At 46.1% G+C, this 230,686-nt stretch carries 197 protein-coding genes, 2 tRNA genes, 1 pseudogene and 1 riboswitch (2 of these 201 only partly in view); of the genes and pseudogenes, 158 read left to right on the top strand and 42 right to left on the bottom strand.

Features of this window, described 5'->3' with window-relative positions; genetic code table 11:
• From rpmI to MKZ13_RS09000, 7 genes are all read left to right on the top strand, one after another.
• Positions 1-13 carry the 3' portion of a 50S ribosomal protein L35 gene (rpmI, locus tag MKZ13_RS08970; protein WP_017689665.1) on the top strand. Its footprint begins 191 nt before the window's first position, so the window shows 13 of its 204 coding nt (coding positions 192-204); the start codon falls outside the window, past its left edge; the stop codon is at positions 11-13.
• Between the two features lie 88 nt (positions 14-101).
• Positions 102-461, top strand: a complete 360-nt coding sequence (rplT, locus tag MKZ13_RS08975; protein WP_017689664.1) for a 50S ribosomal protein L20 — start codon at positions 102-104, stop codon at positions 459-461.
• Between the two features lie 580 nt (positions 462-1,041).
• Positions 1,042-2,082: a BMP family ABC transporter substrate-binding protein gene (locus MKZ13_RS08980; RefSeq protein WP_221822889.1), complete on the top strand. Its 1,041-nt coding sequence runs from the start codon at positions 1,042-1,044 to the stop codon at positions 2,080-2,082.
• Positions 2,083-2,380: 298 nt separating this feature from the next.
• Positions 2,381-3,919 carry an ABC transporter ATP-binding protein gene (locus tag MKZ13_RS08985; RefSeq protein ID WP_036610171.1) on the top strand — a complete coding sequence of 513 codons (1,539 nt, stop codon included), beginning with the start codon at positions 2,381-2,383 and terminating at the stop codon, positions 3,917-3,919.
• A complete protein-coding gene (locus tag MKZ13_RS08990; protein ID WP_036610168.1) occupies positions 3,912-4,991 on the top strand; it encodes an ABC transporter permease in 1,080 nt (359 codons plus the stop codon). The genes MKZ13_RS08985 and MKZ13_RS08990 overlap by 8 nt, the downstream gene beginning before the upstream one ends.
• On the top strand, positions 4,992-5,954 hold the full coding sequence (locus MKZ13_RS08995) for an ABC transporter permease (RefSeq protein ID WP_091014847.1): 963 nt from the start codon (positions 4,992-4,994) through the stop codon (positions 5,952-5,954). It abuts the gene before it with no gap.
• A gap of 215 nt (positions 5,955-6,169) precedes the next feature.
• Positions 6,170-6,559 (top strand): hypothetical protein, encoded by a 390-nt coding sequence (locus MKZ13_RS09000; RefSeq protein WP_047842246.1) that lies wholly within the window; start codon positions 6,170-6,172, stop codon positions 6,557-6,559.
• A gap of 6 nt (positions 6,560-6,565) precedes the next feature.
• Here the strand turns inward: MKZ13_RS09000 and MKZ13_RS09005 are convergent, their stop codons facing one another.
• Positions 6,566-7,012, bottom strand: coding sequence for a GNAT family N-acetyltransferase (locus MKZ13_RS09005; protein ID WP_091014845.1), 447 nt, complete (start codon positions 7,010-7,012; stop codon positions 6,566-6,568).
• 601 nt (positions 7,013-7,613) lie between these two features.
• Between MKZ13_RS09005 and ilvB the strand changes: the two genes are divergently transcribed.
• From ilvB to MKZ13_RS09025, 4 genes are all read left to right on the top strand, one after another.
• Entirely contained in the window at positions 7,614-9,365 is a 1,752-nt protein-coding gene (gene ilvB / locus MKZ13_RS09010) for a biosynthetic-type acetolactate synthase large subunit (protein WP_339183467.1), read from the top strand.
• Positions 9,362-9,844: an acetolactate synthase small subunit gene (ilvN, locus tag MKZ13_RS09015; protein WP_024628317.1), complete on the top strand. Its 483-nt coding sequence runs from the start codon at positions 9,362-9,364 to the stop codon at positions 9,842-9,844. The genes ilvB and ilvN overlap by 4 nt, the downstream gene beginning before the upstream one ends.
• Before the next feature lie 261 nt (positions 9,845-10,105).
• Entirely contained in the window at positions 10,106-11,098 is a 993-nt protein-coding gene (gene ilvC, locus MKZ13_RS09020) for a ketol-acid reductoisomerase (protein WP_036669754.1), read from the top strand.
• 140 nt (positions 11,099-11,238) lie between these two features.
• The gene (locus MKZ13_RS09025; protein ID WP_076209215.1) at positions 11,239-12,780 is read left to right on the top strand and encodes a 2-isopropylmalate synthase; all 1,542 of its coding nucleotides are present in this window, start codon (positions 11,239-11,241) and stop codon (positions 12,778-12,780) included.
• Positions 12,781-13,041: 261 nt separating this feature from the next.
• Here MKZ13_RS09025 and MKZ13_RS09030 read toward each other — a convergent pair whose 3' ends face one another.
• Positions 13,042-14,022, bottom strand: a complete 981-nt coding sequence (locus tag MKZ13_RS09030) for an aldo/keto reductase (protein WP_221822893.1) — start codon at positions 14,020-14,022, stop codon at positions 13,042-13,044.
• 232 nt (positions 14,023-14,254) lie between these two features.
• Between MKZ13_RS09030 and leuB the strand changes: the two genes are divergently transcribed.
• The 14 genes from leuB (at position 14,255) to MKZ13_RS09100 (ending at position 35,210) form a co-directional block, all read left to right on the top strand.
• Positions 14,255-15,340, top strand: coding sequence for a 3-isopropylmalate dehydrogenase (gene leuB / locus MKZ13_RS09035; protein ID WP_036610148.1), 1,086 nt, complete (start codon positions 14,255-14,257; stop codon positions 15,338-15,340).
• Between the two features lie 278 nt (positions 15,341-15,618).
• Positions 15,619-16,158 carry a peroxiredoxin gene (locus MKZ13_RS09040; protein ID WP_036610146.1) on the top strand — a complete coding sequence of 180 codons (540 nt, stop codon included), beginning with the start codon at positions 15,619-15,621 and terminating at the stop codon, positions 16,156-16,158.
• A gap of 356 nt (positions 16,159-16,514) precedes the next feature.
• Positions 16,515-16,931 carry a hypothetical protein gene (locus tag MKZ13_RS09045; RefSeq protein ID WP_017689649.1) on the top strand — a complete coding sequence of 139 codons (417 nt, stop codon included), beginning with the start codon at positions 16,515-16,517 and terminating at the stop codon, positions 16,929-16,931.
• Between the two features lie 447 nt (positions 16,932-17,378).
• Entirely contained in the window at positions 17,379-18,485 is a 1,107-nt protein-coding gene (locus MKZ13_RS09050; protein WP_076209212.1) for a PAS domain-containing sensor histidine kinase, read from the top strand.
• Between the two features lie 121 nt (positions 18,486-18,606).
• Positions 18,607-19,572: a MoxR family ATPase gene (locus MKZ13_RS09055; protein WP_339183471.1), complete on the top strand. Its 966-nt coding sequence runs from the start codon at positions 18,607-18,609 to the stop codon at positions 19,570-19,572.
• A gap of 4 nt (positions 19,573-19,576) precedes the next feature.
• Positions 19,577-20,692, top strand: a complete 1,116-nt coding sequence (locus MKZ13_RS09060; RefSeq protein WP_339183473.1) for a DUF58 domain-containing protein — start codon at positions 19,577-19,579, stop codon at positions 20,690-20,692.
• Entirely contained in the window at positions 20,689-22,002 is a 1,314-nt protein-coding gene (locus MKZ13_RS09065; protein ID WP_339183475.1) for a hypothetical protein, read from the top strand. The genes MKZ13_RS09060 and MKZ13_RS09065 overlap by 4 nt, the downstream gene beginning before the upstream one ends.
• Before the next feature lie 83 nt (positions 22,003-22,085).
• Entirely contained in the window at positions 22,086-23,042 is a 957-nt protein-coding gene (locus tag MKZ13_RS09070) for an aldolase catalytic domain-containing protein (RefSeq protein ID WP_047842252.1), read from the top strand.
• A gap of 289 nt (positions 23,043-23,331) precedes the next feature.
• Entirely contained in the window at positions 23,332-25,458 is a 2,127-nt protein-coding gene (locus MKZ13_RS09075; protein ID WP_339183477.1) for an EAL domain-containing protein, read from the top strand.
• Positions 25,459-25,618: 160 nt separating this feature from the next.
• A tRNA-Gly gene (locus tag MKZ13_RS09080) sits at positions 25,619-25,689 on the top strand.
• 579 nt (positions 25,690-26,268) lie between these two features.
• Positions 26,269-28,161: an ABC-F type ribosomal protection protein gene (gene abc-f, locus MKZ13_RS09085; RefSeq protein WP_339183478.1), complete on the top strand. Its 1,893-nt coding sequence runs from the start codon at positions 26,269-26,271 to the stop codon at positions 28,159-28,161.
• Between the two features lie 631 nt (positions 28,162-28,792).
• Positions 28,793-29,827 (top strand): phenylalanine--tRNA ligase subunit alpha, encoded by a 1,035-nt coding sequence (gene pheS / locus MKZ13_RS09090; protein ID WP_017689641.1) that lies wholly within the window; start codon positions 28,793-28,795, stop codon positions 29,825-29,827.
• Between the two features lie 82 nt (positions 29,828-29,909).
• Positions 29,910-32,363 carry a phenylalanine--tRNA ligase subunit beta gene (pheT, locus tag MKZ13_RS09095; protein ID WP_339183480.1) on the top strand — a complete coding sequence of 818 codons (2,454 nt, stop codon included), beginning with the start codon at positions 29,910-29,912 and terminating at the stop codon, positions 32,361-32,363.
• A 138-nt stretch (positions 32,364-32,501) separates the two neighbouring features.
• The gene (locus tag MKZ13_RS09100) at positions 32,502-35,210 is read left to right on the top strand and encodes a hypothetical protein (protein WP_221822921.1); all 2,709 of its coding nucleotides are present in this window, start codon (positions 32,502-32,504) and stop codon (positions 35,208-35,210) included.
• A 104-nt stretch (positions 35,211-35,314) separates the two neighbouring features.
• On the opposite strand, the gene MKZ13_RS09105 is transcribed toward MKZ13_RS09100, so the two are convergent.
• Both MKZ13_RS09105 and MKZ13_RS09110 read right to left on the bottom strand, forming a co-directional pair.
• On the bottom strand, positions 35,315-35,701 hold the full coding sequence (locus tag MKZ13_RS09105; protein ID WP_221822923.1) for a cytochrome C oxidase subunit II: 387 nt from the start codon (positions 35,699-35,701) through the stop codon (positions 35,315-35,317).
• Between the two features lie 220 nt (positions 35,702-35,921).
• Complete coding sequence (locus MKZ13_RS09110) at positions 35,922-36,281, bottom strand: phage holin family protein (RefSeq protein ID WP_017689637.1); 360 nt, start codon at positions 36,279-36,281, stop codon at positions 35,922-35,924.
• Positions 36,282-36,468: 187 nt separating this feature from the next.
• Here MKZ13_RS09110 and MKZ13_RS09115 point away from each other — a divergent pair, with 187 nt between their 5' ends.
• The 4 genes from MKZ13_RS09115 (at position 36,469) to MKZ13_RS09130 (ending at position 41,356) form a co-directional block, all read left to right on the top strand.
• Positions 36,469-38,835: an endonuclease MutS2 gene (locus tag MKZ13_RS09115; RefSeq protein ID WP_339183483.1), complete on the top strand. Its 2,367-nt coding sequence runs from the start codon at positions 36,469-36,471 to the stop codon at positions 38,833-38,835.
• A 50-nt stretch (positions 38,836-38,885) separates the two neighbouring features.
• Positions 38,886-39,326 carry a DUF350 domain-containing protein gene (locus tag MKZ13_RS09120; RefSeq protein WP_221822936.1) on the top strand — a complete coding sequence of 147 codons (441 nt, stop codon included), beginning with the start codon at positions 38,886-38,888 and terminating at the stop codon, positions 39,324-39,326.
• 119 nt (positions 39,327-39,445) lie between these two features.
• On the top strand, positions 39,446-40,012 hold the full coding sequence (locus MKZ13_RS09125; RefSeq protein ID WP_221822938.1) for a hypothetical protein: 567 nt from the start codon (positions 39,446-39,448) through the stop codon (positions 40,010-40,012).
• Positions 40,013-40,141: 129 nt separating this feature from the next.
• Positions 40,142-41,356, top strand: a complete 1,215-nt coding sequence (locus tag MKZ13_RS09130) for an MFS transporter (protein WP_339183486.1) — start codon at positions 40,142-40,144, stop codon at positions 41,354-41,356.
• A 95-nt stretch (positions 41,357-41,451) separates the two neighbouring features.
• Here the strand turns inward: MKZ13_RS09130 and MKZ13_RS09135 are convergent, their stop codons facing one another.
• Positions 41,452-42,672, bottom strand: a complete 1,221-nt coding sequence (locus tag MKZ13_RS09135; RefSeq protein ID WP_339183488.1) for an FAD-dependent oxidoreductase — start codon at positions 42,670-42,672, stop codon at positions 41,452-41,454.
• A gap of 97 nt (positions 42,673-42,769) precedes the next feature.
• On the opposite strand from MKZ13_RS09135, the gene MKZ13_RS09140 reads away from it, so the two are divergent.
• The 7 genes from MKZ13_RS09140 (at position 42,770) to MKZ13_RS09170 (ending at position 47,037) form a co-directional block, all read left to right on the top strand.
• Complete coding sequence (locus MKZ13_RS09140) at positions 42,770-43,003, top strand: hypothetical protein (protein WP_047842262.1); 234 nt, start codon at positions 42,770-42,772, stop codon at positions 43,001-43,003.
• Between the two features lie 45 nt (positions 43,004-43,048).
• Positions 43,049-43,444: a spore coat protein gene (locus tag MKZ13_RS09145; RefSeq protein ID WP_339183490.1), complete on the top strand. Its 396-nt coding sequence runs from the start codon at positions 43,049-43,051 to the stop codon at positions 43,442-43,444.
• Positions 43,445-43,603: 159 nt separating this feature from the next.
• A complete protein-coding gene (locus tag MKZ13_RS09150; RefSeq protein WP_024628343.1) occupies positions 43,604-44,104 on the top strand; it encodes an Lrp/AsnC family transcriptional regulator in 501 nt (166 codons plus the stop codon).
• A 13-nt stretch (positions 44,105-44,117) separates the two neighbouring features.
• Positions 44,118-45,326 carry an aminotransferase class I/II-fold pyridoxal phosphate-dependent enzyme gene (locus tag MKZ13_RS09155; protein ID WP_036610094.1) on the top strand — a complete coding sequence of 403 codons (1,209 nt, stop codon included), beginning with the start codon at positions 44,118-44,120 and terminating at the stop codon, positions 45,324-45,326.
• Between the two features lie 142 nt (positions 45,327-45,468).
• Positions 45,469-45,735: an aspartyl-phosphate phosphatase Spo0E family protein gene (locus MKZ13_RS09160; RefSeq protein ID WP_062833452.1), complete on the top strand. Its 267-nt coding sequence runs from the start codon at positions 45,469-45,471 to the stop codon at positions 45,733-45,735.
• 170 nt (positions 45,736-45,905) lie between these two features.
• The gene (locus tag MKZ13_RS09165) at positions 45,906-46,457 is read left to right on the top strand and encodes a hypothetical protein (protein ID WP_221822945.1); all 552 of its coding nucleotides are present in this window, start codon (positions 45,906-45,908) and stop codon (positions 46,455-46,457) included.
• Positions 46,458-46,494: 37 nt separating this feature from the next.
• Positions 46,495-47,037, top strand: a complete 543-nt coding sequence (locus MKZ13_RS09170; RefSeq protein ID WP_076209196.1) for a bifunctional adenosylcobinamide kinase/adenosylcobinamide-phosphate guanylyltransferase — start codon at positions 46,495-46,497, stop codon at positions 47,035-47,037.
• Between the two features lie 85 nt (positions 47,038-47,122).
• Here the strand turns inward: MKZ13_RS09170 and MKZ13_RS09175 are convergent, their stop codons facing one another.
• On the bottom strand, positions 47,123-47,734 hold the full coding sequence (locus tag MKZ13_RS09175) for a DedA family protein (protein WP_074094303.1): 612 nt from the start codon (positions 47,732-47,734) through the stop codon (positions 47,123-47,125).
• A 148-nt stretch (positions 47,735-47,882) separates the two neighbouring features.
• On the opposite strand from MKZ13_RS09175, the gene MKZ13_RS09180 reads away from it, so the two are divergent.
• The 8 genes from MKZ13_RS09180 to MKZ13_RS09215 all read left to right on the top strand — a co-directional run bounded on the left by MKZ13_RS09180 (position 47,883) and on the right by MKZ13_RS09215 (position 55,197).
• On the top strand, positions 47,883-48,458 hold the full coding sequence (locus MKZ13_RS09180; RefSeq protein WP_036610088.1) for a cob(I)yrinic acid a,c-diamide adenosyltransferase: 576 nt from the start codon (positions 47,883-47,885) through the stop codon (positions 48,456-48,458).
• Complete coding sequence (locus MKZ13_RS09185) at positions 48,455-49,438, top strand: RluA family pseudouridine synthase (RefSeq protein WP_221822949.1); 984 nt, start codon at positions 48,455-48,457, stop codon at positions 49,436-49,438. The genes MKZ13_RS09180 and MKZ13_RS09185 overlap by 4 nt, the downstream gene beginning before the upstream one ends.
• A gap of 401 nt (positions 49,439-49,839) precedes the next feature.
• Entirely contained in the window at positions 49,840-50,205 is a 366-nt protein-coding gene (locus MKZ13_RS09190) for an arsenate reductase family protein (RefSeq protein ID WP_221822951.1), read from the top strand.
• 138 nt (positions 50,206-50,343) lie between these two features.
• The gene (locus tag MKZ13_RS09195) at positions 50,344-51,237 is read left to right on the top strand and encodes a 5'-3' exonuclease H3TH domain-containing protein (protein WP_017689620.1); all 894 of its coding nucleotides are present in this window, start codon (positions 50,344-50,346) and stop codon (positions 51,235-51,237) included.
• 5 nt (positions 51,238-51,242) lie between these two features.
• A complete protein-coding gene (locus tag MKZ13_RS09200; RefSeq protein WP_339183496.1) occupies positions 51,243-52,349 on the top strand; it encodes a phosphodiester glycosidase family protein in 1,107 nt (368 codons plus the stop codon).
• A gap of 31 nt (positions 52,350-52,380) precedes the next feature.
• Complete coding sequence (locus MKZ13_RS09205; RefSeq protein ID WP_221822963.1) at positions 52,381-53,067, top strand: MOSC domain-containing protein; 687 nt, start codon at positions 52,381-52,383, stop codon at positions 53,065-53,067.
• A gap of 72 nt (positions 53,068-53,139) precedes the next feature.
• On the top strand, positions 53,140-54,018 hold the full coding sequence (locus MKZ13_RS09210; protein WP_047842269.1) for an ROK family protein: 879 nt from the start codon (positions 53,140-53,142) through the stop codon (positions 54,016-54,018).
• 177 nt (positions 54,019-54,195) lie between these two features.
• Positions 54,196-55,197 carry an HRDC domain-containing protein gene (locus MKZ13_RS09215; RefSeq protein WP_339183500.1) on the top strand — a complete coding sequence of 334 codons (1,002 nt, stop codon included), beginning with the start codon at positions 54,196-54,198 and terminating at the stop codon, positions 55,195-55,197.
• 70 nt (positions 55,198-55,267) lie between these two features.
• Here the strand turns inward: MKZ13_RS09215 and corA are convergent, their stop codons facing one another.
• Complete coding sequence (gene corA / locus MKZ13_RS09220) at positions 55,268-56,203, bottom strand: magnesium/cobalt transporter CorA (RefSeq protein ID WP_062833460.1); 936 nt, start codon at positions 56,201-56,203, stop codon at positions 55,268-55,270.
• Between the two features lie 451 nt (positions 56,204-56,654).
• Positions 56,655-56,778, top strand: a riboswitch (SAM riboswitch).
• Between the two features lie 235 nt (positions 56,779-57,013).
• Between corA and metA the strand changes: the two genes are divergently transcribed.
• The 6 genes from metA (at position 57,014) to MKZ13_RS09250 (ending at position 63,909) form a co-directional block, all read left to right on the top strand.
• Positions 57,014-57,931, top strand: a complete 918-nt coding sequence (gene metA / locus MKZ13_RS09225; RefSeq protein ID WP_339183502.1) for a homoserine O-succinyltransferase — start codon at positions 57,014-57,016, stop codon at positions 57,929-57,931.
• A gap of 24 nt (positions 57,932-57,955) precedes the next feature.
• Entirely contained in the window at positions 57,956-59,143 is a 1,188-nt protein-coding gene (locus MKZ13_RS09230; RefSeq protein WP_339183506.1) for a PLP-dependent transferase, read from the top strand.
• A complete protein-coding gene (locus MKZ13_RS09235; protein ID WP_339183508.1) occupies positions 59,140-60,312 on the top strand; it encodes an aminotransferase class I/II-fold pyridoxal phosphate-dependent enzyme in 1,173 nt (390 codons plus the stop codon). Before MKZ13_RS09230 ends, MKZ13_RS09235 begins: the two co-directional genes overlap by 4 nt.
• Before the next feature lie 241 nt (positions 60,313-60,553).
• Positions 60,554-61,690, top strand: coding sequence for a cyclic dehypoxanthinyl futalosine synthase (gene mqnC / locus MKZ13_RS09240; RefSeq protein ID WP_124113707.1), 1,137 nt, complete (start codon positions 60,554-60,556; stop codon positions 61,688-61,690).
• A gap of 231 nt (positions 61,691-61,921) precedes the next feature.
• Positions 61,922-62,899, top strand: coding sequence for an aldo/keto reductase (locus tag MKZ13_RS09245; RefSeq protein ID WP_339183510.1), 978 nt, complete (start codon positions 61,922-61,924; stop codon positions 62,897-62,899).
• The gene (locus MKZ13_RS09250; RefSeq protein WP_339183512.1) at positions 62,896-63,909 is read left to right on the top strand and encodes a zinc-binding alcohol dehydrogenase family protein; all 1,014 of its coding nucleotides are present in this window, start codon (positions 62,896-62,898) and stop codon (positions 63,907-63,909) included. The genes MKZ13_RS09245 and MKZ13_RS09250 overlap by 4 nt, the downstream gene beginning before the upstream one ends.
• A gap of 101 nt (positions 63,910-64,010) precedes the next feature.
• Here MKZ13_RS09250 and MKZ13_RS09255 read toward each other — a convergent pair whose 3' ends face one another.
• The 4 genes from MKZ13_RS09255 to MKZ13_RS09270 form a co-directional block, all read right to left on the bottom strand.
• Positions 64,011-64,916, bottom strand: a complete 906-nt coding sequence (locus MKZ13_RS09255; RefSeq protein WP_237176209.1) for a YitT family protein — start codon at positions 64,914-64,916, stop codon at positions 64,011-64,013.
• A 113-nt stretch (positions 64,917-65,029) separates the two neighbouring features.
• The gene (locus MKZ13_RS09260) at positions 65,030-66,268 is read right to left on the bottom strand and encodes a cation:proton antiporter (protein ID WP_091014701.1); all 1,239 of its coding nucleotides are present in this window, start codon (positions 66,266-66,268) and stop codon (positions 65,030-65,032) included.
• 4 nt (positions 66,269-66,272) lie between these two features.
• On the bottom strand, positions 66,273-66,767 hold the full coding sequence (locus MKZ13_RS09265; protein WP_076209182.1) for a cation:proton antiporter regulatory subunit: 495 nt from the start codon (positions 66,765-66,767) through the stop codon (positions 66,273-66,275).
• Between the two features lie 292 nt (positions 66,768-67,059).
• Positions 67,060-67,464, bottom strand: coding sequence for a hypothetical protein (locus MKZ13_RS09270; protein ID WP_221822988.1), 405 nt, complete (start codon positions 67,462-67,464; stop codon positions 67,060-67,062).
• 180 nt (positions 67,465-67,644) lie between these two features.
• Here MKZ13_RS09270 and MKZ13_RS09275 point away from each other — a divergent pair, with 180 nt between their 5' ends.
• The 17 genes from MKZ13_RS09275 (at position 67,645) to MKZ13_RS09355 (ending at position 86,024) form a co-directional block, all read left to right on the top strand.
• A complete protein-coding gene (locus MKZ13_RS09275; protein ID WP_339183517.1) occupies positions 67,645-68,589 on the top strand; it encodes a putative sporulation protein YtxC in 945 nt (314 codons plus the stop codon).
• A 115-nt stretch (positions 68,590-68,704) separates the two neighbouring features.
• Positions 68,705-68,845, top strand: a complete 141-nt coding sequence (locus MKZ13_RS09280) for a hypothetical protein (RefSeq protein WP_339183519.1) — start codon at positions 68,705-68,707, stop codon at positions 68,843-68,845.
• A gap of 159 nt (positions 68,846-69,004) precedes the next feature.
• Positions 69,005-70,942: a threonine--tRNA ligase gene (thrS, locus tag MKZ13_RS09285; protein WP_339183521.1), complete on the top strand. Its 1,938-nt coding sequence runs from the start codon at positions 69,005-69,007 to the stop codon at positions 70,940-70,942.
• A gap of 176 nt (positions 70,943-71,118) precedes the next feature.
• Positions 71,119-71,910, top strand: a complete 792-nt coding sequence (locus tag MKZ13_RS09290; protein WP_260632888.1) for a 3D domain-containing protein — start codon at positions 71,119-71,121, stop codon at positions 71,908-71,910.
• 111 nt (positions 71,911-72,021) lie between these two features.
• On the top strand, positions 72,022-72,237 hold the full coding sequence (locus MKZ13_RS09295) for a hypothetical protein (protein WP_221822994.1): 216 nt from the start codon (positions 72,022-72,024) through the stop codon (positions 72,235-72,237).
• A 184-nt stretch (positions 72,238-72,421) separates the two neighbouring features.
• Positions 72,422-73,450 carry a cell wall-active antibiotics response protein LiaF gene (gene liaF / locus MKZ13_RS09300; protein WP_339183524.1) on the top strand — a complete coding sequence of 343 codons (1,029 nt, stop codon included), beginning with the start codon at positions 72,422-72,424 and terminating at the stop codon, positions 73,448-73,450.
• 3 nt (positions 73,451-73,453) lie between these two features.
• Complete coding sequence (locus tag MKZ13_RS09305; RefSeq protein WP_091032721.1) at positions 73,454-74,479, top strand: sensor histidine kinase; 1,026 nt, start codon at positions 73,454-73,456, stop codon at positions 74,477-74,479.
• A gap of 18 nt (positions 74,480-74,497) precedes the next feature.
• Positions 74,498-75,160 carry a response regulator transcription factor gene (locus MKZ13_RS09310; RefSeq protein WP_339183527.1) on the top strand — a complete coding sequence of 221 codons (663 nt, stop codon included), beginning with the start codon at positions 74,498-74,500 and terminating at the stop codon, positions 75,158-75,160.
• A gap of 147 nt (positions 75,161-75,307) precedes the next feature.
• Positions 75,308-76,969, top strand: coding sequence for a trypsin-like peptidase domain-containing protein (locus MKZ13_RS09315; RefSeq protein ID WP_339183530.1), 1,662 nt, complete (start codon positions 75,308-75,310; stop codon positions 76,967-76,969).
• Between the two features lie 174 nt (positions 76,970-77,143).
• Positions 77,144-77,833: a response regulator transcription factor gene (locus MKZ13_RS09320; RefSeq protein WP_076209172.1), complete on the top strand. Its 690-nt coding sequence runs from the start codon at positions 77,144-77,146 to the stop codon at positions 77,831-77,833.
• A 1-nt stretch (position 77,834) separates the two neighbouring features.
• Positions 77,835-79,295: a HAMP domain-containing sensor histidine kinase gene (locus tag MKZ13_RS09325; protein WP_237176203.1), complete on the top strand. Its 1,461-nt coding sequence runs from the start codon at positions 77,835-77,837 to the stop codon at positions 79,293-79,295.
• Positions 79,296-79,362: 67 nt separating this feature from the next.
• Positions 79,363-80,316, top strand: a complete 954-nt coding sequence (locus MKZ13_RS09330; RefSeq protein ID WP_076209170.1) for a 4-hydroxy-3-methylbut-2-enyl diphosphate reductase — start codon at positions 79,363-79,365, stop codon at positions 80,314-80,316.
• 289 nt (positions 80,317-80,605) lie between these two features.
• Entirely contained in the window at positions 80,606-81,670 is a 1,065-nt protein-coding gene (aroF, locus tag MKZ13_RS09335; RefSeq protein ID WP_221823004.1) for a 3-deoxy-7-phosphoheptulonate synthase, read from the top strand.
• Positions 81,671-82,083: 413 nt separating this feature from the next.
• On the top strand, positions 82,084-83,508 hold the full coding sequence (gene glnA, locus MKZ13_RS09340) for a type I glutamate--ammonia ligase (protein WP_074094318.1): 1,425 nt from the start codon (positions 82,084-82,086) through the stop codon (positions 83,506-83,508).
• A gap of 397 nt (positions 83,509-83,905) precedes the next feature.
• Positions 83,906-84,994, top strand: coding sequence for a 3-phosphoserine/phosphohydroxythreonine transaminase (gene serC / locus MKZ13_RS09345; RefSeq protein ID WP_076209168.1), 1,089 nt, complete (start codon positions 83,906-83,908; stop codon positions 84,992-84,994).
• Positions 84,995-85,134: 140 nt separating this feature from the next.
• A complete protein-coding gene (trmL, locus tag MKZ13_RS09350; RefSeq protein ID WP_076209167.1) occupies positions 85,135-85,602 on the top strand; it encodes a tRNA (uridine(34)/cytosine(34)/5-carboxymethylaminomethyluridine(34)-2'-O)-methyltransferase TrmL in 468 nt (155 codons plus the stop codon).
• 167 nt (positions 85,603-85,769) lie between these two features.
• Positions 85,770-86,024, top strand: coding sequence for an AbrB/MazE/SpoVT family DNA-binding domain-containing protein (locus MKZ13_RS09355; RefSeq protein WP_036610032.1), 255 nt, complete (start codon positions 85,770-85,772; stop codon positions 86,022-86,024).
• Between the two features lie 99 nt (positions 86,025-86,123).
• On the opposite strand, the gene MKZ13_RS09360 is transcribed toward MKZ13_RS09355, so the two are convergent.
• The gene (locus MKZ13_RS09360) at positions 86,124-87,041 is read right to left on the bottom strand and encodes a serine hydrolase (RefSeq protein WP_221823011.1); all 918 of its coding nucleotides are present in this window, start codon (positions 87,039-87,041) and stop codon (positions 86,124-86,126) included.
• A gap of 473 nt (positions 87,042-87,514) precedes the next feature.
• On the opposite strand from MKZ13_RS09360, the gene MKZ13_RS09365 reads away from it, so the two are divergent.
• The 6 genes from MKZ13_RS09365 (at position 87,515) to MKZ13_RS09390 (ending at position 95,177) form a co-directional block, all read left to right on the top strand.
• Positions 87,515-88,279, top strand: coding sequence for an alpha/beta hydrolase family protein (locus tag MKZ13_RS09365; protein ID WP_221823013.1), 765 nt, complete (start codon positions 87,515-87,517; stop codon positions 88,277-88,279).
• A gap of 11 nt (positions 88,280-88,290) precedes the next feature.
• Complete coding sequence (locus MKZ13_RS09370) at positions 88,291-89,250, top strand: ABC transporter permease subunit (RefSeq protein ID WP_017689585.1); 960 nt, start codon at positions 88,291-88,293, stop codon at positions 89,248-89,250.
• A gap of 18 nt (positions 89,251-89,268) precedes the next feature.
• Entirely contained in the window at positions 89,269-90,171 is a 903-nt protein-coding gene (locus MKZ13_RS09375) for a carbohydrate ABC transporter permease (RefSeq protein ID WP_076209164.1), read from the top strand.
• Between the two features lie 52 nt (positions 90,172-90,223).
• A complete protein-coding gene (locus MKZ13_RS09380; RefSeq protein ID WP_307538221.1) occupies positions 90,224-91,819 on the top strand; it encodes an ABC transporter substrate-binding protein in 1,596 nt (531 codons plus the stop codon).
• Positions 91,820-91,917: 98 nt separating this feature from the next.
• A complete protein-coding gene (bglX, locus tag MKZ13_RS09385; RefSeq protein WP_339183537.1) occupies positions 91,918-94,083 on the top strand; it encodes a beta-glucosidase BglX in 2,166 nt (721 codons plus the stop codon).
• A 77-nt stretch (positions 94,084-94,160) separates the two neighbouring features.
• Positions 94,161-95,177 carry a LacI family DNA-binding transcriptional regulator gene (locus MKZ13_RS09390; protein WP_339183540.1) on the top strand — a complete coding sequence of 339 codons (1,017 nt, stop codon included), beginning with the start codon at positions 94,161-94,163 and terminating at the stop codon, positions 95,175-95,177.
• A gap of 298 nt (positions 95,178-95,475) precedes the next feature.
• On the opposite strand, the gene MKZ13_RS09395 is transcribed toward MKZ13_RS09390, so the two are convergent.
• Both MKZ13_RS09395 and MKZ13_RS09400 read right to left on the bottom strand, forming a co-directional pair.
• The gene (locus MKZ13_RS09395) at positions 95,476-96,540 is read right to left on the bottom strand and encodes a phosphodiester glycosidase family protein (RefSeq protein ID WP_237176197.1); all 1,065 of its coding nucleotides are present in this window, start codon (positions 96,538-96,540) and stop codon (positions 95,476-95,478) included.
• Positions 96,537-96,947: a hypothetical protein gene (locus MKZ13_RS09400; RefSeq protein ID WP_237176196.1), complete on the bottom strand. Its 411-nt coding sequence runs from the start codon at positions 96,945-96,947 to the stop codon at positions 96,537-96,539. The genes MKZ13_RS09395 and MKZ13_RS09400 overlap by 4 nt, the downstream gene beginning before the upstream one ends.
• Before the next feature lie 439 nt (positions 96,948-97,386).
• Between MKZ13_RS09400 and MKZ13_RS09405 the strand changes: the two genes are divergently transcribed.
• From MKZ13_RS09405 to MKZ13_RS09415, 3 genes are all read left to right on the top strand, one after another.
• On the top strand, positions 97,387-98,043 hold the full coding sequence (locus MKZ13_RS09405) for a response regulator transcription factor (protein WP_017689577.1): 657 nt from the start codon (positions 97,387-97,389) through the stop codon (positions 98,041-98,043).
• Positions 98,044-98,179: 136 nt separating this feature from the next.
• Positions 98,180-99,403: a PLP-dependent aminotransferase family protein gene (locus MKZ13_RS09410; protein WP_339183546.1), complete on the top strand. Its 1,224-nt coding sequence runs from the start codon at positions 98,180-98,182 to the stop codon at positions 99,401-99,403.
• Positions 99,404-99,594: 191 nt separating this feature from the next.
• Positions 99,595-100,221, top strand: coding sequence for an FMN-dependent NADH-azoreductase (locus tag MKZ13_RS09415; protein WP_221823024.1), 627 nt, complete (start codon positions 99,595-99,597; stop codon positions 100,219-100,221).
• A gap of 113 nt (positions 100,222-100,334) precedes the next feature.
• On the opposite strand, the gene MKZ13_RS09420 is transcribed toward MKZ13_RS09415, so the two are convergent.
• A complete protein-coding gene (locus MKZ13_RS09420; protein ID WP_339183549.1) occupies positions 100,335-101,180 on the bottom strand; it encodes a DUF2161 family putative PD-(D/E)XK-type phosphodiesterase in 846 nt (281 codons plus the stop codon).
• 361 nt (positions 101,181-101,541) lie between these two features.
• Between MKZ13_RS09420 and MKZ13_RS09425 the strand changes: the two genes are divergently transcribed.
• The 8 genes from MKZ13_RS09425 (at position 101,542) to MKZ13_RS09460 (ending at position 114,001) form a co-directional block, all read left to right on the top strand.
• Entirely contained in the window at positions 101,542-103,437 is a 1,896-nt protein-coding gene (locus tag MKZ13_RS09425) for a PrkA family serine protein kinase (RefSeq protein WP_036610009.1), read from the top strand.
• Between the two features lie 243 nt (positions 103,438-103,680).
• A complete protein-coding gene (locus MKZ13_RS09430) occupies positions 103,681-104,688 on the top strand; it encodes a globin-coupled sensor protein (protein WP_339183551.1) in 1,008 nt (335 codons plus the stop codon).
• Between the two features lie 129 nt (positions 104,689-104,817).
• Entirely contained in the window at positions 104,818-105,822 is a 1,005-nt protein-coding gene (locus tag MKZ13_RS09435) for a LacI family DNA-binding transcriptional regulator (RefSeq protein ID WP_237176193.1), read from the top strand.
• A 252-nt stretch (positions 105,823-106,074) separates the two neighbouring features.
• On the top strand, positions 106,075-108,897 hold the full coding sequence (locus tag MKZ13_RS09440) for an endo-1,4-beta-xylanase (RefSeq protein ID WP_339183555.1): 2,823 nt from the start codon (positions 106,075-106,077) through the stop codon (positions 108,895-108,897).
• 265 nt (positions 108,898-109,162) lie between these two features.
• Positions 109,163-111,637: an EAL domain-containing protein gene (locus MKZ13_RS09445; protein ID WP_339183557.1), complete on the top strand. Its 2,475-nt coding sequence runs from the start codon at positions 109,163-109,165 to the stop codon at positions 111,635-111,637.
• A gap of 281 nt (positions 111,638-111,918) precedes the next feature.
• Entirely contained in the window at positions 111,919-112,110 is a 192-nt protein-coding gene (locus MKZ13_RS09450) for a hypothetical protein (RefSeq protein WP_339183559.1), read from the top strand.
• Positions 112,111-112,319: 209 nt separating this feature from the next.
• On the top strand, positions 112,320-113,279 hold the full coding sequence (locus MKZ13_RS09455; protein ID WP_339183561.1) for a HipA domain-containing protein: 960 nt from the start codon (positions 112,320-112,322) through the stop codon (positions 113,277-113,279).
• Positions 113,276-114,001 (top strand): HIRAN domain-containing protein, encoded by a 726-nt coding sequence (locus MKZ13_RS09460; protein WP_339183563.1) that lies wholly within the window; start codon positions 113,276-113,278, stop codon positions 113,999-114,001. The genes MKZ13_RS09455 and MKZ13_RS09460 overlap by 4 nt, the downstream gene beginning before the upstream one ends.
• A gap of 142 nt (positions 114,002-114,143) precedes the next feature.
• Here MKZ13_RS09460 and MKZ13_RS09465 read toward each other — a convergent pair whose 3' ends face one another.
• Both MKZ13_RS09465 and yhbH read right to left on the bottom strand, forming a co-directional pair.
• Positions 114,144-115,580: a SpoVR family protein gene (locus MKZ13_RS09465; RefSeq protein WP_221823042.1), complete on the bottom strand. Its 1,437-nt coding sequence runs from the start codon at positions 115,578-115,580 to the stop codon at positions 114,144-114,146.
• Positions 115,577-116,746 carry a sporulation protein YhbH gene (gene yhbH / locus MKZ13_RS09470; RefSeq protein ID WP_339183565.1) on the bottom strand — a complete coding sequence of 390 codons (1,170 nt, stop codon included), beginning with the start codon at positions 116,744-116,746 and terminating at the stop codon, positions 115,577-115,579. The genes MKZ13_RS09465 and yhbH overlap by 4 nt, the downstream gene beginning before the upstream one ends.
• Before the next feature lie 253 nt (positions 116,747-116,999).
• Between yhbH and MKZ13_RS09475 the strand changes: the two genes are divergently transcribed.
• From MKZ13_RS09475 to MKZ13_RS09515, 9 genes are all read left to right on the top strand, one after another.
• Entirely contained in the window at positions 117,000-118,334 is a 1,335-nt protein-coding gene (locus tag MKZ13_RS09475; protein ID WP_339183567.1) for an MFS transporter, read from the top strand.
• A gap of 423 nt (positions 118,335-118,757) precedes the next feature.
• Positions 118,758-120,026, top strand: a complete 1,269-nt coding sequence (locus MKZ13_RS09480) for a sulfotransferase (protein ID WP_339183569.1) — start codon at positions 118,758-118,760, stop codon at positions 120,024-120,026.
• Positions 120,023-121,954: an asparagine synthase-related protein gene (locus MKZ13_RS09485; protein WP_339183571.1), complete on the top strand. Its 1,932-nt coding sequence runs from the start codon at positions 120,023-120,025 to the stop codon at positions 121,952-121,954. Before MKZ13_RS09480 ends, MKZ13_RS09485 begins: the two co-directional genes overlap by 4 nt.
• Before the next feature lie 29 nt (positions 121,955-121,983).
• Positions 121,984-122,121, top strand: coding sequence for a paeninodin family lasso peptide (locus MKZ13_RS09490; protein WP_174806426.1), 138 nt, complete (start codon positions 121,984-121,986; stop codon positions 122,119-122,121).
• Between the two features lie 139 nt (positions 122,122-122,260).
• Positions 122,261-123,205 (top strand): aldolase, encoded by a 945-nt coding sequence (locus MKZ13_RS09495; protein ID WP_339183573.1) that lies wholly within the window; start codon positions 122,261-122,263, stop codon positions 123,203-123,205.
• The gene (locus MKZ13_RS09500) at positions 123,202-123,501 is read left to right on the top strand and encodes a lasso peptide biosynthesis PqqD family chaperone (protein WP_017689560.1); all 300 of its coding nucleotides are present in this window, start codon (positions 123,202-123,204) and stop codon (positions 123,499-123,501) included. The genes MKZ13_RS09495 and MKZ13_RS09500 overlap by 4 nt, the downstream gene beginning before the upstream one ends.
• A 4-nt stretch (positions 123,502-123,505) precedes the next feature.
• Positions 123,506-123,988: a lasso peptide biosynthesis B2 protein gene (locus tag MKZ13_RS09505; RefSeq protein ID WP_339183575.1), complete on the top strand. Its 483-nt coding sequence runs from the start codon at positions 123,506-123,508 to the stop codon at positions 123,986-123,988.
• A complete protein-coding gene (locus MKZ13_RS09510; RefSeq protein WP_339183577.1) occupies positions 123,978-125,174 on the top strand; it encodes a nucleotidyltransferase family protein in 1,197 nt (398 codons plus the stop codon). Before MKZ13_RS09505 ends, MKZ13_RS09510 begins: the two co-directional genes overlap by 11 nt.
• Complete coding sequence (locus tag MKZ13_RS09515) at positions 125,174-126,991, top strand: ABC transporter ATP-binding protein (RefSeq protein WP_221823524.1); 1,818 nt, start codon at positions 125,174-125,176, stop codon at positions 126,989-126,991. The genes MKZ13_RS09510 and MKZ13_RS09515 overlap by 1 nt, the downstream gene beginning before the upstream one ends.
• A 167-nt stretch (positions 126,992-127,158) precedes the next feature.
• Here MKZ13_RS09515 and cysC read toward each other — a convergent pair whose 3' ends face one another.
• The gene (gene cysC, locus MKZ13_RS09520) at positions 127,159-127,797 is read right to left on the bottom strand and encodes an adenylyl-sulfate kinase (RefSeq protein WP_339183579.1); all 639 of its coding nucleotides are present in this window, start codon (positions 127,795-127,797) and stop codon (positions 127,159-127,161) included.
• Between the two features lie 207 nt (positions 127,798-128,004).
• Here cysC and MKZ13_RS09525 point away from each other — a divergent pair, with 207 nt between their 5' ends.
• Both MKZ13_RS09525 and pdaA read left to right on the top strand, forming a co-directional pair.
• On the top strand, positions 128,005-128,415 hold the full coding sequence (locus MKZ13_RS09525) for a hypothetical protein (protein WP_339183581.1): 411 nt from the start codon (positions 128,005-128,007) through the stop codon (positions 128,413-128,415).
• Positions 128,416-128,512: 97 nt separating this feature from the next.
• Entirely contained in the window at positions 128,513-129,292 is a 780-nt protein-coding gene (gene pdaA / locus MKZ13_RS09530) for a delta-lactam-biosynthetic de-N-acetylase (RefSeq protein WP_339183583.1), read from the top strand.
• Between the two features lie 199 nt (positions 129,293-129,491).
• Here pdaA and MKZ13_RS09535 read toward each other — a convergent pair whose 3' ends face one another.
• Together MKZ13_RS09535 and MKZ13_RS09540 are read right to left on the bottom strand one after the other, a co-directional pair.
• Positions 129,492-130,340 carry a DegV family protein gene (locus tag MKZ13_RS09535; RefSeq protein WP_339183585.1) on the bottom strand — a complete coding sequence of 283 codons (849 nt, stop codon included), beginning with the start codon at positions 130,338-130,340 and terminating at the stop codon, positions 129,492-129,494.
• A gap of 106 nt (positions 130,341-130,446) precedes the next feature.
• Positions 130,447-130,917 carry a hypothetical protein gene (locus tag MKZ13_RS09540; RefSeq protein WP_339183587.1) on the bottom strand — a complete coding sequence of 157 codons (471 nt, stop codon included), beginning with the start codon at positions 130,915-130,917 and terminating at the stop codon, positions 130,447-130,449.
• A 332-nt stretch (positions 130,918-131,249) separates the two neighbouring features.
• On the opposite strand from MKZ13_RS09540, the gene MKZ13_RS09545 reads away from it, so the two are divergent.
• Positions 131,250-131,636 carry a DUF423 domain-containing protein gene (locus MKZ13_RS09545; protein WP_017689551.1) on the top strand — a complete coding sequence of 129 codons (387 nt, stop codon included), beginning with the start codon at positions 131,250-131,252 and terminating at the stop codon, positions 131,634-131,636.
• A 123-nt stretch (positions 131,637-131,759) separates the two neighbouring features.
• Here MKZ13_RS09545 and MKZ13_RS09550 read toward each other — a convergent pair whose 3' ends face one another.
• The gene (locus MKZ13_RS09550; protein WP_339183589.1) at positions 131,760-132,332 is read right to left on the bottom strand and encodes a hypothetical protein; all 573 of its coding nucleotides are present in this window, start codon (positions 132,330-132,332) and stop codon (positions 131,760-131,762) included.
• A gap of 588 nt (positions 132,333-132,920) precedes the next feature.
• Here MKZ13_RS09550 and MKZ13_RS09555 point away from each other — a divergent pair.
• The 4 genes from MKZ13_RS09555 to MKZ13_RS09570 all read left to right on the top strand — a co-directional run bounded on the left by MKZ13_RS09555 (position 132,921) and on the right by MKZ13_RS09570 (position 135,328).
• Positions 132,921-133,181 carry a hypothetical protein gene (locus MKZ13_RS09555; RefSeq protein WP_339183591.1) on the top strand — a complete coding sequence of 87 codons (261 nt, stop codon included), beginning with the start codon at positions 132,921-132,923 and terminating at the stop codon, positions 133,179-133,181.
• A 139-nt stretch (positions 133,182-133,320) separates the two neighbouring features.
• Entirely contained in the window at positions 133,321-133,521 is a 201-nt protein-coding gene (locus tag MKZ13_RS09560; protein ID WP_339185372.1) for a hypothetical protein, read from the top strand.
• 322 nt (positions 133,522-133,843) lie between these two features.
• Positions 133,844-134,605: a hypothetical protein gene (locus MKZ13_RS09565; RefSeq protein WP_339183594.1), complete on the top strand. Its 762-nt coding sequence runs from the start codon at positions 133,844-133,846 to the stop codon at positions 134,603-134,605.
• A 420-nt stretch (positions 134,606-135,025) separates the two neighbouring features.
• Positions 135,026-135,328, top strand: coding sequence for a DUF1805 domain-containing protein (locus MKZ13_RS09570; protein WP_339183597.1), 303 nt, complete (start codon positions 135,026-135,028; stop codon positions 135,326-135,328).
• 108 nt (positions 135,329-135,436) lie between these two features.
• Here MKZ13_RS09570 and mtnA read toward each other — a convergent pair whose 3' ends face one another.
• On the bottom strand, positions 135,437-136,510 hold the full coding sequence (mtnA, locus tag MKZ13_RS09575; RefSeq protein ID WP_036609936.1) for an S-methyl-5-thioribose-1-phosphate isomerase: 1,074 nt from the start codon (positions 136,508-136,510) through the stop codon (positions 135,437-135,439).
• A gap of 24 nt (positions 136,511-136,534) precedes the next feature.
• Positions 136,535-137,752 (bottom strand): S-methyl-5-thioribose kinase, encoded by a 1,218-nt coding sequence (mtnK, locus tag MKZ13_RS09580; RefSeq protein WP_339185373.1) that lies wholly within the window; start codon positions 137,750-137,752, stop codon positions 136,535-136,537.
• Between the two features lie 297 nt (positions 137,753-138,049).
• Between mtnK and MKZ13_RS09585 the strand changes: the two genes are divergently transcribed.
• The 9 genes from MKZ13_RS09585 to MKZ13_RS09625 all read left to right on the top strand — a co-directional run bounded on the left by MKZ13_RS09585 (position 138,050) and on the right by MKZ13_RS09625 (position 146,110).
• On the top strand, positions 138,050-138,511 hold the full coding sequence (locus MKZ13_RS09585; RefSeq protein ID WP_017689542.1) for a Dps family protein: 462 nt from the start codon (positions 138,050-138,052) through the stop codon (positions 138,509-138,511).
• A 126-nt stretch (positions 138,512-138,637) separates the two neighbouring features.
• Positions 138,638-139,213, top strand: a complete 576-nt coding sequence (locus MKZ13_RS09590) for a DUF1802 family protein (RefSeq protein ID WP_017689541.1) — start codon at positions 138,638-138,640, stop codon at positions 139,211-139,213.
• Positions 139,214-139,592: 379 nt separating this feature from the next.
• Positions 139,593-140,375: a Fe-S cluster assembly ATPase SufC gene (gene sufC, locus MKZ13_RS09595; protein ID WP_017689540.1), complete on the top strand. Its 783-nt coding sequence runs from the start codon at positions 139,593-139,595 to the stop codon at positions 140,373-140,375.
• Between the two features lie 25 nt (positions 140,376-140,400).
• On the top strand, positions 140,401-141,705 hold the full coding sequence (gene sufD, locus MKZ13_RS09600; protein WP_036609929.1) for a Fe-S cluster assembly protein SufD: 1,305 nt from the start codon (positions 140,401-140,403) through the stop codon (positions 141,703-141,705).
• Positions 141,702-142,922: a cysteine desulfurase gene (locus tag MKZ13_RS09605; protein WP_339183602.1), complete on the top strand. Its 1,221-nt coding sequence runs from the start codon at positions 141,702-141,704 to the stop codon at positions 142,920-142,922. The genes sufD and MKZ13_RS09605 overlap by 4 nt, the downstream gene beginning before the upstream one ends.
• The gene (sufU, locus tag MKZ13_RS09610) at positions 142,912-143,343 is read left to right on the top strand and encodes a Fe-S cluster assembly sulfur transfer protein SufU (protein ID WP_017689537.1); all 432 of its coding nucleotides are present in this window, start codon (positions 142,912-142,914) and stop codon (positions 143,341-143,343) included. Before MKZ13_RS09605 ends, sufU begins: the two co-directional genes overlap by 11 nt.
• A gap of 20 nt (positions 143,344-143,363) precedes the next feature.
• Positions 143,364-144,761 carry a Fe-S cluster assembly protein SufB gene (sufB, locus tag MKZ13_RS09615; protein ID WP_076209130.1) on the top strand — a complete coding sequence of 466 codons (1,398 nt, stop codon included), beginning with the start codon at positions 143,364-143,366 and terminating at the stop codon, positions 144,759-144,761.
• 337 nt (positions 144,762-145,098) lie between these two features.
• Complete coding sequence (locus MKZ13_RS09620) at positions 145,099-145,818, top strand: M23 family metallopeptidase (protein WP_339183605.1); 720 nt, start codon at positions 145,099-145,101, stop codon at positions 145,816-145,818.
• A 151-nt stretch (positions 145,819-145,969) separates the two neighbouring features.
• Positions 145,970-146,110: a hypothetical protein gene (locus MKZ13_RS09625; protein WP_017689533.1), complete on the top strand. Its 141-nt coding sequence runs from the start codon at positions 145,970-145,972 to the stop codon at positions 146,108-146,110.
• A 160-nt stretch (positions 146,111-146,270) separates the two neighbouring features.
• Here the strand turns inward: MKZ13_RS09625 and MKZ13_RS09630 are convergent, their stop codons facing one another.
• Together MKZ13_RS09630 and MKZ13_RS09635 are read right to left on the bottom strand one after the other, a co-directional pair.
• The gene (locus MKZ13_RS09630; protein WP_221823089.1) at positions 146,271-147,320 is read right to left on the bottom strand and encodes an HD-GYP domain-containing protein; all 1,050 of its coding nucleotides are present in this window, start codon (positions 147,318-147,320) and stop codon (positions 146,271-146,273) included.
• A 123-nt stretch (positions 147,321-147,443) separates the two neighbouring features.
• Positions 147,444-148,190, bottom strand: coding sequence for a molybdenum cofactor biosynthesis protein MoaE (locus MKZ13_RS09635; protein ID WP_339183608.1), 747 nt, complete (start codon positions 148,188-148,190; stop codon positions 147,444-147,446).
• A 121-nt stretch (positions 148,191-148,311) separates the two neighbouring features.
• Here MKZ13_RS09635 and MKZ13_RS09640 point away from each other — a divergent pair, with 121 nt between their 5' ends.
• The 7 genes from MKZ13_RS09640 to MKZ13_RS09670 all read left to right on the top strand — a co-directional run bounded on the left by MKZ13_RS09640 (position 148,312) and on the right by MKZ13_RS09670 (position 155,057).
• The gene (locus MKZ13_RS09640) at positions 148,312-149,742 is read left to right on the top strand and encodes a 5'-nucleotidase C-terminal domain-containing protein (RefSeq protein WP_339183610.1); all 1,431 of its coding nucleotides are present in this window, start codon (positions 148,312-148,314) and stop codon (positions 149,740-149,742) included.
• Positions 149,743-149,815: 73 nt separating this feature from the next.
• Positions 149,816-150,937: an HD-GYP domain-containing protein gene (locus tag MKZ13_RS09645; RefSeq protein ID WP_339183612.1), complete on the top strand. Its 1,122-nt coding sequence runs from the start codon at positions 149,816-149,818 to the stop codon at positions 150,935-150,937.
• Between the two features lie 221 nt (positions 150,938-151,158).
• Positions 151,159-152,295 carry a radical SAM/CxCxxxxC motif protein YfkAB gene (gene yfkAB / locus MKZ13_RS09650; RefSeq protein ID WP_339183614.1) on the top strand — a complete coding sequence of 379 codons (1,137 nt, stop codon included), beginning with the start codon at positions 151,159-151,161 and terminating at the stop codon, positions 152,293-152,295.
• A 46-nt stretch (positions 152,296-152,341) separates the two neighbouring features.
• On the top strand, positions 152,342-153,694 hold the full coding sequence (locus MKZ13_RS09655; protein ID WP_339183617.1) for a hemolysin family protein: 1,353 nt from the start codon (positions 152,342-152,344) through the stop codon (positions 153,692-153,694).
• Positions 153,695-153,960: 266 nt separating this feature from the next.
• Positions 153,961-154,200 carry a spore coat associated protein CotJA gene (locus MKZ13_RS09660; RefSeq protein WP_179088483.1) on the top strand — a complete coding sequence of 80 codons (240 nt, stop codon included), beginning with the start codon at positions 153,961-153,963 and terminating at the stop codon, positions 154,198-154,200.
• On the top strand, positions 154,190-154,465 hold the full coding sequence (locus MKZ13_RS09665; protein WP_076209123.1) for a spore coat protein CotJB: 276 nt from the start codon (positions 154,190-154,192) through the stop codon (positions 154,463-154,465). Before MKZ13_RS09660 ends, MKZ13_RS09665 begins: the two co-directional genes overlap by 11 nt.
• 22 nt (positions 154,466-154,487) lie before the next feature.
• Positions 154,488-155,057, top strand: coding sequence for a manganese catalase family protein (locus MKZ13_RS09670; protein ID WP_339183622.1), 570 nt, complete (start codon positions 154,488-154,490; stop codon positions 155,055-155,057).
• A gap of 215 nt (positions 155,058-155,272) precedes the next feature.
• Here the strand turns inward: MKZ13_RS09670 and MKZ13_RS09675 are convergent, their stop codons facing one another.
• The 4 genes from MKZ13_RS09675 to MKZ13_RS09690 form a co-directional block, all read right to left on the bottom strand.
• The gene (locus MKZ13_RS09675) at positions 155,273-156,265 is read right to left on the bottom strand and encodes a 3-oxoacyl-[acyl-carrier-protein] synthase III C-terminal domain-containing protein (protein WP_339183624.1); all 993 of its coding nucleotides are present in this window, start codon (positions 156,263-156,265) and stop codon (positions 155,273-155,275) included.
• 54 nt (positions 156,266-156,319) lie between these two features.
• On the bottom strand, positions 156,320-156,670 hold the full coding sequence (locus MKZ13_RS09680) for a hypothetical protein (protein ID WP_339183626.1): 351 nt from the start codon (positions 156,668-156,670) through the stop codon (positions 156,320-156,322).
• Positions 156,671-156,856: 186 nt separating this feature from the next.
• Positions 156,857-157,225, bottom strand: a complete 369-nt coding sequence (locus MKZ13_RS09685) for a carboxymuconolactone decarboxylase family protein (protein WP_017689521.1) — start codon at positions 157,223-157,225, stop codon at positions 156,857-156,859.
• Between the two features lie 12 nt (positions 157,226-157,237).
• A complete protein-coding gene (locus MKZ13_RS09690; RefSeq protein ID WP_339183628.1) occupies positions 157,238-158,869 on the bottom strand; it encodes a thiamine pyrophosphate-binding protein in 1,632 nt (543 codons plus the stop codon).
• Positions 158,870-159,279: 410 nt separating this feature from the next.
• Here MKZ13_RS09690 and MKZ13_RS09695 point away from each other — a divergent pair, with 410 nt between their 5' ends.
• Complete coding sequence (locus MKZ13_RS09695) at positions 159,280-160,251, top strand: Gfo/Idh/MocA family oxidoreductase (protein WP_339183630.1); 972 nt, start codon at positions 159,280-159,282, stop codon at positions 160,249-160,251.
• Positions 160,252-160,437: 186 nt separating this feature from the next.
• Here MKZ13_RS09695 and MKZ13_RS09700 read toward each other — a convergent pair whose 3' ends face one another.
• The gene (locus tag MKZ13_RS09700) at positions 160,438-162,156 is read right to left on the bottom strand and encodes a methyl-accepting chemotaxis protein (protein WP_339183632.1); all 1,719 of its coding nucleotides are present in this window, start codon (positions 162,154-162,156) and stop codon (positions 160,438-160,440) included.
• Between the two features lie 295 nt (positions 162,157-162,451).
• On the opposite strand from MKZ13_RS09700, the gene MKZ13_RS09705 reads away from it, so the two are divergent.
• The 8 genes from MKZ13_RS09705 (at position 162,452) to MKZ13_RS09740 (ending at position 172,482) form a co-directional block, all read left to right on the top strand.
• Complete coding sequence (locus MKZ13_RS09705) at positions 162,452-163,138, top strand: HAD hydrolase-like protein (RefSeq protein WP_047844222.1); 687 nt, start codon at positions 162,452-162,454, stop codon at positions 163,136-163,138.
• A 205-nt stretch (positions 163,139-163,343) separates the two neighbouring features.
• On the top strand, positions 163,344-164,234 hold the full coding sequence (locus MKZ13_RS09710; protein WP_339183635.1) for a sugar ABC transporter permease: 891 nt from the start codon (positions 163,344-163,346) through the stop codon (positions 164,232-164,234).
• Between the two features lie 52 nt (positions 164,235-164,286).
• Positions 164,287-165,156 (top strand): carbohydrate ABC transporter permease, encoded by an 870-nt coding sequence (locus tag MKZ13_RS09715; protein WP_076327005.1) that lies wholly within the window; start codon positions 164,287-164,289, stop codon positions 165,154-165,156.
• A gap of 14 nt (positions 165,157-165,170) precedes the next feature.
• Complete coding sequence (locus tag MKZ13_RS09720; protein WP_339183637.1) at positions 165,171-167,012, top strand: sensor histidine kinase; 1,842 nt, start codon at positions 165,171-165,173, stop codon at positions 167,010-167,012.
• 11 nt (positions 167,013-167,023) lie between these two features.
• Complete coding sequence (locus MKZ13_RS09725; RefSeq protein WP_339183639.1) at positions 167,024-168,628, top strand: helix-turn-helix domain-containing protein; 1,605 nt, start codon at positions 167,024-167,026, stop codon at positions 168,626-168,628.
• A gap of 133 nt (positions 168,629-168,761) precedes the next feature.
• Complete coding sequence (locus MKZ13_RS09730) at positions 168,762-170,159, top strand: sugar ABC transporter substrate-binding protein (protein ID WP_339183641.1); 1,398 nt, start codon at positions 168,762-168,764, stop codon at positions 170,157-170,159.
• A gap of 68 nt (positions 170,160-170,227) precedes the next feature.
• A complete protein-coding gene (locus MKZ13_RS09735) occupies positions 170,228-170,563 on the top strand; it encodes a cupin domain-containing protein (RefSeq protein ID WP_339183643.1) in 336 nt (111 codons plus the stop codon).
• Positions 170,560-172,482 (top strand): alginate lyase family protein, encoded by a 1,923-nt coding sequence (locus MKZ13_RS09740; RefSeq protein ID WP_339183645.1) that lies wholly within the window; start codon positions 170,560-170,562, stop codon positions 172,480-172,482. Before MKZ13_RS09735 ends, MKZ13_RS09740 begins: the two co-directional genes overlap by 4 nt.
• 66 nt (positions 172,483-172,548) lie before the next feature.
• Here MKZ13_RS09740 and MKZ13_RS09745 read toward each other — a convergent pair whose 3' ends face one another.
• The 5 genes from MKZ13_RS09745 to MKZ13_RS09765 are packed head-to-tail and all read right to left on the bottom strand — an operon-like array spanning position 172,549 to position 178,911.
• Positions 172,549-173,727, bottom strand: coding sequence for a YheC/YheD family protein (locus tag MKZ13_RS09745; protein ID WP_339183647.1), 1,179 nt, complete (start codon positions 173,725-173,727; stop codon positions 172,549-172,551).
• A 35-nt stretch (positions 173,728-173,762) separates the two neighbouring features.
• A complete protein-coding gene (locus MKZ13_RS09750) occupies positions 173,763-174,869 on the bottom strand; it encodes a YheC/YheD family protein (RefSeq protein WP_221823121.1) in 1,107 nt (368 codons plus the stop codon).
• Positions 174,869-176,242, bottom strand: a complete 1,374-nt coding sequence (locus MKZ13_RS09755; RefSeq protein ID WP_339183650.1) for a YheC/YheD family protein — start codon at positions 176,240-176,242, stop codon at positions 174,869-174,871. The genes MKZ13_RS09750 and MKZ13_RS09755 overlap by 1 nt, the downstream gene beginning before the upstream one ends.
• A 60-nt stretch (positions 176,243-176,302) precedes the next feature.
• Positions 176,303-177,493 carry a YheC/YheD family protein gene (locus MKZ13_RS09760; protein ID WP_339183652.1) on the bottom strand — a complete coding sequence of 397 codons (1,191 nt, stop codon included), beginning with the start codon at positions 177,491-177,493 and terminating at the stop codon, positions 176,303-176,305.
• Positions 177,494-177,543: 50 nt separating this feature from the next.
• Entirely contained in the window at positions 177,544-178,911 is a 1,368-nt protein-coding gene (locus MKZ13_RS09765) for a YheC/YheD family protein (protein ID WP_339183654.1), read from the bottom strand.
• Positions 178,912-179,148: 237 nt separating this feature from the next.
• On the opposite strand from MKZ13_RS09765, the gene MKZ13_RS09770 reads away from it, so the two are divergent.
• The 3 genes from MKZ13_RS09770 (at position 179,149) to MKZ13_RS09780 (ending at position 181,475) form a co-directional block, all read left to right on the top strand.
• A complete protein-coding gene (locus MKZ13_RS09770) occupies positions 179,149-179,496 on the top strand; it encodes a YlbF family regulator (protein ID WP_036609862.1) in 348 nt (115 codons plus the stop codon).
• Between the two features lie 114 nt (positions 179,497-179,610).
• A complete protein-coding gene (locus tag MKZ13_RS09775) occupies positions 179,611-179,895 on the top strand; it encodes a hypothetical protein (RefSeq protein WP_085981456.1) in 285 nt (94 codons plus the stop codon).
• Positions 179,896-180,140: 245 nt separating this feature from the next.
• Positions 180,141-181,475: a DRTGG domain-containing protein gene (locus tag MKZ13_RS09780; RefSeq protein WP_076209105.1), complete on the top strand. Its 1,335-nt coding sequence runs from the start codon at positions 180,141-180,143 to the stop codon at positions 181,473-181,475.
• A gap of 145 nt (positions 181,476-181,620) precedes the next feature.
• Here MKZ13_RS09780 and MKZ13_RS09785 read toward each other — a convergent pair whose 3' ends face one another.
• The 3 genes from MKZ13_RS09785 to MKZ13_RS09795 all read right to left on the bottom strand — a co-directional run bounded on the left by MKZ13_RS09785 (position 181,621) and on the right by MKZ13_RS09795 (position 182,884).
• Entirely contained in the window at positions 181,621-181,962 is a 342-nt protein-coding gene (locus tag MKZ13_RS09785; RefSeq protein ID WP_339183657.1) for a YtpI family protein, read from the bottom strand.
• Between the two features lie 82 nt (positions 181,963-182,044).
• Complete coding sequence (locus MKZ13_RS09790; protein WP_017689500.1) at positions 182,045-182,533, bottom strand: hypothetical protein; 489 nt, start codon at positions 182,531-182,533, stop codon at positions 182,045-182,047.
• A 21-nt stretch (positions 182,534-182,554) separates the two neighbouring features.
• Entirely contained in the window at positions 182,555-182,884 is a 330-nt protein-coding gene (locus tag MKZ13_RS09795; protein WP_026081169.1) for a YtrH family sporulation protein, read from the bottom strand.
• A 270-nt stretch (positions 182,885-183,154) separates the two neighbouring features.
• On the opposite strand from MKZ13_RS09795, the gene MKZ13_RS09800 reads away from it, so the two are divergent.
• From MKZ13_RS09800 to MKZ13_RS09840, 9 genes are all read left to right on the top strand, one after another.
• Entirely contained in the window at positions 183,155-187,294 is a 4,140-nt protein-coding gene (locus MKZ13_RS09800) for a DNA polymerase III subunit alpha (RefSeq protein WP_339183659.1), read from the top strand.
• Between the two features lie 304 nt (positions 187,295-187,598).
• Positions 187,599-188,090 (top strand): phosphatidylglycerophosphatase A, encoded by a 492-nt coding sequence (locus tag MKZ13_RS09805; protein ID WP_339183661.1) that lies wholly within the window; start codon positions 187,599-187,601, stop codon positions 188,088-188,090.
• A 284-nt stretch (positions 188,091-188,374) separates the two neighbouring features.
• Positions 188,375-188,563, top strand: coding sequence for a hypothetical protein (locus tag MKZ13_RS09810; protein WP_017689496.1), 189 nt, complete (start codon positions 188,375-188,377; stop codon positions 188,561-188,563).
• 87 nt (positions 188,564-188,650) lie between these two features.
• Positions 188,651-188,905, top strand: a complete 255-nt coding sequence (locus MKZ13_RS09815) for a hypothetical protein (protein ID WP_339183663.1) — start codon at positions 188,651-188,653, stop codon at positions 188,903-188,905.
• Positions 188,906-188,968: 63 nt separating this feature from the next.
• Positions 188,969-189,862, top strand: a complete 894-nt coding sequence (accD, locus tag MKZ13_RS09820) for an acetyl-CoA carboxylase, carboxyltransferase subunit beta (protein WP_237176132.1) — start codon at positions 188,969-188,971, stop codon at positions 189,860-189,862.
• Positions 189,863-190,894, top strand: a complete 1,032-nt coding sequence (locus tag MKZ13_RS09825) for an acetyl-CoA carboxylase carboxyltransferase subunit alpha (RefSeq protein ID WP_237176131.1) — start codon at positions 189,863-189,865, stop codon at positions 190,892-190,894.
• 105 nt (positions 190,895-190,999) lie between these two features.
• Complete coding sequence (gene pyk, locus MKZ13_RS09830; RefSeq protein ID WP_017689492.1) at positions 191,000-192,427, top strand: pyruvate kinase; 1,428 nt, start codon at positions 191,000-191,002, stop codon at positions 192,425-192,427.
• A gap of 101 nt (positions 192,428-192,528) precedes the next feature.
• Positions 192,529-193,065: a thioesterase family protein gene (locus MKZ13_RS09835; protein WP_237176130.1), complete on the top strand. Its 537-nt coding sequence runs from the start codon at positions 192,529-192,531 to the stop codon at positions 193,063-193,065.
• A gap of 7 nt (positions 193,066-193,072) precedes the next feature.
• The gene (locus MKZ13_RS09840; RefSeq protein ID WP_076209101.1) at positions 193,073-193,471 is read left to right on the top strand and encodes an FxsA family protein; all 399 of its coding nucleotides are present in this window, start codon (positions 193,073-193,075) and stop codon (positions 193,469-193,471) included.
• Positions 193,472-193,569: 98 nt separating this feature from the next.
• Here MKZ13_RS09840 and ytvI read toward each other — a convergent pair whose 3' ends face one another.
• Positions 193,570-194,688 carry a sporulation integral membrane protein YtvI gene (gene ytvI, locus MKZ13_RS09845; RefSeq protein WP_221823142.1) on the bottom strand — a complete coding sequence of 373 codons (1,119 nt, stop codon included), beginning with the start codon at positions 194,686-194,688 and terminating at the stop codon, positions 193,570-193,572.
• 531 nt (positions 194,689-195,219) lie between these two features.
• Here ytvI and citZ point away from each other — a divergent pair.
• The 4 genes from citZ to MKZ13_RS09865 all read left to right on the top strand — a co-directional run bounded on the left by citZ (position 195,220) and on the right by MKZ13_RS09865 (position 199,290).
• Positions 195,220-196,332, top strand: a complete 1,113-nt coding sequence (gene citZ / locus MKZ13_RS09850) for a citrate synthase (protein ID WP_017689488.1) — start codon at positions 195,220-195,222, stop codon at positions 196,330-196,332.
• A 147-nt stretch (positions 196,333-196,479) separates the two neighbouring features.
• A complete protein-coding gene (icd, locus tag MKZ13_RS09855) occupies positions 196,480-197,772 on the top strand; it encodes an NADP-dependent isocitrate dehydrogenase (RefSeq protein ID WP_036609828.1) in 1,293 nt (430 codons plus the stop codon).
• Between the two features lie 15 nt (positions 197,773-197,787).
• Positions 197,788-198,729: a malate dehydrogenase gene (gene mdh / locus MKZ13_RS09860; protein WP_076318370.1), complete on the top strand. Its 942-nt coding sequence runs from the start codon at positions 197,788-197,790 to the stop codon at positions 198,727-198,729.
• A gap of 141 nt (positions 198,730-198,870) precedes the next feature.
• On the top strand, positions 198,871-199,290 hold the full coding sequence (locus MKZ13_RS09865; RefSeq protein ID WP_036610969.1) for a hypothetical protein: 420 nt from the start codon (positions 198,871-198,873) through the stop codon (positions 199,288-199,290).
• A gap of 262 nt (positions 199,291-199,552) precedes the next feature.
• On the opposite strand, the gene MKZ13_RS09870 is transcribed toward MKZ13_RS09865, so the two are convergent.
• Complete coding sequence (locus tag MKZ13_RS09870; RefSeq protein ID WP_339183669.1) at positions 199,553-201,112, bottom strand: histidine kinase N-terminal 7TM domain-containing protein; 1,560 nt, start codon at positions 201,110-201,112, stop codon at positions 199,553-199,555.
• A gap of 418 nt (positions 201,113-201,530) precedes the next feature.
• Between MKZ13_RS09870 and MKZ13_RS09875 the strand changes: the two genes are divergently transcribed.
• From MKZ13_RS09875 to MKZ13_RS09930, 12 genes are all read left to right on the top strand, one after another.
• Positions 201,531-202,370, top strand: a complete 840-nt coding sequence (locus MKZ13_RS09875; protein WP_339183672.1) for an SDR family oxidoreductase — start codon at positions 201,531-201,533, stop codon at positions 202,368-202,370.
• Positions 202,371-202,664: 294 nt separating this feature from the next.
• A complete protein-coding gene (locus tag MKZ13_RS09880; RefSeq protein WP_339183674.1) occupies positions 202,665-203,012 on the top strand; it encodes a cupin domain-containing protein in 348 nt (115 codons plus the stop codon).
• A gap of 43 nt (positions 203,013-203,055) precedes the next feature.
• Positions 203,056-204,876, top strand: a complete 1,821-nt coding sequence (locus tag MKZ13_RS09885) for an ATP-binding protein (RefSeq protein WP_339183676.1) — start codon at positions 203,056-203,058, stop codon at positions 204,874-204,876.
• A gap of 116 nt (positions 204,877-204,992) precedes the next feature.
• Positions 204,993-205,721 carry a response regulator transcription factor gene (locus MKZ13_RS09890; RefSeq protein ID WP_036609823.1) on the top strand — a complete coding sequence of 243 codons (729 nt, stop codon included), beginning with the start codon at positions 204,993-204,995 and terminating at the stop codon, positions 205,719-205,721.
• A 152-nt stretch (positions 205,722-205,873) separates the two neighbouring features.
• Positions 205,874-207,055: a methyl-accepting chemotaxis protein gene (locus MKZ13_RS09895; RefSeq protein ID WP_339183678.1), complete on the top strand. Its 1,182-nt coding sequence runs from the start codon at positions 205,874-205,876 to the stop codon at positions 207,053-207,055.
• 229 nt (positions 207,056-207,284) lie between these two features.
• Entirely contained in the window at positions 207,285-208,040 is a 756-nt protein-coding gene (gene pstB / locus MKZ13_RS09900; protein ID WP_036609821.1) for a phosphate ABC transporter ATP-binding protein PstB, read from the top strand.
• Positions 208,041-208,103: 63 nt separating this feature from the next.
• A complete protein-coding gene (gene phoU / locus MKZ13_RS09905; RefSeq protein WP_101313351.1) occupies positions 208,104-208,763 on the top strand; it encodes a phosphate signaling complex protein PhoU in 660 nt (219 codons plus the stop codon).
• A 235-nt stretch (positions 208,764-208,998) separates the two neighbouring features.
• A complete protein-coding gene (gene polA, locus MKZ13_RS09910; protein WP_339183681.1) occupies positions 208,999-211,653 on the top strand; it encodes a DNA polymerase I in 2,655 nt (884 codons plus the stop codon).
• Positions 211,654-211,771: 118 nt separating this feature from the next.
• Positions 211,772-212,599 (top strand): DNA-formamidopyrimidine glycosylase, encoded by an 828-nt coding sequence (gene mutM / locus MKZ13_RS09915; RefSeq protein ID WP_036669994.1) that lies wholly within the window; start codon positions 211,772-211,774, stop codon positions 212,597-212,599.
• Positions 212,600-212,699: 100 nt separating this feature from the next.
• Positions 212,700-213,515 carry an MntP/YtaF family protein gene (locus tag MKZ13_RS09920; protein ID WP_339185374.1) on the top strand — a complete coding sequence of 272 codons (816 nt, stop codon included), beginning with the start codon at positions 212,700-212,702 and terminating at the stop codon, positions 213,513-213,515.
• A gap of 9 nt (positions 213,516-213,524) precedes the next feature.
• Entirely contained in the window at positions 213,525-214,121 is a 597-nt protein-coding gene (gene coaE, locus MKZ13_RS09925) for a dephospho-CoA kinase (RefSeq protein WP_339183683.1), read from the top strand.
• Entirely contained in the window at positions 214,118-214,681 is a 564-nt protein-coding gene (locus MKZ13_RS09930) for a lytic transglycosylase domain-containing protein (protein WP_062833563.1), read from the top strand. Before coaE ends, MKZ13_RS09930 begins: the two co-directional genes overlap by 4 nt.
• Positions 214,682-214,763: 82 nt before the next feature.
• Here the strand turns inward: MKZ13_RS09930 and MKZ13_RS09935 are convergent, their stop codons facing one another.
• Entirely contained in the window at positions 214,764-214,985 is a 222-nt protein-coding gene (locus MKZ13_RS09935) for an alpha/beta-type small acid-soluble spore protein (protein WP_017689472.1), read from the bottom strand.
• A 115-nt stretch (positions 214,986-215,100) separates the two neighbouring features.
• On the opposite strand from MKZ13_RS09935, the gene nrdR reads away from it, so the two are divergent.
• The 4 genes and pseudogenes from nrdR to MKZ13_RS09955 all read left to right on the top strand — a co-directional run bounded on the left by nrdR (position 215,101) and on the right by MKZ13_RS09955 (position 218,113).
• Entirely contained in the window at positions 215,101-215,568 is a 468-nt protein-coding gene (gene nrdR / locus MKZ13_RS09940; protein WP_036609807.1) for a transcriptional regulator NrdR, read from the top strand.
• Positions 215,569-215,753: 185 nt separating this feature from the next.
• A tRNA-Ala gene (locus MKZ13_RS09945) sits at positions 215,754-215,826 on the top strand.
• Positions 215,827-216,015: 189 nt separating this feature from the next.
• Entirely contained in the window at positions 216,016-216,828 is an 813-nt protein-coding gene (locus MKZ13_RS09950) for a bacterial surface protein (protein WP_339183686.1), read from the top strand.
• A gap of 329 nt (positions 216,829-217,157) precedes the next feature.
• Positions 217,158-218,113 (top strand): annotated as a pseudogene (locus tag MKZ13_RS09955) (IS30 family transposase).
• Positions 218,114-218,430: 317 nt separating this feature from the next.
• Here MKZ13_RS09955 and MKZ13_RS09960 read toward each other — a convergent pair.
• Positions 218,431-222,051, bottom strand: coding sequence for an S-layer homology domain-containing protein (locus tag MKZ13_RS09960; RefSeq protein ID WP_339183688.1), 3,621 nt, complete (start codon positions 222,049-222,051; stop codon positions 218,431-218,433).
• Positions 222,052-222,468: 417 nt separating this feature from the next.
• Here MKZ13_RS09960 and MKZ13_RS09965 point away from each other — a divergent pair, with 417 nt between their 5' ends.
• Positions 222,469-230,686, top strand: the 5' portion of a protein-coding gene (locus MKZ13_RS09965; protein WP_339183690.1) for an immunoglobulin-like domain-containing protein. It continues 68 nt past the right edge of the window; only the first 8,218 of its 8,286 coding nucleotides appear in the window; the start codon lies at positions 222,469-222,471; its stop codon lies off the right edge, out of view.

Here is a 230,686-nt window from a genome sequence, read left to right on the forward strand (position 1 = left end):
CTTGAAAGGCTAATTCTAATTAGTAGATTCCGTATGGGGGATCGGCTACGGCCGTACACATACCACGGATACATTTATATTTATTTGGGAGGTTCTTTAATATGGCAAGAGTAAAAGGCGGTTTTGTAGTACGTCGTCGTCATAAAAAGGTTTTGAAACTGGCAAGAGGTTATTTCGGTTCCAAACACCGTATTTTTAAAACAGCTAACGAGCAAGTAATGAAATCCCTGGTATACGCATACCGTGACCGTCGCAACACGAAACGTAACTTCCGCAGACTGTGGATCGTTCGTATCAATGCTGCAGCACGTATGAATGGTTTGTCTTACAACAAACTGATCCATGGTTTGAAACTTGCTGGAGTAGACATGAACCGCAAAATGTTGGCTGATCTGGCCGTTAACGACATCAATGCGTTCAACTCTTTGGCTACTGTAGCTAAAGGCAAAATCAACGCTTAAATTGTATGATACAAGCCGCCGTACCTATATGGCGGCTTTTTTTACGGCTTGGAAGAAATTCGGAGATGAATCTCTGAATGAGTAGAGCGAATAGGCTGTAGTCTGGAAGGGAACAATGAAACCAGATAACTGATGAATAATGGTCCATGAGAATACATAAAATACGAACGGTGAAATAATACAAATAAAAACAGGTAAATTCCACTCATCACTAAAGTTCGCGATATGTTTTTGTTATATAACATCACATCGTTGTAACGTTAGTGTGTTAAAACGCTAAATTATTAAGCGTTTTCAATAAAAAAAGAACAAAAATATGTGATATTTGGTGATGAAACATCTGGATTTTAACACTGGTTGATTGTATAATCACCTCTAGTAGGCTAGTCCTAGATTTTTCTCTCCATGTCATAATGTTCGGTTTTTCGACAGATGATAGGATGCTTCAAGGGTGAGAATGCGCTTTTAATGTCGAAGAAACCATACATTCTGCATAAAAGTCATTCCTGCTATCTGTTAACCGTTCAAATTGTAGGCTGGATTGGAATGAGGGATATATCATTAAGGGGGAAAAAGAGAAATGAAAAAGATGCTCAGCTTGTCTTTGGTAATGTTGCTGGCGGTATCGGTTATGCTCGCAGGTTGCGGTAGCAAACCGAAAGAAGAAACAAATGCCGGAGGAGATACAGGTGGCACATCCACTGAAGCGAAATCCGACCTCAAAATCGGTATGGTTACTGACGTAGGTGGAGTTAATGACAAATCCTTTAACCAATCCGCTTGGGAAGCTCTGCAAGCGACTGAAACAGAAACAGGTACTGCTGTTAAATATCTGCAAAGTAAATCCGATGAAGAGTACATTCCTAACCTGAACGAATTCGTTAAAGGCGGATATGATCTGACTTGGGGTATCGGTTTCCAATTGGCTGATGCAATCAAAACTGTAGCTGAGCAAAACCCTGATGCTAAACTCGCGATCATCGACAGTGTTGTTGATTCTCCTAACGTTAAATCCGTAACATTTGCTGAAGAAGAAGGATCTTATCTGGTTGGTGTTGTGGCTGGTCTGACAACAAAATCCAACAAAATTGGTTTTGTAGGCGGTATGGAAAGCCCACTGATCAAAAAGTTTGAAGTAGGATTCAGAGAAGGGGTTAAAGCAGTTAACCCTGATGCTCAATTCATTTCTAACTACACAGGTGCATTTGATAAACCTGACTTGGGTAAAGCAGCAGCAGCAACACTTTACAATGAAGGCGTAGATATTATCTTCCACGCTTCTGGCGCAACAGGTAACGGTGTGTTTAACGAAGCAAGTGCTCGTAAGAAACAAGGTCAAGATGTATGGGTTATCGGTGTTGACAAAGACCAATCTCTTGAGTTTGGCGATGAGATCACTTTGACTTCCATGATCAAAAAAGTTGACGAAGCAGTTAAGCGCGTTAACAAAGAAGTAGTTGATGGTACATTCGCTGGTGGTTCCGAGAACCTGACTTTGAAAGAAAACGGCGTAGGTATTGCTGATACCTCTACTGCCAATGTATCTGCTGATACACTTGCAAAAGTGGAAGAGTACAAAGAAAAAATCATCAGCGGCGAAATCAAAGTTCCTACGGAGTAATTTTGATCTTAGTCGCAAATGAATAATCATTGGGGCCGGTCTTGACCGGCCTTATGATTGCAAGAACAGGAACATTTGATCAAGTCATCATAACAATTGTACAAGGTCACTGTGCACCAACGCTCCGGTAGGAGCTTTTCTTAAGATAATGGAATTGATATGTTATTAATCAGCTGAACCATTCGATTATCGCAAGAAAAACTTCAGCTAAGCGCGGTCTGTCTTCTTTGAAAGTACGTCGATAGACGTTTTTTTTACGTTTGCGGAACCACACTATATCAGTTATAAGGGTGATTACATGGGTGCAGCAACCCCCGTCGTTGAGTTAAAACAAATTACGAAGCGTTTCCCAGGCATTGTTGCCAACGACGCCATCAGCCTTCAGCTTCGTAAAGGCGAGATCCATGCGCTACTGGGCGAAAACGGCGCTGGTAAGTCAACGTTGATGAATATTGTATTTGGTCTATATCAGCCAGATGAAGGTTCCATTGAAGTGAATGGCAAGCCTGTCATCATCGACAGCCCTAACCGAGCGATCGATCTTGGCATAGGCATGGTGCATCAGCACTTTAAACTTGTACAGCCGTTCACGGTAACAGAGAACATTATTTTGGGATCTGAACCAACGAAGGGTCTCAATATTAACTATAAAAAAGCAGCGGCTGAAGTTCAGCGTCTTTCCGAACAGTATGGACTTAAGGTGAATCCTCATGCCAAAATTCATGATATTTCTGTCGGAATGCAACAACGTGTAGAGATTGTTAAAACGTTGTATCGCGGTGCAGACATTCTGATTTTTGACGAGCCTACAGCCGTATTGACTCCTCAAGAGATCAAAGAACTGATGATCATCATGAAGAAGCTTGTAGCTGAAGGAAAGTCCATTATTTTGATCACGCACAAACTGAAAGAAATCATGGAAATCTCCGATACGGTAACGATTATCCGTCGGGGTAAAGTGATTGATTCGGTCAAAACTTCGGAAACGAATCCAAATGAACTGGCAGAGAAAATGGTGGGGCGGAATGTCACATTCAAAGTGGACAAAAAACCGGCTACACCTGGAGCCAATGTGCTCGAAGTCAGTAAATTAACGGCCAAGAATAAAGAAGGTATTTCGGTTCTGAACCAACTTAACCTGAACGTACGTGCAGGAGAGATTGTCGGAATCGCAGGCGTGGATGGCAACGGTCAAAGTGAGCTGATTGAAGCCCTTACCGGACTTCGTAAAGTAGAGAGCGGTTCGATTCTTTTGGAGGGCAAGGAGCTGTCCAATCATTCTCCACGCCATATCTCGGAGTCGGGTGTAGCCCACATTCCGGAAGATCGCCATAAACACGGACTTGTACTTGATTTTTCAGTGAGTGAAAATATCGTTCTGGAATCGTATTATAAAGCACCATATACCCGTAAAGGGTTCCTTAACTTTGATGCCATCAAACAGCAGGCAAAACGACTTGTTGAGGCATTTGACGTGCGTACACCAAGCATCGAGACCAAGGCTCGGTCCTTGTCCGGAGGAAACCAGCAAAAAGCCATTATCGCCCGTGAGGTTGATAAAAACCCTGAACTGCTTATCGCTGCGCAACCAACACGTGGTTTGGATGTAGGGGCTATTGAGTTCGTGCAAAAGCAACTGATTGCACAGCGCGATCAAGGGAAGGCTGTTCTGCTGATTTCATTTGAGCTTGATGAGATTATCAATGTATCTGACCGAATTGCTGTTATTTATGAAGGACAGATCGTTGGCGAGGTGCTGCCGGAAGAAACCAATGATAGGGAGCTCGGCTTGATGATGGCGGGCAGCACCCAAAAGAGAGGTACTGCGCATGAATAACGTATTGAAATGGTTTACCCGAGATTCATTTATTTTGCCTGTAGTAGCTATTATTATGGGTCTTATTCTCGGTGGAGTTGTCATGCTGATTGGTGGCTACAATCCAATTGAAGCCTATGGTGCATTGTTCACCAAGGTATTTGGCGACATGTACAACTTTGGTGAAGCAGTACGGGAAATGACACCACTAATTATGACTGGACTTGCATTTGCATTTGCATCACGTGCAGGGTTGTTTAACATCGGGGGAGAAGGTCAATTTCTCGTTGGTATGACCGCTGCAACATTTGTTGGTGTTAAATTTGCAGGTTTGCCGATCTACCTTCATGCGCCACTGGCTTTGATTGCCGGTGCATTGTTTGGTGGTCTGTGGGCCGCTATTGCTGGTTATTTAAAAGCGGCACGTGGGGTCAATGAAGTTATCAGTAGTATCATGTTGAACTGGATTGGTCTGTATCTGGCCAACCTTATCGTTCGCCAATTCTTGCTGTTGAAGGGCGAGAATCGTTCCGTGGATATCAGCGAATCGGCTTCGATTAGTTTGACATGGCTCTCTGAACTGATGGGCAATTCCCGTGTACACATGGGGACGTTGATTGCTCTTGTGATGGCTGTGCTCTTTTATATCTATATGTGGAAAACAAAACAAGGTTATGAAATCCGCGCGGTAGGTTACAACCCTAATGCGGCTGAATATGCAGGTATGCATGTTAACCGGAATATCGTAAAAGCGATGTTTATCAGTGGTATGCTTGCCGGTCTTGGTGGTGCATTCCAGGTTCTTGGTGTGTTCCAATACCAAACCGTAATGTCGGGTTCACCGGGAACAGGCTTTGACGGAATTGCGGTTGCCCTGATTGGTTTGAATCATCCGTTTGGGGTGTTATTGGGGGCAGTGTTGTTTGGTACCCTCACGTACGGATCTGCAGGTATGAGTTTTGCTGCGGATGTTCCGCCTGAGATTATTCGGATTGTGATCGGTTCGATTATCTTCTTCATTGCGGCACAAGGCATCGTGCGCTGGATACTCAAACCGTTCTATTCGAAGCGTAAGAAAGAGAAGGTGTTGTAGATGGACTTGTTGACAATTGGGCAAATTATCAATACGACGCTTGTCTTTGCTACGGCATTGATTTTTGCATCACTCGGCGGAATTTTTTCGGAAAAATCAGGTGTAACCAACCTTGGACTTGAAGGTTTTATGGTTTTTGGTGCTTTTGCAGCTGGAATCGGGGCACATTATGCTCAAGAAGCGGGCATGGGTGGAACGACATCGGCATGGATGGGGGTTTTGCTCGCGATTGTATTGGGCGTACTGGTATCGCTGATTCATGCCGTTGCGTCTATTACATTTAAGGCAGACCAGATTATCAGTGGTATCGTCATTAACTTTTTGGCAGCAGGAAGTACGTTGTATTTGGTTAAACTGTTGTTTGAAGGTTCTGGCGATTCACCGTTGGTTCAAGGCTTCAGCAAGTTTGATGTGCCATTGTTGAAAGACATTCCTTTGCTGGGAGAAGCCTTCTTCAAGAACGTATATCCAACGACATATCTGGCCATTCTATTCGTATTCCTGACGTATTACATCATGTTCAAAACACCATTTGGTCTGCGCCTTCGTTCTGTAGGTGAACATCCAAGTGCGGCGGATACGGTTGGTGTTAAAGTGCTTCGTTATCGCTATATTGGCGTTATGATCAGTGGTGCACTAGCCGCTATTGGTGGAGCTGCGATTACGTTGACGACTACGGGTACATTCTCACACAATACGGTTTCCGGCCAAGGTTATATTGCCATTGCAGCTATGATCTTTGGTAAGTGGAATCCGATTGGTGCCTTTGGTGCGGCTGTCTTCTTTGGATTCTCACAAGCGATACGAAACTATGTACAGTTGTTTGAATGGTCACAAAGTATTCCCCAGGAAATTATTTTCATGTTGCCTTACCTGCTTACCATCATCGTTCTCGTTGCAGCGGTTGGACGTTCTTCGGCTCCGTCTGCACTCGGTGAAGCGTATGACCCGGGTAAAAGGTAAACTTGCAATATGTCAATTTACTATCCAAAAGCTTGATAAAAGGGTCCGCCTTGTGCGGGCCTTTTTTTGTTTTCTTGATCGTTACCCAGCCACTTTTTCATGTTTACATTGGTTCTCGTGCAAGTACCCATATTTTCAGGTAGGGACAAAGAAACAGGCGAATTCTGTGATGGACGAATACACTGTTTTGAACGATCCGAGGAGGAGGAGAAAGTATGAAACAACAAGTTACGCGTGATGAAGCGATGAAATTAATAGGCAAAAATATTGTTGCAATCAAAAAAGACGGCACTCGGGTTACGGGAAAGCTGTTGAAAGTATCGGGCAACAAACTGGTGCTGAAGCGTCTGAATGGCAAAAAAGTACGTACAAAAGCGATACTGCCACTGGTATTGTTTGATCTGCTTGCTATTGCCACACTGCCTTATGCTTACGGAGGTGGTCCCGGCTTCGGTCCCGGATATGGACCTGGACCAAAACCAGGCCCTGGATATGGTCCAGGCTACGGACCGGGATATGGACCTGGAGGACCTGGTGGCGGATATGGACCTGGTCCTGGATTCGGCCCTTATGGTCCAGGTCCACGTCCACCAGGATTTTTCTAGGACATTCTATAATGTTTTTTCCAATTCGTAGCAGCGGCTTATCATGATGTATCGAATCGCGCTGTATCCATTTTTTTGATAAAATTGAAGCCCTTTGGTATTGCCTTCATCTACCATAACTTTAGACCTTCGACAACCCCGGGATGCCGCAAAGCTCTCTGCTTTGAGCAACAAAGTTTGCCCATAACGTTTGCGTTGTTCTTTCGGACTAACGGCCATCATATCGACATAGAGCAATTCCCCATGCATGAGAAAATGGATGAATGCCACAGCAGCTTTGTCTGGCTCCGGCGAGACAACAAAGGTCATGCCCCTGTTCATTCGCAGGGGTATTTCTTTGCGGATTTTATTAATTTCCTTTTCGCTCATATGGGATAAAGGAACAAGTTGAGTGTCAATCAGCTTCATGATGGCGCCATCATCCAGCTTGGATGTGCGTTGCCGAATCACCATGCGGAGCCTCCTTTCAGGACCAGTCGTGCTGCTCGTATATCCTATGCCCGAAGCAAGATAAAAGGTGACTGAATGAAGCGCTGGGATTAGGGCAACCTTATAGGCTGAAGAGGGGGGAAGGAAGGTTCTCTGAATTTTTATGCAAAACAGGTATTGACTTATCGGTTGGAGGAATCATATAATGTTCCTAACATTTAACGAGAATATTTCATCGGCTATGAAGAGGACGAAGTTTTAAGGGCTCTTTTGCTCAGAGAGTGGCTGGAATTGCTGAAACCACCACCATTATCCCTTATATACGAGCTCACCTCGGAGCTGTTTTCCTGAAAAGCACTGGATGTCACTCCTTTCGCGTATTAGGGAAAATCGTATGTCTGCGTTACAGACAACAGGTATGGGAAACGACTATGTTCGTTTGAGCTATTCGTTTTGTTGTACCTGGTAAGGTCCGTTATTGCGAAATTTCGGACAAAGTTGGGTGGTACCACGGAAGCGATAACCTTTCGTCCCTCGCAAGCATGAACTTGTTTGCAGGGGATGGAAGGTTTTTTTTGTAACTTTAAATGTCAGAATGGTGTAAATTCCGAGAGGAGGATGACTAATGGGAGCTCAAATTCCAGAAGTACGATCAACAGATGAATTACGTGAAAAATGGATGAAGCCGGAGGTCATTAGCGGTTCCGAGATTCTGCTGAGAAGCTTGTTGCTTGAAGGTGTGGATTGCGTATTTGGTTACCCGGGTGGCGCAGTGTTGTACATTTACGATGCAATGTATGGTTTCGAGGATTTCAAACACGTCTTAACCCGTCACGAACAAGGTGCAATTCATGCAGCTGACGGATATGCACGTGCAAGCGGCAAAGTTGGTGTTTGTATCGCTACCTCCGGGCCGGGAGCAACCAATCTGGTTACTGGAATAGCCACGGCATATATGGATTCTGTGCCGCTGGTTGTCATTACGGGAAATGTTAATTCCAGCCTGATCGGCTCGGATGCTTTCCAGGAAGCGGATATTACCGGGATTACAATGCCGATCACCAAACACAGCTATCTGGTAAAAGATGTTAAGGATTTGTCGAGTATCATTCATGAGGCATTCCATATTGCCAACACCGGCCGTAAAGGTCCTGTACTGATCGACATTCCAAAAGATGTCTCAGCCAACAAAACCTTATTTGAACCGAGTACTGAACCTGTTACATTAAGAGGGTACAATCCACGGACAGTACCAAACAAACTGCAGGTTGACCGTTTGGCTCAGGCCATTCAGGAAGCAGAACGTCCAATGATTCTGGCCGGTGGCGGTGTGGTATACTCGGGAGGACATGAAGAACTGTTCGAGTTTGTTGAGAAGACAGGCATTCCGATTACGACAACCCTTCTGGGGCTTGGTGCATTCCCAAGTGGGCATGAACTATGGACAGGGATGCCAGGAATGCACGGAACATACACATCCAACCTGGCCATCCAACAGTCGGATCTGCTGATTAATATCGGCGCACGATTCGATGATCGGGTAACAGGCAAGCTGGACGGATTCGCTCCACATGCCAAAATCGTTCATATCGATATTGATCCGGCTGAGATTGGTAAAAATATTGCAACCGATATTCCAATCGTTGGTGATGTGAAGACCGTACTTGAAATAGCCAACAAAGAAGTTGGACGTGCAGAGCGTGCAGATGCATGGAGAGACCAGATCAAACAGTGGAAACAAGAGAAGCCTTACAGCTATACGGATTCAGACGAAGTGCTGAAACCGCAGTGGGTTGTTGAAATGTTGAATGATACAACAAAAGGTGAAGCGATTGTGACTACGGATGTGGGACAACATCAGATGTGGGCGGCACAGTATTACAAGTTTAATCAACCACGTTCATGGGTAACTTCGGGTGGTCTCGGAACGATGGGCTTTGGATTCCCTTCTGCAATTGGTGCTCAGATGGCCAATCCGGACAGACTCGTTATCTCCATTAACGGTGACGGCGGAATGCAGATGTGTTCCCAAGAACTCGCAATCTGTGCTATTAACAATATACCGGTAAAAATTGTGATCATTAACAATCAGGTACTTGGAATGGTTCGCCAATGGCAGGAACTCATCTATGAGAACCGTTACAGCCACATTGATCTGGCAGGAAGCCCGGATTTTGTAAAACTGGCTGAAGCATATGGCGTGAAAGGATTGCGTGCAACGAATAAAGAAGAAGCAGCGCGTGCTTGGCAAGATGCTTTGGATACACCAGGACCAGTCGTTGTAGAATTCGTAGTACGCAAGGATGAAAATGTGTATCCAATGGTTCCGCAGGGAGCAACAATTGATCAAATGCTGATGGGGGATGCTGACGAATGATTAGACATACGATTTCAATATTGGTAAACGATCAGCCAGGCGTCCTTCAGCGGGTATCAGGGTTGTTCGGTCGACGCGGATTTAACATTGAGAGTATTACAGTAGGTCAATCGGAAGAACCTGGACTCTCCCGGATGGTTATTGTTACCATTGGTGACGATAAAACACTAGAACAGATTGAGAAACAATTGTACAAAATCATCGATGTTATTAAAGTGGTTGATTTCAGCCTGAAACCGATGGTAGCCCGTGAACTCGCCCTGATCAAAGTGAAAGCAGAGCCTTCCGAGCGACCTGAAATTCTGGGTGTGGTAGAAACATTCCGCGCATCCGTTGTAGATGTGGGTCCAGGCAGCCTGATTGTGCAAGTAGTTGGAGATACGGACAAAATTGATGCTATGATTGAATTGCTCAAGCCATATGGCATTCGCGAATTGTCCCGTACAGGCATCACTGCATTGGTACGCGGCAACGTATAAAGCTATAATGAATTAAGAGGGACGACGGTTAGCTAACATATACAGTTGATCTTATGTGAGTGTCAGTCCCCTAACAGTTGTAATTTAACATTTTAGTGATGTAACGCTTGAAAATATAGCTACATTCCCGCATTAATGGGCGGGTGTCTGAACGGATCGGATCAGACCAGAGATGCTTTTGACACTCCAAGCGAGGCGGTCCCTTGAGACACCCGCTCATTAATGAAGGGTTCTTTACAATACAAAGGAGGACTTATAAACATGCCAGTAACTACTTATTATGAACAGGATGCAGAGCTTAACGTATTGAAAGGAAAAACGATCGCGGTAATCGGTTATGGTAGCCAGGGCCATGCCCAAGCTCAAAACCTTCGTGATAGTGGATTGAACGTAGTCATCGGACTTCGTGAAGGTAAATCCTTCGACACTGCAAAAAATGACGGATTTGAAGTTCTGTCCCCGGCTGAAGCAACAAGCCGCGCAGATGTAGTTCAAATCTTGCTGCCAGACGAAACTCAAGCTTCTGTATACAAAAACGAAATCGAACCAAACCTGAAAGAAGGCGCTGCATTGCTCTTCTCACACGGTTTCAACGTTCATTTCGGTCAAATCGTTGCTCCAAAAAACAGCGATGTATTGCTGGTAGCTCCTAAGTCCCCTGGTCACATGGTACGTCGTACTTATGTGGAAGGTTTTGGTGTACCAGGCCTGATCGCGATTGAGCAAGATGCAACGGGTAAAGCAAAAGAAATCGGTTTGGCTTATGCTAAAGGTATCGGTTGTACACGCGCAGGGGTTATCGAAACTTCCTTCCGTGAAGAAACAGAAACAGATCTGTTCGGTGAGCAAGCTGTTCTGTGTGGTGGCGTGAGTGCATTGGTAAAAGCTGGATTCGAAACATTGACAGAAGCGGGTTACGCTCCTGAAATGGCGTACTTCGAATGTCTGCACGAACTGAAGCTGATCGTTGACATGATGTATGAAGGCGGACTTTCAAGCATGCGTGATTCCATCAGTAACACAGCTGAGTACGGTGACTATGTAACTGGACCTCGCGTTGTAACTGAAGATACGAAGAAAGCAATGAAAGAAGTACTGACGGATATCCAACAAGGTAAATTCGCACGCGACTTCATTCTGGAAAACCAATCCGGACGTGCATTCCTGACAGCAACTCGTCGTAACGAAGCTGAACACCCAATCGAAGTGGTTGGCGGACAATTGCGTGAGATGATGCACTGGATCAAGAAGTAAGCATTAACTTCTAGAACATGCACTTAAAGGTATTCAAGTAAACTTAGAGCTTTAACTGGGAATAGCGGCCGTGCTTATGCGTGAGCCGCTATTGCTGGTTTCAGAGAAACATATAATAACAAGTACAGGAGGTGCGAAGCGTGCGTAAAATCTATGTATTTGACACAACGCTGCGTGATGGAGAGCAATCCCCGGGAGTCAATCTGAACACTCGTGAAAAGGTGGAAATTGCCCATCAGCTCGAGCGGCTTGGCATTGACCGGATGGAAGCGGGTTTCCCGGCGGCATCTCCAGGTGACCTGGCAGCTGTCAATGCAGTAGCAAATGCAGTCAAAAATGTGACTGTAATTGGCTTGTCCCGTTCCAGAGAGCAAGACATTGATGCGGTTAAGGAAGCACTTAAAGGTGCACAGGACCCGTGCATTCACGTTTTCCTGGCGACTTCACCCATTCACCGCCAACATAAATTGCGTATGGACAAAGCGCAGGTACTGGATACAGCTCGTTCCGCGATTCGTTATGCCAAGAAAACATTCTCGAAGATTGAATTCTCACTTGAGGATGCAGGTCGTACCGAGTATGATTTCCTCGTGGAAATGGTAAATATGGCTGTTGAAGAAGGTGCAGCCGTTGTGAATATTCCGGATACGGTTGGTTACCTGAGCCCATATGAATACGGCAACATTTTCAAACACCTCAAGGAGAATGTACACGGTATTGAAAAGGTACAGCTGAGTGCCCACTGTCATAATGACTTGGGTATGGCGACGGCCAATACACTTGCAGCCATTCTCAATGGAGCCGATCAGATCGAAGGTACGATCAATGGCATTGGTGAACGTGCCGGAAACACGGCGATCGAGGAAATTGCTATGGCACTGGAGACACGTCAGGAATTTTTCCAGGCGAAAACTTCGCTGCAGCTGTCTGAAATTGCACGGACCAGTCGTTTGGTTAGCCGTTTGACAGGTATGGTTGTGCCTGGAAATAAAGCCATTGTTGGGGCAAATGCCTTCGCACATGAATCCGGCATTCACCAGGATGGCATGTTGAAGGAAAAAACAACGTATGAGATTATGACTCCAGAGTCCATCGGTCTGAAGGAAAGCAAACTTGTACTGGGTAAACATTCTGGTCGTCATGCTTTCCGTGAACGGTTGATTGATCTGGGGTATGAGCTGGAAGAAGAAGCATTGAATCGTGCTTTCGCCCAGTTCAAAGATCTGGCTGATAAGAAAAAAGAAGTTACTGACGAAGATCTGCTTGCCGTAATTGAAGAGAAATTGCAGGATGCACCTGAGGTGTATAAACTGGAATCCATCTTCGTAACGTACGGAGATGAATCGATACCAACAGCCAAAGTCCGCATTGCGACGCTTGACGGGGATACAATTGAGAAGCAAGCAGAGGGTAACGGATCGGTAGATGCAATCTACAATGCGATTGACCAAGTAAGCGGGGAAGACGTAACGTTGTCTGACTACTCCATCAAATCGGTAACACATGGTAAGGATGCATTGGGTGAAGTACATGTTGTGCTGACTCAGAATCAGGTTTCGGTACAAGGACGTGGCGTAAGCACAGATATATTGGGTGCAAGTGCACGTGCCTATGTAGACGGCCTGAATCAATTGATTGAGAAGCGCAAGACTTATACGAACCGTGTAAACGTTAACCTGTAGGCTCCGATGCAAGAAGCACGCAGCCTTCATTGAACTTAACTATAAGCCGAGACACATGTATGCTGCTAGAATGATTAATCTTTAATTTAATTAATTTAGTAGATCGTTCGGCTTACTTTGTTACGTTCAATGAGGTACGTAAAAAGTCTGACTCTCCTGTGGAGGGTCAGACTCTTTTGCTTGTATTTATATGATTATGGCAGTAAAACACAGAAATCTTTTCAACGCTTACCTATTGCATTGGCTTACACTATTAAGCTATTACCACGCGTATGCATTAGGTGCATGTCCACCTGGACCCGGGAAAATCTCATCCAGACGTTTGAGCACAGCTTCATCCAAAGTCACGTCCAGACATTTGAGTGCGGTCTCAAACTGCTCCAGTGTACGCGGTCCGATAATCGGGGCGGTCACTGCCGGATTGGCTGCAACCCATGCCAAAGCCACTGTATCCTGTGGTTCACCGAGATCACGACAGAGTGCGGCAAAGTCTTCAAGCTGAGTTTGCTGCTGCTCGATCCGTCCAGCGATGCCCCCGCTGCGTGTTCCTTCCAGCTTCTGCAGAGCGTTACGTCCCAGTAATCCACCATCCAGTGGACTCCATGGAATGACGCCGAGGCCCAGCTCTTTGGCAGCGGGCAGTACTTCCAACTCAGGCAAACGACAGTTGAGACTATATTTATGTTGCTCGGAAACCAGGCCGAGGAAATGACGATTCTTGGCTTCGCTTTGAGCGATTGCAATCTGCCATGCAGCAAAGTTACTCGATCCTACATAACCGATCTTACCCTGATGAACGGCATTCTCAAATGCACCCCACAGTTCATTCCATGATACGGCTGGGTCTACATGATGCATCTGGTATAGCTCGATATGATCCGTCTGTAAACGGCGGAGGGAACCCTCCAGATGCCGTCTGATTTTGTAGGCGGAGAGGCCAGCTTCGTTGTTGGGGCCGTCTGTATCATCATGCATGGAGCCATAGACTTTGGTGGCCAGAACCACTTTCTCACGTCTGCCACCACCCTGGTTGAACCAGCGTCCGATAATTTCTTCGGTAAGACCGGAATTCTCACCCCAGCCGTAGATGTTAGCGGTATCAAAAAAGTTCACGCCTGCATCGAGTGCTGCGTCCATAATGCGGAAAGCTTCTTTTTCATCTGTAGCAGGCCCAAAATTCATGGTACCGAGACAGATTCGGCTGACCTTGAGGCCTGATTTACCCAAATACGAATATTGCATGTTGCTTATCCCTCCTGCGTACCTGATTTGAATTCAGCTATATTTTACCCCACCGGGAGGTCAGGAACAACTTGTGCAGGCTAATCTCTATTAGCTTATAGGTAAAATCTATTAAAGTCATAGATTGTATATCTTGGTCAAATGACCTTGGAATATGATACAAAAGAGAGAGTTAATATGAGACGTTACTTTATGAATAAATAATGAATGAAATATAAGGAGTGACAACCCAATGGCAGACGTAAAAAAAATTGCAGTTATTGCAGGTGACGGAATTGGCCCTGAAGTCGTAGCTGAGGCTGAGAAAGTTCTTAAACGTACGGAGGAAGTATTCGGTTATCGTTTTGAGACAGAACATGCGCTGTTTGGCGGAATCGCGATTGATGAGAAGGGTACACCTCTTCCTGAAGAAACACTGAGCGTATGTAAAAGTGCAGATGCAGTCCTGCTTGGAGCGGTTGGTGGCCCAAAATGGGATAACAACAGCAAAGAGCTTCGCCCGGAAACAGGCCTGCTGGGTATTCGCAAAGCACTTGGATTGTTCTCCAACCTGCGTCCGGCTGTCGTATTTGATTGTTTGAAGGATGCTTCAACGCTGAAGCCTGAAGTACTGGAAGGTACAGATCTGATGGTGGTACGTGAGTTGACAGGTGGGATCTACTTCGGAGAGAAGTTCAGACGTGAAAGTGCACAGGGCGAAGAGGCTGTGGATACATGTGCATATAATGTAACAGAAGTGGAGCGGATCGTTCGTCAGGCGTTCGAAATTGCGCAAGGACGTCGCAAAAAGCTGGCTTCTGTAGACAAAGCCAACGTATTGGAAACTTCCCGTCTATGGCGTGAAGTCGTGAACCGGGTAGCACCGGATTATCCGGATGTTGAACTGGAGCATGTACTGGTAGACAACTGCGCGATGCAATTGCTGCGTCGTCCGTCCAGCTTCGATGTCATCGTAACGGAAAACATGTTTGGAGATATCTTGAGTGATGAAGCAGCGATGTTGACAGGTTCCATCGGTATGCTCGCATCTGCATCACTGGGAGAGGGCAGCTTCGGACTCTATGAGCCGGTACACGGTTCTGCACCGGATATCGCAGGTCAAGGCCTCGCTAATCCGATTGCAACCATTCTCTCTTTGGCATTGATGTTCCGTACAACCTTTGGTTATACGGAAGGTGCGGATGCCATTGAAGCGGCTGTATCGGATGTATTGAACGCAGGACACCGCACAAGTGATATTGCTGTAGACAAGAGCACAGCGATCAGCACGACCGAAATGGGCGATTTGATCGTGGCGGCTATTCAGAAACAAGCGTAATTATAGGATCAAAAACATGGCAGCCCTTTGTTTCCAATTATGGAATGTACAGAGGGCTGTTGCTTTATGATTTTTGCCACGAAAAATCCTTATTTATAATGATTATAAAAAAATAATGTTTATAATCTTGACTTTGGGAAGTCCGGATGATAACATTTTACTTGTACTTGTTATCAAGTATCAAATCATTTTAATTACAGGAAAAGCGTACGCGTTTTTCTTGATGATGAGCAATCCGCAAGGATGCTTACATAATCCCAAAGGAGGAATTTTTAGTTATGGCAGAACGTTTGGTAGGTAGACCAGCACCGGATTTCGCAATGGAAACAGTATCGGGAGACGGACAAGACTTTGGTTCCGTTAAACTGTCCGATTATCGTGGCAAATGGCTTGTATTCTTCTTTTATCCTTTGGACTTCACATTTGTGTGCCCAACTGAAATTACAGCTTTGAGCGTTGCTTCCGAGCAATTCAAAGCTTTGGATACAGAAATCCTTGGCGTGAGTGTAGACTCCGTACACAGCCACAAAGCATGGATCAATACACCTGTAGACAGCAATGGTCTGGGTCAATTGAACTTCCCGCTGGCTTCTGACATCACGAAGCAAGTGGCTAAAGATTACGGCGTTCTGATCGAAGAAGAAGGCGTAGCATTGCGCGGTCTGTTCATCATCGATCCAGAAGGCGAATTGAAATATCAAGTGGTTAACCACAACGATGTAGGCCGTAGTGTTGAAGAAACACTTCGCGTACTGCAAGCACTGCAATCCGGCGGATTGTGTGCAATGAACTGGAAACCAGGCGACACTAACCTGTAAGCAAGATTAACTTGAACGGTTTTTGTTCAAGCCCTCATCCCGTTAGGGATTGAGGGCTTTTTGCACCCTTTTGACGGAAGTTATCACGAAGTTAATCAAAAGTGTTTGAACAAGCAGCTAAGCGTGTTAATAATATATTAGAAGAAAGTCTTCTTTTTATCTGTTGAAAGAGGAATTGATGGCCTTTAAGGCGAATAGGGTATGGAAACCCGGTAAATATTCCGGTGCTCTGCATTTATAATCTGTACATGAATGTGATACACTGATGGAACTATTCCTTTTCGGAAGTGCTGGAAGTGTACGGGATTGAATGTTTATCAAAAAAGTCCCGGCACGAATAAGGAGGGTGAACAAAAATGAGTTACTGTTGTGGGGCAAGTATGGTTGGAACGAAGGGCACGCTGAAGCATTACCGCACCCAGGTTCATAATGTTCCCCTGCTGTTTTGCCCGGTGTGTCACCGGGTTGAGGTGCATTATAAAGTGGAAAATGAATATGAAATTCTCGCTGAATATGCGCATGGAGACGGTGCATCCGAGATCGATTTTCAGGATTATGTAACAGAAGATGAAGATGCGATTTTCGAAAACTGTGTAAACCGTGAGAGTGAGGATGCCATGGTCATTGTGCAGCGCCAGATTGATATGGCTCTGGATTTGCTCAGGCTCGCGAAGGAAACCAAAGACGAGAAGTGGGAAAGCGAACTTAAACGTCGATTAGCTGTGATGAGTCAGCGCAGACTGAAAATTCAGCATAATAAGACCGGACTATAGATGAACTTGGATATATCACAAATTAAAGATATTAAAAACGAAGCTGATTTGCCTATTGGGTGAAACGGCTTCGTTTTTGTGCTGTATTCTGGAACTAGTTCGAGGTTTTTTTTAAAATAATTTCCATTCGACACTTTCTCCGATTGACTCTCTTCTATAAACTTGTCTATGATAAAAACAGACTTGCAAAAGAGGCGGAGCAAAAAATGTTCGTGTTTGGGAATAGGAGAAGGTCAGAATGGGACAAACGTATATGATTTTCCGGATCAACTGTTGGTTACCGGGAATAGACCAGCATGAGTTCCGGCCATGCCATCCATATTTTCGGCTCAGCCCCCCAACGAAAGGGCACCGGTAATGAAAAATAAAATCGGCCCTTCCTGTTTCTGTGATGATATGATGTCCGAATGGCAAGTTTATCATTTACGTGAAAAGGAGGAACCTGACATGATTAGTGAATTTCAGGATACAGTGCCTCAACCAACGGATGGATTCCCGCCTGTGCATCTGGATAACAACAAGTACGAGAATGTACTGGAACATCTGGATAGCGGTATTATGTTGTTTGACAGTCACGGTGTATTGACGTTTATTAACGTTCAGATGGCAAAGTTGTTGGAACTTCCAAGAAGTCTGTTGAGCGGCTGCACCCTGATGCAAATGCTGCATCATCCACAGATGAGCCGATTCAAGAAAAAGAAAATTTTACGAATCTATCGGGAAACTATTTTTCACCGTAAGCGCTATCATGAATTGATTGATGAATACGGAAGGCATTGGCTGGTTACTGTGACGTACGGGGATCAGATGGATGGCGACTTCTTGTTCAGCGTCAAAGATGTATCTGATTATAAACAAATTGAACAGACCGCTTATCAAAATGACAAACTTGCGATGCTGGGGCGAATTTCAGCATCTATTGCTCATGAAATTCGTAATCCGTTGACTGCAATCCGTGGGTTCATCCAACTGCTCAGGCCCCATTTGCTGCAGCTCGGCAAAGACGAGTACGCTCGAATCATACTGACGGAGATTGATCGGGCGAATGACATCATCTACGAATTTTTGAATTCTTCCAAACCGTCAGCTCCACAGAAGACCGTGATGTCCGTCGACTCTTTGCTCAAAGAGGTGGTCTTGCTGACCGAAAGCGAAGGGTTGATGAAGGGATGCGAGATCGTACTGGATGAAGGGGATGCCCCGCTGAATGTATCCATTGATGTCAAACAGATTAAGCAGGTTATTTTGAATATGGTGAAAAACGCAATGGATGCCATTGAGGAAGTCGGCGAAGAACACACGGGTCTAATTCGAATATCTACCGCCACTGAAAACAAGTTCGTGCAGATCTCCATCGCGGATAACGGTCATGGGATGGACCATAACACGCTTGTACGTCTGTTTGATCCATTCTTCACGACCAAGGAGAGCGGAACGGGGCTTGGACTTTCGGTGAGTTACCGAATCATCAAGAATCATGGAGGCACCATCTCTGTGGATAGCAAAAAGGGCGAAGGCACGCGGTTTATGATTATGTTACCCTTGGTATATTGAGAAAAGCGGGGAGTCTAGGAGTTGGCCATTTGCCAACTCCTTTGTTTTATGTTGCCAATAAGGGTTATAGTTAGTAATGAATGCGAATACATAAGCTCCATAACGGAAGGATGAGATGCAGATGGAAATCCAAGGAATGGAACGAATGAATCAACAACTGATGGATCATGTGGGAAGAGTGATTGTGGGAAAACAGCATACCATAGAGCTGGTGATGACAGCGATCATAGCGTCAGGACATGTGCTGCTGGAGGATGTACCGGGTACTGGGAAAACGATGCTAGCCAAATCGGTAGCCTCTTCATTGGACTGCACATTCCAGCGGATACAGTTTACACCGGACTTGCTGCCCTCGGACTTAACAGGGATTCATTTTTTTAATCAAAAAGAAGGGGATTTTGAATTCCGACCCGGCCCCTTGTTTGCCAATCTTGTACTAGCCGATGAGATTAATCGTGCTACACCGCGTACACAATCAAGTTTGCTGGAGTGCATGGAAGAGCGCCAGATCAGTATCGACGGTTCAACGAGACAGCTGGAACGGCCATTTATCGTTATCGCCACCCAGAACCCTGTAGATAACCAGGGAACTTTTCCGCTACCTGAAGCGCAGATGGATCGTTTTATGATGAAAATTCGTATGGGTTATCCAAGCAGTGAAGAGAGTGTAGAAATTTTGAGACGTACGGTAGCCAGTCGTTCAGTTGATGATCTCTCGGCAGTGATCAGTCGTGAAGAACTTTTGAAGGCGCAGGATACGTATAAAACAGTGCAAATCAACGAAGATTTGCTACGATATATCATTCAGTTAACCGAAGCGACAAGGCAACATCCCGAGCTCTCGCTTGGCGTAAGTCCACGAGGGGCTCAGGCATTACTCAAGGCAAGTCAGGCCTGGGCTGCGCTGCATGGCAGAGATTTTGTTTTGCCTGATGATATTAAAGTTCTGGCGGAACCTGTGCTGGCTCACCGACTGGTATTCCGTAACCGCATCAGACAACAAGAGGGCTTGGCTGAGCGTATCATCCAGGAACTTCTGAATCAGACAGAAGTGCCTACGGAGAATCTCGCTACAAGCGGGCGTTAATCTTATGGCATTATTATGGCTTGTCCTTGTTGGAGGCATTGTCGTTGTTATACATGGTGTGTGGTTTGGAAGACCTGCACTGCGAAAGCTCAAGTACAGCAGACAATTCAGCAAGCTGCGTTGTTACGCTGGAGATGAACTTGAGATGGTGGAGACGATATCAAATGAGAAACGAGTCTCCGTACCGTGGCTCAGACTTGAATCGATGATGCCAGTGTCGTTTGTATTTCGTTCCGGCTCAGGTATGGATATTAGTCAAGGTGAGATCTATCAGAACCATAAGAGTATTTTTACGTTAAAGCCGTTTACTCGTATTACGCGCAAGCATCCTTTTACATGTACTCAGCGTGGAATTTATCCATTAAATACAGCAACGATGACAGGTGGGGATCTCTTTGGCGTGTGGCGTTCCACAAAACCGATTCCTTTGCAAATGTCTATGATCGTTTATCCTTCATTAGTGAATGCAGAGGATCTTCCTGCAATTTATCAGGTATGGCAGGGAGAAGTGGAAGTATCACGATGGATTGTTGAAGATCCTTTCTTGATCCTGGGTGTTCGGCCTTATGGTGCAGGCGACCCCATGAATCGTATTCACTGGAAAGCGAGTGCACGTACAGGTGAATTACAAGTCTACAAGCAGGGATGGACAGCTGATCCGCAATCCTGGATTGTAGTCAACATTCAGGAATCTGCAGATATGTGGAGTGTTGTCACTCGACCGGAGAAGATTGAACGGGCACTTCGTTACGCTGCCACGGCTGCAGTGGATGCCATCGGTAGAGGACTACCGGCAGGCTTCGCTCATAATGGTTATCATGTGGGTGGAGGGCGCGATACACTTCGGATTGAGCCAGATTATGGCACGCCTCATCTGGAACGGTTACTGGAAGCTATGGCTGAGACAGAGTTGAAATGCATGGTGCCCATGGAGCAATTCCTTAATGATGAAGTACGTCTGAATGAAGAAGCACAGCAAATCCGCAGCTATCTGCTGATTACATCCTATGTATCTGCCGCTATGGAGTACGAGATTGCACGTCTGCACGAACAAGGACATCGTGTGACGATTCTCCCGGTGGAGGACATGAAGGGTAATACGAAGGCGGTGAGTGCATGAGGAACAGACCGGTAGCGACGACCAAAGGACTCATAGCGATGCTTGCCGTCTTGATGGTGGGCATATACCTTTTTCCGATATTTACGCTTGCTTCATTCTACGCAATGGAACATTTGCCGTTCACATTATTCATCCTGGTTGTTCTTGTAGGTTGGTTGGGACAGTTCATTCAGCATAAAATTCCAGGTTTTAGCGAGAAGAATACATTCATTCGTGGAGTAATGGCACTGGTCATAGGATTTCTCTTCGCACTCGTTGTTGGGATGAGCCTTATTCTCCCGTTGCCGGATATCATCACATTGGTACTGTGTGGAGTCATCTCGGCTTATGCAGGGCTGACCTTCCAGCCAGTCTTTCATTCTGTGTTGTTATGGCGCTTGCAGATTATGGGTGTAATCAGTGCGATCGTGCTTATGATTGCATCGAACTCGTTGGAATTCATGCAGCCGTTACGAACCTATACCCTATGGATCTATATTGCGGGAGTGATCAGCTTTGCCTTTTGGCTGGTTGGACGATATATGCTGCAACTGGATCAGGCAATACTCAATGATGGCAAGAGAAGATTGGTATTAAGAGATTTTGCACGTGCGAATCATCAGCGGTTCATGTGGATGTTTATTATTATTGTTGCGATCGGTGCTTTCCCAAGTCTGGCTGCCTGGCTGGGGCCGCTACGTGACCGCTTGCTCGCATGGATCAGGGGATGGTTTGGTCCGATTTCTGGTGAGGAGCCACGATTACCAATGGACAATCCCAATCAGCCGCTAAATATACCGAATGACTGGAGAGAGCCGCCATCCGAGCCCTCAGTCTTCTGGAACATCCTCGGATGGGTAGTGATGTGTGCTGTAGCAGGAGCAATTCTGTGGCTGCTTCTGAGGTTGGGACAAAAAACGATAAACAGACTTATGGATCGATTCAAGGGGATGTTACAACCAGGTGAAAAGAAGGCAGAACCACGGACGGAGTATATCGATGTCAGTGAGACGCTTGATGCGCCAGCAAAAGTCCGAAAGAGCTGGTTTCGAAAAAAAGAAGCGCCACCTGCACAGGATGCTGAACGTGTTCGGTATTACTATCGGACTTGGATTGAAAGAGCTGCTCATCGAGGCGTGGTAATACAAGGGACGCACACTCCGCTGGAGGCTGCACAGACCATTATTCAGAATGGTGTGAAGGTAGAAGAAGATGAGCTGTCTTCGAGACTGCCAGATACGTATAATGCCGTCCGTTATGGAGAGAAAGCTCCCAATCATTCCGATATGGTTGAGATTGACCGAATCTGGAGATCTTATCGAAGTAAATAAGTCCGGAATCCCTTTACTTTTCTTGTCACGTTCAAGTATCATGAGAGGAATACACAAGTTGGTCAGAAAAGGAGCAGACATTAATGAAGACAAATCATTGCAAAATTGTAGATTGTACGATCCGTGATGGCGGATTGGTGAATAATTGGGACTTTAGCGTGGACTTTGTTCAACAGCTATATGCTGGATTGAATGAAGCTGGCGTTGATTATATGGAAATTGGATATAAGAACTCTCCGAAGTTGCTTAAAGGCGCCGAGGAAGCAGGACCATGGCGTTTCCTGAACGATGATTTCCTGCGTAAAGTTATTCCTCAAAAAGGCAATACAAAACTGTCTGCACTTGTTGACGTAGGTCGTGTGGACGAAAATGATATCTTGCCTCGCAGTGAGAGCATGCTCGATCTGATCCGGGTTGCCTGCTACAGCAAAGATGTAGACAAGGCACTTGCACTGGTTCAAACATTCCATGATCGTGGATATGAAACTACACTGAATATTATGGCACTCTCCAATGTTATGGAGAATGAGTTGCTGGAAGCATTTGAATTGATCAAAGAAAGCGCTGTGGATGTTGTTTACATTGTAGACTCCTACGGCAGCTTGGACCATAATGATGTGAAATATCTGGTAGAGAAGTTCAAGACTCACTTGCCTAACAAGCGTCTTGGTGTTCACACACATAATAATATGCAACTTGCGTTTTCTAACACATTGGTTGCGGCAGAACTTGGCGTTGAACTGCTTGATGCTTCTGTGTATGGTATGGGACGTGCGGCAGGAAACTGTCCAACCGAATTGCTCGTAGCTCATCTGAAAGGAACGAAATACAATCTGCGTCCAGTACTTGGTGTATTGGAACAGTTGATGGTTCCACTGAGAGAAAAAGAAGAATGGGGTTACATTCTGCCTTACATGATTACAGGTGCGTTGGACGAGCATCCACGTTCAGCGATGGCGATTCGTTCATCGGAAGACAAGGATAAGGTTGTTGATTTCTATGATAAATTAACAACACCAGAAGTGAATTTTGATAAGTAATATAGTCTGAAATACAGTTGCCAAATAGGAAAACATGGACTCTAACTGGAGATCCATGTTTTTTTAGTTCTTAATGCCTTGTTTTTCTCTATATTTATGAATAAATATTCCTAGGAGTAACTATTTTTTAGTTCACGTATACAAAATTAAATGTTATTATGTACCAGATAGCATGTGTATGCATGTGAATTGAACGTTGGTTAATATGATTTTTGTCGAATCGTGTAGTAAATTTTTAAGTTTGGTTAATGTAATTCAGGATAGGTGATCCCGGGAAGGAAAACACGGCATGAAGGTTAATCTGCAAGATCAGAGAAACATAAGTTGGGTCGCTGTGTGCGGCTTATTGTGTTTCCTCGCAAGTCAATGGTTTCGTTCTTCTTCAAGCTCTGATCTGATCATATCGGGTTACCCAGTTTTGACACTCTTGGGTGGATTTGCCGCGGTAGCTGCTTGTATCGGCATTTACAATCAAAGCTGGTTGTTTCGGACACAGAAGCTAACTCTTCGGAGGGCATTATTGACAACACTCTTTTTATTGATTGGTCTGTTTGAATTGGTTCATATTGTTTCATTTGCAGAAGAGATCCCAAATGGAGCCATGATGGAATCGGAGTTCTCCTTAATGATGTCAACCATGGGATCTTTGGTATGTTCAGTAGGTTTACTGCTCGTGTATACCTTACATGAGAAAGAAATTGCATTACCACGCAAATTCTTACTGTTCAGTGGGACATTGGGTACCTTTGTTATTTTGTACATAATGGCTATTCAGGAATGGAGCATGTTGCCGAGTATGCTTGACGGGGAAGTGCTGGGTGGTATCTTCACCCGAGTTCATCTTATGGTCGGATTGCTCTATGGCATTATTGCGGTTCTTATGTTTGTGCAATGGAAAAAAACCAAAGATGCTGATCTACCAACCATTCTATGTGGCATTCTGTGTTTCTTTTTTGGTGAATGTTATTTTGTTTCAGCAACTGGGGTGAACGATCTCAATCTGTTATTAGGATTGCTGAGTAATTGTATGGCATATTTTTTCATTCAAAAAGGACTGTATACGTCCGTAGTGGACACGCCTTTCCTGCAACAGCAGGTGGCGGAAGCCAAGATGAACTATATTGCTCATCATGATGATGTAACGGGACTTCCAAACCGTCGTCGCCTTTCACAGCGGTTGAAAAAAATGATGGATGATGCCGTGGTGCAGGAACAGCTTGTTGGTGTACTGGTCCTGAATATTAATCGGTTCAAAACCATTAATGATTCGCTCGGACAGCAAGCAGCTAACCGGGTTTTGCGTCAGGTAGGTCAACGACTGAAACATTCGTCACTTCCAGGAGAAGAAGTCTTTGGATTGGGAAGAGATGAGTTTGCATTAACGATGACAGATTTTAGTTCAACCGATACAGCGTTGCGTCGGACAAGATCCATTTTGCAGCTTTTTGAGAAGCCCGTCTTGGTTGATGGCAATGAGTATCATCTTACACTTGGAATCGGGATGGCCATTTTCCCACACGATGGGGAGTCACCACTGGAGATTATTCAGAATGCAGATACGGCTTTGCACAGTGCAAAGGAACAAGGAATGGAACTGAATCGTTTTGCCCATGCGATGCAGATGAAGGCACAGGAGCGTTTGCAGCTTGAGAATGATCTGCGCAAAGCGTTGGATCGGGGTCAGTTCTACCTGGTCTACCAGCCGCAGGTTAATCTGCAAAGTGGACTAATCGTTGGCATGGAAGCCCTGGTGCGTTGGCAGCATCCGCAGCGAGGCTCGGTATCTCCGGCGGAATTTATTCCTCTGGCAGAAGAGAGTGGGCTCATTGTGCCACTTGGCGAATGGGTGCTTCGTGAGGCGTGTGCACAAAACAAACAGTGGCAGGAAGCCGGTTATCGTAAACTGTGTGTTTCGGTGAATCTGTCCATGAGACAATTCAGGCACTCCCATTTGTTGGACAATATCAATGGCATTCTCAAAGAGACGGGACTAGAGCCTGTGTGGCTTGAACTGGAGATTACAGAGAGCATGACATTTGATAAAGACCGGTCATTCGAACAGTTGCGCAAAATCAAAGAAATTGGTGTGCATATCAGTATTGATGATTTTGGAACGGGATACAGCTCGTTGCACTATCTGAAGGATCTGCCGATTGATCGGCTCAAGATTGACCGTTCATTCGTCAATGAAGTCATGGAGGACAGCAATAACGCCGCGATCGTATCCACCATCACTTCAATGGCGCATCATTTACAACTGAAAGTCACAGCTGAGGGCGTGGAGAACGAAGATCAGATGGTCTTTCTTCGCAATCAACATTGTCACGAGGCTCAGGGTTATTTCTTCAGCAAACCGATTAAAGCCGCTGAATTTGAAAAGCAGTTTTTGAGAGATGTGGATAAGCCTACAGGATAGGAAACAGCGGGGGCGCGAGGGTGCTCCTGCTTTTTTTGATGGATGTGTAATGAAAAAAATGGGAAATGTGACTTGCATGCTATAGAGGATCATGGTATATTATTATTTGTAAAAACACTGTTAAATTCCTAAGGAACATAACAATTAAATCTTCAATCATGCGGGTGTAGTTCAATGGTAGAACTTTAGCCTTCCAAGCTAATAGCGTGGGTTCGATTCCCATCACCCGCTTAACGAAGCAGTACCGGAGCCCTTGCGATGCAGGGGCTTTTTTTATTGCCCTAAAAGAAATCCCGTGGTAACAGCGATCAGAAGGTTGCTTTGTCATCGGAGTGGCGAGTAAGTAAGTAAGTAAGTAAGTAAGTAAGTAAGTAAGTAAGTAAGTAAGTAAGTAAGTAAGTAAGTAAGTATGCTTTAGTTTAATTTATATACCCTTTGCTTTTTTACAATGATCTGGTACAATAACGGAGAAATTGATACTACACATGAATGAGAGGTAACCATACGTCCCATGAAGTAAAACACATGAATTGAACCCCAGTTAACTGCAGACGGTTTTATGACGCAGTCAGCCAGAGCGGCTGAGCAATAAGGGGATTCGTGTGTCCAAATTCAGCTATGGGAAAAGGTATGGAGCAAGTAAGCCATTGAGGTTTACGTGTACCCTGTATTTTGGGTTTCTTTGTTCATGCCGTAGCTTACCTTAGATCTGTCTTTGAATGCTTGATCCAACCCTGAATTGCCAAACCGCCGGCTGATGCCAGCGGTTTTTTTTGTTCAGCAAAAAGGATGCAGGAAGGATGAGGTCTCATGATGAAATTGGTACGCTTACATGAAGTATCAAAAGAGTGGAACGGTATTGAATTGTTTACAGGATTGAATTTGGAGATTAATGAGGGCGAACGACTCGCCATTTTGGGTCGCAACGGATGCGGCAAGACAACATTGTTACGCATCATTTTGGGTGAGGAGCATGGTGGTGGACGGATTGAACGTCATATTCCTCAGCAGGAATGGGGGTTCATGCGCCAGCGCTCGGAGATTGAGACCGGGATGAATGTACTGGATGCGGTCCGGCGTGAGAGCGGTCAGATCTATGAAGTGAAACGGAACTTGGAAGAACTGGAACAACAGTTGAGCATGAGCACTGAAGCGGATGAAGAGCTGCTTGCAGCTTATACACAAGTGATGGAGCAATACGAACAGTTGAACGGTTATATGTGGGAGACTGAGGTAGAGAAAGTACTGACCCGCCTTGGATTATCCGCAGAGCATTGGAATAGACCCTATCATTCCTTGAGTGGTGGACAAAAAACAAAGGCTCGTTTGGCGGGGCTGCTTGTCAGCAAACCAAAGTTCCTGATTCTGGATGAACCGACGAATCATCTGGATGAGGGAAGCATGCGTTGGCTGGAAGAGTGGTTATCCTCATATGAAGGTACGCTGTTATTTGTATCACATGATCGTACATTTATTGATCAGGTAGCAACAGGAGTCATTGAGTTCAGTCCAGATACCCTGACCAAATACAAGGGCGGATACTCCGACTACAAGATCCACAAAGAGCGTGAATTACGTGAACAGGAAACGATCTACCGCAGGCAGGAATTGGAGCGTAAGGCGCTGGAAGAAACGATTCGAAATTATCAGGAGTGGTTCCATAAAGCGCATAATTCAGCGACTGATGTGGAGGTGAAGATCACCCAGAGCTTTTACAAAGCCAAAGCTAACAAAAATATTTCACGTTACCATGCGAAACAAAAACAGCTGGAGCGTTTGGAGCGGGAACGGGTGGATAAACCTCGTGAAGCCGCCAAGTTGAACATGGAATTACAGATGAATCCACTGGCTGCACGCCAGCTGCTTGCGCTGGAAGAGGTGAGTTTTTCATATACGGGAGACAAACCATTGCTGCGCGATCTTCGGATTGCTGTGGAACGCGGCGATCGGCTTGCTGTACGAGGTCCTAATGGAACGGGCAAGACAACACTGCTGAAGTTGATGATTGGTGAACTGGAACCTTCCCAAGGCAAGGTCACACGGCATCCACAGCTGAAAATCGGTTACTTTTCACAGGAGCTGGAAGGGCTTCCCGAAAATCTGACGCTGCTGGACAGCTTGCTTACCCTTCCATCCATGACACAAAGTGCGGCACGTACCATTCTGGGATGTTTCCTATTTTCCAGAGATGATGTGTTCAAGCACATTGGGGATTTGAGCATGGGGGAAAAGTGCAGAGTGGCATTTCTGAGACTGTACTTTGGCGGAGCAAATCTGCTGGTGCTGGACGAACCGACGAACTATCTGGACATCGATACCCAGGAAGTCATGGAAAATGTATTAAAGCAGGCTTCAGGTGCTTTGGTACTTGTATCCCATGACCGGATGCTGACGAAGTCACTTGCGAATCGATTATGCGATCTGGAGGCTGGTGGCACAGCAACTCTGTTTGAAGGAGGTGTGTCGGATTGGGAGCAGTCCACCAAACTTCGGGAGGTGGCGCTGGAGACCCGGGAATCCGATGACGAGCGGTTACGATTGGAGATGCGACTATCGGAGTTGCTGTCTCCTGTGAGCACTGCTGGAAAAGACAGTCTGACACAGCCCGAGCATTCGAATGAGCGAGCAGTCGAGGCAGTTGAGATTCGTGAAATCCAGCAGCGCCTGAAACAATTGAAAGATAAGGGTGCAAGCATTAATTAGAACATGGACGGCTTGCTATTTCGATCTATTTTGCATATAATTATGAACGATCATCGATGATTACATCGATATAGGTAAGTGTTCAAAAAGATCGGTTTTCAGTACCAAGAAGATGGGATGAAGATAGAAATGGAGTAGCGGAGCGTAGGAAAACTACGTGAGCAACTACAATGTTTCCGAAGGAAACATACTTCGTAAGCATCTGCTTATTCGGCTGAATTCCATATTCGACACTGATCATGCCGCTAGGCATCATTCGTAATCAAAAGCGGACTTTTTGACAACCTCTAGAGGTTTAACTTAAAAGCAAACGTGATGATGGAGATAAGTAAGCAGTGCCTCTGGACAGGGAGGAAGCGCCGTAGATTGAGAGCGTTTCTGTAGAACAAGGCTGCCGAAATTCACTCCGAAGCGGTTCCCTGAACCTGTTTGTGTGCAGACACAGAGGCAACAGTAGGGGCAAACGGTTAACGGTCGTTATTCCGTACAAAGTGAGACAGAACCAGTTGCAGCCAGAAGGCCACGCAGCAATGGACGTCTAACAAGGGTGGTACCACGGTCTTTTCGTCCCTTCAGGGGAGAGAAGGCCTTTTTTTGTTGCAAAAACACCACAAAAAGGGGGCAATTACACATGAAAGAACGTTTAGAGGCATTGAAGATCGAAGCGCTGGAGCAGTTGTCTGGTGTGAATGATCCGCAGACGCTCGGTGATCTGCGTGTAAAGTATTTGGGGAAAAAGGGTGCATTAACTGAGATTTTGCGTGGTATGGGTGCACTTAGTGCGGAGGAACGTCCAGTTATTGGTCAAGTAGCCAATGATGTTCGGGCTGCCATTGAGGAAGTTATCGACAGCAAGCAGGACCAGTTCCAGAAGGAAGAGACGGCGAAGCGTCTGCAATCCGAGAAAATTGATGTAACCCTGCCAGGACGTCGTGGGCGTCAAGGCGGACTGCATCCGCTGACCAAAGTGGTACAGGAGATCGAAGATATTTTTATCGGTATGGGATACCGCGTTGCGGAAGGTCCTGAAGTCGAAATGGATTATTACAACTTTGAAGCATTGAATCTGCCGAAGAATCACCCGGCGCGCGATATGCAGGACTCCTTCTACGTTACAGAAGACTTGTTGATGCGTACCCACACATCTCCGGTTCAAGTACGTACCATGCAGAGCATGAAGGGCGAAGTGCCTGTCAAAGTCATCTGCCCAGGTAAAGTATACCGCCGTGATGACGACGATGCGACGCACTCTTTCCAATTCAACCAGGTTGAAGGATTGGTCATTAGCGAAAACATTCGTATGAGCGATCTGAAAGGAACCCTGCTGCAATTCGTGCGCGAAATGTTCGGTTCCCACACAGAAATTCGTCTGCGTCCAAGCTTCTTCCCGTTCACAGAGCCAAGTGCGGAAGTGGATGTAACTTGTGTACAATGTGGCGGCAGTGGCTGTCGCGTATGTAAGCAAACAGGCTGGCTTGAAATTTTGGGCGGCGGTATGGTTCACCCGAAAGTACTGGAGATGGGTGGATACGATCCGGAGAAATACAGTGGTTTTGCATTTGGAATGGGCGTAGAACGTATCGCGATGCTGAAATATGGTGTCGATGATATCCGTCACTTCTATAACAGTGATCTGACCTTCCTGAAGCAATTTGGACGGCTGTAACACTAAGACAAGAAAGATTAACCATATAGAGCAAGCGAATGAACCGGGAACACCAATTTATAGATGAAGGAAGTGAACGTCCATGAGAGTACCGACAGATTGGCTGTCTGATTATATTTCCCTTGAAGGTGTGACGCCACAGGAATTGGCGGAGAAAATCACCCGTGCGGGTGTCGAAATTGATGTAGTGGAGAACCGCAACAAGGGCGTGAATAAAGTTGTTGTAGGTTATGTGAAGAGCAAGGAGAAACACCCCGATGCAGACAAACTGAATGTATGTGTCATCGATGCCGGACAGGAAGAAGATCTGCAGATCGTGTGTGGTGCGAAAAATGTGGATGCAGGCCAAAAAGTAGTCGTAGCCCTGGTTGGAGCGAAGCTCCCTGGTGGATTGGATATCAAAAAAGCCAAACTGCGCGGTGTTGTCTCCCTTGGCATGATCTGTTCCGCCAAAGAGCTGGGCATGAACGATAAATTGTTGCCCAAAGATCAGCAGGAAGGTATTCTCGTTCTGCCAGAACAAACGGAGGTTGGCACGCCAATCAGCCAGGTTCTTGGTCTCGACGATCATGTGCTTGAACTGGACCTGACACCGAACCGTTCCGACTGTCTCAGCATGCGTGGTGCGGCTTATGAAGTGGGTGCCATTCTGGGTCGTGAAGTGAAGCTGCCAAGTCCCAAAGACCAACTGGTTGAAGTTGGTGATACGGCTGCGAATCATATCTCTGTAGAGATTAAGGCACAGGAGCAATGCAGTCACTATGCAGCTCGTTATGTAACCGGCATTAAGCTGGGTGCTTCCCCGCTGTGGATGCAAAACCGTCTCATGGCAGCAGGTGTTCGCCCAATCAATAACATCGTTGATATCACGAACTATGTCATGCTGGAATACGGTCAACCGCTACATGCATTCGATGCGGATAAGCTGGAAAAGGGCCATATTGAAGTGCGGATGGCTAAAGAAGGCGAAACGATTGTTACACTGGATGGACAGGAGCGCAAGCTGGAGCCGCACATGTTGCTCATCACGGACGGCGTGAAACCTGTAGCCATCGCTGGGGTTATGGGTGGCGAGAATTCCGAGGTATCGGAGGGCACGGTGAATCTGTTGCTGGAGTCCGCCAAGTTCGACGGCGGAACCGTTCGGAAAACGTCGCGCCAACTGGGGCTGCGTTCCGAAGCAAGCATGCGTTTTGAGAAGGAAGTAGATCCGGGTGCAGTCATTACAGCTTTGGATCGTGCGGCTGAACTGATTCAGCGTTATGCTGAAGGTGAAGTGCATCAGGGAATCGTGGAAGCTGGAGCAGAAGCTGCGGAGAAACGTGTGATTCAATTGTCGCTGGACAGACTGAATCGTTATCTGGGAACCGATCTGTCTTTGCTTGAGGTAAAAACCATCTTCGCTCGTTTGCACTTTGCATGTGGTGATGCTGATCAAGGATTGCTGGATGTGGAAGTGCCAACACGCAGAGGGGATATTACGCTTGATGTAGACTTGTTTGAAGAGATTGCACGCCTGTACGGATACGACAACATTCCAACCACATGGATTGAAGGACCAACGACTCCAGGGGCATATACACGCTCTCAAGCGATGCGTCGCACCATTCGTGGATTGCTCTCAGGCAGTGGCTGGCAGGAAATGATCAGTTACTCCTTTGTACACCCGGATAAAGCGACATTGTTCCCGGCATTGACACAAGGCAGTAAAGCCGTGAAACTCGCGATGCCTATGAGTGAGGACCGCAGTGTGCTTCGTACGAGTATTTTGCCGCAAATGCTGGATGCAGCGGTATATAACATGAACCGTAAACAGGATTCACTGGCTGTATTTGAAGTGGGCAATGTGTTCTTCACGGAAGAAGATCAGTTGACCAAGCAACCGCATGAAATCCCAGTATTGGGGCTGCTGCTCACCGGGAATCGTGCAAGCCAACAGTGGAATGTTGGAGCGGAGAAAGTAGACTTCTTCGATCTGAAAGGTGCGCTTGAGCATCTGTTCGCCTATGTGGGGCTTGAACAACGCATTCGCTTGGCAGCAAACAGCCCTGAAGGATTCCACCCGGGACGTTCCGCATCGGTTTACCTGGAAGGTAAGGATGGCGGAGAAGGCGCATTGATCGGTACATTGGGTCAATTGCATCCGGAACTGCAACAGCAGTATGATCTGAATGATGTGTACATCGCAGAGATTGCACTTGAATCGATCTACAGCGAAGCAGACGCTGACATTCGTTATCGTGAGCTTCCGCGTTTCCCGGCCATGGAACGTGATATCGCGGTTGTTGTAAATGAGGATGTTGAAGCTGGAGATATGCTGCGCGCCATTCGTGAATCGGCGGGTGAATTGTTACAAAACGTACAGGTATTCGATGTGTTTACTGGCAGTAAACTGGGTGAAAACAAGAAGAGCGTGGCGATGGCACTGGTATACCGGAATCGTGAACGTACACTCACCGATGAGGAAGTTACTGAAGTTCATGCCCGTGTAGTGGCTCGTCTGGAAGAGCAATTCGGAGCGGAATTGCGTAAATAGGACAAAAGAAGATTTTTTGAACAAAGATTAGCAGGAATTGTTTGAAGTCACATCGAATCCTTAGCATTAGAGGATCGATGTGACTTTTTTGTGATTACAGCTTAGAATCAACATACAGACTTGAAGGAGGGCACAACTGTGACTACACCTGATCGTACACGCGTCACCGTAGAGATCTACGGGACTTCCTATAAACTGGTTGGCAGCAGTGCCGACTATATGAAACAAGTAGCTAACCTGGTAGATGAGCGTATGGGCGCAATCTCCAAGCAAAATTCCCGTCTGGATACTCCGCGTATTGCGGTACTGGCGGCTGTACATATGGCTGAACAGTCTCTTCAGACTCAGGAAATCCGTAATGAACTGAAGATGCTCACTGGAGAACGTACAGAACTGAGAAACGAATTGAATCGGTTGAACGCCATACAAAATGAACATCAACAAGAATTGGAACGGCGTGACCAGGCTCTTGCTGATTTGCAAAAGCTGAAGATTGAAGCAGAGCAGGCGCTGCAAAAGTCCGAAACGGACAAAAATTCAGAGATAGCCAAGTTGAATACGCTGCTGGAGCAAGAACGCGCTCAAGCAACGGAGCGAGTGCAGAAATTGCAGGCCCAAGCGACGGCACAACTGAAGGAAGCAGAAGCCAAGGGAACGAAACAGCTGAAGGAAATGGAAGAGAAAGCGGCTAACCAGCTTAAAACTGCACAGGCACAGGCCGCTTCCCAGCTCAAAGAAGCTCAGAACCGTTCTGCAGCCGAATTGCAGCAGGCTCAGGCCAAAGCTGCGGCGCAATATAAAGAGTTGCAGGACAAGACTGCAGCTCAATTAAAAGAAGCCGAAAGCCGTGCCGTTGCAGAACGTCAGCAGATTGAAGCCAAAGCTGCGCAGCAGGTTCAGACAGCCAAGGAAGAAGCCGAGTCGGCCATTTTGTCCGAGTTGGAGCAGGCAGAGAGCAATCTGAAGAAAGCTCAGGAAGAAGCAACGCTGCAATATAAGGAACTTCAGCAACAGATGGAACTTCGTCTTCAACAGGCTGAAGAAAAAGCGTTGCAACAGACACAAGAGCTCACGGCTCAGGCGAATCGGGAACGGGCTGACTTGCAGGAACAAGCGGAGCAGCAGCGCCTGACTGAGATAAATCAGTTGAATGCGGAGTTCAAGGCGTTATCCGAGCAGTTGGAACTCGAATGGATGGAGAAAGAAGCAGCCCTCGAGGAGCAATTACAGCAAGCCAAGGAAGCAGCAGCGTCCCAGGCGAAAGAAGCCGAAGCGGCGGCAGAGGCCTTGTTGCAAGAAGAACAGGGCAAGCTCAAACAGCAACTTGAGGAACAACGTAAACAGGCGGAGGCTCGACTATTAGATGTCGAAGAGCAATTAGAAGAAGTAATGACCCAGCTCATCAGTGCACAGGACATGGTTGCAGAGCAAGAACAGCAGCTTCAGCACGAGCGTGGTCAATTGGAATCGTTACGTCATGAGCATGGGGTCCGTAAACAAGAGCAGGAAGTTCAGACTCGCCGAATTACGGAACTGGAACAACAACTGGAGCAGTTGAAAGAGGACCGTTCCCAGTTGCAGGAGCTTCTGCGTGAAACGGAACAGGCTGCCCAGCAATCCCGTGATTCACAGGAACAATGGAAGCAGAAGTATAATGAAACTGTGGATAGAGAAACCTCTCTCACAGCACAGTTGCGCAAACTTCAGGAGCAACATGCACAGCTTGAACAGGAAGCCCAAAAGCTTCGTGAGGCTGAAGTGAAGTCGGAAGAGGAACAGCGCAGACTGCAAAAAGTGCTTGAACAGGCTCATGCTGCGGTGCGTACATTGCAGAATGAGATCGGTACGCTTACGGAACGTGAGCAGTCCTGGAAGAACCTTGCTGAGCAGCGATTGGCTGAGATCGGGGACCTGGAGAATCAGATTCTTGAAGTTGCTGAACAAAACGAAACGTTGGAGTCTGGTGTGCAATCCCTTCATGATGAACTGTCCGTGGTGAAGGAAGAGTCTCGTTTTAACCATGAAGAGGCTGTGCAATACCAGAAGGATGCAGAGCTTTTGGAAGAGAAACGCAATCAGCTTGAAGTTGAGCTAAATGTTGTTCGGGAAGAGCTGAACCGACTTCAGGATAACTATAAACAAATCCGTAATGATTACAGTGATGCATTACAACGGGAAGAGAATTACAGTTCCAAGCTGGATGAATTGAGCAAGGAGAAACAAGAGATTGTGAGCGCACTTGAAGAAGCGAGACAGTCTTCAGCTAAACTTTCCGAGCGCTACTCGGAGCAAGAGAGCCGGCTAGCCCAGACTGAGGAAGAAGCATTGGAGTGGCAGATCAAACACGAAGAACTGTCAGCCAAACAGGCCGAGTTGGCATCCCGTCTGGAGCAGTTGACAAGACGTGAAGAAGAACTTCACTCAAGCGTTGAACAAGCAGAGCAGAACAACCAGGTGTGGCAACGCCGTGCAGACGAATGGGCGGCTCAGGAACAATCCTGGCAGGAGCGCTGGGCTGCACTTGAGAATGAACTAACGGTTTGGAAGAGAGAAAGTGCTGCAAGTAGTGAGTTGCTGGAGGGGCTGGAGCAAGAACGACAGCAGCTGGACAAGTTACGTGCAGAAGCGACCCAAGAGAAAGAGATCATGGAAACTGAACTGCTTGCGATGGGGGAGCGTTACGAACTAGCGGCCAATCAATTACGTTTGTTACAGGTTGAACGTGAAATGGAGCAGGAGAAGGCTGAGCAGCTGAACACGGAATATCGTCAGTTGCATGATGAATATACGAAATTGCAGACGGAATATAACGAATGGATTGAATTGATTGAACAGGACCAGACCTAGCGGATTGATTGTAGCAGAACTGGCTCGTGTGCAACGCACTCTGGTACAATTTGTTATACTAAAGAAGGAGCTCCCGTCGCTGCGGGGGCTCCTTGTCTTGAATACTATTCTTCAACGATAATTTTGGAGATCATGCTGCTGTGTCCGGAACCACAGAAGACCGAACAGGACATTTCAAATTCACCGACTTTGTCCGGGGTGATCACTTTGGAACTATTTCTGGTGTCGAGCGTAAGATTCAGCTCAGGCACAAGAATACCGTGGTTTCCGTTCACATTTTCATAAACAATCTTAACCGGGACACCTTTTTTAAGATGGTACTCGGGTTGATCAAATTTGTAGTTGCTTGCCTTGATGACCAGTTCTTCACTGGCTGTAACGCCAGCATCCGACCCGTTGCTGTCAGAGTCTGCGGACGGATTCGCTCCTCCACATGCAGTGAGGACCAGAATTAACATACAGGCAGCGAGCCATGTTATGCCTTTCTTCATTATGTGCCTCCTTAAAGCGTGATATGGATAAAATTTGAATGATTGCTCCAGTCATCATACCGCAATATGTGGATGCCTGTACACGCTGCGTATGTCGTTTTTTTGAAAATTGTACGTGTACGGCAGAGCATGCGTACTGCCCGAATGAAATAAACCCCTTCCGGCCCAGGGCCTTCAGAGGTTTAGGAGAATTCATGGGGATGTTAAGGTGAAGTGGAGATTAACTTTTGGAGCTTCGTCCGGCATCAAAAGGGGTGGATACCGGGATGAAGAGATCGATAATCCCGATAACCAGCGCAGCGAGAATGGCACCGAGCAGGCTGACTTCAACATGATCCACAACATATTGACCAAGCCAAATCACCAGTGCGCTAACGATAAATCCGACAATACCGCGACCAAACGGATTGACCCTTTTGCCGAAGATACCTTCAACGATCCAGCCGAGCAGGGCAATGACGAGAGCAAGCAACAGGGCGCTCCAGAAGCCACCAACGGCGAATCCGGGAACGATCCAGCTGACCACCATTAATACAATTGCAGCGATGATAAATCGCACGACATGTCCCAGGAAATTCATGGTGTTTACCTCCTTTTATTCGGATTGAACTGAGCATGGCAACTCCAGGGGGATGGAGAGGTTGCACAATCCTGACACCTGTAGTTTGTGGTGCTATGGTTGAAGTTATGTGTGGAAGGATTCGTTAAATAGCGTAAGAAAGTTTCTTTCGTTATAATACAGATATAGTTTGGAAGGAGTTGTACACTTGGACACGAAAATTTTACACACACTGGAATATCGCAAAATTTTAAATACATTGCTTAGCTTTGCTCAGACGACCATGGGAAAAAAGAAAGCGGAGCAACTTGAACCAAGCAGTGAACTTGAAGAAGTGAAGCGCTTGTTGCAACAAACCGATGAAGCCTTCACATTTGATCGCCTGAAAGGCTCACCGTCGTTTGGGGGAATTGTAGATATTACGGCTTCCATCAAACGTGCTGAAATTGGAGGCACACTTAACCCTCACGAACTTTTGGGAATATCCAATACAACCTTCGCGGCGCGGCGATTGAAACGTCAGATTGGTACTTTGCATGAAGATGAGCCCATCGAATCATTGTTCTATATCAGTGATCAACTGTCAGAGCAAAAAACGCTTGAGGATGCCATCAAAATCTGTATTGACGATAATGCAGAGGTTGCCGACAGTGCAAGCGTAACGTTGGCGCAGATTCGTCGTGAGCTGCGAGGCGGAGAAGCACGGATTCGCGAAAAACTGGATTCCATGATACGATCCTCTACCGTATCCAAGATGCTTCAGGATCAGCTCATCACCATCAGAGGAGACCGTTTTGTAATCCCGGTGAAAGCTGAATATCGTTCGTACTTTGGCGGGATTGTGCATGATCAATCCGGTTCGGGTGCGACATTGTTCATTGAGCCGGAATCCATTGTTGCCATGAACAACAAATTACGTGAAACCCGGATTCGGGAAGAACGCGAAATAGAAATTATTTTGCAGAAATTGACGGCACTTGTCAGTGAGCAGGGGGAGTGGCTGTTGTATGATGTCGACTTGCTGGGATCACTTGATTTTATCTTTGCCAAAGCACGTCTCGCTCGTGAACTAAAAGCAACATTGCCTCGCATGAATGACCGCGGGTTCCTGAAGCTTAAGAAAGGCCGTCATCCACTGATTGCGATCGAAAATGTGGTTCCAATCGACATAGAGCTGGGCAATGATTACACATCCATTATCGTGACAGGTCCGAATACGGGTGGTAAGACGGTAACGCTCAAAACGATTGGATTGCTCAGCCTGATGGCAATGTCCGGTTTATTTGTTCCGGCTGAGGATGGCAGTCAGTTATGTGTATTTGATGCGATTTATGCAGACATTGGGGACGAGCAGAGTATCGAGCAGAATCTGAGTACTTTCTCCAGTCATATGACCAACATCATTCGCATTCTGAAAAACATGACGCCGAAAAGTTTGGTGTTGCTCGATGAACTTGGAGCAGGGACAGACCCGGCTGAAGGTTCCGCACTGGCGATCTCCATGCTGGAGCATATGCACCGGACGGGATGTCGCATGGTTGCAACCACTCACTACAGTGAACTGAAAGCATACGCATATGAGCGTAAAGGTGTCATTAATGCCAGCATGGAATTTGATATCAACACACTGAGTCCAACCTATCGCCTTCTGGTGGGTGTACCTGGACGAAGTAATGCATTTGCCATTGCAGAGCGACTGGGACTGCCGGGTTACATTCTCGACTACGCCCGTGGCGAAGTGAAGGAAGAGGATCAACGGATTGAGCACATGATTGCTTCTCTTGAAGAGAACCGTCTTACGGCTGAACAAGAGCGTGAGAAGGCAGAGAGCTTACGCCAGGATATGGAGAAATTACGCAGTCGTCATCAGACCGAACTGGAGAAGCTGGAACAGCAGCGTGATCGCCGGATTGAAAAAGCAGAAGAAGATGCACGCAGCATTGTGGACAAGGCGCGAGCGGAAGCGGAGAAGATTATAGCCGATCTTCGCCTGTTGGCTATGGAAGAAGGTGCTTCCGTGAAGGAGCACAGACTCATTGCTGCCCGCAAACAGCTGGACGAGGCGGAACCGGAGAAACGCAGAAAAACGGTCAAGAAGACGGCAACAGCGCCGAAGACTCGTGCCATCGGTCCAGGTGATGAAGTGCTTGTCTACAGTTTGAATCAAAAAGGCCATGTTGTAGAGATGTCGGGCAGCAAAGACGCTATGGTACAACTGGGGATTATGAAAATGAAAGTATCCCTGGATGACCTGGAACTGCAGCAATCGGCTCCTGCAGCCAAACCGAAACAAAAACCGGTAACGGGTATGAAACGCACACGTGATGACAATGTGAAAAGTGAATTGGATCTGCGTGGTACCAACCTGGAAGAAGCCCTGATGGAGACAGATCGGTTCATTGATGAAGCTTTCCTTGCCAACCTGGGCCAAGTTTATATTATTCACGGTAAAGGTACGGGAATTTTACGTTCCGGTATTCAGGATTACCTGCGTAAGCATAAACATATTAAAAGCTACCGGCTGGGCAATTACGGAGAAGGCGGGAACGGTGTGACCGTCGCAGAGTTGGAATAGCCGGTCCATGAATCAATGATATTCTGCGACCTTATTCATGAAGTTCGCAGATGGGGAGAGGGGAACGGTGCGTGATAGAAAGCATTGACCAATTGCTGTCTCATCCCTTGGGGATGGTACTCGGTTTTTTCTCGGTAGCGATTATGGAATTGCTTGTATTTCTGGCTTGCTTCGAACTGGTGACCAAGTATAAATGCTGGACGGAGATCAAGAAGGGCAATGTAGCCGTTGCGATGGCTACAGGAGGTAAGATCTTTGGAATCTGCAACGTACTGCGTTTCTGCATACAGGCTAAATCTTCGGTGTATGAAGCCATGACGTGGTCGTTTGTTGGGTTTACCCTTCTGCTCATTGCCTATTTTTTGTTCGAATTCCTGACACCCGTGTTCTCCATTGATAAGGAGATCGAAGCGGATAACCGAGCTGTCGGATTGATATCCATGATTATTTCCGTTTCATTGTCGTTTGTTATTGGCGCGAGTATTATCTAGGGGGACCGGTCATGAAGATACTGATACGGATTCTGTTTGCGGCATCAATTGTGTTTTTTGCCATCGGTGTGATCTATGTGATGAATACATGATGATTGAAAGAGAAAGGTTGATTTAATATGGAGACAACAGTATGCCCTTGGTGTCAAACGGAGATTGTATGGGATGAGGAACTCGGTCCTGAAGAAGAGTGTCCATATTGCCACAATGAATTGAAGGGATATCGTACACTCAACATTGACATCGGAGATGAAGAGCAAGATGAAGCTGAAGACGACATCTATGATGTGGATCATGCAAACGATGATAAACAGACTACGGATCTTTCAGATCTGTGGGGGGATGAAGTTGAGCTCAAATTGCCGGAGTTGCGAACGTTAACCAAATACGCGGATGAAGGTAATGACCTGATTCAATATGAACAAGGTGTCCAGAAGCAACTTGATCATCAGGAAGAAGTACCCGAGTGCCCGAATTGTCGGGAATTCATGATTCTTGCTGGTACTCAAGCTGCAACGCAGGATAACTTTACTCCAGTTGCTAACGCAGCTTCAGGCGAAGGGTCACTATTGTCACCACCGTTTAAGGTATTGACCTATGTATGCTCGGGATGTTTCCAAGTTCAGTACAGTCTGTCTGAGGAAGATCGTCTGCGTCTGATTAAGAACCTGAGCACACAGGAATAAATATTTCGGAGATTCTAACCAACTTCATAGCAATCCTAAAGATTCATCATGTTTTCCTCTTGCTTGGGGCACGTTAACCCTAAGACCTACCTGTGCACAGTTCATTTCAGGTGGATGAAGGAGGAGCAGATGAAGATTACTTTAGGCCGACAATCCATTCTGCTTTTGGGCGTGAATGGATTGTTTGCGTTAGCCGGAGCGTTGTCGGGAACCTTTTTGAATGTGTTTCTGTGGAAAAGCCGTCCGGATTATGCCATGTTGGGGTGGTTCACTCTCAGCCAGCAACTGGCCATTGGACTGACATTCTGGCTTGCTGGCAAATGGGTCAAGGAACACAATAAAATGAGTGCACTACGATTAGGTACTGCGCTGTCCGGCATATTTTATATGATAGTCCTCTGGGCTGGTTCCAAAGCTGTAGACTGGATATGGCCTCTGGGTATACTACTGGGTTGTTCCCTGGGGCTGTTCTGGATCGCATTTAATGTTGTGTATTTTGAAATAACGGATCGGGAAAACAGGGATCTATTCAATGGCTGGGTCGGATTACTTGGCTCGATGACAGGAATTATAGGCCCATGGTTCTCTGGTCTGATTATTACCCGAATGGCGGACAATACAGGATATCGACTCATCTTCACGGTATCACTCGTTATTTATGTCATAGCGGTAGTGTTTAGCTTTTTTCTGAAAAAGAGAAAGGTGAGCGGAACATACCGCTGGTCCGAGCCTTGGATACAGTTATCCAAACCGGATAGTCCCTGGAAGACCTTGGCTTTGGGTTTGTTCGCTCAGGGTGCGCGTGAAGGGGTCTTTGCCTTTCTGATTGCACTGCTTGTATACGTGGCTACTGCACAGGAGTATAAGTTGGGACAGTTCTCACTCATCACTTCTGCTGTGGCATTAATAAGTTATTGGGCAGTAGGGAAATGGTCCAAACCACAGTATAGATCCAGAGGCATGTTCATCGGAGCTCTGATTCTGCTGATTGTGCTGATTCCTCTTCTGTGGAAAGTGACCTATGTTACGCTGTTAATCATGGGGATTGGAAGTGCAGTTGCGATGCCATTGTATATTTTACCTATGATATCAGCGGGATTCGACATGATGGGCACGAGTGACGAAAATGTGGAGAAAAGGGTTGAACTTGTCGTATTGAGGGAGTTGTGTCTGATGGTTGGCCGACTTTTTGGGTTGATCATATTTATTATAACGGTCATGAATAGTCCGTCCCTGCGCATGTTAATCTGGCTTATTATCGTTCTGGGTGCTTTTCCGCTCATTGGATGGATCTTTATGCGCAAGTTATTGAATCGAACGGAAGGGCAAGACCCCTCGGCTTAGCAACTTTCAAATATATAAACAGGGTACAGCGGCGGGAAAAGAGAACTTTCCGTGTGCTGTAACCCTGTTTGTCGTTGTATTGGTTCAGTTGGTGGTTATACAGGAGATGGTTTACTTGTACGTGTAAGTGAGAATAGATCCATGTCAGGGTTCTGTTTGCCCGTAATGGCATCCACAATGAGAGAGGCAGCAATCATACTGTACACGGTACCGTTGCCTCCATACCCTTCAACAAAGTACGAATTCGGATAGTCTGGGTGTGAACCGATTAGCGGAAGACCATCATGGGTGCTTCCAAAAACAGCTTCCCAAGCGTAATCAACTTCGAGATCAGGTAATGGGAAATACTCGGCAATCTTCTGTAACAAAATCTCACCTTTATGAATCGCCTTGATCGCCCGTTGTTCTTCTCGAGGACGATTCTCATCAAGTCCACCAGCAATAATTCTTCCGTCTGGAGTTGTGCGCATATATAGATAAGGTCGTTCGGTCTCCCATATCAAGCTTCGCTTATGCCAGCTGCTCAGATCCTGTAGTGGCTTGGTAGCGATAGCATATGTGCTTTGAAGGTATGCGCCTCTGTCCTTTTTGATTTCTTGTGTTTCATAGCCTGTTGAGAAAATAATATGTTTGGCACGTACAGTGCCATCAGGTGTGTAACATAGGACACCATTATCATCATAATCACAATGGGTTAATTCACTATGAGCGTAGACTCTTGCTCCTTGACGTGAGGCTGAATGGAATAGTGAGTGAACCAAACGAAACGGATTAACCTCAGCATCTCCGCTTGTGTATAGTGCAGCACGTTTGCTGAACGGGAACACTGCACTGATTTTTTCCTGATCCCACAGCTCTATATCAAATCCATAATGCTTCAGGTTACGATATTCTTCCTCCAGCAACGGTACATCTTCCTCGTGACTGGCGCAATACAGACTTGTGCGAGGCACAAACCAAGGATCAATCTCAAGCTTCGATGAAATTTTTTCGAGATGTTGCATGGCATCACGGCATAATTCGTAGAATCGAACACCGCGTTCTTCTCCGAATGTCTGGATACAAGAGGTGAGCGTTTTGTCGTTCGTATATTGGAGCAGGCCCAGATTTGCCATGCTGCTGCCATGACCGATATCTCTTTTGTCAATAACAACGGTATCAATCCCCTGATCTATCAGAAGCTTGGCAGAGAGTGCGCCTCCCATTCCACCGCCGATGATTAGGCAATCACAGGACAGATTTTCTTTCAAAACAGGATAATGGGGATGGGAATCAAAGGTGGTTGGCCAAAACGTTTCCCCGTTAATAAGTTCCACAATTAATCACCTCTGTAGAATGTAGTTGAAGTATACTTTTTCAGGTTAGGGTAACAATAAATTCGCATTAACTTTAGGTTAAGGAGGTCAGACATACATGCAAAATTCACAAATGCAAGCACTGAGCCCCAAGGAACTAAACTATATCGCGGATTCAATTTCCAATGAGGAAATGCTGATCAAACAATGTGCAGCTACAGCCTCCATCACACATAATCCGCAAATTCAACAGGCACTGAATCATTATGTTCGCTCACATGAGCAGCATCTGAATACTCTTGTCAATGCGTTACAGCAACATCAATCTCTTGCACCAGCGCAATCACAGTAAAGCTCAAAACACGACAAGTTATTCCAAAGCATAGGAGGAAAATAAGTGTACACTCAATCTTTGTCATCTGGTGGGAATTTTATGCAAGAACAAGATTTGTTGAAGTCGATTCTTGCAGATTTAAGACGAACTTCACGTGAATATACAACAGCAACTACTGAATCTTCCTGTCCCACAACTCGTAGAATGTTCAATGAGTTAACGAACGATACATTAAGATTGCAAGGTGAATTGTTCAACCTGATGCAACAAAACAACATGTATTCCGCTTCATCCAAAGCACTTCGTCAGGATGTGGACAAACAAATCCAGTCTGCACAACAGACCCAACAGAAGTGTCAGCAATTCATTCAAGAAAAGAACATGCAGAACAGTTCATATAGCCAAGCTCCTAATGTGCCTCAGCATCAGCCGAATTACGGTAACCCTTATTACATGTAACCTGTGTATAAGAGGTTTGAGCACCTAACGATCCAGGACCATACCACCGCTTGCCTGAATTCAGGGCAGGCGGTCTTTTGTCTTTGCATCAACGTTAAATTCATGTAATATAAGTATTAATTCATTTTCAGGAACCTGGATGACGCTGGAGGGAAAACCATGAAAGATTTGAACGATCTGCAATTAAAAGTTCTGGATCTTCTAAAGGAAGACGCGAGAAGGACTCCCGCACTGCTGTCGACGCTGCTGGGGGAGTCGGAAGACAAGATCAAGAACGCCGTGGCACAGCTTGAACAAGACCACGTCATCGTGAAATACGCAACCGTCGTGAACTGGAGTAAAATAGATGATGAGAAAGTAACGGCCCTGATTGAGGTGCAGATTACGCCGGAGCGTGGTCGTGGCTTTGAAGGAATTGCTGAGCGCATTTATCTATACCCGCAAGTGAAGTCCGTATATCTCATGTCAGGCGCATACGATCTGCTCGTTGAAGTGGAAGGTGGCAACCTGCGTGAAGTCGCTAATTTTGTGTCGGAGAAACTGTCTCCGATTGACTCTGTACTTTCAACCAAAACGAATTTTATTCTTAAAAAATATAAGCAGGACGGGATTATTTTTGAAGACCATCAGGAAGACAACCGTCTCATGATCTCGCCGTAAAGGAAGATGTGTCATGATAGTGAATGAACAGACAACCGGGAACAACAAGAAAATGACATCATATCTGGCACCTCTCGTGCAGCAGATACCTCCATCCGGAATTCGTAAATTTTTTGATCTGGTTGGAGACAACAAGGATATTATCACATTGGGTGTGGGTGAGCCTGATTTTGTTACCCCTTGGCATATGCGTGAAGCTTGTGTATACTCGCTGGAAAGAGGCATGACCAGCTACACATCCAACGCAGGTATGCCGAAGTTGAGAGAAGCCATCAGTGAATATCTGGATACGCAGTTTGATACCAAATACGATCCCAAGGATGAGATTATTGTTACTGTGGGTGGCAGTGAAGCGATTGACTTGGCTTTGCGAGCATTAATTGTACCTGGCGACGAGATTCTCATTCCTGAACCTTCGTACGTGGCTTATTCACCAATCGCTTCAATCGGTGGCGGTATACCGGTTGGTGTTGAAACCTATGCGAAAGATCAGTTCAAGTTAACGGCCGAAGCACTCGAAGCTGGCATCACACCGAAGTCGAAAGTGGTTATTCTGTGTTATCCGAGTAATCCCACTGGAGCCATCATGACGTATGAAGAGTGGCTGCCTATTGCTGAAGTGATTAAAAAGCATGATCTGATTGTGATCGCGGATGAAATTTACGCTGAATTGACGTATACGCAAAAACATGTTAGTTTTGCAGCTATCCCTGACATGAAGGAGCGGACCATTCTCGTAAGCGGATTTTCAAAGGCTTTTGCAATGACAGGTTGGCGGATTGGGTACATGTGTGGTCATCCTGAGCTTATTGCAGCCATGCTCAAAATCCATCAGTATACGGTAATGTGTGCGCCGGCCATGGGTCAGGTTGCCGCACTTGAGGCGTTGACGAATGGTTTGGGTGAGAAAGATCGGATGGTAGAATCGTATAATCAGCGTAGACGTTTAATTGTGCAGGGATTCAGGGATATTGGACTTGATTGTCACGAACCTCAGGGGGCATTCTATGCATTCCCGAGCATTCAAAAGACGGGTATGAGTTCCGACCTGTTTGCTGAACGATTGTTAACGGAGAATAAAGTGGCTGCTGTTCCGGGCAATGTTTTTGGTCCTCAGGGAGAAGGCTTCTTGCGTTGCTCTTATGCTACTTCTGTAACCCAATTAAATGAAGCTTTGGAACGAATCGGAAACTTTGTTTACAAACTGCAAAAAGAGGGTTAATACTAAAATAGAATCTTTTTACAAATGAGACATGGTTGTATTGGAAAAAAATAACTTTCTTTTACAAAATAATGTGATATAATTTCAATTTGAAATAAGTTTTCATAAATTTGGAAACCATTTTTCCAAGGAGGGGTTAGCTTTGTTTTGTGTTGAATATGATTTACCGACGAATCGTGGGCACTATCTGGCAGAAGGCGATCATGGCGACCGATGGTCGGTGAAACCCGATAACGCATCTTTGCATGACATTTCCTTGGAAGATGAAATTCATATGCTTCGTCGCAAGATGGAACAGATCTTCCTCGAAGAGAAATCATTCACATCCGATATTGTAATTGAAATCAGCAGTTTGTTGGATTTAAAGATTAATGAATATATGAAGGCTAATCCGATTAAAGGAAAATAACGTTTATGCTGGATTGAAACGTTTCATTAATTGAGTTAGAAAGGGAGACCTGAGAAGGTCTTCTTTTTTTTTGTGCGTAAAGGCAAGGTGATTCCCCGATAAGCCAGGTTATTTTTTTGCGTGGAACAATTGTGATATATTGGACATAGGAGACTAAAGGGGGAACTGGAATGAAGAGATTTTGGGGGCTTACTGCAATCATTTCTATCGTTTTTCTGCTTGCTGGTTGTGGAGGTAAAGATGGTTTTTCCATATTCATCATTGATAATCAAGGAAATCCATCTGTAATCTCAGAGCAGTTACAGGCCAATCTGCAACAGAAACTGGGTGAGGAACCCAAGGTGGAAGTGATTACCAGTGCGATGTATGATGTTCAGAAAATTATGGTGGAATATGCGGCTGGAGGACATGATATCTTCATTTTGCCTGAGTCCGACATGAAACAATACGGAAGTAATGGCTCCAATGTTCCGCTGGATGATACTTTTGATCCTAAGAAGTTTGAACGGGGTGTATTTGAGGGTGGAGTATTGGTAGAGAAGGGTGAAGGAGATGCAGGTTCAGATCTCAAGCAAGAATCACATCTTTACGGCATTCCACTCGAAGATATGAAAATGTTTAAAGATGTAGAATATGCTGCGAGCAATTTGTTCGCCACCATTCCAGTGTCATCTTCCAATGTCGAAGAATCCAAAAAAGTGCTGAAGGCGCTGACAGAGTAAAGAAAATTCAGAATGGCTATGGAAGGAGGGGAGCGGATTGCTGATTACGGTCACAGGCGGCATAGGTAGTGGTAAAACCCGGTTTGCCCTCAAGTACGCAGCTGGAATTAGCCGGGAGGGTGTATATTTATCCACTGGTGATCATGATCCCGTTATTCCCGAATTGCCATCCGCTCATTATCGTGCCATTCATGCCGGGAACGGTCAGCATCTGACAGAGGTGATCACCCAGATTAATCGGGAATCCAATCTGTTTTTGGCGGATCAGCGAATTGTAATTGTAGACAGTCTGACCTCCTGGATGGCTGCCGGTTTCAGGGCAACAGAGGATCTGGATCATCAGCGTTCAGAGACACAGCTTTTGCTTGATGCTTTATTGTCTTATCAGGGGAAGTTGCTTGTGATTACCAATGAGATGCATGGTACATTGCATCCTACCGAGGAAGAACGAATATTTACAGCGAGAATGGCTTCGGTGAACCGGATGCTGCAGATACATGCTGAAAAGATGTACATGCTGGTATCCGGTCTGGCTATCGATCTTAAAAGTCAGGGCATGCGAAATGAAGATGAACGATAGCGAGATGACATAAACGGGTGACATAAAGAAGCCTCCTTAACCACGAATTGGTGGCGAGGAGGCTTTATTTATTAAGCTATCCTTTTTATTTCTGCTTTTTGCTACGTCTGATCCACCAGATGATACATCCGATGACAATGATGGCCAGAATGACGTACACTACAATGGAATAGACGTCCATAAAGTGCAAAATGCTCTCCCATGATGCGCCAAGCGCAGCACCAACACAGACAAGAATGACATTCCAGATTAATGTACCAATGGTTGTAAAGAGAAGGAATAAACCAAATTTCATATTGGACATGCCTGCGGGAATGGAGATAAGACTACGGACGAGGGGAACCATTCGGCAGAATAATACGGTCCACATGCCATATTTGTCAAACCATGCATCGACACGGTGAATATCCTCTTTTTTGATGCGCAGAACATGTCCCCAACGTTCCACAATTTTCTCAAGGCGTTCGACGTCAATGAGTAGACCAATACCATACAGGATCACAGCACCAAGGACAGAGCCAATAGTTGCGGCGATAATAACTCCTGGAATAGTGAGACTGGTATAGGTGGTCATGAATCCGCCAAACGGTAGGATAATTTCGGATGGAATCGGGGGAAATACGTTCTCAAGAGCAATAATGAGTGCGATGCCTATGTAGCCGTATTGTTCCATGAAATCGGTTATCCAGTTTTGCATAATCGTCTCCTTTACTTTTGGTTTCCTTTGATTTGTCGTATACTCGGCAGAGCACACCAATTCTTCTATACGTGTCAAGCGATAGACGGGTTTCTGAAAAAATGGCATTCCCGTATTCATTATTATATTACCAATTGGAGGGATAACGATGGGCATATATACACGAACAGGTGACGAAGGACAGACTTCGGTCATCGGTGGACGCGTCATCAAGGATGATGACCGAGTTGAGGCTTATGGCACGATTGATGAATTGAACTGTTTTGTAGGCCAGGCGATCAGCCTTATTGACTCGGCTCAAGGGGAATTCGAAGATCTGCGTGAACATCTGCTGGAAGTTCAGCAGGAACTGTTTGATTGCGGGTCGGATCTGGCCTTTGTGAAGATTAGTGAAACCAAATATAAGGTGAGAGATGAGATGGTCACACGTCTGGAACAATGGATTGACCAGTATGATGCTGAGAATCCAAAAGTGGAACGGTTCATTATTCCTGGTGGCAGTCAGCTGTCTTCTGCTCTTCATGTGTGCCGTACTGTATGTCGTCGCGCAGAGCGTCGCACGGTAACACTTGGACAACATACAGATATTAATCCGTCTGTACGACGGTATCTAAACCGACTGTCTGATTATTTCTTCGTGGTTGCACGGACGGCCAACGCGAGACAACAGGTGGCGGATATTGAATATGTGCGGAGCAAAAAAGTATTCCGCCGCAAAGAATGAGCCAATATTATTCGCCGATTGTCTACACGGTGACCGAACAAGAAGATGGCTGGCTGCTGAAGACCGTGCTTCAGCGCCGGCTGCTGGTGTCGCGTAAGCTTTTGTCCAAAATCAAGCTGACTGAACAAGGCGTCATGTTAAATGGAGAGCGCGTGTATATTAGCGTGAAGGTAGCTGCGGGTGATGTCGTTGAAGTTCGGATGGAGCAAGAGGAATCGGATGATATTTTGCCTGAACCTATTCCATTTACCGTTTTGTATGAAGATGAGCACTTGCTTATTGTTAACAAGGATGCGGGCATCATCGTTCATCCGACGCATGGACATTATACGGGTACTTTGGCAAATGGCGTTGTTCATTACTGGAAAACCAAGGGCGAGCGCTTTCGGTTTAGACCGATTCATCGACTTGATCAGGAAACGTCAGGTGTTCTTGCTATAGCCAAGAACCCTTATGTCCATCAACATGTCTCTGAACAGATGATCGCTGGAACAGTGGACAAGAAATATATTGCACTTGTGCACGGCAGCCCTGTCCCGGAACAAGGGTCGGTGGACGGACCGATTGACCGCGATCCTGAAGAGCCACACCGCCGAATCGTAACACCTGATGGTTATGCTGCAAGAACGTTGTACACGACCGTAACACGTTGGTCAGGGGGCAGCGCCAGTGCGATAAGCCTCAAGCTGGAAAGTGGCAGAACCCATCAGATCAGGGTACATATGACGTCCATCGGCTGTCCATTAATCGGTGATCGAATGTACAAGACACTACCTGTGCACGAGATCGATGAGCAGACCATGGTTGTCCGGGATGAACGGGACAGCTGGATCGAACGCCAGGCCTTGCATGCCTGTGAGCTGACGTTCGAACATCCCATTCTACAGGAACGCATAACGTTCCAGGCTCCTTTACCAGCAGATATGGCTGCGCTGGAGAAGCGTTTGAATGATGAGGCAGCTCCAAGGGAGATGCTCTAGGAGAAAGCGTCAAATCACTTCCCTAAGAAATGACGGCTTTGCCGTAGTTTTGTGCAAAGCCCGTCCTGCTTGTCAGTCAACGCTAGTTGGCTAACTTGTGTGAGGGATGCTTTATGCACCCGAACAACATGCCGTAGGCTAATCTTTATGGTTTAATGTATTGATGTTTACCCATTTCATGTTAAATATTTCAAGAATTCAAATCTCAAAAGCTTTTAAGGATATAAAAACTGTAAGATTTTGACCCAAAAAATATAGCGAATGTGTGTTTTTGATCTCATTCGCCAAAGTCAGTAAAGTTGCATGGCGATGGTATCGATTTGGAGCGACTTTTGGATTTGCGAAGCAAACCAAGGGAAGCGAGAAGTCGAAACCGGAGCCACACAATAGGAGGCAAATAAATGAGTAACTTAAAAGTATATCAATATGCCAAATGCGGCACATGCCGCAAAGCTGTAAAATGGCTTGAAGCTCAAGGACATGAGCTGGAGTTAATCCCTATTTTTGACTCACCACCATCCGAATCTGAACTAACAGAACTCATCCAACAGAGCGGGCTCGAAGTGAAAAAGTTCTTTAATACGAGCGGAGAAGTGTACAAAGAACAACAACTGAAGGACAAGCTGCCAGGCATGTCAGCTGATGAACAGATTCGTTTACTGGCTTCCAATGGTCGTCTGATCAAACGTCCGATCGTTACGGATGGAGAAAAGGTGACGGTTGGATTCAAGGAAGAAACGTACGAGCAGGAATGGAATAACGCATAAACGCGCTGAATGTCAGCCTTGAATTGTTCAAAATTCAGGGCTTTTTTGGCTGAACGATGGTTGGCGGAACTATGCTATAATGATAGAATTAGTTTCGTATTTTATATGCTAGATTTAGATAGGAGAGAACAAATTCAAGTGAATCAACGTAATGAACCTACTTTGTTGCTGGTAGACGGTATGGCGGTGTTGTTCCGTGCTTTTTATGCGACATCTGCAAGCGGATATATCAGACGTACAAAGGCAGGATTGCCTACCAACGCAGTCTACGGATTTATCCGTTATTTCTGGGATGCGGTTCAGACTTTTGGGCCAAGTCATGTCGTATGTTGTTGGGATATGGGCGGTAAGACGTTCCGCGGTGAAGAATATGCAGCTTACAAAGGCAACCGGGCCGAAGCTCCGGACGACCTGATTCCCCAGTTTGCTCTGATTCGTGAAGTCATGGATAGCCTGGGTATTCCGAATATAGGTGCACAAGGATTCGAAGCCGACGATTGTATCGGGACGCTTGCGAAGTATTATACCGAAGAGACAGATATGAATGTTATGGTACTGACGGGTGACCACGACATGTTGCAACTGATCAATGATCGCACAAGTATCATTATTATGAAAAAAGGCCATGGCAACTACATGGTGTACAACCCTGAAACGCTCATGGCTGAGAAACAACTGACACCTCGTCAAGTGATTGACATGAAGGGTCTGATGGGAGATGCCAGCGACAATTATCCTGGAGTGCGGGGAATTGGTGAGAAAACAGCGTTGAAGCTTGTACAGGAATACGGCTCCATTGAAGGGATTCTGAGCAACATGGATAAACTGACCCCTTCGGTGCGTAACAAGATTGAGAATGATCTGGACATGCTTCATCTGTCCCGCAAACTGGCAGAGATTCATTGTGCTGTTCCGGTTGCCTGTGCGCTGGATATCTGTGAATTGCGTCTTGATCCGGATATGGTGATGGACAAGTTTGAACAACTTGAGATGAAGAGCCTTGGCTCTTGGATGGGAGTGGCAATAGGGTGAGCAACATGCAGAACGTACGAACAGGCAAAAAGTGGTGGACAGGGGCTATGGCCCTCGTCCTGGCCTTGCCCGTAATTCTTTCGGGAGCAGTAAGTGCACCACAGACAGTGGAGGCCAAAGCAGCAATTAGCACCAAAGTACAGAAAGTAAAAGCAGCAGGACGTAATTTTACCGTACAGACCGTTTCGATTCCAAAGGGAACACCGGTTACCGTGGGACTCGCGAAGAAGCAAGTTGGCCAGACGGCAACATTGCCATCGATTGTGAAAGCCTATGGTGCGCAAGCAGCCATTAACGGAGCATTTTTTGAAGCATATAACGGAGCACCAGATCCATACGGTATGTTAATAGCAAATGGTAAGGTCATACATATTGGAAGATACGGAACATCCATCGGATTTAAGGAAGACGGCTCAGCGATCATGGATTCACTTCAGGTGAGTTTGACAGGTAAAGTAACGGATACAAAAGGTAAATCACGCAGTTGGTATGCCACCTTTATTAATCGAACACCTTCAGCGAACGCGAGCATAACAATGCTGTATACGCCTGAACGAGGTGCCACAGTCGGGTTCAAAGGTGGCACTGCGGTTGTCATGGAGAAAGGTATCGTGACCAAAAAAGTGCCCAATACAAATGTAGCGATTCCTAAGAATGGCTCGGTACTGGTCTTTACAGGCAACCAAAAGTCTTCTTCGGATCGTTTCACCGTTGGTTCAACCGTAGAAATGAATTATAAGTATACGAACGCAGCAGGCAAAGAGATCCCTTGGCAAGATGTAGTGACTGCTGTTGGGGCAGGACCACGTCTGGTAAAAGACGGTAAGGTAGCTGTCAATCCGACGAGCGAAGGTTTCAAGGATGCCAAGATTCTTAATGCTTCCGGAGCCAGAAGTGGTATTGCGATTATGGCGGACGGTTCTGTTATGCTGGCTACCGTTTCCGGAGCAACAATCAAGGAGTGGGCAGCGGTGATGCAGAAGCTTGGTGCCAAACAGGCCATGAATCTGGATGGCGGTGCTTCCTCGGGTATGTATGCCGGGGGCAAAATGCTGACTTCTCCAGGCCGGCTCTTGAGTAATACACTGGTATTTGGCGGCTCTGTGCGTTAAAAGAAAGTGATTATTGGGAGGTATGACGCAAATGACACTCACATCTGATCGAAAGCCAGGGGAGGGTAATACAGCTGTTCTGGCCATTAATGTAGGGTTGCCGCAGCCGCTCCCTGGGCAGAAGCGTGAAGTGCTGAGCGGCATTGTGAAACATCCTGTATCCGACGCGGTTTTCCTGTCATTCACTGGAATGACAGGGGACGCGCAGGCGGATCTGGTGCATCATGGCGGCCCTGACAAAGCCGTTTGTGTATACGATTACAGTCGTTATACGGTGCTGGAACAGCTGATGGATCGCAAGCTGAACTGGGGAGCTTGTGGAGAAAATCTGACAGTTGAAGGCTGTGCCGAAGAAGATGTCCGGATTGGTGATGTGTACGAGTTGGGCGAAGCCACAGTACAGGTCAGTCAGCCCAGACAACCTTGCTTCAAACTGGGTGCGAGGTATGACTATAAGGAGTTGCCTGTTTATTTTCAGGAGAGTGGACATACCGGCTTTTACTTTCGTGTACTGCAAGAAGGGGAGGTTCGGCCTTCATCGATATTTCGACGAATCAGCACCGATCCTTCATCCATGACGGTTCTTGAAGCCAATCGAATTATGCATCAGGGGAAAGAAGATATGGAAGATATTCAGGCGTTACTGGCCATACCTGCGCTGTCAGACAGCTGGAGGCAGACGTTAATGAAACGGTTGTCCAAGCTGGAGAACAAGTAGCAGGGTAATTATTGTGTCATCAAGTAAAGTAATCCGAATTCCTTTTTAAACTAACTTGGGAGTGTGACTAACATGACGATCTTAGGCGCAATTGAAGCAGGCGGAACCAAATTTGTATGTGGTATTGGCACAGAGAACGGAGAAGTTCTGGAACGCGTAAGTTTTCCAACAACAACACCGGAAGAGACAATGGCTCAAGTGATTTCATTTTTTGAAGGCAAAGGCATTGAAGCTCTGGGTGTAGGTTCATTCGGTCCGATTGATCCGATTGAAGGAAGCCCAACATATGGCTATATCACAACAACACCAAAACCACATTGGGGACAGTATAACGTGATTGGCAAGCTCAAGGAGCATTTTGATGTACCGATGACATTTGATACGGATGTGAATGGTGCAGCACTTGGAGAAGCAACCTGGGGCGCTGCACAAGGTCTTGAGAGCTGTCTGTATATCACTGTGGGTACAGGCATTGGTGCTGGCGCTGTGGTTGGCGGTAAAATGGTCCATGGATTGTCACATCCTGAGATGGGACATATCATTGTACGCAGACATCCGGAGGATACATACGAAGGTTTCTGTCCGTATCATGGTGACTGCCTCGAAGGTCTTGCAGCAGGACCAGCCATTAACAAACGTTGGGAGCAACCGGCTTATGAACTGCCTGCAGATCATAAAGCTTGGGAGATCGAAGCGCATTACCTGGCACACGCACTGATGAACTATGTCCTGATTCTCTCTCCGCAGAAAATCGTCATGGGTGGCGGAGTAATGAAGCAGGAGCATTTGTTCCCGATGGTGCGTAGCAAACTGCAGGAGTTGCTGGCAGGGTACGTTCAGCATCCGGCGCTTCAATCCGACATTGACCAGTATGTTGTTTCACCAGGACTTGGAGACAATGCGGGTCTGTGTGGTTCACTGGCGCTTGCCAAGTTGGCATTGAATAAATAGGTTATTAAGGGATTGACGAATTTTACCATTGTGGTATGATATGGGCAACAGCATAGTACGGTTAATGAGGAAGCACCTCTCTTGCATGGATTTTGCAGGAGGGGTGTTTTTTTGTGCTGCCTGTAGGTAGTATAACTAACCCGTATAGGCTGAAATGTTAAAGGGAGGGAACAGAAAATGGAAGTCATTTTCATGAACAGATTGTCCAAAATGTCAGATCAGAATGCAGAGTATGCACAGCTATGGATTGGGGAAGAGGAAGATAGTTGGCAGCTGGGATGGAGTCGCTACGAGGAAGGAGAGCGTGAGGACAGCATCTGGTATGAAGGGACTTCTTGGGAGGAGCTGCTTCATATTTACCGTCTTCAGCTTGCCATACAGATGAGTGAGGGGTACCGACCGCAGTTGCAGGGGTTATTTCATGAGAATGATGATCTGAAGTCACGCAGTTATGGTGGTCAGCGGCTCCATTGCTACAGTGAACTATACGGCAATGAGCAGTTATATACGGATCTGTGCACATGGCGCAGGAAGAGAGCTGTTTCTGACCGGAAGGCACCGTATTTTGTTGCAACAAATCGTCTGCTGCGTTTGATCAGTGCCTTTGTTCCGCAATCGCTGGATGAACTGATGCAACTGCCGGGCGTAGGAGAGAGCAAAGCGACTGAGTATGGTACGGAATGGATGGAGATTACAAGCGGGTTGGAGCGTTCAACGACATTCCCGCTGGACTGGGTATATACGGCGCTGAAGGAAGAAGAGTATGAGAGTTGGTTATACAAGCAGAGAGAGCAGAAGTACAAGCAGGAACTGGATAAGTTCACCACGCGCAAGCAGGTGCTTGAAGGCATGAAGGAAGGATATACGTTAGAAGAGATTGTTAATCGATCCGGATTATCCCGACGCGAATTGATTGAGCTGTTGGAGACACTGGATCTCGAAGGTTATGACACCGATTGTCTTCTTGATGTGGAGCTGGCAGTGATGCCAGAGAACGAACAAGAGGCCGTATGGAGTGCGTATGAGGAGCTGGGAGATACGTTCCTGAAGCCAGTATTACATAAGGTGTATGGAGGAGAGAAACCCGATGGAGGAAGTCTGGAGCAGGTCTATGAAAGACTGCGCATGATTCGAATCCGCTTTCGTCGGCACGCAGAGACAGAGAAGAATGCTGGTTAATGATCAGAAATGAAAAAAGACGAGGCGTTTCTCCCGGAGGAGCGCTTCGTCTTTGTTATTTCATATGAGTTCATACCCAGTCTTTCTTGCGGAAAATGAAGAACATGCTCAGGCCCAGGGTAACCATCAGGCCAATCACAACAAAATAGCTGTATTTCCAGTTAAGCTCTGGCATATTCGTAAAGTTCATGCCGTATATACCCGTAATGACCGTCAGCGGCATGAAGACCGTGGTAATAGCGGTAAATACACGCATGATCTCATTCGCCCGGTTCGCAATACTGGATTGGTAGGCTTCTCGCAAGTTGCCCATCAGGTCGCGATAAGTCTCAAAGGTTTCAGATATTTTTACAGCATTCTCATAGATGTCACTGAAATATTTTTGCAGTTGATCATCGATGAGACGCAGATCTTTTTTGTTCAGGGTGTTAATGACCTCTTTCTGAGGTCCAAGCACTTTTTTCAGCCACAGAATCTCACTGCGCAGCCCGATAATCTCATTTAGATGTGACTTTTTGGTGTGCATCAGAATGTCTTCCTCAAGCTTCTCGATCCGTGCTTCGATTCGGTCACCTACGGTGAAATAATTATCAACAATCAAGTCAACCAGCAAATACAGCAGACGATCCGGTGTACTGATTTCCTGTTCCCACAGGATTGGTTTCAGTGTGCGCAATTCGCTGACCTTTTGCTTGGTAACACTAATAATGAAATGTCTGCCGAGAAACAGGTTGACCGCACGTAGAAATATCTCTTCATCATCGAAACGGATGCTATTAATCACAATAAAATAATGGTTCTCATAAATTTCAATCTTCGGACGTTGTTCTTCGTCACTAAGACAGTCTTCCACAGCCAGATCATGCATTAAGAACAGCGGCTGAAGTACCGCCAAATCGTCTACGTCTGCATCAATCCAGTAAAATCCTTCCGCTGGTGGAGTCAGCGCCTGCTGAATGTCGTCCACCGGAATAAATACACCGTTGTTTACCAACCGGATTTTCATCGTTAATCTACTCCTTCTGCACCCGCCAACTTGGCGGATATTATCATTATGGGCGCAAAAAGAACAAATCAGCCGGTCGGCAGCGGAGCCTGGAGATCAGGGCTGCGTTCACTATATAATCAAACGGAAGTCACGTCCCGCTGCCGGCATGCTGATGTCAATTCTCTATGCAGTTTGTCGGAATTCGGCTGCCAGTCAGGCCTCGGGTCGCCATCCATTTAATATGTCACCTCTCACATAAGGGTTTATAACACCTTGTTTAGTATACCGCTGGTACAAGGTGCTTTCAAGCGCAAAAATGTGTCTATTTCGCGCCCTGAGGCAGTGTATGACAATGGATGATGAACGGTTCCGATCTGGGAAGCAGACATCGAACTGCATCTTGACGTGAGGGCATTAATGTAATAAAGTAGACGGTGAACCATATTTAATTACAATCTAATACAGCGAAATCTTATCAAGAGTAGGTGGAGGGACTGGCCCGATGAAACCCGGCAACCGGCGGTATACCGCACGGTGCTAATTCTTGCAGCGACTAAGTGTCAAGTGGCACTGTTGTAACTGAGAGATGAGAGAGGCGCATATCTTTTTTACATATGACCTTTCTCGAAATCCGAGGAAGGTCTTTGTTATATGCCCCGACTTCTCAGCAGTGATTTTCGCTAAGGAACTTGAGGTTGTTTGTAACGTTGGATGAAAGAGCAATTCAATGTTTTTACAAGCTCAAGGCAGTCTATAACTGTATTGATGTGAAGACATCAAGCCAGGGGTGGCTGCATCTATCTATGCACAAGGAGGAGTTAGATTTATATGCCAATCAAAATACCCGATACTCTACCAGCAAAAGAAGTACTTGAAGGAGAGAATATCTTCGTCATGGATGAAACTTCTGCATATCAGCAGGATATTCGTCCACTCCGTATCGCTATATTAAACCTGATGCCCACAAAGGAAACGACCGAAACACAATTGCTTCGTCTGGTGGGAAACACGCCTATTCAGGTGGATGTCGTTCTCGTACATCCCAAATCCCATACGTCGAAGAATACGTCTCAGGAGTATTTGGATCTGTTCTATAAAACCTTTGATGAGATTGAGCACCGCCGTTTCGATGGAATGATCATTACGGGTGCACCGGTGGAACAGATGGATTTCGAAGACGTGAACTATTGGAATGAAATCCAGGAAATCTTCGAATGGACCAAAACCAATGTGACTTCAACCCTCCACATATGCTGGGCTTCCCAGGCGGGTTTATACCATCATTTTGACGTACCCAAGGTTGCACTTGATGAGAAGTGTTTTGGGGTTTTCCCACATACCATCAATAAACCACATGTTCCGTTGTTGCGTGGGTTCGATGAAGTATTCAACGTTCCACATTCCCGTCATACGGAAGTGAGACGCGAAGATATTGAAAAGAATACGAATTTAGAGATTTTGGCTGAATCCGAGGAAGCGGGGATTTTCCTGGTTGCTACCAAAGACGGCAAACAGATTTTTGCCACAGGACATGCCGAGTATGACCCGTTCTCATTAAAATGGGAGTATGACCGGGATGCAGCCAAAGGGTTGGATATCGCATTGCCTAGACATTATTATCCGAATGACGACCCTTCCCGTGTGCCACCGGCTACTTGGCGCGCTCATGCCAACTTATTATTCTCTAACTGGCTCAATTACTATGTGTATCAAGAAACACCTTACGATATTGGCCCGCAAATCTAATCGAGATTACAGGAGGATGCAGCAATGGAAGACAACAACAAGTTGAAAATCGAAAGCCGCTTAGCACAAATTGGGTCCATCAATGAACCGGTAACAGGCGCCATTAACTTTCCGATCTATCAATCCACTGCGTTTCGCCACCCGAAGCTTGGACAAAGCACGGGATTTGATTATATTCGTACGACTAATCCAACCCGTAAAGTATTGGAAGAAGCCGCCGCAGCGCTGGAGTCCGGTGATGCAGGGTTTGCCTGTAGCTCGGGAATGGCCGCGCTGCAAACGATCTTTGCCATGTTTGGTCAAGGGGATCATCTGATTGTATCGCTGGATCTGTATGGTGGAACCTATCGTCTGCTGGAACGTATTCTGTCCCGTTTCGGCGTAACTGCTAGTTATGTGGATACGAATGACCTTGCAGCACTGGAGAAGGTTCGTCAGCCGAATACCAAAGCTGTATTTATTGAGACACCAACCAATCCACTGATGATGATCACCGATGTGGAAGCCGTTGCTTCCTGGGCGAAAGGTTACAACCTGTTGACCATTGTTGACAACACGTTGTTGACTCCATTTTTCCAACGTCCGATTGAACTGGGTGCCGATATCATCATTCATAGCGCTACCAAATATCTGGGCGGACACAATGATGTGCTCGCCGGACTAATTATTACCAAAGGTGAGGCGTTATCTGCAGAGATGGCGTTCCTGCATAATTCCATTGGAGCGGTATTATCTCCAAGTGACTCCTACCAGTTGATGAAAGGTATGAAAACGCTGGCTCTTCGCATGGAGCGTCATGAGCACAATGCACTTACGATTGCTAAATACTTGCTTGAGCACCCAGCGGTGGTTGAAGTGTATCATCCAGGCCTATCCGATCATCCGGGGTATGAGATACAGAACAAACAATCCACGGGTAACACAGGTATCTTCTCTTTCAAAGTGAAGGATGCACGTTATGTTGAACCGTTGCTGCGTCATATCCAACTCATTGCTTTTGCCGAAAGTCTCGGCGGAGTTGAATCACTCATGACTTATCCGGCAGTACAGACTCATGCGGATATTCCGCTTGAAATTCGTGAAGCCGTAGGTGTGGATGATCGTCTGCTCCGGTTCTCCGTAGGCATTGAACATGCGGATGATCTGATTGCAGATCTCGGCAATGCTCTGACAGCTGCACAACAGGAAGTGGAAGGAGGCGTGCACTCATGAGTGATTCCAACAACAAGCCCAATTCCGAGTTGAAATTTGATACCAAATTGCTGCATTTTGGAGATGAAATTGACAAAACGACTGGAGCCTCCAGTGTACCGATCTATCAAGCATCAACCTTCCACCATTTTGATATCTTCAATCCGCCTCAGCATGACTACAGTCGTTCGGGTAATCCGACACGTCAGGCTCTGGAAGATTACATCACATTGCTGGAGGGCGGCGCACGAGGCTTTGCCTATTCTTCGGGGATGGCTGCGATCTCAAGCGTGTTCATGATGTTCTCCGCAGGGGATCACATGATTGTGACGGAAGACGTATATGGAGGTACGTATCGTTTGCTTACTTCCATATTAAGCCGTATGCAGATTGAGACAACCTTTGTAGACATGACCAATATAGATGAAGTAAAAGCGGCACTCAAGCCAAACACCAAGGCAGTTTATATGGAAACACCGTCCAATCCTACACTGCGGATTACGGATATCGCTGCTGTAACTGACTGGTCGAAGGAACATGACCTGATCACGATTCTGGATAACACCTTTATGACACCGTATTATCAGCGTCCAATCGAGCTTGGTGTGGACATCGTCGTACATAGTGCTACGAAGTTTCTCGGAGGTCACAGTGATGTACTGGCAGGGTTAGCCGTTGCTCGCACGGAATCACTTGGCGTACAACTGAAACAGTTGCAAAATGGACTTGGAACTGTACTCGGGGCACAAGAATCCTGGCTTCTGATGCGCGGGATGAAAACCTTGGGGGCTCGCATGGCTCATAGTGAACGGAGCACAGCTAAACTGGCGGCATGGCTTAATGAGCGCAGTGATATTACCGCTGTCTTTTATCCAGGACTTGAGGATCATCCGGGCCGTGAGGCACATGAGCGGCAGTCCACAGGATATGGAGCTGTCGTTTCATTTGACGTCGGTTCAGGTGATCGTGCAAAAGCAGTTCTTAACCGGGTGAAGCTCCCCATTGTTGCTGTAAGCTTGGGAGCTGTGGAGAGTATTCTGTCCTACCCAGCGATGATGTCTCACGCTGCAATGCCGGCTGAGGTTCGCCGTGACCGTGGCATTACAGATGGGTTGCTGCGCTTCTCTGTAGGTCTGGAAGATATCGAAGATCTGATTGTAGATTTGGAACAAGCACTTCAGGAATCCTAGCAAAAGTGGATGACCGAATACGCCGATGCGTATCACTTAAGTTCGAAATAATTCTTTTCCATATGTAAAAATTTTTACTTATTTTTAAAGCACCTGTACATAAGGTGCTTTTTTTCACATGTAACCTGTGTTACGATATGTGGAGTACAGAAATACGATGTTGCCACCAGAACTTGCTTCTCTTGAACAAGTTGGGACGGATCGTTATATAATTTCTCTTCATGAGGGAGGCTTTTTTACGATGAGTACGGTAGACCGTATCTTAGATAAAGCCCTTCGGGGCGAACGTTTGGACTTGGAAGACACGATTCAGCTATTTGAATCCAATGAAGTGGACAAAATCGGGGCTGCTGCTAATGTCATTATGAAACGCATGCACCCTGAACCATACAGAACATTTGTAATCGGGCGTAACGTCAACTACACGAACGTGTGTGATGTGTACTGCCGTTTTTGTGCTTTTTACCGCAGACCTGGCTCGGATGAAGGTTATGTACTTCCGGACGAAGTTATTTTCCAGAAGATTCAGGAAACGGAAGATGTGAATGGTACCGAGATTTTGATGCAAGGTGGAACGAATCCAAACTTGCCTTTCAGCTATTATACAGACCTGTTGAAAGCCATCAAAGAGCGTTTCCCAAACATCACGATGCACTCTTTCTCCCCAGCGGAGATTATGAAAATGGTTGAAGTATCCGATGGCCTTACATTGGAAGAGGTTGTTCGTGCTATTCACGAAGCTGGACTGGATTCCTTGCCTGGTGGCGGTGCCGAAATTCTGGATGATCGCACACGTCGGAAAATCAGTCGCTTGAAAGGGTCATGGCGGGATTGGATGGACGTTATGCAAACTGCACACCGCATCGGTATGAACACCACCGCAACGATGGTTATCGGCCTTGGTGAATCGATGGAAGAGCGTGCACTGCACTTGCTCCGTGTACGTGAAGCACAGGATGAATGTATTGCGAACAAGTATGATTCCGAAGGTTTCCTGGCGTTCATTCCGTGGACGTTCCAACCGGATAATACAAATCTCAAACTGGAGCGTCAGACGCCAGAAGAGTACTTGAAGACTGTTGCCATCAGCCGACTGGTGCTGGATAATATCAAGAACATTCAGTCCTCTTGGGTAACGATGGGTCCTGAGATCGGTAAGAAGTCCCTTGAATTTGGCTGTAATGACTTCGGTAGCACCATGATTGAAGAGAACGTTGTATCTGCTGCTGGTGCAACTTACAAAGTTAACATTGAATCCATTCTGCGTTTGATTCGAGAGTCAGGTTATATTCCGGCTCAGCGTAACACCCGTTACGACATCGTGCGCATGTTCGATGAAGAGAATTCCGTGCATGAAGATTTTGTAATGCAGAACTAATTCTGATTATTTGAATACTACTCCCATAAATGCTGATCGGTAGATTAGTATTTATGAAGCCAAGCCCGCTGACTACTCCGTTTGGAGAGACGGCGGGCTTTTTTGATTTCTTCTGCGGTTCGAGGTCATCAAACAGTACATGTTAGGCAATTGGCGATATTTTATATTGAAATTGAACTGTTACAATGAAAGGGAACTTGTGTAGTCAGACATGCTGGAAGGGGTAAACCGATGAAGAGAAGAATACTTGGCAAGACGGAACTGGACGTACCTGTATTGAGCTTTGGAGCATCCTCACTCGGTTCTGTATTTCGTGACATTGACCGGGACGAAGGGATTCGCACTGTACATGCGGCTGTAGATGCGGGGATGAATTACATAGACGTTTCGCCTTACTACGGGCTGACAAAGGCGGAGACAGTGTTGGGTGAAGCCATCCGCAGCTTGCCCCGCAGTTCATATATGTTATCAACCAAAGCCGGACGGTATGGGGAAAATGAGTTTGATTTTTCACGTCAGCGGATTCTGGATAGCGTGCAAGAGAGCCTGGATCGACTGCATACAGACTATATCGACATTCTGTTCCTGCATGATATTGAATTTGTGCCAGCAGAGATTATTATCGAAGAAGCTTTTCCAACGTTGCTGCGTCTGAAAGAGCAGGGAGTTATACGACATGCGGGCATATGTGGATTACCCTTGCCTTTGTTCGAGAAGGTTCTGCCACAGATCGATGCGGATGCGATCATATCGTATTGTCATTATTCATTGAATGATACCTCATTATTATCGTTATTACCCCTGTTGGAAAAAAAAGAAATTGGCCTTGTCAATGCTTCGCCTCTTTCTATGGGCTTGTTGAGTACCCGAGGCGCTCCAGCCTGGCATCCGGCAGATGATCGTGTGAAACAGCTCTGCCTGAAGGCTGCCCGCTTCTGTGCGGAACAAGGCAGTGACATTGCCAAGCTGGCCGTGCAATTCTCCACGTCGAATGAACGAATTCCGACAACACTGGTGAGCAGTGCCAGCCAGCGCAATATCCTCAATAATGCAGCCTGGATAGAGGAACCGATAGATCAGAACCTGCTGGATGAAGTGCTGCGCATTCTGGCTCCATTGCATAACGAGACATGGTCAAGCGGACGACCTGAATATAATACGAAGCCAAGCAAAACGACAGCAGAAGCATCCAAGGGGGAACAACGATGAGAGCCATTGTATGTGAAGGAATAGATCAATTGAAGCTCCAGGACCTGACTCAACCAGAACGAGCAGAAGGAGAGGCGTTGGTTGCCATTCGGCGGATTGGGATCTGTGGAACGGATCTGCATGCGTACAAAGGCAACCAGCCATTCTTCACCTATCCTCGTGTTCTGGGTCATGAACTGGCGGCTGTTATTGAAGAAATCGGTCCGAACGAGACTGGGTTACAGCCTGGGGATCAGGTAAGTATTATTCCGTATCTGCATTGCGGTCACTGTATTGCATGTCGCAATGGAAAAACCAATTGTTGTGCGTCCATGCAAGTCATGGGTGTACACGTAGACGGAGGCATGAGAGAAAGAATCAGCGTGCCTGTCTCACATCTGCTCTCAGCAGAAGGGTTGACGTTGGATGAGACGGCAATGGTAGAACCATTAAGCATTGGAGCCCATGCCGTCAGAAGAGCGGGAATCAAGCCTGGTGAGCATGTGGTTGTGATTGGAGCTGGCCCCATTGGCTTGGGTGTGATGGCATTTGCCAAACAGGCGGGAGCACGTGTTATTGCCGTTGATCGTAATCTGGACAGGCTGGAGCTTAGCCGGACTTGGGCTGGAGCGGATGACTTGGTTCAGGCGAATGAACATTCTGTGCAGCATGTGGCTGAAATCACGGGAGGCGACTATGCTACAGCTGTCTTTGATGCAACAGGTAACGTGAATTCCATGAATGAGGCCATTCAATATGTGGCGCATAGTGGACAACTTATTTTTGTGGGACTGGTGAAAGCAGATATTACCTTTCATGACCCCGAATTTCACAAGCGGGAGATGAGTATCCTGGGTAGTCGAAACGCAACCCGTGAAGATTTTGATCAAGTCCTGTCAACCCTGCGCCAAAAGAAAATAAGCATGGATGGGTATATCACACACCGAGTGGAATTTGATGAGTTACCTACTGCAATAGACCAATGGCTATTGCCAGATTCACATGTAGTCAAAGCCATCGTTGAGCTATAATAAAAATTAATTATAATAACAGAAAAAAAACGCTCTCTGACCTTGGTGGACAATACTGTTCATCCATAGGGTAAGAGAGCGTTTTTTTGTTTTTTTAACCATTATTTTTCCGGATTCGTCACAATGCCCGCATGTGGATCAATGTGACGAACAATGGACTTCAACCAGATCATCTCCAGCACATGTACCTCATAATAAAGTGCACCCGGGATTTGCCTGATCCATCCTTCAGCCATAGCAAGTTGTGTTGAGTCAGAAGTGGCTTCCAGCGTTCCAGGTTCACGGCGTAGCCGTTTGCGTACAGCTTTTTCAACTTGAGAGCTTTGTGTGGTCAAAATGCATACTTTGCGTTTGGAAGAAAAGCCCCTGAACGCAATGTACACCATTTCATAAGCAATAAGGTAGGCAATTACGGAATACATCGCTTGGTCCCAGCCAAAGACAACACCAGCGGCTGTCAGTATCAACAAGTTAAGCAGCATGATTATTTTTTCGATAAGCATCCGTTTTCCGCTAAATACACGTTCAGGTGGGCGGGAAGACGGATCACCGATTTCCAGCGTATCCAGTGTCCCACCATACCGCACGACGAGCCCAATTCCGAGTCCGAGGCATAATCCGCCAAACATGGCGGCAGCCAGCGGATGCTCTACAAGTGGCGGCATAGGATGAAGCACAATGGCACCGATCGAAAAGACAACCAGACCCAGAACAGTAACCAGTACAAATTTCTTCTGCACAATCTTGTAAGACAGAAATATAAACGGAACATTGAATAAAAATAGGAACAATCCAATCCTCATTTCGGTCCAGTGGGCGAAGAGTGAGGAAATGCCGGTAATGCCTCCAATAATAATCTTATTGGGGTGTAAGAACAATTCAAGTCCCACGGAGGCCAGAATTCCGCCCGCAATAACGAGAAACAGGTTTAACCAGCGGCGGGTAGACGATATCCTGGTCTTGACGGTGTTTGGCACCGGATTAGCCGATATCAGAGGTGCTTTCATAGGTCATCCTCCTTAGTGCGGCTTTCGAGCCATTCTCCCTGGGTTAGTCACAGAAAGATCGGCGTAAGAGCCGCGAAGTACGTTAGTATGTCTGTTCTGTACAGACATAGGAATTATCCTTCTTTCTGTAGGACCTTTGGCTCTTCTTTCTTTTTCCGAGGATCTTTGAACTTGAATATTTTATCCAATAAACGGAATACATGTTTGGACTCTTTGGTTAATAAAGGACCCAGAATGGCCAGAATTAGGACATACAGCGCGGCAAAAGGTTGAATCATTGGCAACAGTCCACCGGCTTTACCCATGTTGGCCAAGATAATGGAAAACTCACCCCGTGACACAATGGTTAATCCAATATTCGCCGATGCTTTGGGCGATAGTCCTGCACTGCGCCCTGCCAACATACCCGCCAGGAAGTTACCGAACAATGTAATAACAACTGCAATCAGAGCTAACCATACGGCTTCGCCGCCCAGGGACAAAGGATCAATGGACAATCCAAAGCTGAAGAAGAAGATGGCTCCGAAGAAGTCACGGAACGGTAGAATCAAGTGCTCAATCCGCTTCGCGTGTTCTGTTTCAGCAAGCACCAGACCAACCAGTAATGCACCAATCGCTTCGGCAACATGAATGGTCTCAGAGAAACCAGCTACCAGGAACAAGGCTCCAAATACAACGAGAGAGAATAGCTCATTCGATCTTATTTTAAGCAATTTGTTTAGTAGCGGTGTTGCTTTGCGTCCAAGGATAATCACGATAAGCATGAATCCAAGGGCAATAAGTGCGGACATGATGACGCCTCCGATGGAGGATGAATCACTAAGCACAAGTCCGGACAAGATCGAGATATATACAGCGAGGAATACATCTTCGAACATAATAATACCCAATATCATCTCTGTTTCCGGGTTGGCTGTTCGTTTCAAATCGACGAGTACCTTGGCCACAATGGCACTGGAAGAGATGGTAGTTATACCTGCGATAATAAGTGCTTCTGCAACTGGGAAACCGGACACAAAACCGAAAATTAATCCCAGCGTAAAGTTAATGCCGATGTAGATCGAGCCGCCAACTGCAATGGAGCGACCCGATTTAATTAAACGACCTACCGAGAATTCAAGTCCAAGGTAGAAGAGAAGGAACAGGATACCGATCCGACCCATAAATTCAATAAAAGGCTGACTCTCAATAAAGCGGAAGTCCAGATGCCAGATTTTCATGGCATGTGGACCAACGGCCATCCCGATCAGAATATAAAACGGAACAACCGAAAATCTTAGTTTTGCCGATAAAAGGCCGGCTGCCGCAATGAGCACAAGGGCCAGACCTACTTCGAATATCAAATGATCCATCTATTTACCCCCTTCCAGTCAGGAGGAGGGATTTAAACAGTTTCTGCTGATTGCGTTCGCCAACGGCTACCACCGTGGATTCTGCACTGATAACTACCTCCGGACCTGGGCTGATATGTTTTTTGTGATTTTTCTCTACAACGGCGATAACCGTTGCCCCAGAGTTCTGACGTACGTCCAATTCACCGATGGATTTGCCGATACTTGCAAAGGATGGTTCGATTTTGTACCACTCGATAATCAAGTCGTCAAACGTTACTTCAATATTTTCAAGCTGCTTTGGTTTGTAAGTTAATCCGCCAACAATAGCAGCAATCTGTCGTGCTTCGTAATCGTCAAGTGTGATCATCGAGATGCTTTGATCGGGATCATCATACTCGAAGTGGTACATTTCCCGGCGACCGTCATCGTGAATAATAATGACAATTTTATCACCGCTGCTTGTTTCAATTTGAAATTTTTTGCCAATTCCCGGCAAGTCTGTTTCGCGTACATCCATGGATTGTTGCCTCCTTATAATTAGGGGCTGGCCACAGAAGACAGGCTTATTTCCCGAAAATGTTAATCTGCTGCTCAAAGGAACATCAAAAGATGCGGGTAAACAGAGCCAGAAATTCCTGACACAGCCATATGATTTGAATTTGTCGGTGTGGGTACAAAAAAATAGGTACTGTCATAACATTGGTTTATCTAACGTGTGCTAAAAGGGTTATAAGTTATGCACAAGCACACCGTCTTATAGATACAGAGGTGTCTCCATGCAAAAGCAACCTGTAAATACGTCGTAACGGCTAGTGAAGAGCGTTCACGTATTTTGGTGCTATAGGGGTGAGGGATACATACATGCTGGTAAACTTAATAGGTAGCAGAAATAATCTGCGTTTAAACAGACAATACCACGGTTTAAAGGACAGACCCGTTGTAGGGATTCGCAGCATCAATACCAATGCGAGGACAAGAAAGACAGGCTTATTATGCGTAACCGCAATCAGCTTGGACATGACTTGTGGGTATTTGCGAATGACAGGTTTCTGCTGGGATTCGGGTATTTGCAACAGCACTTCCTTGTTGGAAGTTGCTTCTACAGACACCCCAACGGCAGATTCGGTCTGCATCGGAATAGGGAAGCACAAGGCTTGGAAAACGCACAAAATGATAATGATAGTGTAGTGGAGTATTCTAGGTTGTTGTCTCATTTTGGCTTCCCTCCTTTTCCGTGAAACATACTGTTATTAAAATAATAACACATTTTTGTCTTAACTCCAAACCTCTTCATAATATACTGAGAAATCATGACACGCTTTCCATCAATCCGCTTCGTATATCCCCATCGGCCTTGCCATATACTTTGAACAGGAAGGAAAGGAGTGATTCTTGTGGAACTGTTTGCTGTATGGACCGATGTATCGGGGCAAGAGGAAGCGGATCAATTTTATCGTTGTGTCAAGGAAAAAACCAAAGGTTTACATATAAATAAAAGAGGATTCCGGCTCACCTTCAAACATAATGATGGAAGAGCAACCTGGGTGTGCAGAGGGAATGAGAATCACGAAGACTTCCAGCAATGGCTTCCCCGGATCAGTGATCTGCTCTCCCTTGGACTCGCCGACTTCATTATGGAGACACAGGAACGAGGCATGGTGGAGGATATGATCGCCAAAGCGTGTTCTGTCATGGATGAGCATGAGGTGGAGAAGGTCAATCGAATCTGCATGCCACTTCTATTAAATGGTGATCTGGATCAGCCCGGACTTCGGGAGCGCCGCCGTACTACGTTAGCCAGTGGACTACGGCAGGATCTGGAGGATGTTCACTTTTTTCACCTTGAAGGTATTATCAATTTCCGTATACGGCCATATAAGCAGGAACTTCAGGAATTAGTGGAGTATGCGCTCGATGAGTTCTGGATGGATCGGCAATATGAAGAGTTTATGGGGCTGTTAAAATATTTTGTGTTTTTTCAAGAAGCCAAAGTACCACTAGTTCATCTTGTACACAAGGGAATGCATGAATTTCAGGTCCTGGATGCTGGACTTAATATTTTACCCGTGCAAAAGGATGAACAGGTTGTTGTGGAAATGCCGGGTCTGGAACTGGAGATGGATATTGAAGATATGATTGTAAGTACACTCATCTCGATCTCTCCTGAGAAGGTCATGCTCCATACACGCACCCCGGATCTGCCAATCATCTCGACCATATGCCAGATCTTTGAAGACAAAGTGCAAATATGTCATCATTGCCCGGAATGCGAAGTGCTGCGCTCAGGATTGTTGACAGGTCTTGACGCAAGTGATCTCGGCAATTATAATAACTGTTGATCCATGAATTTTTCATGAGAACCATTGAACCAAAAGCGTTGACAAAGACAACAACCACACGCAAGATCGGTGCAGAGAGAGGAACCTAGGCTGGAATTTCCTCCGGATATCACGTATGGTTTACCCCTTTGTAGCTGCAATTTTGAAAGTGGAGTTAGAATATCGCCTTTATGGTGGATTATCCGCGAGTAAGGATCTGCCGGGTCATGCCCGTTATCGTCATGCCAATGAGGGCTGTATTTCCGAATATGGATGAATCAGCTGAATTAGGGTGGAACCACGAGTATATAACACTCGTCCCTTTGCCGGGACGGGTGTTTTTTGCGTTCCTTTGCAAAATGACTGGAATAGCAATAGATAATCAGTCCATAAATATCTGGACTCGAAGGTTACATTAACAGGAGGAATGAGACAAATGGCAGTGAACATTAAATTACCGGATGGTTCAGTACGTGAGTATGCGGATGGCAGCAGCATTGAGGATGTAGCCGCTTCAATTAGCAGCGGATTGCGCAAAAATGCCGTAGCCGGCAAGCTGGATGGTATCGTGGTGGACTTGTCCACAAACCTTCATGAGGGAGCATTGGTGGAGATCGTAACGCTGGATTCACCAGAAGGACTTGAAGTGATGCGTCATAGTACAGCTCACTTAATGGCTCAAGCAGTGAAACGTTTATATGGTAACAAAGAGGTACGCCTCGGTATTGGCCCTGTCATTGAAGATGGTTTCTACTATGATATGGACCTCGAACATGCGCTCAATCCTGAAGATCTGCAAAAGATCGAGAAGGAAATGGAACGTATTGTGAACGAGAACTTGCCAATTGTACGTAAGGAAGTTAGCCGCGAGGACGCGATCAAAACGTTTGAAGAAGTGGGCGATCCTTACAAACTTGAGTTGATTCGTGATTTGCCAGCGGACAGCGTGATCACGATTTATGAGCAAGGTGAATTCTTCGACTTGTGTCGTGGTCCTCACGTCCCATCGACTAGCAAAATCAAAGTGTTCAAACTGATGAATGTCGCGGGTGCTTACTGGCGTGGAGATAGCAAAAACAAAATGCTTCAACGTATCTATGGTACGGCTTTTGTGAAAAAAGCACAGCTGGACGAGCATCTGCACTTCCTTGAAGAAGCTCGCAAACGGGATCACCGCAAGTTGGGTAAAGAGCTGGAAATGTTCACATTCTCCCAACTGGTCGGTCAAGGCCTGCCAATCTGGTTGCCTAACGGCGCGAAGCTGCGCCGTACTCTGGAGCGTTATATTGTGGATCTGGAAGAAAGCCTGGGATACCAGCATGTATACACACCGGTTCTGGGTAACGTGGAATTGTACAAAACATCTGGACACTGGGAGCACTACCAGGAAGACATGTTCCCGAAAATGGTTATGGATAACGAGGAACTCGTTCTGCGCCCAATGAACTGTCCTCACCATATGATGGTGTACAAGTCCAGCATGCACAGCTACCGTGATCTGCCAATCCGTATTGCGGAGCTTGGCATGATGCACCGTTATGAAATGTCGGGGGCATTAACAGGTCTGCACCGTGTACGTGCAATGACACTGAACGACTCACACATTTTTGCACGCCCGGATCAGATCAAAGAAGAGTTTGCTCGTGTTATCGAGTTGATTCAAACAGTGTATAAGGATTTTGGTATTAACGAATACCGTTTCCGTCTGTCCTATCGTGATCCGAAGGATACCGAGAAATACTTCCAGAACGACGAGATGTGGGAAATGTCCCAACGCATGCTGCGTGAAGTTGTGGAAGAACTTGATCTTCCTTTCTATGAAGCTGAAGGTGAAGCGGCATTCTACGGTCCGAAGCTGGATGTACAGATCAAAACAGCCCTGGGCAAAGAAGAGACATTGTCTACGGTTCAACTGGACTTCCTGTTGCCTGAGCGCTTTGAACTTGAATATGTGGGAGATGACGGACAAAAACATCGTCCGGTCGTTATTCACCGCGGTGTAATTAGTACAATGGAACGTTTCACAGCATTCTTGCTGGAGAACTTTGCAGGAGCTTTCCCATTGTGGTTGTCTCCAGTACAGGCAAAAGTGATCCCAGTATCCGGAAACTTCGACGATTATGCGCGTGAAGTGGAAGCGAAGCTGAAACGTGCGGGAATCTCTGCTGAAGCCGATCTGCGGAATGAGAAGCTTGGATATAAAATCCGTGAGGCGCAGCTTGAGAAAATGCCTTATATGTTTGTAGTTGGTGAGAATGAGCGTAATGCAGAAGCAGTATCCGTGCGTAAGCGTGGAGAAGGCGATCTGGGCATGAAACCGGTCGATGAAATAATCGCTCAATTGAAAGAAGAAATCGCAACACGTTTGGTATAAATGAACAAATGATCTATCGGATAACCAGTGCATAAGTTGCGCTGATCACTCTGCATAACGCCTGGATAACATGGGATTGACCTATGTTGTTCAGGCGTTTTTTCGTAGTGTTTGCAGTAAAAAGTATAGATTAATTGCTTTTTGGAAAACCTTTGCAGTGAGGGGGAGGTTATACAATGAAAAAGCAATTCTCAATTCAGAAGAAACATATACGGGGTTTATTGGTTGGCTGTGTGATGTTCGCCGGAATGATGATTAACCTGAATCAGGCGGATGCCTATACATTTGAAGAGGAAAGTACAGTACTGCATGTCGAGAGTCAGAGCAGCGGCATTGAAGGTCCGATTATTGAAAATTCGAGCAAGTCGGATCAAGAATTTCCAGAACAGGTCAGCCATCAATACAGCGATGAGGCCCAGCTGACGACCATGGTGTATATGGCTTTATTGTGGTCACCACAACCAATGCTCATTCCAAGACCTGAACTTCCAGAAAAACAAGTGGCGGATCCGTCTATGCCGGTGCTTGCTCCGCGTTCAGAACAAATCCTGGGTACACAAAAGGTTACAGCAACGGGATATACGGCAGGAGTGGAGTCTACAGGAAAAGGGCCTAAACATCCTCAATATGGAATTACGTATTCTGGTGTCAAAGTACGCCGTGATAAAGAAACGGTCTCCACGATTGCAGCTGATCCAAAATTGTTCCCGATGGGTTCCATTCTGTATATTCCGGGCTATGGCTACGGAATTGTTGCAGATACCGGTTCAGCGATCAAAGGCCATAAGATCGATCTGTATTTCCCGACAACCAAGCAAGTGTACAAAGAGTGGGGCAAAAAGGATGTGGAGGTACAGGTGATCAGGCAAGGCGCTGGGAAATGCACAGAAAAGATGCTCAGCGAGTTGGCAGATGCGATCGACGTGTACAAATCCGTACCGGACTCGTGGCTGGACAAGGCCATATAATTTCACCTGGTCACATGAATAACTGAAGTGCTCTCTTCACATAATATTGACTGGGGACGAACCCCGCGGTGCAGCAATGCAACGTAAATATGAAGAGAGAGGTGATTCGTTGTGGCTAAGAAATCACAAGGACAAGGGTACCAAACGCCAAACGAGAAGTACAATGCAGAGTTTGGAGAAGAGAATGCAGCAGCTAAAGTGAAACAATCCGCTCAAAACAAAGTACAAGATAATTTCCAAACACCTGATGAAAAATTCAATGCCGAGTTCGGTGTAGAAAACACGGGTCAAACAAACCAAGGCCGTGCAGGGAAATTCCAGAAATAATTGAAGATAAAGATTCAGCACCCTGGAGCAGCAGCTCCGGGGTGTTTTACATATGCGGATTTTTTACATAAATATCCTCCCATCTCAGTCTCGAGACCGAGATAACTTCCATCTGCCGCCGCTGTTCTCATTGTTCTGTCTGAGTTACACTGGATACATAATACAGACAAAGGAGACATGAGCGATGAAACGATCGACGCGTGACCGCTGGTGGGTTGGCATACCTCTTATTGCTATTGGTGCGATGATCTTGTTCAGACAATTGGGATATGACATTGATGTAGGATATATTTTCAGAACATATTGGCCGTTATTTCTAATCTGGTGGGGGGTCAAAGGAATCTCCGAGATTCGTCGCAACGGGGGTTACGCCTTTATTGGACCGGTAATTGTACTGGCGATCGGTGGTTACTTCCTAGCCCGTAACCTGGGATGGATTGATTACTCCATGGGGGAGTTCATCCGTTATCTGATTCCGATTATGCTGATTGGCGGAGGATTGTTCGTACTGATTGGGCCACGACGTCGAGATCGGAAACATCATGACAAGATGCAGCCACCTCCAGCAACAGAACAACCATATAAACCGTTGTCCCCTGAGGATCTGGAGATGCCGTCGTCGTTTGACGAACAGTTCGAGAAAACATTTGGCAAACCAAAACAGGAACAGAAGAACGATGCACATGGCCCTCATTTCACAGGATCAACGGATTCATCATCACAAGGGCATCAATATAAGAAGAAACATCAATCGTATAACTCTAACGATACCGGATATGGAGAACATTATGATGATGGGTACGGAAATGGTTATGGGAATTATGGCAGTGGCAATACCATTAATAAATCAGCGTTCATTGGGGATTTGTACATGGGACAAGAAGTGTTCTCGTTGAAACCCATGAACATCTCGGCTTTTATCGGAGATACCGTAATTGATTTGACCAAAGCACAGATTCCATACGGTGAGACGAAAATTGTCATTTCTTCATTTATTGGGGATGTGAAAGTATTTGTTCCAGAAGATATGGATCTGGGTGTGACGGTGACGACTAATTCCTTCATTGGAGATATGTCACTGTTGAACCAGAAACGCGGCGGATTCCTGAGTAGTGCCCAGGCTGAAACTGCCCATTACCATGAAGCAAGCAAAAAGGTACGGATTATTGTAAGTGTGTTTATCGGAGACGTCAAAGTGAATAAGGTGGGTTAACGCATGATTCGAACAATTCTCAAGGCCAATAAATGGGAACTGATGATGTATTTTGCGCTAACCGGTCTAATTACGCTGGGCGGATTCTATCTATTGTATGGAGAGGTGTTGATGGGGGCTGGTCGTCAGCGGGCATGGACCTATGTTGCCGTTGTTGTGCTGGCCACCGTTATCACCGGATATATCGCTGCATTACGACTCCAACGCAAGATCGACCTACTTGATCTCAACATGTTGAAAGTGTCCAAGGGTAATCTGGCGGTGCGTATGCCTGAAGCGGATGATGCTTCGTTTGGTCGTGTCTATCAGGAATTCAATGTCATGATGGATTCGATTGAGAAAAAGATGAGACTGCTTCAGCGCCTTGGTGAGCAGGAAGTCATTGAGAAGGAGCAAGCCTCGGAGCGGGCTGTGCTTGAAGAGCGTAAACGAATGGCAAGGGATCTTCATGACACGGTTAGCCAGCAGCTGTTTGCCATGCATATGTCGGCTTCGTCCTTACCTCGTCTGCTGGAGATGAATCCTGAACATGGCGGTAAAGTACTGGACCAGTTAATCCAGATGTCACATATTGCACAGCGTCAGATGCGAGGACTTATTGCCCAACTTCGACCGGTGGAGCTGGAAGGGCGTGACCTCACCGCAGCACTGGATAGTTGGTTTCCTGATTATTGCAGGCAGAATGGTCTTAAAGGTGTGAAAGAGCTGGAACTGGATGGCGGAATCTCGGATGCCATTGAGCACCAGCTGTTTCTTGTTATTCAGGAGGCTGTTGCGAATGTCGTGAAGCATGCAGAGGCGGGAGTGGTTAGTCTGTCCATACGGGAGAGTGAACATCAGATCAGCATGAGCATCAGCGATGATGGTCAGGGATTTTTGCAGCAAGCGGAGCGTCCGGGTTCATACGGGTTATCTACCATGCGTGAACGGGCGGAGAAGCTTGGGGGGCAAGTTCAGATTATATCAAAGCCGGGAGCGGGAACGACGGTACGGGTATTGATCCCGAAATTTCCGAATGTATCTGAATGAACTAGAGGGGGAGACGCAATGAGTGGGAAAATAAACGTAATGATTGTGGATGACCATGACATGGTTCGAATGGGGCTGAAAACGTATCTGATGCTGGAACCTACTTTTCATGTGATGGGGGAAGCGGGCCACGGGCAGGATGCGCTTGATCAGTTGCGTAAGTTAAATGATAGTGAAATGCCGGATCTGATCCTGATGGATCTGATGATGCCGGTAATGAATGGCGCTGAAGCAACAAAAGCCATCATGACTGAATTTCCAGGGATGAAAATTGTGATGCTCACCAGTTTCCTGGAGGATGATCTGGTTGTGCAAGCGATTGAAGCGGGTGCGGTAAGTTATGTACTGAAGACAGTCTCTGCTGAAGAACTGATCTATGCTCTTCAAGGGGCCTATAGAGGCATGCCTGTTATGACAGGTGATGTGTCGCAGGCGTTAACCCGGGGAATCAGACAACGTACAGCGAGAGAGAGTGAATCGGGTCTGACTGAACGGGAGAAGGAAGTGTTGCTACTTATTGCAGAGGGAAAGACCAACAAAGACATTGGGGAAGAATTACATATCAGTATCAAAACCGTCAAAACACATGTGAGCAACCTGCTGATGAAATGTGAGATGGACGATCGTACACAATTGGCCATCTATGCGCATCGTCAGGGTTGGGTGAAAACGAAAGGGTAAATGCTGTCATGACGGGGAAAAGAATGTATTCTTACGTGCTTTTATCTCCTTTTTAATTGTTTTTAAGGTACGGTTAAGGTTTAAAGTACAAAATAAGAACAGTTAAAGAATATCTCTTGGGAATAAGAGATTGGGAGGTAGAGAGGCATGGACGAACGCAACTATAGATCGAACCGTCAAGACGAGGAAAACGAAACCAAACAAACGGAGAACCGCAATTCTTCCGGAACGGACGAATCCTCCTATTATTATTCTTATGGACCTTTTCAGTCCGTGAATCAGGAAGATACAGCAAATCACATGGGAAGCACTAATCAGCGTGAAGAAGGAAATGTAGAGATTACAAAACCTGATCCGGTGAGACCCGTACCTACTTACTATAATAGTGAATCATCTGAACAAGCGAAAAGATCATCAGGCGGCGGAAACGGCTCAGGTAACGGTGGAGATCAAGGGAATGGCGGCAAAGGCAACTGGAACTATAATAACCGCAAGCCGCGTTCTTCCGTAAGATCACTTCTATTTTCCTTTATTGCCGGTATGCTGGTCATCACTGTTCTCATGTACACAGCTGATAGAACAAACATGTTCACACCGGAGACGGCACTTATGAACACGGACAATCAAAGTTCAGGACAGGAAGCATCCACAAACACAGGCGGAGGCAACAATGTCACAGCGTCGTTACTGCCAACAGGCAAAGAAGATGTGTCTTCCGTAGTAACAAGTACAAGTCCGGCTGTCGTTAAAATTGAAACACTCGCGAAGCAGTCCTCACGTACAGGATTGGGTCAGGGTGGATCGAATACAAGTGATCCGCTGTACCAATACTTCTTTGGTAATGGGGGCGGAACGGAAGGCAATCAAGGCCAAAGCCAGCAACCACAAAGCAGTAATCAGCTTGTGCCTATGGGCATTGGTTCGGGGTTCATTTTTGACAAAGAAGGATATATCCTGACGAATCAACACGTTGTACAGGGTGCAGATGTAATCCAGGTAACCCTGGAGAACAACAGCAAGCCTTATGAAGCTAAACTGCTGGGAAGCAGCTTTGATCTGGATTTGGCTGTATTGAAAATTGAGAAAAACAGTGGTGACGATGCGTTCCCTGTAGCTCCACTGGGTGATTCCAATAGTACTCAAGTCGGTGAGTGGCTTGTAGCTATCGGTAACCCTGAAGGATTCGAACACACGGTTACAGCAGGTGTACTGAGTGCCAAAGAACGTACAATCAGCATTCCAGATGAAGAAACAGGAAAAACACGTGAGTACAGCCATTTGCTGCAAACGGATGCTTCGATTAATCCGGGTAACTCCGGTGGTCCGTTGCTTAACCTGAACGGGGAAGTTATCGGTATGAACGTTGCAGTAAGCGCAGACGCACAAGGGATTGGTTTTGCGATCCCATCAAGTGTCATCTCTGAAGCGGTTAAATATCTTAAAGAGAACAAAGAAGTTCCCAAAGAGCCAGTACCCTTTATCGGTGCATCTTTGATGGCTCTCACACCTGAAGTCGCTAAACAAATGGGAACAGATGTGACCGAAGGTTCAGTTGTAGCCAGCACGATCTTCCAATCGCCGGCTTACCAAGCAGATCTTCGTGCATATGACATCATTACAGGTGCGAACGGTACCCCTTACGCCACAAGTCAAGATCTGATTGATTTTATCAAGAAACAGGAAATCGGCAGTGAAGTGACATTAAACGTGGTGCGTGACGGTAAGAAAATGGATCTGAAAATCAAAATCGGTAACAAAAATGATTTTGATACTTCACAAACAACAGGTACACAACAGCAGCAACCATAAATATCGGTTAAGGATTAACAGAACGGAAGGGTTTGAAGGCCCTTCCGTTTTTTTTGCCCTGATGGAGCAAGGTTACAATGGACCAGTACGGAATGGAGACCGCCTACTTGAAGATGCAGATTGTGCTTCTGCCTGTTACAATGGGATAAAACGTTAGGATAAAGGAGAAAGACCATGCGCTCAACTATTTTGATTGTGGATGATGACGAAAAAATTGTATCCATGCTCCGCCGGGGGCTGGCTTTTGAAGGATATGAGGTACAGACGGCTTCCAATGGAGCTGAAGGCCTCAGCAAACTGATGGACAAGGAGCCGGACATCGTTGTGCTGGATGTGATGATGCCGCAGATTGACGGATTTGAGGTATGTCGCAGATTGAGAGAAGCAGGCAGCAAAGTACCTGTGCTGATGCTGACGGCCAAGGATGAAGTACAGAGCCGAGTGACCGGACTGGACACGGGAGCCGATGACTACCTTGTAAAACCTTTTGCGCTGGAAGAATTATTGGCACGTGTCCGCGCATTGCTGCGCCGCAAGTCTGATAATGGGGGTACGCCGGACAACCGCTTAATGTATGAAGATATCATTTTGGACAATGACTCACGTGAAGTATTGCGAGATGGGCAGCGTCTGGAGCTGACTGCCAAAGAATTCGAACTGTTGAATCTGTTCATGCAAAATCCAAGACGGGTACTGTCCCGTGATCTGATTATGGATAAAATCTGGGGTTATGATTACAGCGGTGAGTCTAACGTGCTTGAAGTGTACATTGCCATGCTCAGACAGAAGACCGAAGAATACGGTGGCAAGCGTCTAATCCAGACCATCCGGGGAGCCGGCTATATTCTGAGAGGTGACTCTTGATATGTCCATCCGGTTAAGATTAACCGCATGGTATTCTGGCATTTTGGCGGCTGTTCTGATCTTTTGGGGCGTTGTAATCTATGCCTTTGTTTATTTTAACTCCTATCAGGAAGTCGAACAGCAATTGAAGGTGAAGAGTACCCGGATTACGGAGCAGATCGGTGTTAATCCTCTTTCACAGTCGTTGGATCTGGACCCATTTACAGAGAGTCAGCTTCAAGAGGCACAAATCTATATTCAACTCTGGGATTATCAGAGTCGCTCAGGCAGGATTTCGGGTAATATGGAGAAATTGCAGATTCAGTTTCCGGTACTAAAAGCCAATGAGATACTTAAAGAGCGTGGCATATCCAAGATCTATGTGGACGGTACACCGTTTCTGGTGAATCAGCTTCCCCTTTCTCTTCAAGGTACCAATGAAGTACGTGGAATTCTTCAGGTAGGAGCCAATGTAAGTTCACAGGAGCGCTTGCTGGAAGCGTTGCTTAATATTTTGGTTTTTGGCTGGCTGGTGGCTATGGCATTGGCTATAACCTCAGGTCTCGTTCTGGCCCGGAAGTCGATGCGTCCGCTCGTGAATGTCATTGATGCCGCGAACCAGATTCAATCGGGAGATGACTTAAGTGTACGTATTCAATATGCGGGGCCAAAGGATGAGATCGGGCGTCTGATTGAAACGGTGAATAATATGCTTGAACGTACAGAATTGTCATTCCGTGGTTTGGAGGAGACGAATGCTGCCCAGCGCCGCTTTGTATCCGATGCATCACATGAACTGCGTACACCGCTGACCACCATTCGCGGGAACGTGGACTTCCTGAAGAAGTTATGGGATCAGGAGGGAACCGACCGACCGAATCTGGATGAGGAGACCGTCAAGCAAATGTCGCTGGAAGCCATTGAAGACATGGCTGACGAGGGAAAACGTATGAGCAGGCTGATCAGCGACATGTTATCGCTGGCGAGAGCGGATACGGGTCAGAAAATTGAACTGAATCCGATCCCGCTGCAGATACTCGTACAGGAAGTGGCACGCAGAGCACAATTTCTGGATCGTCAGGCAGACTGGCTTCCAGGAGATTTTTCCATCCTGAACGGCATTTATGTGAACGGTAGCAAGGACTATCTGCAACAGATGTTATTTATTTTCATCGAAAATGCGTTTAAATACACACCTGAAGGCTCTGTGACGCTGGATGCCGTATTATACAAGGGCCAGGTGGGACTGCGCATCAGCGACACCGGTATTGGGATGGATCGGGACGAAGTGCCGTTCATCTTTGATCGCTTCTATCGGGCAGATGAATCCCGTGGGGCTACACCGGGCATCGGTCTGGGACTTTCAATTGCGAAGTGGATTATTGAGGAACACCATGGATCGGTTGAGGTTGTGACCAGACGTGGAGAAGGAACCACCTTTATTATCTGGTTGCCGGTTGTCTTTGCTCCGCCTATCGAATAAAGGTATAATAGACAGGACTGCAATTACATCGGCAACGTTGCCGAGAAAGAAAGCGGGTGGCAACCAAGTGGAAGTATTACGAATTTCGCCGCGGGGATATTGTTACGGCGTTGTGGATGCGATGGTGCTCGCGCGTCAAGCGGCACGCAATCTGGATTTACCACGACCTATTTATATATTGGGTATGATTGTGCATAACCAACATGTGACGGATTCCTTTGAAGATGAAGGTATTATTACATTGGATGGTCCGAACCGGATGGATATTTTGAGCCAAGTGGAGAGTGGCACGATTATTTTTACAGCTCATGGTGTATCTCCTGAAGTGCGTAAGCTGGCACGGGACAAAGGATTGACAACAGTGGATGCAACATGCCCTGATGTGACCAAGACACATGATCTCATTCGCGAAAAGACAGCAGAAGGTTATCAGATTATCTATATTGGTAAAAGGAATCATCCTGAACCAGAAGGTGCTGTTGGCGTTGCGCCAGACCTCGTTCATCTGATCGAGAAGGAAGAAGAGATCGAAGAACTGAACGTACCTTCAGGCAAGATCCTTATTACGAATCAGACAACGATGAGCCAGTGGGATATCAAACACATTATGAGCCGTCTGCTGGAGAAGTTTCCGGGAGCTGAGATTCATAATGAAATTTGCCTCGCAACTCAGGTTCGTCAGGAAGCTGTTGCTGAACAGGCAGGTCAAGCGGACCTGGTTATCGTGGTGGGTGATCCTCGCAGCAATAACTCTAACCGTCTGGCACAAGTGTCGGAGGAGATTGCGGGTGTTACGGCCTACCGTGTATCCGATGTTTCCGAGATTCAGCAAGAATGGCTGAAAGGTGTAAATAAGGTGGCGGTTACTTCGGGTGCATCAACACCAACACCGATCACGAAGGAAGTCATCCTTTACCTGGAGCAGTATGAACATGACAAGCCGGAGACGTGGGAAATCAAACGTACCGTGAACATGAGCAAACTGCTGCCTCCAGTTAGAGAAAAAACACGTACACCTTAGGCGCAACTAATGTAAAAATAAGTCTAAGTGTATGTGAATTAAAAACGAGATGTGAATGAGAAGAATCCTGTTACGCAGATCCGAATGTCGGAGCCTGTGGAGCAGGGTTCTTTTTGTATATGGATAAGGAATGTGTACCTTGACGCAATAAGAGAACTATGGTATATTCACTTTAACGGATAAAAGCTTAAAAGCGAACAAGCGTTTAAGCGCGACAGAGTTCTTATATTTAATCAGACGCACGTTAAGAAATGATTGTGCTCTCATACAAGGAAGGATGGGAATTAATATGATCGTTATTGCAGGCAAGGCTACACCGGAGGAACAGATTCAGGATATCGTTTCAGTTATTGAAAAAGAAGGGCTTCAGGTGCATATCTCTCGCGGAGAGGATCGTACTATCATTGGTTTGATTGGTAAAGTTGAACCTAAAATGCAAGAGCATCTTCGCCAAATGAAAGGTGTCGAGAATGTCGTGAAAATCTCGAAGTCCTACAAATTGGCAAGCCGCGACTTCCATCCGGAAGATACGGTGATCTCCATCAAAGGTGTAGATATCGGCGGAAAAGAACTTGTTGTCATGGGCGGACCATGTGCGGTTGAATCCGCTGCACAGATTGATGAGATTGCAGGGCTTGTGAAAGCTGCTGGTGGGCAAGTGTTACGTGGTGGTGCATTTAAGCCTCGTACGGGTCCTTACAGCTTCCAGGGAACGGGTGTAGAAGGATTGATCATGATGGCGGAAGCAGGCAAGAAACATGATCTGCTGACCATTACAGAAGTCATGACACCTGAGTATGTGGATATTTGCGCCGAGTACGCAGATATTCTGCAAGTAGGTACACGTAACATGCAGAACTTTGACCTGCTCCGCAAATTGGGTGAGTGTGGCAAGCCGGTATTGTTGAAACGTGGCTTCAGTGCGACATACGATGAGTTGTTGAATGCGGCTGAATACATTCTTGCGGGTGGTAACCCAAATGTTATGCTGTGTGAGCGTGGTATTCGTACGTTTGAATCCTACACACGGAATACGCTGGATCTGTCAGCGATCCCTGTTCTACAGTCTCTGAGCCATTTGCCGGTTATTTCTGACCCGAGCCATGGTACTGGACGACGTGAACTGGTGGAACCGATGACAAAAGCTTCCGTTGCTGCGGGTGCCAATGGCTTGATCATTGAAATGCATACCGATCCGGATAACTCCATGACAGGAGATGGTGTGCAATCCCTGTTCCCTGATCAATTCGCTAACCTGTTGCAGGATTTGGAGAAATTGGCACCAATCGTGGGTAAATCATTCAGCACAGCCAAACAACCGGCAGAATTTTTCCCGGCACGTGTAGGCGTGTAATAAGAATTTCATAATCAAGGTCTGGATCATCATCCGGGCATCTCATCTGGTCTCGTTCATTGCGACGGAATCAGATAGATGCTCGGTTTTTTGCATAATTTGCAGTTTTGAACGTATTTATTAATCAATGGTGATAAGAAACATTTATGATGTGAAGTTTTTCCCATGATTTAGGTTAAAATAGAGGTCGCTTTACCGCATTAAACCAGTTAAATATATATAAATGTAGTTGTTATATGAATTTAAGTTATTTATAAAATGTGAGTATATCTAACATACCTTCAAAAAATACCTTACATAAGTATTGACGATGTCATGTTTTAAAATTTATAATGACGACAGAAAAAAATTCGAATTTAGACATTTTCTTAGTGGGGTTGTTTAATGTTCGGAATATTTGGGAGGACGAATACATGTCGGTTGAAAACGTATTGAAATCAATTCAAGAGAATAACATCGAGTGGGTAGATTTTCGTTTTGTAGATTTAGCTGGTCGTGCACATCACATCTCGTTGCCAGCTTCGGCTGTTGATGCAGACACGTTCGTAAATGGAGTAGCTTTTGACGGTTCTTCGATCCAAGGTTTCCGCGGAATTGAAGAGTCTGATATGGTTATGATGCCAGACCCTGAAGCGACTTATGTCGATCCGTTCACTGCACACCCTACATTGAATGTTATGTGTGATATCTTCACTCCGGATGGCGAGCGTTATGAGCGTGACCCACGCAGCATCGCTGTTAAAGCAGAAGCTTATTTGCAAGAGAGCGGTGTAGGTACAGCGGCATTCTTCGCACCTGAATCCGAGTTCTTCATCTTCGACGATGTACGTTATGAGAGTGGCACGAACAGCTCTTCCTACTATGTAGATTCCGAAGAAGCCTCATGGAACACCAACCGTAAAGAAGAAGGCGGAAACCTGGGCTTCAAAGTTCGCACTAAAGGTGGATATGTTCCAGTAGCGCCAGTGGATACACAGCAAGATATTCGTAGCGAAATGTGTCGCCTTTTGGAAGAAGCAGGCCTGTCGATCGAGCGTCATCACCATGAAGTGGCGACAGCGGGTCAAGCCGAAATCAACTTCCGTTTTGATACACTGAAGAAAACAGCAGATAACCTGCTTGCATACAAATACATCGTGCACAACACTGCACGTCAATATGGTAAAGTAGCAACATTCATGCCAAAACCATTGTTCGGTGATAATGGTAGCGGAATGCACGTTCACCAATCTATCTTTGATGGCGATTCCCCATTGTTCTATGACAAAGCGGGATATGCTAACCTGAGTGAAATGGCTCTGCACTACATCGGAGGTATCCTGTACCATGCTCCGGCACTGATCGCTTTGACTAACCCTAGTACAAACTCATTCAAACGTCTTGTACCTGGTTACGAAGCACCAGTAAACCTGGTTTACTCCAAAGGTAACCGTTCCGCGGCAGTTCGTATTCCGGTTGCAGCTGTGACACCAAAAGGTTGTCGTATCGAGTTCCGTACACCTGACTCCACAGCTAACCCGTACCTGGCATTCTCCGCAATGCTGATGGCTGGTCTGGATGGAATCAAACGCAAAATCAACCCAACTGAGCTTGGATATGGTCCGCTCGATAAAAACATCTATGACCTGTCTGATGCAGATAAAGAAAACATCCGCAGTGTGCCAGCTTCCCTCGAAGAAGCACTTGATGCATTGGCAGCTGATAACGAGTTCTTGACTGAAGGCGGCGTATTCACAAAAGAATTCATTGAAAACTACATCAACCTCAAACGTGATGAAGCAAAAGCAGTAGCGATCCGCATTCATCCGCACGAGTACAGCCTTTACTTCGACTGCTAATCGGTCGGGGTCGGAACAGTTCTTGTTCCAACTTAAAGCCTCCGGGACACGCTCTCGGAGGCTTTTCCTTGAATTAAACAATGTAGTGCTTTAACTTTGCAGGGTGATAAAGGAATTTGATGACCTGAATTCAACACTTCAGTGCATATTGCCCTTGAAGCAGATAGAGAATACTGATATCATAGCGATAATATTTACTTTGAGTGCATTTTGCACAAATCCATAGAGCGACTTTCAATAAGTAAGATATAGATCAAAATGATTCAATTTGTCTATACGTTGGTTGGATCAGGATGCTTCTTCCTGTCCAACTCTTATACCCGTGAGCGATTCTAATCGAATTGTGCAAAATGCTGTTTGTATGTCAGAGTTACGGATGGAAAGGGCGGGGGATTTTGTGACAAAAAGAGCGTATAACTTTAATGCAGGACCTGCGGCGTTACCACTTGAGGTACTGGAGCGTGCACAGGCGGAGTTTGTAGATTTTCGTAATACAGGCATGTCGATTATGGAGATGTCTCACCGTGGAGCGGTGTATGAGTCTGTACATAATGAAGCTCAGGAGCGGTTGTTGTCGCTTCTAGGCAATCCAAAAGGATACAAGGTTCTCTTTCTGCAGGGCGGTGCAAGCACTCAGTTCGCGATGTTACCAATGAACCTGCTCGGTGCAGGGCAGACTGCAAGTTACGTGATGACTGGCAGCTGGGCCAAAAAGGCTCTGTCTGAGGCGAAGTTGATCGGCGAGACGCATGTTGCTGCATCTTCAGAAGCAGAGAAGTTCATGAAATTGCCGGATGTTTCGAATCTGAGTTTGCCCGAACGTACGGCTTATGTACATCTGACTTCCAACGAAACGATCGAAGGTACGCAATTCAAATCGTTCCCGGATACCGGTTCAGTACCTCTGATTGCGGACATGTCGAGTGATATTTTCTGTAAACCATTTGATCTTAATCAGTTCGGCATGATCTACGCGGGTGCGCAGAAGAACCTGGGTCCATCCGGAATTACGGTTGTCATTGCCCGTGAGGAACTGGTGAGCGAATCGCCTAAAACGATTCCAACCATGCTTCGTTACAGCACACATGTAGATAACAATTCCCTGTACAATACGCCGCCATCCTTCTCGGTATATATGGTGAATGAAGTATTGAAATGGATTGAAGAACAGGGCGGACTGGCTGGTATTGAGCAAAAAAATACGAAAAAAGCGGAATTGCTCTATAACACAATTGACGCTTCAGGCGATTTCTACCGTGGTTGTGTGGAAACAGAGGATCGTTCCCTCATGAATGTAACCTTCCGTCTTGCTTCTGAGGAACTGGAGAAAAAGTTCATCAAGGCTTCGGAGGAAGAAGGATTTGTAGGTCTGAAAGGACATCGCAGTGTGGGTGGTCTCCGTGCCTCCATTTATAATGCTGCTCCTTATGAGAGCGTTAAGGCACTGACAGACTTCATGAGCCACTTCCAGAAGACAAATGGATAATTAAGTATAGGTACGGTGTAATGGACCTTTGTGTCTAATCCTGTGCCTTACCAGAGCCTTCCACATTGACGTGTGGAGGGCTTTTCTTTAAGATTAGAGGGTTGTCGTCAACATGAAAATGAAAAGGAGATTGAACACATATGGCTTTACACATCGTTCTGGTTGAACCAGAAATTCCGGCGAACACAGGCAATATTTCTCGTACTTGTGCGGCAACCGGTACCCATCTGCATCTCGTACGTCCACTTGGATTTCGAACAGATGATGCTACATTGAAGCGTGCAGGGCTGGACTACTGGCATGCTGTTCATATTGAATACCACGACTCATTCGCTGAGGTTCAGGAAAAATTTCCGGAAGGTCGTTTCTTCTACGCAACTACGAAGGCGAAAAACCGATACAGTGATTTTAATTTTCAGGATGGAGATTTCCTTGTTTTTGGTAAAGAGACTAAAGGCCTGCCACCTGAATTAATTGCTGCGAATCCCGATACATGTATGAAAATGCCAATGACTGGTGACGTTAGATCATTAAATCTATCCAATTCGGCAGCAATTATTGTATATGAAGCGTTGCGCCAGCTCAATTTCCCAGGGTTAGAAGGATAAATTCAGGTTATAAATGACGGCTAGAATTCGAAAAAAAAACATTTTTCAAAAAAAAGGACAAAAAATGTTTATTTCCAGCAGGATTCGACAAAATCTTGGCGAATCTATAAACATAGTACAAATGTACCTAGAAATTTAGAGTAAGATAGGAGAGGTGTGCCGTAGCTATGAAGCCAGCTGGAGTAGTTCGCAAAGTTGACCAATTAGGTAGGATCGTATTGCCTAAATCTTTGCGTAAAAGGTATCAAATGAATGAGGGAGATCCTGTAGAAATCTTAGTACAAGGGGACCATATTATCTTGGAGAGATATCGTCCAAAATGTATTTTCTGCGGATCCATCGAGGAAGTCAACGAGTTCAAAGAGCGTTACATATGCGCACAATGTTTAGATGAAATGACTCAGCTTCCACAGCACGGATAAGAAATAACGTCATGGGGTCCATTGACCCCGTGGCGTTTTTTTGTTTTATTCTCAATCGGATGGCATAATTGCAAATTTAAATAAGATAAGATACGTAGACTAACCCTTGGTGTAAAGGGGTAAAACCGCATTCCAAACGGCATTCAGGATGCCTTGCATATTTTCTTCCTCACTGTTAATACATATGACAGCTTCCTTAGAGGGAATTACAATACACAATTGACCATAGGCTCCATCGGCGCGGTAAGCGCCATGAGAACACATCCAGAACTGATACCCATAACCTTTTCCCCAATCACCGTCTCCAGTCGTTTCGATCTGCTGGGACGTAGCCTGTCTGATCCAATCCGCAGGTACAAGCTGTGTGCCTTCCCAAAGCCCCTCCTGCAGCAGTAACTGTCCAAATCGACTCAGTTCCTCATTGCTTATCCAAAGACCTGCACAGCCAAGTGTTACCCCCAATGGAGAGGTTTCCCACTCTACTTCATGGATGCCAAGCGGATCAAATAACCGTGGAGTCAGGTAATCTTTCACGGTTTGACCGGTAGCAGCCTGTAGCATGGCTGAGATCATAAATGTATCCCCGCTGCTATATGTAAATTGTTCTCCAGGTAACCGGTCCAGAGGCAGCGACATGTAATATTTCGCCCAGTCCTTTTCAGTCAATGAAGCTCGTTCATCAGCCCAAAGAGGGGGAGAGTCATGGCCCGAAGACATTCGGAGAAGATCACGCAATTTTAATTCTTGCGGCGATGGGAGTTTGTGCTGTGCAACGGGTACATGATCATAAGAGAAATAATCACCAAGTGTCGCATCCAGATGTAACAGACCTTCTTCAAGCGCAAGACCAACGGCCATACACGTGAAGGATTTACTGATGGAATGTTGTACCCTGCGCTGGTCCTTATCCCGGTCCCAATGGGCAAGCAGATGCCCTTTTTGTAATATGCGAATGGAAAAAACATTCAATTGTTGCTCCGTAATCGTATGAATGAAACCTTTGAGTTGTTCAGACATATTAACCTCCCTAATATCAGGTGAAACCTGAGTAAAATCGGTTGGTGAAACGTTTCCGTAATTCGAATGCAAAATCAGAACCCATGTTAGTATAAACCTGGTTTGGTGTCAATTAAAGTTGTAATCGCACTTACTAAATTTTCATTTTTTCGTAATAATAGTGTCTTTGGACGCAGATTTAGACTTAAAATAGCATTTTTTCGAGAAAAAAACGCGAAATTTGTAAAAAGGTTATTGACAGGATTTACTCATCGGGCTTATGATTTATTCGAAACGATTCGAAGAAATCGCTTCCACATTAAAAGTGTTGTAATGAAGTCCATGTGGATCAACGTTGGCTATGTTTTGAAACGATTCGAGAAAATCGTTTCGATAACCCATCGTAATACAAGGGAATCTACAACAGCCTGCAATCCAACGCCAGAGAAACGAATGAGTAAAGACAGCAGGCGATGATGAGAGGGGTTACATTTATGGCACATATAACGATCGAAACTGGATCGCCAACCTTATGCATGAATACCAGCATACATGTTGTGTCCAGTGACTCCGGAGAGACTTCAGGCGGTACACTATATCTGTTGCATGGGGCAGGCGATAATGCGAGTACCTGGCAGCGGTTAACCACAATTGAGATGTATGCAGCGCAATATGGCTGTACGATCATTATGCCGGAAGCGAATCGTAGCTATTACACCGATATGGAATACGGCCTGAATTACTTCCACTACATCACTCAGGAGTTACCTGAAATATGCAAGCGTCTGCTCAATCTGAATCCTGATCCGGAGAAAACATACGTCGCCGGTTTATCCATGGGTGGATATGGTGCACTGAAATGTGGACTAACTTATCCAGAGCGATATCGCAAAGTAGTGTCCCTATCCGGCGTAACGGATATCCAGACACGACTTCGTGATCCTCATATGCCAGCGACCATGATCAAGGAAATGAAAGCGGTTTTTGGAGAACGTTTACAGGTAAAAGCCGATCAGGATATTTACGCACTGTCGGCCAAGCTGCTGGAACAGGGTGTTCCTTTACCGGATATCCTCAGTTGCTGTGGCGATAGTGACCCCTTCGTAGAGATGAATCGCGACTATGCGAGATACATGCAGGGGACTGCCTTTGATTTTCGGTATGTGGAGACGCCGGGGGCTCATGAATGGAGATTTTGGGAGCACCACCTGAGAACGATGTTTGATTTTCTGTACAACGACAAGACCATAGTAGAGTGAGGAGATGCAATGTGAAACCTGCAGCCGAAGGACCTAGCAAAAAGCTGAAGGGAAACGTGAAGGGCAATTCGCTCTGGACTGAAATCTGGAAGCACCGAATGACATACACCCTGCTTATTCCGGGGCTTGTCTGGCTAATTCTGTTTGCCTACATGCCGATGGGTGGCCTGTCTCTGGCATTCAAAGATTACAAGGCCAATCTGGGCATCTGGGGAAGTCCATGGAGCGGATTCGAGAACTTCAAATATGTTTTCCGTGATCCAACCTTTATCGACGCAGTATGGCGTACGCTGTACATCAATATTCTGAAACTGATTATTCAGTTCCCATTCCCGATCATTCTGGCGCTGTTGCTGAATGAATTGCGGATGCGCAGAGGAAAAAAATTGTTCCAAACCGTTCTTACGTTCCCACACTTCCTGTCCTGGATCATCGTATCCGGGGTAGTCATCAATGTGCTGGCATATGACGGACTGGTAAACAGCGCGCTCGGACTACTCGGATTGCCAACGATTAACTTCCTGGGGTCTGAATCCAATTTTGTACCCATGTTGCTGTTGACTGATATTTGGAAATCAAGTGGATGGGGCGCGATTATATTCCTGGCTGCCATTTCCGGTATTGATCAGGATCAGTATGAATCAGCACAGATTGACGGGGCATCCCGTATGCAACAGATGTTCAAAATTACTTTACCGAACATCCTTCCAACCATCACAATCATGTTTATTCTCTCGGTTGGTGGATTGATGTCTTCCGGATTTGATCAGATCTTCAACTTGGCAAATGCCGCTACCAAAAATGTATCGGAAGTACTCGATGTATATATCTATCGGATTACGTTCCAGTCATCTACCGATTTCTCATTCTCGACAGCGGTCAGCTTGTTCCGTTCCCTGGTGAATATGGCCTTGCTGCTTCTTGCTGACAGATTTGCCAAGTGGCTTGGCGGAGACGGTTTGTTCCGATAAGAGAGGAGGAAAAATGAGATGAGCAAGAAAGCTAACAAAAAACCGAGAATTGGTACAGAAAAAATGACACTTCTCGATTACATTATTTTTGCCGTATTACTAGTGCTTGCCCTGATGATCCTGATTCCGTTCTGGAATGTCATCATGATCTCGTTTGCAACACAAAAAGAATATGCTGACAATCCATTTTTGATGTTCCCTAAAGAATGGACATTGGATTCCTACAAGGCATTGTTCGCTGACGGAACGATTCTGTCGGGGTACAAAAATACAATTATATTGCTAGTTATCGGCTTGCCACTCAGCTTGTTCCTGACAACAAGCATGGCATATGGGCTTAGTCGTAACAAATTTCCGTTTAAGAAATTTCTCTTTTTCCTGGTACTGTTCACCATGATCTTTAATGGTGGTATCGTACCGCTGTACCTGATCATGAAATCACTTCATCTTACAGGTACCCTGTGGTCCGTCATTCTGGCGGGAAGCTTCAGTGCTTTTAACATGATTCTGATGATGAATTACTTCTACACCTTGCCTGAATCACTCATGGAATCGGCGAGACTGGATGGAGCCGGAGAGTGGAGAATTTTGTTCTCTGTTGTTCTTCCGCTGGCTACACCGATTATGGCTACAATCACGTTGTTCTACGGTGTGGCTTACTGGAACAGTTGGTATGATGCGATGATATTCCTTCGAAAAGCGGATCAGTTACCGCTCCAGAATGTACTCCGAAATATTATCGTGACATCTACGACGAATGCATCCAATGCATCCAGTGTGGATGCTGCCCAGGCAAGCAACTTCTCAATGGGCATGAAGATGGCAGCCGTATTTGTCACCATGGTACCAATTATGTGTTTCTTCCCAATGCTGCAAAAACACTTTGCCAAAGGGGTATTAACAGGGGCAATCAAGACCTGATATACGTATAGGATTTTGCAATAAAATTCTACTAAAAACATGGGGGTAAAACATGAAAACGAACAAAAAGTTGTCAGTAAGAGCTCTCTTTGCCATCACGCTTAGTGTAGTGATGCTGATGGTGACCGCTTGTTCCAGCCAAGGAGCTTCAGGTGGTAACGAAAAAGATGCAGAGGGAAATTACAAAGACAACCTGACCATCTCTGTAGCTAACCTGACAGAAATCAAAAACGGGAACCTGGATAATGACTTCCATAAGTTCTGGACAGACAAATTCAATGTAACATGGGACTACAACTATATTGATTGGGATTCATGGGGCGAGAAGCTTCGTCTGTGGATCAACTCTGGCGACTTGCCGGATGTAGCGGTATGGAACTACGTACATGGCGATGCCATTAACAGCATTGAACAAGGTTTGTTCTACAAATTCCCGGATGACTGGAAAGAACGCTGGCCTAACGTCGCAGCAGCTTACAATTTGACGGGTCTTGGAGACAAGTTGGAAGAATTGACGGGTGGAACATATGTCCTGCCTAGACCAATCTACTTCGAGAACAAACCAGCTGATCCACTGACGAACCAAATTGGTGTCATTGCGCTTCGTAAAGACTGGGCTGAAGCGGTTGGTTTTGAACTGAAAGATGCTTATACAACAACCGAATTGAACGAATATGCTGCGCTAGTGAAAGAAAAAGATCCAGGCAAAGTGGGTAACAAACTTGTACCTCTGTCCTACAATGCGGCAGATGCCATGACAAACATGATTATGCCCAACAGTGTGCATGCCATGACTGACTCTCCTTTCTACAAAGGTGAAGATGGCCAATTCCACTGGGGACCAGCAGATCCTGAAACGCTGACAGGACTTAAATTGATGCAAAAAGCCTATAAAGACGGACTGCTCAATCCTGAGTTCTACACATGGAAAAACAATGAAGGTCAAAACAATTTCAAAGTAACCGGTACAGCTGCTGTAACAAGTCTGGGCGGACTGGCTTCGTACAGACAAGGTCTGGATTCCGATATGAAAAAAAATCTGGGTGTAGATAGTGATGAACTGGTACACACAGCAATCGTAGTAGGTGATGACGGTAAATACCGTAACATGGAGCAAGCCAACTTCTGGTCTGCATTGATCTTCAATCCAGACATCAGTGACGAGAAATTCGAACGGATCATGGATCTGATCGATTACTCCGCAACAAAAGAAGGACAGTTGCTCATCAACATGGGCTTTGAAGGAAAAGATTGGAAGTATGATGAAAACAACGAACTCGTTAGCTTGTTGCCAGAAGGAACGGTATTGGAAGATAAATATCCAGCACGTTTCGAAGGTCTGTATCTGCTCGGTGACGACTTCAGTGTTGTAAACCCTGCAATCAAAAAAGATTACCGTGATAGAGCCGTGAAATTGTTCGAAGAAAAAGCAAAACTTGGTACAGAAGGCAAATCGCTTGCACCATACGATTGGGATGTCAATCTGTACGATTCCAAAGCTAAGAGTCAGGCTTCATTCGACTACCAGAATGAATATGCCAACTTGATCCTCAAAAACGGAGATCTAGAGGCAAACTGGAAAGAATGGGTAAACAGTAAAATGTCCCTGGTTCAACCTTATCTGGATGAGCTAAACGATAAATTCTAGTAATCATTCAGTAATTAATTTTGAACCCGGTGCGCGGTCTCTCCCCGAACGCAGCCGGGTTCTTTATTTCAACAACTTATAGTGGAGGATACGATTAGATGAATAACGACCAGTTGTTAGACCTGGTGAAACAGATGACGTTGGAGGAAAAAACAGCACAACTTCTTCAGTTGACTGCCAACTTCTATGAAGGAACGAATGTGGAAGGTCAGATCACAGGGCCAATGGAAGAGATGGGAATTACGGAGCAGTCCGTGGATGCCAGTGGGTCCATTCTGGGATTGTCCGGTGCGCAGGCTATCATTGATGTACAGCAAGCTTATATGAAAAAAAGCCGTTTGGGCATTCCGCTTTTGTTCATGGCTGACGTAGTTCATGGATTCAAAACTATTTTCCCGATTCCACTGGCGATCGGTTGTTCATGGGACACAGAACTGGCTGAGAAAAGTGCTGAAATTGCAGCACGTGAATCAGCTGTATCCGGTTTGCATGTTACCTTTGCACCGATGGTGGATCTGGTTCGTGACCCACGCTGGGGCCGTGTGATGGAAACAACAGGAGAAGATCCTTATCTGAACAGTTTGTTCGCGGCTGCGTTTGTACGTGGATATCAGGGCGATAGCTTGAAGGATGAGCCAGATCGTCTTGCAGCCTGTGTGAAACACTTTGCGGCTTATGGAGCGGCTGAGGGTGGTCGGGATTACAATACGGTGGACATGTCTGAGCGTAACCTGCGTGAGTACTATTTGCCAGCATACAAAGCAGCGTTGGATGCGGGCGTGGAAATGGTCATGACTTCGTTCAATACGGTTGACGGTATTCCGGCAAGTGGCAATGAGAAGTTAATGCGCGGCATTTTGCGTGACGAGTGGGGCTTTGATGGTGTATTGATCTCGGATTGGGCTTCCATTCGCGAGATGATTGCGCATGGTGCTGCAGAAGATGATCGTGAAGCGGCATATCGTGCCATTCGCGCAGGAGTAGATATGGAGATGATGACACCTTGTTATGTGCATCATTTGCCTGAACTGATTGAGAGTGGTGAAGTGGATGAGAAGCTCATTGATGAAGCCGTTCTGCGAATTCTGCAACTGAAAGAAAAGCTGGGCTTGTTCGATAACCCACTTCGTGCAGCTGATCCTGAACGTGAACGTGAGATTGTATTCTCCAAAGAGCACTGTCAGGTATCGTATGAACTGGCAACCAAATCGGCTGTCCTGTTGAAAAATAATGGCAGCGTGCTTCCACTTCAACCTGATGCTAATGTAGCCCTCATTGGTCCTTTTGCACAGAGTCCTGATATTCTGGGCTGGTGGTCCTGTGAAGGGGTTAAGGAAGATGCAGTCAAGTTGGGAACAGCTCTGCAAGAACGCCTGACGGGTGGGAAAGTTCAATTTGCTCAAGGCAGTAATGTTCATACGATTACAGCTGAGCAGATTGCCGAAGCCCTGGAAGTGGCAAGCAAAGCAGATCTGATTGTCCTTGCTCTTGGTGAAGACTCCGAGATGAGTGGAGAAGGTGGCTCACGCACGGATATTCGGCTGCCAGCAGCCCAATTGGAATTGGTTAAACAGCTCAAAGCAGCGGGAAAACCGATTGCCAGCGTTATCTTCAACGGCCGTCCATTGGATCTGCATGGTGTAATCGATGAATCGGAAGCTGTTCTTGAAGCCTGGTTCCCAGGTAGTGAAGGCGGAGCAGCGATCGCAGATGTTCTGACAGGTGTGGTGAATCCATCCGCACGTCTGACGATGTCCTTCCCGCAGTCCGTAGGTCAGATTCCGGTCTATTACAACCATTTCAATACAGGTCGTCCACTGAACCCGGAGAAGACGGAAGAACGTTATGTCTCCAAATACATTGACAGCCCAAATGAAACTTTGCTTCCGTTCGGTTATGGTCTCTCATACACTTCGTTCTCTTATGGTGATCTGGAAGTGTCAAGTAACGAGATGACTGCCGAAGAGTCCCTGAGCATTCAAGTACGTGTAACGAACACGGGTGAGCGCGCAGGCGTGGAGACCGTTCAGTTGTACGTTCGTGATGTAACGGGTGAAGTCGTTCGTCCTATGCGTGAGCTGAAAGGATATGTGAAGCTTGCACTGGCGCCAGGCGAGAGTGGTACAGCCACGTTTACATTAAACGAAGAACAGCTTCGTTATCACCATTCCGACTTAAGTCACCGCAGTGATCGAGGCGAGTTCCATATTCTTGTGGGTGCAAACAGTCGGGATACTCAGAAGAAATCATTCAGACTTGTTTAATCCGGTGAATGGAAAGAGTAATGTGTCAGGCCTTTTGTTATGGAAGGCCTGATGAACATAACAGGGGAGCGAAGAATGTGGTCAGTATCAAGGATATCGCCAAACAGGCGGGAGTTTCCATCTCTACTGTGTCATATGCGCTGAATGGCAGCAACAAAGTGACCGATGAGACGAGTTCCAAAATTTTGGCCATTGCCAAAGAACTGAACTATGTTCCAAATGCCGCAGCAAGAACACTGAAGAAGAGGGAATCCAAAATTCTAGGTGTATTCTTGACCGATTTTAGAGGAGATGTGTATGGAGACTTGCTGAGTGGCATGAAAGCCGTATGTAATGCTCAAGGTTATGACCTGATCGTGTGCAGTGGTAAACAATCCCATCGCATGCTTCCAGAGAGAATGATTGATGGTGCGATCATTCTGGATCATACGTTTGCAAGTGAGGAACTAATGCAGTATGCCGATCGTGGGCACAAAATCGTTGTATTGGACCGTGAGATGGATCATCCCAACATTAATCAGGTTCTGCTGGATAATAAGGCCGGGGCGACACTTGCGATGGAACATCTGATTGAACAGGGACATAAGAAAATCTACGTGGTGACAGGACCGGAAGGTTCGTTTGACTCTGTGCAACGGTTAAAGGCTGTGAGACAGGTTGCGGAACGTGAAGCCGATGTGGAATGGATTGAGATCACGGGAGATTTTGAGAAGAGTGGTGGAGAACAAGCCGCAGATCAGATTGTGCAGGTGTATGATGGACCCGCAGCGGTATTCTGCCTCAATGATGAGATGGCTATTGGCTTGTGTGATCGTCTGGCAGACAGTGCACTCGGCGTTGGTCAGGAGATTGATGTCATCGGATTCGACAATATTGAATTGAGCAAGTATGTCCAGCCGAGATTGGCAAGCATTGATTATTCCAAACGCAAGTGGGGATCGCTCGCTGCTGAACAATTGATCAAGATTATTGCTGGAGAACCCGTCGATCATGAACGAATTTATGTGACATTAGTTGAGGGTGGGTCGGTGAGTGGGCCTATTCCGTCTGATTCGATTATATCTATGCGGAATGATCGGGCGGTTAGCTATTGATCCCGAATACAGCAAGAGACAAGGCTTAGAAGAATCGAATCATTCTTTTAAGCCTTGTCTCTTGCTATTTCGAGGATGAAGCAATAGAAAAAGCCTCTCCGGAGAGAGGCTTGGCCTTTACAAGCCTTTTGTTTTGTCATTGTTGTAGGATGAAGTGAGAATGCCTGTAATGAAGAGAGTCAATACGATTGCAATAATCCAGAATGTCAGTGAAAATGACATGCCCTTCGCACCTCCTGCACAAGCTCATTTTCTTCTATTATAACCATTATAGGTAGAAAAGAAATGCTTCACCCTATTATTTGTAAAATAAAAAGTGTGTGGGCACCGGTCTGAGGCTGCCATCTGAAGGGTTATTCACGACCCGATTATTCAGAATAAGCGAGGATGATCCACCGCCATCCAGATTATAGGCGTCGATCACCCCAAGCTTGTACAACCGCCCTTGCAGCTCTTCAAGGGTAGCACCGGAACTTCCGCCCTCATTATATCCGTCAACTACAATAATCAATAACTGATCATCCTTATAATTGCCAATGACTGTACGTGGTGCTCGTTTGGGTGATACCTTCCACTTGTCGGGAATTGCAGTTTTACGTCCATTCTGTAGCAGCACGGGTACAAACGTAGCCCCAAATTGTGGTTGCAGGCGATCCAGTGAGTTTTTGTCGAAGAACTTGCCTCCGACCAGTTTGCCGGCATCGTTAAGTCCTACAAAAAACAGATCTTTGAAACTGGCTTGGAACCCGTTCACGTATTTCCCGTCCATGACGGTTGTGCTAAGTGGATAACGTTTGCCGCCACTGTCAGCAAATCCACCTGCGTTGATCCCGGCAATTGCGCCGTTACGCTTCACAGCCTGCATGGTTGTCTCAGAACGCCCTGGTTCACTGTCTAGAGCCATCTGCATGGCCGTCGGGTCTTTTAGCTTGATCTTCATGGCATAGCCCTTATAGCTGCCAGGATTCACTCTGTACAGTTCAATCGTTAACCGGTCACTGTCTACCCGTTCAAATGGAACGCCAAGCTTGGATGAAATCCGTTTGTTGTAGATCATTTCCGGACGATCCGCTTGGGCGGAAGCCTTCTGTACAAGTGTAGACATCGTACTAGTTGTTTTATTATAGAGCTGTGTCGTTCTTTTAATAGAAGAAGAAGTCTGGACAGCAGCATCTTTTGCCCCCGCAAGCTCTTGGCTAATTGCTTGGGTCCGGGGTGTAATCGTATCCTCTGACAGTTCGGTAGGCATCAAACCTCCGGGTTCAAGTGGAGGACGAAGCAGCAGCAGGCATAATATCAATCCAACAAAAGGAGCGAGTGCAAGCATAAAAAAACGATTAACCTGTTTGACGGGTGTAATCATTTGAGCAGGTCCATCTTTTTCTGGAGTGTCTCCAGTTGTTTTTTGACTTCGCTCAGCTGGGTATACAGTTTGTTGCTGTTATCCGTTTTGTCACTTGCATTATCCTTGGTGAAAGTCAGCAATTCATTGAAGGATTGAACCTGTCCCTGCAGATCTTCTACTTCCTTAGATATCGTTGTTAGCTGATTTTCGTAGTCGGTTTTTAGTGCTGCAATCTGCTGCTGATTATGGGCTTGAAGCTGGTTAATCATCTGTTGCTGGAGATGGTTACTATAATAGTAGGTTCCAACGACTCCTAGTGCAATGAGAACAATCCACATTACCAGAAACAGCTTGATTGAAGATCCAGCCTTGCCTTTGGCGCTCCGGGTGTGATGGATGTCAGAGGACGGGGCAGATGTTTTCATATCATCACTCCTGGTCATTTATAGGTACAAAAAAATTTCCAGTCCTCATTCTATCATGCCCCTATTGATTACGCAAAAATGAAATTCTTTACTTAATAGAGTAAAAAGAGATTGCATCGGAAGGAAGTCCTAGGATACAATTTCTTATAGATGCAATAAGTAGGAACTTTGGGCAGGTTTTTCGACTTTTTTAGATAGAAATGCAGGAAATTTATACTATATTTTGACCTTCCCGGGGATGGGAAGATGGACGTCATGGTGTTTTTATAACAAAATACAGTGAAAATAGAGCCTTTTTATCGGCTTCCTCCTGTATTTTTCTGTTTTTCGACATAATCCGACCTATGCTTCTTCTATACTCGGATTGTCGCATAGACGATGAATTCATCATGACAGAATTTAAAAGTTATTTGTCCAATACATAACAGGGGGAACAACAATGAAAAAAGTATGGCAGGTGGTCATCATAGATATCCACCCCACCAGCATGCTCGGTACAAAATTGATTTTGGAAGAGCAGCAAGATCTGACGGTACGTGGCATGACTTCGACCGGAACAGAAGGGCTCGATCTGGTGAATATTCACCAGCCTGATCTGATTCTAATGGATTATCGTCTTCCGGAGGGTCAGGCAGATCAATATATTGCCCAGATGAAGAATCTGTCAGCTCACAGTCACATCATTATTTTGACGGATGAAGATAATGTGAAGCTGTTTCGTCATCTGATGAGCCTTGGTGCAAGCGGCATGTTATCCAAACAGGCTTCCCCTAGCCAGCTGATTCATCTGATCTCTGGATTACGTGAGGGCCATGTGTCCATTCCATTGTCGTGGTTAAACAGTGCGGAGTGGGCGCAACCTGTGGAGTCTCCGACAGAAGCACGTGTCATTGAATTAACAGAAACCGAAACTTTTATCATGGAAAGAATTGTTCAGGGTGTAACCTATGATAAAATAGCGAATGAGATCAACGTTAGCAGACGTTCCATTGATAATTACCTGCGTAAAATATACGTGAAGCTGGAAGTAAGCAGTAGAGCACAGGCCATTGAACGTTATGCCTTGCATGCAAGACAAGTGAAGACGGGATCCTGACGAAACAGGTTTGTTCTTCCCATGATCACAACAGTTCGGTATGCATCCGGTCATATTCGATGGCGAGCAGGAATAGGTTGTAGGGCTGCGGACTGCGAGTACAGTTTCGGAATAGGGATGAAAGGGGAACGGATCGATGAAATATTTCTTTGCTTCCCGTACCAACAGGCTTTTGTCATCACCACTGAGGGATATACGTGAGATGTCTGGCAGGGATTATTTCATATCTCTGGCAGAAGAATTGCCTGCGGAGGAGTTGTTTCCTTTCAAATTGTTGGAAGAAGCAGCCGTGTCTGTCTTTAGTTCAGGCCCCTCCGCATTGCAATATGGAGAGCCAGCAGGTTACTCCCCCCTAAGAGAGTGGCTGAACAAAGACTGGAATGCACGCAAAGGCATACGAACGGTACCCGAACAGATTCTGTTGACCACTGGTACCCAGCAGGCCATTGATCTGGTGATGCGTCTATTGCTTGAGCCAGGAGATTCTGTACTGGTTGAACATCCCACATCTCCAGGCTGTCTTGAGGTTCTGGAGATGCAAGGAGCCAAAATTGTGCCCGTAATGGGTGATCGGGACGGCATACTGCCAGACCTTTTGGAGCATCACATGCAGCAGGTTAGACCGAAGCTGCTTTTTGCTGCACCCAGTTTCTCGAATCCGACCGGTGCTTTGTGGAGTATGGAGCGGCGGGAGGCAGTCCTTGAGCTGTGTTCGCGCTATGGTGTACTGCTTGTGGAAGATGATTCTTATGGAGAGCTCCATTTCGATGGCCTTGAGCCAACGGAATTCTATCGTAAATATCCTTCACTTTTTGCACTGGATACTGCCGATCAGGGTGGACATGTTCTCTACATTGGTTCGTTCAGCAAAACGGTAGCGCCCGCTCTTCGAACCGGATGGGCTGCTGGACATCCTGCGCTGATTCAGGCCATGGCCTCGGTTAAACGAATTGCAGATGGTCAGTCCAGTCCGATGAATCAGCGGCTGTTGTATCAATTGCTTGCCCATTCCCCTTTTCGTTGGAGTGATCACCTATCCATGTTGAATCGGGAGTATAAGACAAGACTCAAACTGATGCTTGAACTGTTGAAAAGACCTGGCTGGAAAGGGTGTCAGTACAACATCCCTGAGGGCGGAATGTATCTGTGGGTACAGTTGCCTGAAGGATTGGATAGTGGCGCTCTGCTTAAAGCGGCTTTGCCCAAAGGTGTATCCTTTCTTCCTGGATCACTATGTTCTACAGGTGTACAGGATCAACGTTATATTCGATTGAACTTTAGCCATCCGGGCCGGGATGAATTGCTGCTTGGCATGAACCTGATCAGTGAAACCATTGCCGAATTTACGGCTCGTAGCTAAGTCAGATCAAAAATAGATTTTGTAGCAAAAATTAAAATGGGTTCATGACCAAAGTGATTACGTTATTGCATCCACTAACATTTTTATATATAATATGAATTAATGAGTTGTTGGTTTCTTTATATAAGCTACAATGGTGGCCGGTTCAGAAAATGCACTCATATATTTTATCTAACGGGGGAAAATTCAACATGTCTAATATTTTATTTGTTAAAGCAAATGACCGTCCTGCAGATCAAGCAGTCAGCGTTAAATTGTACGATGCATTCTTGAGCGCATACAAAGAGTCTCACCCAGGTGACACAGTTACTGAGTTGGATCTCTACAATACAGAATTCCCATTCTATGGTAACACTGCTATCACAGGTACTTACAAAGCAGCTAACGGTTTTGAACTGACAGCTGACGAGCAAAAAGCAGCTTTACTTGCAGCACAATTGCAAGATCAATTCCTGGCAGCTGACAAAGTTGTATTTGCATTCCCACTGTGGAACTTCACTGTTCCAGCTCCATTGGTAAACTACATTGCTTACCTGAGCCAAGCTGGTAAAACATTCAAATACACTGCTGAAGGTCCTGTAGGACTTGCTGGCGACAAAAAAGTAGCTTTGCTTAACGCACGTGGTGGCGTATATTCCGAAGGCCCAATGGCAGCTGCTGAAATGTCCCTGAACTTCCTGAAAACAGTTCTCGGCTTGTGGGGCATTCAAAACCCAGAAGTGGTTATCGTTGAAGGACATAACGCTTCTGCAGATCGTGCTGAAGAAATCGTTACTGCAGGTCTGAAATTGGCTTCCGAAGTAGCAGTAAAATTCTAATAGCAATCATTTATATAGAACACATCAAAACGCCTGTAGTCTCCAGTGGAGATTACAGGTGTTTTTTTTGCATTCTCATTTTTTCGTATCCGTTACTTTCAGATGATTCAGAATCAGATCTTGCCTGTATTTTTCAAGTACTGCTCCGCTGTTTCAGCGATGTATGCAAGGTCGTCCTTATTTTCACCAGATACAGAATACGTTACATCGAGTTCATTAATAGTTCGTTCAATCATATCATTATCCTCAAGCATGTGTGCATGCTCGGTTAACGCCTGTACTCCCTTAATCGTCAAAATATATTTTCCACGGGAGAGGCGTTCAAACCAGCCATAATAATTTTTTTGCAGAATCCCTGCTGCAGAACCTACGCCTGTCTGTCTGGCAAGGTTGGCTGGAGAGGCTTCTCCGTTCGTCCGTAGAGCGGATGCGACACGTAAAGCCTTCTCACGATATGCTGTGACCAGCTGTCTTCGTGTGCTGCCTCCCGTATTGTAGTCTCCGCTGCGTTCGTCGAATTCCTTGAGCAATCGTTTCCGCCGAACACCGCTTTTGCGAGCAACTTGATTGGCGCTAGTAAGGGGTGTCTTGGCTGAAGGTTCGCACAGTACATCAATCAGGGGAGCTTTGGTTTTGTAAAATGTGACAGTCAGTAGCCCCAGACCGAGCTGTCTGCATAGTGCGGTCAGTTCGCTCCAGCGTTGGTTTACGGCTCCGCGTTTACTGCGATTGCGCTCGACGGCCAGATACACGAACGGGCTAAGTTTCAAGCGCTGCATGCCCTGTAGTAACAAGGAGAGGTTAAATGTTTTTTTCATCTCCACAATGAGTGGTTCGTCCTGGTCCGATCTGACTCCGACGAGGTCACAATGTCTGACTTCCGCCTTGACGTCGAAGCCACGCTGCTCGAAGAAAGCCTTCACAGGCGAATATAATTCGGTTTCGTATTTCACTGCCATCGTCCGTGCTCCTTTCCAGAAGTGGCCTGTCTCTGACCATGTGTTGTCCGGTTTCCTAAATTTAGAACCCTCATTATATCATATTCGTTCTTTTTTTTCTGAAGGCACAAGATGTCTGATAGAACAGGGAAAAGCCAAAATTCGAAGTGGTTGATTGAAAAAAAGAGGTCAACTTATCCGAATTGCCGCATAGGTATGTAATACACTTTTCACAACAAAACAAGACGTTTGGACAGAGGGTGGCGGGACTACACAGAACCGCAAGATTGGTATTCAAGCAGGAGCCGCAATTCTATTGATTTCTTCATACCATTCGGAATGGTTGACAATCACACTAAAGGAGCCATGGGAGGTACCAAGCATGAATATTTTTGAACGCGTTGCGGAACATCGGGCAGAGAGTGACCGTTTGACATGGAACGGAACATTTGAAGATTATATTGCACTGCTGAGAGAGGACCCGACTCCGGCAATGACGGCTCACGCCAGAGTGTATGAGATGATTGAATCGTTTGGCGTTGAAGAAGTAGGTGGGCATAAGCGGTACAAGTTTTTTGAACAGGAGATTTTTGGACTGGATCGTTCGATTGAAAAGCTGGTTGAAGAATACTTCCACTCGGCAGCACGTCGTTTGGATGTACGGAAGCGGATCTTGCTCCTGATGGGTCCCGTAAGTGGAGGGAAATCGACGCTGGTGACACTGCTGAAGCGGGGGCTTGAACAGTTCTCGCGGACAGAGAAAGGTGCCATATACGCCATTGATGGATGCCCGATGCATGAGGAACCGCTGCATCTGATTCCACTGGAGCTTCGTCCTGAAGTGGAAAAGGAAATTGGAGTCCGTATTGAGGGTAACCTTTGCCCATCCTGCCAGATGAGACTCCGTACCGAATATGGTGGTGATATCAGCAAGGTACCGGTGGAACGGGTCATTGTTTCCGAAGATAATCGCGTGGGAATAGGAACGTTCAGCCCATCCGATCCGAAATCACAGGATATTGCCGATCTGACGGGTAGTATTGACTTCTCCACCATTACGGAGTTTGGTTCCGAATCCGATCCACGTGCCTATCGTTTTGATGGGGAGTTGAACAAGGCAAACCGTGGGTTAATGGAGTTCCAGGAGATGTTAAAATGTGATGAGAAATTCCTGTGGAATCTCCTGTCACTTACGCAGGAAGGGAACTTCAAAGCAGGACGCTTTGCCTTAATCAGTGCGGATGAAATGATTGTGGCGCATACGAATGAATCGGAGTATAAGTCTTTTATCTCCAACAAGAAGAATGAGGCACTGCAATCCCGGATGATTGTCATGCCGATTCCGTACAATCTGAAAGTGTCCGAGGAAGAGAAAATCTATGCCAAGCTCATTCAGCAAAGTGACATGAAGCATGTTCATATTGCACCGCATGCACTGCGGACTGCAGCCATTTTTTCGATACTTACCCGCTTGAAGGAAACGAAGAAACAAGGCATGGATCTCGTTAAAAAGATGCGCATGTATGACGGTGAAGAAGTGGAAGGATACAAAGAAGCCGATCTGCGCGAGATGCAAAATGAGTATTTGGATGAAGGGATGTCCGGCATTGATCCGCGGTATGTCATTAACCGGATCTCCAGTGCTTTGATCAAGCAAAATCTTCAGTGCATTAACGCGCTGGACATTCTGCGGGCGATCAAGGACGGTCTGGACCAACATGCTTCGATTACAAAGGAAGAGCGGGAGCGTTATTTGAACTTCATTGCTCTTGCACGCAAGGAGTATGATGAACTGGCCAAGAAGGAAGTGCAGAAAGCATTTGTGTACTCATTCGAGGAATCCGCAAGAACATTGTTTGAGAACTACCTCGATAACATTGAAGCATTCTGCAACTGGTCCAAGATTCGTGACCCGCTCACGGATGAAGAGATGGACCCGGATGAGCGTCTGATGCGATCCATCGAGGAACAGATCGGGATCTCCGAGAATGCAAAGAAAGCGTTCAGAGAAGAGATTCTGATCCGAATCTCGGCATACTCCCGCAAGGAGCGCAAGTTCGAATACAGCAGCCATGACCGTTTGCGTGAAGCGATTGAGAAGAAGTTGTTCACCGATCTGAAAGACATCGTCAAGATCACAACCTCAACCAAAACACCGGATGCAACACAATTGAAACGTATGAATGAAGTCATTAAACGCTTAATTGAGGAACATGGATACACCGCAGCCAGCGCGAATGAACTGTTACGTTATGTGGGCAGTCTGCTTAATCGCTAATCGGCAACAAACCATTCCGGATCAGGCTCCTGATGTCTGCTGTGAGGCTCCTTCACAGCAGAGTCAGGGCCTTTTTAATTACATGAAGGTCATATTAATCTAAAAAGCTGATAAATAAGGTTAATTTTAAAGAGAATTAGTTCTAATGGTATATGTATATTTAGGTATTTTAGTCTATAATCAATACATATATTTACAATTTAAAGTAATTTAGTGTTTATTAAGGAGCTGACTGAACCCGATATGAGCAGTATTTCCGCAACAAGACAGAAGCAACTTGATTACATGGGATTAACCACAGGGGATCTAAAACTACTTGCCGATCATCGGCCTGTTTTTAAAAAAGTCGTTAATGAAGTGGTGGATCATTTCTACAATCATGTGGGAAATTATCCTGAATTGGTAGATCTGATCGCAAGATTCTCTACCATTGATCGTCTAAAAGAAACGCAGAAGATGTACTGGTTATCGATGACGGATGGAATCGTGGACGACGCATATATTGAGCAACGGATTGCGATTGGACTTGTGCATTCACGGATTGGTCTGTCTGAAGATTATTATCTGGGTACCTATATGGTCTACCTGGATATTGCAACGAGCATATTCCAACAGGTTATTCCTGATTCCTGGCATCTTGTCATTCAAGCGCTCAGCAAAATGTTCAATCTGGATTCACAGCTTGTCCTTGAAGCCTATGAGAAGAAAGAAAAAGAAAAGTTACATCAGCTTGCCGATGACCAACAACATACATTACAGGCAATTACGCAGATTACCCAAGAGCTTACAGGCATGATTAGTGAATTAAATGAAAGTGCAATGGCTATATCGAGTGTTGCCAAAGAAACAGCGGCTTCTCAGGATCAGGCTCAGGTTCTGCTTACCGAATTAACAGGAGAGATCCAGCAGATCGGAAAAATGGGTGAACTCATTCGCGAGATATCGGATCAGAGTCATCTTGTCGGCCTGAATGCAGCGATTGAAGCTGCTCATGCAGGAGAGTTTGGACGTGGCTTCGAAGTAGTCGCTAGTGAGGTGCGCAAGCTTGCAGCCAGTTCCCGGGATGCCCAGGGTAAGATTCAGTCTAATCTGGAGAAGATCATGAAGAAACTGAGCAGTGTGCAGCAGGAGTCGGATCATACGTCTCGCGGAGCACGTAGCCAAGCTTCACGCTCGGCTGAACTCGCTGTATTTGCAACAACAATGGAGAAACTGTCTCTGGATTTGAAGAATCTGGAACAGCAGGAATAGAGCTTAAAAGCATTAGGAACCTTCCATACCGTTTCAGGCTGTTTTAAGCTATAATGGGTAGACAAACCTGCCGATGTTATAGAAAATGCAGCCGGAGACAGGGGATTCGAAAGAGGTTGAGGTGATCAGATGGCTTCTATCCATGATGTAGCCAAGGAAGCGGGAGTATCTGTTGCAACCGTTTCCAAAGTGATAAACGATTATCCTGATGTAAGTGAAAAAACACGCAAAAAAGTCAATATAGCCATCGAATTATTGAAATATCAACCCAATGTGGTCGCACGTGGACTCGTCAAACGCCGTTCATGGACGGTGGGCGTACTGTTAACGGTTCCGTTTACGAACCCTTTTGTGTCGGAGTTGCTGGAAGGGATCAAGACAGCGCTGGAGAACAGTGGATATGACCTGGTCCGGTTGTCTACTCGATTCGATGATCCGGCGTACTCGTTCATCAAACATTGCCGCAGTCGTAATGTGGATGGCGTTGTGGTATTCGGGGAAGGCAGAGAAAACACGAGTATTCAGGAACTGGTGGATGCAGAGATTCCAACGATGTTTGTTGATACGGACATGTTGGGCAAACGTGCCGGTTACATTACTACGGATAACGCGAACGGGATCTCGATGGGTGTCAAACATCTGCATGAGCTTGGGCACCGCAAAATTGCCTATATCTCAGGGACACTTGGACCTGCCGTAGCCAATCTACGATTGGAAGGATATCGGGAAGGGCTGCGAGAATGCGGCATCCCGTATTCTACGGTATATCTGGAGATCTGCGATTATTCCTTCGACGGAGGAAGCAAGGCCGCCCGACGATTGCTGGCACTTCAGGATCAACCAACGGGAATTGTCTGTGCATCAGACATGTCTGCTTTTGGTGCGATTCATGAAATTGAAAAGCATGGACTGAGTGTACCAGAAGATATCTCGGTTGTCGGGTTCGATAACACGTATTATGCTGAGGTATTCAAACCGGGGTTGACCACGGTGAATCAGAATATCTATTCCATCGGCATTAAGTCCATCGAATATCTGATTGCCATGATCGAGAATCCATCTTATTCTCCTCCCGTGGTGACGGAACCTTCCAATCTGGTTGTCCGTCAGACCACAGCACCTTTAAAAGTGTAAATATGTAATGACGGTGACATGGAGCACAGCTAACAAGCTGTGCTTTTTGTCGTTTTATCTTATTGTGAAGTTTTTAAAATAAGTCCTATAGTTTAACGGGTAAACAAAGTTCGCTGGCAATCGTATAATGAAAGTGCTTACAATTTCTGTTCAATAACGACTATCCAATCCTGCACAACGATCTTGTAAAGGGCTGGCGCATGACAGAACAAAGGTTACTCTTCACAAACAACCAACCAAGGAGGAGATCGGATGCATTTGAGAAAATGGTGGAGCTTGTGCTTGTCGGCTGTATTGATCTTCAGTTTGTTCCCAAGTGTGGGAACAGGAGGGACACGTGCTGCGGCTGCGGACGTTAAGACTGGCGATGATGAAGTACTGTTTGAGGCTAATTTTGAAGATGGTGTGTTGGGACAATGGCGTCCACGTGCGAATGAGAAACTCGATATTGTCACGCAAGTAGGTCACGACAGTACACGGAGCCTGAGAACCTCTTCCCGTACCGAAACGTTCCATGGACCCTTAATTGAAGTAATAGACCATGTACAGAAGGGCAGCACGGTTCATATTTCATTTTGGGCCATGTACGATGAAGGGCCGGACAGTCAGGTCATTAACGGTTCACTGGAGAAAGAGTACAATAACGACGCTTCAAGTCGAGAATATGCTACGTTTGCCTCTGCAACTCTGAACAAGGGACAGTGGAAAAAAATCGAGGCAGATGTGGTGATCCCTGGAGAAAATAGCGGCATCACCGGATTCCGCATGTATGCAGAGACACCTTGGAAGACGTCAGCGGAAGTGACGTCGGCGGATACGATTACTTTTTACGTGGATGATGTACTGATTACGGAAGCCGAAAAAATTGAAATAGAGCCGAACATTCCGAATCTAGTGGATGTTGTGGGACAACACTATGCAATGGGAGCGGCAATCGACCAGTCTGCACTGGACGCGGAAGATCCGCATTCCCAGCTGTTGACGAAACATTTTAATAGTATTACAGCTGGAAACTTTATGAAAATGGATGCGATGCAGCCTCAGGAAGGACAGTTTGTCTGGTCAGAGACAGATCGCCTGGTGAAGTTTGCCGAAGCAAATGACATGGAAATCAGAGGTCATACGCTGTTATGGCATAGTCAGGTGCCGGATTGGTTCTTTACGGATCCGGTTGATGCTTCGAAACCTGCCACGCGGGAACAGTTGCTTGCACGGATGAAAACGCATATTCAAACCATCGTGAGTCGGTACAAAGGAAAGGTTCATACATGGGATGTCGTCAATGAAGTCATCTCAGACGGAGGCGGCTTGCGGAATGAGGCCAGTAATTCCAAGTGGAGAGATATTATTGGGGATGTGGATAGCGACGGAGATGACAGTGATTACATTGAACTGGCTTTCCGTTATGCACGTGAGGCTGACCCCGATGCGGTATTGGTGATTAATGACTATGGAATGGAGGGCAATGGAAACAAGGTAAATGATATGGTGAAGCTTGTAGAGAAGCTGCTTGCCAAAGGAACACCCATTGATGCGGTTGGATTCCAGATGCATGTGTCGATGTACGGACCGGATGTAAAGCTCATTCGTGAGGCTTTTGAGAAAGTGATCGCTCTTGGTGTGAATGTACAGGTTACAGAGCTGGACGTTTCGATCTATTCAAGTAATTCTGAACTGGAGATGCCTGTCACAGATGAATTAATGCTGCAACAAGCTTATCGTTATCGTGAACTGTTTGACCTGTTCGAAGATTTGGGGAAACGCGGCGTGATGGACAGTGTTACGGTCTGGGGACTTGCAGATGATGGTACATGGCTTGACAATCATCCGGTCAAAGGACGCAAAGATGCACCGTTGCTGTTTGATCGTAAATTAAAAGCAAAACCGGCATTTTGGGCACTGGTGGACCCTGCCACCCTTCCGATCTATCGTAATGAATGGACAGCATTGAAGGCCAGCCCTTCTTTCCCGAATCATAAAGGACAGGAAGATATTCTTTGGGGTGCTGTGAAAGGACTGGAAATTAATCATCTGGCAGATGGTACATCTGCGGTTACGGGTGAGGCTCGTATGATGTGGGATGCCAAAAAGGTGAATTTACGAGTGGAAGTGAAGGATACCACACGTCGCAAAGGGGATCAGGTGCAGGTTTTCCTCGCGGAAGAAGTCAAGGGGACAGGTGCTGCAACTTCTGAAGCTGATCTGTCTGCCAAGAAGAAAAATCCGCCGTCTGCCAATGGTCAATATACATTTAAACGGGATGGTGGTAAAGGCAAAGATAAAAATACTTACAATGTACAGGAGACAAAAACCGGTTATGTTGTATACGCATCACTGCCTATGTCAGCTGCTTTACTTACTGAAGGCCAGGTCTTGTCTCTGGATTATCGGATTACGGATGAATATGCTGCTGGAAAGACAGCGACCATCGTTTGGAATGATATTTCCAATCAACAGCCCGACAAACCAGCCAACCGGGGCAAACTGAAGCTCGGTTCTGTCTTGAAACAAACCAAGGTCACTTATGGCAAACCTGTAATTGATGCAAAAAAGGATAACGTCTGGAAAAAGGCTGCATCTGTTAAAACGGATGTCTGGGTGGTCGGAAACTCCGGTGCAACGGCGACTGCACAGCTGTTATGGGATGAGAAATACCTGTACGTATTGGCAGATGTGAAAGATCCTTTGCGAAGCAAATTAAGTTCTAATGCACATGAGCAGGATTCGATCGAGATTTTTATCGACCCGAGCAAAGATCAGACAACATTCTATCAGGAGGATGACGCCCAGTACCGGGTCAATTTTGATAATGAGGCTTCTTTTGGAGGAAATGCACGGAAAGAAAGTTTCAAATCAGCTACCCGATTAACAAGCGGAGGGTATACAGTTGAAGTGGCAATCCCACTAGATAGCGTTCGTGCTGAAGGGCAAAGATGGATTGGATTTGATCTGCAAGTTAATGATGATGGCGCGGGGGATGGCAAGCGAAGCAGTGTGTCCATCTGGAGTGATTCATCAGGTAACTCTTATCAAGATACTTCCGGTTTTGGCAGTCTGTTATTGACTCGCAAATAGAATATTTTGTTGTGAATTAGAATATGAAAAAGTTAGCTAATCAACATCGTATATCTGGAAATAAGTGTTGATTTTAAGGGCTGGGACGTTTAGACTATATACATTCAAATAAACGGGTTCCAATGTATGACAACGGCTTCAACTAAGTCTGTGGTCACGAGTCAAATGATGCGGAGGGAGTGCCTGTCATCCAGACAGCGCACTCGCTTCTTTTTTACATTTTTGCATACATACAAGGCATTTCCCGGTCGAAAGGAAAGAGTGAGTGGAGCACCTACATGGTACGTACAACTTAGAACTTGTTATTTTATCCTATATTATTGCATCGTTAGCTTCATACGCAGCCCTTGACCTTGCAGGCCGTGTAAGTCAGGCTAGCGGGATGGCGCGGAATGTATGGCTTACCTGCGGTGCAGTCTCGATGGGGCTGGGAATTTGGTCCATGCATTTCGTAGGTATGCTGGCTTTTGTTCTGCCTACGCAAGTCTCCTATTCCACCGGTAAGGTTATTTTATCTGTTCTACTTGCTATTGTCGCATCAGGGGTGGCCTTGAACATTGCGGGTAGACAATCGGGCAGGATAAGCCAGCTTATGATTGCTGGAGTGCTGATGACAGCGGGGATCAGCTCGATGCATTATGTGGGAATGGCAGCGATGTCAACTCCGGTTACGTATGAACCAGGCAGAGTGGTGTTATCCATTCTGATTGCAGCGCTTGCTTCCTTTGCGGCATTGTGGCTCATGTTTTTCTTCCGTTATCATCAATCAAGACATACCTGGGTTTACAAGATGGGCAGCGGTCTCATAATGGGGATTGGAATCTCTGGCATGCATTATACCGGGATGTCAGCCGCGCATTTCCATCATTCACATGGCTCGATGGTAAGTTCAGGTATGCAGATTGAGCCAGGCATTCTCGCCTACTTGATCGCATCGGGCACATTTATTGCTTTGGGCTTGACGTTGTTTGGCATATTTATCAATCAGCGAATGTCACAGAAAGATCAACGGATTCATGAGAACGAGCAATGGTATCAGGCCTTGTATCATAACCATTCGGATGCCATTATTTCAGTGAACAAGGAAGGGATTGTCAAAGGTATTAATGCTGCTGTAACAACAATCACCGGATATCCTGAAAAAGAGGTCATGGATCGTTCCATTGATGATATCGCTCAGCAGATCGATATCGAGTGGATAAGTGAATTTGATTCCATCGATTGGGATGATCATGGGCTGGAGCAGGCGCACTACATGGCCAAAATGAGAGACATACAGGGTGAACTTCTGGACCTTAGTATTGTTGTAGTTCCTGTTGTCATTGATGGCAGACATGTGGGAAGTCACATTTTGATCAAAGACGTTACAGAGGAGAAACAGGCTCAGGAGAAGATTCGTCACCAAGCTTTGCATGATCCGTTGACGGGGTTGCCCAATCGGCGCAAGCTGGATGATGTACTGGCTTGTACGATTCACGATTCAGAAGAAAAAGGGAATTCTTTTGCCGTTATGGTGATGGATATAGATCGTTTCAAGATGATTAATGACTCGCTGGGACATTCCATTGGAGATGTATTTCTAAGAGAAGTCAGCAACCGGATCATGAAAGCCATAGAAGCTTCTGATCCCTTGGCTATGGAGAATGTCATGCTGGCCCGGATGGGTGGTGACGAGTTCACACTCGTTGTGACCCAGGATCAAGCGACAGAAGTACAAGTGGCAGAACTTGCAAAACAGATTGTTGAAGCCATTCAGTTACCTTATCGACTGAAGGAGAATGACTTTTACGTAACCGCCAGCATTGGAATTGCGATGTACCCGGATCATGGAGTTGGCGTGGATGCTTTGCTGAAACATGCGGACTCCGCCATGTATGAAGTGAAGAAAAACGGCAAAAATGGTTTCCAATTCTACACTGCTCAACTGGATTCGGAACTTTATGAACGCATTGAGCTGGAGGGTTATCTTCGTAAAGCTTTGGAACGCGATGAGCTGGTCCTGTACTATCAGCCACAGATTCGTACCGAGGATAGCCGCATGATTGGTGTGGAGGCTCTTATACGTTGGAACCATCCACTCAAAGGTCTGCTCGCACCCAATGTATTCATCCCGCTTGCAGAAGAGACAGGCATGATCTATGAGATTGGCAATTGGACGCTGCGGGAGGCATGCAGGCAGATGAAACTCTGGCATGCCAGTGGCGGACCACTCATTCCGGTATCGGTTAACTTGTCCAGCCAGCAGTTTCACCAATCCAACTTAGTGGAACAGGTCAAGAATGCCCTACATGAGACAGGGCTGGAGGCCCGTTATCTGGAGCTGGAGATTACAGAGAGCATGATGATGGATGCAACAGTGTCCACGGCAATCCTGAAAGAACTCACGGCACTGGGGGTAAAAATCAGCCTGGATGATTTCGGTACGGGATACAGTTCACTCAGTTATCTGAAGCATTTCCCGATTCACAAGCTCAAGATTGATCGTTCGTTTGTGACGGACATTACTGAGAGTCACAGTGATCAAGCCATTGTGGCGACCATTATATCAATGGCACAGAATCTCAAGATGGAAGTCATTGCGGAAGGCATTGAGACGAAAGGTCAACTGGATATTCTGATGCAGAATGATTGCCGCGAGATTCAGGGGTATTATTGCAGTCGTCCGCTGCCAGCAAGTGAAGTGGAGCATGATTTTTTTGTACCGCTGCGGTTGCAAGGTAATGGTATCCCGCCAGTATAATCGTTTGAACATTTCAATTAAAGGATCTTACAGTTTAGCTGAACTATATCTTAAACGGCAAGTCCCCAATCACGTGTAGGGAACTTGCCGTTTTAGTTTTTAGAACAGTTTGTAAGGGGAATGATTAGAAAAGAGAGAGTTAGGACCTGCTGTATTTTATATGATTGATATTATTGGTAATCCTAAGATTGATGGCTGAGATGTAACATGGTTGTATGCTATAATTCAGGTGAAAGTTCTATTTAGCAGTTTAGCAATATCATTGAAGGAGGTTGTGAGGGATGAATTTTAGTCTTAAAGCTCCTGATGGCACTATCATTGAATCCTATGAGAAGGATCATAAGGAATTCATTCGTATTGCCGGTCTGGAATATGAAGTTTATAACCTGGGGGATGAGCCAGACTCCGATCCGGATATACGGCAAATGATTGAAGCTTCCGAGAAAGACATTAAACAAGGCAAGCTGTATTAAACAGATGACTTGATTGGGTTGAAGTAAGAGTGATTGAAATAGGTACAAAATGTCCCATACTAGCGAGTATGGGAACAAACAAAAGCCCCTAACATCATCAGGCTTATTTAGTTGATCCTTACATGTACACAACATATAATTTAATAAAACGAGGGTAATTCTCCAATACATTTAAGTAAGAAATCCTGCAAATAGGAGCCGAACAGTCTATGTATACTATCCTGGATATTAGCAATTGGAAAAGCGAAACATTAAGTGTATCTGGCTCCAAAGAGAAAAGATGGTATCGGCATCCAGAAAATAATAAATTAGTTTTATTTAAATTGCCCGTTTCTTTGACAAGTGGAAACAAAATCATCGAGGAAGTAACGGGAGAGATGTGGTCCGAGAAATTAGCTTCTGACATAGGAACAGTATTAGGGTTTAATGTTCATAAAGTTGATATAGGCTGTGTTGAGGCGAGTCCTGTTTTTTTCCGAGATTATTATTTAGATGAAGCAAGATTTCAAGGTGTTTCGTTAATATATGGTGCATTGTGTCATTCATTTATAGAGGAAGACTTGGAGAGTCTTATTGAGGGCGCTGACATGATCATGGAATTCGATGATAGTTATGACCGCCAGCGTTTAAAAGGAAACAAAGAAATATATAGTTATCAATTATTATTAAAGTTGTTTGCTCAGAGAAATATGTTGGATGACTTATATAAAATGATTATATTTGACACACTTATCGGGAACACAGATAGACATCAGGATAACTTTGGGATAGTCAGAGATGAAGTTTCTTCGAGAATCAGTTTTGCGCCATTCTACGATAACTCATCGTCTCTTGGTAGAGAGTTACCTGAACGTAGAATAGAACTGATGTTTAAGGACAAACAAATGTTCCATTCCTATCTATTTAATAAGAAAGCATCTCCCCAGATACGTTGGGGGAATATTGAAGATAATAGGAAAATGAATTTTTTTGAATTTTTACAAAAGGTGATTCAAATATCTCCTGAGATTAAAAAATACGCTTCAGCGCTTTTACAATTAACTGATACTAAAATTTATCAGTGTATTAATGAAATTCCTTCTGTTGTAATGAGTGATATTCAAAAGGAATTTGTTAACAGGTTTTTAGTTGTACGGCGTGACTTAATGTTAGAGGAGTTATTGAAATGAAATATATTTATAATAAACTTTTGGTATTTTGGAAAGGTCCTCAAGGGGAAAACTTTTTAGTGGGAATTCTTGAAAAAAAGAACAAAGTATACATTTTTCAATACGAAAATAACTCTCTAAATGCCGCTAAAGAACATGGTTTTTCGCCTTTCATCGGCTTTAGTGACGAAATTAAAGTGTATAAAAGTGATAAATTATTCTCAATTTTTGAGCGAAGAACTCCAGGTGTTAACAGAGCTGTTTTCAAGAAGTTACTGCAAGAACATAATCTCAGCAATGGAGAAGATCTAGTATGGGACTACTTATGTTTGACTAAAGGCAGATTAGCAACAGATTCGCTTTCACTTATCGCTCCTGTTGTGTATGAAAATCAATCGTTATTATTAGATATCGAAATTGCGGGATGGTCATATACAAAAAAAAATAATAAACAATTATCAAAGGATACTAGGTTAGCTTTGCAATACGACAATGAAAATCCAAACGATGAAAGGGCTATTCAGGTTCTGAATTTCGAGAATAATGAAAAAGTCGGATATATCATGAAGCCTTTCAATAAATTATATTATTGTTTAATGGAGAATGGATTCTCATTAATCCCCACAATTTATATCTTTAATAAAGAAGATGGAAGACCAAGTTTGTTAATTTATTGTCCTCAAATTACGAGAGAGACACTTGAAAAAGAGAAAGAATTTCAATATTTGATTGAATATCGATAATATCCACAAAAAAGCCAAGCGGCAAGTTCCCGTGTATGTCGGGGACTTGCCGCTTTTTTATGTCTTATTTTTTATTAAACATTAAACTCATCCATGATAAGAGTATTTATATTTTCGTTTCCTATAATGATAATCGAAAACCTTACATAAATTTACGGTGGTGCTTCTTGCCGTCATACGTAAACCAGATCGGTTTATCCTCGACACGTGTCTCTACATGTACTGTACGCCCCCAGAGGCGATACAGATAAGGCATGGTGCGCTCCATATATTTCAGATCCAACTCAATGCCTTCATATTGATGTTTCAGCACGAGTTCCCCGGTCCGCATATAGTCGGCATCTTGCACAACCAGATAAGGGGAACCTCCGTTGACACGTGAGAATACGAGCTGATCCCGTATGTTTTCCCAGGACTTGTCGGTAATTTTCCAGTCCGGGCCTTTTTTCTCAAAGACGTAAAGGTCGAGGTCCTCGGTTAATTGTTTAGTCATGTAATTCCGAATAAAGGAGGTATCGGAATCGAATTCACGCACCTCGAACATTTTCGCACGACCCTGGCCTGGTTTACGGCCCCAACGATCCTGTTCTTCCCGGGTTGGGTTATCCCAGCGGCGTTCAATATCCTCGAAAATCTTCAGTCCCAGATAATACGGATTCAGACTTTGTTTGGATGGCTGCACCACGGAGGAGTTGAGCTTCGCGAATTCGATCGTATCCTCACTGTTGAGATCGAGTTCACGGATAATGCGTTGATGCCAGTAAGAAGCCCAGCCTTCGTTCATGATTTTCGTCTCCATCTGTGGCCAGAAATAAAGCATCTCTTCACGCATCATACTCATGATATCCCGCTGCCAGTCCGTCAACACTTCCGAGAATTCCTGAATAAACCACATGACATCCTTCTCCGGTTCAGGCGGAAAGTGATGGACCTGAATGCCTTCGGCTGGTGTATCTTCGGTCTTCACATCATCAAGCGACCATAAATCATCATAGCGACCTTCCGGTTTGGGTGCTTTCTCACCGCGCTGCTCCCGCATTTTCATCTCCATGTAACGTTGTTTGTCCAAATGGCGGGGTTTAATCAGCTGTGGGTCCACATGTTCCTGAATTGCGATGACGGCATCGATAAATGCTTCAACCGCTTCCGTTCCGTACTCCATCTCATAATTGCTGATGCGATCCGCCGTAGCAGCCATGCTTTCGACCATATTACGGTTGGATTTGGAGAAACGGGCATTGTTTTTGAAAAAATCACAGTGTGCCAATACGTGGGCTACGATCAATTTGTTCTGAATCAGGGAATTGCCATCCAGCAGGAAGGCATAACAAGGGTTGGAGTTGATGACAAGCTCATAAATTTTGCTGAGTCCAAAATCGTATTGCATTTTCATCTTATGAAATGTTTTGCCAAAGCTCCAGTGACTGAATCTGGTCGGCATGCCGTAGGCTCCAAATGTATAAATAATATCCGATGGGCAGATTTCGTACCGCATGGGGTAATAGTCCAGACCAAAACCATTGGCAATCTCCATAATCTCGGCAATAGCGTATTCTAGGTCGCGGATCTCATCTGTCATCTAACGCTGCCTCCTTCCCGTTTCTGGAAAAAGCTGCGCAAAGCTTTGTACACTTCGCCTTTTTCTTTGATCACATAATACATGAACTGATCCATCTTGATATGACGATAAGCCGACATCAGTGTGCTGCTGCGGTTATACTGATTCACCTCGCCGTATCCAAACATATTGCTACGCTTCATTAACTCCCCGATCAGCTTCACACACCGTTCGTTATCCGAGGTCAGATTATCCCCGTCAGAGAAGTGGAAAGGGTAGATGTTGTAGCTGGAAGGTGGATAACGGCTGTCAATAATATCCAGCGCCTTCATATATACAGAGGAGCAGATGGTGCCTCCGCTCTCGCCACGGGTAAAGAACTCTTCTTCGGTTACTTCCTTGGCTTCCGTATGATGGGCGAGGAAAACAATCTCAACTTTCTCATACTGACGGCGTAGAAAACGGGTCATCCAGAAGAAAAAGCTGCGCGCGCAGTATTTTTCAAACGAACCCATGGACCCGGATGTATCCATCATGGCAATAATAACGGCATTGGATTGTGGAATGATTTTGTCTTCCCATGTCTTGTAGCGCAGGTCATCCGGACTGATATGATGGATGCCTGGCGTGCCAGTCGTAGCATTGCGACGCAGATTTTCCAGAATGGTACGTTTCTTGTCAATATTGGACTGCATGCCTTTTTTGCGAATATCGTTGAAAACTACCGTATGTGTCTCAATCAGATCCTTGTCTTTCTGCTTCAGATCGGGTAATTCCAGCTCAGCGAAGAGCATATCTTCCAATTCCTCAATACTCACTTCGGCTTCCACAATATCATGACCAGGCTGATCGCCAGCTTTTTCGCCTTTGCCGGGTTTCTGCGAAGCAGCGGGGTCACGACCGATGACGTCTCCGACCTGACTGTCACCGTCTCCTTGACCGACATGTTTTTGCTTCTGGTAGTTATACACAAAACGGTACTCATCCAGACTGCGGATTGGTACCTTGATGATTTGTTTTCCATCAGACATGATGATGTTTTCTTCCGTAATCAGATCAGGCAGATTCTGCTTGATGACATTTTTCACCTTTTGCTGATGGCGCTGCTGGTCCTGGTACCCTTTGCGGTGAAGCGACCAATCTTCCTTCGACACGACGAACGAGTAAGGCTGGTGTGAATTTGACATGTAGGCACCCCCATTGATTACGCGGCACAGTTTGGCCTGTCGGTAATTAAGTATATTCACGGGCGAGGACGATATGTGATGAGAGTGGATATAAAATGATACAATTACGCAAGTTCACCTTGGAGGTAAGGTGAGTCGCAAGAACAGAACTGCACCATTTTTTACAGAAACAGTGAACAAGTGTGATATCCTTCCTTTACAATAGGAGAAAGACATCAATCATTATAATAGTTGCATGTAAAGGAAGGATTATGTGAATAAAAAGGCGATCAAGGCTTGGATTATGTATGATTGGGCCAATTCAGCTTATGCAACAACAGTACTGGCGGCAGTACTGCCTGTATTCTATGCTTCGGTGGCTGCAGCAACGCTGGATACGGATACCGCGGCATCCTACCTGGCCTATACACACTCCATTGGCATGTTGTGTGTAGCTCTGCTAACACCGCTGCTTGGCACATTGGCTGATTTGTCAGGACGAAAAGGCGACTTCCTGCGTGTATTTGCAATCATAGGCGTCCTTGCCACATTGGGATTCAGTGCAATCGGTGAAGGGGACTGGTTACTTGCTTCCGCTTTGCTGGTCATATCTACAATCGGTTTTGCGGGTGGTAACACCTTTTACGATGCAATGCTGCCGGATCTGGTACCTGTTGAACGAAGAGACATGATATCCTCCAAAGGATATGCCTATGGTTATATTGGAGGAGGTTTGCTGCTTGCGGTGAACCTGCTGATGATTCAGCAACCGGGCTGGTTCGGGATGACCGGTACACTGGCAGGCACAAGACTTGCTTTTATCTCCGTCTCGTTGTGGTGGTTGCTGTTCTCAATACCGATCTTTCGTCATGCTCCGAGACGTCCTGCATCACCGGACATGCCCGGCTCGTGGACAGGGTATGCTGCGGTGGGCGTGCGCAGACTGCGGCAGACCTTTCGTCAGATGCGGCGTTTTCCCCAGTTAATCCGCATGTTGGTGGCTTTTTGGTTTTTTAATGACGGCATTAATACCATCATTCTGATGGCTACAATCTATGGGACAAGTATAGGTATCGGCACAACCGACCTGATGCTCGCGCTACTGTTAACCCAGTTCATCGGGTTCCCGTGTACATTGTTATTGGGAGCATGGGCACAGCGTTGGGGAGCAAAGCATGTATTAATTGTTAGCTTATCGGTCTACATATGTATTGTGATTCTTGGTTATTTCATGACACAAGCGATCCACTTCTACGTGCTCGCCGGGCTGGTTGGTGTTGTGCAGGGTGTGAGTCAGTCCACAGCTCGTTCCCTGTTTAGCAATCTGATGCCGGCAGGCAGAACAGGAGAGTATTTTGGTTTTGTGAATATTACAGGCAAATTCTCTTCGATCTTCGGTCCATTTGTGTTCGGTTATGTCGGACAGATCACGGGTTCCACGCGTTGGGGCATTCTGTCACTGATTTTCTTCTTCGTCGCGGGCATTGCTGTATTGTTAACCGTGAAGATACAAAAGGGGATGCAGGATGCTGCATTGGCAGATCAGGAAGAAGGGCGTAATGGGAGCTTCGGAGCTCCTGGGAAGAGTTCAAATGTAAGGTTCACCTGATGATTGTTCAACGGTTTTCATAGTAAGCTTCTCAACCGATTACGCATGGCTTCAGGCATTGTTCCTCACAGAACATGTCTGGAGCTTATTCGCGTTTGTGCAATCAGAACATAGTTGATCATGAATAAGTGCTTAAACGACAGACAGCAGAATACAGTGAAAGAGTAAGAATTTATGAAAAGGTGAAAATAAAAGATTGACATGATACATTTTGTATCATAGAGTAAAACTATAAATACATATTGTATCTGAGAGTTGTCGAAAGAATATGTGTATTTGCATCACTCTCGGGTAAGGTTCCGACGGAATGTTGCAAAATACTGACCTAATAGTTTGCGTAGTATTCGTTTTGCCAAACACAAAAGTAGAGTCTGGTCTATCCCGGCTGCATGCTTAATTTATTGAACAGAGGAGAGGCTGCCATTGATCGACGCTCAAGGTAACGGACTTGTTTTCTTACTATGTGTTCCCCGCAGTGGTAGTTCATTATCCACAGTCATGCTGCAAAATCACAGTCGTATATTCGCCACCCAGGAAATGTGGTTTCTGATGAGTCTTGTCGATCTGCCAAAAACCGATTCACGCGCTTATGGTGGCAGCTCCATCATGCGTCAGTTCTACAATGCCATGGTATCCGAGGATGTCTTCGAAAAGGCGTGCAGAAGTTTTGCTCTTGAGATCTACAATGGATTCCTGGAAGGGAGCGGAGCAGACTTCGTCGTTGATAAATCTCCGCGTTATTATTATATGCTAGAATGGCTGGATCGTCTGTTCCCACAGTCCAAGCGCATTCATCTCCAGCGTAATCCTCTGGCCATAGCAGCATCATTCAAAAAGGTAAACCGTCATACAGGTGAAGGATTCGACCTGACTCATAGTTTGCAGAGCTCCAAATTAAATATGAAATCTGTAGATCTCACACTGGGTATGCTCCGCTTGAATGATTATTTTGCCGAACCACATTCCAATGCGTATGAATTGCAATATGAACGAATGGTTTCCAATCCCAAGGAAGAACTTGAAAAACTATGCGCGTTTCTGGGAATTCCATATGAACAGGGTATGGAGCAGTATGGACAGTTTCTGGACAGTGCCAAGTCTGACATGTTCTACAGTATGGGCGTGGGTGATCCATTCCTTTCTTCCCATCAAGAGGCACATCAGGGTTCTGTTAACAACTGGAAAAACATATTAGAACCACATGAAGTTGAACTGTATTGTCGTGTGATGGGAGCGGATCTGTTCCATCGGATGGGGTACAGTGACCAGTTGGCAGAAGCCGAACAATGGACGGGTGTTCGTTATGAAGCAAGTCCGGATCAAGAGGTCATCGAGCGAATTACGCATCAGTTGATTACAGCGACCGGTTGCGACTGGCAGCAGCACTATCGGATGCAGCCAGCTGATTCTCTCGTCCATGATTCCCATGAAAATCGGAATGATTCAGCTCTCGAAGAACCGGAAAAGATAGATCCCACACTGGCTGCACTGGCAACGATCAGACAGCTGCAGGCCGCACTACGGGCGGCAGATCATCGTCTGGAACGAGGATACAGTGAGCGAGAACGTTTGAAAGTCCAGCTGGCTTCTGCTCAAAGCAAAATACAGCGTATCAAATCATGGGTACCATTTGGTCACCAGATCAGCGCTTGGGCTTCACAGCGCAAGATTCTACGGGGAGGCAAGTCATGAGCGCCATAGCAGGAATTGTACACAACGATGGTCAGCAGGCGCTATGGGAAGACAGCTGGCGTCTGTACGCAAGCCTGGGGCATGTCCCTGCGGATACAACAGGGGTGTGGAAAGGCAATGAGGCGTTCCTTAGCTGTCACGCCCAATGGATTACACCGGAATCGGTTAGCGAGAAGTTGCCTCTATATGATGAGGAAAGTGGTCTGACCATCACGGCAGATGCCATTCTGGATAACCGGGAACAACTGGCAGATCAATTACAGATATCCAGAGCTGAGCTGGCGATGTTATCGGATAGTGAATTGATCTTGCGTGCCTATCAGCGCTGGGGGGAAGATGTAGCTGTCCGATTGCTGGGGGATTTTGTATTCGCGATATGGGATGAGCGGAATCGAAAACTGTATGCAGCGAGAGACATTACAGGCATGAGAGCTTTTTATTACCGACATGATGGCTCACGTTTTGCTTTCTGCACACTCATGAATCCGTTGCTTGGGCTTGAAGGGGTACATAAAGAACTTGATGAGACCTGGCTGTCCGAATTCCTTGCCATTCCTGACATGCATGATTCAGCAGATATCAATTCAACCGTATATCGGGGAATAAGCCAGCTGCCTTCCGCACATACACTTGTTTTCCGGGATGGGAGACTGGAGCTGAAGCAATATCATCGCTGGAATGAAGTCGAACCTCTAAGGCTGAAATCCGATGGTGAGTATGTAGAAGCGTTTCGGGAGGTCTTTGGGCAGGCGGTTGGATCACGATTGCGAACGCACAGGCAGGTGGCTGCTGCTTTAAGTGGCGGACTGGACTCGGGAGCCGTGGTTGGTTTTGCTTCCGGAACACTGAGAAGTCAGGGCAAACGGCTACAGGCCTATAGTTATGTTCCCGTACCGGATTTCACAGATTATACGTCGAAAACGTTGCTCGCAGACGAACGACCCTTCATACGTTCAACCATTAATCATGTCGGCAATATCACAGAGAACTACCTTGATTTTGAAGGCAGAAGTCCACTCAGTGAAGTAGATACCTGGCTCGACATTATGGAAATGCCTTATAAATACTTTGAAAATTCATTCTGGATTCGCGGATTCTATGAAAAAGCGAGCCAGCAAGATGCAGGCGTCCTGCTCACAGGCGCACGTGGTAATTTCACCATCTCCTGGGGACCGGCTCTGGATTATTACGCCAGTCTACTGAAAAGTGGCCGCTGGTACCGCTGGTTCCGTGAGATGCAGCAGTACAGTGAACGCACCGGCATGCCTTTCTCCCGTATAGCCAAGATCACCGGGAAAAAGGCATATCCGGATTGGTTCAAGGCTCAGTCCAAAGGAGCCAGCCAGGCCGCTTCTGTACAGTTGATCCATCCTGATTTTGCTCAAAGAACAGGTGTACTGGAAAGACTCAAATCCATTATTGTTCTGCAGGGCGGTGCCCAGGCTGATGCACTCAAAGTACGTGCCGAGAAATTCAATAACCTGGCCATTGCGAACAAAAACGGTGCTGTAGCTACAAAATGTTCTCTGCGTTACCGCGCTTGGGAACGTGATCCGACAAGTGATGCCAGAGTCATCCGGTTCTGTCTGTCCGTTCCGATTGAACAATATGTGAAACAAGGGACGGATCGTTCATTGATTCGCCGGGCTACCTCACCGGAGTTGCCTGACAAGGTCAGACTGAATCAACGGGTACGGGGGGTACAACCGGCGGATTGGCTGCATCGCATCATTCCGAATTGGGATGCTTTTACTGCCGAGTTGCGTGCCTTGTGTTCTGATAGCAAGGTTGCTGGCATATTAAACACGGAGCGTATCAAGTCTGCCCTGGCCAATTTCCCCAGTCCAAGACCTGAACTTGCTTCGCATCCAGATCTGCGATTGATGATGCATAGTCTGATCGTCTATCGGTTCATTCGAAAATTCTGAATGAGGGCACATGAAAGGAGGTGAATACGATGCAAATGGAAAAAAAGGAATGGCAAGCACCAGCTCTTGAAGTGTTGGAAGTCAATCAAACTATGGCCGGTACTGGCTACAGACAAATTGACTGGATCACGGTTCACGACGCGGATCTGTACGATCCAACTTCCTAAGTTGTTTAGTTTTATGAAGTGTCATCATACTTAAAGGGCGGAAATGCAACAAATCCAGATTTTCGCCTCCGCCCTTATATTGAGCAACATGAATATAAGGGCTTTTTTTTACATTTTATTACGAAGGAGGCGTCGTTCATTGTTGCCTGTGCACTATGTGGCGTATGGTCTGCGCTGGTCGAGCCAAACTCGAATGCCTGAACTACAGATCGCACCCAAGGATGCGGAGAGTGATTTTGACGTGGATGTGCACATCGAGTCTTCAGATCTGATCCCATTGTGGGAGGATTGGAATGTAGGCAACGACAACTTTGTGGCACGAGAGGGCAGTCTTTTTTTCAAAATCGAAGATACAGGTCTGTTTCTAATGGAACAAGGAAAGCGCATTGTTGTATCCCCCATACCGGGTGCAGATGAGAGAAAGGTCAGATTGTTCATCCTGGGCACATGTATGGCGGTCATTATGATGCAGCGTGGCATTCTTCCATTGCATGGCAGTGCAGTTGTTATTGATGGCTGGGCTTACGCATTTGTCGGACATTCGGGGGCAGGTAAATCGACGTTGTCGGCTGCACTGGCATCACGCGGATATCCACTTCTCACCGATGATGTTGTTGCACTGACCTGGGATGCCGGAGGAAGAGCTATTGTATCACCTGGTTACCCGCAACAGAAGTTATGGCAGCCCAGTCTGGACGGTTTCGGTATGAAGGAGCAGGATTATGCAACGGTTCATGCGGAGATTACAAAGTATGCGATACCTGTTCAGCACTATTTTCATGAGATGGCCGTACCACTAGGTGGAATATTCGAACTTGCTCCACAACCGGAGGAAAACCATACTTCTGTTCAACTGGTTGAAGTGACGGGGCTAGAACGATTGCATCTGTTATGCTCGCATACGTTCCGCGGTGGACTCGTTGCAAGACAGGGGCTGGCACAGTGGCTGTTCGAGACGGCTTCAAGACTTTCAGCAAGTGTGGAGATTGGCAGATTGGTCAGAACGGGTGCTGAGTTTACAGCATTTGAGATGGTGGATCGGATCACAGATCATATACGTAAAGGAGTGCATACAGGACAATGACAGCGACTACACCGATGAATGTGGAAGACCGGGTAACCCGGAAGGAAGGCAATCTGGTCAGTGATATGGGCAGTGAGAAAGTTATGATGAGCATTAGCTCTGGAAAATACTATAACCTCGGGAGTACCGGTGGACGAATCTGGGATCTGATCGCAGAAGAACGCACGCTGGGTGAAGTTGTTGAGGTACTTGCTGCGGAGTACGAGATTGAGCCAGATGTATGTCGTGAGCAGGTGGTGCAATTCCTGGAACATCTGTCCCGTGAAGGTTTAATCGACGTTACTCGCGGAGTGTAGAATGATGTTGCGAAAAATAAAGGCTTATCTCGCGCTCCCGCGGTCGATGCGGCGACTGGTATGGGAGGCCTATATGCTCCTTGGCTGGGCACGCATACAGAAGGCTATGCCATTTGCCAAAATCGCGCCAGGGCTGGGTACGCCTATGGTAGAAACACCGATGACAGGACTCGAACGCAGCGAGGTCATCACTATACGGAATATTTCCAAAGCAATTTCGCTCGCCAGTAAATATACGTTATGGGAAAGCCGCTGCCTTGTAATGGCGATTGCCGGGATGAAGATGCTTGAGCGACGCAAGATAGAGAGTACGTTATACATGGGGACTGCACGGAATAAGCAAGGACATATGATGGCTCATGCCTGGCTGCGAAGTGGTAAATTGATCGTGACCGGAGCTGATACTATGGACCAATATACGGTTGTCGGTGTGTTTGGCAAACGGTGTCCGGAGAAGGGATCTGGGGAGATTGTCTATGATACATGAAAGTGAACTCTATTCATCAGGGTTTCCGAAGGAGCTTAAGCTGATTTTGAGCATGATTAGAGGTGATCTGACGGCTCTATCCCCTGAAGAACTCAAGGCAGGTTTGCAAGGAACGGATTGGCAGCTCTTTCTGCGGCTTGTCTATCATCACCGCTTATACTCTGTCCTTTATTTGAAAATGAAAGAATTGAACTCTGCAATCATTCCTGCAGATGTTATGGAGAGTCTGAGACAACAATACACGGTCAATACGTTCCGCATGTTACATCTGACAGCTGAGACGGAGCAGGTGTGTGGCGCTTTTCGTGAACGCGGCATCCGCAATATTACACTCAAGGGACCAGCGCTCGCCCATGATCTCTATGGCGATGTATCCATGCGAACCTCCAAAGACTTGGATATCCTGATTCCGTTCGATGATGTGGAAGCGGCTGAAGGAATTCTGGCTACTCTCGGATACGTATCCAAGGAAAGGGAGCGTGCACCTACGGTGCGCAGCTGGAAATGGCGGGAACATCATATCTGTTATACCCATCCGGTCAAAAAGACTCAAGTGGAGATCCATTGGCGTCTGAATCCGGATTCGGGCAAAGAAACCGATTTTGAATTGCTGTGGAAACGCAGCCGGTTCAGTTCATACACACAGACACCTGTCCGTATGCTTGAACAAGAAGACCTGTGGGCTTATCTCGTAACCCATGGTGCACGACACGGCTGGTTCAGACTGCGCTGGTTACTGGATATCGACCAGATGATCCGCAGCATGCCACTTGATGTGAAGAAAGTGGAAAGACGTCTGAAAGCGGAGGGGCGTTTATCCATCGGTTCACAGGCTCTTTATCTGGCCTCGGAGCTGCTGAATACGCCGCTGGATGTAGAGTACAGGTCCTTAATGTCCTTGAGTGACCGTACAGGCAAGCGATTAGCCAATGAAGGCGCAAAGTTCATGAACGACATGCTGGAAAGTCCGGCTGATATGAAGTCTTATCAATCATATCTGTTTAAACTTCGAAGTACCAAACAGAAATGGTTTTTCTTTATCGAACGTTTATATCCAAGTACATGGGATGTGGATCAATTGCCGCTTCCGCGTTCTTTGTTTTTTCTGTACTTTCCGTTACGTCCGTTTCTCTGGTTCTGGCGGCGAATTAAAAGGTATACGGTGACGGAAAGGGGTAAAGTATGATCTCGGAATTAAGATATTTCATGCGAAAGTTGCATCATGTCACGGGGCCCATTTTATATTGGAATCTGCTAGGGATGATCTGTATCAGTCTCATGGAAGGGATCGGTATCTACATGCTTGTTCCGATGCTGAGTCTGATTGGCATATTTGAGATGGGCTCCACAGGCTTAAACATTCCCTGGCTTGGAGACGTATTGAATCGTTTTTCTGAAAATAGCCAATTGTTACTCGTATTGTTCACCTTTGTATTGATTGTCTCCGGACAGGCCTGGATGCAGCGTCTCCAGACGATCCGTAATACGCGAATCCAGCAGCAATTTGTACGCACGCTGCGCATGGAAACCTATGGTGCCATTATTATGGCGCAATGGTCATTTTTTCTCCAAAAACGAAAATCCGATTTTAACCATATATTAACGACTGAACTTGCACGTGTGAGTCAGGGAACGAGCATTATGCTGCAAATGGCAGCCTCTCTGATCTTTACGGGCATTCAGATCGGTCTCGCTTTCTGGTTATCCGCCAAGTTGACGGCACTTGTGCTGTTCTGTGGATTGTTATTATTTTTTGTCTTGAGAAAATTCGTCAAGCGGGCCAAGCAGATCGGAGACCAGACCTCTGAATATTCGCAAAGTTATTATAACGGCATTACCGAGCATTTTAACGGCATTAAGGATATTAAAAGCAACATGCTTGAGCGCTCACACATGAACTGGTTTGAGCGCATGTGCAGACAGATAGAACGCAATGTCATTCAATTTAGTCAATTGAACAGTGGAACACAGTTGATTCACCGGATGTCCGCGGCAATCATTATTGCGGCATTCATCTATCTTTCTCTCCGTGTAATGACGGTGCCTCCAGCAAGTCTGCTGCTCATCATCCTTATCTTTTCCCGCTTATGGCCAAGATTTACGGCGATTCAGTCCAATCTGGAGTACATCAGCTCCATGCTGCCTGCGTTTCGGGTAGTCAGAGAACTGCAAGCGCAGACGGCGAAGAGTCGTGAGATTAGTGCAGAGATTGCTTCGGCAGGAGACGTTGGAACTGATGGGATTCAACCTATGGAGCTGAAGGAATCTATCACGTGTGAGGATGTCTGCTATCGCTATGAGGGAAGTGATGCTTACTCATTGAGAAATGTGCAAGCTTCGATTCCAGCAAGGGGTATGACCGCAATTGTAGGTAAATCTGGAGCAGGCAAGAGCACGCTGATAGATCTGATTATGGGCCTTGTGAGACCTGAAACTGGTCGTATTCTGATTGACGGTGTGCCTCTGTCAGAAGAACGCTTATTAAGCTGGCGAAGTTCCATCGGATATGTCTCCCAGGACCCATTCCTGTTTCATACGAGTATTCGTGAGAATCTGCGTCTGGTTGATCCAAATGCAAGTGAAGAACAGATGTGGCAGGCTTTACAGTTTTCCTCCTCTGCGGCTTTTGTGAGAAAGTTGCCTCAGGGTCTGGATACGATCATTGGTGATCGGGGTATTCGGTTATCCGGGGGCGAACGTCAGCGATTGGTGCTTGCCCGGGCCATGTTGCGTAATCCTTCTGTATTGGTACTGGACGAAGCAACAAGTGCGCTGGACAGTGAGAATGAACAGTACATTCATGAGGCCTTAGAACGGTTAAAAGGACATGTGACCATTATCGTGATTGCACACCGATTGTCCACAATTCGGACGGCAGATCGTGTAATTGTGCTCGATGAAGGTCGGGTGATTCAAGAGGGTGGATATCAACAGTTATCTACTGATCCGGTAGGGACGTTCAGCAAGCTTTTGAACATGCAGGCGGGTGTTGTGGGACAGTAAGAGGGTAGATAGCAGAATCCATTCCAAAATTAAAAGCCGAGTATGGGACATATGTATCTGCTTCTGTTCATTCATATATTTATTGAATAATCAGGCACGACACACGTAAAGAGGCGCGCCACGATGGGCGCGCCCTTTATGTAGGTGGTTCGTATATTGAGCATGGATTAATGAACAACGGCTGTTTTCGTAGGAAGCGGCAGCTGTAGAGCACCGATCTGCTCCAAATGTTGTATGATCTCTTGTACAGCTTCCTCAATGGACCATTGTTCCGTATCGATGATGACTGAAGGTGATTTGGGTACATCATAGGGGGCGGAAATGCCTGTAAAATGCGGGATGTCACCGTTGCGGGCTTTTTTGTATAGACCCTTGGGATCACGACGCTCACATTCTTCAATTGAACAGCGCACATAGATTTCAATGAAATCATCCGGTTCGAATAATTGTCTAACCATCTCCCGATCCTGTTCATGAGGAGAGATAAAAGCCGAAAGTACAAACAACCCGGCATCTACCATTAACTTCGATACTTCCCCAATTCGGCGCAGATTTTCTTGACGATCCGCAGCTGTAAAACCAAGATCGCGGTTCAGTCCATGACGTACATTATCCCCATCCAGAACATAACAGCTTACGCCTTGTTCATAGAGATATTGCTCCAGGGCAAATGCAAGGGATGACTTTCCTGCACCTGATAATCCGGTAAACCATATGGCACGACTACGGTGCCCATTATGCTTCTCCCGGTCTTGTCTGTTGATGCTGGATGATTGCCAGGTTATATTGCGCTCTTCCTTCGACATGAGTATCCCGCCTTTTCCCTACCATGATATGTATAATATTTTAACATATTTACAAGATTATAGCACCTTACAGATTTCTTCAAAATAAGCGTGAATCGACAAAATATCGGGTATAGATGTAGTACATACATAAGCATTATGCATATATCCAAGGAGTATTTTGAATCGAATGATGCAAAATGCTCACATCGCAGGAGGAACAATGTCATGAACGAAAACATACAAAACATACAAGTTGGGTTCAAATGCCCGGATTGCCAGCAGGATATCCGAGCGGAATTTATAGATGAACAGGTCAGCACGGTTCGTTGTAAAGGTTGTGACAGAGCGTATACACTTCTGAAGCCAACCATTGGTGATGAGATTCTACTGGATTGGGAACAGGAGGCTTTGTATCACAAGCTGAGGGCAGAGCGGTCTGAACTGGATAATCACAATATGTCGGCCTTGATTATCAAAGTTATCGAGTTGCTTACATGGCGTGATCGGGGAGATGGACAGACCCGTGCCATACAGACCGTGAGGGAATGGCTTGCTTCCAGTGGCAAACCTCAGACCTTACTTGAATTGTTCCATCAATCTCCGCCACAAGCTGAAAATAAACATTTCGATCGTTGATGATTTACATACATTAGCCGTTCCTGTGGCATATTATCTGAAGGTATTCGTGTGTGCAAACGACTAACCGAATTTTTCAGGAACAGGAGCGGATAGAATGAAGCGAATGGTTCTATATATACTGTTGGGACTGTTGTCCATCAGTATGGTACCGGCACAGACTGAAGCATCACCGGTTACCGGAGCGTATCACTTTGGATTCAAAAAAAGTCAAAACGGTCAACTGCCCTCCATTGATCAGGAAGGCTTTAAGTCGATCTTACAACATAACGATGCCATTTTCCTGGGGGATACAAAACAGAAGGAATTGTATCTCACGTTTGATAACGGGTATGAGAATGGATTTACACCTGCCATACTGGATGTTTTGCGTACCAAGAAGGTACCAGCTGCTTTCTTTGTGACAGGTCATTATCTGAAAGATCAGCCTGAGTTGGTCAAACGTATGGCGGCAGAAGGTCATATTGTCGGTAATCATTCATGGAGTCATCCGGATATGACCCGCATCTCCAATGAAAAGCTTAGAGAGGAACTCGATAAGGTCAAGTCGGAGGTCAATCGGCTGACGGGTCAACAAGCGACCTTTTTACGGCCACCGCGGGGGATTTTTAACAATCGTACGCTTGCAGAGAGCCATGCCCAAGGGTATGTGAACGTGTTCTGGTCTGTTGCTTATAAAGATTGGGATACCAATGTGCAGCGTGGCGCACAATATGCTCATCAACAGGTGTTGAAACAACTCCATCCAGGCGCTGTCATTTTGCTTCATTCGGTATCCAAAGATAACACGGAAGCTCTGGGTTCCATCATTGATGAGGCTCGCAAGCAAGGATATGTATTCAAAAGTCTGGATGATCTGCGGACCAAAAGTTATTGATCCATTATCATAATGAGCAATGGACCAAATGTAGGTCATTCAAAAGTTTAGCAATAATATTAAAGGGCATCCTGAGCGATTAAGCTCGGACTGCCCTTTTTAGTTATAACGGTATGTCAGTCCAAGTATTGGATGTACCAAATACAGATCTAGAAGAAAGGATTGGATTGGGTAATATGATACGATGTAGCGTGTAATACTATAAAACAGTACTATAGATGATTCCAATTGTTTTTGGGCCGCAGTGACTGCATACTACACAACCAGCAGTGGTTAGTTCCACACGGGCACCCGTTTGTTCCTGCAAAGACTTCTGCAAGTCAAGCGCATCCTCTTCAGCCATAGTGTGCACAACAATCAGCAGGTCTGGATCGATCTGATCCTTCTGGCTGAGCGTATTATTCAGCATTTGTTCCAGAGCTTTCTCCCGTTTGCCGCGCACTTTATAGGCAGGTGCCATCTTGCCATCCGTTACCCGGATGACAGGACGAATTTTCAACAGGCTTCCAATCAGGTTCTGCATGCCCGAACAGCGTCCACCTTTATGCAGATACTCTAGTGTATCGATGACAAACTCCGTGCGTACATTTGTTTTCATCGCCTCAATCAGGTGTGTAATCTGAGTCAGGTTTTGCCCTTTATCAGCAGCATGTACAGCTTTCATCACCATGAGTGCAATTCCTGATGAGAGATTCTGTGAGTCAATGACCGATATTCGACCTTCCGGGAACTCGGAACTCGCTAGTCGTGCATTTTGATAGGTAGAGGAAAGTTCAGAAGATAAGCTGATATATAAAATCTCATCCCCTTGATCTATGTAAGGTTGAAATGCCGTTATGAAATCAGCGGGGGAAGGTGCAGCTGTTTTGGGAAGATGCCCATCTTGGCTGACACGTTCATATAGCTGTTCAGGCTTAATCTCAGCACCGTCTTTCAGTGATTCTTCACCGAACACGACATATAAGGGAATGATACCGATATCGTGCTGCTGGATCCATTCTGGAGCCAGATCACTTGTGCTGTCCGCAAAAATTTTGATTCGTGACATGTCAATCTCCTTTGAAAACAATGATTTTGGCAAAAAAATATAGATTATACTTATGTGTAAACCCATTCATTTTAATTATAAGGAAACATGACGCTGATGCAAAGCGTTACATCAGCGTCATGCCTACCAAGATAAGTCCAACGAATAACAGAATCATGATCCCATTTAATAGGGTTCCGATAATGGCAAAAACTTTCTTTCGATTCTTGAGGACAAGACCAATAATTCCGACGATGACTCCGGCCAGATTGAGAATCAGGCAGACCAGAATGGCTAATGAAGCCAGAACCACTGCTGGATGCAAGGCGATCTCTTCTGTCTGCAACGGGGTGAGAACTCCGATGGACTCGTTTACAGCCATGGTGGCAATAAAGAATATCAGGATATAACCCAAGATTGCAACCAATCCAATGACAAAGCTGGCGATCCCAGGTCCGGAATGTTTCAGTGGTGGCATTGGTTGCCTGTCATGATCTGGCGGGTATGCTTCATACCCATTGTTATTGTATGGATCTGCCTGCCCAGAATTCTGATCCGTGTTGTTATAACCTGAATTATAGGAATCGCGATTATCCATAATGTTGACTTGCCTCCCTTAATCATCGTACTGAGTGTTATTAACCTAATCGATGAGTAATGATTAGCTTCATCCCATCTTCTCGATACTGAAAACCAATCTTTTTGAACTTGCACTTAAAATACAACGATTACATACCTGTTTACTTTTCCATAAATATCGGTAAAAATCAAGGATTTACGCTTGTTTCCTACAATTTATAGGGCAGGGATAGAATTGTTAAGTATAAAGAGACATATGATCTTTGAAGCTCCGTCCCGACTGGTAAAGGAGGAGTGGATTCGCTACAATAATAGGAGTGAATTGTAGTTGAATTAAGGGAGAGAACTTATATGCAACGAAGATGGATGATGCTTGGAGCTGTAATGACCATGTTATCGGTGGCGATTGGAGCGTTTGGTGCTCACATGCTCAAGGATACGATTGGGCCGGCGGCCATAGCTACATATGAGACAGGTGTGCAATATCACATGATTCATGCATTGGCTTTGCTCATTATTGGCTTGACGGCTGGTCAACTTGGGGCATCGACAAAACTGAAGTGGGCAGCGCGTCTGTTGTTTATCGGAATTATTGTGTTCTCGGGCAGCTTGTATGTGCTTAGTATTTCTGGCATCAAGATTCTGGGTGCCATCACACCGATTGGTGGGGTAGCCTTCATTGCCGGATGGTTGTTATTGGCATTAGATGTATGGCAGCGAGGTAAGGATCGCTCCTGAACGGTCCAAACAAATCTCGGAGGGTTCAATCCTACATGAACCATAGAACTAAAAAGCAACTTGCGTTAGAATGTCCTGTCATTCTAACGCAAGTTGCTTTTTGTTTTAATCCGATGAAGTTAGTTACAGAAACTCATCGATTTCATTGGTTCGGAATGTATACACCTGTTTTTCATCAACATGGTATATGCTCACAATACTGGTATCTCGATCAAAATTCAGAATACGGCAAGGAATGCTCTGATGTTTACCGTTCTTGTTATTGACAACAATACGGGTGAGTTTATTCTCTTTAATGAGTGTGTCAATCCACGCGTCAAACGAGTTTCCATCGGATACATTGGATGTTTGGGTGGCAGGCTTTTTCTCGCTAACCAGTTTTTCTTGTTGATTCTGTGTTTTGACTGGAGCAGGTGAGGCAGGTGTCTGAGCTGCAGTGGACGCCTTCTGTGCTGCGTTGGCTTTTTTGCGTTCGTTGTGAAGTGTGACGAAAGAGTCCTTCTTGGACTGGAGTGTCGCTTCAATAATTTTGCCTAGCTCTATGCCGGATTGAATCCGAAAGTCCGCAATTTGTTCTTCATTGTTTATGAACTCCAACAGGGACTGCAGTGCCAATGCATTTGAGCGGCTCTTAATAAGTATATCGACATTAAATAAAAAGCCGATGTCCTCTTGATTGGATAAGGTTTCTTTCATTCATCCCAGCCCCGTTAAAAAGTATGTCAGCTCAAAAAAACGCTTCAATTCACTATATCATTAAAAAGGAAATTATCATAGTGCTAGAGACGCAGAAATATGCTGATTAGAATGGGGAAATATCACAATTAAACCTTATTATTCACGTCTTTTCGAAGTTGTCCACAAGACAATCCAGAATGAGGAAACAACATTCGTGACCAGTGGAACAGGAGGTGGATCGGGAAATTTGTTGACCGATGCAGTCTATTATTGTTGGAGAGCGCGTATTGGCATGTGCGGAGCAACTTATCGTATCTCATTTTGGAGTAGAGTCGTAAAGTGTGGTACATGTAAATAATAAACTGTATGAGACAACATTCATTAGTTTTCAAAAGTGCTTAAAGGGAGTTGAGAATGCTAAAAGAAATCAATTTTGACTGTATTTTATGACGAACCCCTTAAAGGCTGTGCTTTTGCTTAACTTCCCTTTATTATGTTGATCTCCAATAAGCTCATGTCCATCCCTAAGCATCTGTACTTTATTGTGTAACAGTCGTCTTCTCGTTATGATACAATGTGTTCATCACACATTAAGGAATGAAGACCATGCATCAAGAGGACAGTGTATTTGAACATATTATGAAGCAGAAAAGATTGAAGCCTGTCAAGCCTGAAACTACAAAAGTTCAAGTTAAACCAATACATAAAAAGAAACTAGCTCAGCAGCCATTAAGTGAATTGGATGTCCAGTTTAAAAAGTCTGTAGCTAAATCAATAGATCGAAGTGTACTTCATAGACGTGTACTGGGAATTAGAAGAGAGTTAACGGAGATAAGGCGATTAAAGAATGATGAGCATACGTTTTAAGGTAGGGCCACTTTGACTCACCTTAGGTGAGGGGTCTTTTTTATTGGTGTTTATTCCCTGCTTAAGGAGTCGCAAATGGAATGGAGGATAATCCAGTAACATAAATACTCAAAGTGTGCAGAAGGATATTGGAATGGTAATGACGCTCCCAAGAGACTATACAGAAGTATGGAAGATTGAAGTTGTAATCCAAGATATCTTTACGGAGGTTTGCAGACGTGCCCGGAAAAAGGGATTGATGGGTAGTATAGTCACTTCAATAATTTCTCTCAAGAAGGCAAAGGTAAGTAAAAGAAGCATTCAACTAACTTTTATCTACTTCGGTATTTTGTGTTCATAGATGTGTATTTATAAAAAACATATCTTTGGGTGAAAGTAAGAAAAACTATCTTTAGACTATAAAATCGAAAGGGAGACCAGAGATAATTATCTCAGAGATCTCCCTTATTCTTTATGCAGATTCAACGAAGAAATATAAAATTCCCATAACGACCATTATAGCTACTATAACTATTACAATCCACATAAATCCATTTTTTTTCAAGTTATCATCACCTTTTGAGAATATTTAGAATAACTGTTTCAAATTTCCTAATTAATGGTAACATATTAATATCACCTTGCCTATACTACTATATAACCAATTGAAGGGAATTGATTCAATGTTAAGGAAATTATCAAAAGTTTCGCTCTTACTAGTTCTAGTAACAACGTTATTTGCATCTACGGCATTAGCAAATGCTTCATCTGAACCAGTAGAATATACTGCTGAGGAATATGTGAATTATTTAAATCAACTTATTAGTGAGGGAGATACAGAAGCTATTGAGACTTTGGAACAGTTTACCAACTTAGTGCCTTCCAAGCAAAATGCTTTCCTGAACTTTATCGCTTCAGAAGATTATGTAAATGCGATAGGTGATATGTTATCTGGTAAGGAGGGTTCATTATATGAAGACAAGTATAAGGAAATTTTTATTGAAGTAGAGACTACCACAATAGAAGATAGTCAAGCAAATCAATTTTCAACGAATGCTTTAGCCGCACAAGCCAATCAACATGCATCAGTTAGCCGCTCTGTTAAATTAGCAGCTTTTGGCATTGATACAACTACTATCACTCTGACAGTCAGTTGGGAGCACAATGGAAGCGTGGCAGTAAAACCTCTTCAAGTTATACAAGGTCATACGAATAAAAATCCATTATATTTTTTGAGCGAAACATCAAACAATAGTCCGGGTTTCATTTCTGAGGGCTACTTCAATGCATCGGGCACTTGGACTATGAGAGCAACAGGGGCTGCTGGCTTTTTAAGCGATACATTAGGAATAAATATTAAAGCTTCAACTCCATCGCATAGATATTATTCTTTCACTACCAGTCATTCTAATATGACACCTACCAATGGTTGGGTAGCGTTTTAATACTATTTTTTAAAATGGCATTGTGATAAATGCAAGGGGATTATTGATCCCCTTGTTAAATTACAGAAAAAAATTTAAAAAGTAACATGTAAAATAAACTGAATAAATTTAAGATGATAAATTGCAACTGCCTTGTTACCCTATAAGTACATACAGTGAAGGCGCTTATAATTGCGTCTATTTTAACGTTAGCCAGTGAGTACGTGAAACGCGCAAACAAAAAAACGCATATTGGACATTAAGTGAATTAATACTATTAAAGAATATTTCTACTATCTAAGTCTGCGAAAAGATTTACCAACAGTATATTTGAACTGTAAGTACCCACATTTTCTCAAACACGGCAGGTGTCCACACGACAATCCAGAATGAGGCATACAATTATCGTGACCTGTGGAAGAGGAGGTGGATCGGGAAATTATGGTGACGATGGAGCCCATTGTAGTTGGAGAGCATGTATTGGTTGGGGTGGAAGTCAAGCTGCCCAAAACGACATTACTGACGATTAACACATCCAAAGGATATATCATGTGCGGAGCACTCGACGTGGGATTACTTAATGAGAAGCTCGGGGATCGCAAAATTATTGCGGCTCGGGCGGTTGGAGTGCGTACACTGGAGCAATTGTTGCATGCACCTATGGAATCGGTGACAACAGAAGCCGAGGCCATGGGCATTACGGTTGGCATGACGGGTGTAGAGGCTTTGTTGAAAATGGTCTAATTACTAACAAAAGGGCTCCCCATGTGGGAAGCCCTTCTTTAACGTCGTAATGCAGAGCCTGGCACATCGTAGCTCCTACCTCTATACAAACGAACGCTTTTCATTAAATTAAGCTTCTTCCTTCGCGAACAAGGCAGCCAGGTTTTCTTGGAAAGGTGCGCGAACAACGCCTTTTTCCGTGATAATAGCTGTTACATATTCGTTAGGCGTTACGTCAAATGCTGGATTGTATACTTTGACACCTTGCGGTGCTGTACGTTTGCCAAATCCTTCGGTCACTTCCTCCGCAGCACGTTCCTCAATTGGAATCAGGTCGCCGGATGGAGTGGACAAGTCGATAGTCGACAATGGACTTGCTACATAGAACGGAATATTGTGAGCCTTGGCAAGCACAGCCACACTGTATGTTCCGATTTTGTTAGCTACGTCACCATTCGCTGCAACGCGATCTGTTCCGACGATAACCGCTTGAATCCAACCTTTGGACATGACCATACCTGCCATGTTATCACAGAGCAGCGTAACATCAATGCCGGCTTGTTGTAACTCAAATGCAGTCAGGCGTGCACCCTGAAGTACGGGACGAGTTTCATCTGCAAATACTTTCAGGTGAATACCACGTTCCTGTGCGAGATACATTGGAGCGGTTGCCGTACCATATTTCGCAGTAGCCAGTCCACCTGCATTACAGTGAGTGAGTACACCCATACCATCTTCGAACAATGGCAGTGCATTCTCGCCGATCATGCGGCATACTTCTTCGTCTTCCTTCTGAATCAACAGAGCTTCTACTTCAAGAGCATCATTGCCCTCATCCAGGCTCAGGCCGGATTCAACGACCTCATTTGCTTTTTGCATCATGCGATCCAGTGCCCAGAAAAGGTTCACCGCTGTTGGTCGGGAAGTAGCCAGATGAGCACATATGGATTTTACGTGATCCAACCAACCTTGAACGGTTGTTCCGTCATATGATTTGGCACCCAATACAACACCAAATGCAGCAGCAATACCAATCGCCGGAGCACCGCGTACTTTCATGGAGTGGATGGATTCCCATACTTCCTCGGGTGTATACAGTTTCAACATGAGGATCGTTTCGGGCAACAGACGCTGGTCAAGCATCTCAAGCTTGTCCTTTTTCCAGATAAGAGAGGACAGAGGCTGATATTCAGGGGTTGTCATAGGGGGTTCCCTCCGTTCCTTATGTTAAGCCTTAGTAGTAGTAACAGCTGTGGATACAATATCCAGTACTTCGCCGATGGTATTCAAGCGACGATTGTTCTTGATCAATGCTTTACCAATCGACAACGCTTTACGCTGAGCATGTTCACGTTCAGTCGCATTTGGAATCGTATCTATATCCGCCACGTGAGCGAGTCCCACGATACGACGAACCATTTTGGCACCTGCAAAGCCGATCGAATCTCTGAACAATTGTTGCACATACAGATCTTGATAGCCTGGTGTTTTTGCCATCGGATCAACGAGGTCATTAACCCAGAGGGCACGGAAACGAGATTCGAATTCAGTCCATACATCACGAACCATATTCAGCAAAAGCGTCTCACGCTCACGCAAAGCAGTCTCATCCTGAATCCATCCTGGCAGGGATGCGTAATTCAAGAGCAGGTTCGCAAGGACTGCACCAACATCGAATCCCATGGGGCCGTAATATGCAAATTCGGGATCGATGACCTTGGTTGTTTCAGGTGTAACAAAAATACTGCCTGTATGCAGATCTCCATGAAGCAGTGCCTGTCCGTGTGTCAGGAATTTTTCCCGCAGCAAGGCCACTTCAAGGTGAAGCTCTCCATCTGTACGAAGGGCTTCAGCCTCGTCTTCAATGGAAACATCATAATTATTTTTCTCGGCGATCCGGTAGGGTTCATCAAAGATCAGATCCTCCGTTATTTTACATTGGTCCGGATTAATGAATCTGCCCTGTTGTTCCTTCTTCAATTGCTGATCCATGCCCAAGTCGGATGTGAAGAACAGCGTTCTTGCCATGAATTCCCCAATATGCTGTGCAAAAAGAGGATAGGAAACACCTTCGATCAGGCCTTTGCGCATGATCACATGATCACTCAGATCTTCCATAACTGTTAACGCAAGGTCATCATCGTAATGATACACTTCGGGTACCATCCCTGGACACAGTCGATACTCTTCCTGAAGAATCTCACGTTCAATGCGGGCACGTACCAGAGAGAGCGGCCATGATTCTCCAACCACTTTCGCATAAGGAAGCGCCTGTTTGATAATGATACTTTTATCGGAGTTCTGATCCGTGATGTGGAATACCAAATTCAGATTGCCGTCGCCGATCTCGTGACAATCCAGATTTGCATCTGCCGCAAATGGACCCGGTAATGTTCTGGCCAGTTCAATTGCATCTTGGGGGGTAAACGGGCGATATTGGGACAAGGGTGCCACCTCCATATATATGAAGAAACAGGAAAACCCACTTCTTTGCTTGGTATATGTCAGTATATCGGAAATAACGCGGTTTTTGAACTTTTTTTTGAGACAAGTCAAGTTGATCCTGATTCGAACTTCCGGTTCAAGGGTAAAAACAAATAGGCCGGACGGTTGAGAGAAACACCGTTAACAAGCCTCTCCACTACATGTGGTGACACACTATTAACTCTCTGTTATGCATTGCGGGACAACCTGCTTATCATGACATGACAGACTAATTTTAAATAAAAGGATGGGATTAATATGGCTACAAAAAACAAAACAGATCAAGCAAAATCGGTGGAACAAGTACTTAATCGTCAGGTAGCAAACCTGAACGTATTGTATGTTAAAATCCATAACTATCACTGGTATGTTAAAGGACCTAACTTCTTCACGTTGCATGTGAAATTCGAAGAGTTCTACAACGAAGTTACAGTACAAATGGATGAAATCGCAGAGCGTATCCTTACGCTGAAAGGAAGCCCAGCGGCTACAATGAAAGAGTATCTGGAGCTTTCCTCTATCCAGGAAGCAGCAGGCGGAGAAGATGCAAAAACAATGGTGCAAAACCTGATCGAGGACTTCGCAACACTTTCGAATGAATATCAGGAAGGTATCGAAGTTGCAGATGCAGCTGAAGATCAACCAACATCCGATATGCTGACAGGCTTTAAGGCTGACCTGGAGAAACACATGTGGATGCTTCGCTCTTTCCTTGGTTAATATTACCAAGATTTTGCCTAATACAAGTGGGTCTCTTACGTAAGCTTTCTGAGCTCGGATCTTTGTTGTCAGAAACGCCCTGAGCGTCTATACTGCTGACAAGAACGATAGGGGAGGGAACCGCTTATGTTAGAACCAACGATACCGGCTTTAAAAGAATGGGCTTCTGCAATCAAAGCACTGGAAACGGGTCGCCAAATTATGGTGATGCGCAAAGGTGGAATTGTAGAGGAAACCCGACATTTTGAGCTGAAAAGTCCGGCGTTTTACCTGTATCCGACTTATGAACATCAGCGTAAAGAACTGATTAAGTCCTCGGATCAATCCTATGTTGAAGAATCACTGGCCGAATGGGTGCCCGAAGCTTCGACAATCCGTATTACTGCATATGCCGAAGTAACGCAGGATCTGGAGATACGAGATCAGGAGATGCTGGATCGACTTCTTGACTTTCATATGTGGACAGCGGATTTTGCCGAAGACCGTTTGAAATGGAAACGGAAAGATCCGCTCCATGTATTGATTTTACGTGTGTACCTTTTGAAAGAACCGATGGAAATCCCCGTACTGCCTGAATATAACGGTTGTCGTTCATGGATTTCTATTCCGAATGGTCCGGTGCCGCGCGAAATGACGCCGGTGGTGGACGTTGCGGATTTTGACGAACAGGTACAGAAGATTAACGAGATGCTCAAATTGTAAATAATAACGTTATTTAACGGAGGGACTTGTCCATGATATGGATAAGTCCTTTTTTTAGATTAGTGTACAACAGATGACATAAAAGCTTGAATTGCTGTGATTTTTCTCACTGTACATTTGTGAGTAAGATGTTTTCTAATTTGATTCAATTTGTCTTTTAATATAGAATCAGAAAGAATAATGTTTCCTGCAAGGGACAAACGTTCTTAGGAAATGACTTGATTATCATTGAGAATCAGTTTAGAATTATTCTAAAGTGTTCTTGCTTTGAAAGATTCAAGTACAGGAGAAATTCAGGGGAAGCCCTGTTCAGATATAATAGGCGCTTTTTCTTTTTCGACAACAACATCAATTTAATCAATGGAGGGAAACAATACACATGGCTACGAATTTCGTCATTGAAGGTCTGAAAGCGACGATCGAAGGTAAGGAAATCCTGAAAGGCATCAACCTGGAAATGAAAGGTGGAGAAATCCACGCAATCATGGGACCAAACGGAACAGGTAAATCCACTCTGGCTTCTGCATTGATGGGCCACCCTAAATATGAAGTAACAGACGGTACAATTACACTTGATGGTGAAGATGTATTGGATATGGCAGTAGATGAGCGTGCACGTGCAGGTCTTTTCCTGGCTATGCAATACCCAAGTGAAATTGCAGGTGTTACAAACTCCGACTTCTTGCGTAGTGCAATTAACGCACGTCGTGGCGAAGGTAACGAGATCTCCCTGATCAAGTTCATTCGTCAAATGGAAGGTAAAATGAAAGAACTCGACATGAATCCTGAGTTCGCTCACCGTTACCTGAATGAAGGTTTCTCCGGTGGTGAGAAAAAACGTAACGAGATTCTGCAAATGATGCTGCTTGATCCGAAAATCGTAGTACTTGATGAAATTGACTCCGGTCTGGACATCGATGCTTTGAAAATCGTGGCTGACGGTGTGAACGCTATGAAGAGCGAAGACCGTGGCTTCCTGATCATCACTCACTACCAACGTCTGTTGAACTACATTACGCCTGACTATGTTCACGTAATGATGCAAGGTCGTATCGTGAAATCCGGCGGACCTGAATTGGCTCACCGTCTGGAAGCGGAAGGGTATGACTGGGTAAAGGCAGAGCTGGGAATTACAGACGAAACTGTAGGCCAAGAAGCGTAAAGACAAAACGGAGGAGGATTAATTAATGACTACACAAACAATTCTTCCGGTTGAATCTGAAGCGCTTCGCGCCTTGTCGGAAAGCAACAATGAACCCGGCTGGTTGACCGAACAGCGGCTTGAAGCTTTAAAGCTTGCGAGCGGGCTTGCGCTTCCTAAACTGGAAAAACAAAAAATCGAACGCTGGAATGTCAGCGAGTACGGAACATATAAAACAAGTGAAGCCATTTCTTCTTTGACAGAAGTACCTGCTTCTATCAAAGATCTGGTTCAGGATCAAGCTGAAGGCAGTCTGGTTATCCAACGCAATTCCGGTACGGTATACTCTAAAGTGTCTGCTGATCTGGCAGCAAAAGGAGTTATCTTTACGGATCTGGCTACAGCGGTTCGCGAACATGGCGATCTGGTAAAACAATATCTGAACACAGCGGTGAAAGCCGATGAGCATTCCCTCGCTGCACTGCATGCGGCACTTTGGAATGGCGGGGTCTTCCTGTATGTTCCGAAAAATGTCGAAATCGAAGTACCACTGCAAGCAGTGTTGCTTACGGATGACGCATCTGCAACGTTTGCACCTCACGTGCTTGTGGTTGCAGAAGCAAACAGTTCAGTAACTTATGTTGATAACTATGTATCTGGCGAATTGTCCGCACCTGTTTTCCATAATGGTGTTGTGGAAGTATTCGCAAAATCCGGTGCTAAAGTACGTTTCGCATCGGTTCATCAACTGAGTGTGAATGTAACTGATGTTTCATTCCGTCGTGCAGTATTGGAGAATGATGCTTCCATCGAGTGGATTGTAGGCGAAATGAATAACGGCGATACAGCGAGTAACACGATGACCGTGCTGAAAGGCAATGGATCAAGTTCTGATTCCAAAGTCATCGCTGTAGGTTCCGGTTCGCAGAAAATCAACTACACCACAGAAGCCCGTCACTTCGGCAAGAATACACCAAGTCAGATGATTACACGTGCAGTTATGCGTGAAGAAGCTTCTGCAATCATCAACGGGATCACGAAGATTGAGAAAGGCGCTACCAAAGCCGATGGACAGCAGACAGAGAAAGTGTTGATGCTGAGCCCTAAAGCACGTGGAGACGCCAACCCAATCCTCCTTATTGATGAGGATGATGTAACAGCAGGTCACGCGGCTTCTGTTGGTCAAGTCAATGCCGAGCAGATTCATTACTTGATGTCGCGCGGAATTAACCGTACGGATGCCGAACGCCTGATCATCTATGGCTTCCTGGCTCCGGTGGTGGCGGATATTCCTTTGGAAGCACTGCGCACCCAATTGCAGTCTCTGATTGAGAAGAAGCTGGGACAATGAACCCATCCATTCGCGAGCAGTTCCCGATCCTCCACCAGGAAATTAACGGACACCCGCTCGTATATTTAGATAGTGCTGCAACTTCACAGAAGCCTCATGCTGTGATTGAAGCAGTCAAACATTATTATGAGTATGAGAACTCCAACGTACACCGCGGTGTTCATACCCTTGGAAGCCGTGCAACGGACGCCTACGAAGGCGCACGTGAGAAGGTAGCCAAGTTTATCAATGCCCGCCGTACACAGGAGATTATCTTTACCCGCGGGACAACGACAGCCCTGAATCTGGTGGCTTCATCATATGCCCGCGCCAATTGCAAAGAAGGCGATGAAATTGTTATCACGCAAATGGAGCACCATAGTAATCTGATTCCTTGGCAGCAAGTTGCCAAGGAGACAGGTGCAACATTGAAATACATTCCGCTTCAGCCTGACGGTCATATTGAATTGGCTGATGTCGAGAAGACGATTACGAACAATACTAAAATTGTAGCAATCGCTTATGTATCCAATGTTATGGGTCTGATCCATCCGGTGAAACAAATTGCTGAAATTGCACACCGCAATGGTGCTGTCATCGTTGTTGATGGCGCACAAAGCACACCTCACATGAAGGTGGACGTTCAGGATCTGGACTGTGATTTCTATGCATTATCCGGACATAAAATGTGCGGACCAACCGGAATCGGTGCACTCTACGGCAAAAAGGCGCTGCTGGAGTCCATGGAACCCATTGAGTTCGGTGGTGAAATGATTGATGATGTGGGTCTGTACGAATCCAACTGGAAAGAGCTTCCCTGGAAGTTCGAAGGCGGAACCCCAATTATCGCAGGCGCGGTAGGGTTGGGAGCTGCCATTGATTTTCTGGAGCAGATTGGTATGGATGAGATTGCACATCATGAGAGTGTGCTGGCAGCTTATGCAACAGAACGACTGGCTGAGATCGATGGGTTAACCATCTATGGCCCAGCCAAGCGGCATGTGGGTGTCGTTACCTTTAATCTGGAGGATGTTCATCCGCATGATGTGGCAACTGTGCTGGATGCGAGTGGCGTAGCCATTCGTGCCGGACATCATTGCTGTCAACCGCTAATGCGCTGGCTTGAAGTTAGCTCAACAGCTCGTGCCAGCTTCTATCTATACAATAACGAACAAGATGTAGATCGGCTTGTCAGCGCCTTAATCCAGACAAAGGAGTATTTTGGCGATGCAACTTGATGATCTGTACAGACGTGTTATAATGGACCACTACAAAAACCCGCGTAACCGCGGAACATTTGATAATGACGCTGTCACGGTGAATTTGAACAATCCAACGTGCGGCGACCGGATTTCACTGCAAATTTTGCTGAAAGACGGAATCGTTCAGGAAGCCAAATATACGGGTGAAGGCTGCTCCATCAGCATGTCCTCTGCATCGATGATGACAGAGGCTGTCAAAGGCAAAACGATGGAGCAGGCACTCGATATCGCTAACCGTTTTTCCTCACTGATGAAAGGTGAAGAAGTCGATTTCGACGATTATGAAGATCTCGAAGCCCTATCCGGTGTGAACAAGTTCCCTGCACGCATCAAATGTGCCACTCTGGCCTGGAATGCATTACGCAAAGGGATTGACGAAGAGAACAAAGTACAATAACGATAGGGAGGTAGAGCAAGATGGCTAAAAAAGCACCAGAAATGGAAGAGTACAAATATGGTTTTCGCGACGAGCACAAATCCATCTTTCAAACCGGTAAAGGTCTGACTGCAGAAGTAGTTACCGAGATTTCCAAGATTAAGAATGAACCGGATTGGATGTTGGAATTCCGTTTGAAATCCTTGAAACAATTCGAAAAGATGCCAATGCCAAAATGGGGCGGAGATCTCGACGGATTGGATTTCAATGAAATTCAATATTATGTGCGTGCTTCTGAAAAACAAGGTAAAACATGGGAGGAAGTTCCTTCCGAAATCAAGGAAACCTTTGATAAATTGGGTATCCCTGAAGCAGAGCAAAAGTTCCTTGCAGGTGTATCGGCTCAGTATGAGTCCGAGGTTGTATACCACAACATGCAAAAGGAATTGGAAGACCAAGGTGTAATCTTCATGGATACGGACACGGCTCTCAGAGAGCATCCGGAAATCCTGCGTGAATATTTTGCAACAGTTATTCCGCCAGCAGATAACAAATTTGCTGCATTGAATAGTGCGGTATGGTCCGGAGGAAGCTTCATCTACGTGCCTAAGGGCGTTAAATGTGAAGTGCCTCTGCAAGCCTACTTCCGGATCAACTCCGAGAATATGGGACAATTCGAGCGTACACTCATCATTGCCGACGAAGATAGCTTCGTTCACTATGTAGAGGGCTGTACAGCTCCAATCTACAGCACGAACTCACTGCATAGTGCGGTCGTTGAGATCATCTGTAAGAAAAATGCCCGTGTTCGTTACACAACGATCCAAAACTGGGCACCAAACATCTACAACCTCGTTACGAAACGTGCGGTTGCAGAAGAAAATGCAACGATGGAATGGGTCGATGGTAACATCGGTTCCAAACTGACGATGAAATATCCAGCGGTTGTATTGAAAGGCCGTGGAGCTAAAGGTTCCGTACTCTCCATCGCTGTAGCTGGTAAAAACCAGCATCAGGATGCAGGTGCGAAAATGATCCACTTGGCTCCAGATACAACATCTACGATTGTATCCAAGTCCATCAGTAAACATGGTGGTAAAGTAACGTACCGTGGTTTGGCTTCCTTTGGACGTCAAGCTGAGGGCGCGAAATCCAACATCAAGTGTGATACACTCATTCTCGATAATGAGTCCACATCGGATACAATTCCTTACAATGAAATAATGAATGATAACATCATGCTGGAGCATGAAGCTACAGTATCCAAAGTGTCTGAGGATCAGCTCTTCTACCTGATGAGCCGCGGTCTGACTGATGCGGAAGCAACACAGATGATTATCATGGGCTTCATTGAGCCATTCACGAAGGAATTGCCAATGGAATACGCCGTTGAGATGAATAGATTGATCAAATTCGAAATGGAAGGCTCCATTGGTTAATCCAATGCAGCGCTCTTCGAAGCCGTGAAGCAGAACGATGTTGCTGCTATTAAGCTTCAGATCCATTTCACGGAATCACAAAATCATTGAAGAAAGGTCGAGGGATATTCCTTCGACCTTTTTTTAAATTTCTTATGTAGTGATGAACTTGGCGTTTTTCAATTACATAGCTATTATATTTATAGTAGTGTTTTGAACCGCTTGGAATATACGTTGGAGAGACCATAAGGTTTCCATAATGATATTCTGAGCGGTATTTTTGTGGAATAAAATAAGACCAATAGCACAAGCCATTTCATAGATTTAAGCATTTAATGATAGAAAAGGATGTGAGTGTATGAGCGTAAACCCTTTCGAGGGCTATCGGATTACAAGTTCATTCGGCTATCGAATTCATCCTATTCATGGTGGACAGACATTTCACCGCGGAATCGATCTCGTGACAGAGCCCTGGAATGGCCCCGTCTATGCCTTTATGGAAGGTAGGGTACGTTTTGCTTCCGAAGGAGTTACAGGCTCCGGATTCGGCGGTTACGGGCTTACAGTTGCCCTTCAGGATCATCGTGGCTACTTGCATTGTTATGCGCACCTTTCACGTATTGCTGTAAGCGTTGGACAGCAGGTGAAGCGAGGCCAGCTTGTCGGTAATCAGGGGAGCACAGGTCAGAGTACTGGTCCGCATGTACATTATGAGATTCGTAAAACAAGTGCACCATCTTATGGGTATACAGCCAGCGAAGAGGGTGTGACGGAACCGGGTGCGTATCTACAGGCCGAATACGGAACTGGATCTCAGGAACAGGAGGCTCCGCCGATGACCACTGAGCAGAAGAAAATGTTTGAAGCCATGCAGAAAACGCTGGAGATTCAAGGGGGATGGATTCAGCAACAGGAGCAACTTTCCAATATGGATTGTCCCGCATGGGCGCAGCAAGCGTTTGATTATTATCGACCGTTTATTATGAACGACAAAGGCAGTTATGAATTTTGGAGATTACTTGTTATCATGTACCGCAAGGAAAAAGGCATCCAGGTTCATTCGGATTCCGACATATAAATCCCTGCAAAGAAACAGGGAGTAGTAAAAGGCTGATCCACTCAGGTAGATGCAGACAGACAACCATTTATCGAATGTTGCCTGTTCGCCCGGTTCATTCCACCGGAAACGTCATATGTTAGGGTATACCTGATGAAGAGGAGGCAATCACATGAGCGAAGTAGGATATGGCTGTGGTGGCAACGTAGGCGGAGTAGGCGGCGTTGGCGGATACAATATGTTCACAAACACTGGTGCAATCTTGGTACTGTTCATTCTGTTGGTTATCATCACAAAAGCATTCTGCGTGTAATCCAACATGATTGAATCGGAATAGACAAAAGGGAAGCCGTAATCGGCTTCCCTTTTGTCATATGACAACCTATGAGTTGGTTATTCAAGCTACTTCCTGTTTGTTGCTTCGTATCCATCCTGTGTGCTGAGTACAATGAACAGATAGGCTTGTTACACCACTACTGTACATAAATTTCAACGATAGCAATATCTCTTTCTTTCGCTAAATCGATAAAGGCTGTAGAGGTCTGAACGAGTGGTCGGAAATAATCCGCAGGATTATTCATGACAATGAGTCCCGTCTGACCCGTGGTGAGCAGAACCCTTTTACCGATAAAATTAGGTAGCATATGCTTGATCAGTTCCTGCGTTGCTTCACCGTTTAACTGACCAAAGCTGAGGCTGTACAGCTCACACAGAACAGAGATCAGTTCCTGTTTGGTCTGGTACACCCGATTGGTCGTCATGGCGCTGTAAACGTCTGCTACAGCAGTTATACGGGCATATGGGTGGATCTCGTCTCCTCGCAGTCCATGAGGATAACCACTTCCATCCTCGCGCTCATGATGCTGAAGTGCAACCATTGCCAGAATTTCATCCTGCGTGGATTCTTTAATGATATCGTACCCATAGAATGTGTGTTTCTTCATTTCGTCAAATTCTTCCGTGGTCAATTTACCAGGTTTATGTAAAATCTCAGAAGGAATCTTGGACTTGCCGATATCATGAAGATATCCTGCTTTGGCTACCGTTAGACATTCCTCGGGGTTGTAACCCATCCAGCCGGCGATATAAAAAGCGAGCATTCCGACTTGCAATGAATGGTTGTACGTATAATCGCTTTCCCCGTCCAGCATAAGCAACAAGGAGACAACATCTTTTTGTTTTTCCAACTGTTCTGTTAGGGTAAACAAAATCTCATCGACCTGTGTCTCATCAATAAAACCCTTCTCCATCGCTTGTTGAAATAGAGATTCAGTACCTTTGATCGTATCGTTAAACAAGTTAGTTAACAGACGGGTCTGATCGGAAGGTAAGGTTTGTGCATCAGAGTGTAGGTCGGATGGTGTGTGTTCTACATCTGCGTACTCGATTCCATGTTGCAACAGTTTGGATAGGTCATCTTCACTGAGGGTGGAACCTTTCATCAGCATGTGGAGACCCGAACTGTTGTATACATCATTTTTTAACAGGTCACCCGGTTTAAGATCAGTAACATGCACTCTCACGTATAAACCACCTTTTCTCGACTAATATCGACACATATAATTATAATAACAAGAAAAAAATGGGTTGACAACGACTTATTTACTATTAACCCACTCAATCTAAAAGGTGTAAAGGCTCATTATTTAGTTCTCCATGGGGTTCCATGGTCCTAATTGATGTCCCTTCCATTCAGATCCATCTTCCCAAATTTCCTTTTTCCAGATGGGAACGGTCTGTTTGAGTCTCTCTATGGCGTAACGGCTTGCATCATAACAGTCGTTGCGATGAGGCGAGGAAACGGCAATGACTACACTAATCTCTGCCACATCCACTTTGCCAATTCGGTGACTGATTGCACATAACACACCAGGCCAGCGATCGGAGATTTCCACACCAATGGCAGCCATCTGAGAAAGAGCCATCGGCACATAGGCTTCGTATTCAAGATGAACGGTGCGCTGTTCACCAGTCATTTCACGAGTCGTGCCTACAAAAGTAAGAGCTGCCCCGTGATTCGGGGTAATCACTAGCGCCGTTGTTGCTTCCACGGACAAGGTGGACTCTGTGATCAGAAATAAGCCATCTTCAGTCCGATGTTCTGGAACGGTAGAGCGAAGCTTTTCATCGGATATATCCGTACCATCACCTCCAGAGACGGGAGGGATTAACGCAAGTTCATCTTCTGAGCTAAGTATAGTATCGGCAGGAGCGTACTGCTGGTTAACTGCCAAAAAAGATGTCCTTATCTGAGAAGCTGCCTCTGGGTAGGCCAGACTCAGTTTTTCTTTTAAATCGGCAGCGGTTGGAAGGTCTCCAATGTACTCAAACTCCAGAAGGGATGTATTTAAACGTTCTGCAATGCCTGCAAATAGTTGAATTGTCAATTTCATGGATATGACTCACCTCTTTTTTGATCTCTAAACCCTTTAAATATATCATAACGACGCGGAAAATGTTATGCTTATCCATTAGAAGAATGAACGTTTATTGAAGAGCAGGGGAGGCGGTGTGATGAGCACCAGGGAGAAGCAAACGTTAACGATTCTGCACACCAATGACATCCATAGCCACTTCGGCTCCATAAGCACCATCGCCGCTATGATTAATGAAGAACGTGACCAAGGTGGCAACTTTCTAGTACTGGATATTGGCGATCATATGGACCGGATGGCCGTTGACACAGAAGGAACACTGGGTACGGCTAATGTTGATGTTATTAACCTGACGGGCTACGATGCCATTACAATCGGTAACAACGAAGGTCTAACCTTTACGCCAGATCAGCTCTCGCAGTCCTACGCTGGACTTCTGTGTCCTGTGGTATGCGGCAATGTTGTGGAGCAAGATACTGGACTTGCACCAGTGTGGATGAAACCTTCTCTGATTGTGGAGAAAGGTCCATTTCGCGTTGGTCTGCTGGGGGCAACGGCCCCTTTTACCACGTTTTACGAACTGCTCGGGTGGGATGTTCTGGACCCTGTGGAATCATTAAAAGTTCAAGTGGAAGCATTACGTAATGAAGTGGATGTGGTGGTTATTCTTTCACATCTGGGACTTTCGACAGATCGGAGACTGGCGGAGCAGATTACTGGAATTGATGTTATTCTCGGTGGGCATACCCATCATGTTCTCGAAGAGCCATTAGTCATTGGTCAGACCGTGCTGGGCGGGGCTGGAAAATTTGGCCAATGGCTTGGGAAAGTGGTTCTGGAACGAACAAATGTGGGAGAACCTCTCCAACTGGTAAGTAGCGGTTGTATGGCTGCCAAGAGTATGTTACTGGATGATCAGGTTGCGCTGGCAATCGCTGCGAATCGTACGGAAGCCGAAAGAACACTCAATCAGACGGCAGTGATAACGGATCGGGTGCTGCCTATCACGTATGATCGGGAATCCCCGTTTGCAACATTGCTTGCACAAGCTGTCCGTCATTTCACGGGGGCACAGCTGTCTCTGGTGAATGCAGGTCAGCTTCTCGGAGAGCTTCCACAAGGGAATATTACAAAAGGAATGTTGCATTCCCTATGTCCATCTCCTATAAATGCTTGTACAATATGCTTGAGTGGAAGTCATATTCGTGAAGCACTTGAGCAGTCCTTGTTGGACGAGTTTTCAGGTAAGCCCATTGTGGGATTTGGTTTTCGTGGTCATATTCTAGGCACGTTATGTATGGACGGAATGGAAGTTCAATACAATCCACATGCGCCAGCCTATGAGAAGATCCAGACCATATACATCAATGGGGAGCCTATGGACGAACAATGTGAGTATATCGTTGGGACACTGGACATGTTTACGTTCAATGTGGGGTATCCTCCTCTTGCTCATGGAACCCGTACGCTCTATCATCTTCCGGAATTCATACGCGATTTGCTAGAAACGGAAATAAAACGACCAGGGGCTCTGGACGACAGCCTGCGAGCCCGCTGGCATCAAAGCTAAATTTAAAGTACTTGCCTTCTGCTGAAGCGGCGGCTAGTGGTAATTACATCTACGGAGCGGGAGAGGATAGGCTGTGCGTTTAGTACATATAAACTTATTGCAGCCTGGCATGAAGCTGGGGAAACGTATTTATAGTGAAGAAGGCCTTGTATTACTTAGTGAGGATGTAGAGCTGAACAGTCGATTGATTGGACGCCTTAAGGATCTCGGGGTCGGTTATGTGTATATTAAAGATGCTGCGACAGAGGACATCATCGTTCCTGAAATGTTGCAGGAAGAGACCCGAAGGAAGGCACTGGTCGAGATCAAACAGCAATTTCAGAGTATGTCAGGATTGAAAACCAAAAATCGGATTCCTCATTTCGGTAAAGCGCTTAGTGGTGTGATGAATGCGATTCTGGAAGACATCGGCAGTCAAAAGGAAGCCATGATTATGCTGATGGACATGAACTCCAGCGATTTTGACCTGTATAACCATTCTCTGAATGTATGTGTGTACACGCTGGTTCTTGGTGTCGCTTCGGGTTACACACGCCAGCAGTTAATGGAGATTGGTCTGGGCGCTTTGTTGCATGATATCGGCAAAACACAGATTACACCAGAAATTTTGCATAAACCCTCCAGATTGAGTGATGAGGAATTCAAAATCATTCAGCAGCACACTACATATGGACACCGTATTCTCAAAGATGAACCAGGTATACCGCTTCTATCCGCGCATTGTGCATTGCAGCACCATGAACGAATTGATGGAAGTGGATATCCCTTTGGTTTGAAAGACAAGGAAATTCATGAATATGCCAAATGGATTGCGCTTGCTGATTCGTATGATGCCATGACAACGAATCGGGTGTACAAGCAAGCCTTGCTGCCGCATCAGGCAGTAGAGGTGTTGTATACAGGTTCAGGAACCCTCTATGAACAACGGATGCTGGAGAAGTTCAGGGATTGCGTCGCGATATACCCAGTAGGTATTTCAGTCAAGCTCAGTACGGGAGAGGTCGGGGTAGTTGCATCAATTCATTCACGTGTTCCTCAACGTCCACTTATCCGTGTTCTAAAAGATGCGAACGGCCAGACTTTATCTTCGCCTTATGAAATTAACTTGTCTACAGCACTGTCTGTGATGATCACAGGTGTAGAGGGTGTGGAAGATACACCATCAGTGGCTCAAAGTGAACAGGTGGAAAGCTGAACTACTTGAAAGTTGATTAGCGCTCATGTCGCAATATCCGGGCCGTTTCGTAATTCGGTCCAGAGTTGCCTGAGCGTTTTTTTGTCATGTAATGGACAGGGTCTACGTATGCCGAAGCATTCAAAATTGTGCTATGATAAAAGATAACTCCAAAAAGAGAAACACAAGGTATGATGTAAATAAAACTTTTTAGGTTAATAAAAGGAATAAGGTGAAGAACAATGACCATGCTAAACTCAGGATCGGTACAACCGATGCCTTTATCGCCAACGAATGATCCGTGGGATCCGATCGGTTCTCTGCGTACATATGGACGCCATGTGCTGACCAGTGTAGAAATGACCGTGACACATCTGTGCAATATGAGGTGTGAGCATTGTGCCGTGGGAGATATGCTTACGATGCGTGAGGCGCCGGCTCTTCCGCTCCCTCTGATGCTGAAACGATTGGATGAAGTGGAGCATCTGCAGACGATTAGTCTGACGGGTGGCGAGCCAAGCTTTAGCCAGAAAACAGTGGATGAGATGATTATCCCGCTGCTCAAATATGCCAAGGAACGTGGAATTCGTTCCCAGATCAATTCGAATTTAACGCTGGATATCAGCCGGTATGAGCAAATTTTACCTTATCTGGACGTTATGCATATCTCATTCAACTATCTGAATGCTGACGATTTCCATCAAGTTGGATTTGCGAATAGTGGCAGACCTGTGAAACGTGAAGTAGCGGTGAAAATGTATGAGAAAATGATTGAAAATTCACGCAAACTGAGTGAAGCAGGCATGTTTATCTCTGCGGAATCGATGATTAATTTCCGTACGCACGACAAGCTGGATGGTATTCACCAATTGATTCGTGAGATGGGCTGTGTCCGTCATGAAGTGCATCCGATGTATAATTCGAACTTTGCTTCGTCACTGCCTGTGTTATCACTGGATCATATGAGAGCAGCGATTCATCGTTTGCTTGATGTGCGTGACAAAGATATGTGGATGTTATTCGGGACCCTGCCATTCTTCGCGTGCAGTGCAGCAGAGCAGGATCGGGAACTGATCAACCGTTTATACAGCGAACCAAATGTGACGGTACGTAACGATCCGGACGGACGTAACCGCGTTAACGTCAACATGTTCACGGGTAATGTGTATGTGACGGATTTTGCGGATATCCCGGCGTTTGGAAACATTCGTGATCGGAAACTGGATGATGTGTTCCATGAATGGTCAGCTGAACATCCGTTGAATCAAACGGTCAATTGCCATTGCGATATTGCATCCTGTTGCGGACCAAACCTGCTAGTGGCAGATATGTATTACAAGGGTGTGGATTTCAAATCGAGAAAGGCAATCACACGTTGATATTCCAGGTGTATTCCTGAAATAGATAGAAAAGGGGAGTTTCAACTTGGATATTCATACTGAATTTCATCTTGGACAGCTGGTATTTAATCTGGTCTGTGTCTTTTTGCTCGTATTTTTGAATGGCGTATTTGTTGCAGCAGAATTTTCCCTTGTGAAAGTAAGGCAGACACGCTTAACTCAATTGCAGAGTGAAGGAAACCGTTTGGCTGGTTATGCACTGAAGGTGAATAGTAAACTGGATTCCTATCTATCGGCAACTCAGTTCGGGATTACATTAACATCACTTGGACTCGGGTGGCTGGGAGAACCAGCCATCTCTGAATTGCTCGTTGAGCCTCTCATGTTTAAGCTCGGTGTAGGAGATACAGGGCTTATTTCGACCGTGTCGGTCATTATCGGTTTCTGTATCATTACGTTTCTGCATATTGTGTTGGGTGAGCTTGCGCCTAAATCGTTGGCAATTCAAAAAACAGACGGAGTGGCATTGTTCTTATCTGCACCCTTGCTGTTGTTCTACAAAATCTTCTTCCCGTTCATCTGGGTACTGAATGTATCGGCCAATGCATTGCTGCGTTTGGCAGGTATCGAACCTGCCAGTGAAGGAGAAGCTCACTCGGAAGATGAACTTCGAATTCTGATGAAGCAGAGTGCCAAAAGTGGTGTCATCGATAAAGATGAGATCAAACTGATGGACAACATCTTTGATTTCTCCGATATGCTGGCACGTGAAGTGATGCTGCCACGTACAGACATGGATTGTCTGTACACGCATATGTCTTTGGAAGAGAATCTGGAGATCATTAATGCAACCAAACATTCCCGGTATCCTGTTGCAGTAGAAGACAAGGATGAGATCATCGGATTCATACACATCACTGATCTGTTGCTGGCTAAACCGGAGCAACAACATGATCTGGCTTCACTTGTTCGTCCAATCTTAAACGTTCCTGAATCTATGGAAATCAGCCATGTGCTGCGTCTGATGCAGAAGAAACATTCTCAGATGACGCTGGTTGTGGATGAATATGGCGGCACAGCTGGATTGCTGACTGCGGAAGAAATTCTGGAAGAGATCGTTGGAGATTTGTATGACGAATTTGAGGATGAGCGTCCACATATGGAACGCAGTGGTGATTCGTTTTCCATTGATGGTCGTTCGCTTATTGAAGAAGTTCATAAGTGGACCGGAGCCATCATTGAGGATGAAGAAGTGGATACCATTGGCGGATGGCTGTTTAAAGAGCTTGGAGGTAGTCCAGCCAAGGGCAAAACTCGGGAGCTGAATGGATACGTCTTTGAAGTGGAGGAGTCCACTCGTTTGCGAATTACCCGGGTTCGAGTGTACAAACAATCTGTTCCTCAAGACATGAATTCGGAAGAAAAACCAGTAGAATAGATTTTGTAGTAATCTGAAGATGAGTGAGATGAGCAAGTGTGAACATGTTACTCATTTACGAAATACAGACCTTTGGAAGTGCCGTAAGAGGTGCTTCCAAAGGTCTTTTTTGATTGAGAGTGAAGTTGGCATGAGAAATTCCTTTATGAAGTTTGGATAAATGGGGATTAACCTGTAGAACTGAAACATATACATGTAGAGACGGGAAGCAATGGTTTGAATGGTATGGGGAATGCACGTAAACATCGTTGAAGGAGGCGTTTCGAGTGAAGGATCCACAGCTTCGAGCCTATGCTCCTTTTGTGGGGCCGTTTGATCCTTGCAAACCGATGGAAATCCGCACGTATCTTGTTCCACCGCAGTTGTTTATACCTTTCCAGCCCATGGGTTGGCCGCAATACAGTCCGGCAGAAGCGTTAAGACTGGGAACATTATGGCCTGCATTATATAGCCCTTACACATCCAAGAAATCAAAGGAGAGGAAGGTGGAGGCAGATGGAACCTGAAGCACCGAAAGCCTGTGATGCAAAATACTACGAGTTGCTGGAAGAACTTCAGGCGCTGGACTTCGTGTTAGTGGAACTGAATCTGTACCTGGATACCCATCCAGGTGACTTCCAAAGCATTGAGCAGTACAACAAGTTCAGCCAGGAGCGAATGCGGGTAGCTCATGAGTTTCAACAGCTGTATGGACCGCTGATGAATTTTGGTCACGCCTTCTCGAAATATCCGTGGGAGTGGTCCCAGACACCATGGCCTTGGCAGGTATAAACGTTAAAGGAGGAGTCTTGCAATGTGGGTATACGAGAAAAAGCTACAATATCCCGTTCGAGTGAGTAAATGTGACCCTCATATGGCCAAATTACTGATGGAGCAGTATGGTGGAGCAGACGGGGAATTGGCAGCTGCCCTGCGGTATCTGAACCAGCGTTATACGATTCCAGACAAAATTATCGGCCTGTTAAACGACATTGGAACAGAAGAATTTGCCCACCTCGAGATGATTGCAACCATGATCTATAAGCTGACTAAAGATGCTACAGTTGAACAGCTGGAGCAAGCCGGGCTGGCTGCTCACTACGTTAATCATGATAAGGCCCTTTTTTACAGCAATGCAGCAGGTGTACCGTTTACCGCTACGTATATTCAAGCCAAGGGTGATCCGATTGCGGATCTGTACGAAGACATTGCAGCGGAAGAGAAGGCCCGGGCTACATACCAATGGTTGATCGACATGACGGATGACGTGGATCTGCAGGACAGTCTGAAATTCCTGAGGGAACGGGAGATCGTGCATTCCTTGCGTTTCCGGGAGGCTGTAGAGATCCTGAAAGACGATCGCGAGACAAAGAAGATTTTCTGAACGTTTGGTATAGAAGCAGAAGTCTGGCAGTCCGATAGGGCTGCTTTTTGCTTTGAGTTAATTACTATGAGTTAGTTAATAAAGCCAGAAGCAGTATACGTGGTGGAGTGAGGATTCCGTTCAAATAAAAAGACGATCCTTTTTGAATTAAAATAAAAGGGATCGTCCTAGTTATTATTCTGCTGAATAAAGATATGATGGCGAAAAAGGCTAGCCTAGTATTCTACCACCATGGCTACATTTTGCCACCCGGCTCCAACCGTCCAGAACAACACTTTGTCACCACGCTGAATCTGACCGCTTGTAACCGCCCGATGCAATGCAATGAATGGACTGCTGGTTGAGGTATATCCGAATTCATCGCCAATGTAGACGGCAATATCATCAGCAATGCCGACATTCTCGGATACAGCCCGAATATTACTAATGGATAGTTGAGAGAAGCAGGCGGCTTTGATCTCGTCTGGTGTAATCTCGTTGCGTGTTAACAGGGTACGGATGGACTCCGAAGCGGCATCCACGCAGATGGAATCATCGAATGGTATGAATTTCACATGAAAAGCACCCGCATCTACACCCGTTTTGCCCAGTTTAGCCAGGCCTTCTGCAGGAAAGAGCGAATTACCATACACACACGTATCCGTCTGATAGATTGAATCAATGAAACCGACAGCATGTTCATCCCGCTCCACAATAACCGCCGCTGCTGCATCACCGAAATTGGCGAAGTATACGGGATCGTCCGGGCTGGCGTGAGGAGCCACGTAATCCGAGCCGATGATTAAGGCACGACGAATGCGAGGATTGCCCAGCATCTGCCGGCTAACCTGTTCGAAAGCTGCTGTCATGCCTGCGCAGTTGGCGTTGCTGTCAATGCAGATCGTGTGAGAAGCGCCGTTAATCAGGCGGTGAATCATCAGGGAATTCGTAGGAAAGATGTATTCTGGCGTTTGGCTTGCATAAGCAATCAGATCAATATCTGCACCGGTGAGTCCGGTTTTCTCCAGTAGGTTACTGGCTGCCTCAAAGGCCATGCTTAGTGAATTTTCGTCATCGTTGTCAATTTTATAACGTGTATCACGACCAAGTGCCTGTAACAATCCACGAATATCTACACCTCTTGCATCAAAATGTTCAATATAAAAATCATTGTGCACCTTGGTTGCTGGATGATAGATATCGATATCTACAATACGAATTCCGGCCATCTTCATTCTCCTCTTGAGCGGAAGGGTGAATTCTCAGCTTGTCCGCCTGGTTTATTAAGTGGTAACGGTAGAGATGATTTCGAGATTGTCCAGACCGACTGACCGTCCGAGCCGGGACAACTGCATTTTTAGAATCGCGTTGTTCTCGAGGGTCAACACGATTTTTTTATATTCATCTTTTTTGAACATTTGAAGGCAGCCTTCCAGAAGAGGCACAATCTCCGGAGCCGTAACATTCAACTTTTTGCAATCGATGTTCAGGTTATACTCCTTGGTATTAATAGGAGCGATCGTATCCTGATAGGCCGAGATGGAACGCAAACCGTCTTCTTGGGAGAAAGAACCCTCCAGTTCAATGTTTAACACCTTGTTCGGTACGTCAGTCTTCAGAATGAAATTTCCCATGCTTGATCTCTCTCCTTTAAATGAGTTAAGGCTATCCTGTTAATGGATACACAGCCCATTGGGCCTCTACTAAAGGCTTCTAAGATGCGAGCTGGTTCGAAGGATAATTTAACCATATTATAAAGGTAGGAATGTAAAAAGATCAATAAAAAAGTCGAATCATGTATAAAAATGTAGAAAAGTGAATTACTGTATTTCATCCAAGGTGGCAAGCAAAATATTAAACGCACTTATGATCCGCGGAGCACCCACACACGGAGCCAAATGTAGCAATATCCCCTTGAGTTGATCTACAGTTACCCCGACACTCAGAGCCATCGTGTAATGCACGCCTAGTTGTTCATACTGTCCTTGGGTGATCAACGAAGATATGATAGCGACTTCCTTCCATTGATCCGTAATGGTGGTGCGCTGAAAAATATCCCCATATGCTGTCCCCATAATAAATTCAGATAATTCGGGAAAATGCTCCTTGATTGGTGCAAGGGCTCTTGCGCCGTACTCACCAGAAAGTTTAGCAAAACGGTCCAGTCCCTGAGCTACATGTTCGCTCATGATATGCTCCTCCTAATTCAAAGTTACGGTGCGGTGAGCCGTAGGTGGAATTTCATCTCGATCAGTCAGAAGCTCAATGACAGTCACCTGATTCAACGTTTGGGCTGTGCTCAGCGCAGATGAGAATTCTTCATGTGTCTCTGCCCGGAAAGCGACAGCTCCCAGAGATTCGGCGAATTTGGCTGCATCCATGGGAACCTCAAATAAGGTGCCATCGATCCTGCCTGTTGTTTTTTTCATTCCTTTGAGAGCCATATCCAGTTGTTTGTTGTTAACGACAATGAAGATGACGTTCAGATTGTTGCATACCGCGGTATGGATCTCCGTCCCCAGCATCATGAAACATCCATCCCCGGTGATACATACGACGGTCTCTTCAGGTGAAGCGGTCTTTGCACCTATCGCCATACCAATGGCATTACCCATGCAGGCAAAGTAAGCGTCAAACACAAAGCTGCCTGGTTTCTTGACTTTATATCGCTGGACCGCATGAAATCCGTGGCTGCCATCATCAACAAAAAGCTTATGATCGTACGGAAGCAGATCGCTCATTCCGTCTAACACAGAAGCCAGAGACAGTTGGGGGAGATCTGGTAAAGGGACAGTGTAATCGATGGGTGCCGTGGTTCTCACAGGAGTAGGAAGTTCTTCTAATGTGCCCAGCAAATATTGCAGGTTGTCCTTCAAATCACCGGTGATATGTAAGGTTTGAGCGCTCATAATCTTACCCACAAATGTAGGATCAGTATCAAATTGAATGAGGTGTGCCGGGTGGTTCTCAGGTTTCAGATTGCATAGGGTCATATCACTCAGACGTGAACCGAGTACAATATAAAGGTCACTTTGGTTCAACATGTCGTCTGCATGTGGAAATCCTCCAACACCACAAGGTCCATGGTACAGGGGATGGTCCCACGCAATCGCTCCTTTTCCACCAGGCGTAGTAATGACAGGAATTTTGAACGATTCGGCCAATTGAAGCAATTCATCATGGGCTCTGGCACGACTTACACCTTTACCAGCAATAATTAAAGGGCGGTTGGATTGTTGAATGAGAGGGAAAATACGATTCAGGTTAGATATACTAAAAAGAGGTTCCGGTTCGGGAATGATAATCCGGCATTCCGATAACAATTCAGTCTGTACGTCAAAAGGAAGACAGAGGTGAACAGGGCCTTTATTCGGACCAAGGGCAATGGATAAGGCATGATTCAGTAGGGTGCCGAAGTGATCTCCACGCTCAACGAGTTTACTGAATAATGTGGCAGGCCGGAACATCTCGGCTAGATCAGCCAGATAGGAAGAGGAATCCTGGCACTGAGGTAGCCCCAGTTCCTGGATGGATTGATGACCCGTAATAAATAGAACGGGCAGATTGTTGGCCTTTGCATGGGCTGCTGCAGTAAGCAGATTGGTTCCGCCTGGACCGGATGTGGCAAAGGCAACGCCGAGTTTACCCGTCTGTAATGCATAACCGGATGCGGCAAAACCTGAGCTGGATTCATGACGGCCTGGAATGAACTCTAATCCGTAATCCACCATTTTCAGTACAGCAGGGCAGATGGATTTACCAATAATACCAAAGACATGAGTAACGCCTAGATTACGCAGAGTTTCTGCCAAATAGTCCGCAACTGTTCTCATGCGGGACACCTCGCTTCATGAAATAGGTTATTAGAACCATACGCATATTCCATTTGTTGAATGCAAGTTACTATCTAAGGTTGTAAGAGGAAATATTCATTGTTATTAGGAAGAGTATCTTTTTTTGTGGTTTTTTGTCAACCTGTATTTGTGAGTCTAAATTCCTGATTCTTAAGTTGGTAACGCTTTAAGTGTTGCTGGATAAAGTGAAAACAATTGATTATATATCCCTGGAACGAATTACCCAGTAGTTGCGAAGTTCAAATAATGTAAAAATATGACTGACAATGATGAATTTCAGTCTCTAATAGCGACTTGAAAGCTAGGGATTTATCTTTTTTCGTATCAACGCATCGCATTCGCAATTCTTTGCTTTCTGCTATACTGGAAAGGAATTGGAGGGGGATGGAATGACAGTCATCAAGATGGCTCTAATTGGGCTGGGTAAAATGGGATTACATATGGTTCATCTCATCGAGAATACAAAGATGGACACGGAGATTGAGATTGTTGCGGTGTGTGATGCGAATGAGGAAAGTTTGGCGTCTTTTGCAGCTTCTCATCGGGGAGTTAGGACGTATACGGATTACAAGCAATTGATGAATGAACATCAGATTGATCTGTTGTATATTGCAGTTCCGCCGAAATTTCATTATCCGGTTGTCATGGAGGCGCTGGAGCGCAAAATTCATGTATTCTGCGAGAAACCGCTTGCCAATAGTATAGAAGAAGCCAAAAAGATGCTGGATGCAGCGCAAAAAGCGGGCGTTGTTCATGCCATCCATTTCTCGATGCCGCATGAACCTTCCGTGCTGAAGTTGCAAGAGATGATTGAGCAGGATACTGTGGGGGCCATTCGCAAAATAGATCTCATTTTGCAATTCCCGCAGTGGCCACGATCATGGCAACAGAATGCATGGATTACAAGCCGGGAACAGGGTGGATTTATTCTTGAAGTGGGGATTCACTGGATTCATATGATTCAAAAGGTGTTTGGTGCCATCCGGGTAGTGAGCACTCAGGTTCAATATCCTGAGAATGGAGACTGTGAACTAGAAGTACAGGCTGCAATGGAACTGGAAGACGGAATCCGAATTCAGCTGAACGGCATCTCTCAATTTGCGGGGGAAGAACGTGTATCCATGGTGGTGTATGGCACAAAAGGCACGATTGCGCTGGAAAATTGGGAAGAATTGAAGACTGGCATGGTGGGGCAGCCACTTTCTCCTGTGGAAGTGCTTGAGTCCGCCAGTGAATTGCCGGTTCTTAAACATGTGATTGCACGTATACAAGGCAAACCAGCTAAGATATATGACTTTAACGATGGGTATCAGGCACAATTGATACTGGAAGCGTTACGGAACACGGAACAATCAGGATAAGAAAAGGAGTGTCAGGTTTTTTCATTTCGAAGTGCCTGCTGTACCTTTAAAATGTATCAGCTCTCCGTAACACCAAGAAGCATCGCAGTGGCCCAGGTGTGCCTGTCTGCGATGCTTCTTTCCTGTGTTTTGGCGCAAAATAGAGCTACATAGACATTCTATCGTTATGTTGTATGTTGATTCAGGTCACGCCAGCTTGAATCGCTTAACCAGCTGATCAAGTGTATCCGACATTTCATTCAACTGCTTGGACGTGTCAGACATTTCCTGCAGGGAAGCAAGTTGCTCCTCCGTCATCGCAGATACTTCTTCCGTGGCTGATGCAGTATCTTCCACAACAGCCGATACTTCATTGATGGACTTCATCACAGCCTCACTACCGGAAGTTAACTCCTCGACAACAGCAGATACCTCCAAAACTTCACCGCTGAGGTTATGAATATGCTGAGTAATGGTTGAAAAAGCATTACCTGCATCCTCAATGGTCCGCAACCCTTCATTCACATGTAGAGTACTCTCATCAACCACCTGCACCGTACTCTGAACACCTGCTACCACGGTTTCCAATATACTTGTAATCTCTTTGGCTGATGTTGCACTTTGGTCTGCAAGATTACGAATTTCCGCAGCAACAACAGCGAAGCCGCGTCCATTTTCCCCAGCGCGGGCAGCTTCGATTCCGGCGTTAAGTGCAAGCAGATTGGTTTGTCTCGCAATACCTGACATTGAATCTGCAATGTTGATCACTTGATCAGACATCTTCGAAATTTCATTAATGGCTTCCTGTACAGAGAGGAAGGATTGCTCAATGGAACTCATTTTACCTACAGCATTATCAATGCGCTGTTGCCCATCCACGGCAATGGATTCGGTACGAACTGCACGGCCTGCCACGTCACTTGCCGAGGAGGCGACACGATTAAGGCCGTGGAGGGATTGCTGCATCGCAGCTACCATGGTTTGCGTAAGAGCAACCTGTTCATCAGCGCCTTCAGCTACACGTTCCATGGCAGTGGCAACTTCTTTTCCTGCAAGATGGCTATCGGCAACCCCTTTATCCAATCGATCCGAAGCTTTACTCAGAATCATGGCATTGCTCTGAACGTCCAGCATCATTTGCTGCAAACCAGTGAGCATTGTATTGGCTGCCTCCGCGAGTTCACGAGTTTCGTCTTTCATTGGCGTAGCGATTCTCAGTGTCAGGTCACCATTGGAAGAACCGATGTCATTTAATGCCTGCTTCACGGTACGGATGTTTCTAACAATGGCACGTGACAGGACCAATGCAGTGATGAACGAGATAATGGCCACAACGATAAGTGCCCCATACAGTTCCAGGTTCAGTAGTGTGTTTTTTTGCTTCAGTGCTTCTGTACGGTTATCGGTTAACGTATGCTCGTTGGTTCGAAACGTATCGAGAGCAGTCCGAATCTGGTCCATGTCTCTTTTACCTGGATCATCTGCGAAAAAATCTCGAATGGCCTGCGTATTATTTACTTGGCGAAGGGCGACCATAGGTTCACCAGCGACCTGGACCCAGTTCTCCATATTAGTATGTATGTCTTCCAAAAGTGCAAGTTGAGCCGGATTATCCGAAATTAAAGCAGCAAGTTCATCTTTGAGTGTAATAAGTTGCGCTTTTCCTTGGGTGTAGGGATCGAGATAATTGTCCTGACCCGTGATGATGTAACCGCGTTGACCTGTTTCCATATCTACCATGTTTCTTTCGAGTTCATAGGTGAGGGCGTGTACCCTCATATCGTGATCGACCAGAAAATCCAGTTCCCGTTGAAGCTGACTTGTGTTGTTCTGAATCAGCAGGATGCAACCAGCCAGTACAGCCAGTACGAGTAAATATCCTAATCCGATCTTATAAAAAATCTTAAAGGTCTTTCGCTTTTTCATGTTTGTTATTCCTCTCTCTGGGGTATATGTAGTTGTCGAAAAAACCGAAAATGTGATAAATGTAGGTCTTTAGATCAGGTGTCTGAAGAACTATTTTTTTAGTATTATACGCAAAGAAATTTATTTTGTACATAGTTTGTTTAACTATAATATAACGTTTGGTTGATGTTGTGTAAGGTTGGGGTTGATGATCTTTTACAATCGTTGGTTTACACGTCTGAACGTTATGTTTATCATGGGAAGGGAACGATTCCAATTACATATACAATATCCCAATCCGAAAGGAACATTGGACATGAATAAAGAGAAGGTATTGCTCAAACCGGAAGCGATGATTTTTGACATGGATGGTACGCTGTTCCAGACAGAGACCCTGTTGTTGCCAGCTTACCAGCAACTATTTGATACATTGCGTGCCGAAGGGCATTTTGAAGGAGAAACTCCACCCGAGGAACGGATGCTGGGAAGTTTGGGCATGTTGCTCGAAGATATATGGAAAGTGGTTATGCCTGAGGCATCGGAAGCGGCACATCGCCGTGCAGACGAACTGTTGCTTCAACTGGAGATTGAGGGGCTTGATCAAGGAAGTTCCCAATTGTATCCTGGGGTGAAAGAAACACTGCAAGCATTAAAACAACAAGGAGTGCGTCTTTTTGTCGCAAGTAACGGGCTGGAGGACTATGTGAAGGGTGTGGCGTTTGCACACGAGATTATGCCTTTCTTTGAAGGGGTATACAGTGCAGGCCAGTACAAGACTCCTTCCAAGATTAATCTGGTGCAGATCCTGCTTGAGAAACATCGTATTCAGGACGCATGGATGGTAGGGGATCGCTCTTCTGATGTGGAAGCTGGTAAAATGAACGGTCAGGCGGTCATCGGCTGTGCTTATGCCGGGTTTGGCCGTGATGAGGAGCTTGCGGGCTCAGATGTGCTCATCTCTGATTTTACAGAACTGCTGCGTCTGTATGATGAAGCAGAGTAGCCTATACGCTACATACGTATACTGAGATTTAAGATTACGAACCGCATGATATGAACCTGTAGACTCAACGGAAATTCGTTGAATACAGGTTTTTTTGTATGGTCATGCAGTCACATTCTCCCCTGTAAAAAGTTGATTTCCCTATCCCGCCTACCTCCATATTCCCTCTATACTTCATTCAAAAGCTATAGGGGGTCCGATTCTGGTGAAACCATCCAAAATACATGCCTATATGTTCATCTTTCCAAGTCTTTTTTTAACCCTTGTATTTGGGATCTATCCGCTGTTATGGGCGCTGCGTTACATGTTCTATGATTATCAAGGCATCGGGACGCCTGTCTTTATCGGGCTTGATAATTTTGGACGCATTTTGCGTGACGGGCAATTCTGGGATTCTGTAGGCAACACGGGTGTGTACGCCCTGGGCAAACTCGTTGTTACAATTCCACTGTCGTTAACTCTGGCGATTATTCTGAATCGCAAATGGAGAGGGCGATCCCTCTTTAGGGCGATCTATTATCTCCCCACTATTTTTAGTGCTTCGGTCATGGCGATTGTATTCTTTATTATTTTCAACTCTTATAACGGAATATTGAACCAATTGCTGCTCAAGTATCATGTGATCTCCGAATCCATTAGCTGGCTGGGGGCTGAACATGCCATGCTAACAACCATCATCATCGCCATCTGGGGGGCTGTGGGCAACTATATGTTGTTGTTCATTGCGGGTCTTCAGAGCATTCCCGAAGAGCTTTATGAGGCGGCATCGCTGGATGGAGCGAGTGAGTTTCAGAAACTGCGGAATGTAACAATTCCATTGCTGGGTCCAGTCTTGCAGATGATCATCATGCTGGCAATTACCACGGCGCTGAAAGGTTACGAGAGTATTATGGTGCTTACCGAAGGAGGGCCGTATGGCAAAACAGAGGTGATGTATCTGTATTTGTTTAAACTGTTGTTTCCCGTGTCGGCTGACACCCAATCACTCCAGCAGCTCGGTTATGGCAGTGCGGTTGGTTCAACAACGGCTCTCATCGTAGGGGCTGTGACGCTCATTTATTTCCGTATATCCAAAAAGCTCAATGATGTCTATTAAAATGAAAAACAGACTTTTTGAACACGTATAAATTAATCAGGAGGAAACGATGATGACTCAAAATGTGCTTGCGCCCTCAGGGTCTCCCCAACTCATTCGCTGGACCAAACGAACGGTACTTTGGCTGTTTTTGATCGCAATTGCTCTGCTGTCGTTGTTCCCCATCATACTTGTATTGCTCGGTTCCTTCAAAACAAACCAGGAATTGACCGGAGGGGCTACCATCTGGCCGAAGATTTGGCAGTTCTCCAACTATGCTCAGGCCTGGAAAACCGCCAATTTTTCAGGTTTTACGATGAACAGCGTGTTTGTTAGCATCAGTACCACAGTTGGCACGTTGCTGGTAGCTTCGATGTCAGCCTATGCTGTGGATCGAGTGAATTTCAAAGGGAAAAAGGGGTACACCTTGCTCATGGCATCCACTCTGTTTATCTCCATTGGCGCGGTTGTGCTGCGTCCGCAATTTGACCTCATGGTTAAGCTGGGGCTGAATACCACGTTGTGGGGCGTTATTATTATACTGATCAGCGCACACGCTGCCACATACTTTATTCTCATTGGTTTCTTCAAGAGCATCCCGCGCGAACTGGATGAAGCGGCGATGATTGATGGCTGTAATTTCTTCACCACATACTGGCGAATTATTCTTCCGCTCCTGCGGCCCGGACTCGCCGTTGCAGGTTTAGGGGTATTCCAGAGTTCATGGAATGAATATATTCTTCCTTTTGTATTCACCATGAGCAATCCGGATTTGCAGACTTTGCCGGTTGGGCTGGCTAATCTGCGATATGGCATCGGAGCTGCGGCTGAGGTCCAACTGATGATGGCCGGAGCCTGTCTGTCCATTTTGCCGCTGCTCATCGTTTATATTTTTGCCAACAAATCATTCATGCAGGTGACCTTGGGAGCTGTGAAAGGATAGGCGTGAGCACAATCATGGAAACGGTTTTACGGGTTATTCCACTGTGCTATACTCATTTTAATTCACAGCGGACGGGCCAAGCCGTGTTCAAGGAGCGAGCGCCGATGATATTCGACTTTTATAAAATGTCCCTGAAAAAAAGAATACAGCTGCTGTACATTTTTCTCGTTGTCCTGTGCATCAGTGTGACCGGGATATGCTCTTATCTCTTTGCTGCACGAAGCATTGAGCAGAATGCACTTGAACTGAAACAAAGCATTCTGAACAAATCAGTGCAGGTTATGGATGAACATCTAAGGCATATTGTTGTATCCTCTTTTTCTTTTATGCTCAATGAAGCATTCACCCAGGTCATGAAGGACGTGGGGAAAAATAACACATCTCATTATTATCAGAATCTCTCGCTGCTGCAAACATCGTTTGCTCAATTGAAGCTCGTAGAGCCACTGATTGATACCGCATATCTGACAACACCCATCGGTGATTTTTTCTCGACCAAAGATTTTCCGAATCGCAATAACCCGTTCGACAGGGAATACGGACGCTACGTGAAGCTGCAAGGCTGGAATACGATGTGGTTTGGTTCACATCAGAGTGAATTGTTCCAATCCCAAGGAAATGTGTTATCTCTGTTGCTCAAACCCATTGTGATCGATAATCATACCTATTCGAATGTATATATGGTCGTCAATATGAAGGAAGAGGCGATGCGAGACATTCTGACGCAGGATCTCATGAATAACCAGATTCAACTGTTTTTGCTGCACAAAAACGGAAATGAAGTCATTCGACCCAGGTCCCGAAATTACGATTTCATTATGGAGCCGGACTTTACCCAACAGTTTAGCCGTGGCGATGCTGGAGATTTTACCTATAGGAACGATCAGGGGGAGGACATGCTTGTTAACTATTCGGCATTGTCGATGAACGAGGATTGGGTCATGGTAAGTGTACAGTCCAAGGCTGACTTGTTGTCCCCCCTCCAAAAGATACGCTGGCTGATCATCCTGATCATGTTGTTTTGCATTTTGCTTGCACTTGGGTTGTCCAGGCTGCTGGCATCCGCTCTGCTGAAGCCACTGAACAAACTGCGACGCCTGATGGTTGAGGTGGAGTCCAATGATCTGGATGTACGGTTTCGCAGCAAGTATGACGATGAAGTCAGCGCTGTAGGGCATCGTTTCAATCGGATGTTGGACCAGATTCAGGTTCTGTTTGAAGAAGTACGGACAACAGAGCAAGACAAACGGCGGTTTGAAGTCAAGGCGCTTCAGGCGCAGGTTGATCCTCATTTCCTCTACAATACGCTGAATACAATGTTCTGGAAAAGTGAGAGCGGAGAGAAGAAGGATGTAAGTGAGATGATCGTCTCCTTATCCTTGTTATTCCGTCTGGGACTGAATGATGGGAAAGACATCACCAGTGTGGGGCAGGAGATCAAACATGTCGAACAATACATGCAGCTTCAGCAAAAATGTTATGAGGATCTGTTCGTTTATCGAATTGAGGTGGGGGACCCCTCTTGTTACGCTGTTGATATTTTAAAAATATTGCTTCAGCCCTTGGTCGAGAATTCCATCCTGCATGGATTCAATGACAAAGAAGATTTGGGCGTTATCCTGATCCGCATTGATCGTCAGGGTGACACACTACGGCTGGAGGTGGCTGACAATGGATGTGGGATGGATGTAGCCAGCATCTATGCTGAGGACGCTCCTGACGGGGGACGCAAAGGTTATGCCCTATCCAATCTCCATGGCAGACTAAGCCTGCACTACGGGGATGTGGCCTCGATTGTGTTTCATAGCAGTACAGATGTAGGAACAACAGTTGTTATCACGATTCCGATCACCTGAGGAGGGGCAGTATGGGCCAATTGACGATGTGTGTTATGGATGATATCCAGGCAGTTGTAAAGGGCATATCCTCAACTATTCCGTGGGAAGATCATCAGGTTCGGATTGTAGGCACGGCAGGCAATGGAGAGCGCGGTTGGTCCTTGTTGCTGGAGCAGCAACCCGACATCGTGATTAGTGATATCAGGATGCCCAAGCTGAGCGGACTGGACCTCATGAAGCGGGCATTGGATGCCGGACTGCGAGCCAAATTTATTTTCATCAGTGGTTATTCGGATTTCCAATATGCACAGGAAGCCATCAAGCTGGGGGCATCCGACTATTTGCTCAAACCGTTTACCCCTGAAGAAATACTCGGTGCGGTGTTGAAGGTAAGACAGGTGATTAAGGAAGAGCAGGCACAGTGCAAACAGTTGGAACAGTTGGAGCAGAAGGTGGAGAGCAGCAGCCAGTACGAGCGTCACAGCTATCTCCTGGGTTTGTTGCGTCATGAAATCGGGGGCTTCCTGAATGAAAGTCGCTGGAACGAGCTGCATATTGATCTCGATTCCTCCAATCTTCTCGTGATGGTCATTGAGGTGGATGGTTATACGCGATATGGATACACGATGCATCTGGATGCCGAAATCGTTCCTTTTGCGGTCCAAAATATTGTGGGAGAAACCTTGAACCGCTATACCAAGGGCGTTGTTTTACGGGAAAACCGATACCGGCTTGCCGCCATATTTAACACACCAAGTCAGATCGACGTCTCCGAGCTCCTGGAGCAATGCCGCCAAAATGTGGAGCGATTCAGCAAAAAAACAGTCTCGATTGGTGTGGGTACGATTGCCCACAGACCACAGGAAATCTGGACGTCCTACGCACATGCAGATCAGGCGATATCCTATCGTTTTTACAGTGAAGGAAATTGCATCCTCAAGTATGCTGAACTGGAGAATCAGGCCTGTGTGGCCCCGGTATATCCTTTGGAGAAGGAAAAAGAGCTTTTTTACGCACTGAAATGTGGTAATGAGAGCACCTGTCACCGCATCATTGATGAAATTCTCGAAGAATGGCAGGTTTCCGAAGGTTTTCCCGAGCCGCTCACGATGATTCGTTTGTTGTCTGGACTGGCCTTTGCCATCTACCGTGCCTTTTGTGATGAGATTACAGCAGAGGAACGCTTGCGTCTGGAGGCCGACCTGACAGTGCTTGAGGCGATGCGCTCCTTGACGTTTGAGGGCTGGAGGGGATATATCAAGCATTTTAGCAGTATGGGATGCGAGATTATGGACAAAAAGCGACTCACCGATGTCAAACAGGCGATTAGCAAAGCACAGGAATATATCAGTCTGAATCTTGCAGAAAATCTGACGCTGCATGCCTGTGCCCAATCCGTGCATTTAAGTCCGAGTTATTTTGCCAATGCCTTCAAAAAGGAAACGGGCATAACGCCGATTCAATATATTACTAAGATGAGGATGGAAAAAGCAAAAGAGTTGCTGGTTGCAGGTGTACAAGTGCAAGAGATCTGCCAGAGGCTGGGTTATGAGGACAGGCCTTATTTCAGCGGTTTGTTCAAGAAATATTGCGGCATGACGCCAACCTGCTTCCGGCAAATGTATGAGAATTGAAACCGATACGGATCGTCATTTTTCCCACCATGCAAAGTCAGAATGTCCCTCACTTCCATGAAAGCGTAGCTATTATCATTACGTTAACGGATAACCAAATGGGTTGTCCAGACAAGCATAAGGGGGCATATCAATGGTTAAAAAGTGGATGGTGACTACGCTAAGTGCATTGCTGGCGCTAAGTTTGGCAGGTTGTTCTGCTGACAGTGGTACTTCGGCAAATAGCGAATCGGGGACCAGCGGGGAGAATGCCGGAGGGAAAACCAAAATCATATATTGGACACCGGACCGCCATGATGCTGATTTTATGAAATCCAAGATCGATGAGTTCAATCAGACGAACAAGGACAACATTGAAGTGGAGATGACCGTGATGGGGGACAACTACCCACAGGCGGTCGATATTGCTTTTGCCAGCAAGCAGGCACCCGATGTGCTGCAAGTTAATGATTTTCAGACGTACTATCAGAAGGGATATCTCGCCCCGATCGATGGATACATGAGTGATGAGATGAAGGCCGTGTTTAAAGACAGCTTGATTGAAAATAAAAACACGATTGATGGAAAAATATATTCCCTCCCCAATACAGGGCAGGTCTGGCGACTTGTGTATAACAAGGATATTTTCAAAAAGGCAGGGATCGAGAGTCCGCCAAAAACGTTGGCTGAGATGGTTGCGGATGCCAAAAAAATTACCGAAGTTGGTAAAAGTGAAGGCATCTATGGTTTTGCCAGCCCGTTCAAGAGCAGCAGCGGCTTCTGGAGAGCAGCCAATACGATCGCAGGTGCAAGCAGTAATGTTGGTATTGATGGTTACAACTACAAGACTGGCCAATTTGATTTTGGGATGTACAAGGATATCGCAATGGCACTCCGTCAGATGAATCAGGATGGCAGTATGCTGCCAGGGGTAGAAAGTCTGGACATCGATCCACTCCGAGCCCAGTTTGCACAAGGAAAAATTGGAATGTACATTAATCACTCCGGCGAACCAGGGGTATATAAAGATCAGTTTCCTACCAAAGAAAATTGGGCAACGGCTCCTGTGCCAACAAATGATGGAACGATCAAGGGCGCTTCGCAAGTCATCGGGGGCTCCTACATCGGCATCAATGCAGATTCTGCCAATAAGGAAGCGGCATGGAAGTTTATGGAGTATGTGTACAGCACAGATCTTCAGAGTGAGTATTACGAAAAGGGATACGGAATCTCACTGATTCCTGCTGTACTAAGCTCTGACAAAAAACCAAGCATTCCGGGCATTGAAGGTTTCCTGCCCAAACGATATGATGCCATTTTCCCGGCAAATCCAAGTGTGGTGACCGAGAGTTCACTGGAAGGCACCAAATGGGGTGAGGCTTTTTCAATCTTTGTATTCACGGGTGGCGATCTCGATGCTGTGATCAAGGATCTGGATACAAGGTACAATGCAGCTCTGGAGAAAACCAAAGCGGCAGGGCTGACCAACATAACTGCTGATCCATCGTTCGATTCTTCCAAGCTTCAGGGTAAATTGTCCACAGAAGACTAATAAACGTTCATAGCGGCCGTGGTTTAACTACTTCGGTCGCTTATTCACAAGGAAAGGGGAAAAGCAAAATGATTATTAATCATGCGTCTACCGATGCATATATCATAAACGAAACGAGTTCCCGCAAGATCTTGGGCATGGGCGGTACATTAATGATGGTGGAGGTTACCTTTGCTAAAGGTGGTATTGGAGAAGTTCACTCCCATGATGCGCACGAGCAAGTCAGCTATATCGTCAAAGGCAGCTTTGAGGTACAGGTCGGTGAAGAAACTCGTATCTTAAAAGCAGGGGACAGCTTTTATGCCGGTTTTAACGTTCCGCATGGGGTCAAGGCCCTGGAGGACTCCGTCATTCTGGATGTGTTTACCCCATTCCGTCAGGATTTCCTCGAGGCGTCCCAATGAGCGATTTTTACCTTTCGGCAACGGATCTGCAACGGGCTGCCCAATATTATGAAAAACATTTTCCGGAAGAAGCCCGAAATTCGCTCACGATTGCCAATCGTGCCATCCTGAATGAATTTATTGTTCCTTATACCAACGATCTGAATCGCTGGATTCCGATGGGGACACCTGTGGACTGGCTCGACAACCCGACCAATGATCTGGAGTTCACATGGGGCATCAATCGACACTGGCATATGCTCGATCTGGGCAAGGCGTATCTGATGAAGGGCAATCCGCTATATGTAACAGCATTTATTGACCACTTCCGTAGCTGGAGACAGCAAAACCCGGTTTCTGTAAATCTGGTTTATGACGAGGCTGTGTTCTTTCAAAAACCCGGTCCGTGGCGCCTGCTGGAGACGGGACTACGTGTGCAGTCCTGGATATCGGCATATAAATATATGGAAGCGAGTTCACTGATAGACGAAGGTTTTCAGGCGGAGTTCCGACAAGGTCTGGAAGAGCACGCCGAGTTTTTGACCCGTTACCTCGGCAGCACGGAAATCAATCATGCCATTATGCATATGCAAGGCTTGTTCATGATTGCTACGTTCTACCACCAGCACCCGCGAAGTCCACACTGGCGTCAAGTGGCGATGGAACGTCTTGAGCTGTGTTTGCTGCATCAGTTGGGTGAAGAGGGAATACAGGTTGAACTGACAACACATTACCACAATGCCAGCATCGAGATGTTTGGCACGCCTTATCGGTTGGGTGAGATTTCAGGACATCCTTTCTCGAAATGGTATGCCAGCTGTCTATGCCAAATGGCAGCATTTACTGAGGCGCTGATTCGACCAGATCACCAGTCTACCGGTATTGGTGATTCGGATTGGGTTGGCGATGGACGACAACGACTGACCCTGCTTGGAGCGATCCTGGACGATGATGATTTGATGGCTCGCGGAACGGATAGCTCGGAGTGTCTCTGGTTGCTGGGTGTGGAGAAATATGAGCGGTGCCTCCGTCTACAGGCTTCTTCTTCTCCGGCTTTGTCGAGCCGGGCTTTTCCGCAGACAGGATATTATGTTATGAGGGACAAGTATCAATATCTTTTTTTTGATGCGGCTGCCATGGGCGGAGCACATGGACATGCAGATGCGCTGAATGTGGAGTGGATGTGGAAGAACCAGCTTTTCTTCACGGACACCGGACGTTACACGTATGAAGAAGGGGAATGGCGTCGGTATTTCAAAAGTACGCGGGCGCACAATACCGTCACGGTGGATGGTCTGAATCAGACACCTTATCTCTCCACACAGCAATGGGGTGAACCGGAGGCTCAGGCCACAACGTTACGTTGGGAGAGCAATGACAGCTATCACTTCATTGATGCTTCGCAGGATGGATATACACATTTGCCAGATCCAGTTACACATCGCCGGTGGATGCTGGCAGGGGTGGAGATTCCTATACTACTAATTGTGGATTGGCTGGAGGCAGAAGCAGAGCATACTCTGGAGCAACGTTTTCACCTGCATCCGCAAGCGGATATTGCGTTGAGGATGAATGAAGCTGGAGAAATGACGGCGGATATGAGCTATGAGGCATCTTCCATAACGCTGACGATGCAATGGGTTACGGCAGGCATCGGGAAGGGAGCCTTCGCGTTGACGGAGCAGCCCGGCTGGATATCTGAGGTGTATGGTTCCAAGTCGGAAACATCGGTCATCCAGGGCAAGACTGATTTCTCGGGAAAAGTGGGTATTCTGACGTTGTGCCTGCCTGCGGATCATATTGACCAGGTTACATGTGTTACCACATGCCAACTAGAACCTGACCTGATGAGATTGGCATTATCTTATGTGCAAGGTGAGGAAAAAGGGTATATTGTGATTGACAACGATACGCTGCAATGGACGAAAGAACAGAAATAAAAAACAGTAAAGCAGGAGTCTATGCTCGCACTTGGCGAACATAGACTCCTGCTTTATCTAATCCATTCACTTGACTTTCCTTTTTCTTTTTACTCTGGTGGATTTTTGCGAAACGGGCCTGGGAGTGGCTGGTTTTCTGGACGTTCCGGGAGGTCTGTTGCGATATACATATAAGGCATACTCCAGCGGTTGAGTGATGGCTTTATAATAGATATCCCGCTCCCCGATGCGAGCGAATACTTCACGCGCAGGTTTGGGATTAACTTCAAGCAGGTAGATACGTCCGCTTCTGTCAATCGCCAAATCCAGTGCCAGCTCACACAGGTCGCCATACGTATCTTCCAGAAACGAAGCAACATCAATGCCGAATTTCTCTGCAGTTGTGTTAATTTCTGCCCGGAGGTCGTCATCTTCGATCCATTGCTTCATGAGTCGGTTCATCGCTATTGCCTGACCGCCGCCATGCAGATTGGAGGTCACGCTTTTTTCTGCACCCATGCGTCCAGCACATCCAGTAAGCTCCCATTGTCCTTCACCATTCTTCTGAACGAGCATGCGATAATCATGCACACGTCCATTCGGAAGCTGAAGTTGAATCCCCTTTTGTACAAGATACTTGTCTTTCATGTTCCAGTGCTGGAGCAACGCGCCAAGTCGTGAGAAATGAACTTTACGTGGAGTGATGATACGACGTTTCTGATCCCGCCCCTGAACAAGCACCGTATTAGCCTCGCTACTGCTGCGTTCAATGCGCAGAATACCACGTCCGCCTGTTCCATTAATGGGTTTGAGATAGACCAGGGAAGAAACTTTGAGCATCCGGTTTACATCGGACATATCCTGAAATAGAGCGGTTTCCGGCAGGTGTTCACGAAAGTTGGCTTTTTGTAAAAGGGTCTGGTGGATGGTCCATTTATTGCGCAGTGGCCTGTTCAGAAAGAGCAGATGCCCATATTTCTCACGAAAAGCAAGCAATTGCTGGAACCTTCGGTTACGTTGAATCCGGCAGCGATCAAAGATCAGGTCCGGGAATGATCGCCACTCCCTGGACCAGCCTTTTCCCTCATGAAAAACCATGGCTTCAATTTGTTTGCCCCCGGGGTGTACGTCGGCTGGTGTGAATACATAGATATCGAGTCCCCGCTTGCGCCCTTCAAGAATCATTCTGCGATAGACGCTTCGTTCTTCAAGAGCGCGATGTTCATTTAAGTACAACGTCATAATGCCCAGAACAGGTGAGGACACAAACAATCACCTTCTTTTTGCAGTATTCCTGTCTATCATCGTTTGGACTGACGGGCAAGATAAGCGCTGTAGTGAAATATACGTTCCAATGACCGCCGTCTGATCTGTGGTTCATCAAACTTCATGGGCTTTGCATTGGCTTCGAAGAACCAGAGTTCCCCCAGGTCATCAATGCCCAGATCCATGGACATTTCTCCGAGTGTGAAACCAGATCCCCGTTCTACCTGTCTTGCGATCATTAATGAAGTGGATTTCACACGTTTCATCAGGGTTGTTGACATTTCTTCGCCAAAAAGCTCGGTCAGCAGCTTCTCAGGGTCTTCTACGCTCCCGCCGCGCGGCACATGCGTTGTAATGCTGCGGGAGCCAGCAAGTCTCGCTCCTACACCGGTTACGCTCCATTGGCCCTTGGTGTTCTTTTGTACAAGAACACGCAAATCGAAGGGGCGTTTACGAGAGGATGCCAATTCAATGCCTTGTTGCATGATATAGGGCGTAAGTCCGGTTTCTTTGCGAATTCGTGCCCATAACTTGGCAAGTGTAGCTGCTTTATAGGTCGTGCTTTTACGTGTGGTTTGTATTTTGAGTCGGTAGGGAAGTCGTTCTTTTTCCTGAAATTTAAGCATCATGATTCCTTTGCCAGCTTTGCCGCTCTCGGGCTTAAGGTACAGGTAGGGATACGCCCGTAGAACGGCACCCAGAGAAGAAGCACTTCGCATCCGCCGAGTATAAGGGATCAGTTGCTGAGTCGATTTGGACTTCTTCAGCCATTCGAACAGATCCCATTTGTTGAAAAAGAATGGGTTATACAGTTCGATTCCGGATTGCATGCATTCGTCAATTTTACGCTGTACGGAAGGTTTTCCTTCGTCTTCCCGGTTGGGAATACGATTGTACAGAACATGGGGAAGGGGGAAAGGTTGTGAAACCCACTTTCCACTCCCCTTGTTGTACGTATATCCTTTCACGGTGGGACCACTCACGTTCAGATCCCGAACAGTTACAATGTACACCACGTATCCCATGCTTTCGCCTGTCTGTAAGATATCCTGAAAATTTTGATGATTTCCCCTGAACATGCGCTGTTTATCATGCATGGTCAAAACAGCAATGACAGGTTTGAAATCATCATGAAGGCTCATCAAATTTCTTCCTTCTTCCGGAACTTGCTCAAATACAGGCAGTGTTCCAAGATGTGCTCCACCGACGATTTGCCCTCCACCCGGAGTGAAGGGTGACGGAAAATGGAGCGCCCGGGTTTGGCGTTCGCTTCGAACATCCATACATGTTCCTCCTGATCAATGCCCAGATCAAAGCCAATCTCACCAATCAGATGCTGGTGCTGGGTTTCAATCGCCTGGGCCAGTGTAATAGCGACGGATTTGGCATGCTGAAGAACTTCTCCCGCACGATCGCCGAAGTTGCGACTGAGCGCCTGCTCAGGAGTCATTAGGGAGCCGCCATTTTTGATGTGTGTTGTGACGCTGCCACGTCCTGCCTTTTTGGCTCCAATTCCGACAACAACCCATTGATTGTTACCATTTTTATGCATGTGAAAACGAAAATCAATTGGACATTCATCAATCTCAATTAGACGTATTCCCTGCTGAACGACATATCCGCGTAGCTGTTTGCCATGTCTTCCCTGAAGCATGCGCATCAGACTGTTGAAGGACCCAAAACGCAGGAGTGCATTACCGCCTTTTTTGCGATAACGTGCGAAATATCCACGTTTGGGCGAGTAAGTCAGGCGGTAGATCCCGTTCCCCAGACTTCCGGCAGTAGGTTTATAGTAGACGAACTGATGGCGTTCCAACATTTCCTTCATCTGTTCAACGGACGGATTGGTAATTGATTCAGGGATATACCTTCCGGCTGTTGGTTCGTTCTCCAGCAATGTATAGATATCCGATTTGTTGAAGAAGCTCCAATTGAAGAACGGAATTTTCCGACGAATAAATCGTTCCCGCAGTTGGTTAATGGCTGGTGAGAAATCTGAACGACGGCTTGGTAACCGGTTGTAGACGACATCGGGCAGAGGTACCGTTCTGCGGGTAAAGCTTCCGTTATCATTCAGAAAAAAACCGGATACCGTCTCATTCTGCCAATTGATATCCCGGGGAGTAAAGGCATAAATATAGGATTTTCGGCTGCCTTCACGGAGTAACTGTTTGATGAAACCAGTACGGGAACCGAATGGATTCGTGCTCGTCGCAGGCCCATCAGAGAGTACGCCGATCAGTGGACCTAACTGGACCTCATCATTTTGCAAATTCCGGAGATAAATACTGCCCCGTTTGGGAACGTTCATCATATTACGGATACCTGAAGCGAGATACAGATGTTTACCTGCTTTTTTGATTGGTTTGATCGTTGCAGGTACCCGGTCACGCCCGAAGCGAAGGTGCACCGTTTTTTTGCCGGACAGGTTGAGGCTCTTCATTAAAGCGTTGGATACATAAACCACTTTATCCGGTTGCTTGGTGAAATGCAGATTGCAAAAGGTCAAACTCATGATTTATCCTCCTATCCTGAAAAGATCCTTGGGCTCCATGGCAAGCGGGCGCTGCGGGCCTCAGCCGCCGTGAATCGGGATGGGTTTCAGGCCAGCTTTGCTGGATGTATTCGGCAATTTCATTGGACGAATGACGTCCGTGAGAACATGTTGTTGCAACAGATAACGGGCATAGGCAAGCGGCCGGGTATAAGTCAGAGTATGCATGCGTCGGTCGCCCGCTTCTGCAAATGAGGTGCGGCCTGGTTTGGAGTTGACTTCAATTAGCCAGAGTTGGCCCTCTGCATCTGCTCCGAAATCAAGCCCCAATTCGGCTAACCTGCCGAAACGGCTTTCCAGCAGGGTGGGGATAAGAGTAGCAGTCTGCCGGATGCTCTTCAGCAGAGTTTCTGTACGAATCGTTCCATATCGCTGGAGCAGATATGCGTGGGCAGGATATGCTTTACCCCCACCGTGAAGATTGGACGTGAGTGAACCTTCGGGTCCTTCCCGTACCATACATCCGGTAAGCGTCCAGCGACCTTGCCCATTCTTTTGCATTAGAGCCCGTATGTCGAATGCTCTTCCATGATGGCTAAGCTCCAGATATGGCTGCACGATCATCTTACGCTCAGCCTGATGTAATGCTAGCCAGGAAGATACAGCCTGGGTATGGTTGAATGTAAGAAAAAAGGGTTCATTGTCCTCGTTACGCCCCTCCACGATCCATGTTGATGGAGTCGTTCCCCGAGACATGCGAAAGGTATTTTTGCCATGAGTCCCGGATACCGGTTTGAAGAACAGTCCTCTGGGCCAACGGTCCAGCCATGTTTCCCAAGGAATATGTGATCCGATCCGGGTCGTGGGAGCAAGTTGTGACCTCAATTCAGGATTTCGGGACAACACACGATGTACCTCCCATTTTCCTGGAAGGGAAGCAGACCAATAACGGTGTTGATCTGTGCCGTTGGTTGGTATCCATTCCTTAAGCTGTTGTCTGACGTACCTGGAGATCGGGCGAAGACAACGATCCATAATGAGATCGACTGCAGGAACAGGTACCGAATTCCACTTCCCTTGATGATAGACATATCCCCATTGAAGAGGGAGATGGACTGCATCATTTGATATCGGGATCACAATAATCTGAAGGGCGTATCGCATGCTCCCCACACTGAGACGACGACAGAAAAGTTCATCTGTAAAGGGAGGTGAGCCTTCGGTTGCACGTACAAGAATGGCCAGTGTCTTGGTCTGAGATGATGGAAACATTACGCTGCACCTCTCCTCTATCAGATTTGTTTCCAGTAGGGAATAACTTTTCAAAAACCCGCCAGGTACGTAGAATATTCAAGCATGGCTTTGACGGAAGGGCGGATCTTGCTCTCACTCAGTGGTGTATTATCATTCTTGGATGGTTTGGAGTTGACTTCGAGCAGCCATACGCGCCCAGTGGTGTCCAGAGCCAGATCAATACCAAGTTCACCAAAATGAGCAGGGATGGCACTCTCAATCCCCTTTGCGATATCTAGTGCTGCGGTGTGCAATCCTGCATAAGCGGAAGCTTTGGCTGATCCAGACAACTGTGTTTTGGCAACAGCATCCTTGACGGTGCTGAGACTTCCACCCCGTGCCAGATTGGATACGTAGTGACTCCCGCCTGCAATCCGGGCGACGATGGAGGTTACACTCCATTTTCCTGTACGGTTCTTTTGCACGAGCGCACGGAAATCCACGGGTCTGCCACTGTTGTCAATGAGAGTCAGCCCTTGTTGGATCTGATAACGCGTTGTTTTCATTTTCCCAGACATACTGGCATACAGTTTATCCAGAGAAGTATACGTTTGTTTCCGGGTGCCCCCGACGCCAGTCGCCAGAGTCAGGAAGCTTCCGTCCGTCTGACGTGATACCCGGATGATCCCTTTACCCAAAGAACCGCGTACGGGCTTCAGAAATACAACCGGATGTCGGTTGCACATCGTCTTGAGCAGGGCGGACGTCTTGAGTAAATGAGACTCGGGAAGAACTCGTTTAAGCGTTGAAATGGACTTGAGTGCGTCAAACACTTCGTTTTTGTCCAGAAACTTTTCATTGAAGGTTTGCGTGCCGTAGAGCAATTTTACTTCTTTCATAAAATGCTGTACGCTAGGTTTGTTCTCAAGCTTGCGGGACGTTAGCCGGTTATTGACGACGTCTGCTACAGGCAGAACAGTCTTTTTCCAGCCGTCATCATACACCCAGCCCTTCATATAACCCGTTACCGCTCCAATATCCTCCGGTGTGAAAAAGGATACATAGGCGCCTTGCTTACGGCAGGCGTTCACCAGTTCTTGACAGAACATCGTGATGGAGCCAAAGGGCCGATCGGGCTGATCGGGATAATCCTGGCTAACCAGTACACTGATGTAGGGTCCAAGGCGAAGCGTACGGCTGGCTGAACGATAGGATACCCTCAGAACCGAACGTGGAACGAGACCGGTCTTGCTGGCAACTGTCTGATTGATGCGCAGCCCGTCATACCTTGGTACCGGAATAACAGTGACTTCGCGACGGAAAGAGCCAAATTGCAGCTGAAGCGGCCTTCCTGAAGGGATTTTAAGCGCCTTAAGCACCCCTTCGCCCAGCATGATGACGTCGTCCTGCAGGATGCCCGAGCCGGTAACCTGAATCGTTACTTTTTTAGTGGACATCACGGATCTCCTTCCGGGCGGCAACTTGATGTCTGATCTCGAAGTTGAACGGCATCTGAACATGGCATGTGCTTCATCATATGAGGACATATAACCCTTGGTGATTGACCCATATGGATTAAATGCATTTGATTTCGAGGCAGGTTATGGATGGCCTGTTTCAGATCGTCCTTGTTTGACAGCGAAGAAAAGCGTGTATTAACACGGATGAACAAACCAATCTGAGGAGGAATAATAGTGAACATTTATGACAAAGCCAATGATTTGGCCAAAGCACTGAGAGAAAGCAGCGAGGTGGAAGAGATTACTTCCGCGATGAAGCTGATTGAAGCTGATCCGGATGCAAAAGCAATGCTGGATAACTTCCGTGATCAACAAATGGAACTGCAACAACGTATGATGAGCGGGGATATGCCAGCTCCGGATGAGATGGAGAAAATGGAAAAATTGTTTGAGGTACTGAGCTTGAATCTGAATATCCGTCGCTTGTTTGACGCGGAGCGTCGCCTCAGTGTCATCATTGAAGACGTGAATAAAATTATTGCTGACAGTCTGGGTCATCTGTACGGTGGCGCTGAAGCGTAAAAAAGGTAGTTCAAAAAGGTTGTCTTGTTTTTTTACCTGAACCTTTCATATTGGCTCCTTATCGTTCATAGACTAGACATATAGAGTCGATCAAGAACGAAGGAGCTGTGAATGGTGAAAAGGTTGAAAAAAGCAAAACATGTAATCTATCTGCTTATTGCGTTGTCGATGCTGGTCATAGCACTGCCGCGGATTTCCTTTGCTGGAGGAATGGACTGGGTTAATATTTTTGGCATCGTATGGGTGCTGTTCTCCTTATTAATCGTTGGCGCACATCTGCATTTTATTCTTGGTGTGGATGAAGAGAAGAAGCGTGCGCTGGAAGCCGTTCGTCGGGCGAAGCTGCGGCAGTGGGAGATGAAACTGCTGGACAAGCAGGAGCGGAGCGAGTCTGTATAAAGGATAGAATTACAATCCGTATGCCAGGGCCAACAGCGTTGGTTCTGCCTCTGGAACAAGACCGGATTCCCTTGCACATAAGGGGCCGGTCTTTTTGTTATATACAAGGATCAGGGAATAATCAGAAGATTGAATTCAAGCAGCCCATTTCCCAATAAGAATGGGATAGGAAGTGGGGTTATTTTCCTGACGTCGTGTTATAATAGGTACAGTATAGTACAGATGCATCTTCGGGGGTGGTACAGTTGGACGGACAGGAAGAGAACGTAACGAAGCATGAACAGTTACTTCAACATATTGAACAACTGAAGGTTGGCAGCAAAATATCAGTACGTGGACTTGCGCGGGAGCTGGGTGTAAGTGAAGGGACAGCATATCGTGCGGTGAAAGAGGCGGAGAACTTCGGGCTGGTCGTGACCAAGGAACGAATTGGAACGGTGCGGATCGAGAAGAGACCTCGGGGCATGTCGGAACAGTTGACCTTTGCTGATGTTGTGACCATTGTGGAGGGCCATGTGCTGGGGGGGAACGAAGGTCTCACCAAACCGCTGCACAAGTATGTGATTGGTGCGATGAAAGAACAGGCAATGGCCCGTTATATTGACGCTGGGAGTCTGCTGATTGTAGGTAACCGTGAAGATGCTCACTCGCTTGCCCTCGAACAGGGAGCGGGCGTGTTGATTACGGGTGGTTTTGGGACAAGTCGTGAAGTAAGAATTATGGCTGACGAGCTTGGGCTACCCATTATCTCTTCCAGACATGATACATTCACAGTGGCTTCAATGATTAACCGTGCGATCTTCGATCGGCTGATTAAGAAAAAAATTATGCTTGTTGAGGATATCATTGGTCAGAAACCTCGCTTGCAGGTATTGAAGGTGACCAGTTCAGCCGCAGATTTTCATATGCTGGTGTCGGAGACGGGTGAACATCGCTTCCCGGTGGTGGATGAATGGAACCGGGTCATCGGGATTGTGAGTCTGAAGGATGTCAGTGAGCTGAAAGAAGATCAAAGTATTGAGAAATGTGTGATACGCCGCCCGATTACGGCCTCATTGCAGACATCTCTTGCTTCTGCTGCCCAGATTATGACCTGGGAAGGCATCGATTTTCTGCCAATCGTGGATCGGAACCGCAAACTGATTGCGTCCGTCACACGCAAGGAAGTGCTTCAGGCCATGCGGGATGCACAGAAGCAGCCACAACTGGGAGAGACGTTTGATCATCTGATCTGGAACGGGTTTGCCGAGGAGCGTGGTGAACAGAACGAACTGTTATTTCACGGATTCATCATTCCTCAGATGGCAACGGATCTGGGTACGATCTCCGAAGGTGTTCTGTTGAATGTGATGACACAGGCTGGCCGGCGGGCAGCGTGGGATGTTACAGGGAACGACCATGTGGTCGATAATGTAACGACGTATTTTGTTCGACCGGTACAGATTGAGGATCAGATCCTGGTTCGACCGTTAATTCTGGAAACCAGCCGTCGAACGTGCAAAATGGACATTGTGGTTACCCGTGAAGGCAGTGTGGTATGCAAAGCGGTAATGACATTGCAGTCGATTGACCATGCCTAGCAGGGTACGTTGCCTCGGGCATAGACAAAGAGAGTACTCCCTGACCAATAAGCTCTGCCGGGTTGCGCTGTCGCGCGGTTCTGGCTTCGCTTAACGAAGGGGAAGTACTCTCTTTTTGCAGACACAATGATAGCGCTGCAACGGATCATGCAGATTGTCCGGAGGTTTTACCTGATCCCTTATTGGACCGTTGTTGAAGCCGCGCATAATAACTGCGGTTACGTATTCCGGCAAATACATTATACGCACCCATAATCAGAAATAGCGCTTCCACAATCACGGATAAAGTGGAACCCGTGAAGACAAACATCAGAATCAGTGCAAGCACGACAAGCATGCCACCCATCCAGATATTTGTCCACGAACGGTACAGACCGGCGCTGGCAGCATCTGAACTTCTGTGTGAACGAATGCTGTTCAACACTGCAAAAACGATGGCAACAGCAAAGATGGCGATTAGAGCATATTTGAGTACATCAATGAACACAAAGACGCAGCTCCTTTTCTGGAAAGCATTTACTGCCCTTATTGTACCATGCAGAGATGCAGACAAGGGCAGTTTTTTGCTGTTACGCAGGAACGTGCATGCGAATCTGTACCCAAACTTGCAGTACGCCTTCCATAACCAGCATCGTTTTGACCTGAACGGTGTACTCCTTTTCCCTGACCGAGTAGACTTTCTGATTCAGCATGATTCGCGTCATTTTGCTATACTCATCGATGTTGAATACATCTCTGCCCCGAAGTACCTCAAGTTCGTCTCCGAGTTTCTGTAACATCACTTTCAGAGAAGCTTCGTCTGGCCCCTTATCCGATTCTTCTGCACGGACCTTGATTTCCTTGATAACGGTTTGACGTTTACTGTATTTTTTCAGCGTTTTGATATCCTCCTCATTCTGATGCAGCTGAAGCTGCAGCTCCTGATTGTTCAGCCACAACGCATTGTAACTCAGGTGAAATACGCCGTTGTAGACGACACATCCAGCGATCATTCCCAGAACAAACACAGCGGTCATTCGCATCAGCGGGCGGTAACGGGAAAATGGCGGAATTCTCATGAACGCTGTTCCTGTCTCATATTAGCTCCGGCCTCCGCCGCACACCCATTTCACCAGCTCGGTTCCCATATGCGCGCCCATAAAAGCAGAGATCAAATACAGAATTTGTTTGACCGCCGGAGACAGGTTACCATCCAGGAAATTGCTCTCGATGACACGCATGGGATCTATTGTGCCGCCGACAGCGGCTGCGAGTGCCCATATCTTTATTTTCCCGGAAATATCGAGCATCGTCTGTGTCGGAGGCTGAAGTGAGATCACTGCTCCAATACCTCCGATCATCGCGCCGCCCAGCACGATTCCAAACGCAATAAAGAAATCAAGAATGGCTTTGGACAAAAATGTGCTCACTGGCAACACCCCTTTCAGACCTAGCAGCACACCTCCTGTCTTCGGTCTGTCACAGGGGGAGCGGCTTGTACTTCTATTGTATGGGCGTGCCCCCGAACGTTATGATAAAATAGAATAATAAAGTCTCCTTTTTATGAGGTTGTCACGAATTTTAATAGGAGATTCCATTTTTTTTATTTATTTAATTCATATATATATGAGATAGATAGGGTAGCAGACGGATCAGAAGATCGATGCTGCGACTATCTGCGGCGAAAGGAAGAAAAAAACATGAGTTCTTTTGTGCATTTGCACGTTCACAGCGAATACAGTTTGCTGGACGGCGCTGCGCGTATTCCGGATCTCGTGAATAAGGCTGCAGATCTCGGAATGACGACACTTGCGCTGACCGACCATGGCGTGATGTATGGTGCAATTCCTTTTTATAAAGCATGTATGGAGAGAGGCATCAAGCCGATTATAGGGTGCGAGGCATACATGACAGCAGGGTCCCGCAAAGAGCGGGGAAGCCGCAAGGATCAACCGATTCATCATTTGATTTTGCTGGCCAAAAATATGACGGGTTACCGTAATCTGATGAAATTGTGCTCCATTGGACATCTCGAAGGTTTTCATTACAAACCCCGTGTAGATATGGAAAGTCTGGCTGCCCATCACGAGGGCATTATCTGTCTAAGCGCATGTCTGGGTGGGGAAGTACCACAGCATCTGCTGCATGGGCGAGAAGAAGAGGCAAGACGTGCCGCGTTACGCTACAAAAATATCTTTGGTGCCGATTTCTATCTGGAACTTCAGGATCACGGGCTTTCCGAGCAAAAAAGGGTAAATCCGCAGTTGATCAAACTGGCTGCCGAGCTGGAGATTCCGCTTGTAGCGACCAATGATGCGCATTATCTGTCGGAAGAGGATGCTGAGCTTCAGGATGTGCTGATCTGTATCGGAACGGGCAAGACCGTGGATGATGAGACTCGGCTTCGGATTGGAACCAATCAGCTCTATCTGAAAAGTGAAGAAGAGATGGCTCGTTTGTTTCCTCATGTACCCGAAGCTCTGGCGAACACCGTCCGCATTGCGGAGTCCTGTGAGTTGAAGCTGGAATTCGGCAAATCGATTTTGCCGGAATACAGACCACTTCCCGATGGACTCAGCCCTTCGGCGTATCTGCGTCAGCTGTGCGAAGAAGGAATGGAGGAGCGTTATGCGCAGTCCACACGTTGGACAGATGCGGAGCTTCGATCCGAACTCGAACAACGATTGGCGTATGAGCTGGGTATAATCGACAGCATGGGATTCTCGGATTATTTCCTGATTGTTTGGGATTTTATCGCCTATGCGCATAAACAAGGCATTGTTACTGGACCAGGCCGGGGCTCCTCGGCAGGTAGTCTTGTAGCGTACACGTTGCATATTACCGATGTTGATCCGATGAAATACAACCTGCTCTTCGAACGATTCCTGAATCCGGAGCGGATCTCCATGCCGGATATTGATATTGACTTCAGCGATGAACGGCGAGATGAAGTCATTGATTATGTCGCGCATAAATATGGCAAAGCCCATGTCGCCCAGATTATTACGTTTGGAACGATGGCTGCCCGTGCAGCCGTACGTGATGTTGGACGGGCACTGAATGTGCCTTATGGTGAAGTGGACAAGGCTGCAAAGCTGATTCCGGCGCAGCTTGGCATTAACATTGAGCGGGCCATGGAAGCTACACCTGAACTGAAGGCGCTGTATGAAACCAAGCCTAAGACACGTGAGCTGCTGGATATGGCGATGAAGGTAGAAGGTATGCCACGCCATGCTTCGACGCATGCAGCGGGAGTGGTTATATCCCGTGACCCGCTAACCGATGTGGTGCCACTTCAGGAGGGCAGTGAAGGGACAGCATTAACCCAGTATTCCATGGAAAACCTGGAGTCTATTGGTCTGCTTAAAATGGACTTTCTTGGTCTGCGTACCCTCTCGATCATTGAGCGTTGTGTGCGCTGGATTGGGGAACATGGAGAAATTCCGGACTTCCGTCTTATTCCCGATGATGATCCGTTAACGTACGAGATGCTTGGGCGAGGGGACACGATGGGCATATTCCAACTGGAGTCTGCGGGGGTACGCCGTGTGCTGAAAGAGATGAAGCCAAGTGGTTTTGAAGATGTAATCTCTGTACTTGCCTTGTACCGTCCGGGCCCGATGGAGTTCATATCCAAATACATTCAGGGCAAGCATGGACAGATTGAAGTGGATTACCCCCATGTGGATCTGGAGCCTATCCTGAAAGATACGTACGGCATCATCGTGTATCAGGAGCAGATCATGCAGATAGCCTCCCGGATGGCCGGTTTCTCGCTGGGTGAGGCAGATTTGCTTCGCAGAGCGGTCTCCAAGAAGAAACGGGAAGTGCTGGATCTGGAGCGTGGACACTTTGTACAAGGCAGCCTGAAACAAGGGTATAACGAAGAAGAGGCAGACCTGGTCTATGATATGATCGTCAAGTTTGCCAACTATGGCTTCCCGCGGGCTCATGCTGCGGCATATGGTGTGCTTGCGTTCCAGACAGCGTATCTGAAGGCTCATTATCCGGTTCATTTTATGGCATCCATGTTAACAGCCGTAATGGGCAGTCATCGGAAAGTGGCAGAGTACGTGGTGGAATGTCGGCGTATGGACATGGAGGTGCTTCCTCCGGATGTGAATGAGAGCGGTATTCTGTTCACACCTGTATTTGTGCCGTCCGCCAGCGCAGGAGCTGGGGATCAGAGCAATGTATCGCAGCAGACTGCGGGAGCAGATGCAGAGAGTGATACCGGAAGCCCGATCGAAGAACATGCCGCGAACGGTAACGTGAGTTCCTTCAGGGAAGATCGCGTTCATGAGCATGATGGGCATTCGGAACAAGCCGAATATGGTGAAGCACCTCTGCCGGATGATCCCGGTCCTGGACCCGAAGAGGACAGTGGTGAATATGAGTGGCAGGCAGCAACATCCATGCCTGAGACATCCGACAACCGGAAGGAACCTGGATTGGTGACGGCTTCTTCAATGGAAAATGGTAATGACGAGGGACAAGAGGCGTCTTCTTCGCGCGCGGAGCAAGGGGAACTCTCCTCAGCAGAGAAGAACGTTGCAGTGTCTAATGATATTCCGGATGAGGAAAAATTAACGGGCGCAATACGATTTGGTCTGGCCGCTGTGAAAAATGTCGGTACCCAGGCAATGGAAAGCATTATGATCGTAAGGCAGGAGAGACCGTTCGACAGTTTGCTCGATTTTTGTCGTCGTGTGGATCTGCGTGTATGCAACAAACGTGTGATTGAATCGCTGATCCAGGCCGGAGCTTTTGATACATTACCTGGGCACCGGGCCCAATTGCTCGCGATGCTGGATGAGACTGTTGAAGCGGCTCTGAAATGGCGCAAGGAACGCGAGGATCTGCAGATTCAATTGTTCGACTTTGTTGAGACGCCAAACTGGGAGATTGAGTATCCGGATATTCCTCCTTATTCCTCAGGGCAGCAACTGGAGCTGGAGCGTGAGTTGTTAGGTTTGTATCTCTCCGGGCATCCGCTGGATGACTATGAAGATGTGCTGGAATCGAGTGGGGCTGACCGGATCATGGAGCTGACCGAGGCGGCAGACGACACGATGACCGTCGCCGCGGGTATGGTTGTGTCCGTGAAGTCGATTACGACGAAACAGGGCAAGGCTATGGCGTTCATGGAGCTGGAAGACCAGATTGAACGCTGCGAAGTGGTTCTCTTTCCCGAGGTATGGCGGCGTAGCCAGCAACATGTCGGGAAAGGTGAACTGCTCATCGTGCGTGCCAAAGTGCAGCAGCAGGACGAAGGGTTTAAGCTGCTGGCTGAGGAAGTGGTGCCGTTGTCACCGGCGACACTGGAGCAGCAGCTGCGCAGCCGTGACCGGCGCGTCAAGCCCGGCAGCGGCAGCTCTTCGCGCCCGGCGCAGTCGGCTTCGCCGCGGCGGCCAGCGGGCGCAGGAGCCGAAGCGCAGCGCAGCAGCGCAGGCGGGGATGCTTCCGCTGCGCGCAGCAGCGGGAGCCGAGGCTCGGTAGCGACGCGCAGCGATGCGGCGGGTACGGGTGCAGCCACGGCGGCGGCTTCCCGGCCTGGCGGTGCCGCAGAAGCGGCAGGCAGCCAGGCGCAGAGCCGCGAACCGCGGGCCGTGGAGCAGCGGGTGTTCGTGAAGATTGCCCCGCATGCGGAGAAGCCTGAGCTTCTGGCACGTCTGAAGCAGCTGCTTCAGGAGCATCCCGGACCTGTGGCGACAGTGCTCTTCTATGAGCAGCAGCAGAAGCTGCTTGCGCTAAGTGATGCCTATAGGATTAAGCCATCACCAACCTTATTCTCCGATATGGAGAAAATGCTGGGGGAAGGCACGGTCAAAATTAAATAAGAGGCTGTCCCGTAAGTGATAGCACTTATCCATATTATGAAACCTGTTTGGCTCAATGCTGAACAGGTTTTTTTGTGATTATTTTAGCGGGGTTCCCTGACGACAGGGTTTAAACAGATGAATGACAGACTTGTTATAGGCCAGCTACAGACCAGAGCGGAATGTACAAACCTGCAACATGTCCAGGGTGCGACTGTTCTTGACCATCCGCACATTTTATGAACATTTTAACAGGTTGCTGCATACACTTGAGAACACCGAAGGACCTCGCGGTCCTCGGGGGATTGATGCGGGAGGTCGAGATATGTCATATGAAATCGTAGAAGCCATGCTGGCCCGGCGGGGTGTACGGATTGATGCAATCGCAGCAATTGTATACCGTCTGCAAAAAGGGTACCACCCCGAACTGACCTTGGACGACTGTGTAACCAGCGTGAAATCCGTTCTGCAGAAACGAGAGGTGCAATATACGCTCTATACGGGTATTGCTCTCGACGAACTTGCGGAGAAAAAACTCTTGCCCCAACCGTTACAGGCTATTATGGAAGCGGATGAATCCCTGTATGGAGTGGACGAGACTCTGGCCCTCGGCATTACTCATGTGTATGGTATGATCGGTTTAACCAGCTTTGGTTACCTGGATAAAGAAAAAATAGGTGTAATTCATGATTTGAACGAACACACAACAGCCATTCATGTCTTTTTGGATGATCTGGTCGCAGGGGTGGCCGCTGCGGCTTCTGCCCGGATTGCACACAAAAATATTAAAGCCAAAAAATACCCCTCAGAACTTTAACCTCCTGTATTTCCATGCTTGCCTGTTATGGTTAATCTAATGGCTCATATGAAGGTCTTCAAGGGCGGCTGACGCTGCCCTGATAAGCTTGTGGCTGTTTATGGAAGAGGTAGGAACAAGAAGATTTCGTCAACCATATGAGTTATTCGTGGGGGACTAATGTCCCTCATGATCCCAAATTCTCCCCAAAGGTCCCGAACCCTTTCTTGCAGAAAAAAAGTGAGGTATGTTATCATTAGTCCAATATACGGGCTCTGAACATTAGCTTAGGGGGCGGACAAGGCATGTGGACGGTGATTTACATTGCACCGACAGCAAAGGTTGCGGACAAGATCAAGACCAAGCTTTCGGAAGAAGGTTTTCTGGTACAGACCCGTCCCATCAGTTTATCCAAGCAGCAATTTGAGATTCGCGTCCCTTCTGGGGAATTGGAAGAGGTCCAGGAAGTGTTGAATTCCATTCTGCATTCCTGATTTGTTCGACATCGACGTGCCTTGGCAGATGAAGAAGTACCATCGGTACATAAGGGACTAATCGCGTAAGCGGAGAGAGGAATCGACTTGCATGTATTGTATGCTGCTGTCCTTCCTTCTTTTTTTGTTAGGACAAGGACCGACCTGGTTGCTCCCGGAGACCCTACCAAGATAGATTCAAACATCGGCGCAACAATCTTTCGGTTTTTGCAGGTAACATCAATCGTGCTGACAGAAGCCGCTGATCCTTGCCCTGTACCGGCGGATTTTTTTGTTGTGAATGCTGGACAAGGCCCAGGGCAGCGTGTGGGTCGTAAGCGGTTTACCGTAGCACTCGGATGAAGCTGCCACAAGCAGCGCTCTGCAGGTTGCGGCCATCAAATCAACGGCTGGAGAGGTGTAGTTGTGTTCAAAGATATATTCCAGAAGAAACGGAAGTACGCTACCATACCTTCCGAGCGTGCACTTCCCGGTGAAGGCCAGGAAGTTCTAGAACGCCCAAAACGTGAAATACCTGAAGGGCTTATGAACAAGTGCAGCAAATGCGGCACCATTCAATATAGCAAGGAATTGGAGAAAAATCTGAAAGTATGTCCTGCCTGCGGTTACCATATGCGTCTTAACGCTATGGAGCGCATTGCTATGGTACTTGATGATCAAGGATTTGTTGAGTTTGATGCTGATATGATATCGGTTGATCCACTTGGCTTTCCTGGATATAGCAACAAATTGGAACAACAGCGTCTGAAATCGGGCCTGAAGGAAGCGGTAATTACAGGGGAAGGAACCATTGATGGCCTGCCTGTAGTTGTGGCTGTCATGAGCTTTGATTTCTTCACAGGAAGCATGGGTTCTGTTGTAGGGGAGAAAATTACCCGTGCCGTTGAGCATGCAACAGAGAAACGGTTACCATTGATTATTTTCTCTACATCGGGTGGTGCCCGGATGCAAGAGAGTATTCTCAGCCTCATGCAAATGGCCAAAACAAGCGCAGCTTTATCCCGTTTGGATGAACAGGGCGGGCTGTACATTTCGGTCATTACGGACCCAACGACAGGTGGAGTCTCGGCAAGTTTTGCGAGCCTGGGCGATATTAATATTGCCGAACCTGGCGCTGTATTTGGTTTTGCCGGCAGAATCGTTATCGAACAGACGATCCGTCAGAAGTTACCTGATGATTTCCAGACGGCTGAATTTAATATGCAACATGGTCAGTTGGACATGGTTGTGCACCGGAAAGAGCTTCGGGCCACTCTTGGCAAGCTTCTGGATATGCATAGTGAAAAAGGAGGGGTCTAAATGGCGGGTGAGTTGCCATATGAAGCGCCTCTGGTTGAGATGCGCAAAAAGATTGATGAACTCGTACAGTTTGGACAGGAAAAAGGCATCGACTTCACGGACGAGATTGCCCGCCTGGAAGAACGTTACCATAGACTTGAAGAAGAGATCTACACTGGCATAACAGCAGCTCAGAAGATGCATCTGGCCCGTCATCAGCAGCGCCCAACGGCACTGGATCTGATCCAGCTGATATTTACGGACTTCATTGAGCTGCACGGTGATCGCATGTTCGGAGACGATCTTGCGGTTGTTGGCGGACTTGCCAAGTTGAATGGAAAGACAGTAACGGTAATCGGACAACAGCGGGGGAAAGACACGAAGGATAATATCGCCCGCTTTTTCGGCAGCGCTCATCCAGAAGGTTTCCGAAAAGGACTTCGTCTGATGAAACAAGCGAACAAATTTGGCCGCCCTATTATTACGTTTATTGATACTAAAGGGGCGTATCCGGGTAATACTGCAGAAGAGAGAGGTCAATCGGAAGCGATTGCTCGCAACCTCATGGAAATGGCGAAGCTATCGGTTCCTGTTATTGTTGTGGTCATCGGCGAAGGTGGAAGCGGCGGTGCCCTCGCTATGGCTGTGGGTAATCGTGTGTTGATGCTGGAACATGCGATCTATTCTGCAATCTCTCCAAACGGCGCTGCTTCGATTCTCTGGAAGGATGCATCCAAGGCAGATCAGGCGGCTGAAGCCATGAAAATAACAGCCAAAGACCTGCTGGAGATGGAAGTCATTGAAGAGATTGTCCCTGAGCCACGCGGCGGTGCTCATCGGGATTATGAAGCGTCTGCTGCTTTCATCAGTGAAGCTTTGGTCCGTCATCTCGACGAGATGAAGGGATGGAGCGGTGAGCAGCTAAAGCAGGATCGTTATGAGAAATTCCGTAAAATTGGATCGGTCACGTTTGAACCTCAAGCCTCCATTGAAGCCCCTCAAGAGCTTGTAGAAGTCGATGTTGCGAGTAATTTGTCGGGAAATGCTGAATAATGTGACGAATTTCCTATACAAATGAGCAAAAGTATAGTAAATTTAATAGTTGGAAAAAGAAAAATAGATAAAGAGTAATACCTTTAAAATCGGAGGAAACCCAAAATGCGTAAAACGAAAATTGTATGTACCATTGGTCCATCCAGTGAATCTCTGGAGAACACCAAAAAATTGATTATGGCCGGTATGAATGTGGCCCGTCTGAACTTCTCCCACGGTGATTTCGATGAGCACGGCGGACGGATCATTGCGATTCGCCAAGCATGCGAAGAGTTGAACAAAACAGTAGCGATCCTGCTGGACACCAAAGGACCGGAAATTCGGACAGGTAAACTCGAAGTTGAACCGATCGAATTGGTTCAAGACGAGTACATCACTTTGACAACAGAAGAAATTCTGGGCACCAAAGAACGTCTTTCCATTACGTATACAGATCTTCCGAATGATGTTGAACCGGGATCTACAATTCTGATCGACGACGGTCTGATCGGACTGACTGTGGTGGAAGTGCAAGGCACCGAGATCAAATGCCGTATCGTTAACGGCGGATCGATCAAAAGCAAAAAAGGTGTTAACGTTCCGGGCGTTGCCATTTCTCTGCCGGGTATCACCGAAAAAGACGCTAACGATATCGTATTTGGTATCGAACAAGGTGTCGATTTCATCGCGGCTTCTTTTGTACGTAAAGCAAGTGACGTACTTGAGATTCGTGAATTGCTTGAAAAACACAATGCTGGACATATCCAAATCATCTCCAAAATCGAAAACCAACAAGGTGTCGATAACCTCGACGAAATCCTTGAAGTGTCTGACGGCCTGATGGTTGCTCGTGGAGACCTGGGTGTTGAGATTCCTGCGGAAGAAGTACCTTTGGTACAAAAACGCATGATCCAAAAATGTAATGTTGCAGGTAAACCGGTTATCACAGCTACACAAATGTTGGATTCCATGCAACGTAACCCGCGTCCAACACGTGCGGAAGCAAGTGACGTGGCGAATGCAATCTTCGATGGTACGGACGCAATCATGTTGTCTGGTGAGACAGCTGCGGGTAAATACCCGGTTGAATCTGTTTTGACGATGTCCCGTATTGCTGAAAAAGCAGAATCTGCTCTGCCATACCAAGAGTTGTACTTGAAACAACGTGTTGCTCAACAAACAACAGTTACAGAAGCAATCAGCCAATCGGTTGCTCTCCAAGCTCAAGATTTGAACGCAAAAGCGATCATTACTTCGACTGAATCAGGACATACTGCACGCATGATTTCCAAGTATCGTCCAGAATCTCCAATCATCGCTGTGACAACGGAAGACAGAACTTCCCGTCGTTTGGCTCTGGCTTGGGGTGTAACTCCTGTCAAAGGAAGACTGGTTGATTCCACGGATGCTTTGTTCGAAAACGCAATTGAAGGAGGCGTAAAATCCGGACTTGTTAAAGAAGGAGACCTGGTTGTGATCACAGCAGGTGTACCTTTGGGTCGTTCCGGTTCTACCAACCTGATTAAAGTAAGCCAAATTCCAAACAACGCTTAATAGCGTCTTGGATGGAGAAGCAACAGGAAAGAAGCAATGGGGCTTTATTGTCCCGTTGCTTTTTTTCCATCTTATTGACACTTTACAACGAAGTAACACGTATGAATGATAGAACGAAGGAGGCCGATAACGTGCGAGAACAGAGCAACGGCAGCTGGTATGCGGCACGTCTTCGTGTACGCTATCAAGAAAGTGACCAGATGGGCGTGGTTTACCACGCGAACTATTTGAATTGGTTTGAAATCGGTCGAACTGAGATGATTCGCCAAATGGGGTATACATATCGTAAAATGGAGGAACAGGGGTTACTGCTTCCCGTAACCGGACTGGATGTGAAGTATCACAAGCCTGCCCGATATGATGATGAGATTATCATTTTCACCCGTATTGCTGCATTTAGTGGTCTGCGACTGAATTATGAGTATGACGTAAGACGCATGTCTGAAGAACCTGATGAGCATATGGCGATTGGAGAACGGGTATGGTTAGCTGATGAATCACTTCCCGGTGAACGCCTAGTTACAGGTTCTACCCAGCATGTATGGGTGAATGGGGACTGGAAGCCAGTTCGGCTGGATAAGGCAGCCTCTGAGCTATACAGCGCGCTTGAAAAGGTGTGGCTTTTGGGAAAGGGGTAATACGTCAATGCGAAAATGGATGTGGGCTTTACTCTTAATCATTCCGGTGATTGAATTATTTGGTTTTATTCTGATGAGTGACTGGATCGGAGCCGGAAAGACATTGCTTCTCATGATTCTCACGTCCTTGATTGGTATAGCAATGTTGCAGTTTGAAGGGCGAAAAGTACTTGTGGACGCCAAATCCGAGATGGAGCGTGGCAAGGTACCTGGAAGAAAAATGGTCGATGGTCTTTTTATTTTTGTCGGTGGTTTCCTGCTCTTGATTCCAGGTTTTGTAACGGATCTGATCGGGTTTACACTAATATTTCCATTAACACGTCCGGTTTACCGTCTGTTCTTCCTGGGGTGGCTGGAGAAAAAAATGAAAAGTGGAAAAATTACGTTTTATCGTCGTCCGAAATGAAGCACCAGTTGTTATGCATAATGGAAAAGGCTCCGCTCAGCAGATAATTTCTGTTGAACGAAGCCTTTTCTATTTTTCCTGTGTCATAAGATGATGCCTCATCGGACACGTCCGTTGATGATATACGTTCTGAGGTCGCGTAATACGTTAGCCCGATTGAACGCATCGAGAATCACGAGACTGACAGGGCCAATGATCAAGCCCAGAACACCGAACAACTTCAAACCCACAAACATGCCAACCAGCGTGGCGAGTGGGTCGAGCCCAACACTGCTTGCAAGTACCTTTGGTTCAATAATCTGACGAGCGATCAGTAAGATCAGATAGATAATACTAATGCCAATACCCAGATACAGATCCCCATTCATAAAGAGGTATGCTGCCCAAGGCACCATGACAAGGCCAACACCCAGATAAGGAAGCAGATCGACCAAACCAATCATCAGAGCGATGGTGAAGGCTGAATTGACTTGCAATATAAGCAGCCCAATCATAACGAACAGTGCTGTAATCGAGATCATGATTAATTGTGCTCTTGCGTATCCGAACAGGGCCTTCTTAAGGTCAGTCCATATATCGGAGATCGGCTTGCGAATGGAAGAGGGCACCCATCCCGATACGGTGATGTTGTGCCTGGTCCAACTTTTGCTAATGAAGAATGTAGACAACAGAACAACGATTAATACCGCGCCCATGTTCGGCAGGGAAGTCAGCAGACTCAGAATCATGTTGAAAAATCCGGTGACCAGATCTGTGACGGCTGTACCCACCGTCTCAGTTGTTTTACTAATATTGCTGTTGATGGTTTCCTGGTAGTTGGGATTTTCCTTGTAAAATTCATTGATCTGCGCAGTCAAACTTTGAATGGTGTCATTCTGGGTCCAGCGCACAAACGTGTCCTTGATCTCATCAACATGAAGATCAAAGCTTGTCGTAAGTGAAATGACTTCTTTTACCATGCGGGTAATCGCCGCAGACAGTACTACCGCAATGGCTCCAAAATAAAGGATCAATGAAAGAGTCACAGCCAGCCAGCGGGGGAATCGTGCTCGATGCTGAAGCAGTTTCACTAAAGGATTCATGGCATAGGCGATAATCCAGGCAATCGCAAAAGGGTACAAAAGCGGGAACAGCAAGTATATGGCAACGGCGATCAGAACGGCCGCAATGATAACCCATAAGCCGCGGAGCAGGCGTTTCATTATTATTCTATCCAAGCATCAACTCTCCTTATTTCAATTAAGCCGACCTATGTATGATCCATAAAGCAGTATTAGAAATAGATGGCTATCTTAATTAATATAGAGCATTTACAAGGTTTTGAAACGCCGGGATGTTACCAGATCTTGTTCAAAAGCGGAGATTTTGAACAAGATCTGCGGGGATTCTTTCTTTTGCCTAGAGTATGCCTTAGTATTACAGAATATAGCAATAGAAAGTTCTTCATACGACAGGATTGGTTAAAAAACATTAAATGTCAACCTTGTTTTTGTAAAGGCTTTCAAAAATGCTTTATCAGTCCGATAAAGAAGTTTGATGTGCGAATGAACTCTCATCGTGTTCACATAAACGACAAAATCCAGTATGATGTTATAAGTAAATACCGATTGACAGATAGGAAAACCGCAGTTTGAAATATTTGTTAATTTAAAAATGAAAATGTTTACAAAAAGAGAATAGGTGCACTTTGGCACTTATATGCACTCTGGAATGGTTCCTGATTTCGCTTATTAAAGGAGAGATGTAATATGACAGCTACCAAAGGTCTGGAAGGCATCGTTGCAACAACCTCTTCGATCAGTTCTATTGTAGACGGTGTGCTCACATACCGTGGTTACGATATCGACGATTTGGCTGAACATGCCAGCTTTGAAGAAGTTGCCTATTTGTTGTGGTTTGGTAAATTGCCAACAACGGATGAACTGAAATCCCTTCGTAAAAGCCTGAGCGATTACGCGCCGATTCCGAGCGAGTTGATTGCACAAATCCAATTGTATCCGAAAAACGTCAGCACCATGGCAGCACTTCGTTCCGCTGTCTCTGCACTTGCACTGTACGACGAGCAAGCGGATGAGATGACAACGGAAGCGAATGAGAACAAAGCGGTTAAGTTGCAAGCACAGTTGCCAACGATTGTGGCAGCCATCGCCCGTATCCGTCAGGGTAAAGAACCTGTGGCTCCAAAAGAAGGCGCTTCCATCGCAGAGAACTTTTTATATATGATGACTGGTGAAGAACCATCCGAGACCGCAGTGAAAGCATTGGATCAAGCCCTTGTCCTGCATGCGGATCACGAGTTAAACGCTTCGACATTTGCAGCCCGTGTAACGGTTGCGACGCTGTCGGACATCTATTCTGGTGTAACTTCCGCCATTGGCGCACTGAAGGGACCACTGCATGGCGGTGCTAACGAAGCCGTTATGAAAATGTTGAATGAGATTGGTACGCCTGATCGACTTGAAGCGGCAATTCAGGAAAAACTGAATAATCGTGAAAAAATCATGGGCTTTGGACATCGGGTGTACAAAAACGGTGATCCACGTGCCAAACATCTACAGAAGATGTCCAAGGAACTTGGCGAGATGAACAATGATACGCGCCTGTATGATATGTCTGTGAAGATCGAGGAACTGGTAACAGGACAAAAAGGACTGAAGCCTAACGTAGACTTCTATTCTGCTTCTGTATATACCCAACTGGAGATCGAACAGGAATTGTTCACTCCAATCTTTGCGATCAGCCGGGTGTCTGGATGGACTGCGCATATTTTGGAACAGCTTGCGGACAATCGCATCATTCGTCCACGTGCGGAGTACACTGGCCCTACAGAACAGAAATACGTTTCTATTGAACTTCGCTAATAGCCGCAAAAACGGTATAATAATATAGACGGGGTGAAGGGTTGGAAAGCAGAGGCTTTACTGGCTTAGGCTCTCAGGACCCTTCTCTCAACAAGACTAGTGGTATGATGAATACTGCATATACGAAACCTAGGAGGAATTTTAACTATGAAATTAGAAAAATTTGCTCACCCAACTGAAGGCGAAAAAATCCAAATTGATAATGGTACACTTCAAGTACCTAGTAATCCAATCATTCCATTTATCGAAGGTGACGGTACAGGCCGTGATATCTGGAAAGCTTCCAAACGTGTATTGGATGCAGCTGTTGAAAAAGCTTATGATGGCAACAAAAAAATCGCATGGTATGAAGTGTTTGCTGGACAAAAAGCATTCGATACATACGGTGAGTGGTTGCCGAATGATACACTGGAAGCCATTCGTGAGTATATCGTAGCGATCAAAGGACCATTGACTACGCCAATCGGTGGCGGTATTCGTTCCCTGAACGTAGCCCTGCGTCAAGAGCTTGACCTGTACACATGCTTGCGTCCTGTTCGTTATTTCGACGGTGTACCTTCTCCGGTTAAACGTCCTGAGTTGGTAGACATGGTCATTTTCCGTGAGAACACAGAAGATATCTATGCAGGAATCGAGTATGCTGAAGGTTCTGAAGAAGTGAAAAAAGTGATCCAGTTCCTGCAACAGGAGATGGGTGCTAACAAAATCCGTTTCCCTGAGACTTCCGGTATTGGTATCAAACCAGTTTCTTCCGAAGGTTCGAAACGTCTGGTACGTGCAGCAGTGCAGTACGCAATTGACCATAACCGTAAGACGGTTACATTGGTACACAAAGGTAATATCATGAAATTCACAGAAGGTGCCTTCAAAAACTGGGGATATGAAGTGGCTGAAGAAGAGTTCGCTGACAAAGTATTCACATGGGCACAATACGACATCATCAAAGAAAACGAAGGTACAGATGCAGCGAATGCAGCACAAAAAGCTGCTGAAGATGCTGGTAAAATCATTGTAAAAGATGCGATTGCCGATATCGCTCTGCAACAAGTATTGACTCGTCCAGGCGAATTTGATGTTATCGCAACATTGAACCTGAACGGTGACTATCTGTCCGATGCACTTGCAGCGCAAGTTGGCGGAATTGGTATCGCTCCTGGAGCAAACATCAACTACGTAACAGGACATGCTATCTTCGAAGCAACTCACGGTACTGCACCTAAATACGCGGACAAAGATGTCGTGAACCCTGGTTCCGTTATTCTGTCCGGAGTAATGTTGCTTGAGCACTTGGGATGGCAAGAAGCAGCTAACCTGATCTACAAAGGTATGGAAACATCCATTAACAATAAAACAGTAACGTATGACTTTGCACGTCTGATGGACGGCGCTACTGAAGTGAAATGTTCTGAATTCGCGGATCAAATCATTAAAAACCTGTAAGGGGAGATGTGAATCTTGACTATTCAGCGCAAAAAAATCACAGTAGTCGGCGCCGGTTTTACCGGTGCTACGACCGCATTAATGCTTGCCCAAAAAGAACTCGGGGATGTTGTGCTGGTTGATATTCCTCAACTGGAGAACCCGACGAAGGGGAAAGCACTCGATATGATGGAAGCAAGTCCTGTTCAAGGATTTGACAGTCATATCGTCGGTACTTCCAACTACGAAGATACTGCAGGTTCTGAGATTGTAATCATCACCGCTGGCATCGCCCGTAAACCGGGTATGAGCCGCGACGATCTGGTCAATACGAATGCGGGTATCGTGAAGTCCGTTTGTGAAAATGTGAAAAAATATTGCCCTGATTCCATCGTCATTATTCTAAGCAACCCGGTGGATGCGATGACTTATGCAGCTTATCAGACCCTTGGTTTTCCTAAAAACCGTGTTATCGGTCAGTCAGGTGTTCTGGATACAGCACGTTATTGTACCTTCATTGCGCAAGAGCTGAATGTATCTGTTGAAGATGTTCGTGGTTTCGTTCTTGGCGGCCACGGAGACGACATGGTGCCCCTCGTTCGTTATTCGAGCGTAGGTGGTATTCCGATTGACACGCTGATTCCGGCAGACCGCATTGAGGCCATTGTTCAACGCACACGTGTTGGCGGAGGCGAGATTGTGAATTTGCTGGGTAACGGCAGTGCCTATTACGCACCAGCAGCTTCGCTTGTTCAGATGACCGAAGCCATTTTGAAGGACAAGAAACGTATCATTCCAGTGATCGCTTATCTTGAAGGTGAATATGGCTATAATGATCTGTTCCTCGGTGTACCAACCATTTTGGGTGGTAATGGCATTGAGAAAATATTCGAACTTGACCTGACAGCGGAAGAAAAAGCAGGATTGGACAAATCTGCTGATTCGGTTCGCAACGTCATTTCGGTAGTAAACCTGTAAGTTTGAAAACTTTTTGAACAGAAGCTAAAAGAAAACCTCCGGTAAACCCGGAGGTTTTCTTTTCTTTGGATAAGTTCCCCAGTATAATGGGATGTGATGTATAGCACACCGAAAATGTTGAGGAGGATGAAAATTTTGACAATGATTATGTATCTGCTCCATATTGTTGGAGCACTGGCGATGGGATTCTATTTGATTCTGCCATTTGTGGTCGGTAAAATCCGTACTTTGAATGCCGCAGCACAAGAGGGAGCCTTTGCATCACTTCGTTCTTTGAACAAAGTCGCGCAGTATGGACTTGTAATCCAACTTCTTACTGGTGGTTACCTGATGACCAAAGGTGAGTATTCTCATGTCTGGATGGCTGTTGTTGTTGTTCTGCTCTTGGCTATTGCGGCTATTGGAGGAATTATGGGTAAACCGCTGCGACTCGCTGCTGAAGGTGTGAAAAACAAGCGTGATGTGGGTCCTGAGCAAAGCAAGATCCGTATGTTCAGTACACTTCTGGCTGTATTCTTGCTAATCATGGTGTACCTGATGGTGAATAATCAGGTGATCTAAGTGCGTTGTGGACGGTTAATCCATCCTACGAAGATGTATTGTTAGTTGTTGGTTAAGCGTTTGCAGACGTAATTAGGACAAGCCAGATGATATGTAAGATGGTGTTCCGTTGAAACAAATAAAAAATAGACAGCCTCATTGGCTGTCTATTTTTTTATTACCGAGATGAGATCAGCGGTCCTCGGTGTATTTGAACTGGAACTAGAGGGATCACTACCCTTCATAACAGCATGCATACTCCATCAGACACTGTCTACATTGGTTAGGTTGTACTCACAGTATACGCACGCACTGCATTTCGACCGTTGCGCTTGGATTCGTACAAGGCAGTATCAGCGTCGCGTAACAAGGACTCCAGCGAATCTGACCCTCCATTGTACTGGGCAATACCAAAGCTTGAGGTCAGTGTAATAGGCACTCCCTTAACATCCAGGGGGTCATTCAATAAGGCAACTCTCAGTTGTTCGGCAAGTTTCTCGGCTTCTTGAAGCGAGGTATTCGGAAGGGCGATGACAAACTCTTCTCCTCCATAACGGGCAAACAACATCTCAGGACTTAAATATCGATTACAAACAGAGACCACATGAATGATGGCCTGATCGCCAACATCATGCCCGTAAGTATCGTTGATGCGTTTAAAGTAATCAATATCAAATAAAATAAATGAAACAGGTTGTAGATTAAGCTGAGCTTCACTCAAAATCTCCCGTCCTCTATGCAAAAATTGAGTGCGGTTATAGATTTTGGTCAAACCATCGAAATAAGCCAGTTGTTTCAGCTGTTCTTGCAAGAAGCGTTGTTCCGTTATATCGATTAACATAATTAGACTGCCCACAGTCTGTGCATCCTTGTTATACACGTAAGATGTCCTGACCTGATAACAGACGGTCTCTCCATTTAACTGCCAGTAAAGATCGGTTTGCAATCCTTCTCTTCCGTATTCAACGGGAAACGTCTTTCCAGCAAGATTAAGCCAGATATCATCCAAGGGTTGGCCAATCATAGTTGTATCAAGCTCTGGTAACATGTCACGCAGAGATCGGTTGTAATCGACCAGTCGATTGAAACTATCCAGTACAATAACACCTTCACGCATGCTCTCGAAAATACTGTCTTTGGCGATGGGTACGATGGTCAGTAGACGTGAGGATAGAATCGCCCAGATATACATAGCAGACGTGATACACATGAGTACGGGTACGGGGTCCATCCCGCCGGGGGTCACACCAAGCAAATACAGAAAAGCTGCGACCATAGGAATAATCTGTGAAGTAATGAGAGTGAGTAATTGACGACGATACATCTTCTTGGTATGTCTCCATTGTCCGATCAGAATGAGGCAGGCACATAACAGACAGGAAAAGGTGAATGCACCGTGTACAACATACCATTGACCCACTGCGATATCCATCAGAGGAACGGGACTATCTTCTCTCAGCCATACTTTTTTATAAAATAGATGATGAAAGTCATTGGTTGCAACCATAGCTAGTGTAATGGAAGGGATTACAAACAATGAGGCAGTTACCTTTTTGGATAACGTTTTTCCTGTGTACTTTATCATCAACATGAGGCCAAGAGATGCGGAGAAGGGCATGCCTATATACTCTACGGTGGTCCAAAACTTCATCTGTTCCAGCGTGTTGCTGGCCAACTCAATTGCATAACCAAAAGTGTATATGGAGAGTGCTGCTGTGTAGAGAATGAATATTTTGGAACTGGGGATCTCGGATCTTCTGAAATAGGTATATAAACACAAAAAGACATTCAGCACGGCTGAAGTAGCTACGAGTGTTATATATGTATTAATATGCGATTCCATTGTCAGGTCTCCATGTTAGGTTAGAATGATTAAAACAATAAAAATGAGAGTTAAAGCACATCAGTATACTGTACATTGTACATCAGCCCAAGCAGCATAGGAATACACTTTGTATCATGAAACAGTCTAATTTCGAATAAATTTCGAATTTTGGCAAAACAGGCATTAAAGCAAATAGGTTGTTTGATATCCAAAGAGAGTGGTAAATAACGATTAGAGACAGCACGCTGAGGCTTGAGTTGCTGTTGATCACAGAAGAATAATCTGGACTGTTACTGCCATCCTACAGAATGAGACTTTTTTCAGAGAACGAAAGACAAGGAAGTGTGCAGTTATGTCCATGTCTTCTGTAATCCAAATATGTTCACATTTTGAGAGGAGAATGTTAGATGTCAACTACACCGCAAAATAAAAAACAATGCCAGCACAGCATCAAGATCAACGCCCCGGAATCGAATCAGAGATGCATCCCAGACCGGAATTTGAGAAGCCTGAATACAAGGCAGCAGGTAAACTGACGGGTAAGGTGGCGCTTATTACAGGGGGTGACAGCGGAATTGGACGTGCTGTTGCTGTTACGTATGCCAAGGAAGGCGCGGATGTCGCCATTGTATACCTGAACGAGCACGAAGATGCCGAGGAAACGAAGCGTCAGGTTGAACAAGAAGGGCGCAAGTGCATCTTGATTGCAGGTGATATTGGTGATGATGCCTTTGCGAAGAAGTCGGTTCAGCAGACAGTGAATGAACTGGGCAAACTGGACATTGTCGTGAATAACGCAGCAGAGCAGCATCCACAGCAGAATCTGGAGGATATTACGCCAGAACAGCTGGAGCGTACATTCCGTACCAATATCTTCGGCATGTTCTATGTGACACAAGCAGCCCTTCCACATCTGAAGCAGGGCAGTACGATAATTAATACAACCTCCATCACAGCCTATCGCGGCAGCCCGACCCTGCTTGACTATTCGTCTACCAAAGGAGCAATCACTTCGTTCACTCGTTCGCTGTCGATGAATGTGATTGAGAAGGGAATTCGTGTTAATGCCGTTGCACCAGGGCCGATCTGGACACCACTCATTCCATCCACATTTGATGAGAAAAAAGTAAGTGAGTTCGGCGCAACGCAGCCAATGAAGCGGCCAGGACAACCGGATGAACTGGCTCCCGCCTATGTATATCTAGCTTCAGATGATTCTTCGTATGTGAGCGGACAGGTGATGCATGTAAATGGCGGCGAAGTGGTGAACGGATAATACGTAAAGAACGTTTAGACTCAGGATAGGATTGATGATATAGAGAGGCGCATCGCTTTCAGCATGGCTGAGCGGTGCGCCTTTTTGATATCAGGTGAATATGTATGTCAAAGATGCGGTTTAGCACCTGTTTACAAAAGTCGGCATCTCTGTTGATACAACTATGATATTTTATTATTAGCCTTGTCTGACTGCAGTCGAATAGCGTATTGCACAGTGCTGACTGAAAAGATTGGGAGTCCCCTATTCTGTGATATGATAGATTGAGCAATTATACTCGGAGGGACAAGTCATATGAAAATGAGCAAACAGAATGCAGCACATTATATATGGGGTGCACAGTGCGATGGTTGGCACCTTGTTCAAAACGAAAAATTGAGCATCATTCATGAGAGAATGCCCGCAGGAACGGCTGAAATACGACATGTTCATTCAGTAAGCCGTCAGTTTTTTTTCATCCTCAGCGGTGAAGCGTGTATGGAACTTAATGGAGAGACGTTTGTTCTGGAAACCCATGAAGGAATAGAGATTGCACCCGGAATGCCGCATCAGATGATGAATCGGAGCAACGAGGAAGTGGAGTTTCTCGTAATTTCCAATCCAGGTACCCGTGGGGACCGAATTGAACTGGATTCAATGTAGAGCAATTCATAAGATATTAATCTGATCATAAAGGAAGAGATAGATGAGACCGTTCCGAATTCGCCTTGCCATCATTATGATGGTGCTAATCGGCGTATCCGTCATTGTGGCTGGATATACGATGGGCAGAGTGTTTAAGACTACGCATATAGCCGCATTGGAGCAAACCATGGTGCGCGAGATTAATTTGCTCAAAGCAACTTTTCCATTCCATGATGCAAGTGATCCAACCTCGGAAGCCACACGAAAGTATTATTCAGATCGGGCGTTGGAACTGGATCGTCTGACGGATTCCCGGGTAACCTTCATCAATAAAGACGGCATGGTCATTGGGGATTCCGAGAGTGATCCGGCATCCATGGATAATCACTTGAACCGTGAGGAGATTAAGGGTGCCGTCGGAGATGGATACGGCCAATCCATACGTTACAGTGAGACATTGGGACAAGACATGCTGTATGTAGCACTACCTGTGAATTCGGATCAAAGTGACATGATTGAAATCCCTAGCGGCAAATTTGATGGCTACATTCGTCTATCCATGAGTCTACAGGCTGTGGATCAAGGGCTTCAGCGTGGTTGGATGATTATGTTTGCTGCACTTGGACTATTGTTCCTAATTGTCGCGTTTGTCAGTTATCGGGTTGCACGCGGATTAACCTCCCCGATTGAGCATATTACAAAAGTGGCCCATCGGATCACCAAACTGGAATACGATGCCAGAGTTGATGTAACGCGTAGAGATGAGATCGGACAACTGGGGCTTGCCATAAACGGAATGGCAGACAGCTTGCAGTCACAGCTGAAGACGATTCGTGACAATGAAGCGTTGTTACAGAGTGTCCTCGCGAACATGACCGGAGGAATTGTCATGATCGACGCAGGGCAATCCATTGCACTGGTCAATCGGGAAGCGGAGCGTATGCTTGGTATTCAGGCAGGAAAGGTTACGAGTAAGCCTTATACTGAATTGAAAAGACACTACGAATTAACACGTACCATCGAAGAGAGTGTTGCACTGAAAGAACGGATGCATGAAGAAGTGAGTGTGTTCAACCCGGAGGAAAAACTGATCCGTATTGATGGAGTACCGATGTCTGAAGATGATGGTGGGTATCGGGGCATGTTGTTCCTGTTGCAGGACGTGACAGCGATTCGCCGATTGGAGTCAATGCGCAGTGAGTTTGTTGCAAATGTCTCTCATGAGCTCAAGACACCAGTTGCTGCAGTCAAAGGGTTTGCCGAAACGCTGCTTAGCGGCGGGGTACAGGATAAGGAGACAGAGAGATCATTCCTGAAAATCATCTATGATGAAGGAGATCGACTTAACCGATTAATCGGGGATATTCTGGAGTTATCCAAAATTGAATCGAAACGCGCACCGTTGCAATGCTCACCTGTCCATGTACACTCTTTCTTCGAAATGGTGCTGGGCACCTTGTCCAAGGTGGCGGAGAAAAAGCAGATTCGTCTGGAAATGCATGTTCCGGAGGAACTGTACATTGAAGCAGATGAGGACAAGATGAAGCAGATATTCATCAATCTGTTATCCAACGGAATCAACTATACCCCCGATGGTGGACGAGTGAAGTTACAGGTGACGATGGATAACGATGATGAAGTTGTCTTTGCGGTGTCAGATACAGGCATTGGCATACCGAAAAAAGATTTGCCGCGAATCTTCGAACGGTTCTATCGTGTTGATAAAGGCAGATCCCGTAATTCAGGGGGCACAGGCCTTGGACTTTCCATCGTTAAACATCTGGTGGAATTGCATCATGGCAAATTGTCTGTAGAGAGTGAACTGGGCATGGGGACAACGTTCCGTGTTATCCTTCCATTCATTCAAGACGAAGAGATGTAGGCGTCTGGTATCAAAATGTAAAAAGTATGTATTGTTTTACACCGCGTTAACAAATTAGTGCTATGATAGAAAAAGTGTTGTGGCAACAGACAACCTATGAAGAGAGAAGGGGTATCATGGCACAGCGTTTGCTAGTTATTGAAGATGAACCTACATTATCAAGATTACTCACGTATAACCTGACACAGGAAGGTTACGACGTTACAGCAGAGGATCACGGATCTGCAGGATATGATCGGGCCTTGTCCCAGGAATTTGATCTCATTTTGCTGGATTTGATGCTTCCGGGCATGAATGGTCTGGACATTCTGAGCAAGTTAAGAATACAGGGTGTTAGTACACCTGTTATCATTCTGACGGCCAAGAACGGTGAAGCCGAGGTTGTACAGGGACTGAAATCGGGTGCCGATGATTATATTACCAAACCGTTTGGTGTATCGGAGTTATTAGCCCGAGTGGATGCGGTATTAAGACGTTATTCCAATGGCGAAGATTTACCACAGCTTGAGGACAAAGATGGCTCACGAATTATTCTGGGAGAGCTGGAGATTTATCCTCTGAAATATGAAGTCACACTGGGTGGACAATCCATCAGTCTGCGTCCAAAAGAGTTCGAAGTACTGCTATATTTGGCCAAAAAGCCGGGTGTGGTACTGACAAGGGATGATCTGATGAACGCTGTGTGGGGCTTCGATTATATCGGAGGTCAACGAACCGTGGATGTTCACGTCAGCTCATTACGTAAAAAGCTGGAGCTGGACCCGGAATCGGTTCACATTGATTCGATTCGTGGTGTAGGTTATAAATTGGTTGTCAAAAGAAAAACTCCCCATCATTCAAGTTAGCAATGATCGGGGAGTTTTATTTTACGTTCATTTAACATAAAGGAAGATTTTTCTTTACGTAGAGGGAGTAGCATGGACTTATCTGAGTGATACTTTATACCTACATCATCCACCTCAAGACGGAGCTATTACGTAAAGGAGATTGCGCATTTATGCCCATGTTGCTCGAAGTGAAACCTGACCAGCCTCTAGTTGTTTTACATAATATAGAATTAACTACACCCGAACAGCAGCATCATGAAGGAACGGTGGTTGCTGAAGAACCTGTAATCCATTTGCATGACTATTATCGTCAGGTACCTGTCGCCGGAGTCCATACCACATGTGGAGAAGCTGCCACGATGATGAATCAGGATCAGGAACACCCCTGTATTGTACTGTGTGATGAGCAGATGAAACCCACTGGATTGTTAATGCGAGAGACGTTATATCGGATGTTAAATGGCCGTTTTGCCGCAGATCTATTCTACCGTAAGCCGGTCATACAAGTAGTGAATACATCTCCGGTTATAGCAGATATTCATATGGAAGCCTCAACGATTATTGATATCGCTCTTGGACGGAATGAACAGCATTTTTACGATTGTCTGCTGGTTACGGAACAAGGCAAACTGCTTGGTGTGCTGACGATGCGTGACGTAATGTCGCTCTCCCGCAGATTGCAACAGGCTTCTTCGGCAGAACGTGTACGTACAGTAACCGAGAGCAGACAGGAGATATCGAGAATCAACGATGCGGTCACCAAGCTGGTGAATGCAGCGAATCAGACCGTTCATGAGGCCCGTGAGATCATGGCATTGTCCAAGCAGGGTGAAGAGAGTTTGAAACACGTTGATGCTTCCTATAACCGTGTACATCAGCATATGGAGAGTCAAGGACAACATGCAGATCACATGCTGAATTCGATCAAAACAGGTTCAGGCATGGCACAATCCATTCGCTCCCTGGCAGATCAAAGTGGTCTCCTCGCCCTGAATGCTTCCATCGAAGCAGCTCATGCCGGGGAATATGGACGTGGTTTTCAGATTGTTGCAGGCGAGATTCGAGCGCTCGCGAAACAGACCCGTGAGGTTGCGGGGAACATATCTTCATTGCTAGAGAATATTGGTGGATTGACCCTTCAGACTGTTGAACTGGTTAAGGCAAGCGGAGCGGAGATTGACGACAGTTCGGTGCATGTCACCGCAGGGGGAGCAACGTTCCGACAACTGAACAGTGCGGTGAGAGATTTGTCTCGTATAGCAGAAGAAATCGCCATGGAAGGCGGGAAAGCTGGAGAAGTTGCAGAGCACATTCGTACGAAGCTGGAAGAGATGGTTTCGAATGGAGAGTAAACTATAAGGTAGTCAATAAAGCAGGCATCAGCAATCAGATTGATCCATTAAGCAGATCATGAAGGTTAAGGATGTCTTTTTTACATTCCGTTAACATGAAAGTGATACTGTTTTTACAATGAAAGGGTAGGATATTAAAGATGGCCGAGCAGCGATGAAAGATTATCAGTATCGGTCTCAACGTAAAGGGAGTTTCCGTGTCCCTGCAGCGAAGGAGAAGTGAACATCCATGAAGGACCTCATTCACATTGAAAATCTTAATTTATATTATGATACGCATCACGCGCTTAAAAATATATCGATGGATCTGCCGGAAAAAACCGTTACTGCGTTCATCGGGCCGTCAGGTTGTGGTAAATCGACATTGCTTCGCACGTTAAACCGGATGAATGACATGATTCCGGGTGTTCGTGTGGAAGGACAGGTTATGCTGAATGGCTCTGACATTTACAGTAATGAGATTGAAGTGGAGACACTGCGCAAACGAGTTGGCATGGTGTTCCAACAACCGAATCCTTTTCCAAAATCCATATACGATAACGTGGCTTATGGACCGCGCTTGCACGGGGTAACCCAAAAGGCTGAACTGGATCAGTTGGTGGAACAAAGTCTTGTCCATGCTGCCCTATGGGATGAAGTGAAGGATGTATTGAAAAAGTCGGCACTTAGTCTGTCTGGCGGACAACAACAGCGTCTCTGTATTGCACGGGCGCTGGCTGTACAGCCAGACGTTCTGCTGATGGATGAAGCAACGTCTGCCCTCGACCCGATCTCCACATTGAAGATTGAGGAACTGGTGAAGGAATTGCATCACAAGTACACAATCGTTATGGTTACCCACAATATGCACCAGGCGGCACGGGTATCTGGACGCACGGTATTTTTCCTGAATGGTGAAGTGGTGGAGGCAGCTGATACGGAGACGTTATTCTCCACACCGCAAGATTCCCGGACCGAGGATTATATATCTGGAAGGTTCGGTTAAGCGAGCTGAATTGGAATGATCCCGGCATACCCGGAGATGATGGATAAGGAGGACATGAAATCTATGATTCGCAGAAAAGAATTTGATCAGGAGCTTGAAGAGCTGCGTACCTTGCTCAAACAAATGGGTGAACATGTAGGAGCAGCATTGGATGGTGCCATTGAGAGTTTACAAACGATGAACGCGGAGAAAGCTCAGGTCATCATCAAGAATGATGCGAATCTGAATGCCCTTGAAGACAAAATTATGGAACTTGGCTCCAAACTGATCATCACACAACAGCCGGTGGCAAAGGATCTCAGACGTATTATCGTGGCATTCAAAATCTCCAGTGATCTGGAGCGTATGGGAGATCTTGCGCTCGACGTGGCGAAGGTGACACTCCGGATGGATGGACAGAAGCTGATTAAACCGCTGGTGGATATCCCGCAAATGGCAGAAATCGTGAAATCCATGGTCGATGAATCCATCGAATCTTTCCTGAAAGAAAACACAGACCTGGCCTATAAAATGGCTCAAACGGACGATCAGGTGGACCAACTGTATAGCCACATGATCAGTGATCTCTACACGTTAATGACGGAGCATCCTAATCAGGCTTCACAGGCTATGCTGCTGATGATGGTTGGACGTTACATTGAACGGATTGGCGACCATGCAACCAACATTGGTGAGAGCACGGTGTACCTGGTGACAGGTAAACGTCCGGATCTGAATCAATAGAAGAGTATTGCTTTGGAATTGGGGAATCAGTACTGATTAAGTAATACAATCATATGAATGGAAAAGGACATTCTCTCAGGTAGGCTGTGTACAGCTGTCTGCGGAGAAGGTTCTTTTTTTGCAATTAAAAATGAAGTGAAAAAAGGCTATTCTTTTTGATGTGACAGGTGGGTATGGTATCATGAGAGTAGATGTAATTTGAAGAGGTTGACCATATAATACGCGAGGTGCTGGAATGGACAAGTTTATTCTCATAGATGGAAATAGCATTATTTACAGGGCGTTTTTTGCAATGCCGCCTCTGACCAACTCGAAAGGTCTGCATACCAATGCGGTATATGGCTTCACCACGATGCTGCTGAGACTGCTTGAAGAGCATAAGCCTACACATGTCATGGTTGCATTTGATGCAGGCAAAATCACGTTCCGCCACGAAGGGTATCAGGAATACAAGGGCGGACGGGAGAAAACACCGCCAGAGTTGTCAGAGCAATTCCCTTTGCTCAAAGAGCTGCTGAAAGGACTTGGCATTGCTCAGTTTGAACTGGCTGGATTTGAAGCGGATGATATCATTGGAACGTTAACCAAACGCGCAGATGAAGCGGGCAGACAGGTGCTGGTTGTATCGGGTGACAAAGATATGCTGCAGCTTGCTTCCGAACATGTACATATCGGGCTGACGCGTAAAGGGGTAACCGATATTGAGCTGTATGATCCTGCTCAGATTAAAGAGCGTTATGGTCTGACGCCGCTGCAAATCATTGATCTCAAGGGTCTGATGGGCGATGCGTCCGATAATATTCCGGGTATTCCCGGGGTTGGAGAGAAGACAGCGTTGAAGCTGCTGCACCAGTTCGGATCGGTAGAAGATGTGCTGAACGGCACAAGTGAACTGAAGGGCAAGATGAAAGAGAAGATTGAGGCACACGCCGAAGATGCCCGGATGAGCAAACAACTTGCGACGATTCACAGGGAAGTTCCGCTGGAGCAGACGTGGGAGGATATGCAATTCGCGGGATTAAAAGAAGAACATGCTGGCCCTGCACTAGCTAAGCTGGAATTCAAATCTCTGCTCGAACGCCTGTCGTTCAGTGGCAGTATTGGTTCTGAGCAGGAAGCGGTTCCTGCTGCCGAAGTTGAAACCTCCATTGCAACAGAGGACAACATCAGTGAGCTGTTCAGTTCACTGGATTCCATTGATGTACTCCACGTGGAGACACATGGGGATAACCCTCACCAAGCGAAATTGATTGGACTAGCTCTAGGTTCTGCTGGAACATATACGTTCATATCTCCCGAATTGCTTCATTCCGATGCTGCGGCTCCAGTGCGGGAATGGCTCGGTAATTCAGACCAGCCGAAGCGCGGGTATGATCTTCATCGTGTAGACTTGGCCCTCCATGCGCATGGCATTGAATTCGCTGGCGCGTCATTCGATGTACAGCTGGCGGCGTATTTACTTGATCCAACAGAGTCCAACCAGACGATTAGTGGACTCACGACCAAGTATGGTCTGCCGTCCCTCGTAGAGGATGACACAGTCATGGGCAAAGGCGCCAAGTACAAGGTGCCGGAAGTGGAGATCTTGGGCGATTTCCTGTGCCGCAAAGCTGCTGCAGTCGCAGCCATTATCCCACTTCAGGAGCAGGTGCTTGAAACCGATGAGATGAATTCGCTGTTCCATGAACTGGAGATGCCGTTGTCACGCATATTGGCAGACATGGAGAAACAGGGCATCAAGGCCAATACAGCCGATCTGCAGACTTTGGGCAGTGAGTTTGAAGAACAGATCAGCAGATTGATGGCTGAGATCTACAAGCTGTCAGGAACGGAATTTAATCTGAATTCACCGAAGCAACTGGGTGAGATTTTATTTGATAGACTGGGCTTGCCGGTGGTGAAGAAAACAAAAACGGGTTATTCCACAGATGCGGAAGTATTGGAGAAATTGGCTCCTTATAATGATGTGGTCAAGCATATTCTGCAATATCGTCAGCTTGCCAAGCTGCAATCCACTTATGTGGAAGGATTGCTCAAAGAGATATCCAATCGGGATGGCAAGGTGCATACGTATTATCGTCAGACCATTGCTGCAACAGGACGACTGAGCAGTCAATTCCCGAACTTGCAGAACATTCCGATTCGGATGGAGGAAGGTCGCAAAATCCGGAAGGTATTTGTTCCTTCCGAGCCAGGATGGTCCATTTTGGCAGCAGACTATTCCCAGATTGAACTGCGTGTACTGGCACACATTTCGGACGATGAGCGCTTGAAGGAAGCATTTGTCAATGATATGGATATTCATACAAAGACCGCTTCGGATGTATTTGGCGTGAAGCCTGAGGATGTGGATGGGGATATGCGTCGTTCCGCCAAGGCGGTTAACTTTGGTATCGTATATGGAATAAGTGATTATGGTTTATCACAGAACCTGCACATCACACGTAAAGAGGCCGCGCAGTTTATTGATCAGTATTTTGAAGTATTCCAGGGTGTGCGCCGATATATGGATGATATTGTGAAGGAAGCTCGCCAGGATGGTTACGTTAAAACGTTATTGGAACGTCGTCGCTACCTGCCAGAGATTAATGCCAGTAACTTCAACCTGCGTTCTTTCGCAGAGCGTACGGCGATGAATACACCGATTCAGGGAACAGCGGCAGATATCATCAAGCTGGCCATGGTACAGATGGATGAAGCGCTGCGAGAACGCAAGTTGAAGAGCCGTATGTTGCTTCAGGTGCACGATGAACTTGTATTCGAAGTGCCTACGGATGAATTGGAACTGATGAAAGAGTTAGTCCCTTCTGTTATGGAAAAAGCATTGGAACTGTCGGTTCCGCTGAAAGCAGAAGTCAGCTTTGGTGATAACTGGTACGAAGCGAAATAAATCAAGCACTGCGCGGTTTTTCCGGTATTTTACAAAAGGTCTTTCCATGTTTGTGATATAAGAAAAGGGTCCCGCTGAGCGCCATCTTCCGTTATAATATAGGGGAGGTGAGAACATCATGCCGGAATTACCGGAAGTCGAAACAGTCAGAAGAACATTGAATCAACTTATTGTGGGCAAAACGATTGATCATGTTACCGTTAGCTTGCCGCGGATTATTCAGCGGCCGGACGACATAGATGCATTTGCAATGGAACTCGCGGGACATACCGTCATTGGGGTGGAGCGCCGCGGCAAGTTTTTGCGTATTTTGCTGGACGGGCTGGTGCTTGTCTCCCATCTGCGGATGGAAGGAAGGTACGGTGTGTATGAGCAGCATGAAGATGTGGAGAAACACACACATGTGATCTTCCATTTTAATGATGGTACGGAATTGCGTTATAAGGACGTGCGTCAGTTTGGTACGATGCATCTGTTTAATGCAGGTGAGGAACTGGTGTCCAAACCTTTGCTGAAGCTGGGACTGGAGCCGCTTGATCCAGCCTTTACGGTAACTGCATTCCGCGAGGCGGTTGGCAAGCGTACAACCAAAATCAAGGCTGTACTTTTAAATCAGGCATATGTGGTCGGTATCGGGAATATTTATGTGGACGAGGCTCTATTTCGCGCAGGTATCCATCCCGAGACCATTGCCAAGACACTGACCGAAGCTCAGTTAACGGTGCTCCATGAAGCGATTGTGGCTACGTTGCAAGATGCAGTGAATGCAGGTGGATCTTCCATCAAGTCCTATGTGAATGGACAGGGTGAGATGGGGATGTTCCAGCATCAACTGAAAATCTATGGACGCAAATCAGAACCTTGTACAACTTGTGGTACGTTAATTGAAAAAACGGTGGTTGGTGGCCGTGGCACGCATTTTTGTCCAAACTGTCAGCTGCTGTAACATGAACTGAATGAACGAAATGATGAAATCATAGCACCCTTGGATTCCTCCCTCCATATACTGATATGGCAGAAATAAGCGGGCGTATACCCATACTGGCATCTTCAGTTGGCATGAGTACCGCACAGAGGAGGAGTCCGGGGTGCTGCATCATTTTATTTCATTGCTGGCGCTTGCTTTGGCGCTTAGTTTAGATGGTTTTGGAGTCGGGATTACATATGGGTTACGGAGGACTAAGATTCCCCTGTTATCTATCGCTGTTATTTCGATCTGTTCGGGATTGGTTATTGCCTTGTCGATGCAAGTAGGTGTGTTGTTGTCCCATGTGGTGTCACCGGATATTGCTTCGATCGTGGGAGCCGTTATATTGATAGGTATTGGTGCATGGTCACTGTTGCAACTTATTCGAAAGCAAGGCAAAGAACAGCTGGAAACAGACACTAGAACGAGTGGGGAAACAGAAGCAACGGTAACTGGGGTGGGAGAAGCACAAGATAGACTGTCGGATTCAAAGGGCAGGAATCAGGTGCTCGCACTGGATTTGGAGCAGTCGGCTTCAAGTGGATCACTGGAACGAATGGTATTTACATTGGAGCTGCGCAAGCTGGGGGTCGTCATTCAGATTCTTCGCAGTCCCTCCAAGGCGGATATGGATAACTCGGGAAGTATATCTGCCCAAGAAGCGATGTGGCTTGGTATTGCCTTGTCTCTGGATGCGTTTGGGGCAGGTTTGGGGGCGGCACTTCTGGGATTCCCTACACTATGGACAGCACTCATTATTGCACTGTTTAGTGGGGCGTTTCTGTCACTCGGCATGAAGGTTGGCCTACGATTCTCAGCTCTGCGCTGGATGCGAAGACTGTCTGTATTGCCAGCGCTATTGTTAATGATTATGGGAATAATGAAGTTGTTATGAGGTGAAACGATGAATATAGGCTTAACCGGCGGGATCGCGACAGGCAAAAGCAGTGTTTCCGCCTATCTCGCCAGTAAGGGAGCGTTGCTCATCGATGCAGACGTTATTGCCCGGGAAGTTATGATGCCCGGGCATCCCGTGTTGGCCGCCGCTGTTAAGCGGTTCGGACAAGCCATACTGAACGAAGATGGAACACTGGATCGGAAAAAGCTTGGAAGTATTGTTTTTCAACAACCCGAGGAACGAAAGGCACTGGAGGCTATGACACACCCGGCAATCCGAAGAGAGATGCGCGAACGGGCTGCTGCATACGAACTGCAACATCCGGATAAACTTGTGGTGTCTGATATTCCTTTGCTCTACGAATCAGGTCTGGAGGACGGTTTCGAGGAAGTCATGGTTGTATATGTCCCGAGATTGGTGCAACGAGATCGCTTGATGAGTCGGGATGGAATGACTGCAGCACAGGCTGAGGCTCGAATGGATGTACAGATGGATATTGAGCGCAAAAAACAGCTGGCAGACATTGTAATCGATAACAGCGGCTTATGGTCTGCGACGGAGCAGCAAATTGACTCATATCTACAGCATAAGGGTTTGTTATGAAAATATTGCGTAAGAAACGTGTACTGCTGTTGATGTTTGTGTCCTTTGTACTGGTGTTATTTCTGAATACAAACTGGATGGCATGGTTCTATCCCATACATTATAAGGAAGAGATCCGTGCCCAATCTCAGAGTTATGAGGTTGATCCGTTTCTGATTGCTTCCATTATCAAGGTGGAGACCAATTTCAAGACAAGCAAGGAATCCAAACGAGGCGCCATCGGGCTCATGCAACTGATGCCGGATACGGCCAACTGGATACTGGAACAAGCCAAAATTCCCGACACTTCGCTGGAGGAATTGAAGCACGAGCCTGAACGAAATATTCAATTAGGCACATGGTATCTGCGGAATCTATCCGATCAATTCGATGGCAATGAAGCAGTTATGATCGCTGCCTATAATGCGGGTCCAGGCAAAGTGAACAGTTGGCTTAGAGATGGTGTATGGGATGGCTCGTTCGATACAGTGAAAGATATTCCGTTTGGTGAGACGCGTCACTATGTACAAAGAGTCATTTACTATTATAATCAGTATGTAAAGATCTATAATACGTTCTAAGTATATAAGTAGAAGCACAGAGCAGGCCGGTTGTTCACCGGCCGCTCCATGCTCCTCTGTGTAGCGTATTACGATGCAGATATTATTGGTATTGACCTGCCAATTGCTGTTCTGCAATTGTTACCAGACGCTTCGTGATGTATCCACCGATCGAACCGTTCTCGTAAGAAGTCATGTTACCTTGGTATCCGTCTTGTGGGATGCTGATTCCGAGTTCTTGAGCAACTTCATATTTCATTTGCTCGAGTGCTGCGGAAGCTTTAGTTACCACCAGGTTGTTGGAGTTACCATTGCTTTGTGCCATTGCTGTTCACCTCCTCGCGGGTTGGTAAAAGTATTATGTGTCGGCAATGCATTTTTCATTACAAAATCAAGACAGGGAATATGTGGTAAAAGTAAAACGTGGGAAGTGATCTGAGTTGAAGTGTCCTTATTGCGGTTATATGGGTACCAAAGTGCTTGATTCGCGTCCGGCCAACGAAGCAAAATCCATTCGTCGTCGCCGTGAGTGTGAGCAGTGTGCCCGAAGATTTACAACGTTTGAGATGATTGAGGAGACTCCACTGATCGTCATTAAGAAAGATGGCAGCCGGGAAGAGTTTAGCCGGGACAAGATTCTCCGCGGGCTTATTCGTGCCTGTGAGAAACGTCCAGTCTCCGTAGAGACCCTGGAGATGATGGTATCTGAAGTAGAGAAATCTCTGCGCAATACAGCTGATGCTGAAGTGGAGAGTCGCCAGATTGGTGAGCTATTGATGGAACAGTTGTTTCCAGTCGATGAAGTGGCGTATGTCCGTTTTGCTTCGGTATACCGCCAGTTCAAAGATATCAATATGTTCATGAAAGAACTGAAATCCCTGTTGTCCAAAGACGATCTGGAGGATTAGTGAAGTGGGGATAGGGAGAAGAGCAGTCTGGAGTTCCAGTCCGTGTGTACCAGAGAAATCGGTTGTTCTTCTCCAATCACTTTGGATCTTGAGAAAGTGATTGACAGCGAAAGCTGGATTTTATATGATATAGGAGTCGCCTGTGGAACGTAGCAGTGTTGGACAAGTTATCTATTTCATATCCTGGGGCCTTAGCTCAGCTGGGAGAGCGCATCGCTGGCAGCGATGAGGTCAGGGGTTCGATCCCCCTAGGCTCCATAATCAAGAACGCCATCACGTCATGTGATGGCGTTTTTTTGATGTGAAAATAGGGACTATCACTTAGTAAAGGTATAAGGATCGGATATTATTCAATAACTCTTATGTTTATTAAAAATAACAGACTATATGTATACCCTTGTTTAATATATAATTGATTAATAACATACACTGAGGAGATGAAAGTTAGTGAAGAACTGGAAGAAGAAGATAGGATTGAGTAGCCTGATTGTAATTATGGCTATAACATTTTTTGGATTTCAAAAAGAAGCTTTGGCCGCTACTGTTGGAAGTAGCCAATTAAAACAGGCCGAAGCTGGGTGGAGTCGAATTGTTGACAGAAATCCCCTAATCACCTACACAGGAACATGGACAAAGTATGATAACACTTTGTATAGTACAGGCTCTGCATCCGCTGCATTGACAAATGAGGCAACGGCTTCTTTTTGGTTTAAGGGAGATAAACTAAGAGTAATTGGATCAAGAAATATGAATAAATCTAAAGTTATGAAAATTCAGATTGATGAAACTACATATTTATTTTCTGCTTATGGAAATGCCCAAACTGATACGCTTTTATTCCAAAAAACTGGATTAGATAATAAAGATCATCAAGTAACGTTGATATATCAAAAAGAAGACTCAACGGATTTTGTTCTGAGCGCAATCGATATTAGTAGTAGTGGAGCGTTAATTCCGGCTCCTACACCAGAACCAACTCCAGAACCAACTCCAGAACCAGAACCAGAACAACCAAACGGTGGTCGTGCTATTTTGGTGGTTACGATGGATACTGGCCTTGAGAAGGAGTTCGATCTGAGTATGGAAGAGGTCAAAAGTTTTATTGCCTGGTATGAGAACAAACAAGCTGGAAGTGGTACAGCTTCCTATGCTATTGATAAACATGATAACAATAAGGGGCCGTTCAAGAGTCGTAAAAATTATGTGATTTTTAATAAGATCTTAAACTTTGAAGTGAGTGAGTATAATACAGCCCAATAAACATCTTTTTTATTATTACTTGAATAACAATCGTGGAGGAGCGCATCGCTCGCAGCGATGAGGTCAGGGGTTCGATCCCCCTAGGCTTCATAGTCAAGAACGCCATCACGTCATGTGATGGCGTTTTTTTGTTGTGTTAACGAACCACGATACTCCGTAAACTCTTGAACTTATTTCAAGAGAAGGAGCGAAGATACTAATATTCTTTTTTAAATTGACGGATTGTAATATGAAGTGCGACACCCTACTGAAATAAAAAAATGGCTCACAGCCTGATTCGTGTAGAATGAAAGTTACCACACCAGCATTCACACAAGGAGAATCAGTCCATGAGTTATTCACATCTTAGCATAATCGAACGCAGCAAGCTAGAAATCCTCCACAGACAAGGCAAAAGCTCAAGAGCTATTGCAAAAGAACTGGGGAGACATTCGTCCACGATTTGCCGCGAACTAGATCGTGCTAATTCATCGTATCCCTATCAGCAGAACACGCTCAGAACGCTTATGAGAAGCGTCGTCAATCCTCTGTTTCTTCAGGTAAATGGTCAAGCACCTTAGCTGCTTCACTGGAGGAAAAACTGAAGGCAACGTGGTCTCCGGAACAGATCAATCAACGCTTCCGTACCGAAGGCTTGCAAGCAGTATCCTTCAAAACGATCTATCGCTGGATCTACGCAGGTCGACTGGTTCAAGGCACGTTACAGGTTCTTCGGCACAAAGGAAAGCGTCAGAAACCCGCAGAAACTCGCGGTAAATTTGCCATTGGCAGATCCATTTCGGATCGTCCCCAAGAGGTTCGTTCTCGTGAAACGTTTGGGCACTGGGAACTGGATACCGTCGTATCTAGTCGTGGGAAAAGTAAAGGATGCATAGCCACGCTCATTGAACGCAAAACCCGTCTATATACCGCCATTCTCATGCCTGATCGCACTGCTCTGTCTATGGAAATTGCGCTTGGTGTAGCCATCTCACAGTATCCCACAGGCACTTTCCTCACAGCCACGGCTGACCGGGGAAAGGAGTTTGCATGCTATGCCAATCTGGAAACAAGCCATGACCTGCACGTTTATTTTGCTGATCCATATTCGTCTTGGCAACGCGGTTCCAATGAGAATGCGAATGGATTGCTTCGAGAGTTTTTCCCGAAAGGCACCGATCTCGCTCAAGTCGAGGATGAAGATCTTGCCAGTTCACTAGATCTAATAAACCACAGACCACGAAAATGCTTGGGTTGGAGAACCGCTCACGAATCTTTCACAGAGGAACTGTCGCACTTGGTTTGACAATCTGTCAATTCTTAAAGTAAATCTAGAATTAAGACAGAGTTAAGTTGAGTAATAGGGTGGTATCCAATACACTTCTCGTGTGAGCATTTTCGACATATAATGACAAAAAAAGGATACCAATCAGTTTAACGATGAGGGGAAATTAACACATGAGATGGTTTTCTGTGGGAGTGCAGAAGTTATTCATCTGCCTAATTATTTTGGCTGTGAGTATGGGAGGAGGTTGGACAAAAAAAGTGCAGTTTGAAAACAAGGAGCCCTTCCGGCTAGATATTGTCCAGCCGGGAGGGGTCACCTTAATTCTGTATACGCTTTCACTTAGCCAGATATTCAACGAACCTTACAAAGATCGTGGCTACTTCGGCGCGGGTGGCGGTGGCTTTGGGAGCAAAAAAGTTGTCCGGCTTGCCTAATACAATGCCGATGCCCCGTAGCGTCTGAACGGCCTCCAACGCCCAGGAGCTGATCTCACTCTCATCCGTGAAGGACTTAGAGTGGCTTTCAGGTAGCTCATAGCCCTTGTACTTCATGTAGTTGTACAGGATCACCAGCATCTGCTCGCGCGTCATCGGTGAATTGGGGTCAAACAGGTCTGCGTTTGTACCGTTGACTATGCCTTTTTCGGCCGCCCACTCGGCTGCCGCCGTGTACCACTGTCCGTTCGTCACGTCGCTAAAGCGGGAACCCGTGTAGCTGGAGAGGTTTACGTCCTCAAGATTGGCCAGTACCTGCACGAACATTGCACGCGTCATTGCGCTTCCAGGTGAGAATGTTGTGGACGTCGTGCCGTTGAAAAGATTGTATGTGTAGGCGAAATTTATATCGTTGTAGAACCAGTCGTCCATATTGGCATCCCTGAAAGGATTGCCCGATAGCACGTGGAAGCCCAGTGGGGTGGCGTCATCAAACGCCAGCTCCGTAGCCTCACGGATGTTCAGCGACATGCCGTTGTCTAAGCCAACTCTTGCGCCGCTTGATCCTACCACAACCGTTCCGCCGCTCCGTATCTTCGATCCGTCGTGGATATGCACCTGGTTGCCGTTTGGCAGGTTCACATGCGCTTCTTTGCCGCCTACTGTAACCGTACCGTCGCTCGCGATCGTCGAGCCGCCCGAAATGGTCACTGTGCTGTTGCCGCCGGGTAGTGTCACTTCGGCGCTCTTGTCTGCTGGAATGGTTACCTTACCGTTTGAGTCTATCGTTGTGCCTTCGGGTACTTTAATCTTCGTCCCGCCTTTGGTCGTAAGCTCGCCGCCTCCGGGGAGGGTGGTGTTGCCGTTTTTGTCTGTGACCGCGGGCTTATCCTTCGGTGTATTCACTGTGTAGGCCAACTTCGATGTTCCAGCGTCTGTCCCGGTGCCCGTATTGTCGGTGTTGCCCGTATTACCGATGTTGCCGGTATTTCCGGTGTTGCCCGTATTGCCGCCAGAATCAGGCACAGTGGGAGTCGTCGTCTTCATCGGCATGGCCGTCACACTGATCTCCGCGCCGTCGCCCTTCGCGTTCATCGCGATGATGGTGAAGTTGTAGCCTTGGCCGTTTGTCAGGTTCTTAAAGGTATATTTGGTCTCCGTCGCATCCAGTGTGACCGGCGTCACGTTGCCATACCATACCTTGTAGCCCAAGATCGCACTGCCACCGTCGTCAGCAGGGGCGGTCCAGCTTAATGTGACCTGTCCGTCACCGGCTGTCGCCTTGAAGCCGTTCGGAGCACCGGGGACGACCGGTTTTCTCTGCGCGAACATCCAATCAAAGACATCTGTGTAGTCATTGTTCCAAACCGGCAAGTTAGAGGACTGCGCCGTGGGAGCTATGCTCCAATTCCCCATAGTTATCTGGTTGTAAAGAACCGCCGCTTCAACTTCGTGCGCTATGTAATCAGCCAGAACAGGTGTGTTGGCTGGATTCGGCCTCAGATTTGGCTGATCAAATTGATTGTAGGGCCACGTAAGGACCTCATTACTCTCAAAGCGCGAAGCCCTCGCGTTGATCATTTTTGGCATATTGTTATTGATGAAGTTATTGAGGTTAGTCTGGTAGCCTGCAACGTTATGAGCATTTACAAACATCCAATAGGCCAGATTGTTGTGAGCGTCGTTGTCCTTAGCATTCGGTGAACCGCTTACCGGGGCCATAGGTGCGGCGGCGGCGAAGAAGCCAGGATGGCTGTTAACTAAGTTGTTTGTATACTGGCCGCCCCATGAGAAGCCCGCCGCGTAAACACGATTAGGGTCTACTTCGCCGCTGGCAATCAGGGCGTTTATGACCTTCTTAACATTCTCTGTTGAGGGAACAGATACGCCATTATAGGAAATATTCAGTACATGGCTGGCGTACTTGTCAGGATTTTTCTCCATTTTTTTCATTAGAGCGACCGAGCCGTTGGCGGATTTCATGGCCGCTTTTTGGTCTATCGCAGCGTTTGTGCCGCCGCGTGACATACCATGTGTATAAACATACAGCGGCAATCCTTTCATCACGTTACCGTCTTCACCCTTGTGAAGGTAGAGCGAGCGATTGACCGAATTGTCCGTGAATGTTGTAAACTTGTCAAGGATCGGATTCACAACTTTTTCCTGTTCAAAAACCACGTTGCGAAGTGGACTCCCTTCTGTCAGTACAATCTCTCCGTTTGGGACGATGTTGTAAACCTGCTTTGTTGAGTTACTGCTGCCATCCAGCGTTGTTTTGCCGCCGCTCGCTGAATAAAACTCAGACTCAACTACGATGTAACGGCCGCTTGCCAGTCCGTCCTGATAATCCGGTGAATTGCTTACCGGCCCCAGATAGCCGCGTACCTTCGGTTCGTCATTAGCGTATACCCTTGTGATCTTGCGCGTTCCTTCAAAGGTCACCTCTTCGCCGTTCAGGGTTGTGTTCCTGGCTGACAAGGTAAACAAGTCCGGATTAAGCTCGGAGCCTAACGCTGCCTTCCCCTGGCCTAAGTCGATGATGACAGCCGTTGTGTACTCGCCACTGGCGAAGTTGTCATTCCATACGATAAAGGGAAGTATCCCCGCGTCCGGATCGTTCTTGAATGTCACATGAATGGTATGGTTAGTCTCAATATTCGAAAAGGTATAAGTGCCAGCAGATAGAGTCACGGTCTCGCCGTCTACCGTTACGGTATCCACCATTTTGCCGGAATCGGGGGTAAACGTAAATTCTTTGTTAGCGTCCCGATCTACTCTCAGAACATCGCCGGGTGGGTTCGGCGTTATTCGGCCGCCCGGTCCCGCAGTGGCAGTGATTGAGAATCTAGTGTCCACTTCATTGGCTGAAGAGAGCTGCAGGCTGTCTGTAAAAGAAGCAGCGCTGGTGTAAGCCGCGTCTGGATCTCCGAAACTGGAAACGACTTCATAGCGGTCACCGCCTTTTTCCGTCGAGTTATTAATATAAACCTCAAAGGTAAGCTTGCCCTCCTCCAAGGTCAAGGTTCTTTTGGGTATTCTCATCTCCACGATATATCCTGTTTCCGTGATCTGGGTCCATGCAGCTCTGCCCGGAGCGGCCTGCCCTGAGAACACACCCGTCGCGCTGACGCGCCATTGGTTTGAGCCTCCAGTTCCGGTACCGACATAAAATTCCAGGCTGTCGTATTGGTGATCTCCGCCAGCTCCCAGATATAGATTACTGTCATTCACAACTACTCGGGCATATAGGTAGTCATGGTCCCAAAGGATTCTGGCTGTGCCCGTGGCATGGGGTCTGGGATCGGCGGGCACAGTGCTTTTGTTGATGTGATGCTCCATGGTCTGGCTCCAGAGTGGGTCGTTTGACCCGAGTTCGGGAGTTCCAAAAATGGCGGTGGGTGTTTCATTCGCTACTGTGTTCTCGATGTTGTCAGTGGCGGCGGCATAGCTGGTAGGCATTAGCGACGCCACCATTACCAAGCAACAGAGGAAGGCGAGCATTCTGCTAAATCGTTTTGGCATAAATGAAAATCCTCCTTATTTTTCGATGCGGTGCGCCCATGGCTTACCGCATCGTATTCGGACACGTTGTTCATATGACAAGCGCCCAACTATATATATTATGTTTATCAGGCGTTCAATCCTTTAATTTACCCATAGAGTATATTTAGAATGAAAACGATTACTTCCAAGTATAGGGATAGTGTTGAAGTTTGCGTGAATTGCAATAAAAAAATCCACCTTATTAACAAGATACTACATTGAATTGGAAGTGTTGAAGACGTAATATGAGAAGAAATGTAAGCGCATTCTTTTTTAAGCCGTATCTCTATTTCCTTTAGCGAGGGGGTCTGGTTTTAAAGGTGAGAGATATGGGTTGTATGCTTCTGAAAATTAATCGAAGGGAAGAATGCTATGCGGAAGCAAATTACAATCCTAATGTTAGTTTTACTTATGACCTTCAGTAACTGGTTTAATCTTGTTCTGCCATTTAGCAATCAAGCTTCAGCGGACAAAATAACACCAACGATGTTGGCACATTATCCATTGCTTGAGGATGTACAGGATATATCAGGTAATGAAAAGCATGGAACGGCCGTAGGAGACATTACGTACACCGATGGTCTCACTCTGCCTGGGGGAACAGATAGTAATACAAACTACGTTCAGCTTCCTACTGGTTTGTTTGATAATCAAGAAAATACAACGATATCTGTATGGATCAAGAGCAACACTGGGAGTGGGAACTACTCAGCATTATTCTACGGTACTCCAGCAGCTGGCAATAACTTGCCAACGAATTACTGGATGTTTAATCCATCGAATCCAAGTGGTGATTTTAAGTCAGTATTTACGAATAACAATAATGTTGACCAGCCTTGGTCGACTGAGGTAGGGGTATCAGGCCCTTCTACGTCACCGCACGAAGGTCAATGGGTTCACTATACGACGGTCATTACAGAACGCTCTATTACAGGTTATATCAACGGTGTTCATATAGGCACGACCGCCAAAGAGAAAACAACAGCAAGTTTTGGTACTGATTTGCAGGCTTACATCGGACGCTCCAATTATTTAGGGGATGCTACTTTTGCGGGCAGCTTTCAAGATTTAAGAATTTACGGAGAGGCACTAAATAATGAAGATATCGCTGTAGTATATGAACAATCGTTTAATGAAAAGCAAGTACAACAAGGCAAAATAGAGCTAACGTTAGGAGACATATCGGCAGTTACAGAATCTCTTGAACTGCCTACTCAAGATAAGAATGGCGCAATGATCTCATGGACTCCTAGTGATGAGAGTGCGATTAGTCCAACTGGGGAAGTGTTCTTACGAGAAATGGAGCAACAAGTGACGTTAACTGCAACCATTTCTTTGGGTGGAAGCCAGGCAACGAAGGAGTTCATGGTTACCTTACTACCTAAGGATGACTCTGTTGAGCAGATTGCCGTTAAGAATGTCTTGCTTAATGAACCTACAATTATTTTATCAGTGGGGGACAGCGAGACATTAGTGGCTTCGATTTCACCTTCAAATGCAACGAATAAAAGAGTTATCTGGACATCTAGTGACTCCAGTGTAGCGATTGTCAATTCAACGGGTAAAGTTACAGCTGTTAGTGGAGGTACAGCCACAATGACGGTACAGACTGAAGATGGAGAGTTTACAGCTACATCAGCCGTTACCGTTAAGGGAAAATCGCTAAAAGATGATCTTATTCTTCATTACAACATGAAGACGACTGAAGAAGTAGACGGTCAACTCGTACTGAAGGATGTTGCCAATAAGGCAGTTACATTTGACGGAATATTTAGAAATCCAAACAATGGACAATTCATTTCAAACAGTGAGGTTGGCTTTGTCTCCTTCAATGGTGGAAGCTCTACATCTAATAGTGGGCATGTTGAGATTCCTAAGGGCTCAAATGGACTAGATCTACTACACGGTCTGAATGAGATTACAGTATCTTCAATCGTGAACTGGACGAATGATGGGACGAATCGCTGGATCTTCGGTTTGGGTACTGTATTAACTCCAGAAACGAACAAATATTTCTTCGTAACACCACGTCACGGTAGTGGATCAGGTAATATGATTGCGACAGGTATCTCTAAAAATGGCTGGCCGAACGAAGCGTTAGTTACAGGTAGCGCAAACTCAAACCTTATCGGTGGGCAGTGGAAGCATGTAACGGTGTCCTTGTCCGAAGCTAGCAATAGGATAACGTTATTCGTGGATGGAGTTAAGGTTGCTTCGGGTAATGCAAAGGGACTAAAGCTGTCAGAAATTATTAATCCGGATGCTACTTTCTCTGGCTTTATCGGTAAATCAATCTTCTCAAACGATCCATACCTTCAAGGTAGCGTAGCTGATTTTCGAGTATATGATCGCGCGTTGACAGAGCAAGAAGTAGGCGAGTTATATCAACAAGAAGGAGCAACACACATCTCAAAAATACGTCAGCTCACTGTGGATGATGCAGCAAATCAACTTAACATCAGTAGTTTCTTAGGTGAAGGCGATAAAAGCACCGATAAGATAACGAGAAACGTTACATTACCAACAAGCGGTAAAAACGGCGTGAGCATTACTTGGAGTTCTAGTCATCCTACTGTCATTTCTAACCATGGCACTGTACAACGTCCAGCTGTTCAAGCAGGTAATGTTCAGGCAGAGCTTACGGCTACTTTAACGTATCAAGGCGTATCAACTACAGCTGTATTCCCTGTTACAATCTTGAAGCAATTCGATGATCAGCAGAAGGTTGATCTGGACGCTGAACAAATAGAGATCTACAATGCTGACAACATTAAAGGTAACTTACATCTTGTTGCTACAGGTGAACAAGGCTCCACAATTACATGGTTATCTAGCAGACCGGCAGTTGTTAAAGGAACGACTGAAGCGGCTGGTAATGCTAAACAGCTAGGTTGGGTAAGCCGTCAAGCTACGGATACGCCCGTTACGTTAATAGCTACAATTACGAATGGTGCAGCTTCTAAACAGCTTACGTTTAACGTTACGATTAAACAAGCAGCTGCGCCAGTACAGCATGATGCTTACTTCTTTGCATACTTTACAGGTGAATATGAGGGTGGTGAAGAGATATCCTTCGCTACAGCTGAAGATCCATTGTTCTGGAAAGGGCTGAATAATGGTAAGTCGATCCTTCAATCTGATATGGGTGAAAAAGGACTTCGTGATCCATTCGTTATTCGGTCACCAGAAGGTGATAAATTCTATATGCTGGCAACCGATTTGAAAATGGGCGAAAGTACAAATTTCGACCAAGCTCAAATTACGGGTAGTCATTACATGATGATTTGGGAGTCGGAGGATCTCGTTGATTGGAGCGAGCAGCGTATGATCGAGGTTGCTCCTAAGACTGGAGGAAATACGTGGGCACCAGAAGCGATCTATGATCCAGTAACTGGAGAGTATATCGTATTTTGGGCATCATCGATGAAAAACACAGAGACATACGGTGATTATAACGGAAGACCTGCAGGTCAGTACAATGTGATGTACTACGCAACAACAAGAGACTTCTACAACTTCTCTGAGCCAAAGGTCATGATTGATGAGTCACTTCCGACCATTGATACAACGTTTATTGAGCATAATGATATGTTGTACCGATTCACCAAATCAGAAGTAAATACTAAAGTGTATGTGGAGAAAGCACCAACTTTTTACTATGACAAGGACGGTATTGCAGCAAACGGCCTTCAATACGACGCTGTTCCGGGTACACGTGATAATAAACTTGGCTTGATCGGAAATAATGGCAACAACGAAGGGCAAACGATTTTTAAGGATAATAATAAAGACCAATGGTATCTGTTCCTTGATTCATGGCCATATCATGTCCGATATACAACAGATCTGGATAGTAGTATGCAATATATGAACAATGTACTAAGTAGTGATAAATATGCACTTCCGCCAGGACCACGACACGGAACCGTAATTCCAATCTCACGTGCAGAGTATGATGCTTTGCAAGAGAAGTATGCCTGGAAAGGTCCAGCACCATCAACAGACCCGGTTGTACATTACTCATTCGATGCAAATACAGTGAATGGTACAACGGTGAATGACATTTCTGGCAATGGTCATCACGCAACACTAGTAGGTGGAGCAACGATTAATGAAGAGGATCGTATCGGTAAAACGGGTGGTGCACTAGAGCTTAATGGATCAACAGGATATGTGAAGCTGCCAGATAACTTGATTCAATCCTTGAATCTTGAGAAGGCTACGTTCTCTACATGGGTTCAAATGGACAGAAATCAAGCAAATCAAAGAATATTTGATTTTGCTTCCGACACAGGCAGACAGGTTAACCGCAACACCATGTACTTGAGCACACAAGGTGATACAGGTAGTCTAGAGTTCGCTGTCGTAACCCCTTTTACAGAGAAATTTAGCAATGACAGCACGCGACTGGGATCAGAATATAAATATGCGGTGAGAAATTCTGGACTATTACCAACGAAGACTTGGCAGCATGTTGCAATTACAATGGATGAATTTGATGCAGTATTGTATGTGAATGGTCAAGAGGTTAAACGTAGCTCGACATTTAACGTTGAGCCGAGAATGTTACTGGAAACAACGATGAATTATATTGGTAAATCGAGAAACAGCTCTCATAGTTTATTTAATGGTAAATTTGATGATTTCCGTATTTATAATCGTGCATTATCCGTTGAAGAGATTGCAACATTAGCTGATGAAGACGTTACTCCTCCAGTAGAGCAGCCATCTGGGGCAGAGCTCATTCTTCACTACGATATGAATGATATCGATGGTGCGACGGTTATTGACCAAACAGGAAACTTCAATGGAAAATGGATGAATCCGTCTAAAGCAGAATGGATTCGTACACAAGATGCTGGTGTACTAAGCTATACTGGTGGCACAACTAACTCTTATGTAGAACTGCCACAAGGAGTTCTCGATGGTTTAACGGATATGACTGTTTCATCCATTGTGAACTGGAGCGGTAAAAACGCTGCGGAGTGGTTATATGCATTAGGAAGACCAAATAATAATACACACTATACGTATTTCACACCACGTTATAACGCTAACGGTCTGGCTCGCCTAGGTATCGCGACGAATGCTTGGAACAATGAGTCTTCAACTTCTACCACAGGCTTAAAGAATAATGAATGGAAAGTCGTTACGACTGTTGTTTCAGGCACGGATGGTACACTAACGCTTTATATTGATGGTGTTGCTGTTGCATCAGGCTCAACGAATGGAATGACACTAGAACAAATAAAAAATACTTCAGGCAGTAGTGGATCCATCGGTAAGTCATTCTATACAGCTGATCCTTACTTCGGCGGTTTGATTGCAGACTTCCAAATCTATGATGGTGCTATGACTGCGGCAGATATTACATCACTTAAGGCCCATGCAGATCAGAAGATTGCTTTAATGGAGGGCATGCTTGTATCGGCTGCGACAGAGAAATTAACGATTCATGATCTTCTTGCTTCTAATGCATCAAAAGATGCGATTATAAGCAATGTAACATTGCCAACATCAGGTGTTTATGGCACAACAATAAGCTGGACTTCAGATAAGGGGAATGTCATCTCAACTACAGGTGCCGTAACCAGACCAGCTAACGCAACAGGTGATCAAGTTGTAACGTTAACAGCAGTATTTACAGATGGTACAGAGACAGTTAACAAAACTTTTCAGTTGACGGTTAAGGCATTGCCAAACGATGTCACTTCTGTAGATGAAGCAAAAGCAGCACTAGTCGTTCATAACATTAATGATGTAAGAGGTCATATCGCACTACCAACATCTGGTCTATATGGAACAACGATTACTTGGGCTTCTGCACAACCAAAAGTCGTTTCAGTTACTGGAGAAGTAAAACGTCCGGTACACGGTAGTGGAAATGTAGATGTGAAGCTTACAGCTACGATTACATTAAATTCAGCATCCACTACGAAGGAATTTATTGCGAAGGTGAAGGAACTGCCTGCTGATGAAAAATATGCGGGATACTTTTTCACATATTTCACTGGAGAAGGTACTGCAACAGGTGAGCAAGTTTACTTTGCACTAAGTAACGGCAATGATCCGTTGAACTGGCGAGAATTGAATAATGGTAAACCTGTATTAACCTCTACCTTAGGGGAGAAGGGGGTACGTGATCCGTTCATTATTCGTTCGCCTGAAGGTGATAAGTTCTACATGATCGCTACCGATCTAAAAATTAACGGCAATGGTAACTGGGGTAGAGCACAGACATGGGGCAGTCGTTCCATTATGGTTTGGGAATCGAATGATCTAGTCAACTGGACAGATCAACGCATGGTAGAGGTTGCACCGGAAGAAGCGGGTAATACATGGGCACCAGAAATTATGTACGACAACACAACAGGTGAATATATTGTATTTTGGGCATCAAGAATGTTTGATGATGCATCCCATACAGGTGATGCTTATCAAAAAATGATGTATAGCAAGACAAGAGATTTCTATACGTTTACTGAACCGCAAGTATATTTGGATTATGGATATTCAATCATTGACACAACGATGATTGAGCATGAAGGAAAAGTGTATCGCTTTACGAAAGATGAGCAAAACAACGGAGCTTCTGCTCCATTTGGCAAGATGATCTTCCAAGAGGTGGGTGACTCGATCTTAGATCCAACCTTCAAGATGATTAATCAAGGCGTTGGTAACATCAAATGGGTTGAGGGTCCAACGATCTTCAAATCAAATACCGATAAAAAATGGTATTTATTCGTAGATGAGTTTGGTGGAAGAGGTTATGTTCCATTCGAGACAACAAATCTTGCATCAGGTGTCTGGACATTATCTTCTAACTACAACTTACCAGCCAGTCCGCGTCACGGAACGGTAATTCCAATTACACAAAGTGAGTATGATGCACTCCATGGGAAGAACGTACCCGTTAGGGGAATTAGCTTGGACAAAACAACGTTGTCAATCGTAGAAGGTCAATCAGGGCAATTGACAGCTACGGTAACACCAGCTAATGCAACGAAAAAAGCAGTAACATGGAGCTCAAGCAATACAGCTGTAGCCACTGTAAGTGCGACAGGTCAAGTAACAGCGGTGGCACCAGGAACAGTAAGGATTACAGTAACTACAGTGGATGGTGGTTTATCATCCAGCGCTACGGTAACGGTAACACCATCGGTGGAACCGACTGCACCAGGAGAAGTGACCAGAACAAGCGTAACAGCAGGTAATCAGAAGCTGACTTTGAAATGGAGTAATCCTGCAGACAGCGATCTGGTCGCTATTAAGATTACAGGTCATGGAAATACAGAGTTTAAGACGGTAACGCTGAACAATGTGGCTAGCAGTTATGAAGTCACAGGACTTGCGAATGGTACGCGTTATGAATTCCGTATTACTACGGTAAACGCAGCGGGACATGAATCCGCAGGGGTTGTGGTGTCAGGAACACCACAAGCACCAAGCAGTGGTAATGGAAATGGTGGCGGTGACGGTAACATTCCTGCACCTACAGTACCAACAGCTCCAGGTGGCAATGAGCCAGTGGTCATGAACAACGGTCAAATACACATTAAGCCTGTCGTAAATGAGAGCGGTGCTTCTAAAGTGAAATTAAGTGCGGATACGGTGAAGCGTGCGCTTGATCAAACGACAGGCGGTAAGTTACACATGCGAGTTGAAGCTGATGAGAGCTTGAACGGGCTAACGATTGAGCTCGCAGTAGATGCGCGCTTAACAAGTGGATCTTCTACGGTAGATCGCATCGAGATCAACACAGGCTCTGCAGTCGTAACCGTGGCAACTGAATTGCTTGGAACAGGAACAAGTGCAGGGAAGACGTTAGGATTGTCAATTAAGAAAATTGCAGCTAATCAACTGCCAGCTGGCGCACAAGCTCAGCTGAACGGTGAGGTCGTATTCGATATCGAGCTAACGATTGATGGTAAGAAACTTACGGAGTTTGATGGCAGAGATGATCTCGTGATTGAATTGCCATACACTCTAAAGGCTGCCGAAAATCCAAACAACGTCGTCGTATACGATGTGAAGGACAACGGAGAGCTAAGAGTGGTGACGAATGGTAAATACAATGCAGCGACAGGAAAAGTAGAGTTCAAGCCAACGTATCTGAGCAAGTATACGGTAGCGTATGTTGCAGCGAGCTTTAAGGATGTGACCCAAGACTGGGCGAAGGATGCGATCTCAGCATTGGGAGCAAGAGGCATTGTGAAGGGTGTAGGCGATGGAGAGTTTAATCCAAATGTTCAAGTGACAAGAGCAGAATTCATCACCATGCTGATGAAGTTGTTTGAGCTATCGGATGAGAGCGCAACGACAAGCTTTAGTGATGTGAAGCAAGGAGAATGGTACCATGGAAATATCGCAACCGCGCAGAAGCTGGGGATTGTGAACGGGAAACCAAATGGACGATTCGGAGTTCATGAGAACATTACGCGAGAAGATATGGCGGTTATGGTATACAAGGCTGTCCAAATTAAGCAACTAGCGTTAACAAGTGGTGAAGCTACAGCCTTCAAGGATGAAGCAAACATCGCAAGTTATGCGAAGCAAGCGGTAGAGGCAATACAGGGAGCAGGCATAATAAACGGTGTAGGTAACGATGAGTTTG

Origin of the sequence: Paenibacillus sp. FSL R5-0701 (genome assembly GCF_037973995.1) — a bacterium.
Classification (GTDB): Bacteria; Bacillota; Bacilli; order Paenibacillales; family Paenibacillaceae; genus Paenibacillus.

What these genes read in the sequence shown, in the direction of transcription:
- MKZ13_RS09245 (WP_339183510.1), top strand. Translation starts at nt 61,922, where the DNA reads ATGAAGAGAAGAATACTTGGCAAGACGGAACTGGACGTACCTGTATTG.
- MKZ13_RS09265 (WP_076209182.1), bottom strand. Translation starts at nt 66,767, where the DNA reads ATGGATGTACGCGAAACAGACTTGCCGGGAATTGGCAAAAAATTTCAA.
- MKZ13_RS09005 (WP_091014845.1), bottom strand. Translation starts at nt 7,012, where the DNA reads ATGGTGATTCGGCAACGCACATCCAAGCTGGATGATGGCGCCATCATG.
- MKZ13_RS09705 (WP_047844222.1), top strand. Translation starts at nt 162,452, where the DNA reads ATGAATAAAGAGAAGGTATTGCTCAAACCGGAAGCGATGATTTTTGAC.
- leuB (WP_036610148.1), top strand. Translation starts at nt 14,255, where the DNA reads ATGGCAGACGTAAAAAAAATTGCAGTTATTGCAGGTGACGGAATTGGC.
- MKZ13_RS09880 (WP_339183674.1), top strand. Translation starts at nt 202,665, where the DNA reads ATGAAAATGAGCAAACAGAATGCAGCACATTATATATGGGGTGCACAG.
- abc-f (WP_339183478.1), top strand. Translation starts at nt 26,269, where the DNA reads ATGATGAAATTGGTACGCTTACATGAAGTATCAAAAGAGTGGAACGGT.
- MKZ13_RS09635 (WP_339183608.1), bottom strand. Translation starts at nt 148,190, where the DNA reads ATGAAATTGACAATTCAACTATTTGCAGGCATTGCAGAACGTTTAAAT.
- MKZ13_RS09070 (WP_047842252.1), top strand. Translation starts at nt 22,086, where the DNA reads ATGAAGACAAATCATTGCAAAATTGTAGATTGTACGATCCGTGATGGC.
- MKZ13_RS09040 (WP_036610146.1), top strand. Translation starts at nt 15,619, where the DNA reads ATGGCAGAACGTTTGGTAGGTAGACCAGCACCGGATTTCGCAATGGAA.
- MKZ13_RS09175 (WP_074094303.1), bottom strand. Translation starts at nt 47,734, where the DNA reads ATGCAAAACTGGATAACCGATTTCATGGAACAATACGGCTACATAGGC.
- MKZ13_RS09430 (WP_339183551.1), top strand. Translation starts at nt 103,681, where the DNA reads ATGAGCAGTATTTCCGCAACAAGACAGAAGCAACTTGATTACATGGGA.
- MKZ13_RS09740 (WP_339183645.1), top strand. Translation starts at nt 170,560, where the DNA reads ATGAGCGATTTTTACCTTTCGGCAACGGATCTGCAACGGGCTGCCCAA.
- MKZ13_RS09460 (WP_339183563.1), top strand. Translation starts at nt 113,276, where the DNA reads ATGAAATATATTTATAATAAACTTTTGGTATTTTGGAAAGGTCCTCAA.
- MKZ13_RS09840 (WP_076209101.1), top strand. Translation starts at nt 193,073, where the DNA reads ATGCGAAAATGGATGTGGGCTTTACTCTTAATCATTCCGGTGATTGAA.
- MKZ13_RS09210 (WP_047842269.1), top strand. Translation starts at nt 53,140, where the DNA reads ATGACGATCTTAGGCGCAATTGAAGCAGGCGGAACCAAATTTGTATGT.
- MKZ13_RS08990 (WP_036610168.1), top strand. Translation starts at nt 3,912, where the DNA reads ATGAATAACGTATTGAAATGGTTTACCCGAGATTCATTTATTTTGCCT.
- MKZ13_RS09410 (WP_339183546.1), top strand. Translation starts at nt 98,180, where the DNA reads ATGAAATATTTCTTTGCTTCCCGTACCAACAGGCTTTTGTCATCACCA.
- sufB (WP_076209130.1), top strand. Translation starts at nt 143,364, where the DNA reads ATGGCTAAAAAAGCACCAGAAATGGAAGAGTACAAATATGGTTTTCGC.
- MKZ13_RS09545 (WP_017689551.1), top strand. Translation starts at nt 131,250, where the DNA reads ATGCAACGAAGATGGATGATGCTTGGAGCTGTAATGACCATGTTATCG.
- MKZ13_RS09325 (WP_237176203.1), top strand. Translation starts at nt 77,835, where the DNA reads ATGTCCATCCGGTTAAGATTAACCGCATGGTATTCTGGCATTTTGGCG.
- ilvN (WP_024628317.1), top strand. Translation starts at nt 9,362, where the DNA reads ATGATTAGACATACGATTTCAATATTGGTAAACGATCAGCCAGGCGTC.
- MKZ13_RS09765 (WP_339183654.1), bottom strand. Translation starts at nt 178,911, where the DNA reads ATGTCCACTAAAAAAGTAACGATTCAGGTTACCGGCTCGGGCATCCTG.
- MKZ13_RS09320 (WP_076209172.1), top strand. Translation starts at nt 77,144, where the DNA reads ATGCGCTCAACTATTTTGATTGTGGATGATGACGAAAAAATTGTATCC.
- glnA (WP_074094318.1), top strand. Translation starts at nt 82,084, where the DNA reads ATGTCGGTTGAAAACGTATTGAAATCAATTCAAGAGAATAACATCGAG.
- MKZ13_RS09835 (WP_237176130.1), top strand. Translation starts at nt 192,529, where the DNA reads ATGAATGATAGAACGAAGGAGGCCGATAACGTGCGAGAACAGAGCAAC.
- MKZ13_RS09640 (WP_339183610.1), top strand. Translation starts at nt 148,312, where the DNA reads ATGAGCACCAGGGAGAAGCAAACGTTAACGATTCTGCACACCAATGAC.
- MKZ13_RS09400 (WP_237176196.1), bottom strand. Translation starts at nt 96,947, where the DNA reads ATGAAAACATCTGCCCCGTCCTCTGACATCCATCACACCCGGAGCGCC.
- MKZ13_RS09620 (WP_339183605.1), top strand. Translation starts at nt 145,099, where the DNA reads ATGAGCGTAAACCCTTTCGAGGGCTATCGGATTACAAGTTCATTCGGC.
- MKZ13_RS09105 (WP_221822923.1), bottom strand. Translation starts at nt 35,701, where the DNA reads ATGAAGAAAGGCATAACATGGCTCGCTGCCTGTATGTTAATTCTGGTC.
- pdaA (WP_339183583.1), top strand. Translation starts at nt 128,513, where the DNA reads ATGAAGCGAATGGTTCTATATATACTGTTGGGACTGTTGTCCATCAGT.
- MKZ13_RS09625 (WP_017689533.1), top strand. Translation starts at nt 145,970, where the DNA reads ATGAGCGAAGTAGGATATGGCTGTGGTGGCAACGTAGGCGGAGTAGGC.
- icd (WP_036609828.1), top strand. Translation starts at nt 196,480, where the DNA reads ATGAAATTAGAAAAATTTGCTCACCCAACTGAAGGCGAAAAAATCCAA.
- MKZ13_RS09935 (WP_017689472.1), bottom strand. Translation starts at nt 214,985, where the DNA reads ATGGCACAAAGCAATGGTAACTCCAACAACCTGGTGGTAACTAAAGCT.
- MKZ13_RS09230 (WP_339183506.1), top strand. Translation starts at nt 57,956, where the DNA reads ATGGAAGACAACAACAAGTTGAAAATCGAAAGCCGCTTAGCACAAATT.
- pstB (WP_036609821.1), top strand. Translation starts at nt 207,285, where the DNA reads ATGAAGGACCTCATTCACATTGAAAATCTTAATTTATATTATGATACG.
- pyk (WP_017689492.1), top strand. Translation starts at nt 191,000, where the DNA reads ATGCGTAAAACGAAAATTGTATGTACCATTGGTCCATCCAGTGAATCT.
- MKZ13_RS09720 (WP_339183637.1), top strand. Translation starts at nt 165,171, where the DNA reads ATGGAAACGGTTTTACGGGTTATTCCACTGTGCTATACTCATTTTAAT.
- MKZ13_RS09960 (WP_339183688.1), bottom strand. Translation starts at nt 222,051, where the DNA reads ATGCCAAAACGATTTAGCAGAATGCTCGCCTTCCTCTGTTGCTTGGTA.
- ilvC (WP_036669754.1), top strand. Translation starts at nt 10,106, where the DNA reads ATGCCAGTAACTACTTATTATGAACAGGATGCAGAGCTTAACGTATTG.
- MKZ13_RS09235 (WP_339183508.1), top strand. Translation starts at nt 59,140, where the DNA reads ATGAGTGATTCCAACAACAAGCCCAATTCCGAGTTGAAATTTGATACC.
- MKZ13_RS09215 (WP_339183500.1), top strand. Translation starts at nt 54,196, where the DNA reads ATGGAAGTCATTTTCATGAACAGATTGTCCAAAATGTCAGATCAGAAT.
- MKZ13_RS09405 (WP_017689577.1), top strand. Translation starts at nt 97,387, where the DNA reads ATGAAAAAAGTATGGCAGGTGGTCATCATAGATATCCACCCCACCAGC.
- MKZ13_RS09190 (WP_221822951.1), top strand. Translation starts at nt 49,840, where the DNA reads ATGAGTAACTTAAAAGTATATCAATATGCCAAATGCGGCACATGCCGC.
- MKZ13_RS09505 (WP_339183575.1), top strand. Translation starts at nt 123,506, where the DNA reads ATGTTGCGAAAAATAAAGGCTTATCTCGCGCTCCCGCGGTCGATGCGG.
- MKZ13_RS08995 (WP_091014847.1), top strand. Translation starts at nt 4,992, where the DNA reads ATGGACTTGTTGACAATTGGGCAAATTATCAATACGACGCTTGTCTTT.
- MKZ13_RS09000 (WP_047842246.1), top strand. Translation starts at nt 6,170, where the DNA reads ATGAAACAACAAGTTACGCGTGATGAAGCGATGAAATTAATAGGCAAA.
- MKZ13_RS09805 (WP_339183661.1), top strand. Translation starts at nt 187,599, where the DNA reads ATGTCATATGAAATCGTAGAAGCCATGCTGGCCCGGCGGGGTGTACGG.
- MKZ13_RS09205 (WP_221822963.1), top strand. Translation starts at nt 52,381, where the DNA reads ATGACACTCACATCTGATCGAAAGCCAGGGGAGGGTAATACAGCTGTT.
- MKZ13_RS08980 (WP_221822889.1), top strand. Translation starts at nt 1,042, where the DNA reads ATGAAAAAGATGCTCAGCTTGTCTTTGGTAATGTTGCTGGCGGTATCG.
- MKZ13_RS09315 (WP_339183530.1), top strand. Translation starts at nt 75,308, where the DNA reads ATGGACGAACGCAACTATAGATCGAACCGTCAAGACGAGGAAAACGAA.
- MKZ13_RS09800 (WP_339183659.1), top strand. Translation starts at nt 183,155, where the DNA reads ATGAGTTCTTTTGTGCATTTGCACGTTCACAGCGAATACAGTTTGCTG.
- MKZ13_RS09290 (WP_260632888.1), top strand. Translation starts at nt 71,119, where the DNA reads ATGAAAAAGCAATTCTCAATTCAGAAGAAACATATACGGGGTTTATTG.
- MKZ13_RS09110 (WP_017689637.1), bottom strand. Translation starts at nt 36,281, where the DNA reads ATGAATTTCCTGGGACATGTCGTGCGATTTATCATCGCTGCAATTGTA.
- MKZ13_RS09365 (WP_221823013.1), top strand. Translation starts at nt 87,515, where the DNA reads ATGGCACATATAACGATCGAAACTGGATCGCCAACCTTATGCATGAAT.
- MKZ13_RS09450 (WP_339183559.1), top strand. Translation starts at nt 111,919, where the DNA reads ATGAATTTTAGTCTTAAAGCTCCTGATGGCACTATCATTGAATCCTAT.
- MKZ13_RS09060 (WP_339183473.1), top strand. Translation starts at nt 19,577, where the DNA reads ATGGCATTATTATGGCTTGTCCTTGTTGGAGGCATTGTCGTTGTTATA.
- mqnC (WP_124113707.1), top strand. Translation starts at nt 60,554, where the DNA reads ATGAGTACGGTAGACCGTATCTTAGATAAAGCCCTTCGGGGCGAACGT.
- MKZ13_RS09310 (WP_339183527.1), top strand. Translation starts at nt 74,498, where the DNA reads ATGAGTGGGAAAATAAACGTAATGATTGTGGATGACCATGACATGGTT.
- MKZ13_RS09870 (WP_339183669.1), bottom strand. Translation starts at nt 201,112, where the DNA reads ATGGAATCGCATATTAATACATATATAACACTCGTAGCTACTTCAGCC.
- MKZ13_RS09540 (WP_339183587.1), bottom strand. Translation starts at nt 130,917, where the DNA reads ATGGATAATCGCGATTCCTATAATTCAGGTTATAACAACACGGATCAG.
- mutM (WP_036669994.1), top strand. Translation starts at nt 211,772, where the DNA reads ATGCCGGAATTACCGGAAGTCGAAACAGTCAGAAGAACATTGAATCAA.
- MKZ13_RS09255 (WP_237176209.1), bottom strand. Translation starts at nt 64,916, where the DNA reads ATGAAAGCACCTCTGATATCGGCTAATCCGGTGCCAAACACCGTCAAG.
- MKZ13_RS09510 (WP_339183577.1), top strand. Translation starts at nt 123,978, where the DNA reads ATGATACATGAAAGTGAACTCTATTCATCAGGGTTTCCGAAGGAGCTT.
- MKZ13_RS09075 (WP_339183477.1), top strand. Translation starts at nt 23,332, where the DNA reads ATGAAGGTTAATCTGCAAGATCAGAGAAACATAAGTTGGGTCGCTGTG.
- metA (WP_339183502.1), top strand. Translation starts at nt 57,014, where the DNA reads ATGCCAATCAAAATACCCGATACTCTACCAGCAAAAGAAGTACTTGAA.
- MKZ13_RS09700 (WP_339183632.1), bottom strand. Translation starts at nt 162,156, where the DNA reads ATGAAAAAGCGAAAGACCTTTAAGATTTTTTATAAGATCGGATTAGGA.
- phoU (WP_101313351.1), top strand. Translation starts at nt 208,104, where the DNA reads ATGATTCGCAGAAAAGAATTTGATCAGGAGCTTGAAGAGCTGCGTACC.
- MKZ13_RS09680 (WP_339183626.1), bottom strand. Translation starts at nt 156,670, where the DNA reads ATGGGAAATTTCATTCTGAAGACTGACGTACCGAACAAGGTGTTAAAC.
- thrS (WP_339183521.1), top strand. Translation starts at nt 69,005, where the DNA reads ATGGCAGTGAACATTAAATTACCGGATGGTTCAGTACGTGAGTATGCG.
- yfkAB (WP_339183614.1), top strand. Translation starts at nt 151,159, where the DNA reads ATGACCATGCTAAACTCAGGATCGGTACAACCGATGCCTTTATCGCCA.
- MKZ13_RS09565 (WP_339183594.1), top strand. Translation starts at nt 133,844, where the DNA reads ATGTTAAGGAAATTATCAAAAGTTTCGCTCTTACTAGTTCTAGTAACA.
- pheT (WP_339183480.1), top strand. Translation starts at nt 29,910, where the DNA reads ATGAGAGTACCGACAGATTGGCTGTCTGATTATATTTCCCTTGAAGGT.
- MKZ13_RS09750 (WP_221823121.1), bottom strand. Translation starts at nt 174,869, where the DNA reads ATGAGCCTTCATGATGATTTCAAACCTGTCATTGCTGTTTTGACCATG.
- MKZ13_RS09675 (WP_339183624.1), bottom strand. Translation starts at nt 156,265, where the DNA reads ATGGCCGGAATTCGTATTGTAGATATCGATATCTATCATCCAGCAACC.
- MKZ13_RS09155 (WP_036610094.1), top strand. Translation starts at nt 44,118, where the DNA reads ATGATAGTGAATGAACAGACAACCGGGAACAACAAGAAAATGACATCA.
- liaF (WP_339183524.1), top strand. Translation starts at nt 72,422, where the DNA reads ATGAAACGATCGACGCGTGACCGCTGGTGGGTTGGCATACCTCTTATT.
- MKZ13_RS09755 (WP_339183650.1), bottom strand. Translation starts at nt 176,242, where the DNA reads ATGAGTTTGACCTTTTGCAATCTGCATTTCACCAAGCAACCGGATAAA.
- MKZ13_RS09185 (WP_221822949.1), top strand. Translation starts at nt 48,455, where the DNA reads ATGAGCCAATATTATTCGCCGATTGTCTACACGGTGACCGAACAAGAA.
- aroF (WP_221823004.1), top strand. Translation starts at nt 80,606, where the DNA reads ATGATCGTTATTGCAGGCAAGGCTACACCGGAGGAACAGATTCAGGAT.
- trmL (WP_076209167.1), top strand. Translation starts at nt 85,135, where the DNA reads ATGGCTTTACACATCGTTCTGGTTGAACCAGAAATTCCGGCGAACACA.
- MKZ13_RS09280 (WP_339183519.1), top strand. Translation starts at nt 68,705, where the DNA reads ATGGTTTACCCCTTTGTAGCTGCAATTTTGAAAGTGGAGTTAGAATAT.
- MKZ13_RS09140 (WP_047842262.1), top strand. Translation starts at nt 42,770, where the DNA reads ATGCAAAATTCACAAATGCAAGCACTGAGCCCCAAGGAACTAAACTAT.
- sufC (WP_017689540.1), top strand. Translation starts at nt 139,593, where the DNA reads ATGGCTACGAATTTCGTCATTGAAGGTCTGAAAGCGACGATCGAAGGT.
- MKZ13_RS09055 (WP_339183471.1), top strand. Translation starts at nt 18,607, where the DNA reads ATGGAAATCCAAGGAATGGAACGAATGAATCAACAACTGATGGATCAT.
- MKZ13_RS09760 (WP_339183652.1), bottom strand. Translation starts at nt 177,493, where the DNA reads ATGTTTCCATCATCTCAGACCAAGACACTGGCCATTCTTGTACGTGCA.
- MKZ13_RS09890 (WP_036609823.1), top strand. Translation starts at nt 204,993, where the DNA reads ATGGCACAGCGTTTGCTAGTTATTGAAGATGAACCTACATTATCAAGA.
- MKZ13_RS09790 (WP_017689500.1), bottom strand. Translation starts at nt 182,533, where the DNA reads ATGAGAATTCCGCCATTTTCCCGTTACCGCCCGCTGATGCGAATGACC.
- MKZ13_RS09120 (WP_221822936.1), top strand. Translation starts at nt 38,886, where the DNA reads ATGGGGAGAGGGGAACGGTGCGTGATAGAAAGCATTGACCAATTGCTG.
- MKZ13_RS09895 (WP_339183678.1), top strand. Translation starts at nt 205,874, where the DNA reads ATGCCCATGTTGCTCGAAGTGAAACCTGACCAGCCTCTAGTTGTTTTA.
- MKZ13_RS09045 (WP_017689649.1), top strand. Translation starts at nt 16,515, where the DNA reads ATGAGTTACTGTTGTGGGGCAAGTATGGTTGGAACGAAGGGCACGCTG.
- bglX (WP_339183537.1), top strand. Translation starts at nt 91,918, where the DNA reads ATGAATAACGACCAGTTGTTAGACCTGGTGAAACAGATGACGTTGGAG.
- MKZ13_RS09260 (WP_091014701.1), bottom strand. Translation starts at nt 66,268, where the DNA reads ATGGATCATTTGATATTCGAAGTAGGTCTGGCCCTTGTGCTCATTGCG.
- MKZ13_RS09395 (WP_237176197.1), bottom strand. Translation starts at nt 96,540, where the DNA reads ATGATTACACCCGTCAAACAGGTTAATCGTTTTTTTATGCTTGCACTC.
- rplT (WP_017689664.1), top strand. Translation starts at nt 102, where the DNA reads ATGGCAAGAGTAAAAGGCGGTTTTGTAGTACGTCGTCGTCATAAAAAG.
- MKZ13_RS09380 (WP_307538221.1), top strand. Translation starts at nt 90,224, where the DNA reads ATGAAAACGAACAAAAAGTTGTCAGTAAGAGCTCTCTTTGCCATCACG.
- MKZ13_RS09825 (WP_237176131.1), top strand. Translation starts at nt 189,863, where the DNA reads ATGGCGGGTGAGTTGCCATATGAAGCGCCTCTGGTTGAGATGCGCAAA.
- sufU (WP_017689537.1), top strand. Translation starts at nt 142,912, where the DNA reads ATGCAACTTGATGATCTGTACAGACGTGTTATAATGGACCACTACAAA.
- sufD (WP_036609929.1), top strand. Translation starts at nt 140,401, where the DNA reads ATGACTACACAAACAATTCTTCCGGTTGAATCTGAAGCGCTTCGCGCC.
- MKZ13_RS09605 (WP_339183602.1), top strand. Translation starts at nt 141,702, where the DNA reads ATGAACCCATCCATTCGCGAGCAGTTCCCGATCCTCCACCAGGAAATT.
- MKZ13_RS09165 (WP_221822945.1), top strand. Translation starts at nt 45,906, where the DNA reads ATGAAGAGATTTTGGGGGCTTACTGCAATCATTTCTATCGTTTTTCTG.
- MKZ13_RS09360 (WP_221823011.1), bottom strand. Translation starts at nt 87,041, where the DNA reads ATGTCTGAACAACTCAAAGGTTTCATTCATACGATTACGGAGCAACAA.
- MKZ13_RS09685 (WP_017689521.1), bottom strand. Translation starts at nt 157,225, where the DNA reads ATGAGCGAACATGTAGCTCAGGGACTGGACCGTTTTGCTAAACTTTCT.
- MKZ13_RS09810 (WP_017689496.1), top strand. Translation starts at nt 188,375, where the DNA reads ATGTGGACGGTGATTTACATTGCACCGACAGCAAAGGTTGCGGACAAG.
- MKZ13_RS09550 (WP_339183589.1), bottom strand. Translation starts at nt 132,332, where the DNA reads ATGAAAGAAACCTTATCCAATCAAGAGGACATCGGCTTTTTATTTAAT.
- MKZ13_RS09050 (WP_076209212.1), top strand. Translation starts at nt 17,379, where the DNA reads ATGATTAGTGAATTTCAGGATACAGTGCCTCAACCAACGGATGGATTC.
- MKZ13_RS09420 (WP_339183549.1), bottom strand. Translation starts at nt 101,180, where the DNA reads ATGGCAGTGAAATACGAAACCGAATTATATTCGCCTGTGAAGGCTTTC.
- MKZ13_RS09525 (WP_339183581.1), top strand. Translation starts at nt 128,005, where the DNA reads ATGAACGAAAACATACAAAACATACAAGTTGGGTTCAAATGCCCGGAT.
- corA (WP_062833460.1), bottom strand. Translation starts at nt 56,203, where the DNA reads ATGAAAATCCGGTTGGTAAACAACGGTGTATTTATTCCGGTGGACGAC.
- MKZ13_RS09355 (WP_036610032.1), top strand. Translation starts at nt 85,770, where the DNA reads ATGAAGCCAGCTGGAGTAGTTCGCAAAGTTGACCAATTAGGTAGGATC.
- citZ (WP_017689488.1), top strand. Translation starts at nt 195,220, where the DNA reads ATGACAGCTACCAAAGGTCTGGAAGGCATCGTTGCAACAACCTCTTCG.
- MKZ13_RS09485 (WP_339183571.1), top strand. Translation starts at nt 120,023, where the DNA reads ATGAGCGCCATAGCAGGAATTGTACACAACGATGGTCAGCAGGCGCTA.
- MKZ13_RS09305 (WP_091032721.1), top strand. Translation starts at nt 73,454, where the DNA reads ATGATTCGAACAATTCTCAAGGCCAATAAATGGGAACTGATGATGTAT.
- MKZ13_RS09455 (WP_339183561.1), top strand. Translation starts at nt 112,320, where the DNA reads ATGTATACTATCCTGGATATTAGCAATTGGAAAAGCGAAACATTAAGT.
- MKZ13_RS09270 (WP_221822988.1), bottom strand. Translation starts at nt 67,464, where the DNA reads ATGAGACAACAACCTAGAATACTCCACTACACTATCATTATCATTTTG.
- MKZ13_RS08985 (WP_036610171.1), top strand. Translation starts at nt 2,381, where the DNA reads ATGGGTGCAGCAACCCCCGTCGTTGAGTTAAAACAAATTACGAAGCGT.
- MKZ13_RS09865 (WP_036610969.1), top strand. Translation starts at nt 198,871, where the DNA reads ATGATTATGTATCTGCTCCATATTGTTGGAGCACTGGCGATGGGATTC.
- MKZ13_RS09250 (WP_339183512.1), top strand. Translation starts at nt 62,896, where the DNA reads ATGAGAGCCATTGTATGTGAAGGAATAGATCAATTGAAGCTCCAGGAC.
- MKZ13_RS09425 (WP_036610009.1), top strand. Translation starts at nt 101,542, where the DNA reads ATGAATATTTTTGAACGCGTTGCGGAACATCGGGCAGAGAGTGACCGT.
- MKZ13_RS09585 (WP_017689542.1), top strand. Translation starts at nt 138,050, where the DNA reads ATGGCTACAAAAAACAAAACAGATCAAGCAAAATCGGTGGAACAAGTA.
- MKZ13_RS09735 (WP_339183643.1), top strand. Translation starts at nt 170,228, where the DNA reads ATGATTATTAATCATGCGTCTACCGATGCATATATCATAAACGAAACG.
- MKZ13_RS09490 (WP_174806426.1), top strand. Translation starts at nt 121,984, where the DNA reads ATGCAAATGGAAAAAAAGGAATGGCAAGCACCAGCTCTTGAAGTGTTG.
- MKZ13_RS09375 (WP_076209164.1), top strand. Translation starts at nt 89,269, where the DNA reads ATGAGCAAGAAAGCTAACAAAAAACCGAGAATTGGTACAGAAAAAATG.
- MKZ13_RS09150 (WP_024628343.1), top strand. Translation starts at nt 43,604, where the DNA reads ATGAAAGATTTGAACGATCTGCAATTAAAAGTTCTGGATCTTCTAAAG.
- ilvB (WP_339183467.1), top strand. Translation starts at nt 7,614, where the DNA reads ATGGGAGCTCAAATTCCAGAAGTACGATCAACAGATGAATTACGTGAA.
- MKZ13_RS09875 (WP_339183672.1), top strand. Translation starts at nt 201,531, where the DNA reads ATGCCAGCACAGCATCAAGATCAACGCCCCGGAATCGAATCAGAGATG.
- MKZ13_RS09570 (WP_339183597.1), top strand. Translation starts at nt 135,026, where the DNA reads ATGGTGACGATGGAGCCCATTGTAGTTGGAGAGCATGTATTGGTTGGG.
- MKZ13_RS09535 (WP_339183585.1), bottom strand. Translation starts at nt 130,340, where the DNA reads ATGTCACGAATCAAAATTTTTGCGGACAGCACAAGTGATCTGGCTCCA.
- MKZ13_RS09440 (WP_339183555.1), top strand. Translation starts at nt 106,075, where the DNA reads ATGCATTTGAGAAAATGGTGGAGCTTGTGCTTGTCGGCTGTATTGATC.
- MKZ13_RS09200 (WP_339183496.1), top strand. Translation starts at nt 51,243, where the DNA reads ATGCAGAACGTACGAACAGGCAAAAAGTGGTGGACAGGGGCTATGGCC.
- MKZ13_RS09030 (WP_221822893.1), bottom strand. Translation starts at nt 14,022, where the DNA reads ATGCAATATTCGTATTTGGGTAAATCAGGCCTCAAGGTCAGCCGAATC.
- MKZ13_RS09715 (WP_076327005.1), top strand. Translation starts at nt 164,287, where the DNA reads ATGACTCAAAATGTGCTTGCGCCCTCAGGGTCTCCCCAACTCATTCGC.
- MKZ13_RS09725 (WP_339183639.1), top strand. Translation starts at nt 167,024, where the DNA reads ATGGGCCAATTGACGATGTGTGTTATGGATGATATCCAGGCAGTTGTA.
- MKZ13_RS09695 (WP_339183630.1), top strand. Translation starts at nt 159,280, where the DNA reads ATGACAGTCATCAAGATGGCTCTAATTGGGCTGGGTAAAATGGGATTA.
- pheS (WP_017689641.1), top strand. Translation starts at nt 28,793, where the DNA reads ATGAAAGAACGTTTAGAGGCATTGAAGATCGAAGCGCTGGAGCAGTTG.
- MKZ13_RS09180 (WP_036610088.1), top strand. Translation starts at nt 47,883, where the DNA reads ATGGGCATATATACACGAACAGGTGACGAAGGACAGACTTCGGTCATC.
- coaE (WP_339183683.1), top strand. Translation starts at nt 213,525, where the DNA reads ATGAATATAGGCTTAACCGGCGGGATCGCGACAGGCAAAAGCAGTGTT.
- MKZ13_RS09555 (WP_339183591.1), top strand. Translation starts at nt 132,921, where the DNA reads ATGCATCAAGAGGACAGTGTATTTGAACATATTATGAAGCAGAAAAGA.
- MKZ13_RS09435 (WP_237176193.1), top strand. Translation starts at nt 104,818, where the DNA reads ATGGCTTCTATCCATGATGTAGCCAAGGAAGCGGGAGTATCTGTTGCA.
- MKZ13_RS09065 (WP_339183475.1), top strand. Translation starts at nt 20,689, where the DNA reads ATGAGGAACAGACCGGTAGCGACGACCAAAGGACTCATAGCGATGCTT.
- mtnA (WP_036609936.1), bottom strand. Translation starts at nt 136,510, where the DNA reads ATGACAACCCCTGAATATCAGCCTCTGTCCTCTCTTATCTGGAAAAAG.
- MKZ13_RS09130 (WP_339183486.1), top strand. Translation starts at nt 40,142, where the DNA reads ATGAAGATTACTTTAGGCCGACAATCCATTCTGCTTTTGGGCGTGAAT.
- MKZ13_RS09930 (WP_062833563.1), top strand. Translation starts at nt 214,118, where the DNA reads ATGAAAATATTGCGTAAGAAACGTGTACTGCTGTTGATGTTTGTGTCC.
- yhbH (WP_339183565.1), bottom strand. Translation starts at nt 116,746, where the DNA reads ATGTCAAATTCACACCAGCCTTACTCGTTCGTCGTGTCGAAGGAAGAT.
- MKZ13_RS09125 (WP_221822938.1), top strand. Translation starts at nt 39,446, where the DNA reads ATGGAGACAACAGTATGCCCTTGGTGTCAAACGGAGATTGTATGGGAT.
- cysC (WP_339183579.1), bottom strand. Translation starts at nt 127,797, where the DNA reads ATGTCGAAGGAAGAGCGCAATATAACCTGGCAATCATCCAGCATCAAC.
- MKZ13_RS09465 (WP_221823042.1), bottom strand. Translation starts at nt 115,580, where the DNA reads ATGACAGATGAGATCCGCGACCTAGAATACGCTATTGCCGAGATTATG.
- MKZ13_RS09500 (WP_017689560.1), top strand. Translation starts at nt 123,202, where the DNA reads ATGACAGCGACTACACCGATGAATGTGGAAGACCGGGTAACCCGGAAG.
- MKZ13_RS09415 (WP_221823024.1), top strand. Translation starts at nt 99,595, where the DNA reads ATGTCTAATATTTTATTTGTTAAAGCAAATGACCGTCCTGCAGATCAA.
- MKZ13_RS09590 (WP_017689541.1), top strand. Translation starts at nt 138,638, where the DNA reads ATGTTAGAACCAACGATACCGGCTTTAAAAGAATGGGCTTCTGCAATC.
- MKZ13_RS09670 (WP_339183622.1), top strand. Translation starts at nt 154,488, where the DNA reads ATGTGGGTATACGAGAAAAAGCTACAATATCCCGTTCGAGTGAGTAAA.
- MKZ13_RS09560 (WP_339185372.1), top strand. Translation starts at nt 133,321, where the DNA reads ATGACGCTCCCAAGAGACTATACAGAAGTATGGAAGATTGAAGTTGTA.
- polA (WP_339183681.1), top strand. Translation starts at nt 208,999, where the DNA reads ATGGACAAGTTTATTCTCATAGATGGAAATAGCATTATTTACAGGGCG.
- MKZ13_RS09885 (WP_339183676.1), top strand. Translation starts at nt 203,056, where the DNA reads ATGAGACCGTTCCGAATTCGCCTTGCCATCATTATGATGGTGCTAATC.
- MKZ13_RS09665 (WP_076209123.1), top strand. Translation starts at nt 154,190, where the DNA reads ATGGAACCTGAAGCACCGAAAGCCTGTGATGCAAAATACTACGAGTTG.
- MKZ13_RS09730 (WP_339183641.1), top strand. Translation starts at nt 168,762, where the DNA reads ATGGTTAAAAAGTGGATGGTGACTACGCTAAGTGCATTGCTGGCGCTA.
- MKZ13_RS09690 (WP_339183628.1), bottom strand. Translation starts at nt 158,869, where the DNA reads ATGAGAACAGTTGCGGACTATTTGGCAGAAACTCTGCGTAATCTAGGC.